Genomic DNA, 222,973 nt, shown 5'->3' with positions numbered 1-222,973 from the left:
TGCCGCCGCAATTCTTTGGCGACATCGCCGAGAAGCTCTCCGAAAACGGCTTGATGAACGAGGCCACCGGCGCCTTCCGCCGCATCGCCATCGAAAAGCCGTTCGGCAACGATCTCGCCTCGGCACAGGCATTGAACGCGCGGCTTCTGAACCACGTATCGGAAAGCCAGATCTATCGCATCGATCATTTCCTCGGCAAGGAAACCGTCCAGAACATCATGACGACGCGCTTCGCCAACATGATGATCGAGGCGCTGTGGAACAACAACTATATCGACCATGTCCAGATCACGGCGGCCGAGCTGGTCGATGTCGGCATGCGCGGCAAGTTCTATGATGCCACCGGCGCCTTGCGCGACATGGTGCCGAACCATCTCTTCCAGCTGCTGGCGATGGTGGCGATGGAGCCGCCGAACAGCTTCGACGCGGAATCGATCCGCAACGAGAAGGGCAAGGTGCTGAAGGCCCTGCGGCTGTATTCGCCCGAGGAAGCGGCTAAGAACGCCGTGCGCGGCGCCTATACCGCCGGCCCGCTCGCCGGCCACGATCTGCCCGCCTATACGCAGACGGCCGATGTCGCGCCCGACAGCAACACCGAAACCTTCGTGGCGCTGAAGCTCTTCGTCGATACCTGGCGTTGGGCGGGCGTGCCCTTCTACCTGCGCACCGGCAAGGCGCTGAAGGCACGCGATACGGAAGTGGTCATCACCTTCCGGCAGGTGCCGTTCGCGCAGTTCCCGCGCCACGGCTCGCGCCCCGAGCTGCCGCCGAACAGGCTCATCATCCAGGTTCAGCCCGACGAAGGCCTGGACATGGAAATCTCGATCAAGTCGCCGGGACTGGTGCTGAAAACCGCGCCGGTTTCGCTCGACTTCCGCTATGCCGACAGGTTCGACATCGGCAGGCAGACCGGTTACGAGAGCCTGTTCTACGAACTCTTCGTCGGCGACCAGACGCTGTTCCAGCGTGCCGACGGTATCGAAGCCGGCTGGGCCGCCGTGCAGCCTTTCCTCGATCTCTGGGCCAAAGGCGGCAAGCCCGATCCCTATGCGCCCGGCAGCACCGGCCCGGCCAGCGCCGACAAACTCATCGAACGCGACGGCCGCAAATGGCACCAGATCAATGGGAAACAGGGCAGCAAAAGAGTTTGAGCAAAAAGGGGCTGGCGATGATTGCCGCCGGCTTCCTGTTCATGACAAAAAGCCCCGCGGTATAGCCGCGGGGCTTTTTGGTGTCGGAGAGAAAATGCCGATCAGAGAAACTGGTGCAGGCCCGGGACGGAGTTGACGACCTGGTCCACCACCTCGTCGCCGGCGTGCTGGCGGGCGGTTGAGATCGTTTCCTTGGCGAGCGAGGTGATCTCGCCCATGCTGAGGCCGCTGCTCATCAGCTGCTGGCCGAGCGCCATGAGGCCACCGCCGCCGCCAACGGCGCTGAGCAAGCCGCCGAGCAGACCGCCGCCCCCGGCGTCCTGGCCGCCATACTGCGCGACGAGATCGGAAGCGCCAGGGATCGATTCGATCATCTTGGTAACGGGGCCATCCGGAGCCTCGCGCTGCAGGAAGGCGAGGATCATGCCGACGGCCTTCTCTGCGAGATCAGGAGCGATGCCGGCTTTGGTTGCGATCTGATCAATAACTTCGTTCACTGTGGCCTCCTGCCTTTACGACGTTAACGTCAACGTAACTGAATGGGGCAACCGACACAAGCCGCGCCGGACCCCATTATACTACCAGAAGCGGAACGGCGATGCGAATGGTTGTCCCTCTTCATGCGAGTTCTTATAACAGTGTCAGGACAAATCGATGAATGGCCCTGGCAGCCCGAAAAGGCTGCTGTGCCGCCGCCCAAAGGGAGACGACACCATGCCGCAGCAGGATGGACAGATTTTCGTCGGCGCCAGCCGCAAGCCGGACGAAAGCATCAACAAGGACGAGTTCCTGACACTGAAATTCGGCAACCGCCACGGCCTTGTGACCGGCGCCACCGGCACCGGCAAGACGGTGACGCTGCAGGTGCTGGCGGAAGGCTTTTCCAAGGCCGGCGTGCCGGTATTCTGCGCCGACATCAAGGGCGATCTCTCCGGCATTGCCGTCAAGGGCGAGGCCAAGGATTTCCTGCTCAAGCGGGCCGAAGAGATTGGCCTGTCGCCCTACGAGTTCGATCAGTTCCCGGTCATCTTCTGGGATCTTTACGGCGAGAAAGGCCATCGCGTCCGCACGACCATCGCCGAAATGGGGCCGCTGCTGCTCGCGCGGCTGATGGATGCCTCCGAAGCACAGGAAGGCGTGCTCAACATCGCCTTCAAGATCGCCGATGAAAACGGCCTGGCGCTGCTCGACCTCAAGGACCTGCAGGCGCTGCTGAACTACATGGGCGACAATGCCAGCGAACTTTCCAGCCGCTTCGGCCTGATCTCGAAATCCTCCGTCGGCTCGATCCAGCGCGCATTGCTCGTTCTGGAGCAGCAGGGTGCTGAGAACTTTTTCGGCGAGCCGGCGCTGAAAATCTCCGACATCATGCGCGTCAGCAATGACGGCTACGGCCAGGTCTCGGTGCTGGCCGCCGACAAGCTGATGATGAACCCGCGCCTCTATGCCACCTTCCTGCTGTGGCTGCTCTCCGAACTGTTCGAGGAACTGCCCGAAGTCGGCGATCCGGAGAAACCGAAGCTGGTCTTCTTCTTCGACGAGGCGCACCTGCTCTTCAACGATGCGCCGAAGGTGTTGATCGAGCGTGTCGAGCAGGTGGTGCGCCTCATCCGCTCCAAGGGCATCGGCGTCTATTTCGTCACCCAGAACCCGCTCGACGTGCCGGAAACGGTGCTGGCGCAGCTCGGAAACCGCGTACAGCATGCATTGCGCGCCTATACGCCGCGCGAGCAGAAAGCCGTTCAGACGGCCGCCTCGACCTTCCGGCCCAACCCCGCCTTCGATTGCGCTGAGGTCATTACCACGCTTGGCACGGGCGAGGCGCTGGTGTCGATGCTGGAAGGCAAGGGTGTGCCGTCGGTCGTGGAGCGCACGCTGATCCGCCCGCCATCCGGCCGCATCGGCCCGGTCAGCGATGCCGAGCGCCAGGCCATCATCCATGCCAGCCCGGTCGCCGGCGTCTACGACCAGACGGTCGATCGCGAATCCGCCTATGAAATCCTGACCGAGCGTGCGCGCAAGGCGGCCGCGCCGCAGAATGAGAGCGCAGGCGATGGCTGGACGCTGCCAGGCTTCGGCGGCGACAGCGGCAAGCCGGCAAGCCGCGGCCGTTCCGGCTATCAGCGCGAGACGATCCTGGAAGCAACGATGAAAAGCATGGCGCGCACGGTTGCGACGCAGGTCGGGCGGGCCTTGGTGCGGGGCATTCTCGGCAGCTTGAAGCGGTAGAAAATCACCTCCCCTCGAGGGGGAGGTGTTCGTTGCCTCAAGGGGAGGATTGGCTTCAGCGCACCGGCGCGACGAGCGAGAAGAACGCTCCTTGCGGATCGGTGGCCTGGACGATCCAGCTGCCGCCGGGAACCTCCATCGGACCGTTGACGATGCTGCCGCCACCTTCGGTGATGCGGGTGATGGCGGCATCGATCGCCGGAACGTTGATGTAGAAATTCCACGCCGGCACCGGCATTTCCGCCGGCTTGGTCATGATGCCGCCGAAGTCCCGATCGCCGATCTTGAAGATCTTGTACTTGCCCATCGGCCCCATGTCGAAATCGGAGCTCAGCTCCCAGCCGAACATCTCGCTGTAGAAATCGAAGGCCTTCGGGCCGTCGCCGGCATAGAGCTCATGCCAGCCGAAATAGCCCGGAGTAGCCGGCGCCGCCGGCGCCCAATCCTGGCCCGGTAGCGGCGTGAAGACGCAGAAGGCGGCGCCGTAAGGATCGGAAACGACGGCGAACCTGCCGACACCCGGAATATCCGTCGGCTCACGATAGATCTTGCCGCCCTTGGCCAGGATGGTGTTCGCCGCCTCGTCGACATTGGGAACGCCGATATAGCCGGTCCAGCAGGGCGGCGTGCCCATGGCCTTCGCCTCTTCCGGCAAGATCATCAAGCCGGCGACGGGGCCCGCACCGGCGCTGAAAAGCGTATAGTCCATGCCGACCTCCGGCATGCCGGCATCCGCCGCATCCCAACCGACGACCTTGCTATAGAAAGCTTCGGCCGCTTTCATGTCGGTGGTCATCAGCTCGTACCAGACGAAATATCCCTTCTCAGCCATGACATCTCTCTCCCTATTGTGATTGTTGCAGTCATCCGTCTCGTCCCGAACCCGATGTCGGCGCAGGCGCATCATGCCCGACGACAATGACGGCCGAACGATGGTCGATCGATTGATCCATTCGTTTCCCGGCAAGCAGGCGTCGGGCATTTCCTAGGCACAGAACGCAGCAGCTCGACCGCTGTTCCCCATTGGGTGAATTCAAGGGCCTCATCATGCCTCAATGGCAGCAGGAATGCGCCTTCGCCGCATCCTCATATTCGTCGTGGCGGCGGACAAAATGCATCGTGCCGTTTTCATTCCGTCCCTTCGGCGCACGATCGAGGATCATCAGCGTGCCGATCAATTCCTCGGGGCCGCGGGCATAGCTCGAGTAGGTATGGAAGATATTGCCGGCTTCGTCCTTGTAGAAGGCGCTGAGGCCGGGAAGCTCGTCATATCCTTCGGCCGATTCCATCGGCGTGAAATTGTAGAAGACCGTCTCGGCGGCGAGCTGCTCCTTCGAAAAGGAGACGTGATAGTCGAAATTGAAATCGTTGGCGAAGGACGACACCCAGGGGAACCCCCAACCCATGCGCTTCCTGTACGCCTCCACCTTCTGCAGCGGCGCGCGGGAAACGGCGACCAGCGTCACGTCGTGATGATTGAGATGCGGAAGCGTTCCATCGAGATGGTCGGCGAGGAAGGAGCAGCCGGTGCAGCCGGCATCCCAATCCGGTCCGAGCATGAAATGGTAGACGATCAGCTGGCTGCGGCCATCGAAGAGATCCGCGAGCGTCTTCCTGCCGGCAGGCGTGTCGAAGACATAGTCTCTTTCGACCTTTACCCAAGGCAGCGCTAGGCGCTCCGCGTTGACGCGATCGCGAAGATGCGTTGCCTCCTTCTCCCTGGCGAGCAGCTGGCGGCGGGCCTCCAGCCATACGTCCCTGGAAACGACCTGGTTCATTGTCAGCGCCCTCCTCCGGCCTACCAACTACCAAAATCTTGACAAATACATTGATATCAATATTAATGAATCATGTCAAACGCAGTCGAAATTCCCTTTGAAACCACGCTGTTAGTGCGCGATACCTGTCTTTGCCTGCATGTGCAGCGGGCCGCCCGCGCGCTTGCCCGCCGCTTTGACGAAGCGTTGCGGCCGTTTGGGCTCACCAATGGTCAATTCTCTCTGATGATGTCCCTGAACAGGCCTGCGCCGGCCTCCATGGGATCGGTTACGGCGCTGCTGGCAATAGACCAGACGACGCTGACGGCGGCCTTAAAACCGCTGGAACGGCGTGGATGGGTCAGCATCGTACCCAATCCCAAGGATCGCCGCGCCCGCCTGCTGAGCCTTACGCCATCCGGAAAGGCCGCGCTCGCCGCCGCCGTTCCGGTCTGGAAGGCCACTCACGCGGCGCTGGAAGAACGGCTGCCCGATGGCAATGGCGACCGCTTGCGCGGCGATCTGGCTGCTTTGCTCTGAACTAACGCGTCGATAGCCGGGGATCCGCCTCGAAATCCCGCTGTTCGAAACCGATTCGACGCCGTGGAAATTCGCATAGCGCCTGCACGCCGGCACGCGACAGCCGGATGCGCCAGGTCTGTCGTTCGACCGGCTCCCGCGCCGAAAAGGCCTTTGCCGTGAGCAGCGCGATGTTCCTGCCTCCCTGAGGATCCCGGACGGATCGATAGAGGATGGCCTCGATACCGCCGCTTCGCGCCGCCTCGGCAAGCGACTGGCAGGGCTCGTAGTTGACCGGATCGGTCCACTGCTGCCGGTCGCGATCCAACGGCGGCGCGGTCAGATCGACCGCCGCCTTCGTAGCGATGACCGCGGCAAAGGCGGTATATTCGGCCGCATTGGCGGGCAGCGGCGTATCGGGGGAATCGCGGAAGAAGAGCAGCCGGTAGAAGCTCATTTCCGCCAGGGCCGTCTCCACCTGCTCCGAGGCATAGAAAACGCCGAGCGTGCGGCCCGCGCGGCGGAAACGAGACCCATGGGGATAGATCGCGCCATAGCGAAAGGGCGTCGCCAGCAAATAATCGAGGCCGGCGCATTCCGGCGGCAGCGCTGGCTTGCTTTCCTCCAGGACGCTTTCGAGAAGAGCCTGCTCTTCCAGAGTATCGACCAGCTTCAGCGTCGAAACCTGATGCTGCGATTCCACCAGCCGCCAATAATGGCCGGAGATGGCCCGCGCCTCAGACGAGAGCGCGGCGGGCGTCCAGATAGGCAAGGACATCTGTCAAACCGGAAATGGAAGTGATCTTGTCGATTGGCGCTGCGCCGAAGGCGAGATTGCCGTTGCGCAGCCACTGGCGCGAGACGGCTTCGTCACCACCGACGATGGCATCGAGCGAACGGAAGAGGCGAACGAGAAGCACGGCAAGTTCGAACGGCTTGCTATCGCGCTCCAGCAGATGGTCCTGCCGCTTCATGCGCGAGACGGTCGCCTCCGACACGCCGATGATGGCCGCGAGTATGCGGGCATTCAATCCCAGCCGGTCGGCAGCATTGACGACGGCCTTGGTGATGACGAGTCCCTCACCGGGCATCGTCTGGTTTATCAGTTGAGCCTTTGCCATAGCCACATCCTTTCCTAAGAAAAGATATAGCAACTTTCTTGCAAAAGAAAAGGAGCGATAGGCAAAGCCTCCGCTCCTGATCTCTTTATGTCGCCTTTTCAGGCGGCGCGCAGGGCTGGCTCAGGCAACCGTCACCGGCACTTCGGTCGACGTGCGCAGGGCGTGGCTGTAGGGGCATACGATATGCGCTGCGGCAGCGAGCTTTTCAGCCTCGGCCTTGTCCATGCCGGGGATATGAACGGCCAGGGATACTTCGATGCCGAAGCCGCCGCCATCCGCACGCGGACCGATGCCAACAGTTGCCGTAACCTTTGCGTCTTCCGGAATCTTGACCTTCTGCTGGCCCGCGACAAATTTCAGGGCACCCAGGAAGCAGGCGGAATAGCCGGCTGCAAAGAGCTGCTCCGGATTGGTGCCGGTGGCGCCGTCGCCGCCGAGTTCCTTCGGCACGGTCAGCGTGACGTCGAGGACGCCATTTTCGGAAACTGCACGGCCGGCGCGGCCACCGGTGGCGGAAGCTTTGGTGGTGTAGAGAATAGGCATGTCATGTCTCCCTTCGGTTTGGATGATGATTGTATATATCACGATTTAATCGTGCGCAATATTTATTTTTTGCAATTTGATTTTGCAAGGTGAATTTGTGACAATGCCCCCAACAAGAAAATGGCGGAGCAGCAATGACGGACAAGGCCGATGGGCAGATCATGATACCCGAAGAGGAAAAGCGGCTGGAAAGTCAGCTTTGCTTTGCGGTCTACAGTGCCGCACATGCCTTCAATCGCGCCTACAAGCCGATTCTCGATCGCGTCGGCCTTACCTATCCGCAATATCTCGTCATGCTCGTCCTGTGGGAAAAGGGCGCCCTCTCGGTCAAGACGATCGGCGAGAAGCTGGATCTCGATTCCGGGACGCTCTCGCCGCTTCTCAAGCGGCTGGAACAGGCCGGTCTGATCAGCCGCGCGCGCGATCCGAAGGACGAGCGGCAGGTAATCATCTCACTGACGGAAAAAGGAACGGACATGAAATGCCAGGTGGGCATGATCATGGACGCCATCGGCCAGGCGACCGGCTGCGATATGGCCGAAATGGCCAATCTGCGCGATCGGCTGCAGCAGCTTAAGGCAAATTTGGCAGCGGAATGAAGCCTGCGCATCAGCGCCGCCTGCTCTTGAGAAATCAAAAGGACGCCGAAGACGGCGTCCTTTTGCGAATATGCGATATCAGGCCGTGACGAGAATCGGAGCGCGCTCCGGTACGCGATCATAGAGATCGATGACGTCCTGGTTCAGCAGGCGCACGCAGCCGGAGGAGACGGCCTTGCCGATGGAGCGCCAGTCGGGATTGCCGTGCAGGCGATAAAGCGAATCCTGCTTGTCCTCGAAAATGTAGAGAGCACGGGCGCCGAGCGGGTTCATCAGGCCCGGATCCATGCCACCATTGGAGATGGAGTATTTGGTGAGTTCCGGCTGACGGGCAACCATTTCATCCGGCGGGTTCCAGCGCGGCCACTTCTTGCGCCACTGGATGATGCCGCGGCCCTGCCAGGCGAAGCCTTCGCGGCCGACGCCGATGCCGTATCGCATGGCGGTGCCGCCCTGCTCGGTCACGTAGAGCATGCGCTGGGTGGTGTTGACGACCACGGAGCCGGGCGCTTCGCCTGTCGGATCGATGACCCGCTGGCGATAAAAGCGCGGATCGATCTGCTTGTAGGGAACCGCCGGAACATGGAAGCCGCCGTCATCCACGGCCGCGTAGATCACGGCCGGGTCCGGTTGCTCGCCATCATAGCTGGAGAACCAGCTACGGAACGGCCTCGGTGAACCGGTATATTGCACCGGGCTGACGACGGGGCCGTTGTCGATGGTGGAAGCACAGCCGGCGAGCGTCGAAACGGCGCCAATGCCAGCAAAGGCGAGGAAATTACGTCGGGATAGAGATGAAGGAAGGCTCATGTCGACAGCATAGTTCCTATTGAGGGGGAAGCGAAACCCGCAACATGCGATCTGATTCGGCTCCCCGCGAGGTTTGCAGAGACAAGCGCAAAACTAAAGAGCGCAGCCGTACCCCGCTATCGCACTTATGCAACATCACGAAAATTTGTGGTAAAATACCGCTACAAAACGACGATTTCCGTCTTATCGGGCACTCGGTTGTAGAGATCTATCACGTCCTGGTTGAGCATTCGCACGCAACCCGAAGACGCGGCCTTGCCGATCGACTGCCAATCCGGCGTCCCGTGAACGCGGTAGAGCGTGTCCCGGCCGTTCTGATAGATATAGAGCGCCCGCGCGCCGAGCGGGTTCGTGGGCCCCGGGTTCATGCCGCCACGCTCGGCCGAAATCGATCGCATCTGCGGTTCGCGCGCGACCATTTCGGAGGGCGGCGTCCAGCGCGGCCACTTCTGCTTCCACTGGATAAGACCCCTTCCATGCCAGGCGTATCCCGCCGCGCCGAGGCCGACACCATAGCGCATGGCCTTGCCGCCCGGCTCGACGAAATAGAGGAAGTGGTCTCGCGTATCGACGACGATGGTGCCGGGACGCTCGTTGGTCTGATAGTCCACTTCCTGCCGCAGGAAGCGCGGATCGATGCGCGTGTAGGGAATGGCCGGCAGCGTGAAATCGTCCTCGTTCCGCTGGGCATACATCGCCTGATGCACCGGGTTGAACGTCGGCAGGCCATAGGTCTGATGGAACTGGGTGCGGAAGAGATCGCGCGCCTGTGGCACGGGCTGCACCGGCAGGCGCTTCACCTTCTGCGGATCGATGCCTTCCGGACGATAGAAGACCGGCGCCGTTTCCTGGGCGAAGCGATCCGGGTCGGTCGCGCCGGTGTCGGGAATGATGCTGCATGCCGATAGTCCAGCCAGGGCGGCGGCGGCGAGCAAGTGACGGGAGGCAGGCAGCAGATCGGCCATCATCGAAAACCATTGGAACATATCGGATCGGCCGCATAATGACCGTCGCGGCTGGAGCGAAGCTGGCGTCGATGGCGAAGGCGGCAGCCGCGAAGATATTGCGCCGACTGGCCAAACTCCTGTTTTCCCTCGCGGCATCATGGGCTAGACCATTGCGGTACGGAGGATCGCATGAATATCGACAGTCTCGACCCGGGCATCTTCGACCAGACCGATCACAAGGCCTGGCTGAAGCTGGTGGAACGGGCGCTGAAAGGCAAGGATTTCCAGGAAACGCTGGTGTCGCAAACGGATGATGGCATTGCCATCGAGCCGCTTTACGAGCGACGTCGCGATTGCGCCCCGCTTTCGCGCCAGCGAGCCGATGAGCCCTGGACGGTGGTCCAGCGCATGGATGATCCGAATAGTGAGCGGGCACTCGCACAGCTCGGCGACGATCTTGCCAATGGTGCAAACGGCACCTGTCTCGTCTCCAAAACCTCCGCTTCCGCCTTCGGCATTGGCGTCGATGCGCAAATCCCGGGCCTTTCCGGCGCGCTGGCAGCTGCTTTGTCGCGCAAGGCCACAACGCTGCGCCTCGATGGCTTCACGCCCAACGTCATCGAAACCTTGACGACATCGCTCGCGGATGGCGGCGCCCGAGCATGGCATCTCGGTCTCGATGCATTTTCGACGGGCGAGGAACAGGCTTCCCTCTCAAATGACTTCAGGCGCTTCGCCAAAGACCTCATCACGGGCACCATCGTCAACGCGGATGGTCGCGCCGTGCACAATGCCGGCGGAACCGAGGCGCAGGAATTGGCGGTGATGGCCGCAAGCCTCGTGGGCCATTTGCGATTGCTTGAAGAGGCCGGCCTTTCGCCGGAAAAAGCGCTCCGGGCGACGAGCCTCTGCATCTCCGCCGATCAGAACCAGTTCATGACGATCGCAAAGATACGCGCGGCGCGGCTGATTTTTGCCCGGATCGCCGAAGCCTGCGGCGTCTCGGATCCGCAGCCGGCGCATCTCTTCGCGGAAACCAGCTATCGCATGCTAACCCGCCTCGATCCGGAGACGAATATTCTCCGCAACGCGATCGCGGTCTTTTCGGCCGGCGTCGGCGGCGCCGACGAGGTCTCCGTTCTGCCGCACAGCCTGACGCACGGCATTCCCGACCCGCTGGCGCGGCGTCTGGCGCGCAACACGCAGACGATCCTCATGGCCGAAAGCCACCTCGACCATGTCGTCGATCCCGCTGCCGGGGCTGGCGGCATCGAAACGCTGACCGACGCTCTCGCGGAGCGGGCATGGGAAATTTTCACCGGGATAGAAGGCAAAGGCGGCTTGGCCAAGGCAATCGCCGGCGGCGAACTGGCGGCGATGGTTGCCAAGGCACGGAAGGGCCGAAGCGCCAAGCCGATCGTGGGAACGACGCTGTTTGCGATGAAGACCGAACGGCCGGTAACCATCCTGGGGGCTTTGGGTCCGATCACGGGTGGCATGGGATTGATGCCGGTGCGGCTGGACGAGGGAGTGGAGGCATGAGAATGAATGTCGCATTCGCGGAGGCATCGGCTCAATGACCCGTATCCCAAACTTCGCCACCATCCCCTGGACCAGACCGCAAGCAACATCGCCAACGACCGATGCCCCGGCCTGGGAGACCCCGGAAGGCATCAGCGTCAAGCGCAGCTACGATGAAAGCGACCTCAGCGGCCTGAACTTCCTCGATACCTATCCGGGCGCGGCGCCTTTCCTGCGCGGCCCCTACCCGACCATGTACGTCCAGCAGCCCTGGACCATCCGCCAGTATGCCGGCTTCTCCACGGCCGAGGAGTCCAACGCCTTCTACCGCCGCAATCTTGCGGCCGGGCAGAAGGGCCTTTCCGTTGCCTTCGATCTCGCCACCCACCGCGGCTATGACAGCGATCATCCGCGCGTCGCGGGCGATGTCGGCATGGCAGGGGTGGCGATCGATTCCATTCTCGACATGCGCCAGCTTTTCGACGGCATCCCGCTCGACGAGATGAGCGTGTCGATGACCATGAACGGCGCGGTGCTGCCGATCATGGCGCTCTATATCGTCGCGGCGGAGGAACAGGGCGTCTCCGAGGACAAGCTTTCCGGCACGATCCAGAACGACATTCTCAAGGAGTTCATGGTTCGCAACACCTATATCTATCCGCCGCAGCCCTCGATGCGGATCGTTTCGGACATTTTCAGCTATACCAGCCAGCGGATGCCGAAGTTCAACTCCATCTCGATCTCCGGCTACCACATGCAGGAGGCCGGCGCGACGGCGGACCTGGAGCTGGCCTATACGATCGCCGACGGCATAGAATATGCGCGGGCCGGCGTCGCCGCCGGGCTCGATATCGACAGCTTCGCGCCCCGCCTCTCCTTCTTCTGGGCCGTCGGCATGAACTTCTTCATGGAAGTCGCCAAGATGCGCGCGGGACGGCTGATCTGGGCCGCGCTGATGCAGAAGAACTTCGCGCCGAAGGACCAGAAATCCCTCGCGCTCCGGACGCACAGCCAGACCTCCGGCTGGTCGTTGACGGCGCAGGACCCGATGAACAACATCATCCGCACCATGGTCGAGGCGATGGCGGCGACGCAGGGGCACACCCAGTCGCTCCACACCAACTCCTTCGACGAAGCGCTGGCTCTGCCGACCGACCATTCCGCCCGCATTGCCCGCAACACGCAGATCCTGCTGCAGAAGGAATCGGGCACGACCGGCATCATCGACCCTTGGGGCGGCTCGGCCTATGTCGAGCGGCTGACCCATGATCTCGCAGCCCGCGCCCTTGCCCATATCGAGGAGGTCGAGGCGCTCGGCGGCATGGCGAAGGCGATCGAAAAAGGCATTCCGAAACTTCGGATCGAGGAAGCGGCCGCGCGCACGCAAGCGCGCATCGACAGCGGCCACCAGACCGTCGTCGGCATCAATTTTTCCAAGCCGGAAAAGGATATCGAAGTCGATGTGCTGAAGGTCGATAATTCCGAGGTGCGCGCCCGGCAGCTCTCCAAGCTTCAGCAGCTGAAAGGCACGCGCGAGACCGCAGCGGTGGAGAGCGCATTGGATGCGCTGACCGATGCCGCGCGAAACGGCACCGGCAACCTGCTCGATTTTGCGGTCAAGGCGGCGAGAGCCAGAGCCACCGTCGGCGAAATCTCGCTGGCGCTGGAAAAGGCCTATGGCCGTCATGTCGCCGAGATCAGGACCATTTCGGGCGTCTACCGCAAGGAAGTCGGCTCCCATGATCCGGTCTTCAATGCGGCAGTGGCCAAGGTGGAGGAGTTCCGCAGGGCACGGGGCGAGAAGCCGCGCATCCTCATCGCCAAGATGGGTCAGGACGGGCACGATCGCGGCCAGAAGGTCATCGCCACGGCCTTTGCCGATCTCGGTTTCGATGTCGTGGTCGGCGCCATGTTCCAGACTCCGGAGGAAGTGGCCGATGTCGCCGTGCGCGAGGGCGTGGATATCGTCGGCGCCTCGTCGCTTGCCGCTGGTCATCTGACGCTGGTGCCGGAACTGAAGGCTGCGCTTGCGCGCCGCCATGCCGGCAAGGTGCTGATCGCCGTCGGCGGCGTCATTCCGCCCCAGGATTTCGCGGCACTGGAAGCAGCCGGCGCGGACGCGATCTTCCCGCCCGGAACCGTGATCGCGGAAGCGGCGGCAGCGCTTATCGACAGGCTCATGGCCTAGAACTGTTTAAAGCGGTTTCCGAAACCGCTTTAAACAGCCACGCTTCTGAAGAACTCGATGCTTTGCTCGATTTCACCCGGCAGAGCCGAATTATGGCTGCCCGGCACCGTCGCCATTTCCATCTTCACGCCGGCGGCTGTCGCCCGTTTCGAGAGAAGCGCCAGGCGCGAATCGAAATGAGCTTCCTCGGTGCCATGAAACAATTTTACCGGGCTTTTGAAGCTGTGCGCGTAGCAGAGCGGCGAGCGCATCTGGAATTCGCGCGGGTTTCTGGTGTTGAAGCGGATATCCTGCGGATAGCGGCCGAAGAAGGCATAGGCATCCGGATTGCCCGATATCGGCACGACCGCGCGGAACCGCTTCGTCGACATGGCGGCCAGCATGGCCAGCGTGCCGCCGATGCTGTGCCCGGCGAGGAACATGCGATGCGGATCGACGCCCGGCAGGTGCCGCAGCCGGTTTGATGCAGCGAGCACATCGGCGACTTCATCGTAAAAGCCGGAGAAATTGCCCTTCTGGCCATTCTCGCCGCGCATGGATGGGATCATGACGACATAGCCCGCATCGATATAGGGCTTCATCAGCTGCCAATGCCCCTGGCCGATGGCGTTGCCGCCATGCAGGAAAAGCACCGCCGGCTTCGGCTTGGCCGAGCGCGTGTACCGAGAAACCCAGGCGACGAGCTCCAGTTCGCCACCGAGGCCGCTGCGATAGAAAAGCTGGTCGGCCGTCGATGGCGTGACCAAGGGTTCGTAGATGTCGGGAGCCGGCCCCTTGCTCAACAGGTCGGTCCGAAACACATGGCGCTCATTGGCATAGTCGCCCGCAAGCTGCGGCGGCGCATCCGCAGCCTTTTCATCGCTGCGGGCGATCTCACCCTTGCTCTCGCCGGGTTTGCTCCCGGCCGTGCTGTCATCGGCCGCCCTGACGATACCGGGCGCAAAAAGCGAGACGGCGAGGCCAGCAAGAACGCCGCGGCGATTGGGACGAAATACGTTGTCGTCAGACATGGTCATGGGCTCTGTCCAAATATCCCGGCGCAGCACAAATCTGCACGGGTCGAAAGGCAAGGCCAACTCACATTGTGGTGAGGAATCGCCTTGTGCTATTCATCGACAGCGGGAGCCTTTGCGTCAATCAGCGCAATCAAACTTTCCAGCCGATCCGCCTCATAAGGCGGCTTATCCGGCCGCAGCCGCGCAATGCGCGGAAAACGCATTGCGACGCCCGATTTGTGGCGCGTGGAACGGTTGATCCCTTCAAAGGCCACTTCAAGCACGAAGCCGAAATCGCGATCGGCGCGTACGGCCCGAACCGGGCCGAAGCGATCGACCGTGTTGTTGCGCACGAACTTGTCGAGCACTTCCAGCTCGGCGTCGGTGAAGCCGAAATAGGCCTTGCCGACAGGCACGAGCTGCTCGCCTTCCGGCGTCGTCGCCCAGACGCCGAAGGTGAAATCGGAATAGTAGCTGGAGCGCTTGCCGTGGCCGCGCTGCGCATACATCAGCACGGCATCGACATTATACGGATCCCGTTTCCACTTGAACCAGGGGCCTTTGGCGCGGCCGGCAAGGTAGGCGCTGTCCCGGCGCTTTATCATCACGCCTTCGATCACCGGATCTGGCGGCGCGGTGCGCAGCCGGTCCAGCTCCTCCCAGGAGGAAAAATCGACGAGCGGCGAGAGATCGAAGCGATCATGTGGTGCGGCTTCGACAATCTCCGTCAGCCGTTCGCGCCGATCGAGGAAGCTGCGGGCGCGCACGTCCTCCGCCCCATCGAACAGGAGATCGTAGGCGCGAATGAAAGCCGGGAACTCGTCCAGCATTTTTGAGGTGACGGTCTTGCGGTTGAGACGTTGCTGCAGATCGGAAAAGCTGCGCGTCGGGCTGTTGGAACGCACGGTGCCGCCGACCAGCAGCTCGCCATCCATGACGCCCTCGAAACTCATCGCATCCACGATATCGGGGAAAGCTCCGGAGATATCGTCGCCGGAGCGCGAATAGAGCTTGCTCGTGTCGCCCGCGCGCGAAAGCTGGACGCGAATGCCATCCCATTTCCACTCGGCGGCGAAATCGCTGGGGTCGAGCCCGTCGAGATCGCCCGGCTCGACCGGATTGGCGAGCATGACGGAATGGAAGATCGCCGGTGTCGCCAGTATCGGCCGCTCGTCCTTGCCCTCAAGCCAGCGAAACAGGCTCTCATAGGGCGGCTGCAACCCATGCCACAGCGTTTCGATTTCGGTCACGTCCTTGCCGCCAAGCTCGGCCAGCGCCTGCTTGGCGAGGCGGGCCGAGACGCCGATGCGCAACGCGCCGGTCGCAAGCTTCAGGAAGGCGAAACGTCCCGACGTATCGAGCCGGTCGAGCAGATCGCGGACGAAGCTGCGCACCTCGGTCCTTCCCAGCGCGTTCATGCGGCGCACGACGTCGCCGAGCTTCGGCTGCTCGCCGGCGGGGCGCTCGATATCGCTCTCCTTGTCCCAGACAAGCGAGATCGTCTCCGCGAGGTCGCCGACATAATCGTAGGAATAGCGGAACAGCACCTCGTCCATGCGCTCGAGAACGAGCTCGCGCAGCATGGCAGGCTTGACGTTGCGCACCTCGAGCGTGCCGGCGATGGCGGCCAGGCCATAGCCTCGGTCGGGGTCGGGCGTGTCGCGGAAATAGTCGGTCAGCAGCTTCAGCTTGCCGTTGCGGCTCGGCGTCAGCACCAGGCGGTCGAGAAGGTCGGCAAAGGCTTTCATCAATCGCCCTCGTCTTCGTAGCCGATGAGATGAAGCGGCTTGGCGGCGATGCCCTGCAGCTCGCACCAGCGCACCAGCGCCTCCTCGCGGCCGTGCGTGACCCAGACCTCGCCCGGCTTCAGATCGGAGATCGTCTCGGTCAGCTCCGGCCAGTCGCAATGGTCCGATATGACCAGCGGCAGCTCGACGCCGAGCTGCTTGGCGCGCTGGCGCACCATCATCCAGCCGGAAGCAAAGGCCGGCAGCGGCTCGTGAAACCGTCTTGCCCAGCGGTCCTGAAACGCGGAGGGCGGGCCGACGACGACAGCGCCCTGAAAGATGGTTTGATCCTTGCTCTCGATGGTGGCCGGCCGCAACTCGCCAAGCGCGATGCCTTGACTGACATAGTAGTCGCACAGCGTTTCCAGCGCGCCGTGAATATAGATCGGCCGGTCGTAGCCGGCATCGCGCAGCAGCCGGATGACGCGCTGCGCCTTGCCGAGCGCGTAGGCGCCGATCAGGTGCGTTCGCTCGGGAAACTGGCGAAGCGAGGCCAGGAGCTTGCGCGTCTCGGCCATGGGATCGGGATGATGGAACACCGGCAGGCCGAACGTGGCCTCGGTGATGAAAACATCGCAGGGCACCGGCACATAGGCCGCACAGGTCGGGTCCGGCCGGCGCTTGTAGTCGCCGGAAACGACGATGCGCAGGCCATCCTTCTCCACCGCGATCTGCGCCGAGCCGAGGACATGGCCGGCGGGGTGGAACTGCACCTTGACGCCGTTGATCGTCACCGGCTCGCCAAAGGCAACCGCCTGTTCGGAGCCTGCAAAGCCATCGCCATAACGGATACGCATGATGTCGAGCGTCTGGCGCGTCGCGAGCACATGGGCATGGCCGGAGCGGGCGTGATCGGAATGGCCATGCGTGACCAACGCCCACTCGACCGGCTGCACGGGGTCGATATAAAAGCCACCGATCGGGCAGAACAGTCCCTCAGGCGCTGGATAAAGCAGTTGGTCCGGTCTCATGACTCATGAGGATAGCGCGATTTGCACGATTAGGTAGCGATGACAGCAGCTTTTTGATCGAATCCGCGCTCGGGTTGCCGATCGGGGAGGTCGAAGACGAGGACATCCTCGCTATGCGGCTTCGCCTTGGCGACGACAACGCCGTTGGGATCGACAATGGCGCTGCTGCCATAGCTGAACCAGCCGTCGTCGTTGCTGCCGACGACATCCGCAGCCATGACCCAGCATCCCGTATGCCTGGCGCATATCTGCAGGCCCGATATGCCCGGCCGATGCCACTTTTCCGCCTTGTGGGGCCGGAGCATCAGGTTGATGGGGTTGCAGATGAGGCCGGCTCCCTTGCGAGCCAGGCGACGCGCCGTGTAGGGATATCTAAGATCGCCGCAGATATTGATGCCGAAGCGCCACCGGCCCTCCTCCCAGACGGGAAAATCCTTCCCCGGCGTACAGCCGCTTTCCAGCGGGTGGGCCTTGGCATAGGCCCCCATCACGCGGCCTGCCTTGGCGACGACGGCGCTGTTGTAGAGCGCGGCGCCCCTTCGCTCGAACAGGCCGACGATGACAGTCGTTCTTCCCGCCGCGAAGCGAGCGACAAGGGCATTCAAGCCGGGATCGTCGAGGGAAAGCGCGCGGCGCCTGGCGATGGCCTCGTTATAGCTGTGCCCCTGCAGATAGCATTCCGGAAAAAGGGCAAGATCGATGCCTTGTGCTTCAGCCCAGGCAAGATCGCGCGCCAAAACCTCGGCCGCCTGTTCGGCGGCATCGAAAAGTGCCAGACGTTGAAAGGCTGCGATCCGCATGTGGCAGCGGTAACACGCGTGGCGAGTCGCCCCTAGAGTGAACCTACCGGGCGGACGACGTCGCATGTGCCGGATTGGTCAATGAAATGCAAAGAGCCTGGCTCTGGTGGCCGGCCGCGAGCGGGCAGACGGCAACCTCCTGTACCAAAGCGGGACAGATCGGCGTGGCACGATTTCTGCTTGGCGGGTGATGTTCCAGGAGTTCGCAATGATCCAACGCCGTGCCTTCATCGCTTCCATCGCCGCCTCGGCTGCGGCCGGCCTGCTTGCGCCGCGTGTTTTTGCAGCACCACTCGCCAAGATGACCGGTGTCGAGCTGCGGGGGCCGATCGACGCCATTGCGCTGAAGACGACGCCGGGCGCGAGCGACTTCAGGAGCGGCAAGCTGCAGGCAATGATCGACAATGCGGCGCGCACAAATATTCCGCTCTTCCTGCCGCCCGGCACCTACAACATTTCCAATCTGACGCTGCCCGACAATACGCGCATTACCGGCGTTCCCGGTGCCTCGCGGCTCGTCTACAGCGGTGACGGTCATCTGATGAACGCCGACAAGGCCCGGCGCATCGAGCTTTCCGGCCTCATCCTCGACGGCGGCAATCGCTGGCTCGCCGACTATGCCGGCGGCCTGCTGCAATTCACCGGCGTCGACGAGGTGCTGATCGACAATTGCGAAATCGCCGGCAGCCGCAAGCACGCGCTGCAGCTGGAGCGCTGCGGCGGCCGGATCGAGCGCAGCCGCATCTCGGGTGCTGCGGAAGCCGGCATCTATTCCGTCCAATCAACCGGATTGGCGGTGAGCGACAACCGCGTCGAGGATTGCGGCAATGGCGGCATCCTCATCCACCGCTGGGACAAAGCCGAGGATGGCAGCAGCGTCATCAACAACCGCATTGCCCGCATCGGCGCCAATGGCGGCGGCACCGGCCAGAACGGCAACGGCATCAACGTCTTCCGCGCCGATGGCGTCACGGTCTCGGGCAATCATGTTGCCGATTGCGCCTTCACCGCCATCCGCGCCAACTCGGCATCGAACGTGCAGATCTCGAACAACCAATGCCTGCGTTCCGGCGAAACCGCGATCTACTGCGAATTCGAGTTCGTCGGCGCGACGATCAGCAACAATCTGGTCGACGGAGCCGCCAATGGCATCGCCATCACCAATTTCGACAAGGGCGGAAGGCTCGCCTCAGTGACGGGGAACGTCATCCGCAACCTGTCGCTGACAGCGCCTTATGCGCAGGACGGCGGCTTTGGCATCGGCATCTCGGCGGAAGCCGATACACTGATTTCAGACAATGTCATCGAGAACGCGCCGCTCTGGGGGCTAAGGCTCGGCTGGGGCCAGTATCTCCGCAACGTCGTCGCAACCGGCAATATCGTCAGGCACGCCGGCATCGGCTGCGTCGTTTCGGTGGCGGACGGCGCCGGCTCGGCCGTGATTGCCGGCAACCTCTTTCAGGAGATGGAGCAAGGCGCGATCATGGGCTTTCGCTGGGACAAGCCCGCCTCCGGCGAACTGGTCAAGGGGAACACGCAGTTCCCGCAATTGACCGTCGAAAACAACAGGCTCGTTTAGGCCGATCGCCAGTTCGGCTGCCGCTTTTCGAAGAAGGCGGTGACGCCCTCCCTCGCCTCTTCGGTCTCCCACGCATCCGCCAATTGCTCGACGACATGATCTATCATGTCGTCGGTGATCGGCCTGCCGACAGAGCGCGCCAAGGCCTTGGCGCGAGCCGCGGCCTGCGGAGAGGCCGCCATGAAATGGCGAACCTCGGCCTCCACGGCTTCATCCAATGCGTCCTCGGCAACGACCCGCGACAGGAGACCGGCGGCATGCGCCTGCCAGGCATCGATGATCTTGCCGGAGAGAAACAGCGGGCGGGCGTTCGTCTCACCGATGCGGGCGACGACATAGGGGCTGATAGTGGCCGGGATGATGCCGAGACGCACCTCCGTCAGGCCGAAACGGGCCGTCGATGCCGATATCACCATGTCGCAGACGCTGAGGATGCCGATGCCGCCGCCGAAGGCATTGCCATGGACGCGGGCGACCAGCGGCTTCGGCAGCTCGTTCAGCGCCTTGAACAGCATGGCGAGCCGGCGTGCCTCGGCCATGCGCCCGGCACGCGTGGCGTCGAACTGCGCGCGCATCCAGCCGAGATCGCCGCCGGCGCAAAAACTGGGGCCCTCGCCGGTCAGCACGACGACGCGAACCGTCTTGTCGTGAGCGAGATCATGCGTTGCCGCCGTCAAGTCATCGATCATCCCGGCCGACAAAGCATTATGCTTTTCGGAGCGCGCCAGCGTGAGGTGGGCAACACCGCGTTCATCGGTGGCGACACGGATCGTTTGCGATATCATGGGGCACTCCTGAGGCTGCGGGCAAAGGCGGCGGCGCGGGCGAGCTTGTCCTTGTCGAGGCCGGTGTCGTAACCCCTCGCCGACAGATAGTCGTGAACCGAAACGGTATCGACATTGCCCTTGGCCCCAGGGGCGAAGGGACAACCGCCGAGACCGCCGGCGGCGGCATCGAACACCCGCAGGCCGCGCTCCAGGGCGATGGCGATATTCTCGAGCGCGCGGCCGGACGTATCGTGAAAATGGCCGGCAAGCACTGTCGCGGGGAGTTCGCCCAGGACTGCGGCGAGCATCCGGTCGACGGCCTCGGGCGAACCTCTGCCGATCGTGTCGCCGAGGCTGATCTCGTAGCAGCCGAGCGCCCGCAATTGCCACGCGACGTTGACGACATTTTGCGGCGGCACCGCGCCTTCATAGGGGCATTCGACGACGCAGCTGACGTAACCGCGCAATGGCAGACCGCGTTCGCGGCTGGCGGCGGCGACCGGCCGGAAGCGCTCGATGCTCTCGGCGATCGAGCAGTTGATGTTGCGCATGGAGAAGGTTTCGGACGCCGAAGCGAAGATCGCCACTTCATCGGCCCCGGCCGCAAGCGCGGCCTCGAACCCCTGCATATTCGGCGCCAGCGCCGTGTAACGGACGCCTGAACGCCGCTTTATTCCGGCCATGACCGCGGCCGCATCGGCAAGCTGCGGCACCCATTTCGGACTGACGAAGCTGGTGACCTCGATGCGCTCGAAACCGCAGTCGGACAGCAGGTCCACCAGCTCGATCTTGCGCGCGGTATCGACCGGCTGCTTCTCGTTCTGCAGGCCGTCGCGCGGCGCCATCTCGACGATGGTAACGCGGCTGGAAGGCTTGTCGGTCATGCCGCATCCTCCGGCCGAAGCGACAGAAGCACGGCGCTCTCGCTGGTCTGGTCGCCCTCGCCGACATGCAGGCTTTCCACGATGCCGTCGCGAGCCGCCGTCAGCGTCAACTCCATCTTCATGGCCTCCATGACGATCAGCGCCTGACCCTTGGTCACCGTATCCCCCTCATGCACGCGCACGATCTTGACGAGACCCGGCATCGGCGCAATCACGCGGTCGCCGCCGCTGGCTGTTTCCTCGCCGCCGTCGAGCGGATCGAGGCGGTGGAAATGATGCGTCTGCCCATCGAGAAACAGGGTGACGCCTGACGATGTTTCGAAGATATCGACACGCGACTGCCTGCCATCGATCTCGACGCGCCGGGAAACGCCCTCACCCGCAAGCAGCCGGACAGGAATAGCGCGATCATCGAAGGCGACGCTGAAAAGCGCCCGATCCCCGGCAGTCACCCGGCAGCTCCTCTGGCCACCGGCAAAATGCAGCGTGACGGGGCGGCTTGCCTCACCCCAAAGCTGCCAGGCGCCGAGCGAGAGCCATGGGTCGTTGCCGGTGTTTCGAACAAACCCGCCCGCCTCGACAATCGCGGCGATGGCAAGGGCGGCATCGTCGGGCTGTTGCGCTGCGGTCAGCGCCTCCACGTCCCGGTCGATCAACCCCGTGTCCGGATGGCCGGTCGCGAAATCCGGCTGGCGGCTGAGCCGGATGAGGAAATCGAGATTGGTGATGGTTCCCGCGACCTGCGTCTGTTCCAGACCGCGCGTGAGGCCGGCAAGGGCAGCCGCGCGATCCGGCGCATGCACGGTCAGCTTGGCGATCAGCGGATCGTAATGCGGGGTGATGGTATCGCCCTCGCGCACGCCTGAATCGATGCGGACATCGCCTTCGGGAAAGCGAAGGTGGGAAAGTGTGCCGGTTGCCGGCAGGAAGCCGCGCGACGGGTCTTCGGCATAGATACGGGCTTCGAAGGCCCAGCCGTTTATGGTGAGTTCGTCCTGCGTCTTAGGCAACGGCTCGCCACTGGCGACGCGCAATTGCCATTCGACCAGATCGACGCCGGCAATCGCCTCGGTGACGGGGTGCTCGACCTGCAGGCGGGTATTCATTTCCATGAAGAAGAAGCGATCCGGCGACAGACCTTCGGAAACATCGGCGATGAACTCGACCGTGCCGGCGCCGCGATAATCGATGGCGTGGGCGGCGCGGACGGCTGCCTCGCCCATGGCGCTGCGCATCTCCTCCGTCATGCCGGGCGCCGGCGCCTCCTCGATCACCTTCTGGTGCCGGCGCTGCAGCGAGCAATCGCGCTCGAAGAGATGCACGGCATTGCCTTGGCTGTCGCCGAAGACCTGGATCTCGATGTGGCGCGGCTTGACCAGATATTTCTCGATCAGCACCGCATCGTCGCCAAATGCGGATTTCGCCTCGCGCTTTGCCGCCTCCAGCGAGGCCTCGAAATCCTCCGGCCGATCGACGCGGCGCATGCCCTTGCCGCCGCCGCCGGCGCGCGCCTTGATGAGAACCGGAAAGCCTATATCGGCTGCTTGCCCGCCCAGAAAGCCCGGCTCCTGCCCGTCACCGTGATAACCGGGAACGACTGGCACGCCGGCACGCTCCATCAGCGCCTTGGCGGCATCCTTGAGCCCCATGGCGCGGATGGAGGCCGGTGACGGGCCGATGAAGACCAGGCCAGCAGCCTCGACCGCTTCGGCGAAGTGAGCATTTTCCGAAAGAAAGCCGTAGCCGGGATGAATGGCTTCGGCGCCCGTCCGCTCAGCGGCAGCGATGATCTTCTCCTTCGAAAGATAGCTTTCGCTTGCAGCCGCCGTGCCAATGTGGACGGCCTCGTCGGCCAGCGCCACATGCAGGGAATCCCTGTCGGCGTCGGAATAGACGGCGACCGTGCGGATGCCCAGGCGCCTTGCCGTCCGGATGACCCGGCAGGCGATTTCCCCGCGATTGGCGATCAGTATCTTCGAAAACATCGGCGGATCCTATTGCGCGGCGATAACCTCGACCTCAAGCAGCCAGGCGGTATCGAAAATGCCCGCGATCACGACAGTCATGGCCGGCGTGAGCGGGCCAAGATACTCGGCGCGGATCTCGCGGTTTTCCATCGTGTGGCGGCGGTCGGCGAGAAAGGTGGTGACTTTGACGATATCGTCCTTCGTCATCCCGGCCGCCTTGAGCTGGGCGTCGATGTTGTGCCAGACCTGCCGGGCCTGCGCCTGAAAACCTTCAGGCAAGGCGTCGTCAACATCGGTCGGTATCTGGCCGCTGACGAAGAGCAAGCGCTCGAAACTCTCGAGTTTTACCGCCTGCGCATAGCCGCCGCGGGGTTGCGGCGCATTCTTGGCATTGATGGCATCGCGTTTCATCTCCATCTCCTCACATCCTGAAAAGACCGAAGCGTGTGTCTTCGATCGGCGCGTTGAGTGCTGCTGAAAGCGACAGAGCCAGCACGTCGCGGCTCTTGCGCGGGTCGATGATGCCGTCGTCCCAAAGACGGGCCGAGGCATAGAGCGGATGGCTCTGGGTTTCGAACATCTTGAGGGTCGGCGCCTTGAAGGCGGCCTCCTCCTCTTTCGTCCAGGGCTTGCCGGCACGCGCCAGCGCCTCGCTCCGCACGGTGGCGAGCACGCCCGCCGCCTGCTCCCCGCCCATGACCGAGATGCGGCTGTTGGGCCATGTCCAGAGGAAGCGCGGCGAATAGGCACGGCCGGCCATGCCGTAGTTGCCGGCGCCGAAGGAGCCGCCGATCAGCATGGTGATCTTCGGGACCTTGGTCGTGGCAACGGCCGTCACCAGCTTGGCGCCGTTCTTGGCGATGCCCTCCGTCTCGTATTTGCGCCCGACCATGAAGCCAGTGATGTTCTGCAGGAAAACGAGCGGGATCTTGCGCTGCGAGCAGAGCTCGACGAAATGCGCGCCCTTCAGCGCCGACTCCGAGAAAAGCACGCCGTTGTTGGCGATGATCCCTACCGGAATGCCGTGGATATGGGCGAAGCCGCAGACCAGCGTCGTGCCGTAACGGGCCTTGAATTCGTCGAAGCGCGAGCCATCCACCGTGCGGGCGATGACCTCGCGCACGTCATAGGGCGTGCGCAGATCGGAAGGGACGATGCCGAGGATTTCTTCGGGGTCGTAGAGTGGCGGTTCAGGCGAACGAAGCTCGACGCTTTCGGGCTTGCGGCGGTTGAGGTTGGCGACCGCCTGCCGGGCGAGCGCAAGCGCATGGGCATCGTCGCGCGCCAGATGATCGGCAACGCCGGAAAGCCGCGTATGGACGTCGCCGCCGCCGAGATCCTCGGCCGAGACCACTTCGCCTGTTGCCGCCTTGACCAGCGGCGGTCCGGCAAGAAAGATCGTCCCCTGTTTGTCGACGATGATGGTCTCGTCCGACATGGCGGGCACGTAGGCGCCGCCTGCCGTACAGGAGCCCATGACAACGGCGATCTGCGGGATGCCGGCCGCCGACATGTTTGCCTGATTGTAGAAGATGCGGCCGAAATGATCGCGGTCCGGAAAGACCTCGTCCTGGTTCGGCAGGTTGGCGCCGCCGGAATCGACGAGATAGATGCAGGGGAGATTGTTTTCCGCCGCAATCTCCTGCGCCCGCAGATGCTTCTTCACCGTGATCGGATAGTAGGTGCCGCCTTTGACCGTGGCGTCGTTGCAGACGATCATGCAATCGCGGCCGGAGACGCGGCCGATACCGGCGATTAGCCCGGCACCGGGCGCATCGCCGCCATAGAGGCCATGAGCGGCCGTCGTCCCGATCTCGAGAAACGGCGTGGCCGGATCGATCAATCCCGCAACACGATCGCGCGGCAACATCTTGCCTCGGCCGACATGGCGCTCGCGCGCCTGGGCGCCGCCGCCTTCCGCCGCCTGCGCCACCGCCGCCTCGGCCACGCCGATCGCCTCGAGAAGCGCGGCGCGGTTGTCCCGGAAGCGATCCGTATGCGTCGATATCTCTGATTTCAGGACGGTCATGCGCTTCACCGGTTGATGGGAATGGGGTTCGAAATCAGGCCGTCTCGCCGAACAGCTCGCGGCCGATCAGCATACGCCGGATTTCGGACGTGCCGGCACCGATTTCGTAGAGCTTGGCATCGCGCAACAGCCGGCCGGCCGGATAATCGTTGGTATAGCCGTTGCCGCCGAGCGCCTGGATGCATTCCAGCGCCAGCGCCGTCGCCTTCTCGGCGGAATAGAGAATGCAGCCGGCGGCGTCCTTGCGCGTGGTCTCGCCGCGATCGCAGGCGGCTGCGACCGCATAGACATAGGCGCGGGCCGCATTCATGGTGACGTACATATCGGCAAGCTTGCCCTGCATGAGCTGGAACTCGCCGATCGACTGGCCGAACTGCTTGCGCTCATGCATATAGGGCAGCACCACATCCATGCAGGCGGCCATAATGCCGACGGGACCGCCCGACAGCACGACGCGCTCGTAGTCGAGACCCGACATCAGCACGCGGACGCCGCCATCGACCTGCCCGAGAACATTCTCCTCCGGCACTTCGCAATCGAGAAAGATCAGCTCCGAGGTGTTCGAGCCGCGCATGCCGAGCTTGTCGAGCTTCTGGCCGACGGAGAAGCCGGGGAAGCCCTTTTCCACCAGGAATGCGGTAATGCCGCGCGGGCCCGCATCGGGCGAAGTCTTGGCGTAGACGACGAGCACATCGGCATCCGGGCCGTTGGTGATCCACATCTTGCTGCCGTTCAGCACATAGTGACGGCCGCGCTTTTCAGCGTGCAGCTTCATGGACACGACATCGGAGCCGGCACCCGGCTCCGACATGGCCAATGCACCCACATGATCGCCCGATATCAGCTTCGGAAGATAGCGCTCCTTTTGCGCCGTCGTGCCGTTGCGGTGGATCTGGTTGACACAGAGGTTGGAATGGGCGCCGTAACTCAGGCCGACGGAAGCCGACGCGCGGCTGATCTCCTCCATCGCGATCGTATGGGCGAGATAGCCGAGGCCGGGACCGCCATAGGCATCGTCGACGGTGATGCCGAGCAGGCCGAGATCGCCCATCTCCTTCCAGAGATGCATCGGGAAACTGTTGTTGCGATCGATCTCGTCGGCAAACGGTGCGATGCGACGATCGGCAAAACGACGCACCTGCTCGCGCAATGCGTCGATGTCCTCGCCCAGCGCGAAGTTCAGTCCCCCTTCAAACATGCGGCTTCTCCTCCCGACCTTTCCGAACGCGCGATCTTCTCGAACGTATGTCTCGTTGTCCCCGCTTCAAGTTCCGGCCACAGCCGTCATGCGGCGTCTGCCGGGACATGCTCTTTTTGCTGCGGCATCTCGTAGATCTTCAGCTTGTCGAGAATCCGGACCATGATCTTCCGGGCAGCCTCCTCCTTGACCGGGCCGAAGCCTCTTATCTCATCGAACAATGAGAGGATGGCAAGAGCTTCCGCCTCATTGTCGTGGCGCAGGCCGGCGAGCACGCGCTCGGCTATCCCTTCATATTCGGCAATCAGGCGACGTTCCAGGCGGCGCTCCGTCATATAGCCGAAGGGATCGAGAGCAGTCCCGCGCAGCCGCTTCATCGGCGCAAGGGCGCGCAGCAACGGCAGGATCCAGGCACCGAATTCACGCTTCTTCGGCCGGCCGTTCGGATCCTTGCCGCCGAGGATCGGCGGGGCAAGATTGAGGGCCAGCTTGAAATCGCCTTCCATCTCCCCGCGCAGATGCGCCTCGAAAGCCGGATCCGTCAAAAGGCGGGCGACCTCGTACTCGTCCTTGTAGGCCAGAACCCGCGCATAGGTGACGCCGACGGCGAAGGGGATCTTGTCCGAAAGCCGTTCCCGTGCGGCCAGCGCGTGGGCGTGAGCCACAAAAGCGGCATAGCGCTCGGCGAGCGCCGCATTCTGGTAGGCGGTCAGATGCGCCTTGCGATGCTTGACGAGCTCATCGAGGCTCATATCCACCAGAGTCTTGCCGGCATCCGGCTCGGCCATCAAGGCATGCACGGCCTGCGGATCATGCGCCAGAAGCCTGCCCCAATGGAAAGCGGACAGGCTCGCCTTGACGGCAACACCGTTAAGCTCGATCGCCTTTTCGATCGCTTCGAGAGAGAGCGGCAGCAGGCCGCGCTGCCAGGCAAAGCCGGTCAGCAGGATGTTGGTCGATATGGCGTCACCGGTCACCTCGGTCGCGACATGGTTGAAATCGAGGAAGACGGACTTGTCGCTCACGGTCTTGGCGATCGTGTGCTGGATCGATCCGGCCTTGAAATCGAAATCGCGGTTGCGGACGAAATCGGCAACCGGCATCAGGCCGGTGTTGACGATGGCCGTTGTCCGCGTCGAGGAGCAGAGCGTGATCGCGTCCTTGGAGGCACCGACCACCTCATCCGCCGCAAACAGCAGATCCGCACCGCCATTGACGATGCGCGACGAGGTGACGTCGGCCTCATTGTGACCGATGCGCAGATGGCTCATGACCGCTCCGCCCTTCTGGGCGAGGCCGGCCATGTCGAGGATCATCGGCACCTTGCCGTCGAGATGCGCGGCCATGCCGAGGATGGCGCCGATGGTCAGGATGCCGGTGCCGCCGACGCCGGCTATCGCGATATTCCAGGGCCGGTCGCCGATGACGGGGATTTCGGGCATCGGCACTTCGACATCGGCGTGCTCAAGCGCCTTGCGCTTGCGTCGCTTGCCGCCATGAACCGTAACGAAGGACGGGCAGAAGCCTTTGACGCAGGAAAAATCCTTGTTGCAGCTCGACTGGTTGATCTGGCGCTTGCGGCCGAACTCTGTTTCCAGCGGCTCGACCGAGATGCAGTTGGATTGCACCGAGCAATCGCCGCAGCCTTCGCAGACGGCCGGGTTGATGAAGACACGCTTCGCGGGGTCCTCCATCAGACCGCGGCTCCGGCGGCGGCGCTTCTCGGCGGCACAGGTCTGGACGTAAACGATCGCCGAGCAGCCCTCGGTCTCGCGCAACGTCAACATCACCTGATCGATATGGTCGCGATGCAGGACCTTGACGCCGGGCGCCAGCTCGGAAGCGCGATAGGCATCCGGATTGTCCGACAGCAGGTAGATCGGCTTGACGCCTTCGTCGTGCAGCTGCTTCGTCACCAGCTGCGGCGTCAGGTAGCCGTCGATCTGCTGGCCGCCGGTCATGGCGACGGCATCGTTGTAAAGCAGCTTGTAGGTAACGTTGACCTTGGAGGCGACGGACTGGCGGATGGCGAGAATGCCGGAATGGAAATAGGTGCCGTCACCCAAGTTGACGAACATGTGCTTTTCGTCGGTGTAGCGGGCGATCGCCGTCCAGGGCACTCCCTCGCCGCCCATCTGGGTGAAGGTCTCGGTGTTGCGGTCCATCCAGGTGACCATGTAATGGCAGCCGATGCCGGCGATGGCGCGGCTGCCTTCGGGAACGCGGGTGGAGGTGTTGTGCGGACAGCCTGAGCAGAAGAACGGCGTGCGGTTCAGCGGCGCGACATGGCTGCGGCTGATCTGGCCGCGCTCGGCGAGATAGGCGAGCTTGGCGGCGATGCGGTCATGCAGGCCCTGATCCAGATCGAGCTTGACGATGCGTCCGGCGATCGCTCTCGCGACCGCGCCGACGGTCAGCGCCGCCGAGAGGCTGAGATAGGGCTTGTCGTGCTCGTCGAACTTGCCGACGATGCGCGGGCGGACATCGGCCCGCCAGTTGAACAGCTGCTGCTTGATCTGGTTTTCGATGATCTCGCGCCGCTCCTCGACGACAAGAACCTCGTCCAGCCCTTCTGAAAAGTGCCGGACGGCTTCCGGCTCCAGCGGCCAGGGCATACGCACCTTGAGGATACGCATGCCGATGGCGGCCATTTCCCGCGGTCCGATCTCCAGCTCGCGCAACGCCTGCAGCACATCCTCATAGGCCTTGCCTGACGAGATGATACCGAAGCGCGCATTGGGCACGTCATGGGTGACTTCGTCGACGCGATTGGCGCGGGCGAAGGCGATGGCGGCATAGGCCTTGTAGGTCTGCAGGCGATCGTCCTGCACCAGGGGCGGATCGGGCCACCGCAGGTTCAGGCCGCCGGGAGGCAATTCGAAGTCGGTCGGCAAGACAAATTGGCGTCTCTCGCCCGACAGGTCGACCGCTGCCGTCGTCTCGACGGTATCGGCGATGAATTTCATACCGACCCAGCAGCCGGAATAGCGCGACATGGCGATGCCGAGCAGGCCGTATTCAAGGAATTCGTGGATGGACGAGGGATAGATGACCGGGATGACCGCCGACATGAAATCGTGGTCGGTCTGGTGCGGGATGGTGGAAGATTTGGCGGAATGGTCGTCGCCGGCGAAACAGAGCACGCCGCCGTGTTTGGACGTGCCGGCCGCATTGCCGTGCTTCAGCACGTCGCCGGAGCGGTCGACGCCGGGACCCTTGCCGTACCAGATGCCGAGCACCCCGTCCTTGCGGGCGCCGGGCGATAGACCGACCTGCTGCGAGCCCCAGACGGCGGTGGCGGCGAGGTCCTCATTGATCCCAGGCTGGAAAGTGACGTCATGGGCGTCGAGGTAAGTCTGCGCTTTCAGAAGCTGCTGGTCGTAGCCGCCAAGCGGCGAGCCGCGATAACCGGAAATGAAGGCTGCCGTATTGAGACCGGCGGCGCGGTCACGCCGCATCTGGGTCATGGGCAGCCGCACCAGCGTCTGCAGGCCGGTCATGAAAACGCGGCCTTCCTCTGCGGTATATTTGTCGTCTAGCGATACGCTGGTCGCAAGCATCTGCTCTCCTCCCGAGATCGCAGTCACCAATTGCGCAAATGCATTTTCGCCGAAAGCCTCCTACCGCTTCCGATGAAAACCACACCAGAACTCTAACATGCGTCGGCGCTAATTTCCGAACGAAGGCGGCCTGCGCACAGCATGATTTGCAAAGATTTCGGGCGGCCTGCGGATATTTCGTGCTCGCCGCTAGCGTCAGCCATCCGCCCTCGCCCTACGAGACGGCCCTGCGGGGCCCCTCAGGGTGAGGGCTAACCGCCGCCGTTGATCTCGAAGCCCTCTCCAATCCTCATGGTGAGGTGCCTTGCCGGCGAAGCGGCAGGGCCTCGAACCACGAGGGTTGGCCCGGCGGCCCACCGCGCATCAAAAGCTTTGATCGCAGATATCGGTGCAAGCCCCTTCCTTTCGCCAATACCCGCCAATAACCTCGCGCGACTCAAAACCTTGGAGACCCATATGCTGACGATCTACGGCGTCTATCGCTCGCGCGCATCGCGCAATTACTGGATGGCGGAGGAACTCGGCATCGCGTTCAAGTCCGTGCCGGTCATCCAGGCCGGGCGGCTCGCCAATCCGCTGGCCGCCGGCGCACAGATCAACACGATGTCGCCGGAGTTTCTGGCGATCAATCCGATGGGCATGATCCCCTGCATCAAGGATGGCGATCTCATCATGCATGAATCGCTTGCCATCAACCTTTATCTCGCGCGCAAATATGGCGGCCCGCTTGCCGGCAGGACGGTGGAGGAGGAAGGGCTGATGTCGATGTGGACCATGTGGGCCGCGACCGAGGTCGAGCCGCACAGCGTCGCAATCGTCCGCATCTATGACAATGCCAAGGAGAATACCGAGCCCGGCAAGGCCGGGATCGCGGTTGCCTGCCGCTCGCTGAAGAAGCCGCTCGACGTGCTGGAGAAGCACCTGCGAGATCAGGATTATCTCGTGGGGAACCGCTTCACCGCCGCGGATCTCAACCTCGCCGAAGTGCTGCGCTACGCCCAGACCGAGCAGGAGCTCTTCGACGCCCGCCCGAAGATGAAAGTCTGGATCGAGCGCTGCCAGTCGCGCGATGCCTACAAGGCCATGCAGGCAACCCGCGGCAAGGAGGCAGCCTGACGGCACCTATTGGAAGAGGCGGATGCTCTCTTCCATTTCCTCGCGGATCCAGGCCTTGAAAGCGGTCACCTTCTTCGGCTCGCGCATTCCTTCTGCCGTGACGAAGTAGTGGCCGAAGCCCGTTCTGGCGCGGATGCCGAAGGGATCGACAAGGCATTTCTGCTCCAGAGCATAGGCGGCCAGCGTCTGCCAGGCGAGCATCACGCCCTGCCCCGCCATGGCCGCATCGAGGCAGAGCGACGCGTCGTTGAAGATGTGCCGCTCCTCCATGCGATGGCCCGACAGGCCGGCCTCGTGCAGCCATAGCTCCCAGCTGAACATCGCATGTCCGTCGATGACGGCGGGAATTTTCAAGAGATCGGCGGGCTCGCGAAGCGTCGCGGCGATCTGGGGCGTGACGACTGGGAAAACCTCCTGCGCCAGCAGTAGCTCCGACTTGACGTCAGGCCACTGGCCGCTGCCGACCCGAATGCCGATATCGACATCCGACGTCGCCGGATTGATCAGGCGCGTGGTGGCATCGATGCGCAGACGGATATCCGGATGGCGGCTGGCAAAGCGGTCGAGCCGATACACCAGCCAGCGGGCGGCGAAAACCGGCGCAACCGAGATGGTGAGGATATTCTCGTCCTTGTGCTGCGCGAGGGAGATTGCCGCCGAAAGCGCCTGAAAGCCTTCGCCGAGCCTTGCCAACACCGCCATGCCCGATGCCGTGGCCGTCATGCCTTTGGACGTGCGCTCGAAAAGCGGACGGCCAAGCTGCGCTTCCGCCTTGATGACCTGCTGGCTGACTGCGCCGACGGTCACGCCGAGTTCGTCGGCCGCTGCCTGCAGCGAACCGAGCCGACCGACCGCCTCAAGGGCACGAAGACCGTTCAGATGAACGTTATTGAGGTTTCTCATATAGAATATCTATATCAGCATCTCGGCATTCTCAATTGAACGAAGTGAGAATAAGCGCGATTGTTGCAGCATAGAATTGCGAAATGCCGCTATCCCGCCGGCTAATGCCCTCATGGTTGCATCGATGCGGGACGCCAAGGAGGCATGCCATGTCGATCTTGAAGTTTTTCTTCAGTCACCCGCTGGAAGGGGATGGCGAACAGGAAGGCGATCCGCTGCAGCATCCCATGCTTGCAGCCATGTCGCTGGAAGAACTGGCCGATCTGCCGCTGATGCCGGAAAATCTGGGGCGGCCTATGGACAAGCGCGCCATTCAGCCGGAAGAATGCGCGTAGGAGAGATCTGACCCCACTCGCGCGCATGACATCGAACGTCGATATGGACGCCATCGCGGAACGACTGCAGCGGCTGATAACTCAAGCCGGGCTGCCGGGCGTGGAGCCTGGCGCGCATTATGGCCTGCCGGCCTTCAAAGTCGGCGGCAAAGCCTTCGTGACGGTGAAGAATAACGAGACCATCGTCTTGTCCTTGCCGGTCGACCGGAAGGAACAGCTCATCGAAATGGCGCCGGACATCTATTTCCAGACGGATCACTATGTCGGCTGGCCTTCCCTGCCCCTGCGCATCACCGCAATCGGTGACGAGGAACTGGAACGGCGTCTTATCGAGGCGTGGCGATACCGCGCCCCGAAGAAGCTTCAGGCAACTTTCTGCTGAGGCGATCAGCCCTCGTCGATGGCAAGCGCCGTCTGCACGGCCGGGCGCTCGAGCATGCGCGCATAGTGGGCGCTTACCTTCGCGAACTGGTCGCGATCGACATTGTCTCCCGGCAACCACTTTGCCATGGTGAAGAGATAGCAGTCCGCGACGGTATATTGCTCTCCCATCACCCAGGGGCCTTTCAGCAGCTTGTCCTCGAGCAAGGCGAAGCTTTCAGTCATGGTTTGCGGCACCTTGGCCTTCATCGTCTCGATGGCGGCGGCATCGTCGGTCCAGCGGGTGCCACGTCCCTTGTGCGCATGGTTCACATGGACCGTCGACGAGAGATAGCTGTTGAAGGCCTGCATCTGCCCGAATTCGAAGGGATCGTCGAGCGGCGCCAGCTTGGCGGCGGGCGCGATTTGGGCGATGTAAGCCAGGATCGCGATATTCTCCGTAAGGACGCCCTTGTCGGTTACCAGTGCCGGAACGCGCCCCTTGGGGTTGATGGCCAGATAATCAGGCTGGCGCTGATCGCCGTTGGCAAGAATGAGGCGGCGGTGCTCAAAGGCGAGACCCGACTCCTGCAAGGCAATCAGACTGGCGAGCGCGCAGCTTCCGGGTGCGTAATAGAATGTCAGCATATTCCATTCCTCGATTGGATTCCTGGGAAAGCTAACGGTAACCCGATCAATACGGAAGTAGCCGACACCGATGGCCGCTACAAAAGGTTTTGATCGATTCGGCTGATTGCCCATCCCCACGATGTCGGACCATGGAGATGGGCGACCGATTCTTAGGCGCAGCCGGGCACGTCTTCCAGCTTGTACCAGACCGGTATACCACGCTCGCGAGCGATGCGAACGTCATTGTCAGCGCCCTTGGAATCGCCGGGCAACCTCAGGACGCCTTCGCAAAGCTGCAGCAGACGGCCAGCTGTCGGATGAAAAATCTCCTCGTACAGATCATCGCCGATGCTCTTGCCGCCGGCGGCATGCCAGACCGGCAAGGCAACCCATTCACCGATCATCGGCAGATGCCCGGCCTTGAACAGAGCGTAAGACGGCGCCTCCAGCCGCTTGAGGTTTTCGGCCATTTTCACGGGATCGTCCCCGGTGCCGGATCGGTAAGGGCCCGCAATCAAGATCAACATGTCATTTCTCCATTCTCACCTGCTTCCTGCAGGAATTTGCACGAATATGCGCATATTTTCTTGAATGTCGAATCGATTCTGATAGATTCACGATATTTCGTGAAATAACATGCAGAGACCGACATGTTGACCAGCCAACGCAAAGCCCTCATTCTCGAAAGATTGCGCCGGGACGGCCAGGTGACCGCCAAGGCGCTGGCCGACGATCTCGGTCTTTCCGAAGACACGATCCGCAGGGACCTGCGGGAAATGGCGGCGGAGAAACTGCTGAAGCGGGTGCATGGCGGCGCGCTGCCGCTTTCGCCGGAGCTGCCGGATTTTTCGACCCGGCAGGCGGTCTCCTCGGATGCGAAACGCAGGCTCGGCGCCTATGCGGCCAACATGATCCGACCGGGGCAGACCGTATTTCTCGATGGCGGCACCACGAATGCCGAGATCGCCCGCCATCTTCCGAAGAACCTTGCCGTCACTATCGTCACCCACAGCCCGACGATAGCAGGCGAACTGGAGCACCACCCCACCGCCGAGGTGATCGTGATCGGCGGCAAACTCTACAAGCATTCGATGGTGGCAACGGGCGCCGCCGCCATGGCGGCGATCGCGTCCATAAGGGCCGATCTCTTCTTTCTGGGCGTCACCGCCATTCATCCCGCCCGCGGCTTTTCGACCGGTGATTTCGAGGAAGCAGCCATCAAGCGGCATATCGCGCAATGCGCGGCTGAAACCTATGTGCTGGCGACAGCCGAGAAGCTCGATGCTGCCTCGCCCTGCCAGATCCTGCCGATAAAGAGCGTTTCCGGCCTGATCGTGCCGTCCGGTATCTTTGAGGAAAGCCTGGCTCCCTATCGCGACGCCGAGCTGCCGATCTTCCTGGCCTGACACGCGTGGCGCACCCTGCCCGCCGAAACATGATATCAGGTTAGGATTGCGTCGCCGTCATCACGATCCGGTCGCAGATTGATCCTATGCCGATTGGATATCGGCTTGCCTTGCGGCCGTCGCCGATCAAGCCCACCTCAAGAGGCGCAAAAGGTTACGATTGCCCATGAACGAACGCCGCATTCACCAGCTCTTCGAAGTCAGCATTCTCTTGAAGGGCGCGCATGCCTTGATCGAATGCATCGGCGGCATCGTGCTCGCGCTCGTCAGCACAGAATCCATTCTAAGCCTGGCAAACAGGATCACGCAGCCCGAGCTGCTCAATGACCCGAAGGACTTTATCGCCACCCATCTGCTGACCTGGGCGCAGGATTTTTCCGTCGGCACCAAGAATTTCTATGCCTACTACCTGCTGAGCCACGGGCTGGTGAAGGTATTGCTCGTCATCGGCCTGCTCAGGGGCAAGATGTGGGCCTATCCGGCATCGCTGGTGGCCTTGGGGCTTTTCATCGCCTACCAGCTTTACCGCTTCGCCGACACGCACGGCATCGGGCTCATCATTCTCACCGTTTTCGACCTCGTGGTCATGATCCTCATCTGGCAGGAATACAAGGTCGTCCGGCAACATCTGCCGGCTCGCCAGACAAGGATCTGAACCGCAGAGGCGGGGCTTATGCCGTCAGGGCCGCCGCCGGCCTGATATCGCCGACATGGATGCCGTTCCAGCTTTTGAGCCGCTTATGGGCCATTGCCGTGAGACCGGCTTCAGCTGCGCTGTCCTTCTCGAAGAAACGGGCCAGCGTCGCTGCCACCATGGCCTCTGCCGCGCGACCGGTGCCGTCATCGCATTTCACGGCGATGGCGATGCCCTGCTCGGGGATCGCTGCACAAAACACGCCCTCGGCGCCGGTCTTGGCAAAGATGCGGCCGGGAGCGATCCGCATCAGCTGGGTGCAGGCGCGATCGGTGCCGGCGACATAGAAGGGTTCCGCCATGCAGGCGTCGAACAGCCGGTGCGAGGCCTTGGCGCGCAGTGGCTCCAGGCCGACGCCTGTCGCCATCTTGGCGAAACCATGCGCCAATCCCTTGAGCGGCACTGCGTAGGTCGGGATCGAGCAGCCATCCGTGCCGCAATTGTCGTGGGCGAGGATAGCGCCGGTCAGGCTCTGCATCGTCTCGCGGATCTGCTGCTGCAGCGGGTGATCGTAGCCGATATAGCCTTCGGGATCGATATCCTGGTGGCAGCAGGCGCAGACGAAACCGGCGTGCTTGCCGGAGCAGTTGTTATGCAGCGCCGTCGGCTTTTCGATGGTGCGGGCCTGATGGATGAGGGTCTTCTGATCGAAAGACCAATGCGCCCCGCATTCGAGCGTGCCGACATCGCGGCCGGCGCGCGCCAGCATCGAGGCGGCGAGCGTGACGTGCTCGTCCTCGCCGTTGTGGGAGGAGCAGGCGAGCGCCAGTTCTTTATTGCCGAAGCCGTAAGCGTCCGCGGCGCCGCTTTCGACCAGCGGCAGGGCCTGCATCGCCTTGCAGGCGGAACGCGGAAAGACGCCGCTTTCGATATCGCCGACAGAGAAGACCAGCTTACCATCGCCATCGACAACCACTATGGAGCCGCGATGATGGCTTTCGACCTGGTTGCCACGGGTGACTTCGACGCAGACGGGATTCGACATGATGGAAGACAGCCTTTGATTTGCGGGATGGGCAGTGATAGCCGCTGAACCGTGGATTGCCAATCGCCAATGCGGGCGCCGCGCATCAAAAAAAGCCCCTCAGGCTGCGTCGCGGATCCTGTAGGCGCAACGCCGCGCGCCGAGCAAAATGTGCTCCTCCCGCTCGACCTGCGCGCCAAGCACCGCGCGGAACGTCTCCAGTTCCGATCGGCAGAAGCCGGCGCAGGCACAGGCCGCCGCGCAGATGGGGCAATGATTTTCCACCAGCATCAGCGAGCCGTCGCCGTCCTGCCAATGATCGGCCATGTAGCCCTCCTGCGTGCGGATGGCGGCCAGGCTCGCGACGCGTGATGGCAGATCGGCCTCGAGGTCGATTTCGCTGCGATAGCGCCGGAGCGTCTCCGTTTCGCGGGCGGAGATGATGGTATCGACGGCCCCCTGCCCCAACTGGCTGACCATGGTCGCAAGCAATGCGGCGGTCAGGTCAGCGTGGCCATCCGGAAACTGCCTGTTGCCGGCGACCGTCAGATGCCAGAGCTGCCGCGGCCTGCCCCTGCCGGCGGAAGCCTCCGCCGCCGGCTCGACCAATCCTTCCTCCGCCATCTTCGTCAGCTGCTGCCGGGCCGCCTCCGACGATATGCCGAGCGCATCGCCGACAGCCGACGCCAGTTGCGGCCCCTCGGTTTTCAACAGGATCAGGATTCGATTGGCAGGCGACTGACGCATTTTTCCAAGTTTTCTCTTGTTTTAATACGATGACCATGTAATTTTCCAAACTATAACTTGGAAAATAATCAATCGCTAGGGAAAATACCGAGGATCGTCCGATGTCCAGCATCGAAAACACCGCTTCCACTCCATCCTCCTCCGTCTTCGCATTGTTCTCGCCGAAACTTCTGCCGGCGACGCTGATGCTCGGCGGCGGCGTCACGCTCTATGCCGTCGAATCCTATATCACCGCCACGATCGCGCCCTCCATCGTCCGGGATATCGGCGGCCTCGAGCTGTTCTCGTGGATGACGACGCTTTTCGTCGCCGCCGGCGTGCTCGGTTCGATTACAGTCGCCACAAGGCCGAAGGGCATGGGCCTGCGCGCCGTCTATGTTGCGGCGGCGATCACATTCGGAGTCGGCAGCCTGATCTGCGCCATCGCACCGTTGATGCCCGTATTGCTGGTCGGCCGCGCCGTCCAGGGCTATGGCGCGGGCATGCTGTCCGGGCTCGCCTACGCCTTCATCCGCTTCGTCTATCCGGAAGTTCTATGGCGCAAGGCCTCCACCCTCTATGCAGCCATATGGGGTGTCGCGACGGTGCTGGGGCCGACGCTCGGCGGGCTTTTTGCCGCGGGAGGCGCATGGCGCGAAGCGTTCATCGTTCTCGTACCGCTGACCGTAATCATGGCGCTTTCGACGCGATGGCTGCTGCCTGCTGTCGCGGACGATCGGTCGGATACGAGGACGCCACTGATCCAGATCGGGTTGCTGCTGGCCGCGGTCCTGTTCGTCAACATCGCAAGCACCGTCGAACATGGATCATATACGATGCTGCTGATCGCAGCGTCGATCGTGCTCGTCGCGACGATGGTCGCAATCGAACGCAAGAGCGATACGCGCCTGCTTCCCTATGGCGCGGCCATGCTCGGCAACCCGATCTCGCGGCTCTACCTGACGATGTTCATGGCCATGATGGTGCTGACGAGCGACATCTACATTCCCTACTTCCTGCAGACACTGCATGGCGTCACGCCGCTAGTCTCGGGCTATCTCGTTGCGCTCGTCGCATTGGGCTGGACGGTTGCCGCCCTGCTCAGCGCATCTTTCTCCGGCAAGCAGGCCGCGATCGCCATCATTGCCGGCTGTATTCTGGAAACCGTCGCGACCGCATCGTTGATCCCTGTCCTGGCGACCGCAACGCCTTTCGACGCGGTTGCCAGGTTCGCGCCTGCCGTCATCGCCATGTTCCTGATGGGATTCGGCGTCGGACTGGGCTGGGCGCATCTGGTGACCAAAGTCATCGGCATCACCCGCAGAACGGAGCAGGACAAGGCCTCGGCGGCGATCTCGATGACGCAATCGCTGGGCGGTGCGTTCGGCGCCGCGCTCGCGGGCGTCATCGCCAACGGCGCGGGCCTCACCCATCCGGGCGGCGTTGCCGGCGGCCTCTCGGCAGCGACCTGGCTCTACGCCCTGATGGCAATACCCGGCCTCATCGCCATCGTGCTGTCCTTCACGATCAGGCCAGCTTCAGCATGATCTTGCCGATGTGGTCGCTGGTTTCCAGCAAGCGATGCGCCTCGACCACATCGTCAAATGCAAAGACCTTGTGGATGACGGGGGCAATCGTGCCCTCGTCGAGCAGCGGCCAGACCTGCGAGAAAAGATCGTCGCGGACGGCGCGCTTTTCCTCCGCCGTGCGCGGGCGCATGGTCGACCCGGTCACCGTCAGGCGCTTGACCATGATCGGCTGCAGGTTGACCTTCTCGGCAACGGCGCCGCCGAGGAAAGCGATGATGGAAAGGCAGCCGTCGCGGGCAAGCGAGGCGAGATTCTTTTCCAGGTAGGCGGCGCCGATCATGTCGAGGATGACATCGACGCCATGCGCCGTTTCAGCCTTGATGACCTCGGCGAAATCCTCCTGCTTGTAGTTGATCGCCCGCTTCGCGCCCAGCTTCTCGCAGGCCTCGCATTTTTCCTTCGATCCCGCCGTCGTATAGACGGTCGCGCCGAAGGCACGCGCAAGCTGGATTGCCGTCGTGCCGATACCGCTGGATCCGCCGTGGATCAGCACGCTTTCCCCTTCGGTGAGGCCCGCCATCTGGAAGAGATTGGCCCATACGGTAAAGAACGTTTCGGGGATGGCCGCCGCGCGCACCGCGTCATAGCCGTTCGGGAAGCGAAGCGCCTGGCCCGCCGGCAGGACGCAATACTCGGCGTAGCCGCCGCCATTGGCGAGACCGCAGACCTTGTTGCCGATCGCAAATTCCGTGACGCCGGGCGCAACGTCGACGACTTCGCCTGATATTTCGAGGCCCAGGATCGGGCTTGCCTCCTTCGGCGGCGGATAGGTGCCCTGCCGTTGCGCCACATCCGGCCGGTTGACGCCGGCAGCCTCGACCCGAACGAGGATCTCGCCCGGCTTCAAAATCGGCAAGGGCTTGCGGCCGATGGTCATGACCTCAGGTCCGCCAAAGGACGGCAGATCCACGAAACGCATTTCAGATGGCAAGGGCATGGCGCACTCTCCTCTCCCAGCAAAGCAGTGGAGATAGTTTAGCGCAGCACGCTTGAAAAGGTGGTGCGGCGATAGGGCGTCAATTCGTCTCGGTCAAACCGAGGAATGCGACGCCGGCGGCGCTCTCCTTCGCCTTGGTCTTGATACCGGCGATGGAGGTGCTGACGCGGTTGATATTGTCGATCACCAGTCCCTCGGGCAGTTGCAGGATGCCGATGGAGCATCGCATCAACGGGAACTCCGCGTCGGCGCCGCTGCGGTCGTGGCCGCGAATGCGCCCGGCGGCTCGATCCTCCGCCGAATAAAGCTCGAGGACATCGGCATGGAAATCGGCAAGCAGCCGGTCCAGAACCTCGCGAAGCTCCTGCGTGCCCCAGCCTGTGACTCCGATGAAGAAGTCATCGCCGCCGACATGGCCGAGGAAGTGGCGCTCGGCGAAGAAATAGCGGCGCATCAGCGCCGCAAACAACGAAATCGCGTGGTCGCCGAGATGGAAGCCATAGGCATCGTTGAACGGCTTGAAATTGTCGAAGTCGCAATAGCAGAAATGCCTGACCTCATCGCCGTCCCGGCCGGTGTTCTGCATGAAATCATGGATGGCACGATTGCCCGGCAGGCCGGTCAGCGGGTTCTGGTCCTGGGCGATCTTGAGCTGTTTCTCGTTGATGACCTTGATGAGCGAGGCAGCTGAAACGATGCCGGCATAGTGCGTGCCTTCGGTGACGATGAGGCAATCGCTGCTTTCCATGTTGGCGAAGATCGCCATCAGCGTATCGGCATCGGAATCAAGCCCGACGATCGGCGCCATCTCGACGAAGTGCGAGATGGAGCGCTCGTAGACCTTGTTCTTCAGCAGGTCGCGGCCGAAGGGCTGGTAGATGTATTCCTTCAGCTGATATTCGTGGATGATGCCGCGCGGCTCGTCATTGGCGTTGACGACCGGAAAATAGGCGCGGCGCGGATTGCGGCGGAAGAGTTCGAAGACGCTGTCGATGCTGTCGCTCTCACGGATGGTCGGCAGCACCTCGATCTGCTTGCGGATGAGGATTTCATCCAGGGACTGGCTGCTGCGCACCGTTTTGCCGAGATCCTGAAGATGAGGAAAGCTCGGCTTGAGCTCGTTGACCAGCACGGTCGGGCGGGCGATGAACCAGCCCTGGACGAGATCGACGCCGAATTCGCGGCAGGTGAGGAATTCCGCCTCCGTCTCGATGCCCTCGGCGATGACGCGCGTGCCGAGGACATGGGCGATATTCACGAGGTTCCTGAGGATATGGCGCTTGCGGGCGCTGCGATCGATATCGACGATGAAATGCCGATCGATCTTGAGGTAGTCGACCGGATAATCGGAAAGGAGCTTCATCTCGCCGTGGCCGACGCCGAAGTCGTCGATGGCCAGCTTGAAGCCCGCATTGCGCATTCTGGCGACCAGCGCGGAAAACTCGGGCACGATGGTATTGTCGAAGCGCTCGGAGAACTCGAAGCAGACGGAGGAAGGAGCAATGCCTGCCTTCTTCATGTGCTGCAGCAGGCTATCGACCAGCAACGCGCCCTGCGGAATAAGCCGGACGTCCAGATTGAGGAAAAGCGTTGCCGAGCCCAGATTGGGCAGCGTGGCGAACTTTGCCAGCGCCCGGCTCGTGACCATCTGCTCGAGCCCGAGAAGCTGGCCGGTGCGCTCGGCCTCGTCGAGGATATCGATCGGGCTGTTGAAGCCGATGCGCTCCTGCCCGCGCATCAGGGATTCATAGCCGAACACAGCGCCCGTGCCGGCCTCTACGATCGGCTGAAATGCATTTTCGATGACGAGTTTGGCGAGAGTGACAATCTGGTCGCTGGCATACCGGCGCAATACGCCGGGCTCGACTGCGGCAGTCAGGGACATGCCCATCTCCACTTGCGGATTCTGAACTAATTTATTTAAGTAAAACTTGGGACTTACCGCGTTTTCGACCCAAGATGCGCCATAAGCGTCAACGAAACCTTTCCCGCATGTGAAAGTTTCATGAATGGTAAAGCAATATTAACCATTCGCCGGGACGAACAAACAGCCGAGCGCAGACAGGCTGCCGCCCGCGCAAACGGACTTCAGCGCTAGTTTGGCGAGTGCCTTTCCGCCTCATAATCGGCGAACATGTCTGCAACGCAGCGGCCGCTTGTTCCCGTATCTGCGCCATCATTGGCGGCGTGGGGAACATCGCAACCATCGTCACGCTTGCGGGCCGCATCCCACATGCGCAAGGCCTCCCGCACGACTTCGCTGCTCGAGGCATAAGTGCCGGTATCGACCGCGGCGCGGATGCCGGCGGCCTGAAGCGGAGAGATGGAAACCGTTACCATCGGCATGATATTCCTCCCTTGACGTTGTTAGGCGGAAATTTGGCTGGAAGCTTGTTCCACAGCCTCGGCCGGTGCCTTCAAGGCGTGTCCTTCGACATGCCTGTTGGATAAAGGCCTCGTCGCTACATCAACTCAACGCCGCTCCGCCTTCACGGCAGAGGCATAGAGAGTAGCGCCGCTCACGCTCCTTGTCAAAAAGTAGCAGTGCGTTACCCCTTTTGGGACATACCCTACCGCCTCAGCACAAGTCCGAAGGCCACCAGCGTCCAGCCCTGGAAGATCAGATCGAAGGCCAGGAAAAGGCCGAGGATCCAGAGGCTGTTGACCGGCCAGCCCACAGCGATGGCGATGCCGGCGACGGCAGTCGCAAGGCCGCTGATGACAATCCACACCCAGCCGCGCTCCGGCTTCAGCTTGCGGCCGACCCAAACGCGAAACGTGCCGGCAATCAGCAGAGCGATGGCGAGGAAGAGGGTCAAAGCCTCGGAGGCCAATAAAGGGTTCGCAAAGGTCAGGATGCCGGCAAGCGTATAGAGCAGGCCGCTGAGCACCCAGAACAGGATGTGCTCCCAGCCCCTCACCTGGAACGCATGGGCCAGATGCACGATACCGCCGATCAGCATCAGCACGCCGACGTAGTAGACCGAAGCCACCGTGGCGATGAACAGATTGCCGAGAGCGATGCAACCACAGATCAGCAGCAATATGCCGAGCCCGACAAACCATCCCCATTTGTCGCGCATTGCCGATGGGGGAACCTCATCAAGAGTATCAACCATGACTGTACCTCCTCCTGCAAGGAAGTATGGCACAGAAATGCAACTCGGAAAGAGGTTGCGGATTTTTCGCCATCGTTGCCCGATAGGTGATTTTTTTATTGATTGATCAGTCAATCAAAAATACACTCGCTTCAGCCTTGGAGATTGACGCATGCCGAAAGTCGGAATGGAACCGGTGCGCCGCAAGGCGCTAGTGGATGCCGCGATGCGGGTGATCGGCGATCACGGCTCGCTGACCGTCACCATGTCCGAAATCGCCAAAGAGGCCGGCGTTTCCCCTGCCCTTGCGCACCATTACTTCGGCAGCAAGGAACAGCTGCTGATCGAGACCGTCCGTGTCCATCTACAGCGGCTGCGCGACAGCGTCGTGACGGCGCTCCGGGCCGCGAAGACGCCCCGCGAAAAGCTCTCCGCCGTCATCCGCGTCAGCTTCCAGGCCGATCAATTCGCGCCCGAGACGATCGCTGCCTGGCTCGCCTTCTATGCCGAAGCGCAGCGCTCGGAGGAGACACGCCGCTTTCTCGTCATCTACGCCCGCCGCCTGCATTCGAATCTGGTCGCCAATCTCAAGGCCCTCTGCCCGGCCGGCGACGCCACGCGGATTGCCGAGGGCGCCGCCGCCATGATCGACGGTCTCTATATCCGCCAGAGCCTGCGATCCGCGCCGATCAGCACCGAAGCGTCGATCGCGCTGACCGAAGACTATCTGACCACCCACCTCAACGCGCTGGAAGGGTGAAGGCCATGCTGACCGTCTGGGGCCGCAAATCGTCATCCAACGTGCAGGCACTGATGTGGTGCATCGGCGAACTCGGCCTGGCCTATGAGCGCATCGACGCCGGCTTCACATATGGCGTCAACGACACGCCTGAATTCCTGGCGATGAATCCGAACGGCACGGTTCCGGTGCTGCGCGAGGACGATGGCGAGCCGTTGTGGGAAACAGGCGCGATCCTGCGCTATCTCGCCACGCAACATGGCGACGATGCCTTCTGGCCGAAGGACGCCCGTCACCGCGCCCGCATCGACATGTGGACGGAATGGGCCAAGATCAACATTGCCTTGAATTTCACCGGCCCGGTGTTCTGGCGCGCCGTGCGTACGGCTCCCGCCTTGCGCGATGAAGACGCAATCACGACGGCACTGGCCACACTCGGCGCGAAGCTTGATATCGCCGAGTCGCAGTTCGGCCGGCATCGCTTCCTGGCCGGCGATAATCTGACGCTCGCCGACATACAATTCGGGCACGTTCTCTATCGCTATTTCGACATCGACATCCAGCGCCCGGCCCATCCGCGGCTGCAGCGCTACTACCAAAACCTGACCGAGCGACCTGCTTTTCAAGAGCACGTCATGGTGTCCTACGAAGAACTGAGGGTTCTATAATGCGCGCACAACCGAAGGCCTCGCATTTCATCGACGGCGAATATGTCGAGGACACCGATGGCACCGTCATCGAAAGCATCTATCCCGCCACCGGCGAGGTGATTGCCCGCCTGCACGCGGCAACGACCGCCATCGTCGAAAGGGCGATCGCCAGCGCCAAGCGGGCGCAGCCGGAATGGGCCGCCATAAGCCCGACCGCACGCGGCCGCATCCTGAAGCGGGCGGCGGACATCATGCGCGAGCGCAACCGCGAGCTTTCCGAACTGGAGACGCTGGATACGGGCAAGCCGATCCAGGAAACCATTGTCGCGGACCCAACGTCAGGCGCCGACAGCTTCGAATTCTTCGGCGGCGTCGCCGCCGCCGGCCTCAACGGCTCCTACATCCCGCTCGGCGGCGATTTCGCCTATACCAAGCGCGTGCCGCTCGGCGTCTGCGTCGGTATCGGCGCATGGAACTACCCGCAGCAGATCGCCTGCTGGAAGGGGGCGCCAGCCCTCGTCGCCGGCAACGCCATGGTGTTCAAGCCTTCGGAAAACACGCCGCTCGGCGCGCTGAAGATCGCCGAGATCCTCATCGAGGCCGGCCTGCCGAAGGGGCTCTACAACGTCATCCAGGGCGACCGCGAAACCGGGCCGTTGCTCATCAACCATCCCGACGTGGCGAAGGTGTCCCTGACCGGCTCGGTGCCGACAGGCCGCAAGGTGGCGGCTTCGGCCGCAGGCAACCTCAAGCACGTCACCATGGAACTCGGCGGCAAATCGCCCCTCATCGTCTTCGACGATGCCGATATCGACAGCGCCATCGGCGGCGCGATGCTCGGCAACTTCTATTCGACCGGCCAGGTCTGCTCGAACGGCACGCGCGTCTTCGTCAACCGCAAGATCAAGTCCGAATTCCTGAAGCGGCTGAAGACCCGCACCGAGGCGATGCGGATCGGCGACCCGATGGACGAGGCAACCCAGATCGGCCCCATGGTTTCCTGGGCGCAGCGCGAGAAGGTGCTCGCCTACATCGAGAAGGGCAAGGCCGAGGGCGCGACGCTGGTTGCCGGCGGCGGCATCCCGAACAATGTCTCCGGCGAAGGCTATTACATCCAGCCGACCGTGTTTGCCGACGTCACCGACGACATGACGATCGCGCGCGAGGAGATCTTCGGGCCGGTCATGTGCGTTCTCGATTTCGATGACGAGGCCGAGGTGATCGCACGCGCCAACGCCACCGAATTCGGCCTGTCGGGCGGCGTCTTCACCGCGGATCTCACCCGTGGCCACCGCGTCGTCGACCAGCTGGAAGCCGGTACGCTCTGGATCAACACCTACAATCTCTGCCCGGTCGAAATCCCCTTCGGCGGCTCCAAGCAATCCGGCTTCGGCCGCGAGAACTCGCTGGCGGCGCTGGAGCATTACTCGGAATTGAAGACCGTCTATGTCGGCATGGGGCCGGTGCAGGCGCCTTACTGAACAAGCCCCTTCGCCCCGTGAAACGGGGAGAAGGTGGGTTGGCGGAATCGAACAGAGTGAGATTGCGACAAGCCGGATGAGGGGCAGCTTCGAGCATGCCGCATCCCGTTCCCCCGCCCCTCACCCTAGCCCTCTCCCCGCTCATGCGGGGAGAGGGAACGACCGGAACCAACCATTTCCCGCAGCTCAAGAAGAACATCCGCAAAGAGGGCATTGGTCATGCAAGCAGATTTCGTCATCGTCGGCTCGGGCTCGGCCGGCTCCGCCATGGCCTACCGCCTGTCGGAGGACGGCAAGCATTCGGTCATCGTGCTTGAATTCGGCGGCAGCGACTTCGGCCCTTTCATCCAGATGCCGGCGGCGCTTGCCTGGCCGATGAGCATGGACCGCTACAATTGGGGCTATCTCTCCGAGCCCGAGCCGCAGCTCAACAACCGCCGCATCACCGCGCCGCGCGGCAAGGTGATCGGCGGCTCCTCCTCGATCAACGGCATGGTCTATGTGCGCGGTCATGCCGAGGACTTCAATCGCTGGGAGGAGCTTGGCGCGCAAGGCTGGGCCTATGCCGACGTGCTGCCCTATTTCAAGCGGATGGAGCATTCGCATGGCGGCGAGGAAGGCTGGCGCGGCACGAGCGGCCCGCTGCATGTACGCCGTGGCGACGCCCGCAACCCGCTCTTCCACGCCTTCATCGAGGCCGGCAAGCAGGCCGGCTTCGAGGCGACGGAGGATTATAACGGCAGCAAGCAGGAAGGCTTCGGCCTGATGGAGCAGACGACCTGGATGGGCCGGCGCTGGTCCGCCGCGACTGCCTACCTCAAACCCGCCCTCAAGCGCCCGAACGTGAAGCTCGTCCGCTGTTTCGCCCGCAAGGTCGTCATCGAAAACGGCCGCGCGACCGGCGTCGAAGTCGAGCGCGACGGCAAGATCGAGATCATCAGGGCGAACCGCGAGGTCATCATCTCCGCCTCCTCGTTCAATTCACCGAAGCTGCTCATGCTCTCCGGCATCGGGCCGGGGCAGCATCTGCGCGACATGGGGATCGAGGTGAAGGTCGACCGCCCCGGCGTGGGCGCCAACCTGCAGGACCATATGGAATTCTACTTCCAGCAGACGAGTCTGAAACCGGTTTCGCTCTATTCGTGGCTGCCATGGTACATGCAGGGGATTGCCGGCGCACAATGGCTCTTCTTCAAGAAGGGGCTCGGCACGTCCAACCAGTTCGAAGCCTGCGCCTTCCTGCGCTCCGCGCCGGGCGTCAAGCAGCCTGATATCCAGTATCACTTCCTGCCGGTCGCCATCAGCTATGACGGCAAGGCGGCGGCCAAGAGCCACGGCTTCCAGGTGCATGTCGGCTACAACCTGTCGAAATCGCGCGGCAACGTGACGCTGCGCTCCTCCGATCCGAAGGCCGACCCGGTGATCCGCTTCAACTATATGAGCCATCCGGAGGACTGGGAGAAGTTCCGCCATTGCGTGCGCCTGACCCGCGAAATCTTCGGGCAGAAGGCTTTCGACGACTATCGCGGCGCGGAAATCCAGCCCGGTGCAAACGTGCAGACCGACGATCAGATCGACGCCTTCCTGCGCGAGCATCTGGAGAGCGCCTATCACCCCTGCGGCACCTGCAGGATGGGCTCGAAGGACGATCCGATGGCGGTGGTCGATCCCGACACCCGCGTCATCGGCGTCGACGGCCTGCGCGTCGCCGACAGCTCGATCTTCCCGCACGTCACCTACGGCAATCTGAACGGTCCTTCGATCATGACGGGCGAAAAGGCCGCCGACCACATTCTCGGCAAGCAGAGGCTGGCGCGCTCGAACCAGGAGCCCTGGATCAACCCGCGCTGGGAGACAAGCGATCGGTAGAATAAGTGGGCATTAGTAATAGTCTTCCTCTCGCTGATGCCTGACTGCCAGTATCGTCACCGTCTCGCTGTCCTCGATCTCGAACAGAGCGACATAACCGGACGAGCCGAAAGGAATAATGAGTTCGCGGAGAAACGCATCGCCCGCCGACGCCTTGCGGCAACTAAACGGAAAATTCTCAAGAAATTCCGTTGCCTTGGCAATTGCCTGGTAGGCCTTTTCCGCAAGCTCGATATCTCTTACCAGGAGATAATCATAGAGCCGTTCGAGATCGTCGAGCGCGCCTTGAGAGTAACGCGCCGAAAACGTCATCTTCGCCCGGACGCTTTTGCGGCTTCAAGTTTGCCCTTCAACATGCCCAGCACATCCTCAGCGCTGTGATACACGCCGGTCTTTTTCGCATCTTCTCGCGCGGCGAGGCCACGGGCAATGAATTCCGCCTTCGTTCGACGATGTTCGATTTGCGCGCGCAGCGAGTTCTCGACAAATGCGGACAAGGTCTCCCCCTCTTGCAGCACGCTTTCGGCTGCGGCGCGCAAGGCAGGATCAACCCTCAACGGGGGAATGGAAGCGGATTTCATTCATCGGCCCCTTTGCATTGCAATTGCGATGCAATCTATCCGATCACTCACAATCGTCAACATGCGGATTAACTCTTGGCCGCAAAGGGAAATTCTGCAAGAAAGATCAACATCGCAATTCGCCCCTTGTGGCGAGCCGCCCGGAAAATGCCTCCAAGAGACATGCGGGCCAGTCTATCGGTCACACGTCCTATGCCCCCGATCTACCGCAAGTCCAAGCTGCTCCGCCGCTCCCGCGTCATCTGGGGGTCCTTCAATCTCTGGCGGCCGCGCTTGGTGTTCTGGACCGGGGCTCTCGCGATCGGTGTCATCAGCGTCGGCTTTGCCAAGCTGGCGGATCTGGCGCAGAAGGCCTTTGCGGGCGTGACCCAATCGGGCGAATGGACGTGGCTGCTACCGCTGCTGTTGACGCCGCTCGGTTTCGTTCTCTCAGCCTATCTCGCAGCGACCCTGTTTCCCAACTCGCAAGGAAGCGGCATTCCGCAGGCGATCGCCGCGCGGCATCTGCATCACGACGAGGATCGCACGAAACTGCTGTCGCTGCGGCTCGCCTTCGGCAAGATCGTGCTCACCATACTGGGCCTTTTCAGCGGCGCCTCGATCGGCCGCGAAGGACCGACGGTGCAGGTCGGCGCGTCCTTCATGCTGGCGGTCGCCCGGTTCGGCGGCATGGCGCAGGCAAAGGGATTGATCCTCGCCGGTTCAGCGGCAGGCATCGCGGCCGCTTTCAACACGCCGCTTGCCGGCATCGTCTTCGCCATCGAAGAGATGAGCCGCACCTATGAATCCCGCGCCAACGGCCTCGTGCTGACGGCGGTCATTCTTTCGGGCCTTGCCGCGCTCGGCCTTTCCGGCAGCTACAACTATTTCGGCACGGCGGATGCCGCGCCGACGATGCTTCGCGATTGGATCGTCATGCTGATCTGCGGTGTCGGCGGCGGCGCGCTCGGCGCCACCTTCAGCGGGCTGGCGCTCTATGCCGGCATCCGCATCCGCCGCTGGGCACAGCCGCAGCCGCTCAAGCGCATGCTGATCCTTGCCGGCCTTTGCGGCCTCGTCGTCGCCGCCATCGGCGTGTTCTCCGGCGGCCAGACCTTCGGGACCGGCTATGAGCAGGCCCGCGGCGCGGTGGAGGGCCATGCCCTGCCCTCGCTCTTCTTCGTCGAGAAACTGCTGGCGAGCTTCCTGTCAATGATCTCGGGCATTCCCGGCGGCATCTTCGCGCCGTCGCTCGCCGTCGGCGCCGGCCTCGGCAGCACGGTCGGCACGCTGGTCGGCGGCGGCGTTGCGCTTGCGGCAATCCTCGGCATGGCCGGCTATTTCGCCGGCGTGGTGCAGGCGCCGATGACAGCCTTCGTCATCATTCTGGAGATGACCGGCGACCATCAGGCCGTCATTCCGATCATGGCGGTGTCGATGATTGGCTACGTGACCTCGAGGCTGCTGTCGCGCGAGCCTCTCTATCACGGGCTGTCGCGCGTCTTCATCGCAGCCGCGATCCGCGCCCGGCGAGCCATGGAAAAAGAGGGCGGCGAGGAACACGCGGCCGGCTGAACGGCGAAGCGTCGCGTTGCCTGTTTCCGAAGCGCCCCTAAGCCAAAAGCCTCGTGACTTCGGCACCGTCGGGCCGAGCGATCGCATCGGCGATGGTCGTCGAGAAAAGCACCTTGCGGGTCGCATCCGCCACCCGGGCGAAGACGTGGCGGATTTCGCAGGTCTGCTCACCGTCGCAATCGTCGCAGCGACGATAGGCGGTGAGCGACAGACAGGGCAGCGGCGCCAGGGGGCCGTCGATAACCCGCAGGATCTCGCCGAAGGTGATCTCGGCGGCGGGTTTTCGCAGGAGATAACCGCCCTGCTTGCCGCGACGGCTGATTACGATGCCCTGGTGCTTGAGGTCGAGGAGGATCTGTTCCAGGAATTTCTTCGGGATATTCTGCTGCGTCGCAATATCGGAAATCATCATCGGCTCTCCCGCCTCGGATTGGGCCAGTGCCGACAGCGCCCGCAGCGCGTATTTCGCTTTCTGAGTAATCATTTCGAACCGCTTCACACACACATGCGATACGTTCGGCCGATCGATTCAGCCGGTCCGCTCCAGAACTCCTCAGCCCTCGTCCCGGGGGCAATTTCGAAGCACCCACACCCATGGCGCAATGCCAGGAAATATCAGCAACCAAAACTTGTTATCATTCTTCGGTGCTATGCCCATAGTTTAGCTTAAAAACCGCCATCGCGCATCATTTTGGGCATCACTTCCGATTTCCGTTTGACAAGCTATGTGTAACTCTACTATTTCTATAGACATTAAAGCAAGCGCTTAAACATGGCCTGCCATGTCAGGTGCTTCCGAAGGGCCGCTTTGGGCGGCGAAACGCCTTGGTTAACAGCCGAGGCGGTCGCTTTTCCTTATGAGCGCTGCTTCATGGAGATATTTACTCTCCATCCGCTTCCTTTCGAAATCTATTTTTCTGTCCGCCATCCCTGCGAGCTGCGATACTCCGCGCAATATCAGGACAGGATTCCCCATGACTGACATCACCCTTATTGAAGACGCCGCGTCGCTTAACAGCCAGCTCGGCTCGCTCGATCTCGCGGGTCGTCTGTCGCTCGTCGCCGGCCTCGGTGGCCGGGTCGTGTTCACGACGTCGCTCGGAATCGAGGATCAGGTGATCACGGCGGAGATCGGCAATCACCGCCTGCCGATCGAAGTGGCCACGCTGCAGACCGGCCGTCTCTTCCCCGAAACGCTCGCCCTGATCGACGAGACGGAAAGCCAGTACGATATCCGCATCGTCCGCTACGAGCCGGAACAGGGCGACATCGACGCCTATGCGGAGAAATACGGTCTGAACGGTTTCTATGAGAGCGTCGAAGCCCGGCACGCCTGTTGTGGCGTGCGCAAGCTGAAGCCGCTTGCGCGTGCGCTTTCGGGCGCCAGCATCTGGATCACCGGCCTTCGCCGCGGTCAGTCGGCCAATCGCGCCGACACGCCTTTTGCCGAGTTCGATCCGGAACGCAATCTGATCAAGATCAATCCGCTCGCAGACTGGGACATCGACGTCATCCGCGCCTATGTCGCCGACAACAGCGTTCCGGTGAACCCGCTGCATGCGCGCGGCTATCCTTCGATCGGCTGCGAACCCTGCACGCGGGCCATCAAGCCCGGCGAGCCGGAACGTGCCGGCCGCTGGTGGTGGGAGAACGACGAAAAGCGCGAATGCGGCCTGCATGTCCACGAAGAGAGTGCAAGCGCCGCCCAGTGAAACACCCGCCGGTTCCCGGCTATCGATCCGAGGCGCGTTTGATACGCCGCCGATCAACCGGGGCCAACGCATCCATTCCTTCCGGCCAGCTTTCCGGCCGAAGCAGTTTAAAGTTCTGGAGTCATAAATGCCCGATAGCCGTCCGGATACGGAAATCTCCAATCCGCAAAGCGTCAAGCCGCCGCTCGATCCGCATCTGAAGGCGCTGGAAAACGAGGCGATCCACATCTTCCGCGAGGTTGCCGCCGAATTCGAGCGTCCCGTGATGCTCTATTCGATCGGCAAGGATTCGTCGGTGCTGCTGCATCTGGCGCGCAAGGCCTTCTATCCGGGCCGCGTCCCCTTCCCGCTGCTGCATGTGAACACCGGCTGGAAATTCGCCGAGATGATCACCTTCCGCGACGAAATCGTGAAGAAATACGATCTCGACCTGATCGAACACATCAACCCGCGCGGCAAGGCGGAAAACATCACCCCGTTCACCCATGGCTCCGCCGGCTATACCGACATCATGAAAACGGAAGCCCTGCGCCATGCGCTCGATGCCGGCCAGTTCGACGCGGCTTTCGGCGGCGCCCGCCGCGACGAGGAAGCCTCGCGCGCCAAGGAGCGCATCTATTCCTTCCGCACGCCGGACCATCGCTGGGATCCGCGCAACCAGCGCCCCGAACTCTGGAACGTCTATAACGGCCAGATCCGCAAGGGCGAAAGCGTTCGCGTCTTCCCGCTGTCCAACTGGACCGAGGTCGATATCTGGCGCTACATCCAGGCGGAAGACATTCCGATCGTGCCGCTCTATTTCGCCGCGAAGCGTCCCGTGGTCGAGCGCGACGGCATGATGATCATGGCGGCCGACCCACGGCTGGAATTGCTGCCCGGCGAGGTCAAGCGCGAGGAGGTCATCCGTTTCCGCACGCTTGGCTGCTTCCCGCTGACGGGCGCCATCCGCTCCACGGCCACGACTCTCGAGGAGATCATTGCAGAGCTGGAAATCGCCACGGTTTCCGAACGCCAGGGCCGCGCCATCGACCGCGACCAGTCCGGCTCCATGGAAAAGAAGAAGCGTGAAGGATATTTCTGAGATGACCGCAAACGCCAACGTCGTCACGATGCCTGTTGTTGGGCCCGCTGCCGGGTCTGCCGCCGAGCCCGCCAAGGCGATCCGCGACTCGCGCCCGCTTCGCCTGATTACCTGTGGCAGCGTCGACGACGGCAAGTCCACCCTGATCGGCCGCCTGCTCTGGGACACCAAGGCCGTCAAGGAAGACCAGGCCGCTACGCTCCGGCGCGATTCCACCGGCAAGCAGAACGATCTGGGCCTGCCCGACTTCGCGCTCCTGCTCGACGGCCTGCAGGCCGAGCGCGAACAGGGCATCACCATCGATGTCGCCTATCGCTATTTCTCGACGGACAACCGCTCGTTCATCGTCGCCGATACGCCCGGTCACGAGCAGTATACCCGCAACATGGCAACCGGCGCGTCGACCGCCGACCTCGCCGTGCTGCTGATCGATGCGCGCATGGGCATCCTCGAACAGACGCGCCGCCACGCGACGATCGCCTCGCTGCTTGGCATCAAGCAGTTCGTGCTCGCCGTCAACAAGATCGACCTGACGAATTACGACCGCGCCGGTTTCGAAAAGATCTCGCATGATTTCCGCGAATTCGCGCTGTCGCTTGGCGTGAAGCAGATCACCGCCATCCCGATGTCCGCGCTAAAGGGCGAAAACGTCGTCTATTCCGGCCAGTCCGTCATGCCTTGGTACACAGGCCCGACGCTGGTCGAGGCACTGGAACTGGCCACCGTGCGCTCGGCGCAGACGGTCGGCTTCCGTCTTTCGGTGCAGCGCGTCTCCCGCCCCGGCGAGAGCTTCCGCGGCTATCAGGGCACGGTCGCCGGCGGCTCTGTGAAGCCGGGCGACAGCGTCATGATCCTGCCGTCGGGCATGGTCGCCAACGTCTCGAAGATCGTCACCTTCGATCTGGTGCGCAACGCGGCCGTGGCCGGCGATGCCATTACGCTCGTTCTCGACCGCCAGGTGGACGTATCGCGCGGCGACATGATCGTCGCCATCGACAGCCAGCCGCAGACCGGCCTCTCCTTCGATGCGCAGATCGTCGCGCTACAGCCGGAAGGGATCGAGCCCGGCAAGCGTTACTGGCTGAAGAGCGGCAGCCGCCGCCAGCGCGTCCAGGTGCAGCCGATCGCCCAGCTCGAACTCAAGACCGGCGCATGGGCACCGGCGCAGGCACTCTGGATGAATGCCATCGGCAAGGTTCGCCTGACCTTCGACGAGAACGCCATCTTCGACCCCTATGAGCAGAACCGTTCGACCGGCTCCTTCATCCTGATCGATCCCGAAAGCAACAACACGGTTGCCGGCGGCATGATCACCGGCAAGCGTTCCGATGTTGGCGGCATCCACAAGGAAGGCCAGCGCGTTCTTCTGTCCCTGCCGGCCGATCTCGCCGAGCAGATCATGGCAAGCGAACTCTTCGCCAGCCGCCGAGACGAAACGGACGTGCGCCGCGTGACCGCCGCGCAGGCCGCGGAAATCTGGGCGAATGCCGCCAGCGACATCTGATCGCGATCGCATCTGAAAAAGAAGGCGGCGGGCCTGGCCCTGCCGCCCTTTCATTTGGAGACAATGGCCGCCCGGGACATAGCGCTGGTCCTAGAGGCTTGCGACAATTGCAGCCAAGGTCGCCATGCGGGCTTCGTCGCGCTTGTAAAAGATCCACTGCTTGATGCGCTTCGGCCGCACCAGCCCCGCCTGAACCAGAATGCGCATATGCTCGCTCAAGGTCGCCTGCGAGATTTCGAGCTTTTCGGCGATGAGGAGAGCGCAGACGCCATCCTCCACCAGATCGCCGTCGATCTGCGGTGTGAAATGGGCACAAGGGTCCTTCAGCCAGCGGAGAATGCTGATGCGGCGTTCGTTGGCCAAGGCCTTGATGAGATCGAGCTCTTGCATTTCGTCAGTTTGCTAAGTAACAAACTTATTGTCAACTTCCGTTCGCGAGATGCCCATGCTTCCCGACACGACGATTACCCCCGAGCGCATTGCGGAAACCGAAAAACGAATCCGCCCGCATATCCGTCATACGCCGGTTCTGCATACCGACCTGGCGGATTTCGGCCTCAATCCCGGCCCGGTGGATTTCAAGCTTGAATATCTGCAGCATTCCGGCTCGTTCAAGGCGCGAGGCGCCTTTTCCAGCCTGCTCGGCCGACGGGTGCCGGCGGCAGGGGTGGTCGCGGCATCCGGCGGCAATCATGGCGCGGCGGTCGCCTATGCCGCCATGCGGCTCGGCATTCCGGCGACGATCTTCGTGCCCAGCGTGACATCGCCGGCAAAGGCCGAGCGCATCCGTGGCTATGGAGCCGACCTTGTCATCGGCGGAGAACGCTATGCCGATGCACTTGCCGCCAGCCAGCAATGGGTGGAGGAACGGGGCGCCATGGCCATCCACGCCTACGACCAGCCGGAGACCTTGCTGGGGCAAGGGACCCTCGGGCTCGAGATCGAGGCGGATATTCCCGATATCGACACGCTGCTCGTCGCGGTCGGCGGCGGCGGCCTGATCGGCGGGATTGCGGCCTGGTTCCAGGGGCGCGTCCGGGTCGTTGCCGTCGAGCCGGAAGGGGCGCCGACGCTCTGGAAAGCTTTCGAGGCAGGGCATCCCGTCGATGCTCCCGCCGGCAGCGTCGCTGCCGATTCGCTTGCGCCCAAGCGCGTCGGCGAGCTCATGTTCCCGATTGCCCGCGCCTACGCACAGCGCCCCGTACTGGTATCCGACGACGATATCCGCCTGGCGCTGCAAACCCTATGGGACCGGCTGCGGATCGTCGCCGAACCCGGCGGCGCGACGGCTTTCGCTGCCCTGCTTGCCGGAAAATATGTCCCCGCCGCGGGCGAACGCGTGGCCGTGCTGCTTTGCGGCGCCAACACGACCGCCGTACGGTTTGAGTGAGGGAAATCCACTCCGCCGACTGACGGCCTCGGAGCGATCGCTGCGAGGCCCCTGTCAACGCAATCTCTCGCCGAGCGCCGCCAGCAGGCGATCGCACTCTTCATCCGTTCCGATGCTGAGGCGATAATCAGGGCAGGATGGCGCTCGAACCAGTCGCGATCCTTCCAGGCCGCCACGGCGCCCGCCGGAGCGAGCCGGTCGAGAGGGCTGGCCCGTCTTGAACCGGCCGCCGGGTCTCTTTCTCAAGCAGCGGCCGTGACCGACAAGATCTCACAGCTTTTCGCAAAAAGCCGCTCGCTCAGAAAATCGACGAACACGCGGACCTTCGGCGACATGTGCCGATTGGACGGCCAAAGCAGATGGAAATGGCCGGGCTCGTCGATGAAGTCGTCAAGGACGGTTCGCAGTTTGCCTTCGGCAAGCGTGCTGCGCACGAGGAAATCCGGCATGCAGCCGATGCCGAGGCCGGCAACGGTCGCGCCGCGCACCGCCTCCATGTTGTTGCAGGAAAAGGCCGTTCGCATGCGCAGTTCCGGTTCGCCCTCCGGCATGGTGAGAGGCCAGTCCTGCAGCTTGCCGCTGTTGGGAAACCGAAATCTGACGGCCTGATGCTCGTTGAGCGCGCGCGGGCAATCGGGAAGGCCGAATTGCTCGACATAGCTGGGCGCGGCGCAGAGCAGCATCTGAAACGGCCGCAAAGTGCGCGATATCAGGCGCGAATCCGGCAGATCGCCGCTGCGGATCGCGACATCGACCCCCTCCTCGATCATGTCGACGATGCGATCGTTGAAATCGATGTCCAGTTCGACATCGGGATAGCGCGCCACGAATTCCGGCACGACCGGTAGCAGAAAATGGTAGCTGACGATGGGCACGCTGACGCGTAGCCGCCCGCGCGGCACGGCGACGGCCTGCGCGAGCGAGGCCTGCGCATCGTCGAGATCGTCGAGCACCCGCCGGCAACGCTCATGAAAAAGCCGCCCCTCCTCGGTCAAACGAATGCTGCGCGTGGAGCGCTGCAGCAACCGAACACCAAGCTGGCGCTCCAGATTGCTCACCGCCTTGCCGACAGCGGAGGCCGAGAGGCCAAGGACGCGGCCGGCGGCTGCGAAGCTGCCGAGATCCGCTGTGCGAACGAAGGCCGTCAAGCCGCTCAAGCGATCCATGCGCATATCCCATTCGAGAGTTTTATTCCGGTATATGTGGAGTTATAGCCTCATTTCCACATCACTCCAGCAAAACTATCCTCCCATGGTCATCTGAAGCCGTGGGCGGCGGCCTCTTGGCCGGCATCACTCCCAGGATTGCCCGCGGCCTTTCCCTTGCTCCAACCCAACGGTAATCCGATGTCCCCAACCGAGATAAAGGTCGCAAGCGCGACCGAGAAATTCTTCGTCCTTGTCGCCGTCTGCTGCGCTGCGGCGGCGATGCCGCTTACGTTCACCGGCCCGGCCGTCGCCTTGCCAGCCATCAGCCGGACGCTCGGCGGCAGCCCGATCGCCCTCAACTGGGTGACAAATGCCTTCATGCTGACCTTCGGCAGCTGCCTGATGGCCGCCGGCGCGCTGGCCGACAGTTTCGGCCGCCGACGCATCTTTCTGACCGGCGTCGCCTGCTTCGCAGTGTTTTCGGCCGGTCTGGCACTGGCCGGCAACATCGTCTGGTTCGATCTGTTGCGGGCGCTCCAGGGCCTCGGCGCGGCTGCCGCCTTTTCCGGCGGAATGGCGTCGCTTGCCCAGGAATTCGAGGGTACGGCACGCATGCGCGCCTTCAGCATCGTCGGCTCCAGCTTTGGCGTCGGCCTCGCCTTCGGGCCGATCGCATCCGGCCTGATGATCGATGCCTTCGGCTGGCCGTCGATCTTCGTTCTGGTGGTCGCGCTGGCATTGCTCGCCCTCGGGCTCGGAGCCTGTTTCCTGCGCGAGTCCCGTGATCCGGACGCCGCCGGGCTCGATTGGCCCGGCGCGCTGAGCTTCACGCTTGCCCTGACGCTGTTCACCTATGGCGTACTGCGCGCTCCGGAAACGGGGTGGAGCGATCCGCTCGTCATCGCCTTGCTGGTCGGCGCCGCATTGCTCTTTCTCGCCTTCGGCATCATCGAGCGCATCGTCAAGCGGCCCATGCTGGATCTCAGCCTGTTTCGCTATCCGCGCTTCGTCGGCGTGCAGCTGCTGGCGGCAGCCCCGGCCTATGCTTTCGTCGTACTGCTGATCCTGCTGCCCGTGCGCTTCGTCGGCATCGAGGGCATGAGCGAGATCGCCGCCGGGCGGATGATGGTCGCGCTCTCGGCGCCGCTGCTTGTCCTGCCGATCGTTGCCGGCCTTCTGACCCGCTGGTTCAGCCCGGCAACGATCTGCGGCGCTGGCCTCCTCATCTCGGCGGCGGGTCTGTTCTGGCTCAGCCACTTCGCCACGAGTGGGGCTCCCTCCGCCCTGATCGGCCCGCTGCTGACGATCGGGGTCGGCATCAGCCTGCCCTGGGGTCTGATGGACGGGCTTGCGGTCAGCGTCGTTCCCAAGGAGCGGGCCGGCATGGCGACCGGCATCTTCAGCACCACCCGCGTCGCCGGTGAAGGCGTGGCGCTTGCGGTCGTCAGCGCGATCCTCTCCGCGTTCATCCAGTCCAATCTCGGAACCTCGGCGGGCGAGCACGCTTCAGCGGCGGCGCAACGGCTCGTCACCGGCAACCTGTCCGCAGCGGCATCGAACGTGCCGGCGATCGGGCATGACGTGCTGATCCAGGGCTACACAAACGCCTTCAGCGCGCTTCTCTGGCTTCTGACCGCCATTACGGTCATGACGGCAGTCGTCGTCTTTTCCTTCCTCGGCCGGGCATCGTCATCGACCGTCGTGAGCGAAGACGCCGAGCAATTGCAGGACGAGGAAGAGGCGCTTCGGGCGTCGAACGCCTAGATGGCTTGACGACTGGCCGGGTCTCGCCGGCCAGTCGGAGCGCCTATCGCGGCATAGCAAGACGGCAAATCGAAGACCGAAAGCGGCCTAAATTCCCGCCGCTCCGCAACAGAATGTTTCGCAACCACATAAAATGTGCACGTCGAATCGACGCGCGGACAGGCTTCGAAACAGCACGAGACTGGTGTTTGAAGTCGCCGCTGCTATATCATATCTTCATGATATCAGACCGGTTTTTGAAGATTACTGCCTGGACCTACCTGGGGGCGCTTATCGGCGTCACCCTTGCGCATCTCAATTGGGAGGCCGCTTTCGGCAATCCGTTCGATATCTTTCGCGCCGGTGCTCTTTGCGTTGCGGGCATGCTGGCTCGCCTCGCCTACCCGCAATCGCCTTCCTTCACCTGTCTTCTGGTGATCGGAAGCGTGCTGGCGCTTTCCGTTTCGCATTTCCTGGCAAACGGCAATTATGGCTCGACCTTCGATATCATCGTCGGCATGACCAGCGGACTCTGGGGCATCATGATCGGCTCTGCTCTGAGCAGGCTCGTCCTTTCAGCTTCCAAGCGGCCGGCTTCATCCTAATCACAGGCAGAACATCAGCCACCATTCGAAGGCTAGCCGCACGCCCGTCGTGAGCGCTGCAGCCGTTGGCTGATGGACACGGCTGGCCACGCCATCCGTGGTACTGCGTTGCACCCAACGATATCCGGGCGGCTCGCGCCAAGCACGATTTCATCCCGCTAGGTGACTATTGCTACGCCAATATTATGCCGCACTTACTATCTGTGTTTGCATATGTGGCATTCATGCAACTAGAATTTAAAAATCAAGAAAACGACATTCCGAGAAAAATATATCATATAACTTTGCAGGAATTCGTCTTTAATAACGACCAGAAGCGGGTGGGGCCCGTTTCTCCCGAGTCGGGGTTTTTAAACAGGGATGGGGTTAAGGCACGTCGATTTTTCGGCGCGATTGCCTATGCCCAATCTATATTGGATTGGAGTTTTTATGAACATCAAGAGCCTTCTTCTCGGCTCCGCTGCTGCCCTCGCAGTAGTTTCTGGCGCGCAGGCAGCAGATGCCATCGTCGCCGCTGAGCCGGAACCGCTCGAATACGTCCGCATTTGCGACGCATACGGCGCCGGTTATTTCTTTATCCCGGGCACGGAAACCTGCCTCAAGATCGGCGGCATGGTTCGTACCGAAGGTAAGTGGTACAACGCTTACAACCCGGCCGACCGTTACGGCACGCTGTGGCATACCCGTGCTCAGCTGCATGTCGACACCGCAAGCGACACCGAATACGGTCCGCTGAAGACCAACACCGTCTATCGTTTCGACTGGCAGGATGGCGGCTCGACTTCCACGAAGCTGCTGTTCGCAAACATCAGCCTCGCCGGCTTCACCGTTGGTAAGCTCGATTCGCAGTACAACCTGTACGTCGGTTATGCCGGCAACGTCATCAACGACGACGTGGTCTATGACGGCCCGTACGAACTCAACCAGTTGACCTACAACTATGACGCAGGCAACGGCTTCACGGCTGTGATCTCGCTCGAAGACTCGAACTCCGGTTCGGGCGCCAAGGGCGTCAACGGCGAAGACAGCTCCGACCACTACGCTCCCGACGTCGTTGCCGGTCTCGGTTACAAGGCTGGTAACTTCGGTTTCAAGGTCGTCGGTGGTTATGACTCCATCGTCGAAGAAGGCGCCATCAAGGCTCGCGTCGATGCCGACTTCGGCGTCCTCAAGGCCTTCTTGATGGGCGGCTGGAACACTGACGGCGACAAGCTGAACAAGTATGCCAGCTCGAACGGCACCGGCCCGGCCAAGACCATCGGCTGGGGCGACTGGGCTGTCTGGGGCGGCGTGACCGTTCCGATCAACGCGAAACTGCAGGCCAACGCTCAGGTTGCCTACACCGACTCGAAGATCTTCGCAGCGACCGCAAACGTCCGTTGGAACCCGGTCAAGAACCTCCTGGTTCAGCCGGAAGTTTCCTACACCAACTGGGACTCCATCAACCAGGACCAGTGGGCCGGCGTTCTGCGTTTCCAGCGCAGCTTCTAAGACCTCGTTTCCGAGATCTGATCTGACTTGACCCCTGATCGGATGGGGGGCGGTCCGACTTCCAGCGAGGTCGGGCCGACCCTTCCGAGGCAGGGGTTAATTCGTTGGCGCGATGCCCTATGAGCAGCGAGCCAGCCTTCCGAGGCCCGACAAACGACGCTCGAGGATCGGCGGACAGGCGCATTGCCCTGAAGCAAAAGCAACGCCGCCATGCCACCTCGTTCATTTCTCCCGCATCGATGCATCGACATTCAACTTTTTTTGTCGTAGAGACAGCGCATGTCGTTCACCTATGCATATGCCTCGCGATTTTATTCGTACCGCTGCTTTCAGCGGAGCCGGGCCTGTGCGTAGTTAGAAAAGACACGACAGCAAAGACCCGAACAGCCGCTAGTCTACCTGGCGGCTTTTTTGTCGCCACGGTATGACCCTTGAAGGAACCGATACCGTGCTGAATTCCACTGATGACCTGCGCATTGTCGAGATCACGGCGCTGACGCCGCCCTCTCGGATCATAGACGAAATTCCCCGCGACGAGGCGGTGACGGCCACCGTCACCGGCGCGCGCGATGCCGTCCACAACATCCTGCGTGACGAGGACGACCGGCTGATCGTCGTCATCGGCCCCTGCTCCATCCACGATCCCGTCGCGGCCCTCGATTATGCAAAGCGGCTGCAGGAACAACGGGACCGCTTCGCCGGCGATCTCGAAATCATCATGCGGGTCTATTTCGAGAAGCCGCGTACGACCGTGGGATGGAAAGGCCTCATCAACGACCCGCATCTCGATGGCAGCTACCGCATCGAGGAAGGCCTGCGCATCGCCCGCAAACTGCTGTTCGACGTCAACGAGATCGGCCTGCCGGCAGGCTGCGAATATCTCGATACGATCACGCCGCAGTATATTTCCGATCTCGTCAGCTGGGGTGCGATCGGCGCAAGAACGACCGAAAGCCAGGTCCATCGGCAGCTGGCATCGGGCCTCTCCTGCCCGGTCGGCTTCAAGAACGGCACCAATGGCGACGTGCGCATAGCGCTCGATGCCATCATCGCCGCGTCGCAGCCGCACCACTTCCCGGCCGTCACGAAGGACGGCCTTGCCGCAATCGCCTCGACGCGCGGCAATGAGGACTGCCACATCATCCTGCGCGGCGGCAAGCAGCCCAACTATGATGCGGCGAGCGTCCAGGCAACCGCGGAACAGGCGGAGAAGGCCGGACTGGAGCCGCGGATCATCATCGATGCCAGCCATGCCAACAGCAGCAAGAACCCGGAAAACCAGCCGCTCGTCGTTACCGCAGTCGCCGAACAGGTCTCGGCCGGCGATCGCCGGATCAAGGGCATGATGATGGAAAGCAATCTCGTGGCCGGCCGCCAGGATCTGGTTCCGGGCAAGCCGCTGGTCTATGGCCAGAGCATCACCGATGGCTGCATCGACTGGCCGACCTCCGTGCGTACGCTGGAAGACCTGGCAAAGGCAGTGCAGGCACGGCGAAGACTGGCCACGTAAGACCGCCCTTGGCCTGAAAGCGGCCTCGGATCAGGCACGCCGATAATGCGCGAGGCTCAGGTAATTTTTCCTGGGCCCGCGCACATGCCACATCTCCGCCCAGGCATCGACTCCGCGAAAGAAGAGACGGCCACGATAAAGATCCTGCCCGCAATGATGGATGACGCGCTGCGAGGCGTCTTCACCGATGCGGATGAATTCCGAAAGATTGGGGAAACGCACGACGAGACTGTCATCGACTTCGTCGAGCCGATAGGTACGGCTGCTTCGCAGCGTCGTGTCGTCGCTGCGCGTATCGCCGTGTTCCTCGAACTGGACAGGCGTCACGAACGCCTGTCCTTCGAATGTGACCAGCGAGCGGTTGAAGCGATCGATGATCCGCCGCTTCACCTCCCATGTGCCGAGGAAGAGCTTCAGCCGGTCGATGCCGGCCGACCCATCCATCAGGAGGCCGCGCGCTGCGCTGTGTCTGCCTGCCGGCGCGGAAGCTTCCAGCCCGGCCGTACGAAATGGCACGTATAGCCGTTCGGGTAGCGCTCCAGATAATCCTGGTGCTCCGGCTCGGCTTCCCAGAAGTCGCCGACTGGCGCTACTTCGGTCACGACCTTGCCTGGCCAAAGGCCCGAGGCATCGACGTCGGCGATCGTATCCAGAGCAACACGCTTCTGCTCGTCGCTGGTATAGAAGATCGCGGAGCGGTAGCTCATGCCGACATCGTTGCCCTGACGATTGCGGGTGCTTGGGTCGTGGATCTGGAAAAAGAATTCCAGCAAATCGCGGTAACTGATTTTCTGCGGATCGAAAATGATCTCGATCGCCTCGGCATGCGTGCCGTGGTTGCGATAGGTGGCGTTGCGGACATCGCCGCCGCTGTAGCCGACGCGGGTCGAGATGACGCCGTCGTAGCGGCGGATGAGATCCTGCATGCCCCAGAAGCAACCGCCGGCGAGAACTGCACGTTCCGTTGTCATCTTACATCCTCCACTTGATCGATATAGGCACCATAGCCCTCTGCTTCCATGCGGTCACGCGGCACGAAGCGGAGGGAGGCCGAATTGATGCAATAGCGCAGGCCGCCGCGATCGATCGGTCCATCCGGGAAAACATGGCCCAGATGACTGTCGCCGTTCGCCGAGCGGACTTCGGTGCGCACCATGCCATGCGAGATATCGGTCAATTCGCTGACATGGGCGGGTTCGATCGGCTTGGTGAAGCTCGGCCAGCCGCAGCCGGAATCGAATTTGTCCGCAGAGGCAAAAAGCGGCTCGCCCGAGACGATATCGACATAGATGCCCGACTGCTTGTTGTAGAGATATTCGCCGGAGCCAGGACGTTCGGTGCCGCTCTGCTGCGTCACGCGATACTGCTCGGGGGTGAGCTTGGCCACTGCCTCTGCCGTCTTGCTGTATTTGCCCATTGTTGTTCTCCTTACCCCTCGACATGCCTTCCGAGCTTGGCCGGGGTCCTTCAGGAGGACGCGGGAGGGCCGGATAAAGCTCGATCAATGCTAAGGGAATGTTTGCAAAGCCAATATAGGCATCATCGGAACGATTTGCCATATCGATCACGACTGCGTGACGCCCTGCCCGCTTTTACTCACACATCCGCCCGGCTTGAAGCGGCGTAGATGACCGCAAGCGCCTCGATGCCGGCCTGGTCGTCACGGTCGAAGCGGCCGGCGAGCGGGCTGTCGAGATCGATCACGCCGAAGACCTTGCCGTTGCGGGCGAGCGGCACGACCAGCTCGGAGCGCGAGGCCGCATCGCAGGCGATATGCCCCGGAAAGGCATGCACGTCCTCGACGAGGACCGACTGCGCTCTTTCGACCGCCGTCCCGCAGACACCGCGGCCAACGGCGATGCGCACGCAGGCGGGCTTGCCCTGGAATGGCCCGAGCACCAGCTCGCCCTCCTGCCGCAGGAAGTAGAAGCCTGCCCAGTTGAGATCGGGCAGCATCTGGAAGATCAGCGCCGACGTATTGGCCGCATTGGCAATCGGATCCTGCTCGCCTTCCAGCAAGGCTCTCAGCTGATCGGCAAGCTCGCGATAGAATTCCGGCTTGCTGTCATGCTGGATCGTTTTTTCTACGAACATGGCTTGGTCTTTCGAAGGTTTTGACTTGACGAGAACTCAGTCCTTTTCATCCGGCGGACAGGGCCACGCGGAGGGCGCCTTCAGCCAGGATGGCAATATCGTCGTGTTGTCCCCGCACGCCAGATTGATCTGCGCCTGCTGAAGCCCGCTTGCCTTCGACAGATCCAAGCCCTCGATACGGGTCAGATACATGAAGGCTCCGCCGAACGAGGTCGGCCCCTCCATGACGGCGCCGTTCAGCGTCGCGCGCGACAGGTTGGCGAAGGAGAAGTTCGCACCCGTCAGCAACGCCTTGTCGAAATCGGCACGACCGAGCTCCGCCTTCTGGAAATCGGCATTGTTGAGCTGCGCGCCGGCGAATTCGGCCCGTTGCAGCTCGGCATTGGCAAAGGAAACATTGTTGGCCGAGGCATTGCTGAAATCGGAGCGATAGGCCTCGATCTTTGCGAAATTCGCTCCATCCGCCTTGGCATTCTTCAACCAGGCGCGCACCAGCGTCGCCTTCTCGAGATTGGCGGAGGTCAAATTGGCATCGCTGAGATCCGTGCTGTCGAAATGGGCGCCGACGAGATTGGCTCCCTGCAGATCGCTGGTCTGGAGCATGATGTTGGTTTTGCTGCATCCGCTCCAGTCGAGACCGGGCGCGGCAACATTGCCGCAATCGGCAGCGTGCGAGACCGTGATGCCGGGCCCCAGAAGAAACACCGCGCCCAGCGCCAAAACGCCAAACCCCGCGGCAACCCCCATTCTCTGCCCGACGACACCGGGCGACGCAGCACGATGCCTTTGCACAACTGCGAATTTCTCCCAGGCCGATCCGGCCGCCCCGTCAACACGCTTCATTCCACAACTCCGCTTCAGCGCCCGCTATCCGAACTCCTCCATGAGTCGGATGCACGTCCCTCTTCTTTCTATATGGTGCGTCGAACGACAAAAAGAGCCGGTTTTATAAAAGCATGTCTAACGTGTGGTTTGGAAGATAACCGGCAGGAACGGGGAATGGTCCATGGCACAGGCGAAACCGTCGCGCCCGAGCCGCAAGCACAGGATCAAGCGGCATACGAAAACGGAAATGCTGCCAATCGCCCATCGAGGGAGCGACGCCACGCCCCGCGCGAGCAAGGCAATCCATATTTTCTAGTGGAGGTTTTCGGGAAAGATCGGTTTTTTCAGCTGGTCGGAGTGGAGTGATTCGAACACTCGACCCCCACGTCCCGAACGTGGTGCGCTACCAGACTGCGCTACACTCCGTGACCAGCGGCGCTTCTATAGACCAGCCATTTTTGATGCACAAGCACCAATTTCAAAAAAAGCGTTTGATTTTTGACGAAAAAATTACAGCCGCATCTGCCTAGAAAATCAGCAGGAAGCGGAGGCGAAAATTGCCGGCGTGCAAAAGACGCAACAGATCAACTAAAATCCAGCTTGTACACGCGGATGGGAATTTTCTTTTGCCGGCTTTGGCGCTAAAGCCCTAGGCGGGACAGGTGGAAAACGTCGTGGGACAGCGCGGCTTTTCCGCGACCGTATGCGTGACAGAAGCTCAAGGACGACACGATGAATATCCGCATGATCACCGCGGCTGGACTGTTGCTGGCACTGGCCGGTTGCAGCACCACGACGACCACGACCGCAGCCCTTCCGCTGCTTGCGAAGAACCCCGTTCAGGATCGCTGGCAGGGCGAGTCCGCAGGCCGCTTCTTCGCGGCCTATGGTCCGCCGATCTCCGACCGCGATGAAGGCGGCAATCGCGTCTACACCTGGCGCGGTGGCTACAAGAACGTCACCATCGTCAACAAGGACGGCAAGAAGGCCGGCAAGCGCTCTCTCAGCTGCAAGGCCGATATCGTCACCAACCAGAGCTACGAGATTCGCTCGGTTCACATTCTCGGCGACCAGCCGGGCGTGAGCAGCTCGTCCTATTGCGCCGAGCTTCTCGCACCGCCGGAAAAGGCGAGCTGAAGCCAGGGCTTCATCCACGGGACGATGCCAGCGGGCGGCCTGCAAGGGCCGCCTGTAATCTTGGTGGGTTTCAGCCGTCGGCCACGGCGATCTCGGCGCAGCTTTTCGGCTGCGGTGCGGCGGCCACCGGTACCAAAGCCTTGCCGATCGCATAGAGCCTGACAAACGGCGAGATAGGGCGCAAAGCCGCTGACAGCCCTGATCTCCTCGGGGCGATCCAGCAGGCTTATGGAAAAGAGATTGCCTTCCGGAACGGTGATGTCGCTCCATGGCGGCAACACGGTCAGCGGCTGCTTGCCCTTGGCGGTCAAGATCGTCGGCACGAAGGCGTGCGCGTAAGGGACGGCAAGCGTCGGCAGATGCCGGAACGTATCCTGGTTCCAGGCGAAGTAGCGATGATCCGCACCATCATGCTCGCTCTGCTGGTGCATGACCGGCAGGACCGCCGCACCTTCGGGCACGGCCGCCAGAACAGTACGGACGTCAGCGGCATCGGCCTCCCCCTGCCACCAGTTGACGCCGATCCAGGCAGTCCTGCCCAGCACGACCGTCGACAGCGCGATGATGACAAGAAGAGCCTGACGGCTCGGCAGCCGGCAGATCACCACCAACGCGGATTCGCGAAGAGAGTTTCTCCGGAGAATATCCCGGATATTGCGTGGACCATTGTTGTAGCCCGGACATCATGAAGATCGGCGCGATTTTGGAATATGGGAAACATGTGGCTGGGGCGCCAGGATTCGAACCTGGGAATGCCGGTACCAAAAACCGGTGCCTTACCGCTTGGCGACGCCCCAACTGAGGAAATGGCCGCATCTCAGCCAAATCGGCGTCTGATTAGCAAAGGTCGCTTGCCGCTACAATGACTAAGTGATGCGCGGCCGCATATTTCTGTGTGCTTTTCGGCCGGCTATGATAGGTCTTGCTGCACTGCATTGCGAATGAGGAGGTCCGATGAGCCAGTTTCGCGCCCGCCCGCCGGCCGTGCCCACGGTTCTTCTGGATGATGCCGCCGTGCGGATCACGCGCTGGGATTTCGAGCCGGGCGCCGATACCGGGCATCATGTCCACGGCCTCGGCTATGTCGTGGTGCCGATGACGGATTGCCGGTTTCTGCTGGAGGAGCCTGACGGCAGCCGGCGGGTCGATATCGCCAGGGGTGCCGCCTACCGCCGCGAAGCGGGTGTCGAGCACAATGTCGTCAATGCCGGCTCCGAGCCGATGTCCTTTATCGAAATCGAATACAAGCAATCATGAGCACGCCCGACTTCGACCTTGCCTTCGAACCCGCCTATGGCCGCGCCGTCCCCACGGCGCCCGGCATCGAGCGGATGACGGTCAACAATCCCAGCGCCTTCACCTTTCACGGCACCAACAGCTATATCGTCGGCGGCTCCTCCGTGGCGGTCATCGATCCCGGTCCGGAGAATGAAGAGCATTTCGCCGCGCTGATGGCAGCGCTGAAGGGGCGCGAGGTCACGCATATCTTCGTCAGCCACACCCATCGCGACCACTCACCGCTGGCGAAACGGCTGAAGGAGGCGACGGGGGCGCTGACTGTTGGCGAAGGGCCGCATCGTGCCGCCCGGCCACTCTACCACGGCGAAGTCAATCCCTTTGCCGAAAGCTCCGACATGGAGTTCCAGCCTGATATCGTGCTCGCCGACGGCGAAAGCGTCTCCGGAGACGGCTGGCAACTGACGGCGTTGCTGACACCAGGCCATACGGCAAACCATGCCTGCTTTGCGCTCGACGGCACGGGCATCGTCTTCTCCGCCGATCATGTCATGGCCTGGGCAACCTCGATCGTCGCACCGCCGGACGGATCGATGGCGGATTACATGGCCTCGCTGGAGAGGCTTCTTGCCCGCGAGGACCGGCTGTTCCTGCCCGGCCATGGCGGGGCGGTGAAGGAGCCCGCGTCCTTCATGCGCGGCCTCAGAACTCACCGCCGCATGCGCGAGCGCGCCGTGCTGGAGCGTATCAAGACGGGAGACCGGCTGATCCCCGACATGGTGAAGGCCATCTATCGCGATACCGACCCGCGCCTGCATGGAGCGGCCGCGCTTTCCGTACTGGCGCATCTGGAGGATCTGGTGGAAAAGGGTCAGGTGGTGACCGATGGACCGCCGGCGCTGCTGGGGGCCTACCGCCCGGCCTGAGCCTGTGGCACAACGCGCGCTTTCCGGAGCGACTAGCCGCCGGCGATGCCGAGCAATTCCGCATCCAGCGCCTTCAGATAGCTATCCGCCAGGTCGGCACTGACGCCGAGATCGTGCTGGCCGTAGCGGGAGGAAACACGGATGTCGACCAGCGTCGTTTCCGCCTCCTCGCGGATACGGATCACCAGGTCGCACGGCAGGCCGAAGATGCGGGTGCGCGTCTCTCCCTGCAGAATCACGTCGGTATTCTGGCGGATGAGGTCCGCCACCCCGTCGCGGAAGGGACGGGGCGTCGGCACGGGAATGACATCGGGCACATCGCCGACGGCGCTGTCGTCCTGCGCCGGGTTGACGGTCTGCGGGCGGCCGCGTCGTTTCGGCTTCACATTGCCGTTGGGATCGGCAACATCGGCACCATCGGCCTTGACGATGGTGATGTGATAATCCCTCGCGACCTTGCGCACGGCCTCCAGCACGCGATCGCTCGCTCCTTCGTAGCGACGGCTGATGAGCGCGGGATAAGCATCGAACTGCGCCTCGCGCTCCTGCTGCGTCACCAGATGGCGCGGCGGCAACCACATCTGCCTGACGTCCGGGGTTGCCAGCCACTCCGGCGGATCGCTGAGATCGGTCGAAATTTCGTAGATCGGCGGCCGGGTCCAGTAGCGCTCGGCGCCGAAAGCGAAGATGGCGAGCGGCAGGGCGGCATAGACAAGCGCCTTGACGGCGGAGACACCGCCGATGGCGGCGCTTTGCCAGAGCTGTACGAGGCCGAGCAGCGCCAGCACCACCGCAAGGACGGCGCAGCCGGCTGATATCAGCAGCAACAGCACGAAATAAGGCGTTTCCAGCGGCCCGAAGCGATGGCCGATCAGCGTCACGCCGCAGAGCACCAAGGCAAAGGAAGCGATCAAACGCGCGGCGCGGGCGGCATGTGAAACGGGACGGTCGAAGCGAATGGTCATCAAGGGCTCGTCGGCGCGTCGGATCGGAAGCCGGATGCACCGAATCCCGGAAAGAGAGTTATGTGTAGATCAAGAAACGGCGAAAATAAATCGAATGTCACGACACCAACGCGCAATGTTTCTTCAGGGCTGAAACCAGTAACGCCTAGACCAAAAACGTGAGCACTTGCTTAAATTCTCAAAAAAGGCCATTCTTCAGCGTTTTATCGAGGCTGTGAAAGGACTTGATGGGATGGAACCGATAGTTTCCCGAGACATCGCTGCCAAGCCGCTGCCGGGAGCGGCGATTGCCGCGACCGATGCAGTCGATCCGGTTCTGCCGCTGGAACTTCTGGAACTGGAGCTCTCGCTCGAAGGTTTTTCCGGCGGCGAGCCGGGCTTCTGCGAAGCCGTGCGCAACGCCGCTTCGGCCGTGCGCGGCGATTTCCTGTTCGATCTGCCGGCCGCGGGACTTGTCTCCGATTGCCGCAGGCTGGCGGTCATCCGGATTCCCGAAGGGGATGCGACGATGCGCACGCTCTTTGCGGCGCTGGACGGCGACGGCGCGGAAATCCGGCTGCTGCAACCGGACGAAGACACCGAGCATCTGCTGCGCTTCGCCGACGCCTTCGTCGATCTGCTGCAGCGCCTGCCGGCAAAGCCGAAGGAAGCTGCGTAAGGAAACCGGCCTGCGGCGCTGATACGCCTTTCGCGCCATCCGGCGCGGCGCTATAATTCGTGCCTGCACATCTGCATTCAGGACATCACGTCATGCGTATCGCCGCTTCCGTCTTATCCCTCCTCGCCATCACGCTCATGCTCTCCTCCTGCCAGACGGCGGAAGAAATCCGCGCGGCCGACGAGGCGAGATGCAGCAGCTACGGCTTCCGGCACGGTACGGAGAATTTTGCCAATTGCCTGATGAATCAGGATCTTAGCCGGCGCGCGGACCAGCGTGCCTTCATGGAAAGCAACGATGATTTCTTCTGGGGGCCGACGGTCGTGGTCGGCGGGCCCGGATATTACTATCATCGCGGCTATTGGCGCCACTGATCCCCAGAGAATCAGGCTCTTCCCTTGATGGCAGCCTGCGCCGCGGCAAGCCGCGCGATCGGCACGCGGAAGGGTGAGCAGGACACGTAGTCCAGCCCGATATCCTCGCAGAAATGAATGGAAGCGGGATCGCCGCCATGCTCGCCGCAAATGCCGAGCTTCATGTCGTTGCGCGTGCGGCGGCCGCGTTCGGACGCAATGCGAATGAGCTCTCCCACTCCGTCGAAATCGAGCGATATGAAGGGATCGTGCTCGATGATGCCCTTGCGCTGATAGGTCGGGATGAAGGCGGCGGCATCGTCGCGCGACATGCCGAACGTGGTCTGGGTCAGGTCGTTCGTGCCGAAGGAGAAGAACTCGGCAGCCTCGGCGATGATGTGCGCGCGCAATGCGGCTCGCGGCAGCTCAATCATCGTGCCGACGAGATAATCGATCTTCATCCTGGCTTCGGTCATGACCGCACGCGCCACTTCGTCGATGCGGGCTTTCACGTAGTCCAGCTCGGAACGCAGGCCGACAAGCGGCACCATGATCTCGGGCACGACCGCAGCCCCGGTCTCACGCGCGGCAAGGACCGCCGCCTCGAAGATCGCACGGGCCTGCATTTCGACGATCTCCGGATAGGAAATCGCCAGACGGCAGCCGCGATGGCCGAGCATGGGATTGAACTCATGCAGCGCGTCGACCCTTTGGCGCAGGACGGAGGGTTCCATGCCCATGATGCCGGCCACTTCGGCGATCTCCTCATCCGTCTTCGGCAGGAATTCGTGAAGCGGCGGATCGAGCAGGCGGATCGTCACCGGCAGGCCGTGCATGATGGTGAAAAGGCCGGTGAAATCGAGCCGCTGCATCGGCATGAGCTTGGCAAGGGCGGCACGCCGGCCGGTCTCGTCTTCGGCAAGGATCATCTCGCGCATCACATGAATGCGATCGCCTTCGAAGAACATGTGCTCGGTGCGGCAAAGGCCGATGCCTTCGGCGCCGAAGGAGCGGGCCGCGCGCGCATCGGCCGGCGTATCGGCATTGGTGCGCACCGTCATGCGCCGCGAACGGTCGGCCCAGGCCATGATGCGCCCGAAATCGCCCGACAGCTCCGGCTGGATCATCGGCACCTCACCTTTCAGAACCTGGCCGGTGGATCCATCGATCGTGACGATATCGCCCTTCGTCAGGGTGATGCCGATGCCGATCAGCTTTTCGTTGCGCATGTCGATGCGCATGGTGCCGGCGCCGACGACGCAGGGGATGCCCATGCCGCGGGCAACCACGGCCGCGTGGCTGGTCATGCCGCCGCGGGTGGTGAGAATCGCTTCGGCGGCATGCATGCCGTGAATATCTTCCGGGCTCGTCTCGATCCGCACGAGGATCGCCTTGCGGCCCTCCTCCTCGGCAACGATCGCCTCTTCCGCCGTGAAAACGATCTCGCCGGTGGCAGCGCCCGGCGATGCCGGAAGACCGGAGCCGATGACCTCGCGGCGGACGCGCGGGTCGATGGTCGGGTGCAGCAGCTGGTCCAATGTCGTCGGGTCGATGCGCGAAACCGCCTCGTCCTCGGTAATCAAGCCCTCGTCGACCATATCGACGGCTATTTTCATCGCCGCCTTGGTGGTTCGCTTGCCGTTGCGGGTCTGCAGCATCCAGAGCTTGCCGCGCTCGATGGTGAATTCCAGGTCCTGGACATCGCGATAATGCGCCTCCAGCTGCGCGCAGATCCCCTTAAACTCGGCAAAGGCCTCGGGCATCAGCTTTTCCATCGACGGCTTGTCATAGCCGGAGGCAATGCGGGCGACTTCCGTGATGCTTTGCGGCGTGCGGATGCCGGCAACGACATCCTCCCCTTGCGCATTGACAAGGAATTCGCCGTAAAGCTCCTTTTCGCCGGTGGATGGGTTGCGCGTGAAGGCGACGCCGGTGGCCGAGGAATTGCCGAGATTGCCGAAAACCATCGCCTGGATATTGACGGCGGTTCCCCATGCTTCGGGAATGTTGTGCAATTGGCGATAGGTGACGGCGCGCGCGTTCATCCAGCTGGAGAAGACCGCGCCGATGGCACCCCATAGCTGAACCTCCGGTTCCTGCGGGAAGGCTTCGCCCAACTCCTCCTCGATGACGGTCTTGTAGATCGAGACGACGTGCTGCCATTCGACGGCGGTCAGGTCGGTATCGAACTCATGGCCGAACCGCGCCTTCTCGTCCTCCAGAATCTCCTCGAAGACCTCATTGTCGAGACCCATGACGACATCGGCATACATCTGGATGAAGCGGCGATAGCTGTCCCAGGCAAAACGGGCATCCCCGGCATCGTGGCCGAGCGCCTGTACGGTGGCATCGTTGAGACCGAGATTGAGGACCGTATCCATCATGCCCGGCATCGAGGCGCGGCCGCCCGAGCGCACGGACACCAGCAGCGGCCGCTCGGTATCGCCGAACCTGCGGCCGGTGATGGCTTCCATCCGCTGCAGCCCCTGCATGACCTGCGGTTTCAGTTCATCGGGGAACTTGCGGCTGTTCTTGTAGTAGAAAGCGCAGACATCGCTGACGATGGTCAGCCCCGGCGGGACCGGCAATCCAAGATTGCACATTTCGGCAAGGTTTGCGCCCTTGCCGCCCAACCGCTCGAAATCTCCGGCGCCTCCCTCGGCCTTGCCGTCACCGAATGTATAAACCCAATTCGTCATTGTCTCCGCCCAACTCCTCCGGTTGAACTTAATTCATTGAGGCACAAATGAAAATCGACAAATACGGCAAAATGTTGCGCTGCACAATAAATATGACCCGAAGCTTCCCGGTTTCAATCGATTGATCAAAAAACCGGGACACATCCGGGTCATTCATGGCAACTGACGGCTAGGCTGGCGGCTCGCGCTGGGCCAGAATCTTGTCGATCCGCATGCCGTCGAGATCGATGATCTCGAAATGCCAGCCGCCGAAGGAGAAGCTTTCGCCCACTTCCGGCAGATGGCCGAGCTGGTAGAGGGCGAAGCCCGCGAGCGTATGGAAATTGACGTCCTCCTCGCCCACGCGCAGCCCCAGCCGCGCGAAGGCGTCGTAGACCGGCATCATGCCTTCCATCAGCAACGATCCGTCGGCACGCTCGACGACATCGGGCGCCTCGTTTTCCATGTCGGGCAGATCGCCGGCGATCGCTTCCAGCAAGTCGGTCTGCGTGACGATGCCTTCCAGGCTGCCATATTCGTCGATGACCATGGCGAGACGAACGGGTGCGCGCTTGAAGTTCTCAAGCACCTTGAAGACAGCGGTGGACTCATGGACGACCAGCGGCTGGCGGATGACGGCCATCGGGTCCAGCGGGCCGCCGTTCAGAAGCTGATCGAGAAGATCCTTCTTCAGGATCATGCCGATCGGCTCGTCGATCGATCCGCGCCCGACGAGAAGCTGCTCGAAGCGGCTTTCGCGGATGGTCTTCTGCATTTCTTCCGGCGGATCCTCGGCGTCGATCCACTCGACCTCAAGTCGCGGCGTCATGATGTCCGAAACATCGCGGTCGCCGATATTGAAAACACGCTCGACCAGATCCTGCTGGGCCTGTTCGAGCAGGCCCGCCTCCTGGCTTTCGGCGATCAGGAGCTTGATCTCCGCCGGCGAATGCAGGGAACCTTCACCGGCACCCGGGCGCAGGCCGAAAAGGCGCAGGACGAGATTGCCGAGGCCGTTGAGCACGGTGATCGCCGGGCGCAGCAGGAAGAGGAATAGCCCGAGCGGCCGCACCACGCCGAGCGCGGTGCCTTCGCTGCGCTGCAAGGCCAGGCTCTTCGGCGCAAGCTCGCCAAGGACGATATGCAGCGCCGTGATGATGACGAAGGAAATGGCGACGGCGATCGCATGCGATCCGGCCGAGGCCCAGGTTCCGGGGAGAAAATCGAGCAGCGGCTCCAGCAGATGGGCCAGTGCGGGTTCGCCGACCCAACCGAGGGCCAGCGAGGAAATGGTGATGCCGAGCTGCGTGGCCGCCAGATTGGCATCGAGATTGTCGACGGCCTTCTGCAGCGCCTTGGCGTTCATTCGCCCTTCGGAAACGAGCTCCGTCACGCGGCTGCGGCGAACGGAAACCAGAGAGAACTCGGCCGCAACGAAGAAACCGTTCGCGACGACGAGCAGCAATACGGCAAGTATTCCGAGAAAATCGAAAATACTGCCAGTCGAGTCAGACATACTTCCCTTCCGGGCGGATCAGCGCCCTCGTTGTTGATCGAAAGACGAAGCTAGCACGCTTTAATGATGTGCGGCAGGCGAGACAGCAATTTCTTGTCGAAACGAGAACAGTTTTCTCAACTTTGCGCGAGCGCTCTCAGGCGATTTCGCGCAGCCGTTCGGCGGTCTGCAGATCGACGGACACGAGCTGCGATACGCCCTGCTCCGCCATGGTCACGCCAAAGAGGCGGTTCATGCGGGCCATGGTGATCGGATTGTGGGTGATGACCACGAAGCGGGTCTCGGTGGAAGCGGCCATCTCGTCCATGAGATTGCAATAGCGCTCGACATTGTGGTCGTCGAGCGGCGCATCCACTTCGTCCAGAACGCAGATCGGCGCGGGATTGGTGAGGAACACGGCGAAGATCAGCGCCATGGCCGTCAACGCCTGCTCGCCGCCTGAAAGCAGCGTCATGGTCTGCGGCTTCTTGCCCGGCGGACGGGCGAGAATTTCAAGGCCCGCCTCCAGCGGATCGTCGGATTCGATGAGCTGGAGCTCGGCCGTGCCGCCGCCGAAAAGATGCGTGAACAGCCGCTGGAACTGCGCGTTGACGATGTCGAAAGCGACGATGAGGCGTTCGCGGCCCTCGCGGTTGAGGCTCTGGATCGCGCCGCGCAGCTTCCTGATGGCGTCGATGACGTCGTCGCGCTCCTTGATCAGCGCCTGCAGCCGCTCCGTCAGCTCTTTGCTCTCCTCCTCGGCGCGCAGGTTGACCGCACCGAGACGCTCGCGCTCGATCCTGAGCCGTTCCAGCTCGCGCTCGACCTCGCGCAGGTCCGGCACGTTTTGCATAGCCGATAGCCCGGTCAGGCGCATGGCCTCATGCGGCTCGACATTGAGGGTCTGGCGAATGCGCAGTTCGCTCTCCTGCCGACGCTCGCGCGCGGACACCAGCCGTTCCTCGACGCGGCCGCGCTTCTCGCGGCTTTCGGCGAGTTCGGAGAGCGCCGTCGCGGCATGGCGATCGGCCTCGCGCTGAACGACTTCCGCTTCGGCAAGACGATCGGCCGCCACGCGGCGGGCATCCTCGGCCTTCTGCAGCTCGTTCATCAATGCGCGGCGCTTGTCGTCGAATTCGTCGGGGGCGAGATCGAGCTCGGCAGCCTCTTCGCGGGCTTCCTCTTCGCGGTCGCGCAGCGTCTGGATATGCTCCTCGGCACTGGCCGCGCGCTGGCGCCATGTGTCGCGCTCCTGCCGGATCGCCAGGAGACGGCGCTGACGCGCCTCGTTTTCCCGGTTCAGGCCCTCATGGCTGGCGCGCGCTTCGGCCAGGGCGCCGCGATCCGTCGCGACCTCCACCTGCTGGTCGCGCAGCTTCAGGTCGATGGCCGACAGATCCGGTGCGTCTTCCAGCTCGATGCGGGCATTCTCATCCTGCATCGCCACATCTTCCAACTGCTCCCGCAACCGGCTAACCGCCTCGACGATCACGTCGCGGCGGCGGATGAGATCGCCGGAGGCGCGCTCCGCAGCAGCAAGCGCTTCACGCGCCTCGGCCAGATGACGAGCCGCAACACGGCTGGCGTCGCGGGCGGCCGCCAAACGGCCCTCTTCGCTACGGATCGCGTCGGCAGCGGCCGAAAGGCGCTCTTCGGCCTCCATCAGCACGTCGCGAGCAAGCTCGGCTTCGGCTTCCAGCTCGGAAAGCCGGTTCTTCTGGGCGAGCCGCAAGGCAGCGGCACTCGGCGCATCCGCCCCGGTCACATGACCATCCCAGCGGAACACCGCGCCATCCCTGGTCACCAGCCGTTGCCCCGGCTTCAACTCCGGCATCAGCCGCAAAGCATGTTCAGCGGAAACAATACCGATCTGGCGCAGGCGACGCGTCAGTGCTGCCGGCGCGCCGACATGGGTAATCAAGGGTGCCGCACCTTCCGGCAGGGCCGGGTCGTTGGCACCGCTGCCATTGTCGGACCAGTAAACCGGCGCCTCGGAATTCAACGAGGATTCTAGATCATCGCCAAGCGCTGCGCCAAGCGCGGTCTCGAAGCCGCGATCGACACGCAGCTCCTCGGCAACGGGCGAAAAGGCGCCGGACGTATCGCCCGCCGCCAGCATCTTCGAAATGGTCCGTGCCTCGGTTTCGAGCGCGTTCAGGCCTGCGCGCGCCTGCTCGACCGGTCCGCGCGACAGCGCCTCGGTTTCGCGTGCCTTGGCGAGAACCGCTTCCACACCCTGGATCTCGCCTTCCGCATCCGCGACGACGTTTTCCGCCGCCTCGACCATGTCGCGCTTTTCGCCGGGATCGGGCAGATCGGCCATCTTTTCGTCGATGGCGGCAAGCTCGCGGTTCGCTTCGTCGGCCTGGCGTTCCAGCCTCATCTTGCGATCGGCAAGATCGCGGATGGCGCGCTCCAGCTGATTGCGGGCAGCGGCGGCCTCGGCGCGTTCGGCCGTCAGGGCCGTAAATATGCGCTCGCTGTCGGCGAGCTTGGCCGCCGCTTCCTCGAAGGCGACACGCGTCTCCTCGGCAAGCCGACCGGAGTCGGCGAGGATATCGGCGAGATCGGCCTCTTCGGCGTCCAGCCTGTCGAGGATGGAGGCATTGTCGGCGACAAGGCGCTCCTCGCGGCTGATATCCTCGGCCAGTTGCACCAGCCGGCGGGTCAGCTCGTCGCGACGGCGCAGGATGCGATTGACATCCTCTTCCAGCTGGTTGCGGGCGAACTGCAGGCGCTGCAGCGCCGCCGCCGCCTTCGCTTCGTCATCCCGCAACTCGGGCAGCTTGAAACTGGCGATGCCCTGCGCCTTGGCCGCCTCCATCTGGATCTGCGCCTTTTCCGCGACCAGCACGGTTGCCTGGTTGAGCGCGCTATCGGCCTCGGCCTCGGCTTCCTTGGCCTGCACCCAGCGGATATGCAGCAGCATGGCTTCACGGGCACGGATATCGGCCGAGAGCATCTTGAAACGGTTGGCCTGCCGCGCCTGACGCTTCAGGCTCTCGATCTGGCTTTCGAGCTGCGACGTCACATCGTCCAGCCGCTCGAGATTGCCTTCGGCGGCGCGAAGGCGCAGTTCCGCCTCATGCCGGCGCGAATGCAGGCCGGAAATGCCTGCCGCCTCTTCCAGCAGTTGGCGCCTTGCCTGGGGCTTTGCCTGAATGAGTTCGCCGATGCGTCCCTGCCCGACCATGGAGGGCGAACGGGCGCCGGTGGAGGCATCCGCAAACAGCAGCTGCACATCCTTGGCGCGCGCTTCCTTGCCGTTGATGCGGTAGACGGAACCCTGTTCGCGCTCGATGCGGCGCGTAACCTGGATTTCGTCGCTGTCGTTGAAGGCGGCAGGCGCGGTGCGGTCGCTATTGTCGAGATAGAGGCCGACTTCGGCAGTGTTGCGCGCCGGGCGATTGCCGGATCCGGAAAAGATCACGTCGTCCATGCCGGAGGCGCGCATGTTCTTGTAGGAATTCTCGCCCATCACCCAGCGCAGCGCTTCGACGAGATTCGACTTGCCGCAGCCGTTCGGCCCGACGACGCCGGTCAGACCGCGCTCGATGACGAATTCTGCCGGTTCGACGAAGGATTTGAAGCCGACAAGTCTCAGTCTATTGAATTTCATAGGCGATGCCCTCTTCTCCCCCGAAAGGAGAAGGCCGTCGACAATGCCGGCATCGCGAGCGTGACCGCTCCGGACTTGTATTCAGGAGAGACGATCACAGGCGCGCGACCCCGGCCGCCCGCCTGTGATGAAAAAAGGCGCGGGTCAGAGCAGGCTGTCGATAAGCTTCGACATGGCACCAACAGACATGTCCCCTGCATAGCGCTTGCCATTGATGAGGAAGGTCGGCGTTGCATTGACGCCGAAATCCTTGGCTGCGCGTTCACGTACGGAGTTGACATCATCCAGAAGCTTCTGGTTCGTCAAGCATTTCGTGAAGCTATCCTCAGTAAAACCAGCGAGTTTCGACATCTGAAGCAGTGCGGCGCGGCCGTCGACGTCAGGCGAGGCCCAGGCGATCTGCTGCTTGAACAGCATTTCGACCATCGGGAGGTATTGTTCCTGCGGGGCGCAACGGGCCAGCATGAAGGCTGCGGCTGCGCGCGGATCGAACGGGAATTCGCGGATGATGAAGAGAACCTTGCCGGTGTCGACATACTTCTGCTTGATCGTGTCGAAGGTCGTCACCGCGAAATGCGCGCAATGCGGGCAGGTCAGGGACATGTATTCGACGATCTTGACCGGCGCATCCTGCTTGCCGAGTGCGATTTCCGGCAGCGGACCGGGCTTCAGCACGTCCGTCATGTTGACGTCGCCGTCCGCCGGCGGCACTTCGTCTTCTGCTGAAGCGGCGGATGCGGTGTCGGCAAAGGCAGAGAACGCCATGGAAAGAGCTGCAACGGCAGAACCGCCCAGCAGGTGGCGCTTGGTCAAGAGCATGTCGGACATCGGCATAGAGTCACCCGTCGTTAAAGAGGTCTTCGAATGTTTCATGCGATATAACGGCTGCTTGCCGCTAACAAGGCACGGTTGGCAAACTTTCTTCAAAGAATTGTGACCTGGGAAAGACAGACAACTTAAATTCCATCCACAATCCACGAAACCGGCGGTTCAGCCTGCTCCTAGCGCCGCTTCCAGGCCATTGCGGTGCCCAAACGCTGAACGGCGGCCCTGATCTTCTCGTCCTCGATACCTTCCATCATGCCCGCAAGCTTGCGCGCCGCCTCGCCCTTCAACGGCGGCGGCGTGCGGGAGCGTTTGGATGCGACGGAAACCGGCTTCTGCACGATGCGGATCTGGTTGACGGCATAAAAGCCGAAGAAGCTGTTGATGCGCTGGATCAACTCGCCCTGAGCATGGGTGAGAAAGAGGGCGCGGGCACCCTCGCAGGCGATGGTCAGCACACCCGGCTGAAACCGCTCGTCCATGCCGGGGCCGCTTCGCCTGGCCCAGGCAATCTTTTCCGGCCGCGTGCAGTCGGCAAAGTCCTCGCCGGCAATCTCGTCCCAGCAGCCGAGCAGCGTCGTGTTGATACCGGCGCGCTTCGCCAGCACCGGATCGACGATGCTATTGGTCAGCTCGGAAATCTGACGCTCGCCTTTTCGGGGATAACTCATTTCATCCAGGTCTCTGCACAGGCTTTATACCGTCGGCACCTTGATCGCCCGACGCAGCTTGGCCAAAGTATAGTGCACTTCCCCTCAATGCGGCAAATCATGACGACGACTTTAGAATTTCCCACGGCCGCGTTGTTGCTTGCCTGGTACGACCGCCACCACCGCGACCTGCCCTGGCGCGTCTCGCCGCCCATGGCCGCGCGCGGCGTCATGCCGGACCCCTATCGCGTCTGGCTGTCGGAGGTGATGCTGCAGCAGACGACCGTGCCGGCGGTCAAATCCTATTTCGCGAAATTCCTGGAGCGCTGGCCGACGGTCGGCGATCTCGCGGCCGCGGCGAACGAAGACGTCATGGTGGCGTGGGCCGGGCTCGGCTACTACGCCCGCGCCCGCAATCTCAAGAAATGCGCCGAAGCGGTTGCGGCCGACCATGGCGGGCGCTTTCCCGATACGGAGGACGGCTTGCGGGCGTTGCCCGGCATCGGCGATTACACCGCCGCCGCCGTCGCTGCCATCGCATTCAATCGACAGGCGGCGGTGATGGACGGCAATGTGGAGCGCGTCATTTCCCGCCTTTATGCGATTTCGACGCCCTTGCCCGCCGCCAAGCCGCTGATGAAGCAGAAGGTGGCCCAGCTGACGCCGGCCGACCGGCCGGGCGATTTCGCCCAGGCGATGATGGATCTCGGCGCGACGATCTGCACGCCGAGGCGTCCGGTCTGTTCGCTCTGTCCCTTCAACGGCGCCTGTCAGGCGCTGGCGGGGCACGATCCCGAACATTTCCCGGTCAAAGCCGCCAAGAAGGAAAAGCCGGTGCGCCAAGGAGCGGCCTTCGTTGCCGTCAATGACGAAGGCGAAATCTTCCTGCGCCGTCGCATCGAAAGCGGCCTTCTCGGCGGCATGACGGAAGTGCCGACGACGGGATGGACGGCGCGCGTCGACGGCGACACCGGCATCGAGGCGGCCCCCTTCCCGGCCGATTGGCAGCCGGCAGGCACGGTGACGCATGTCTTCACGCATTTCGAATTGCGACTGTCGATCTGGCGTGCCAAGTCGGTCACGGAGAAGGACAACCATGACGGATGGTGGGCGCCGGTTACAAATCTTGAAGAGCAGGCCTTGCCGACAGTCATGAAAAAAGCGATCGCTCAGGCTATTCCCAATGCGTTCGCAAAACGCGTTTAGAGCAGAAATCAGGAATCCATTCATGACGACGGACATACGGCATATCGTTTTCGATATCGGCAAGGTTCTTATTCATTACGATCCGAACATTCCCTACAGCCGCATCATTCCGGACGATGCCGAGCGCGAATGGTTCTTCACCAATGTCTGCACCCACGACTGGAACATCGAACAGGATCGCGGCCGCACCTGGGAAGATGCCGAAGCGCTGCTGATCGCCGACCATCCGCAGCGTGAAGAGCATATCCGCGCCTTCCGCCAGTATTGGCATGAGATGGTTCCGCACGCCTATGAAGACAGCGTCTCCATTCTGGAGCAGCTGATCGACGAGGGCCGCGACGTGACCATGCTGACCAATTTCGCCTCCGACACGTTTCGCGAGGCGCAGGCGCGCTATCCGTTCCTGAAGAAGCCGCGCGGCGTGACCGTTTCGGGCGATGTCGGCCTGATCAAGCCGGATGTAGCAATCTACGACACCCACGCCAGGAGCTTCGACCTCGATCCGGCCGCGACGATCTTCATCGACGATTCCTATCCGAACGTCGAAGGCGCGCGGGCTGCCGGCTGGCATGCAGTTCACTTCACCGGCGCCGAGAAGCTGCGCAGCGATCTCGCCGCCCATGGCATAAAGGTTTGAGCCAATGATCTTCGATCCCGCAGAACGCATCGATCTGTTTCACGACGCCATCAATCGTCTCGACTACGAGGCGATCGAGAACTTCTTCGCCGAGAACGCCACCTACGTCTCCAACGGCGTCGGCAGCCTTGCCGGCCGCGCGGCGATCATGGAGGCCTTCCGTGGCTACTTCGACACCTATCCCGACCAGACTGCGTCCAATTCCCTGGTGGAAACGCTGACGCCGCTTTCGGGCCGGGCCGTCTGGTCCGTGCGCGCCACCAACAGCAAGACGGGCAAGCCGCTGATTCGCGAAGGCGAGGAAACGATTACGTTCGATGAAGACGGCCGCGTCGTACGCGTCGACGTCACGGACTATCAGGATTTCTGAAACCTCGAGCTGACAAGACGCCCAGGGCCTCGCCGGATCTCGTCCGGCAAGGCCCTGGGCGTTTCACCTTCTTCCCTAACTGGAGGTACACGACGGAAGAAGGCGGATATCGCGGGACGTGGTGGAGACCTACTCCACCTTCGCCAGATCGCTGCGGATGATGGCCCTGAGCTCATCGATCGGACGCAGGGAACGGCCGTCGTCGAAATGCCAGAACATCCATCCATTGCATGCATCAAGGCCCTGCACCTTCGCGCCGAGGCGATGAATGGAGCCGGCCTCGCCGCCGGAGGCGACCGTGCCGTCGGCGCGCACGATGGCGCTATAGCGGCGCTTCGCATCCGTCAGCACCTGGCCCGGCTTGATGAGGCCGCTTTCGATCAGCACGTTGAACGCGACGCGAACCTCGGCCTTCTTGCCGGTCATCACGGTCAGTTCCGCCTTGCCAAGCGGCTCGACGGCGGCAATGCGGGCGCTGGCCGCATCGATATAGTCCTGCTCGCGCTCGATGCCGACGAAGTGACGGCCGAGGCGCTTGGCGACGGCGCCCGTCGTGCCCGAACCGAAGAAGGGATCGAGAATGATGTCGCCCGGCTTGGACGAGGCCATGATGACGCGGGCAAGCAGGGCTTCCGGCTTCTGCGTCGGATGCACTTTCTTGCCGTCGTCGCCCTTCAGCCGCTCATTGCCGTTGCAGATCGGAAACAGCCAGTCGGAGCGCATCTGCACGTCGTCGTTGGCGGCTTTCATGGCGTCGTAGTTGAAGGTGTAACCCTTGGCCTTGGCGTTCGGGCTCGCCCAGATCATCGTCTCATGCGCGTTCTGGAAGCGGCGGCCCTTGAAATTCGGCATCGGATTGGTCTTGCGCCAGACGATGTCGTTGAGGATCCAGAAGTTCAGATCCTGCATGGTCGCGCCGACGCGGAAGATGTTGTGATAGGAGCCGATGACCCAGATCGTGCCGGTCGGCTTCAGCACGCGGCGGCAGGCGAGCAGCCAGGCGCGGGTGAAAGCATCGTAGGCTTCGAAGGAGGCGAACTGGTCCCACTCGTCATCGACGGCGTCGACGAGCGACTGGTCGGGACGATGAAGCGTGCCGCCAAGCTGAAGATTGTACGGCGGGTCGGCGAAGATGACGTCGACGGATTGATTGGGCAGTGCCTCAAGAGCGGCCACGCAATCGCCCTTGATGATCGTGTCGATCCAGGAACCCGGAACTGCGGAGGTCCTGAGGTCGGCAAGCGGGAAAACTGACGCCATGTGATACTCGCTGTTACACTTACTCGGTGCTCTTAACTGCGTGTTATGGTTACCTAACTTGGTTACCAAAGACTAAAGCGGCGTCATATTTTCCGAATTCCCGAGAAGGTCCCGGGAATTCACGGCGCATTGGGCGGCGCTATCGCGCTGAATTTCCCTGGATATCGTGGACCGCGTGACTGTCGTCAGGCGCTTCGGCGCGTTCATTCATTCCGTAGTCGCGAAGGACCTCCGCCACACGCAGCCGATAGTCGGCAAATACCGTCTTTCGGCCCGCTTTCTGCGCGGCGCGATGGGCTTCGCGGTTTCGCCATTCGAGAACTGCGGCCTCGTCGCGCCAGAAGGAAAGCGACAGGATCTTGCCCGGCTGGCTGAGGCTTTCGAAGCGTTCGATGGAGACGAAGCCGTCGATCGCTTCGAGCTCGGAGCGCAGCCTTGCGGCAATGTCGAGATAATGCTGGCGCTCATCCGGATGGGGAACGACTTCGAAGATGACCGCGATCATGGCGATATCCCCGGAGCATGCGGCAGGGATATGTTTTTCAGGAAAATGCGATCCTCCTGCAGGATGAAACGCTCCTTGCGGGAGAAAGCGTGATTGGCCTGCGCGAGCGGATCGGCAGCCAGGCTTTTGCGATAGGCTTCGTAGGCGGCCAGGTTCTCGATGTTGTAAATGCCGTAGGCCGTCGTCAGCGAGCCCTCGTGCGGCGCGAAATAGCCGATAAGATCCGCGCCGTTGCGCGGGATGATCTGACCCCAGGCCTTGCCATACTCGGCGAAGGCTTCCTGCTTGAAGGGATCGATCCGATAGCGGATGAAACAGGTGATCATTGGCTTTCTCCTTTGCTGATGGCGATGCTTTCGCACATTGCCGAACGGAGATGCTTCGGTTACGATCGAAGTATGAAGGAAGGTCCAGACATAGCGCAGATCGGCTCGCTGATCGGCGATCCCGCACGGGCGAACATGCTGACGGCGCTGATGGGCGGCCGCGCGTTGACGGCAACCGAGCTGGCGGCCGCGGCAGGCGTGACGCTGCAGACGGCAAGCGCCCATTTGGCCAAGCTCGAGGCGGGCGGCCTGCTCGCGCAACGCAAGCAGGGTCGCCATCGCTATTTCACGCTGGCCGACGACCGCGTCGGCAAGCTGCTGGAAGGGATCATGGGCTTTGCCGCAAGCCGCGGACATCTGCGTCATCGTCCCGGCCCGAAGGAACCGGCGCTGCGCAAGGCGCGCATCTGCTACGACCACTTGGCCGGCGACTACGGCGTGCGCATGCTCGACAGCCTGATAGAGGCGGGTTCGATTTCAGTCATGGGAGAGGGTTTGAGCCTGACAGCCCATGGAGAAAAACAACTCGGATCGATCGGCATCGATGTTTCCGGGCTGCGCTCCAACCGCCGCCCGCTTTGCCGATCCTGCCTGGATTGGAGCGAGCGACGGGCGCATCTGGCCGGCAGCCTCGGCAAGGCCCTGCTTTCGAACTTCTTCGAAAAGGGCTGGGCACGCCGCACCGAAAACAGCCGCTCGATCTTCTTCACCCCCGAGGGTGAGCGCCGCTTTCTGACGCTCTTTCCGCTCGAACTTGGCGACGGCAACCCGCAGCTTGAGCTGGACGAAAAGCTTTAGGCCGCCGAGATCAGGACGCCGCTGAAATTGCTGGCGGCGATGCGGCCGCAAAGTTCGCCCCATTCGCAGCCACGGCAGGCGTTTCGGATTTCACCTTTAGCGAAATTCCGACGCAGCTTGGCCAGCAGCCTTGCGTCCGGCACCAGGACGGCACCGGGGCCGATCTCTTCGCCCAGCAGGGCCGCCACATCGGCAAGCGCTGCCGCATCCCGTTCGATGACGGAGGCCTTGAAGCAGTGTGGCTCTTCCCCCTTCAGGAGCGGCGCGCAGATATCGTCGGGGCCGGAGACCAGCCTGATCTCCTCCCCTTTCGACAGTCGCTCGGCGATGCGGCGATAATTCTCGGTGAAGGCGGGTGTATAGCCTTCACCGACGAAGGTCAGCATGCAGAGCAGATGATGGGCACGAAGCCTGACGGTCAATTCAGGCGCGCCTTGCCGCCATAGAACTCGACGGTCTTCAGCACCGCAGCGGCCAGGGCCGATTTCAGCACCCCACCGAGGATGAAGGGCGCCACGCCGAAGAGCCAACCCTTTTCCGCGCCGAGCAGCGCTGCCAGCCAGGCTCCGCCGATCGCAAGGCAAAGAATGTTGGCCGAGAGATGCGCAAGGAAGCTGCGCACGACGCGATTGCCGCTCCAGCCGCGCTCGGCGAGCCAGCCGACAAGGGCGGCGATGATCGGGAAGGATGCCAGATACCCTGCGGTCGGGCCCATGAAAGGCGCGATACCACCGGCTCCGCCGGCCAGCACCGGAAAGCCGACCGCGGTTTCGCCCAGCCAGGCGAGAACGGTGACTGCACCAAGGCGCCAGCCATAGAGCGCGCCGATCATGGTGATGGCGAAGGTCTGCATGGTGATCGGCACGGGCACCATCGGCACCGAGATCTGCGACGCAAGCGCCAGCACCAGCGTTCCCGCAAGAACGAAGGCGGTCTTGACGACCAGCGATCGCGACCCGAGACGCAGGGGATCGAAAGCGGCTTCATCGTGATGCTGCAACAGGGACATGGGCTCTCCTTTTCAAATTATAGATAATTTTTCAGTCTCATCTATTTTATGATGGAGATCGCAAAATCAGGCAAGTGGCGGGCGGATGAAATTTCGCTGAAACGTGCGAAACTATTGGGAAACAAGGAATCTTAAAATAGGAGAAGCGCACTGACCTTAAACTCAGGCGACGAATTCGAGCCGCAAAGGGTCGAGAAAAGGTAATCAAAAAGCGAAAAGATTCGCTTTCGAAAACGACGCCGGCAGTTCATTTTAAGAATTATCTATAATTTCAGCCAACGATCGCGAAGGCTTCGCGCGTCGAGCCGGAGGGCGTGCGCACGGGGGCGCGGCCGATCCATTGCACATGTTTCTGCAGGATCGCGGCAGCCTCGTCGGCCCGCCCCTGGCGCAGTGCGGCCAGAATGGCGCGGTGGTCGTGATCCGTACGCTTCTCCCAGCCGGATTGCCACGCCGAGAAAAGAAAGCGGGCGCTCACCGCATGCAGGTCATCGATGGCGGCCAACAGACGCGCCATGCCACAGGGCGCCAGGATCAGACGGTGGAAGCGGCGATTGGCCTCCTCCCAGGCGTGGACGTCCGCGGCAGCATCGCCGTCGCGGGTCGCCTGCTCGGCCTCGTCCAGAATGGCTGCGGTCAAATGCGGCGCGGCGTGCTTCAACGCGAGGCTCTCGAGGGCCGCCCGCATTTCCGCGACTTCGCGGACTTCCTTGAGATCGAAAGAGGCGACGCGAACGCCGCGGCGCGGCAGGTTGATCGCAAGCCCTTGCGCCTCCAGCCGCCGGAACGCTTCGCGCACGGGCACATGGCTGGTGCCGAATTCCTCGGCGATGTGATCCTGCCGCAGGCGGGCATCGGGCGCGATCTCGCCGCGGATGATGCGGTCGGCAAGCACCCGGCTGATACGGCTGGCAATGGTGTCGTCGCGCTCCTTGGCCATGGCCGATCCTTAAAGGCGGCCCCGCCCGATGTCGAGCAACAAGCGATGCCGATGATATCTTTTGAGCATTTCGACCCTTTCGCTCACTGCACTCCAGCCATGTCCGCCAATTGGTTGAGCTTTGCCGTCATATCGTGTAAAGCCCGGCGGTCATTTTTCAGAGCCTCTCCCGAAACACCGATGGTTTCCTGGAGCGTGCCGAACCCAGCCACATCAAAGGCAGAAAATTCTTATGAGCAATGGCTTCGACCTCATCATCTTCGACTGCGACGGCGTTCTGGTCGATTCCGAAATCATCGCGGCACAGGTCGAATCGAAATTGCTGACCGATGCGGGCTACCCTATCAGCGCCGAGGAAATGGGCGAGCGCTTCGCCGGCATGACCTGGCGCAACATCCTGTTCGAAGTCGAGCGCGAGGCGAGCATCCCGCTCTCCGCCTCCCTGCTCGACAAGTCGGAAAAGCTGCTCGATCTCAAGCTTGCCAATGAGGTTCAGGCGATATCGGGCATCCCGCTTGCGCTGTCGCGACTGCCGATGCCGCGCTGCATCTGTTCGAATTCCAGCTCGGCGCGCCTCGACATGATGCTGTCGAAGGTCGGCTATAAGCAATTGTTCGCACCGCATATCTACTCCGCCAAGGATCTCGGCGCCGACCGGGTGAAGCCCAAGCCGGATATCTTCCTGCACGGCGCCCAGCAGATGAATGTCAGCCCGGCCAACACGATCGTCGTCGAGGATTCGGTTCACGGCGTCCAGGCGGCGCGGGCCGCAGGCATGCGCGTCGTCGGCTTCACCGGCGCATCGCACACCTATCCTTCCCACGCCGACCGGCTGACCGATGCCGGCGCCGAGACTGTCGTCAGCCGCATGGCCGATCTGCCCGGCGTCGTCATGGCACTCGCGGAATGGGACGGCGTTCTTTAGAGCCGTTAAGCGGCTCATGGAATCGCTTAGCGACTCCCGGTCGCTGCTCCCATGCAATTGCGAATGGAAAGCCGCGACGCGCTTTTCCTGAAATTGCTCCAGGGCGGATTCCACCACCGACCAAAAGAAAAGGCCCCGCCGATCGGCGGGGCCTTTTCTTTATGCATTACGCCGGACGGTATCGCGCGCCGCCATCCGGGCGACCCGCGACGAGAACATCTCAGTGACGCTTCTTGCGCGCCGGCTTTTCGCCCTTGGCAGGCTTCTGAGGAGCCTGCTCGAAACCGATCTGGACGATGGTGAAGCCGCCGGAACCGCCGGCAACCTGGATATCGTCATCGGTAAAGAGGAACTGCGTCGTGGTCTCGCCCGGCGGAATTTCGGCCGTGTAGTTGATGGTCTTGCTGTAGAGGGCGTTGTCATTGTCCATGACAGCGACATGGATCGGCAGCGTCACCTTGCCGGAACTGCCCATCGGGCCGGCGACCAGGCGTCCCTGCGCCACGACATGAATGCCGAGGCTGGTGCCGTCGGTCGTGCACTGGCGGGTCGCCTGAGCGAGCGAGGCCTGATAGGTCAGCTGGGTTGGATCATCCTTGGCGCCCTTGGCGTAGAGGCGATAGACCGAGTCTTCATCGCGGATAACGGCCTGCGGGCATTTGCCCGCGACATAGACCTGGCCACCGGTCGGAGCGGCACTCGGAGCCCCGGCCTGCGGCGCAACGGTTACGTCCGTTGCCGGCTGCTTGTCGTTGTTGCCACCGATACCAAGAGTACTGCAGCCGGTCAGCAATGCCAGAAGCGAAGCGGAGAAAAGACGACGCGAAACCCTGCCAAACACTATAATTCCACCCTCTCCATATATTTCACATTATCGGCCTGCAGCCTGTCAGACGGGCCTTTTATGACACTTGGCGATGGTCTATACCAGCGACGCAGCGAAAAATCGATTGGGTAGACACCGTTTTGGCTCACTTTTCGAGATCGACAGATTGCCACAAACAGTCGCCACTCGGCGCCGATCCCACGCGCCTTGCGCAAACGCGAAAACCACGCGGCTGATCCGACGCAAAAAGACAGGCCGCCGTCGTTTCGTTCCTCTACCCTCTCAATCGATCACTCAGGCAATTTTGCGACCAAAGGAATTCTAGACCGTGGACTACATTTCAACGCGGGGAGAAGCCCCTGCCCTTGGCTTCTGCGACGCCCTCCTGGCCGGCCTTGCTCGTGATGGCGGGCTTTATGTTCCCCGTGAATGGCCGACGCTGTCGAAAAAGGAAATCCGCGCCTTTCGCGGCAAGAGCTATCAGGACGTCGCCTTCGCGGTTCTGTCGCCCTTCACCAATGGCGAGATCCCGGCGGACGTCTTCCGCGGCATGATCGACGATGCCTACGCCACCTTCCGGCACCCTGCCGTGGCGCCGCTGGTCCAGACCGGTCCGAACAGCTTCGTCATGGAGCTTTTCCACGGCACGACGCTCGCCTTCAAGGACGTCGCCATGCAGCTGCTGGCACGGCTGGTGGACTACGCGCTGGAGAAGCGCGGCCAGCGCGCGACCATCGTCGGCGCCACGTCAGGCGATACCGGCGGCGCTGCGATCGACGCCTTCGCCGGCCGCGAGCGCACCGACATCTTCATTTTCTTCCCGCATGAAAAGGTCTCGCCGGTACAGCAGCGGCAGATGACGACCTCGACTGCGTCCAACGTCCATGCGCTGGCGGTCAGGGGCAATTTCGACGATTGCCAGAACCTCGTCAAAGCCATGTTCAATGATGCCCCGTTCCGCGACAAGGTCAGGCTTTCCGGCGTCAACTCCATCAACTGGGCGCGAATCATGGCGCAGGTGGTCTATTACTTCACGACATCAGTTGCGCTCGGCGGCCCGGACCGGAAAATTTCCTTCACCGTGCCCACAGGCAATTTCGGCGATATTTTCGCCGGCTATGTCGCCAAGCGCATGGGCCTGCCGATCGAGCGGCTGGTCATTGCCACCAACGAAAACGATATCCTTGCGCGCGCCCTGAAGACCGGCCGCTATGAAATGCGCTCGGTCACGGCGACGACCTCGCCATCGATGGATATCCAGATCTCCTCCAACTTCGAACGGCTGCTGTTCGAAGCCAACGGCCGCGATGCATCCAAGGTGCGCGCCGCCATGGAGGGCCTGAAGCAGTCGAACGGATTTTCGATCAGCGAGGAAGCCCTGAAGTTCATCAAGAAGGACTTCCGCGCCGGCCGCGCCAGCGAGAAGCAGGTAGCCGAAACCATCCGCAAGACCCTTGCCGATACGGGCTATCTGCTCGATCCGCATACGGCGATCGGCGTCTTCGTCGCCGGGAAGAACGAGCGGCCGACGAGCCCGATGGTGACGCTGGCCACCGCGCATCCCGCAAAATTCCCTGCCGCAGTAAAATCCGCATCCGGTATTGACCCGGCGCTTCCGACGTGGCTTGCTGGTCTGATGACCAGGGAGGAGCGTTTCGACATTCTCGATCCGGAACTTAAAGCCGTTGAAAGCTTTATCGGCAAGCATACCCGGGCCGGCGAATGACAGACGCGGAAAGACAGGCGATGACAGTGGAGTGCACCCGGCTAGCGTCCGGGCTGACAGTAGCGACCCAATCGATGCCACACCTCGAAAGCGTGGCGCTCGGCGTTTGGATCAAGTCGGGTTCGCGTAACGAGACCGAGGCGGAACACGGTATCGCGCATCTGCTCGAGCATATGGCGTTCAAGGGCACGGCGCGGCGCACGGCGCGGCAGATCGCCGAGGAAATCGAGAATGTCGGCGGCGAAGTCAACGCCGCCACCTCGACCGAAACCACCTCCTATTATGCCCGCGTGCTGAAGGATCATGTGCCGCTTGCCGTCGATATCCTTGCCGACATCCTGACGGAGTCCGCCTTCGACGAAGAAGAACTGGCGCGTGAAAAGCAGGTCATCCTGCAGGAAATCAATGCGGCGAACGACACGCCCGACGACGTCGTCTTCGACAAGTTTTCCGAGGTCGCCTATCGCGGCCAGACGCTCGGCCGCGCCATTCTCGGCACGCCGGAAACGGTCGTCTCCTTTTCGCCGGAACAGATCCGCCACTATCTCGGACGCAACTACACGACCGACCGCATGTTCGTCGTCGCGGCCGGCGCGGTCGATCACGAGAGCTTCGTGCGTCAGGTCGAGGAGCGCTTTTCCAGCCTGCCGACGAAACCGTCCGCCCCGCCCGTTATCGAGCCTGCCCGCTATATCGGCGGCAACATCCGGGAAACGCGCGACCTGATGGATGCGCAGATCCTGCTCGGCTTCGAAGGCCGGGCCTATCATACCCGCGATTTCTACTGCTCGCAGATCCTCGCCAATATCCTTGGCGGCGGCATGTCCTCGCGCCTGTTCCAGGAAGTTCGCGAGTTCCGCGGCCTCTGTTATTCGGTCTATGCCTTTCACTGGGGCTTTTCCGACACCGGCATCTTCGGCATCCATGCCGCGACCGGCGGAGAGAACCTGCCGGAATTGCTGCCCGTCATCATCGACGAGCTTCGCAAGTCGTCCCATGACATCCAGCAACAGGAAATCGAGCGCGCCCGCGCCCAGATCCGCGCGCAGCTGCTGATGGGCCAGGAAAGCCCGGCCGCTCGCGCTGGCCAGGTTGCGCGGCAGATGATGCTTTATGGTCGCCCCATCCCGAACCAGGAGATGCTGGAACGCCTGGAAGGCATCACGATCGACCGTCTGACGGATCTTGCCGGCCGGCTGTTCTTCGATACAGTACCGACGCTTTCGGCGATCGGGCCGCTGGAGCAGCTCGCGCCGATGGAAGACATCGTCACGTCGCTGTCGTCGCCGGCACCTGCTTCCAGAAGCGCTAGCGGCTAAGGGCACGCCGCGGGCCTATGGGTTCAATTCTCGGGGGAGTGCTTGGCGGCATGCAAAAATCTGTCTTTCGATTTCTCTCACGTCACCCGGACGCGGTTGAACTCGAAAACGAACAATATTTGCTGCGCCTGCCGCGCTATTCCGATTTCAACCAATGGCACAGGCTTCGGGCGGAAAGCCGCCGCTTTCTGGAGCCGTGGGAGCCGACCTGGCGGCATGACGAGCTGACCGAAGGCGCCTATCGGGCGCGCATCATCCGTGGCAAGCAGGAATACAGTTCCGGCCAAGCCATACCGCTTTTCGTTTTCCTCAGGGAAAACATGACGCTGGTGGGAGGCATCACGATCGGATACATTCGCCGCGGTGCCGCGCAGAGCTGCATGATCGGATATTGGATGGGCGAACGCTATTCCGGCCAGGGCCACATGTTCGCCGCACTTCAGTTGGTTATACCCTATATCTTTTCCGGACTTGAGTTGCACCGAATTGAAGCAGCCTGTATTCCGGATAACGAGCGTAGCATGCGGCTTTTGGAAAAAGCCGGTTTCCAGCGGGAAGGTCATTTGCGCGGTTATCTTAAAATCAACGGTCAGTGGCGCGACCATGTGATGTTTTCAAGGCTGGCATCCGATGCCGACCTGAACCGAAGCTTCGACCAGCGATGATCGCCGGAGTGCTGCAGACATGGCCGATGGCCAGGCGGCTGTGCGCCGTGATCGCAACGCTTGCGGCCGCTATGCTGCTGTTGATCGCCGGCATGGCGCACGCAGCCGAGCCCGTGAAGATCTCGCGCGACGATACCGCTCTCGACCTGACGGCAACGACGGAAATCTACACCAACCAGGGCGAAGCCTTTCAGGTTTCGACGGCGGCCGGCGCCGACGGCATCCGGCGCCGCATTGAGGTACGATCCTCTTCGCCGAACCACCAGGGCGACTGGGCGGTCTTCGCGCTCGCCAACGTCTCCGAAGAGCAGCTCGAACGCGTCATCGTCGCCCCGCATTTCCGCCTGGTGAATTCGAAAGTCTTCTGGCCCGATCTCGGTTCGCAGCGCATCGTCGCGATCACGCCGAGCGAAGGTTTCGCGCTCGACCGGCAGCCGAGCGATGAGGCCGATGTCTTCCGCATCACGCTGAATCCGGGTGCTGTCGTCACCTTCGTCGCGGAGCTTTCCTCGCCGAGCCTGCCGCAGCTCTACCTTTGGGAACCGAACGCCTACAAGGATACGGTCAACGCCTTCACGCTCTACCGAGGCATCGTGCTCGGCATCGCCGGGCTGCTGGCGGTGTTCCTGACCATCCTTTTCGTGGTCAAGGGCACGTCGATGCTGCCGGCGACGGCGGCACTCGCCTGGGCCGTGCTCGGCTACATCTGCGTGGATTTCGGCTTCCTCGGCAAGCTCATCAGCATCACCTCCAGCGACCAGCGAATATGGCGCGCCTGTGCGGAGGTGGCGCTCGCGTCGAGCCTGGTGATCTTCCTGTTCACCTACCTCAACCTCAATCGCTGGCATGCCCATCTCGGCTATGTGACGCTGGCCTGGGTCCTCGGCCTTGCCCTGCTCTTCGGCGTCGCGATCTATGACCCGTCGATTGCGTCCGGCATCGCGCGATTGTCGCTGGCCCTGACGGCGACGGCGGGCCTTCTGCTCATCATCTATCTCGGCTTCAGCCGTTATGACCGCGCCATCCTGCTCGTTCCTGCCTGGGCACTGATCCTTGTCTGGCTCTTCGGCGGCTGGATGACGGTCATGGGCAAGCTCGACAACGACATCATCCAGCCCGCGCTCGGTGGCGGTCTGGTGCTGATCGTTCTGCTGATCGGCTTCACCGTCATGCAGCACGCCTTTGCCGGCGGCGCGTTCCAGCAGGGGCTGTTTTCGGATCTGGAGCGGCAATCGCTGGCGCTAACGGGTTCCGGCGACACCGTCTGGGATTGGGACGTGGCGCGCGACCGTGTCGTGACGACGCCCGATATCTCGATGAAGCTCGGCCTTTCGCCCGGCACCATGCATGGCGCGGCGCGCAACTGGCTGCCACGGCTGCATCCCGACGATCGCGACCGCTTCCGAGCGACGCTCGACGTGCTGCTGGAACATCGGCGCGGCCGGCTGAACCATGAATTCCGCATTCGCGCGGAGGATGGGCATTTCCACTGGCTGTCGATCCGCGCCCGGCCGGTGCTCGGCTCCAACGGCGAGATCATTCGCTGCGTCGGCACGATCGTCGATATCACCGAGCAGAAGAATTCGGTCGAACGCCTGCTGCACGACGCGGTGCACGACAATCTGACCGGATTGCCGAACAGACAGGTCTTCCTCGATCGCCTGCAGGCTGTTCTGACGCTGGCATCGGACGGAAACCAGCTGCGGCCGACCGTGATGGTCATCGACATCGACCGCTACAAACTCGTCAACGATACGCTCGGCGTTGCCGCCGGTGACAATATCCTTATCGCGTTGACCCGTCGTCTTCGCCGCCTCATGAAGCCTCAGGATACGCTTGCCCGCCTCTCGGGCGACCAGTTCGGCCTCATTCTCGTTTCCGAACGCGATCCGGCCAAGGTGGCCGACTTTGCCGATGCGATCAGCAAGGCGATCATGGTGCCGATCAACTTCGCCAATCGCGAAATTATCCTTACGGCATCGGTCGGGCTGACATCGTGGGTCGATCAGCAGGAAAATGCGGCCGGGATGCTCAGCGACGCCGAACTTGCCATGTACCGCGCCAAGCGCGCCGGCGGCAATCGCGTCGAGCCCTTCCAGCCGGCCTTCCGCAGCTTCGGCACCGACCGGCTGCAACTCGAAACCGATCTGCGCCGCGCCGTCGAGCGCAAGGAACTCTCGCTCGTCTACCAGCCGATCGTCCGGCTGGAGGACGCCGAAGTCGCGGGCTTCGAGGCGCTGATGCGCTGGGAACACCCCAAGCGCGGCAACATTCCGCCATCGGAGTTCATTCCGATCGCCGAGGCCTCCGACATCATCGGCCCGCTCGGCATGTTCGCGCTCGAACAGGCAACCAACGACCTGAAGGCATGGCAGCGACAGACCGGCGATCTGCCGCTGTTCGTCTCCATCAACCTTTCCAGCGTGCAGTTGCTCAACAATGAGCTTTACGACGATATCCGCGCCCTGCTTGCCAAGACCCATTGCGATCCGAGCCGGATCAAGCTCGAGCTGACGGAATCGCAGGTGATGGAGAACCCGGAGCAGGCGCGGCTGGTGCTCGACAAGCTGCGCGACGCCGGCATCGGCCTGGCGCTCGACGATTTCGGTACCGGCTACTCGTCGCTTGCCTATCTCACCCGCTTCCCGTTCGACACGATCAAGCTCGACAAGGCCATGGTCCGCGACGAGAGCGACAAGAAGGCTGTGCTGTTGCGTTCGGTCATTTCCATGGCGCGCGAACTCAACATGCGCGTCGTCGCCGAGGGCATCGAATCCGAAGAGGACGCGCTGGAGCTTGCCAAGATCGGCTGCACCTATGGCCAGAGCTTCATCTTCGGCCCGCCGATGGGCTCGGATTCGGTGCTGCGTCTGTTGAAGGAACGCTTTCCGCTGACGAAGCGCGCCTGATGCCTGGTCAGGCGTTGTCGATCAGCTCCCGGAGGTAGTCGAGCTTCGCGACGACCGGGGGCGACAGGATGAAGGGGTAGGAATCCGGCTGCCCCATGCTGCGCTGAATGGAGTTGATCGCCACGCTCAACGGGATCCAGGCGCTGACAAGCTGCTCGGCGCTTTCAGCCTTATAGGGATTGAAATCCACCTCGGCCGCCATCTCGTGATACCGTTGGGGATCGATCGCCAAGCCGAAGGAGCGCGCCGTTTCCAGTGTATCGACGATATGCAGGTAATGCGCGAAGCATTCGGCAAAATCCTCCCACGGGTGAGCGCTCGCATAGGCGCTGATGAAGTTCTCCTGCCAGTTTGCGGGCGGGCCGTTGTCGTAATGGGCCTGAAGCGCCATGCCATAATCGGCGCGCTCGTCGCCGAAGACCGCACGGAACGCATCGAACTGCCCGCGGTCGCGAACGAGCTTGTTCCAGATGAAATGTCCGGTCTCGTGGCGGAAATGGCCGAGCAAGGTGCGATAGGGCTCGTTCATCGAGGTGCGCGCCTGTTCGCGCGTCACGTCGTCGGCCTCGGCGGCACGAATGGCGATCAGCCCCTCCTCATGGCCGGTCATGGCCGGGACGACGGTGCCGCCTTGCACCTCATCCTCGAGGAAATCGAAGACCAATCCGCCTTGGGGGTCCTCCACCCGGTCGGGATGCGGCAGGTTCCAGCGCAACAGGGAATAGAACAGATGCCGCTGCGCCTGCCCGATGCGCCGCCAGCGGTCTATTCCCTGCTGGGTATCGGTATTCGGAACCAGACGATTGTGACGGCAGGCGACGCAATAGGGTTGCTGATCGTCCGCATCGATGAGCCAGTTGCAGATATCGAGGTCCGCATTGGCGCAGAACCGCACATGTCGCGTCGGTTCGGAAACGAGATGCCAATTCGAGGCCTCGTCGGCGTCGAGCGCATGGATTGCCAGACGATCCGGAACGAAGCCGAGCTGATGGCCGCAACGGACACATTGCCTGTTGTCGAAATGAACGGGCTGGCCGCAGTGATCGCAGGTGAAAAGCCGCATGGTCCCTCGGAAAAAAAGATGTACCGACCCCACAGTAAAGAGCCTGCCACGTTTCCGTAACAGGCCCTTCCTCCCAACATCGCTGCTGCAACATTCATTCAAACGGAGCAGCGACCATAGATGTAAGAATACAAGCAGCCGGCTACATCCGGTCTACCGCGCCCTTCACCTTGTCCTTGGCCTTGCCAACGGCAGTCTGTACCTTGCCCTTGGCTTCCTGGGCCGCACCCTTGGCGCGCATTTCCTTGTCGTCGGTCGCCTTGCCGGCCATCTGCTTGGCCTTGCCGGCGATTTCATTCACCTTGCCGGACACCTTGTCGGTCGTGCTGCTCATGTCTTACGCCTCCTTGGCTGGCACGGCAGAATTGCCGTTGCTCTGTCAGGAAAACGTCGCGCACGCTATTTCGTTCCAAAATAACGCAAATCGGTTCAGCTATGCCCCGCATGGGGCGACAGCATCGCCGGATGGATTCCCATCAGCGCCAGGGCACGCTCGTACTTGTTGTCGAGGCTGCGGTCGAAGATCAATTCCTCGTTTGCCGGGCAATTCAGCCAGCCATTATTGCCGATTTCCGCTTCGAGCTGGCCGGCACCCCAGCCGGCATAGCCGAGCAGCATCGTTGCACGCTTCGGCCCGCTGCCTTTTGAAATGGCCCGCACGATATCGAGCGTCGCCGTCAGACTGATGTCGTCGCTGACCGGAATGCTGCTGTCGCTGATGTAATCGTCCGAATGCAGCACGAAACCGCGGCCGCTTTCGACCGGGCCGCCGGTCTGGATCGGAAAATCGCGCGCCATCGCCGGAAGAACAATGGCATCGTCGTCCTTGATCATGTCCAGATGCAAAAGCACATCGGTGAATGTCAGCTTCTGGGCCCGGTTGATGACGAAGCCCATGGCGCCTGCGTCGGAATGTGCGCAAATGTAAATGACCGTCCGATGGAAATTCCGATCCTCCATACCGGGCATAGCGATCAGGAACTGACCGTCGAGAAAACCTCTTTCGCGTCTATTCTTCAGCGTCGATAGGGACATCGTGCCTCCTGACCGCAGTCCACAACTGCACCGCCTGTAGCCAAGATGGGGCAATGTCATAAATCAATCAACTGAAAATGATCATTTCCTGCTTCGACCGTGCTGGCTCCCGATGCTCCAATCCGCTAAATCCTTGTTTCATGATTGGAATAAGAACTCTCGCCCGCCTGTCGATACCATTTGCCGCCCTGCTGTGCGGCGTTGCAATGGCCCATGCCGCCACCAGCGACTGGGTGGACAATCAGGGCGGCCGAATGCGCCTGGTGGCGCTGGCGCCGGACGCCCAGGGGCATATACGCGCGGCCCTGCAGATCGAGCCGGAACCCGGCTGGATTACCTATTGGCGCGAGCCTGGCCAGAGCGGGATTCCGCCACAGGTGACGCCTGCGCCCGGCAGCGGCGTGACATTGGAAAAGACCGGGTATCCCATACCGAAGCCGATCAGCGTCGGCCCCATACAGGAAATCGGCTACGACGCGCCGGTTACGTTGCCGCTCGATTTTCGCCTTATGGGCAAACCGCCGGAAAAGCTTGAGCTGAGCGCCTTCATCGGCCTTTGCAAGGACATTTGCATCCCCTTCCAGGCCGAGCTTTCGCTGACGTTGCCGGTGGGCGAGCAGCCGACATCGCATGAACTGGCCCTGCTGGATGCGGCAAAAGCCCTGTTGCCGGAAGCACCGTCATCGGATTTCGCCGTCCAGAGCCACACGATCTCCGCCGATGCCAAAAGCCTTTCGCTGCGTCTGACGCTGCCGGAAGCGGCCGGTAAAACACCGGCGATCTATGTAACCGGGCCATCGGGCTATGTCTTTTTCCAGCAGGCGAACGCGACGTGGGAGGGGGCCACCTTCTCGACCGACATAGAGATCGGCAAGCTGCCGAAGAATTACGATCCGAAGGGCAAGAGCTGGGGCATCCTGGTGGTCGATGGCGATCGCGCCATGGAAACCACCCTTGCGCTCGAATAGAGCGGATCTATAGTTTCCCAAACCGTTTTCATGCAATCGGCGGCCACGCGAGCGCCGCGAATTCACGACCCAAGGAGAGTGCCATGACCATCGCCATCGGCGACACGCTGCCTGCCGCCACCTTCAAGGAAAAGACCGCCGACGGCCCGGTCGAGATCAGCACCGAGCAGCTGTTTGCCGGCAAACGCGTCGTGCTCTTCGCCGTCCCCGGCGCCTTCACGCCCACTTGCTCGCTCAACCACTTGCCGGGCTATCTCGAGAACCGCGACACCATTCTCGCCAAGGGCGTCGATGACATTGCCGTCGTCGCCATCAATGACTGGCACGTCATGGGCGCCTGGGCGCAATCGTCCGGCGGCCTCGGCAAGATTCATTTCCTCGCCGACTGGGACGGCTCCTTCACCAAGGCGCTAGGCCTCGACGTCGATCTCTCCGCCGGCGGCCTCGGCATCCGCTCGAAGCGCTACTCCATGCTGGTGGAAGACGGCGTGGTGAAGACGCTGAACATCGAGGAAAGCCCCGGTCAGGCAACCGTATCGGGTGCGGCCGCGATGATCGAGCAGCTCTAAGACCATTCACATGGAAGATGCGGAGCGCCCCTGGGGCGCTCCTGCCTTATTCTTCTTCGTTGAAATGGGCATCGAAATCGCCATGTCCTTCGAGCACATTCAAGACCTCGAAAACATCATCGACATAGCGAAAGAAGATTATATAGCCGCGAAATCCAAAGCTGCGCATATCATCTCGCGGCTCCGGCCGCGGGCAGCCCATCTGGCCCGGCAAAGCCGCGAGATCCGCGCATTTGCGGCGTAGTTGGCCAGTGAACTGTAGAGCAACCTCTTGGCTGCCGCTTTGGCCCATGATGAATACAAGAATATCAAGGATATTATCTTGCGCTGCGGCTGTATAGCGGAGCCGAGGCACTCAATCGCCTTCTTTTGCCAGTTCAGCGGCTTTAGCTTCCAAGGCGGCACCAAGATCCTCGTCAGATATGTCGCCCCCGCGCGCAATCGATGCCTCTAGAGTACGCCGCAAAGCTGCTATTTTTGCTTCACGCTCTTCCACGAGCCGGAGACCTTCCCGCACAACTTCGCTGGCAGAGCTGTAGCGGCCTTCTTCCACCGTTTTCTCGACAAATTTTTCCCAGCGCTCGCCGATGGAAACATTCATGCGCGCCTCCCCTGTGGGCCATTCCGAAGAGCTAGTAACAGATAATGCATCAAATATAGCATTGATGGGGCAAAACTCCAATCACCGGTGCTCAACGACCGTCAATCCATCATTCGCCTCTTTTTCGCCGCATTTGATCGGCTACTACGTGTAATGTTATTACATAATTGAGAGCTCCCTGAATGCCCTTCGACCGTGATCCCTTCGCGCCCTCCCTGATGGGCCGCTCGGCCGTGATGCGCCTCGCCTATGTGGCGGTCGGCATTGTGGTGCTTTGGGCTGCCATCGGCTGGGCGGTGGCTCTGGCATGAGCGCACTGATCCGCCTTAGCAATCTCACTGTCGCCTATGAACGTCATCCGGCGGTGCACCATGTCTCGGGCAGCTTTGCGGAAGGCAGCCTGACGGCGATCGCCGGGCCGAACGGTGCCGGCAAATCGACATTGCTCAAGGCGATCGTCGGCGAGTTGCGCCCAGCGGAAGGATCGATCGACCGTGGCACGCTGATGCGCAACGATTTCGGCTACCTGCCGCAGGCGGCCGATATCGTCAGACGCTTTCCGATTTCGGTCGCCGACACCGTGATGCTCGGCGCCTGGAAGAATGCCGGCGCCTTCGGCCAATTCTCCCGCAAGGATGCCGAGCGGGCGCGCGAAGCGCTTGATCTCGTCGGGCTCTCCGGCTTCGAGCGGCGGCATATCGGCTCGCTTTCGGCCGGGCAGTTCCAGCGCGTCCTCTTTGCGCGGCTACTATTGCAGGATGCCCGCGTCATCCTGCTGGATGAACCGTTCACGGCGATCGACCAGCGGACCACGCGCGACCTTCTCGACATCGTCTTGCGATGGAACAGGGAGGGGCGCACCGTCATCGCCGTGCTGCACGATTTCGAGCAGGTGCGCGCCTATTTCCCCGAAACGCTGCTGATCGCCCGCGAACTTGTGGGATGGGGCAAGACGCAGGACGTAATGAGCGCGACCAACCTCATCAGGGCGCGCGCCATGGCCGAACGCTGGGACATGGAAGCCGACGAGTGCTCGGCCGACGATGTGGAAAGCGAAGGCGGCCTGGTGAAGCGGGAGCCGGCCGAATGACCGCCTACGACATCTTCCTGGCGCCCTTTGCGGATTACGGCTTCATGCGGCGCGCGCTCGTCGCATGCATTTGCCTCGGCCTCGGCTCCGGGCCGATCGGTGTGTTCCTGATGCTCAGGCGCATGAGCCTGATGGGCGATGCCATGAGCCATGCGGTTCTTCCCGGGGCTGCGATCGGCTATCTAATTGCCGGTTCGCTGTCGCTGACCGCCATGGGGCTTGGCGGGCTGGTGGCCGGCCTTTCCGTGGCGCTGCTTTCCGGCCTTGTCAGCCGCGTGACGGTGCTGCAGGAGGACGCGAGCTTCGCCAGCTTTTACCTGACCTCGCTGGCGCTCGGCGTTCTCATCGTGTCGCTGCGCGGCTCCAACATCGATCTGCTGCATGTGCTCTTCGGCACCATCCTCGCGATCGACGCGCCGGCCCTCTACCAGATCGGCGCCATCACCACGGTAACGCTGCTCGCGCTCGCCATCATCTACCGGCCGCTGGTCATGGAGTGCTTCGATCCCGGCTTCCTGCGCGCCGTCGGCGGGCGCGGGCCGATCTATCATTTCCTGTTCCTGCTGCTCGTCGTGCTCAACCTCGTCGCCAGCTTCCAGGCGCTCGGCACGCTGATGGCCGTCGGGCTGATGATGCTGCCCGCCGCGGTCGCGCAACTCTGGTCGCGCAGCCTGCCTGCCATGATGGCGATCGCAACCGGCACGGCAATGGCTGCCGGCTATATCGGCTTGATCGCTTCCTATCACCTCGAATTTGCTTCGGGCCCCACGATCATCATCACCGCAAGCGTGATCTATGGCCTTTCCATTCTCTTCGCGCCCTCGGGCCTCGCCCGGCGGTTCTTTCCCCGTCCCCATCTCCGGGGCTAATCCAAACAAGGAGACTCGCATGAACAAACGAAGACTGCTCCTCTCTGCCGCAGCAACGGCCTTCGTCGCCTTTGGCGTCGCGGCACCGGCCTCCGCCGAGACGCTTGATGTCGTCGCTTCCTTCACCGTGCTTGCCGATGTCGTCAAGCAGGTCGGCGGCGACCATGTGAAGGTGTCGAGCCTCGTCGGCCCGAACGGCGACCCCCATGAATTCGAGCCGTCGCCGGCCGATGCCAAGAGGCTCAACGCCGCGAAAGTCACCTTCGTCAGCGGCGAAGGCCTGGAAGGCTGGATGGATCGGCTGATCACCGCATCGGGCTACAAGGGAACGCCTGTCGTCGTCTCGGAAGGTATCAACACGCGCACCATGGTCGATGACGGCAAGACGGTCACCGATCCGCATGTCTGGAACAGCCCGGTCAATGTGAAGATCTGGGTCGCCAATATCGAGAAGGCCCTGTCCGCCGCCGATCCGACCGACGCCGCCGACTTCAAGGCCAATGCCGAGCGCTACACCAAGGTCCTGACCGAGCTCGATGCCTATGCGCACAGCAAGTTCGACAAGATCCCGGACGATCGCCGCAAGGTGCTGACCAGCCACGACGCCTTCGGCTACTTCGGCCGCGAATACAAGGTGAGCTTCCTGTCGCCGCTCGGCGTCTCCACGGAAACGGAAGCCTCGGCCGCCGACGTCGCCAAGCTGATCGAGCAGATCAAGACCGAGCATGTGAAGACCTACTTCTTCGAAAACTCGAACGATCCGCGCCTGGTCAAGCAGGTCGCCAAGGCAACCGGCGCAGAGCCGGGCGGCGAGCTCTATGTCGAAGCACTCTCCAAGTCCAACGGACCGGCTTCGACATACGAAAAAATGTTCCGTTATAACGTTGAGCAGCTGGCGACGGCGATGGCGAAATCAAGCTGATCCCAGAAACAGGCACGGTCGCAGCCATAATCCGCCTGCGACCGCGCCAACTCAGATATTGAAGTCGAAGACCATCAGGCCGGCCAAGCCGCCATCCGTGGACGAAACGATCCGCTCGCCGACGGCGACGTGATCGGGATGCACCAAATAGGCATCGCGCGCTTCGGCGCTCTCGAAGGTGACGACAAATCCATCCGCGAAACCACCATGCAAGCCCTCGGGCGAGACGTTTGGCCCGTATTTCACATCGACGATGCCGGGTATGACCTTCCGCAAGGCGTCCACCGCTTCGAAGAGAGCCTTCTTCTCATCCTGTGTCATGGCGGATTTGAGCCGAAGAAAAACGCAATGCAGGATCATAAGTCAGCCTCCCTGAGTGTCGAGGGCAGCATAGAGGGAAAGGATCGGGGGGCAAGGTGGGGGTGGGGGTGATGTTTGGCTTTTTCGGAGGCGATGGCTATTATAACCACTTTCCGGCCAATGCGGACAAAATGGTGGACTCGGAGAGAGCGTCCACCAAGGCTCAAAAGCCCACGAGACTGAGCCTTCTGCGTAACTAGGCTAGGTATAGCGCGACGCCTACCTGCCTTCTTGTTAAATCGGCTACTGATAGGGTACGCATCTACTACTTTCCCGTCGACTGCTTACGAGCCTCAGCAACCTTGCGCGGAATGGTAAGTTACATCTTGGATACGACCGAACGGATAGTAAACAAAAACGTAAGCGCAGCCAGCGCAAAGCATGCTACCCCAACGCTATTTGTCTCTACCGCCGCACCCAAAATGTCTATCTTTGAAACTCCGTCATCACCTGAAAGCGAAACGAGGTATAGACCTCCCCCAATTAATACGAGTGTGACGACCAATGTAAATGTGCTAACAACGGAGAGATGAAAGTGCTTGCTCATTGCAACCTTTGGGTCGTTATCGTGTGCTTTAAATGTGATGGCTAACAAAACAAAATGCTCAACCATTTTTCTTGGTTGCTCAGGTAGCAAGGCAAGTTGTTCCTTGAATATCCTAAGCTGGTCAGCCGCGGGTGCCGCACTTACCGTCGCGATGATTTGGTCGCTCAGCCGACGCCATTCTTCTTCTGTGGGCATCATCATTAAGGAGCCCGGTAAACCGTTTCGACATCTCGGCCTAAGACGATGTCTTGGTATGTGTCGGCTGTATCGTCGAACAATCTTTGGGGTATATCCGCAATCGAATGGTACTCAGCAATGCCCGCGCCAGTTTGCTGAGAACGTATTCGATAAACGGCATCCAATTGCCCTGCGCCAATTAGTTTTGTCAATTCAGCGTTGAGGACGGCTACGTTTGGTGCGCCAACAAGCTCAACGACGCGCTTCGCCGGATACTCAACAGGCCGCTGGCTGGCACGCATGTTTGAGATGAGGCGATGCAGTCGTTGGACCCATTGGACTGGCGGGCTCATTTGTTGTGCTCTAAGATTTTGCCGATGATGTATTCATATTCGCTTTTAGACACTTTGCTGGTGATGGCCATCTCGTTAGCTTCGCCAGTCACCAGCAATCCTATAGAACGTTCCATTGGGCCATGCCGTTTCATGGTGATGGTAACACGTTCACAGTACGCGTCGTCTTTTTTTTGCAAAAACCTGTCCAAAGTCGCAACACCTTCAGCGTCGTCGTACATACTTGAACCAATACCAGCCGCTGCGGCAGAGAGCCTAGTGCCCACGGAATTCGAATGTTGCGTGTGCCTTAAACCAAAGATTGTCTGCAATAACGTTCTTTTGCTTCCATCGAGGAGATTGGCTTTGAATTTATCGAGATGTTGGTCCTTCCAATCTAGTCTATCGACTACCGGCTTCAGGAGGCCAAATACTGCTTCCGCGTTCCCTCCATAACTTATGGCGTCTGCGGAACTCTGAATTCGAATTTCTGCTAAGCCATCCTCCCGAATGCGCATCATGTTGACAGCGCGATAGGGGATTTGGTCGTAGGTCACAATTACCTTGCCTTGTCCGGAAACAGAGTCAGATATCTTTTCCAGCGTAGTTCGCCTTTCCACGATCTTAAAGATGATTGAGCGCGTACTGCCACCTTCTTCGCGCACCTCAACGATTGTGGGACTGTTGGGCATGTCTACTAGCGATGTCGTCCCTAATGCTGGGAAGCCGGCGGCAGAGAGCAGCCCCGGAAGGCTTCCGTCGAACAGTTTTGCAACATTTCTGCCATCTACCAATGTGTAGTGGAATATATGCTGTCCGCCGTGTTCCTCAGTTTGCCGCAATAACTCGATAAAATCGGCTTCTGTGAGCCGGCCATCGTCGGAAAATGGGCGCAACCGCGAATTTATCATCGCCTGCCAGGAGTTTCCTGAGAATGGAAGTTTTCTCTCTCTCAGAAAAGTGCTGACCTGCTCAAGGGTTCCCTGCTGGCTTATAAGGCTGAAAAGTAATTCCAAATCCACGGTTTATGTCCCTGCGTCCGGCGCGTTACTATAGCCTTTGTGCCTCAATTCTATACTGTCACGCAATTAAAGATTAGCATTTTCCCCAGAGAGCAACTCTTTAGGTCATACCTTGACTTGCAGCTCCTGGTGCAGCGTATCGTTGAGAAGTTGGCTTAGCTTCGATTATGGTTTGGACCGATGTGCGTCTTCGTATGACGAGCGCGATAGACACGGATTAGCAAAACTGCACTTTTTACAAGGAGTATTTAAGTCCTACGCGCAGCTGTTTCTCTATGAGGTGCTGCAGGTTCGGCAGGCCCCAACTCACTCGCGGCACTGCATGCGATCTCTCCGCATCGGCTTTCGCTACCGCATAGAGGTCATAAGACCGCTAGGAGGCATTGTCCGCGAAGGTAACTTGTTTCGGACAAAGCTAAGTGCTCGCTACATATGTCCGATAAACTCACGTTTCGCATCCGGACAGACAACTCAACGGACAAAACTATTCTGGCAGTCACAGAGGCGCACCACCACCCCTACCTCTTCTTAAAAGGCTCCATGCCGCTACGCGCCAGCTCGTCGGCCCGCTCGTTTTCCGGATGCCCCGCATGGCCCTTGACCCAATGCAGCGTTACCTTGTGGCGATTATAGGCCTCATCCAGTGCCTGCCACAGCTCGGCATTCTTCACCGGCTTCTTGTCCGCCGTCTTCCAGCCGTTCTTTTTCCAGCCGAAAATCCATTTGGTGATGCCGTCCTTGACGTAGACGCTGTCGGTATAGAGATCGACCTCGCAGGGCGCTTTCAGGGCGCTGAGGGCGGAAATCGCCGCCATCAGCTCCATGCGGTTGTTGGTCGTATCCGCCTCGCCGCCGGAGAGTTCCTTTTCCACCTCGCCGTAGCGAAGCACGGCGCCCCAGCCGCCAGGACCGGGATTGCCCGAGCAGGCGCCATCCGTAAAAATATCGACGTGCTTCATGCCTGCAGCCCGTATTCGGCGGCGGAGGCGATCTGGCGGTGGAAGCGCAGCTTGCGCAGATATTCGATCGGGTCCTTCTTGGTGACCATCGCGCCAGCCGGCGTGGTCAGCCAGTCATAGAGACGCGTCAGGAAGAAGCGCAGCGCCGAGCCGCGCGCAAGCGTCGGCAATGCGGCGATTTCGGCAGCGCTCAGCGGCCTCACGCTCTGATAGCCTTCCAGCAGCGCCATGCCCTTGGTGATGTTGTAGGCGTGATCCTTCTCGAAGCACCAGGCATTGAGGCAGATCGAGACGTCGTAGGCGAGCTGATCGTTGCAGGCGAAATAGAAATCGATCAGGCCGGACAGCGTGTCGCCGAGGAAGAAGACATTGTCCGGGAAAAGATCGGCATGGATGACGCCCTCGGGCAGATCCTTCGGCCAATGCTGCCCGAGGAAGTCGAGCTCGCTGCGGATCTCGTCCTGCAGGCCGGCTTCGACCTCGTCGGCGCGTGCCTCGGACTTTTCCCAGAGCGCCTGCCAGCCTTGCAGCGACAGCGCGTTCGGACGGCGGATTTCGAAGCCTTCGCCGGCGAGATGCATGGCGGCAAGCGCCTTGCCGACTTCGCGGCAATGATGCGCCTCGGGCTTGCGCAGCCACATGCCTTCGAGGAAGGAAATCAGAGCGGCGGGACGGCCGGAGAGATGACCGAGCAAGGCGCCGTCGCGGCGCGGCAGAGGCAGCGGGCATGACAGGCCGCGGCTTGCCAGATGCTGCATCAACCCAAGGAAGAACGGCAGATCACCCTTGTCGACGCGCTTCTCATAGAGCGTCAGGATCAGCGGATCCCGCGTCGTATGCAGCAGGAAATTGGAGTTCTCGACGCCCTCGGCAATGCCCTTGTAGGACAGCAATTCACCGACATCATATTCGGTCAGGAACCACTTCAAATCGTCTTCGGTAATATCGGTATAAACAGCCACGAATTATTCCCTTGATACACGCATGCGCCGTAGCCACCCGCCCTCGGGGTTCGAGACGGCCGTTCAGGCCTCCTCGCCATGAGGGCTAGTCCTTGGCACACGGCCTTAAGACTGACGCCACCTCATCCCGAGGTGCTTTGCCGATGCAGCGACAACGCAAGCGGCAAAGCCCTCGAAGGACGATGGGGTCTTGCTCAATCCCCGTTGACGAAAGCCATGTCCGCCGTCGTCAGCTCTATACTGCGCAGCTCGCGATTGACGAGGAAATTCTCGGTTTCCTTCACAGTTTCGGCGAGCTCCACGACGGCATTGTAGCGGGCGCGGAAGGCTTCGATGATCTCGTTGACGATGACTTCTGGCGCAGATGCACCAGCCGACAGGCCAACGGTTTTGATAGCGCCGATGTTATCCCAATCGATCTCGGCGGCGCGCTGGACGAGCACGGACTTTTTTGCCCCCGCCCGCAGCGCCACTTCGACGAGGCGCTTGGAATTGGAGGAGTTCGGAGCGCCGACGACGATGAAGAGATCGCAACCCGGAGCCGCTTCCTTCACCACTTCCTGGCGGTTGGTGGTGGCATAGCAGATCGAGTCGGCAGCCGGCGCGGTAAGATTGGGGAAGCGTTCCTGCAGCCGCGCGATGACGCCGGCGGTATCGTCGACCGAGAGCGTCGTCTGCGTGACGAAGCCGAGATTGTCGGGATCGGCGGGCTCGTAGGTGTCGGCGTCTTCCACCGTCTCGATCAACGATACGGTGCCTTCGGGCAGCTGGCCCATTGTGCCGATCACTTCCGGATGGCCGGCATGGCCGATCAGCACCACATGGCGGCCGAGGCGATTGTGGCGCATGGCCTGCTTGTGCACCTTGGAAACCAGCGGACAGGTCGCATCGAGGTAGAAAAGATTGCGCGCATCGGCATCCGCCGGCACGGATTTCGGCACGCCATGCGCGGAGAAGACGACGGGCTGGGCGCGATGCTCGGCCGGGATTTCGTCCAGTTCCTCGACGAAGATCGCACCCTTCGCTTCCAGTCCTTCGACGACATAGCGATTGTGCACGATCTCGTGACGGACATAGACCGGCGCGCCATAGGCCTTCAGCGCCAGAACGACGATCTGGATGGCGCGATCGACGCCGGCGCAGAAGCCGCGCGGCCCGCAAAGCCGGATGGTCAGGTCAGGTTTGGAAACGGCTATGTTCATCTCTCTTCCGAAATCCGCAACGGTGGCTCAGCCATAGATAGGTTCGCCTTGCCGCCTGCTCTAGCCGAATATTCCATCGAAATGAAGCTATTCTATTGCATGCCTCTATTGCCGGGGCGCATCCGGGTGGTGTTTGCGCCACCAGGAAATGGCGACGATGGCGACCAGCGCGACCGCCAGCCCATACCAGGTCACGGCATATTGCAGATGGCTGTTCGGCAGATCGACGATGGTTACGCCGCCGATCGGCAGGCCTTGCGGATTGGGCGTCTTGCCGGCATCGATGAAGAAGGGCAGCACCTTGTCCTTCGGCAAACCGACGCTGGACGCCATGGTGTCCAGATCCTTCCAGAAGAATATGTTCTTGCCGAGATCGTTGTCCGGCATGCCCGAGGGCTGCCCGGCAAGCTTGGCGCGCGCGAGGCCGGTGACGGTTTGCTCGCCGGTCAACTCACCCTGTTTGCGCTTTTCAGGCTCCTTGGCCTCCGTGGGCACGAATCCCCGATTGACGAAGACATAGCGGCCATCGTCCAGCTGCAGCGGCGTGTAGATATGATAGCCGGGGTCGCCGTCATAAGTCGCGAGGAAATGCCGCTCCTTGTCGTTCAGGTAATGGCCGGTGGCGGTTACCACACGATATTCTATATCGCCGCCGGACGCAGCCATGGTCTCGATCGCCGACAAGGGGACGGCGGGTGCATCCGTGCGTGCGGCGATATCGGCCAGCAGGCCTTCTTTCCATTGCAGCCGCTCGACCTGCCAGGTACCGAGCCCGATCAGGATGACGAGAGCGACAAGCAGAAGCAGTGCCTTGCCGATCTGCCACAAGGGATTGGCGCGACGGACGGCCATCGTCGGCTCAGTCACGACTGACGCGCCCCTCGCTGGCGTTGTTGCGATATTGCAGGGCGATCAGAATGCCCTTGCACCAACGCAGGGACAGAAGGGAGAGGATAATCGTCAACGGTGCGAACAGCACGATATAGACCCAGATCGGCGGCGCATAATTGATCTGCATCCACAGGACCGAGCCGATGATGATGAAGCCGACGATCAGGATGACGAAGACGGCCGGGCCATCTCCCGCATCGGCGAAAGCGTAGTCGAGGTTACAAGCGGCGCAGCGCGGCTTCAGCGACAATAATCCATCGAAGAGCTTGCCTTGGCCGCAGCGTGGACAACATCCCTGGATGCCGACCTTGAACGGATCGACGGGCGCAAAGTGAGCGCTGTCGGTGTGGGATGCCTCATCCGGTGTCTTGTCTTGTTCTGAGCTCAAAGTTCTGTCTCGATCAGCCTACAATTGCGGGCGAATGGAAAGATCTCGCCCCGTCATTATCAGTAGCCGTGATGTGCACATCCGTCCAATCGAAAAGCTCGGATGTTCCCGTCATAGGCCCGGAAAGCGCGCAAAAAGGACTGAAATCATGGCACTCAGCGACGGAACGCCATCCGGCCATATCATCATTCTGAACGGTGCGCCGCGATCCGGAAAGAGCAGCATCGTCGAAGTGATTCAGGAGAGATTCGAGGGCGTCTGGGTCAATCTCGGCGTCGACGCCCATGTGCGACACATCATGCCTCCACGCTATCGGCCCGGTATCGGTTTGCGACCTGGCGGCGAACGGCCCGACCTCGAGCAACTGATTCCGCGCCTTTATGCCGCACTCTATGCCTCCATCGCCGCGCACAGCCGCATGGGGCTGGATGTCGTCGCCGAATTCGGCCATCACGACGCCCATTCGCGGCCGCTCGGCATTCTCGGCGATTGCGCTCGGCTGCTTGCGGGGCTGCCGGCCTTGTTTGTCGGCGTACGCTGCCCGCTCGATATCGTGATGCAGCGGCGGCTGGCGGAAGGGCCGGAAAGACAGGGTGCCTATGTGGCGGTTGAGGCCGGCATGCCCATCCCCGCTCCGGTCGTCGCCTGGCAGGAGCATGTGCATCGGCCCGGCATCTACGATCTCGAGGTCGATACATCGATCAGCAGCCCGGAGGCCTGTGCCGAGGAAATCCGGCAACGACTCGCTTGCCCCATATCTCATCCGACCGCGTTCGAGAGACTGGCATCCGGAAGCTGAGCGCCCAAACAAAAAGGCGGGCACCGAGCGCCCGCCTTTTGTCATCGAAAGATCGAGGCCGGTCAGCCGGCGGCGACCGGTGCGCCCCAGCTGCCCCAGATATAGATGCAGAAGAAGAGGAACAGCCAGACGACGTCGACGAAGTGCCAGTACCAGGCGGCCGCTTCGAAGCCGAAATGCTGTTTCGGCGTGAAATCTCCGCGGATGGCGCGCACCAGGCACACCAGCAGGAAGATGGTGCCGATCAGAACGTGGAAGCCATGGAAGCCGGTCGCCATGAAGAAGGTCGCACCGTAGATCGAGTTTCTGAACTCGAACGGCGCATGGGCATATTCATAGGCCTGGACGCAGGAAAACAGGGCGCCGAGAAGGACGGTGAGCGTCAGACCCTGGATCAGCCCCTTGCGGTCGCCATGCAGCAGCGCATGGTGTGCCCAGGTGACCGTAGTGCCCGACAGCAGCAGGATGATGGTGTTGTAGATCGGCAGGTGCCAGGGATCGAGAACCTCGACGCCCTTCGGCGGGAACTGGCCGCCGAGGAAGGCCGTGCGCGAGGCCTGGATCGCCTCGTTGGGGAACAGGCTGACGTCGAAATAGGCCCAGAACCAGGCAACGAAGAACATCACCTCGGAGGCGATGAACATAATCATGCCGTAGCGCAGATGCAGCGAGACGACGCGGGTATGCGCGCCTTCATGCGCTTCCTTGATCGTATCGGCCCACCAGCCGTACATGACGTAGAGGATCAGGGCCAGACCGATGAAAAACAACCATGGCTGCGCCAGGTTCAGTCCGAACAGATGCAGCGTGCCACCATTCAGATAGCGCATGAAACCGACGCCGCCGAAGGTGATTACGAAGGCGCCAATGGCCGCGACGATCGGCCATGGGCTGGGATCGATAATGTGATAGTCGTGTTTCTTTTGATGCGCTTCGGCCATATCAGCAATCCCCGAATAACTTTTTCCCATACTGCTTCCGGTCAAACCGAAAAGCACTCTCCATCAAAGTTTCTTTTCCGCCGGCTGTACTGCACCTTCATTCGACGCCACGGGCTTTACGCCTTCCCGCGGGTAGTATGTGTAGGACAGTGTCAGGGCGTTGATCGTCTTGGTTTCCACGGCCTTGGCGATCTCAGGATCGACGTAGAAAACCACCGACATCTCGCGCTTTTCCCCTGGCGCGAGATCCGTTTCGTTGAAGCAGAAGCACTGGACCTTGTTGAAATAGACCCCGGCTTCCAGCGGCGTGACGTTGAAGATCGCCTGGCCGCGTTCCGGCTTGTCGGACTTGTTCTCGATCTCGAACTTGACCTCGACCGTCTCGCCGATCTTCGGGCTTACCGTCTTCTGCAACGGCTTGAAATCCCATGGCAGGCCGGGCGCGACATTGGCGTCGAAGGAAACCTGGATCTGCCTGTCGAGGATGAGGTTGGACACCTGCTCGACGCGCTGCGTCGTGCCGTTATAGCCCGTCACCTGGCAGAACATGCGATAGAGCGGCACGGCAGCGGCGCACATGGCAGTCATACCGATGACGAAGCTGAGGCACATGGCAACGACCAGCCCGTTGTTACGGCTGCCGTTCCTCGCGCTCTTTTTGACCTCCCCCTCCATCACGCCTCCTCAAACGTGTCCAGAACCGACCTTGATGATGGTGATCGCGTAGAACAGCACCACCAGACCGGCCAGTACCAGGCCGAGTGCAATATTCCGCCCTCGCCGTGATTTCTTCTGCGCTTCCGTCAGTTTGACGAGTTCGATCATAGCCAGCCTCCGGCGGCGCCCGACATCAGCACGGCAACGAGCCGGTCGATCAGCAGCGCGGAAAAGATCGCGAAAAGATAGAATATGGAAAAGCCGAAGAGCTTCTTTGCCGGCACCATCTTCACGTCGCCATCGGCCATACGCCAGACGGCGATGGAACAGTGTACGAAGATCGCGCCGAGAACTGCGGCAACGACGCCATAGCCGAAGCTTGCAAAGCCCATGAGAGCCGGAGCGACGCCGATGACGGCGGTCAGCACGGCATAGACGACGATCTGATTCTTGGTCGCCGGTATCCCGGCGACATTCGGCAGCATCGGCACATCGACGGCTTCGTAGTCTCCCATCTTGAACAGGGCCAGCGCCCAGAAATGCGCCGGTGTCCACAGAAAGATGATGAGGAAGAGCACGACGCTCTCGATCGTCACGCTGCCGGTCACGCAAGCCCAGCCGATCACCGGCGGAAAAGCGCCTGCAGCGCCGCCGATGACGATGTTCTGCGGCGTCGAACGCTTCAGCCACATCGTGTAGACCACGGCATAGAAGAAAATGGTGAACGCGAGGATGCCGGCGGAAAGCCAGTTTATCGCCAGACCGAGGATCGTCACCGAGAAGCCCGACAGCACGAGGCCGAACGCCAGGGCTTCCGACGGGTTGATGCGCCCCGAGGGGATCGGCCGGCGTGCGGTGCGGCTCATCACGGCATCGATATCGGCATCATACCACATGTTCAAAGCGCCGGACGCGCCGGCACCCACGGCGATGCAGAGGATGGCGATGAAGCCGAGCACCGGATTGATGTGGCCGGGGGCCAACACCAGGCCGGTGAAGGCGGTGAAGACGACCAGCGACATGACACGCGGCTTCAGAAGCTCGAAATAATCGCGCGCACTCGCTTCCGACAAGCCGGTTTCGCCTTGCTTCGCGAGCGCTTCGTGATTGTCGATGACCGTCATTCTTTCTTCCAATTATCAGTTGAGCCGGACGCCGCGTGTCACGGCGTCCGGAACCGGATTACTTGATGCGCGGCAGCTCTTCCCACTGATGATGGGGCGGCGGCGACGAAAGCTGCCACTCGAGCGTGGTCGCACCCTCGCCCCAGGGATTGTTGCCTGCAACGCGCTTCTTCACGAAAGCATCTATAACGCCCCAGAAGAAGAAGCAAACGCCCACGGCTGCGACATAGGAGCCGATGGAGGAAACGAAGTTCCAGCCGGCATAGGCATCCGGATAGTCGATGTAGCGGCGCGGCATGCCCGCGCGGCCCAGGAAGTGCTGCGGGAAAAACACCATGTTCACGCCGATGAAGGTGATCCAGAAGTGCCAGTTTCCGATCCGCTCATTGTACATGTAGCCGGTCATCTTCGGGAACCAGTAGTACCAGGCGGCGAAGATGGCGAAGACGGCGCCGAGCGACAACACGTAATGGAAGTGCGCGACCACAAAGTAGGTTGCATGCAGTTCGCGGTCGAGGCCGGCATTGGCGAGCTGAACGCCGGTAACGCCGCCGAGCGTGAACAGGAAGATGAAGCCGAGCGCCCAGATCATCGGCGTGCGGAACTCGATGGAACCGCCCCACATCGTCGCGATCCACGAGAAAATCTTGACGCCCGTGGGGACGGCGATGACCATCGTCGCGAACACGAAGTAGCGCTGCGTGTCGAGCGACAGGCCGGTTACGTACATGTGGTGGGCCCAGACGACGAAGCCGACCGCACCGATCGCCACCATGGCGTAGGCCATGCCGAGGTAGCCGAAGATCGGTTTGCGCGAGAAGGTCGAGATGATGTGGCTGATCATGCCGAAGCCGGGCAGGATCAGGATGTAGACTTCCGGATGGCCGAAGAACCAGAAGAGGTGCTGGTAGAGCAGCGGATCGCCGCCGCCTTCCGGCGCGAAGAAGGTCGTGCCGAAGTTACGGTCGGTCAGCACCATGGTGATGGCGCCGGCGAGGACGGGCAGCGACAGAAGCAGCAGGAATGCGGTGATCAGAACCGACCAGGCAAACAGCGGCATCTTGTGCAGCGTCATGCCGGGAGCGCGCATGTTGAGGATGGTCGTGATGAAGTTGATCGCACCGAGGATCGAGGACGCACCCGCCAGATGGAGGGCGAAAATCACCAGGTCGATCGCCGGGCCCGGATGGCCGACCGTGCCCGACAAGGGCACATACATCGTCCAGCCGGCGCCCGCGCCATAAGCACCCGCCGGACCTTCGACGAACATCGAAAGGATGAGCAGCAGGAATGCCGGGACGAGAAGCCAGAAGGAAATGTTGTTGAGGCGCGGGAAAGCCATATCCGGCGCGCCGATCATGATCGGCACCATCCAGTTGGCAAAGCCGCCGATCATCGCCGGCATGACCATGAAGAAGATCATGATCAGCGCGTGGGCGGTGACGAAGACGTTGTACATCTGCTTGCCGCCGTCGATGGCGGCGTCGCCGGAATAGCCGTAAACCATCGACGCCAGACCGCTGAAGATCTGAATGCCGGGTTCCTGCAATTCCATGCGGATGGCGACCGACAGAAGGAAGCCGATGACGCCCGCACAGATCGCAAAGATCAGGTAGAGCGTGCCGATGTCCTTGTGATTCGTCGAGAAAAGCCAACGGTCAGCGAAGCGTTGTTTGTGAGCGTGATGATCATCATGCGCATGAGCGTCGTGAAGATCGTGCGAGTGATCGTCGTGTGCCGTGGATCCAGCCATTGTTCCTACCCCTCTTACTTCGCCGTGTTTTCGGCGACCTTGACGGTCGTCGGTTGATCGACGGCGGCCATCAGAGCCTTGTTCGCCTTGTTCAGATCAGTCGCGGCAGCGGCAAGCCACTGCTTGTATTGATCGTCGGAGACGACACGGATGGCGATCGGCATGAAAGAGTGATCCTTGCCACAGAGCTCGGAACACTGTCCGTAAAACAAGCCTTCACGGTCGGCGTTGAACCAGGTTTCGTTCAGGCGACCCGGAATGGCGTCGATCCTGACGCCAAAGGAAGGCATGGCGAAGGAATGAATGACGTCGGTCGGCGCGGCCGTGACGAGAACGCGAACGTTCTTGCCGACGGGAACAACCATCTCGTTGTCGACGGCGAGAAGCCGCGGATACTTCGACTTGTCGTCCTTGCCGGCGGCGGTGCGGTCCTGATCCTTCAGCATGAAGGAATCGAAGGCGACCGGCGTTGCACCGCTACCCTCATATTCATAGTTCCACTGCCACTGCGTCGCCGTCGCCTTGACGGTGACGTCGATCTGCTGCGGGAACGTGAGCTGGTCGGTGAGAAGGTTGAAGGAGGGAATAGCCAGGAAAAGCAGGATGAGCACCGGACCGATGGTCCAGACGACCTCGATCAGCGTGTTGTGGCTCGTCTTCGACGGAACCGGGTTCCTGGAAGCCCGGAACTTGACAATGACCACCACCAGGAGGACGAGAACCAGCAGCGTGATCGGAATAATAAACCAAAGCGTGTATGCCTCAAACCAGCGGATTTGATGCATGTTGCCGGTCGCCGCCTCCTGCATACCGGTTTCCCAAGGTTTCGGCTGATCGGCGTAACTACCTGTCGCAAAAAGCAGACAGATCATAGCCGCCAGAGCCGCGTAAGCTCTTTTAATCACGATGTCTCTCCCTCCAGCGTTTGATCCCAGATCTTCCTCAAACGCAGTATCCCTACAATCCATTGCGCTTCAAACCACAGTTTGGGGTACTCCGCAACAACTCAAGAGATTTGTTAGTGCGGCATTTTTGCGCGAATATCCCCCACGCTCGTCCCGGACATGGCAAGCATTTCATCATCATACGAAAAATTGCATGATGGTCCATGGCGCCGCCGGGACAAAATGGAGTAGACGTCGTATTTCCGCCGTAGTCGGTTGGAATCCAGCACCCGGGGCTTTTCATTTGCCGGCCTGGGCTTCAACAATAGCGGCACTGATTCGAATCTAGAGGTTTCCATGGGTTTTCGTTCCCTCGCCCGGCTTTTGCTTGTTACCGTCAGCGTCGCTGCCGCAGTCGCGGCGCCCGCATGGGCGCAGCAGGCACAACAGACTCAGCCGCCGGCGCAGCAGACCCAGCAGTTGCAGCCCGAACAGCAGGGCCAGCCGCAGCCGCATACGCAGCAGGTTCCCACCAGCCAGGTTCCGCAGCCGCCGGGTACGGTGCGCTCCAGCCACGGCGCATGGTCCGTCGTCTGCGACAAGCCGGCCGGCGCTTCGACCGAGCAATGCGCGCTGATGCAAAACGTGATTGCCGAGGATCGCCCGGAAATCGGCCTTTCCGTCGTGGTGCTGAAGACGGCTGACCGCAAGTCGAAGATCCTGCGCGTGCTTGCGCCGCTCGGCGTGCTGCTGCCGAACGGGCTCGGCCTCAATATCGACGGCAAGGATATCGGCCGCGCCTATTTCGTGCGCTGCTTCTCCGACGGCTGCTACGCCGAGGTCGTGCTCGAGGACGAGCTGCTGAAGACGCTGCGCAGCGGTGCCACCGCAACCTTCATCGTCTTCCAGTCGCCGGAAGAAGGCATCGGCATTCCGGTCGATCTGAAGGGCTTTGCCGAAGGCTACGACGCCCTTCCCTGACGGGATGGGCTTGCTCTTGCGCCGTGAGAATCCTACATCGGCTCTGAACGGAGCACCTGACCCATGAATACCGATCTCCTTACCCTTTTCGACACCGACGAAGCCAAGCTGCGCGGCATCGTTGCCGAGGCGCTGTCAGGCGCCGACGACGGCGAGCTCTTCGTCGAGCATGTCCAGGCGGAATCGCTGACATTCGACAATGGCCGGATGAAGGGCGGCAGCTTCAACACCGAGCAGGGCTTCGGCCTGCGCGCCGTTGCCGGCGAGGCCGTGGGCTATGCCCATGCCGGCGATCTTTCCGAGGCGGCGCTGAAGCGCGCCGCCGACGCCGTGCGCGCGGTCACCTCGGGTCATGCCGGCTCCTACGCGGCAGCGCCGCAGCGCACCAACAAGGTGCTCTACGGCGACGAGAACCCGATCGGCACGCCAAGCTTCGAGGAGAAGGCCAAGCTCCTGCAGCAGATCGACAGCTATCTGCGCGACAAGGACGACAAGGTGCGCCAGGTGACGGCATCCATCGCCGCGAGCTGGCAGGTCATCGACATCCTGCGCGCCGATGGGCATCGGGTCCGCGATATCCGCCCGATGACACGCATCAACATCTCGGTGATCGTCGGCGACGGCGACCGGCAGGAGGCAGGCTCCTTCGGCACCGGCGGACGCATCGGTTTCGGCGACTTCGTCACTCAGGACAACTGGCATCGCGGCGCCGACGAGGCCTTGCGGCAGGCGCTCGTCAATCTCGAGGCGATCGAAGCGCCGGCCGGCACGATGGACATCGTGCTTGGCTCCGGCTGGCCGGGCGTCATGCTGCACGAGGCCGTCGGGCACGGGCTGGAAGGCGATTTCAACCGCAAGAAGACCTCGGCCTTCGCAGACCTGATGGGCCAGATGGTCGCCGCGCCGGGCGTTACCGTCGTCGACGACGGCACGATCGAAAACCGCCGCGGCTCGATCACGGTGGACGACGAAGGCACGCCTTCGGCCTATAACGTGCTGATCGAGAACGGCAAGCTGGTCGGCTACATGCAGGACCGGCAGAATGCGCGCCTGATGGGCATGAAGGCAACCGGCAACGGCCGCCGGCAGGGCTATGCCCATACGCCGATGCCGCGCATGACCAACACCTACATGCTCGGCGGCGACAAGACGCCGGAAGAAATCATCGCCTCGGTAAAGAAGGGCATCTATGCCGTTTCCTTCGGCGGCGGCCAGGTGGATATTACCTCCGGCAAGTTCGTCTTCGGCTGCACGGAGGCCTATCTCGTCGAGAACGGCAAGATCGGCGCTCCGATCAAGGGCGCCATGCTGATCGGCAACGGGCCGGACGCCATGAGACGCGTCACGATGGTCGGCAACGACACGAAGCTCGATACCGGCATCGGCAACTGCGGCAAGGCGGGCCAATGGGTTCCCGTCGGCGTCGGCCAGCCGCACCTGCGCATGGACCAGATCACCGTGGGCGGCACCAAGGCTTAAGCTACCCCTGCCCTTACTCTTCGTGCGGGCGAAAACGCCACTTGCGCTCGACGGCGGCATGGAGATCGAGGCTGTTGCGATGCGCGAATAGAAGAATATGGCCGAGCACGTCGGCCGTTTCATCGGCGAGCGCCGTCGCAAGCTCTGATTCGCTCATGCCCTTGCGGCGGCCGCGGCCGGTGATTCTGTTCCAGATCTGGATCAATTCGCCCATCTCCTCCTGCAATTTCAGGACGAACCAATCGTCATCGCGTTCAAGGCCGTTGTCGGCGGCATAGGTCGCGGAAGCCGCCTCGAACTGCGTCATCAGATCTTTCAGCATCGATATCGTTCCTCTTATGTTCCGGGCATTGATGAACGATTCCGACAAAAAAGTCGAGCCGGCGGAGTTTTGCCCCGCCGGCTCGTCAAAATCCAGTTCGCGATACGCTTAGCCTTTGTTGGGCAGCAGCATGCAATCGAAATCCTTGCGCTTCAGAGCGGAGCAGGCGGAACTCGCATCGTCGCGGCTTGCAAAGCCGATGAAACGGGCACGATAGACGGTGTTGCCACCCTTGCCGACGGCTTCGGTATAGGGCGAGGCGTTGGCGAGCGCGTTGCCGGCGCGGGACTTCGCTTCGGAGAGCAGATCCTTGGCGGCCTGGGCCGTCGGCGTTGCGGCGATCTGCACCTGCCAGCCACCGCCGGCTGCCGGCTTGTTGGAAACGAGAATCTCGTCCATCGCTGCGGGGCGATCCATCGGCACGGTGACGTTCGAGGCGGCGGCAAATGCCATCGGCACGGCCTCGGCGCGCTTGTTGGTCGTCGTCGCGGTGGTCTGCGTGTCGACATCGACGGCAACATCATCGGAGGCGGAGGCCACTTCGACCTGCCGTGCAGCCTTCCCGCCACTGACGCTTGCAACAAGCCGCGATGCCGAAACGGAGGTCGCCTTCGGAATGTAGCGATCCAGCAGCGATGCCATCAAGGCATCGCGGCCGCGGGCCGTGGCGCCGCCCATGACGACACCGATCACACGACGGTTGCCCTGTCGCACGGCGCTGACCAGGTTGAAGCCGGAGGCGTTGGTATAGCCGGTCTTGATGCCGTCCATGCCTTCATAGCGATACATCAGGTTGTTGTGGCCGCGAACGCGATGACCACGATAGCTGAAGCTCGCCTGCGAGAAGAGCCGGTATTCCTGGGGATAATTGTTGATGAGGGCAACGGCGAGCGTCGACATGTCGCGTGCCGTCGTCACCTGCTGCATGTTGGGAAGGCCCGAAGCATTCACGAAGACGGTGCGGCGCATGCCGATCTCGCGCGCCTTCTGCGTCATCAGCCGGGCAAAGCCGCTTTCGCTCCCGCCCAGCGTTTCCGCCATGGCGGCGGCGGCATCGTTGGCGGACTTGATAATCATGCCGTCGACGGCTTCGCGGACCGTCACCGTGCTGCCGGGTCTCAGACCGAGCTTGGTCGGAGGCTTGGCCGCCGCAGCGCTCGATACCGGTATCCGGCTGTTCCAGCTCAGCTTGCCGCGATGGATCGCCTCGAAGGTCAGATACAAGGTCATCATCTTGGTCAAGGATGCCGGATGGTTGAGGTCATCCGCATTGCTTGAGGCGAGCACCTTGCCGGTCTTCGCATCCATGATGAAATAGGCGCTGCCAGCAAAGCTCGCCACAGGAGCGCTCAATAGCAAGACGGCCGCAGACAGAGCCATCAAAAGTCGTTTCATAATTGTCCCCAACCGAAAGAATGCCAACACACCGCATCAATCCATGTATGATTTTGCGACAAAAAACCTGATATCGGTGCGATATTGAGGCAACAGCCTCGATAGTTCTTTAATTTTGCTATTGCTGGTAAAATAATTGTTAACGTATTGGAAATTATGGCAAAGATTCAGTAAGGTTTAACGGAGGGTGGGCTAAAGCGTTGGCATTGGTCAACCAGGTCGCTCCGCATGGAACAGGGCATCAAGGTCCGCCTCAAGCGCACGATGATTTCCAGCGGGCTGGAGGCTGCCGCAATTCTAAAGGGTGCCGGCCTGATGCGCGATGTCGCCGGCCTTGGCGCCATCTTCACGCTCCATCATGTCCGCCCCGCCCTGCCCCGCCGTTTTGCGCCCAATGCGCATCTGGAGGTTTCGCCCGGCTTTCTCGATCGCGCGATCGCCCGCCTGAAGCAGGATGGCTACGAGTTCATCGCGCTCGACGCTCTTCCCTCGCGGGCAGCCACTGCCGCGGGCAAGCCGCCTTTCGTCGCCTTCACGCTCGATGACGGCAACCGGGACAATCTCGACCATGCCCTGCCGGTCTTCGCACGCCACAATGCGCCCTTCACCGTCTTCGTCGCCCAGGGGCTTTCGGAACGGACCCATAGTCTATGGTGGGAAACGCTGGCCGAACTGCTCGGCCGGCTGGATCGGCTGACATTCGACTTCGGCTCCGGCGAGGAATTCGTGCCGCTTGGCAAGGACAGTCAGAAACATGCCGCATTTGCCCGCTTCGCCGCTTTCGTTCACGGAAACGAAGAAAGCGAAGCCGTCGGACGGATCGACGAGCTTGCCAGGCATCATGGCCTGGACCCCCTCGATATCGTACGGGCGTCCATCATGGATCGGAGCGAATTAAGGCAACTTATCGATCATCCGCTCGCTTCACTCGGCGCGCATACGGTGAGCCACCGGGCACTGGCGAGGCTGACGGAGGCGGAGGCTGCGGCGGAAATGGCGCTTTCGGCCGATTATGTGACCGACATCGCCGGAAAACAGCCGATTGCAATCGCCTATCCCTACGGCACGCCGGAAGCAGTCTCGCAGCGCGAGGGCAGGCTTGCCGCGGAACTCGGCTTTTCCGTCGGCGTCACGACACGCCCCGGCACTATAATGGCGACGAACGGCGCGGCTGCGATGCTCCTGCCGCGACTATCGCTGAACGGCCATTACCAGAAGGCGCGCTATGCGTCGGCGCTCGCCTCCGGCATCCCCATGCGGCTGATGGGGCGCCGGGAAACGGCATAGGGTCACGGATACATCCGCACCTTCTGCCAGGCACCTTCCGGGACATCGCGACGAAATTCGATTCGGTCGTGCAGGCGGAACTGGCGGTCATGCCAGAATTCGATCGAGAGCGGCCGGATGCGGAAGCCGGACCAGTAGGACGGACGCGGGATCTCGCCGATGGCATAGCGGGCCGTGTATTCGGCGACGGCCTTTTCCAGCGCGAACCGGCTCTCCAGAGGGCGGGATTGCTTCGAGGCCCAGGCGCCGATGCGGCTGCCCCGCGCCCTGGTCTTGAAATATTCGTCGGCCTCGTTGTCGGTCACCACTTCAACCAGGCCGCGCAGGCGCACCTGGCGACGCAGCGATTTCCAGTGGAAACACATGGCCGCTTTCTTTTGGGAAAGAATTTCTTGGCCTTTCTGGCTTTCGAAATTCGTATAGAATACGAATCCGTCACTATCGAAGCCTTTTAGAAGAACCATGCGGACATTTGGCAAACCATCCTTATCCACCGTTGCCAGTGCAACCGCATTCGGATCGTTCGGCTCCGTGCTCTCCGCCTCGCGCAGCCAGGCCGCAAAAAGGGTGAAAGGCTCGTTCTGCTCGGTGAAGTCACCGCTTGTTAACTCGTTTTCCGACATATTAGTTTAAATACTCCGCAATTCCTAATAACCGCCGGCCCCTCTGGCTGGCCGCAATGTTCGGGTGGAAGTCATAGCAAAGTCGACCGTTGATACAAAGCGCAAGCTTGCAAAAGGCGTGACGATGGCTGTCGCCCTGGTCTCCCTTTTCACACTTGGCGGCTGCGTCGGCGGCGGCATGGACTATCTGAGCTCCGCCAAGGTGGATCGCAGCGTATCGACCGGCACGGTGCCGACAGCCCCCGTGACGACCGACAGCATTTCCGATGAGACGACCGTACGCAATGCGGTCACTTCCGCGGATCTGCTCAAGCTCAACGGTCAGTCCATTCCGTGGGCCAACGCCTCGACCGGCAGCGCCGGCGTCATCGACACGATCGTCGAAAGCAACGCTTCGGGCGTGGTCTGCCGACAGTTCCGCACGAGCCGCCACTCCTATCAGGGCATTGCCAATTTCTCCGGCAGGACCTGCCTCGTCGGCCAGGGTGAGTGGCAGCTGCTCAGTTTCCAGCAGGCCGGCTGAACCTCCTCGTCCTCCGCTCCTTCCCGCATCCTAGATACTGCGAGCCGATGAGCGCATGTGCAAATGCGCTACCGACGCATTTGCCAGCTCCCGGCCGGCCTCGTTAGCGATCGGCTAACCATGCCGCCAAATGGGGATGGCTTGCCCCTGCCCGGCGTAACGCCTGATTAGCAACTCTTCCCGCAGGATCGGTTCATTCGCGCATCGCCGTGCCTCCCAGACAGGAAGCAAGGTGGCGAAGCGCGACCAACGGGGTTCTTTGCTTGGAGTGCCGCTATGGGGCTGGGCACATCCATGAACGATGGCGGGAAAGATGCGCGATCCGTACAAGGTGCTGGGCGTTAAGAAGGATGCAGGGGCGGACGAAATCAAGTCCGCCTGGCGCAACCTGGCAAAAACCGCCCATCCGGACCACAATCTTGGCGATCCAACGGCGACGGAGCGTTTCGCCGAAATCGGCCATGCCTACGAGACGCTGAAGGATCCGAAGAAGCGCAGCCGTTACGATCAGATCGCGCGCATGGCCGAGGCCAAGGGCCAGAGCCAGGAGCAGACGATCATGCAGCAGCGGCAGGCCGCGCGCGAAGCGGCCGAGCGCGCCAAGGCCGCACGCGCCAACGCCGACAAGATCATGGAAGAGCTTGCCCAGGCCAATGCGCGCAAGGCCGCTGCATCCGCCGCGGGCGGCCGGTCCGCCCAGCAGACCGCCGCCGGCGAATCCCCCGAGGACATGGTCGAGCGCATTTTTGGAGTGAAGGCCGGCCGCGCGCAGCAGGAGCAAGCCACGGCGGAGACCGGCGCACAGCAGGCGGAAAAGGCGCAGGACGCCAACTCGGCCGCCGCCGAAGAAGCCTCCGCCGAAGAAGAGTTGCTGGCGACGGGAACTTCTTCAGCCGGCTCACGGTCCGCATTCGGTATTCTGAGCTCGCTCGTACGCCGCATCACCGGCGGCAGCGTTCCGGAGAAGCCGCCGGAAAAGACGCCAGAGGTCGCGGCGGAAGCCACGGTGACGCTCGATGACATGCTGAAGAGCCGATGGATCACCGTTCCGCTGTCCGACGGCCGCGAGGCGCGCTTCCAGGCGACGACGGACATCTCGAACGGCCAGGTACTTCACCTGAAAGGCCAGGGATTGAAGCTTCAAGGCATGTTGCGCGGCGACGTCGCCATTACCATCCATCTGTCTACCGACGGACGCTTCACGCTCGACGGCAGTGACGTGCGCACGATACTGCCCGTCACCATCGAGAATGCCGTGCTCGGCTGCGAAACCATCGTCGACGGGTTGAACGGGCCGGTCAAGCTGACGGTGCCCGCCTGGTCCGGTTCGGATCAGGCCGTTCGCATTCCCGGCGAAGGATTGCCCGACGGCAACGGCGGAAAAGGCGATCTCATCGTCGAATTGCGGCTCATGCTGTGGGAAAAACCGGACGATAAGGTTACGGATCTCATGCGCAGCATGCGCGAAGGGCTTTTCCTGTGAAATTTTAGTGACAACAGCACCCTTTGTTACGATCCCTAACAGTTGATGATCTTTACGATGCTTGAACAGGGGGACGGGCTATGCCATAGGCAGGGTCATTCGAAAGTTCAAGGGAGCAGAATATGGCTCAATCCACTGGCCTCATGGCAGGCAAGCGCGGCGTCATCCTCGGCGTAGCAAACAACCGTTCGATAGCGTGGGGTATTGCCAAGGCCTGTTCGGATGCCGGAGCCGAAATCGCATTGACGTGGCAGGGCGATGCCCTGAAGAAGCGCGTCGAGCCGCTCGCCCAGGAACTGGGCGCCTTCATGGCAGGCCATTGCGACGTGACCGAGCCGGCAACGATCGATGCGGTCATCGACACGCTGGAAGCCAAATGGGGCAAGATCGATTTCGTCGTGCACGCCATCGCCTTCTCCGACAAGGACGAACTGACCGGCCGTTACCTCGATACCAGCCGCGACAACTTCACAAAGACGATGGACATCTCCGTCTATTCGTTCACGGCGGTTGCACAGCGCGCCGAGCGAATCATGAATGACGGCGGCTCGATGATCACCCTCACCTATTACGGTGCGGAGAAGGTCATGCCGCATTACAACGTCATGGGTGTGGCAAAGGCTGCTCTGGAAGCAAGCGTGCGCTATCTCGCAGTCGATCTCGGCGGCCGCGGCATTCGCGTCAACGCGATCTCGGCAGGCCCGATCAAGACGCTCGCGGCTTCCGGCATCGGCGACTTCCGCTACATCCTGAAGTGGAACGAGTACAACGCACCGCTGAAGCGGACCGTCACGATCGACGAGGTCGGCAATTCCGCCCTCTATCTGCTGTCCGACCTGTCGACGGCTGTCACCGGCGAAGTCCATCACGTCGATTCCGGCTACCATACGGTCGGCATGAAGGCCGTGGACGCGCCCGACATTTCCGTCGCGAAGGACTGACCAACAGGAAATCTGACCGTGTCGCCCATCCTCTATGTGATACGTCACGGTCAGACCGACTGGAATGCCGAGCGGCGCCTGCAGGGGCAGAAGGATATCGATCTCAACGCCATCGGCCGCGAACAGGCGCGGCAGAACGGCATCGATCTCGCCGAAATCCTCGCCTTCGAAAACCGGCCCTTCGATTTCGTCGCCAGCCCGTTGCGGCGCACGCGCGAAACCATGGAAATCGCAAGACAGGCCATGGGCCTGCCGCCCAGGGACTATCGCACCGACGACCGGCTGGTCGAAGTATCGTTCGGCGCCTGGGAAGGCTTTACCCTCAAGGAACTGAAAGCGACGCAGCCCGACCGGCTCGCGGAACGCAAGGCCAACAAGTGGGATTTCATTCCGCCCGGCGATGACGCGGAAAGCTATGAAATCCTCTCCTGGCGTGTCGGCTCCTGGCTGGCATCCGTCGACCGCCCGACCGTCTGCGTCACGCATGGCGGCGTCATCCGCACGCTATTCCGTCTGATCGGCGATGTCGAAAAGGAAGAAGCGGCCGAAATTCCTATCCATCAGGACCAGATCCTGAAGGTCGATCCGCAAATGAAGATTATCGGCTGGATGTAGAGCCATTCCCGACGAAATGTCGGCGGTGCGGCTTGGGAAACCGCGGGATAGCGATCGCGTCCGAAGCGCCGCGTCCGCTTGGGCCGCCAGTTGTCTGGCGGCGCCAGTATTCACTGAACGATATCGAGGTCGTTGACGACGCGCTTGCCATCGACTTCCGTGTAGAAGACGACGACCTTCACACCAGCCTGCAGGCCGTTGAAATCGAAATCCTCCGGCACCTGATAGTTCTTGCCGTCGTCCAGCGTGATGCTGAAATTCTTCGTATCGACCTTCTTGATCGTGGCCTCGACATCTGCGCTTTCGGCAAAGCCTGCGACGGGAGCAAGAAGGCTTGCCGTGGCTAAAAGCGTCGCTACAAAAAAGCGCATGGTCGTCACCCCTTAACGTCAATTCGACTGTGATTTCTTATGAGCCCTAGAGAACACTGCGAATATGGCGGAAATTGCCCGCAATGGTGGCTTTGCTCGCCCAATTGGTGAATGCATCGTCACAATCCACAGAACGGATTAATCTTTGTTTACCATATCGATGATGCAACGGAAGATGGTTGCGCCAGCCGTTTCCGCGCTGTTGGAAAGAAAGATTTTGTCTTGCCGGCATTTTGGCCTATGAGTGTGCCGCAATTGCAAGAGACAAGACGCGGTCTGCCTGTCAGGCTGCACCAAACCGGTCGTTTTTCATGTCGCACAATACTTTCGGTCACCTCTTCCGCGTCACCACCTGGGGCGAAAGCCACGGTCCGGCGCTCGGCTGCGTCGTCGACGGCTGCCCTCCGGGCCTCCGCTTCAAGCTCGAGGATATCCAGGTCTGGCTCGACAAGCGCAAACCGGGGCAATCACGCTTCGTCACGCAGCGCCGCGAGGACGATCTCGTCAAGGTGCTGTCGGGCGTGATGCTGGACGAGGACGGCGAGACGATGATCTCGACCGGCACGCCGATCTCGATGCTGATCGAGAACACCGACCAGCGCTCGAAGGACTACGGCGAAATCGCGCGGCGCTATCGCCCCGGCCATGCCGACTACACCTATGACGTCAAATACGGCATTCGCGACTATCGCGGCGGCGGGCGCTCGTCGGCCCGGGAGACGGCCGCACGCGTGGCCGCCGGCGGCATCGCCCGCCTCGTCGTGCCCGGCGTGACGATCCGCGGCGCGCTGGTGCAGATCGGCAAGCACAAGATCAACCGCGCCAACTGGGACTGGGCGCAGGTGGACCAGAACCCGTTCTTCGCTCCCGATCCGGAGATCGTGCCGGTATGGGAGGAATATCTCGACGGCATCCGCAAGGCCGGCTCCTCGATCGGCGCCGTGGTGGAAGTCGTGGCCGAAGGCGTGCCGGCGGGCCTTGGCGCCCCGATCTACGGCAAGCTCGATCAGGATATCGCCTCGCTGCTGATGTCGATCAACGCCGTCAAGGGCGTCGAAATCGGCGAAGGCTTCGCCTCCGCCGAACTGACCGGCGAGGAGAATGCCGATGCGATGCGCATGGGCAACGACGGCAAGCGCATCTTCCTGTCCAATCATGCCGGCGGCATCCTGGGCGGCATTTCCACGGGCGAACCCGTCGTCGCCCGCTTTGCCATCAAGCCGACCTCCTCGATCCTGACGGAGCGCCAGTCGATCGATGCCGACGGCAACAATGTCGATGTGCGCACCAAGGGCCGCCACGATCCATGCGTCGGCATCCGCGCGGTGCCGATCGGCGAGGCGATGGTTGCCTGCGCCGTCGCCGACCATTATCTGAGGGATCGCGGCCAGACGGGCCGGCAGAGATAGGAAATTCGAGATGCCTTACGACCAGAAGCGTGTTGTCGATGCCATCCGGGCCTTCGAGGCCGGCGAGATCGTTGTCGTCATGGATGATAACGACCGCGAAAACGAAGGCGACCTGATCGTCGCCGCGGTTCATTGCACGGCGGAAAAGATGGCATTCATCGTTCGCCACACCTCCGGCATCGTCTGCACGCCGATGCCGCGCGAGGAAGCCAAGCGGCTGAACCTCAACGCCATGGTGGCGGAGAATGACTCCGCGCACACCACCGCCTTCACCGTTTCCGTCGATTTCAAGCACGGCACCACGACGGGCATTTCCGCCGACGACCGGACGCTGACGGTGCGCAACCTCGCCAATCCGAATGTCGGCCCCACGGATTTCGTCCGTCCCGGCCATATTTTCCCGCTGGTTGCGCGCGAAGGCGGCGTGCTCATGCGCTCGGGCCATACGGAAGCAGCCGTCGATCTCTGCAAGCTCGCCGGCCTGCCGCCGATCGGCGTCATCTGCGAACTCGTCAATGACGACGGCACGGTCACGCGTGGCCAGCAGGTCGTCGGTTTCGCCGAGCAACACGGGCTGAAGCTCGTCTCCGTCGCCGATCTCATCGCCTATCGCCAGCGCAAGGAAACGCTGATCGAACTCGGCACCAGCTTCGACATCGAGACGCCGTTCGGCAAGGCGCGCGCCCATACCTATTCCCTGCCCTGGGACCCGATGCAGCATCTTGCCGTCGTCTTCGGAGACATCCGCGACGGTATCGATATTCCGGTACGCCTGCACCCCGAAAGCGTCGCCGAGGATATTTTCGGCAAACGCCGGCCTGTCGATTTCTATATGAACAAGATCGCCGAAGAGGGACGAGGCATCATCGTCTATCTGCGCGAAGGCTCCGTCGGCGTCGGTCATTTCGACAACGGCCGCAAGTCGCGCCAGACCGGCCGCGAGGCACATGCCGAAGCCCAGACGCGGGACAGCGAATGGCTCGAAATCGGCTTGGGCGCACAGATCCTGAAGGATCTCGGCGTCAGCTCGATCAAGCTGCTCACCAGCCGCGAGCGGCACTATGTCGGCCTGGAAGGTTTTGGCATCAAGATCGCAGAGACGGAAATCTGCTAGTCGGCCTGATGACCGGCTCCCATCCGTTGCGATCAATCGTCATTGCAGCGGATTCCCGGCGGCCATGAATTCGGCGGATCAAGACTCGATGGTATCGCGGGACAAGAACTCGCGATCCAGCAGGCCCATCATGATGTCGTCGTGCCAGCTACCATTGACGTAAGCCGTCTCCCGCTCCCTGCCTTCGACGACAAAGCCGCATTTTTCATAGGCGCGGATGGCACGCTTGTTGTAGGCGAGCACGCGTATTCCGATGCGGTGCAGTCCCATCTCGCCGAAGGCATGGTGCAGCAGAACGGTGATCGCTTCGGTGCCGAAGCCTTTGCCCAGCAAGGCCGGATTGTTGATGCCGATCGCCATCGTCGCGCGCCTGTCCTGGCGATTGACGTTGTCCAATCTGATTTCGCCGGCGAAGGCGCCGTTGATTTCGATCACCCAGGCATGGGGATGATCGGCGAGCCATTGCAGCCATCTGGCGGCGCCTTCCCGGGTGACGGGTTTCAAGTCGCCCCTGCTCACACCGAACATCTCCCCTATCTCGGCGCTGTTGCCGAGAGCGACACGCACATCTGCATCGCCGGCGCGCGGCGGCCGGAGCCTAATATTGCGGCCCTCAAGAATCGGTGACGACAACGAAACCTCCCGTTTCAGACCTGCTCCCGTCTAGCCTGACACACTGGATGAAAATCTCGCAGCGCTATGCGCCGCGCCAGCCCTCAAGAAAAACGACCCTTTCAACTCCGGTGAAGCGGGCGACGCGCTCCAGCTCGGCTTCCAGCTTTTCCAGCCGGCCGGCCGATGCCCTGACACCCGGCTCCAGCCACAGGCGTTTGACGTCCAGCGTGCCCGCCTTGCGGTCGGCCTTCATGTCGATCCGGCCGATCAGCCGGTCGCCTTCCAGCAGCGGAAAAACATAGTAGCCGTATTCACGCTTGGGTTCCGGCACGAAGATCTCGATGCGATAGAAGAAGCCGAACAGCCGTTCCGTGCGATTGCGATCTCGCAAGGTCGGATCGAAGGGGCTGAGGACGCGGATGCGCGCCGGCGCTTCGGCATGATTGTCGAGCGTGTCATGAAAATCGAGGAAGGCGTAGGAAGGGCGCGGCTTGCCGCTATCGGCAGGCTCGATCAACACATCGGTCAGCTCGTCCCGATGCGTCTCGACCCATGTCCTGGCCTCTTGAGGCGTTATCAGATCCCAGAAGGCGGCGATTTCGCCCGACGTGGCGAAGCCGAGGCGCTGCAACGCACTGCGGCAAGCCCAGTCGACGAATTCGTCGTGCTCGACTTCCGGCTCATGGAAACGGCTCGGCAGAACGCGCTCGACCAGGTCATAGACCTTCTGGAAATTGGTGCGGCCGGCGATGGCGAACTTGCCGGTGCGCCAGAAGTATTCGAGCGCCGTCTTGTTCGGATGCCAGTTCCACCAGCCGCCGGAGACGTGATCTTCCGCCTTGACCTCGCGGGCGGTGATGGCGCCATTCTTCAGCACCCGCTCGTAGGTCTCGTCGAAGACGGCCTCGAACCCCTCCCCCCGCCATTTGCGCCAGCGCTCGATGATCGCCACTTCCTCGCGGCGGAAGCGATGTTTCCAGTAGACGAAGAAGGCGCTCGGCAGGATGGAGGCATCATGCGTCCAGTTCTCGAACAGCGCGCCATCCTTTTCCAAAAGCTCGGTCAGATGCTCGCGCCGATAGGTCTGGTTGCGCGAAAACAGGATCTGGTGATGGGCGCGCTCGACGGTGGCGATGCTGTCCACCTGCACGAAGCCGATGTCGTGGATGAGCTGTAGCAGACCCGCCTTGGTCAAGGCGCGGTTCGGTGGATTGGCAAGCCCCTGCTTGGCTAGGAACACGCGGCGGGCATCACGATTCGACAGCAGATTCGTCATTGCGGGATCATAGGCATAAATTCCCATGCATTCAAAGAGGTCTTGATTTGATAAATCGAGGCTATGCGCTATAGCTCCGCGACACCACCACCGAACAGGGAAGCCGCTTGGATATCCGCTTTGACAATGCCGGCGTCGACTACGGCACGCGCACCGCGCTGTTTCCGCTGAACCTGACGCTTCAGGAGCGCCGCATCGGGATAGTCGGGCTCAACGGTTCCGGCAAGACCACCTTTGCGCGGCTGATCAACGGGCTCGTCAAGCCGACGTGCGGGCGTGTCACGGTCAACGGTCTCGATACGGTCGGCGATGCCGGCAAGGTGCTCGGCAAGGTCGGCTATATCTTCCAGTCGCCGCAGAACCAGATCATCCTGCCCATCGTGCGCGACGATATCGCCTTCGGGCTCAAGGCACGGGGATACGACAAGACGCAGGTCGATGCGGCCGTCGAGGGCATCCTTGCGCGATTCGGCGCCGGCCACCTGGCAGGGCGGCGCGCGCATGAGCTTTCCGGCGGGGAACTGCAGATGGCGGCCCTCTGCTCGGTGCTGGTCACCGGCCCGGATATTCTCATTCTGGACGAACCGACGAACCAGCTCGATCTCAAGAATCGGGCGCTCGTGCAGAAAACCATCGCCGGGCTGCCGGAAAGCACCGTCGTCATCAGCCACGACCTGCCGCTGCTCGAGGATTTCGAGCGGGTGCTGTTGTTCGATCAGGGCCGGCTCGTCGCCGATGCGCCGGCGGCGGAAGCGATCGCACGCTACAGGGAGTTGGCGAGCTGATGCAGACGCTGCATGTCGACGTCGATACCTGGCTGCACCGGCTCTCGCCGCGCGTAAAGCTGCTGACGCTTGCCGCATGTGGCGTTCTGCTCTTCTTGACGCAGTCGGTCGCGCTGCTTGCCTGCGCAAATCTTGTCGGTGCCGGCCTTTATTTCCGCACCGGACTGGCGATCGGAGATGCGCTGAGACGGCTGAGGCCGATTCTGATCTCGATTGCCGTCCTTTCGGTTTTCGCAGCACTCGTCGGCCCGTTCCACGCCGCAATCGTCACGGCCTTGCGTCTGACGGCGCTCGCTCTGTTTGCCGCGACGGTGACGGCGACGACGTCGATGGCCGCCTTCATCGACGAGATCACGGCCCTTGCCATGCCGCTCGAAAAGATCGGCCTGCTCAGGGCCGCCGATATAGGGCTTGCGATCGGCCTCGTAATCCGTTTCGTGCCCGAAATTCTCGATCGCTATCGCGCGATTCGCGAAGCGCATCAGGCTAGGGGCATCAAGATACGCCTGGCGACCACGCTTGCGCCGCTCATCATCCTGACGCTGCGCGACGCCGACAATATTGCGGCGGCAATTGACGCGCGTGGAATTCGGCGGCAATGAACACAGGTCTTTTTCGGAAGGAGCCGCCATGAACACCCGCGATCTCGTCCTCTCGGCGCTTTTTGCCGCCATCATCGTGGCGCTCGGCCTGCTGCCGCCGATCCCGATCGGCATCATTCCGGTTCCGATCACCGCACAATCGCTCGGCGTCATGCTCGCCGGTGTCGTGCTCGGCGCCAAGCGCGGCACGATCGCGGTGCTGCTGGTGGTCGTCCTCGTGACCATCGGCCTGCCGGTCCTGTCGGGCGGCCGAGGCGGCCTCGCGGTGTTCGTCGGCCCGACGGCCGGCTTCTTCGTCGGCTGGATTTTCGCGGCCTTCATCACCGGTTACCTCTCCGAACGGCTGGTAAAGCCGGAACAGAGCGGCCTGGTTCAAGGCGTCGGCTTCTTCATAGCCGCCGTTATCGGCGGTGTTGTGGTGCTCTATGCGTTCGGCATTGCCTGGCTGGCCCTCAATATCGGCTTCAGCAAGGCGTTTCTGGGATCGCTGGGCTTCGTGCCGGGCGACGTCGTCAAGGCCGTGGTCGCAGCGCTCGTCGGCCGCGCCGTCATGGCCGGCTACCCGCTGCTGCCACAGCGGAGCTGAACATCTCACACAAAATCGCGGCGGTTCGCGGCTGCGATGCCGGCCATACAGCCGCTCAAGCGAGATATTTGTAGAGCCAATCGCGCGTGTCTTCCGGCAGCGGCACCGGATCCTGCTCATCGCCACGTACTGCAAGCCAGAGGATTTCCACCTCCGCGGCCAGTTCGTTGCCGGTCTCGACCATCACCATGAAGCCGATCGACTTGCCGCCGATCTTGTTGACACTGATGGAGAAGCGGGCAAGGTCATCGAAGCGCAAGGCGCGATGCAGCGAGCAAGAGGCCTTCTTGGCGATATAGATGGGCTCGTCGTCGACCAGCGGCCGCGTGCGCCAGAAATTCGAAAGCGCCGTTTCCGCCTGGGAGATGTAGGAGGCGATGAACATCTGGCCGTGCCGGTCGACATCGCGCGGCGGCACCCTTACCTCGATGACATCGGATCTTTCTACTCTCGCCATCACGCAATAACCCTGACCGACGCCATACTGACCTTAACGAAAGCTTAACACCGCACCTCGATAAGTAAACGGCCGCCCTCTCAAAGTGGTTAAGATGGGTTGTTGACATTGTAGTGACATTGTCCATGTCCTCTAATAGGCGTCAGACATCATTTATAGATTGGCCCCATGAGCACACGTCTTTACGAACACCCGATCTTTCTCGAGCACATCGTTCCGCCGGGCCACCCGGAGCGACCCGACCGGCTGCGGTCGCTGAACATCGCGCTGGAGCATCCGAATTTCGAGCGGCTGGACCGGCGAAAGGCCCCTCCCGCCCATGAGGATGCGATCCTGCTTGCGCATCCCGAAGAGCATCTGGAGTTCGTGCTGCGCTCGATGCCGGACAAGGGCGACGAGGGCGAGATCAACCAGCTCGAGGCGGACACCTATGCCAGCCCGAAGACGCTGCAGGCGATCATGCACGGCGTCGGCGGTGCGATGGCGGCGGTCGACGATGTCTTTACGGGGGCAGCCGACAACGTCTTCGTCGCGGCCCGTCCGCCCGGCCATCACGCCGAGAAGACCAAGGCCATGGGTTTCTGCTTCTTCAACAATGCGGCGATCGCCGCACGCCACGCGCAGAAGGTCCACGGCGCCGAACGCGTCGCCATCGTCGACTGGGACGTGCACCACGGCAACGGCACGCAGGACATTTTCTGGGACGATCCCTCCGTTCTCTTCTGTTCGACCCATCAGATGCCGCTCTATCCCGGCACCGGCAAGAAGGACGAGCGCGGCGCGCGCAACACCATCGTCAATGCGCCGCTGTCCCCCAATACCGGCGGCGATCATTTCCGCGAGGCCTTCAAGTCGCGCGTGCTGCCGGCGCTCCACGACTTCAGCCCGGATCTCATCATCATCTCGGCCGGATTCGACGCCCATCACCGCGATCCGCTCGCGCAGCTGAACCTGACCGGCGAGGATTTCGACTGGGCGACGGGACGGCTGCTCGAAGTCGCCGACCGCAGCGCCAAGAACCGGGTCGTCAGCCTGCTCGAAGGTGGCTATGATCTGGAAGGTCTCGCCGAGTCGGCGGGGATGCATATTCTACGCATGATGAGAGGTTGACGATGAGTGAGAGCGCCAAGGCGGATGTATCGGGCTATTCCTTCGAGAAGGCCGTGGCGGAGCTTGAAAGCATCGTTGCCCGGCTCGAACGGGGCGACGTGGCGCTGGATGAATCTATCACCATCTACGAGCGCGGCGAAGCACTGAAGAAGCATTGCGAGACGCTGCTTTCCGCGGCGGAAAACCGCATCGAGAAGATCAGGCTCGACCGCGCCGGCAAGCCGCAAGGCACCGAACCGCTTGATGGCGCCTGAGGCCGACAGGAAAGTTTGAGTTTGGCCGACATTCCCGGTAGGTTGAGTCTCAACCGAAAGGAGAACCGACATGTCCTTCTTCCCAGGCAACGATCCTCAGGCTGGCGATGCCTTCGCCTGCGACGCGATCGAGAACCTCATCATCCCGCGCACCAGCGACCTCGGCGGCTTCTCCGTGCGACGCGCGCTTCCAAGCAGCCGGCGGCGGCTGGTGGGGCCGTTCATCTTCTTCGACCGCATGGGACCGGCGATCCTGCGGCCGGGCGAAGCGCTCGATGTTCGCCCGCATCCGCATATCGGCCTTTCCACCGTCACCTACCTGTTCGACGGCGAGATCCGCCATCTCGACAGCCTCGGCACGGCCAAGGTGATCCGCCCCGGCGACGTCAACCTGATGACGGCCGGGCGCGGCATCGTTCATTCCGAGCGCACGCCGGAGAACCTGCGCAGCAACCCCTTTGCCATGTCCGGCCTGCAGACATGGCTGGCGCTGCCCGACGAAAAGGAGGAAATCGACCCCTCCTTCGCCCACACGGAGAAGGGCGAACTGCCTGTCATCGCCGATGGCGGCGTGAGCGGGCGCGTGGTGATCGGCAGTTTCGAGGGACTGACCTCGCCTGTGAAATCCTTCTCCGATACGCTTTATGTCGATCTGCAGCTTCAGCCGGGCGCAACGTTTCCTTTCGGGGCAGCGCATGAGGAGCGTGCGGTCTACATCCTTTCGGGCTCGCTCGTCGTCGCGGGCGATCGTTTCGAGCAGGATCAGCTTCTCGTTTTTCGCCCCGGCGATGCGATTACGCTGGAAGCAGCCGAAAAAGGCTGTCATCTCATGCTTTTTGGCGGTGCAGCGCTCAATTCGAAGCGCTATATCTGGTGGAATTTCGTTTCGTCCTCAAAGGAGCGCATCGAAAAGGCCAAGGAAGAATGGCGCACCGGCCGCTTCGATATCGTGCCGGGCGACGAGGAAGAGTTCATTCCCCTGCCGGAAGGCTAACGGGTTCATGACAATCCCACATGTTTCTTGTTCGGGAGCACCTTGAATTCGGCGTCTTTTATCGCAATCTGTTTTGACGTAAAGGCGGGCAACCGCCCAAGAATAGCAAGAAAGAGGCATCCGCCTTGACACAAATGCCACAGACGCCCCTGCTGGACCGGGTCCAATATCCTTCCGACCTGCGAAAGCTGGAGGACCGGGAATTGCCGCAGCTGGCCCGCGAAGTCCGCGACGAGATGATCGATGCGGTGTCGCGCACCGGCGGACATCTCGGCGCCGGCCTCGGCGTCGTCGAACTGACCATCGCCATCCACAGCGTCTTCGATACGCCGAACGATCGCCTGATCTTCGATGTCGGGCATCAGTGTTATCCGCACAAGATCCTGACGGGGCGCCGCGACCGCATTCGCACGCTGCGCCAGGAAGACGGTCTTTCCGGCTTCACGCGCCGGGCCGAAAGCGAATACGATCCCTTCGGTGCCGCGCATTCGTCGACCTCCATTTCCGCCGGCCTCGGCATGGCGGTGGCCGCCGAGCTGGATCAGACCGACCGCCGGGTGATCGCCGTCATCGGCGACGGCGCGATGTCGGCGGGCATGGCCTATGAAGCCCTGAACAATGCCGGCGCGCTCGACGCGCGGCTGATCGTCATCCTCAACGACAACGACATGTCGATTGCCCCGCCGACCGGGGCGATGAGCGCCTATCTTGCCCGGCTCGCTTCCGGCCGCACCTACATAGGCTTCCGCGACTTCGGCAAGAAGCTGACCGCCTATCTCGGCAAGAAGGTCGACCGCGCCATCACGCGGGCCGTCGAGCACGCACGGGGCTATGTGACCGGCGGCACCATGTTCGAGGAGATGGGCTTCTACCATATCGGCCCGATCGACGGTCATTCCTTCGAGCACCTGCTGCCGGTGCTGCGCAATGTCCGCGACAATGCGCAGGGACCGGTGCTGATCCATGTCGTCACGCAGAAGGGCAAGGGCTATCCCCCTGCCGAAGCGGCCGCCGACAAATATCACGGCGTCAACAAGTTCGATGTCATCACCGGCGCACAGACCAAGGTGAAGCCGAATGCGCCGAGCTATACCAGCGTCTTTGCCGATGCCCTGGTGCAGGAGGCGACGCTCGACGAGAAGATCGTCGGCATTACCGCCGCCATGCCGAACGGCACCGGCCTGGACAAGCTGCAGGAGTTCTTCCCCAAGCGCTGTTTCGACGTCGGCATTGCCGAGCAGCATGCCGTGACCTTCGCAGCCGGGCTTGCCGCGGAAGGCTACAAGCCTTTCGCCGCGCTTTATTCCACCTTCCTGCAGCGCGCCTACGACCAGGTGGTGCATGACGTGGCGATCCAGGGCCTGCCGGTCCGCTTCCCGATCGACCGCGCCGGCTTTGTCGGTGCCGATGGCCCGACCCATGCGGGCTCCTTCGACACGGCTTTCCTCGCGACGCTGCCGGGTTTCGTCGTCATGGCCGCCGCCGACGAGGCGGAGCTCAAGCATATGGTGCGCACCGCCGCCGCCTATGATCTCGGCCCGATCTCCTTCCGCTATCCGCGCGGAGAAGGCGTCGGCATCGAAATGCCGGAGCGCGGCCAGATCCTCGAGATCGGCAAGGGCCGCGTGATGAAGCAGGGTACGAAAGTCGCGTTGCTGTCCTTCGGCACGCGGCTGGCCGACAGCCTTGCCGCAGCCGAGGATCTCGATGCCGCCGGCCTGTCGACGACCGTCGCGGATGCGCGCTTCGCCAAACCGCTCGATCACGACCTTATCCGCCAGCTGGCCGCCCACCACGAGATTCTGATTACCATAGAGGAAGGCTCGGTCGGCGGCTTCGGCAGCCAGGTCATGCAGTTCCTTGCCAATGAAGGCCTGCTCGACAGCGGCCTGAAGATCCGCTCGCTCGTGATGCCCGACATCTGGATGGAGCAGGCCAAGCCCGAGGCGATGAACGCCAAGGCTGGCCTCGACCGTGCCGGCATCGTGCAGACGGTGTTCCGCGCGCTCGGCCATGGCCGCATCGTCGAAGCTGCCGGCTGATATGAAAGATCAGGCGGCCCTGCGGCTGCCTGATGCCATCAAGCATCGAGCGCATTGAAGACCGCGGCACGATCGCGGCCGGCGGCTTTCGCCTGGTAAAGCGCCGCATCGACGTTCTGCAGCAGCAGCTTGCGCGTGGCGCCGTCCTTCGGAGCGAGTGCAACGCCAATGCTCAATTTTGCAGACATGGACACGCCATCGACTGCAAACGGCGCCCTGAATGCGATCAGCAATCGTTCGGACAATGAGACAAGCGCGCTCCTGTCCGGGGGTACCGACACGAATACCGCGAACTCGTCACCTCCCATGCGAACGACGATATCGTCGGCATGGACGACCGAGCGAATGCGGGCCGCCGCCTCGCACAGGACTTCGTCGCCGACGTTGTGGCCGAAGCGATCGTTGATCGACTTGAAGCCGTCCATGTCGAGATAGAGAACGCCGAAATGGCGGCCAGCGGCAACGGCCGCGCTCAGCGCGCCATCGACGACGCCCTCCAGCGCCGACCTGTTGAAGAAACGGGTCAGCGGATCGGTCATGGCAGCCGTGCGCAAGCCATTTTCGGCTATCCCCATCAGCAGGTTCGATTTCTGCAGACGCAGCAGCGCGCTTGCGATCTGCGCGAAGTGCCTCAGGCTTTGCTCCTCACCCGGCGAGAACCGTCTCGGCTTCTGATCGAGAATGCAGAAGGCTCCGACAGGCAGGCCGTTTTCCAGCCGCACCGGCGCTCCGGCATAAAAGCGGAAACGCGGATCCTCGATGACGAAGGAAAAGCTCCGCAATTCCGGATCCTCGGCAAGATCGGGAATGACCAGCAGCTCGTCGTCGAAAACCACACGCGTGCAGATCGACATATCGCGAGAGCATTCGGCGATCTTCAGCCCCGCCTGCCCTGCAATGCGCTGCCAATCCTCATCGATGATGTTGATCGCCGCATAGGGCATTTCAAATACGCCTCTCGCCAGTTCCGCGAGGGTCGCGAGCTCCGGCGTCGGACTGCTGTGAATCGCATTCAGGGAGCGTACAGCCAAAAGTCTTTGTGTTTCATTGGCCGGAACTCGGACGAGCTGTCCCATTCGAATCTCCCTCGGCGATCATCCTGCGATTTATAAAAATGGCGGCTTGCCGCTGAGGGCAACCCTGCTGTCGATCAAATATTGAATAAATCTTGACCAAAGGATGATCCAGCCGCCTGGGAAACGGGCGCTCATCGCCCAAACCGCCCGTTTCCCAGGGCAAGAGCGCTGCCGGCAATGGCGTGGCTGCCCCGAAACAGGACGGGTGCCGGGCTGGCATACCTTTGCAACAGCCTGTGAAAAACGCAATCGGCCCGCCGCAAAGCGACGGGCCGACGAAGTTCATGAAAGGTGATTCGCAGTGAGCGACCTTGCGGGATATCGCCGCGGGGCGCCTCTCGGGACGATCAGAACTCTTCCCAATCATCCTGGGCGGCAACGGCGGCCGCCGCCGTCGCCTTGCCGGCGAAAGCCTTGGCGACCGTGCGCCCCAGAGCGCGAGCCGGCGATGCTGCAGGCTTCGAACGCGCGGTTGCCGCGACCGGACGAGCGGGTGCCGCCTGAGCGGTGTTGCCGAGGCGGAATTGCTGAAGCAGCTCGTTAAGCCCCGCAGCTTCGCGGGCAAGCGCATGGCTCGCAGCCGTCTGTTCCTCGACCATGGCGGCATTCTTCTGCGTGCCCTGATCCATGTTGTTGACGGCGGTGTTGATCTCCTGCAGGCCGGTCGACTGTTCGCGGGTCGCGGTGACGATCGCGCCGACGTGGCGGTTGATCTCCTGCACTTCGGAAACGATCAATTCCAAGGCCTTGCCGGTTTCGCCGACCAGCGAAACGCCAGTGTGGACCTGATCGCTCGAAGTGGTGATGAGCGACTTGATCTCCTTGGCCGCATTGGCGGAACGCTGGGCGAGCTCGCGCACTTCCTGGGCAACGACGGCAAAGCCCTTGCCGGCGTCGCCTGCGCGGGCAGCCTCGACACCGGCGTTCAGCGCCAGAAGATTGGTCTGGAAGGCAATGTCGTCGATGACGCTGATGATGTTGCTGATCTCGCCCGAGGATTTTTCGATCTGCTGCATGGCGGAGACGGCTTTGCGCACCACTTCGCCCGATCGTTCCGCGCCGAGGCGGGCGCGCTCGACGAGATGACCGACATCCTCGGCGCGTTTGGCCGAATCGCGAACCGTGGTCGTCACCTGCTCCAGTGCCGCGGCGGTCTCTTCGACGGCGGCTGCCTGCTGCTCGGTGCGATGCGCCAGATCGTCGGCGGCCGAACGGATTTCGTCGGCACCGGCGTTGATGGCGCGCGCATTGGAGCCAACGGACTGCAAGGCCGCTTCCAGCTTTTCGACAGCATGGTTGAAGTCGGTGCGAACCCCGTCGAACTGCGGAGCAAAAGCGTTGTGCAGGCGGGTGGCGACATTGCCTGACGACAGAGCCGAGAGGCCGCCTGCAAGCGTTTCCATGGCAAAGCGGATTTCGTCCTCCTCGCGCGCCTTCCGTTCGTCGTTCATCCGGCGCTGGCGTTCGGCATCGTCGCGCATACGGTCGGTCTCGCCGGCGAGGCGGAGTTTCTCGATGCCCGCCTGCTTGAAGACCAGGACGGCATCGGCCATGCGGCCGACTTCATCGCCGCGACCGACAGCCGGGACTTCGACGTCATGCTCGCCATTCGCCAGACGACCCATGGCCACGGTCATGCCGACGATCGGGCGCACGATGAGGCGCGACAGCAGCCAGGCGAGCACGGCGGCGGCGAACGAGGCAAAGACGCCGCCCACGATGAGGGTCAGGCGAAGATCGCCATTGGCGTCATCCTGCAGGGCAGCCAGATCGCCGGCCTTGGCGCGGGCGGCCTGCTTGATCTTGGCTGCAGCTTCGCGGAAGCCGTCGAGCTGACCCTTGGTTTCGTTCTGGCCGATCTTGACGATCTGGTCGAGCGGCATTTCGGTTTCCTTGCGGGCCTTGACCTGCGGCTCCGCAAGCTGGTGGAAATAAAGATCGGCGGCCTTCTGCATGTTATCGATGGCTTGCAGCAGATCCGGAGAATCGGCGGCAGCCTGCTTGGCCGCGGCGATGCTCTTCAGCATCCGTTCGCGATTGTTGAAGATATCGCCATAGGTGCTGTCGCTGCGCAGAAGCAGGAAGCCGCGCAGATTGACGGCCTGCTCGAGCATCGCCTGCAGCGAGTCGTCGATCAGGCTGACGAGCTGCTGCGACCTGGTCTGCTCCGCAGCAGCACCGGCGGAGACTTCTTCCTTGGAATAGACGAATGCGGAAACACAGGCGAAAATGGCGATCAGCGCCGTAAACGTGATGGCAAGCTTGCCATTCAACGAGAGTTTTTTCGCAAACATGAGCGAGCGCCTCCTGAGCGCCGGTCCTGGCGAGCATGATCGGCCCGCGCTTGGGAGGGACCGCGGCCGACGCTCGAAATATTCAGGGAGGGCATGATTGGGACGCGGAAACGCGAAGCCTTCATGGCAGGCGACGATCTCGAAACAGACCATCGCAATCCCGGGTACAAGTAGAGGCTGTGGCTTTAAAATTATTTAATTTTACGCGATCGGATTTAAACGCGTCCTAGTTCACCGGCGCCGCGGAGAGAATCAGGATGTCCAGGTCGTGTTCGGGATAGAAATCCTGCGCCGTCATCTGGAAGGTGGTCGAACCCGTCTTCTTCACATCGCTGCCGCAGAAGCTGATGTAATTCTCAGGGCTGCCCTTATCGACCGTCAGCTCGAAATGCTTGATCGGGCCGGACCAGTTGGCGCCCGTCGTCAGCACATAGGAGATCCAGCTCTCGGTGTAGCTGCGGCCGCCCTTGTCGGCCACGGCCGCAAGCTTGGTCGCCGTCTTCAGGAAGGCTTCATCGAGGCAATACTTGCTGCGATAGGCCTGCAGCTGCTGCTTCTGATAGTCTTCCTCGCCGGCGAAGGTGATGGCCACGGTGCCGCCGACGCTCGGCTTGTAGCGATGCTCGACGGCAATCTTCGCCTTGGCGGGGAACTTGGTGCGCCACCAATAGGTGGTGTGCAGTGTCCACATCGGCGTCGGGTGATGCTTCATGCCCTGACCATCATTGTCATATTCGTCGTCGGCGATCAGGCCGCGAGCCGTCCAGTCCTCGAGCACATCGAGGGGCAGCGTGGCGACGGCATCCATCGCCGCCTTGCTCAGCGGCAGCAAGGGAATGCCGTGCGCCTTCAGCTCGTCCGTCATATCGACGCCCGCCACCGATACGCGCTGCTGAAGGGTCGGGGTGATGGCCTTGCCGTCCTGCGTCACGGTGAAGCCGAGGAAATTGTCGGAATCGACGTTTCCGGCATCGACCGTGCTGTCTATATCGCCCTTGATATCGGGCATCGGGAAAGCGACGACGCTTTCGACATCCCTGTCGGCGGTGTTTTCGAAGACGTAGTCGACGCGCACTTCGGCCTGCGAAACGAAGAGCTTTTCCTCGGCCATGCTGATATCGCCAGTGCGGACATAGGCGAGTCCGCCGGTTCTCAGCTCGGCCATGGTGTCGTTCGCAAGGGCCGGTGCAGCGAACATCGCCATTAACGCCGCAAAGCCGCCGATCTTCCGCATGATACCCCTCGCCCGTTGATTTCAGCGATTATGGCCGGCCGCAATCCGCCGTCAACGCCGATATCAGCATAAAAGGCTTGCAACATATTCCATTGCCCTGCATGGACAGCCCATGTCCGAACCGCAACGCCTCGACCAGCTTCTCGTCACCCTCTCGCTCTTCGCCAGCCGATCTCGTGCGCGCGATGCGATCCAGCGCGGCACCGTGACGGTGGACGGCAAGATCGTGACCAAGGCGGGCGCGGTGTTTACCGAAGATGCAAAGATCAGCATCGACGATCCGGCGCAAGATTACGTCTCGCGCGCGGCGTTGAAGCTGGTGGCGGCGCTCGACCATTTCGGTCTCGATCCGCAAGGACAGCACTGTCTCGATGTCGGCGCATCGACGGGCGGCTTTACCGAGGTGCTGCTGCAGCGTGGCGCCGCCCATGTCACGTCGATCGACGTCGGTCACGGTCAGATGCATCCGCGCATATCGGCCGATCCGCGCGTGAGCAATATCGAGGGTCTGAACGCGCGCAACCTGACCGCGGCGGATATCGGCGGGCCTTTCTCCTTCGTCGTTTCCGATGTCTCCTTCATTTCGCTGAAGCTGGCTCTGGCGCCGGCCCTTGCGCTTGCCGAACCCGGCGCGCGGGCCGCCTTGCTGGTGAAGCCGCAATTCGAGGCCGGTCGCGATGCGATCGGCAAGGCCGGCCTTTTGAAGGACCCCTCCTCCGCTCCGGCGGTTGCGGCCGAACTCGAGCGCTGGTTCAGCGAAGACATGGGCTGGCAAAGCCTCGGCCTCATCGCCTCGCCGATAACGGGCGGCGACGGCAACCAGGAATTTCTTCTCGCAGGGATCAAGCCATGAGCACTGAAACCGTGACTATCCAGAAGCTCGGCGCCCAGGGCGACGGCATCGCGCAGGGCGCGGACGGGCCGATCTACGTGCCCTTTACGCTGCCGGGCGAAAGCGTCGCCATCGCGCGGGTGAAAAGCCAGGGTACGCTGATGTCGATCGCATCGGCCTCGCCGGATCGGCAGGAGCCGCACTGTCGGCACTTCGGCCCGCACGGCGTCAACGGCACCTGCGGCGGCTGCACGCTGCAGCACTATGCCGATGCGCCCTATCGCGCCTTCAAGCGCCAGCTCGTCGTCGATGCACTACGCTCCAAGGGTTTGACGCCCGAGGTGGACGATATCGTTGCCGCCCATCCGGGCGAGCGCCGCAAGGTCGTCTTCGCCGCGCGGAAAACCGAAAAAGAGATGCTCATCGGCTTCAACCAGGCCGAAAGCCACCACATCGTCGCCATCGAGGAATGTCCCATCGCCTCGGCCGGCATCATGGCCCGTTTGCCGGCGATCAAGACGATCGCGGCGGCGCTCGCCGTCAATGCGGAAGCGTTTCGCATTTCGGTGCTGGAGACTCAAACCGGTCTCGATCTCGCCGTCGACGGCATCAAGTCGCTCTCCGACAAGCAGCGCCGCAGCACGATCGAAACCGTGCTGTCGCTTCGCGGCATCGCCCGCCTGTCGCTGAACGGCGAAATTCTCGTGGAGCCGACAAAACCGATGATCGACTTCGGGGGCGTGCCGGTCTTGCCGCCGCCCGGCGCCTTCACACAGGCGACCCGGCAGGCCGAGGACGCCATGGTCGAACTGGTGACGGCCCATGTCGGCAAGGCGAAGCGCATTGCCGATCTTTTTGCCGGCAGCGGCACCTTTTCGCTTCGCCTGGCGCGGATCGGGCGGGTGCATGCGGTGGAAGGGGAAGACAAGCCGCTGGCCGCGCTCGATCAGGCAGCCCGGAACACGCAAGGGCTGAAGCCCGTCACCGTCGAACGCCGCGATCTGTTCCGCCGGCCGCTGATGATGCAGGAGCTTAAGGTCTATGACGCCGTCGTCTTCGACCCCCCGCGCGCCGGCGCCGAGTTCCAGAGCAAGGAGCTGGCCCGCTCCCAGGTCAAGAAGATCGTCGCCGTTTCCTGCAATCCGCTGACGCTCGCCCGCGATCTCGCATTGCTGGTCGAAGGCGGCTACCGCATCACGCGGGTAACGCCGATCGACCAGTTCCTGTGGACCTCGCATGTCGAGGTGGTCGCGGCCCTGGAAAAGTAAGGCCGACCCTCGTGGTTCGAGGCTACGCCCTTCGGGCTTCGCACCTCACCACGAGGGCGGATTGGTCTTCATCGTTTCATGAAGGCTTCGAAGGCGGCGCGGGCTTCGGCGCTTTTCAACCGTGCCGCAAACTGCTCGGCCTCTTCCCTGATGCGGCCGAGCACGGCATCCGGCGCGCCGCGCATGAGGTTGCGCGCGATTGCAAGCGCTTCAGGGGGCTTTGCGGCGAGCTTGGCGGCCAGAGAGAGCGTTTCGGCTTCAACTGCGTCCGGTGTGGTCACCTTCCAGATCAAGCCGGCCTCCTTCGCCTGCGCGGCGGAAAAACCTTCACCAAGGGCAAGTAGGGCGAAGGCGCGCTGGTGGCCCATCACGCGCGGGGCGAGAAGGCTCGACCCTGCCTCGGGAACGAGGGCCAGATCGACGAAGGGTGTCTTGAACAGGCTGCGATCGGAAGCGACCGTCAGATCGCAATGCAGGTTAAGGGTGGTGCCGATGCCGATCGCCAGACCATCCACGCCTGAGACGACCGGCTTTCTTGCGCTCGCCAGCGCGACGAGGAAATCCACGACCTCGGTTCCCATGCTGCCGCCCTGGGCGAAGGCGAGGAAATCGGCGAGATCGTTCCCAGCCGAAAAGCAGCCTTCGGTCCCGAGGAAGACATTAACGCGGATATCCGGCGCGTCGTCTGCGGCCTTCAGCGCCGCGGTCATCGATTGGTACATGCCGCGGGTGATGGCATTCTTCTTGTCCGGGCGATTGAACCGGATGATCTGGATGTGCGGTGCGCTTTCGGGACGTTCGACAAGGATGTGATCGGTCATGGCTTTTCCTCAAGCAAGTGCGATACGTGCGGCTTCGAGACTGGAGGCCCCCGCGACGACGCGGTCGGAGAGGGCGGCGGTTTCGGCCAGAAGGTTCTCCGCGGCAAAACGGCAGAGCGCAATGCGCTTGCCCCCTTCGCCATCGCCGGCGTCGGCGAGGCCGCCCTTGGCCAGATAGGATCCCGTCAGCACCAAGCCGAAGAGCCGCTGATAAGGCGTGGCACCCGCCAGCGCCTCGGCGACGGCGCCTTCCGCCTGCTTCGCCAGAAGCCACTCGCTCGCCCTTTCCAGATCGGCAATGGCCGCCTGCAGCCGTGACGCCGTCTCGCCGAAGCCTTCGAGATTGGACCTGGCGACGGCATCGGCGATCTCGCGCAGCTCGGCAACGAAGCCACGCAGATGATCGCCGTTGGCGATGGTGAGCTTGCGGGTCACCAGATCGATGGCCTGGATACCGTTGGTGCCTTCATAGATCGGAGCGATGCGCGCGTCCCTCAGCAGGCGCGCGGCACCTGTCTCCTCGATGAAACCCATGCCGCCATGGACCTGAATTCCGAGCGAGGCGACATCGACGCCGGCATCGGTGGAAAAGGATTTGGCGATCGGCGTCAGCAGCGCGGCGCGCTCCTGCCAGTAACGGCCTTTCCGCGGATCGCGATGCGACATGTCGATCGCCTCGGCGCAGGCATAGCAGATCGCGCGGGCGCCCTGCGTCAGGGCTTTCATCGTCAGCAGCATGCGCGCGACATCGGGATGCTCTATGATCGGGCTCATACCCGATGCCGCCGTGCCGGGCGCACGGCCCTGCGTGCGTTCCCTGGCATAGGCAATGGCCTTTTGCGTCGCGGCCTCGGCGATTGCCACCCCCTGGATACCGACGGCCAGGCGCGCATTGTTCATCATCGTGAACATGCAGGCGAGACCCTTGTTCTCCTCGCCGACGAGCCAGGCGACGGCGCCCTTTTCCGTGCCGTATTTGCCGTCGCCATAGATCATCGTGCAGGTCGGCGAGCCGTGGATGCCGAGCTTGTGTTCGAGCGAATGGGCGAAATAGTCGTTGCGCGCACCGAGCGAGCCATCGTCGTTCATGAGGAATTTCGGCACGAGGAACAGCGAAATGCCACGCGTGCCGGCAGGCGCATCCGGCAGGCGCGCGAGAACGAAATGGACGATGTTCTCGGCTGCCTCATGATCGCCCCAGGTGATGAAGATCTTCTGGCCGAAGAGGCGATAGGTGCCGTCGTCGCGGCGTTCGGCACGCGTACGCAGCGCCCCGACATCGGAGCCGGCATGCGGCTCGGTCAGGTTCATGGTGCCGGACCATTCGCCGGAGACGAGCTTTGCCAGATATTTCGTCTTGAGGTCGTCGCTGCCATGCGCAATCAGCGCCTCGACGGCACCCATGGTCAGCGTCGGGGCCAGACCGAACGCCATGGAAGCGGAATTCCACATTTCCAGCGTCGCGATATTCAGCATATGCGGCAGGCTCTGCCCGCCGAATTCCTCCGGCGCGGTCAAGCCGTTCCAGCCGCCGGCAGTCCAGTCGCGATAGAGCTTCTCCCAGCCATCGGGAAGAACCACCTTGCCGTCGACCAGCCTTGCACCCTGCTTGTCGCCGATTTCGGCAAGCGGTTCCATTTCCTCGCCGGCAAACCGCCCCGCCTCCGAAAGGATGGCGTCGACGACATCGGCGCTGAGATCGCCGAGGATGCCCTCATCCATGGCGCGTCCCATGCCCGCGACGTGCTTCAGCGTGAATGCGATTTCTTCGACTGGCGCGTTGTACATGCTGCTTCCTCCGCATTGGTGCTGCCAATGACCCGCCTCACCCGGGCCGAACGGCGATGTATTGTTACAGCTATTTTTATTTTTACGTAAGCGTCAATTTTTTTCAAAAGCCTGGTAACCATTTCCACTCTGTCGCGAACCGGCACGACATTTGCGCCCTGGAGGCGCTACACGCGTGTGGCATTGCTACCCGGCGCATCAATTATTCCATTGGAAGGTGGGCTTGCATAAACAATCGTCATGAACGAAGACTAAGGCAACTGTTCAGACAATGCGAACGATACCGCCATGAACACGCTCACGTCAGCCCACACGATACCAGGCTTCATCTGGGCCTACCGGCTCCGTCCCGGAGCAACCAAGCCGGAACGCCTGCCTGACGACATCGATCGTTCGACGCTGTTTGCAGAAGAGGGTTTCCTCTGGCTGCATCTCAATCTCGTGGACGCTCGTGTTGCCGCCTTCCTCGAGGATGCGCCCGGGCTGAACGACGCCGCGCGCATCGCTCTGACGACGCACGAGACCCACGCGACGATCACCGTCGACGACCAGATGCTCTTCGGCACCCTGGTCGATTTTCAGCGGGACTTCGCCCGGGATACGCACGATATCGGCTGGCTGCACTTCGCAGTGACCGACCGGATGCTCATCACCAGCCGCCTGCAGCCGCTTCGCAGCCTGGACCGGGCGCGCGTGCTGATCGAGAAGAACGCCACCAGATTTTCCCGGCCGCTCGATATCTTCGAGCTGCTTGTGGTCGAGTTCCAGCGCACTCTGATCTCAGTCGTCATAGAGATCAGCGAAGAGCTGAATCTTATCGAGGACTTCGTCCACGGGAACACCACGCGCGACGAGCGCACGCAGCTTCCGCCCATCCGGAGGACGATCGTGCGGCTGCACCGCCACCTGCGGACCGTCCTGTCGCTGATGCGCCATGCCGCCGCTTCGGACGACGAGGAAATGCCGCTCGGCTTCGAGGATGTCGCCGGGCGCCTGACGGGCCGGCTGGAAGCGGTCGAACACGATATCTATGCGCTGCAGGAGCGCGCCAGGCTGCTGCACGAAGAAATCGGTTCGAAGCTCTCCTCCGAGATCAACAGGCATCTCTACATTCTGTCGATCATGACCGCATTCCTGCTTCCGCCGACGCTGGTGACCGGCTTCTTCGGCATGAACACTTCGAGCCTCCCCCTTTCGGGCGGGTCGAGCGGCACCGGCTATGCCGTGTGCTTCATCATCGTATCCATGCTGCTGGCATGGTGGCTTCTCAAGCGCGTCAATATTCTCTGAGGCCGCGCACGGCATGAAAAAGCCGCCCGGCGCAGACCGGGCGGCTTTGCATCGACGAGTCCTGAAGCGTCCTCAGAAATAGGGCGAATAGCACTGACGGCGCGGGCCCGAATTGGGCTGGAACGTGTTGTCGTAGGAGCGGTAGGAACGATAACGTGCCTCGCACCATTCGACGTGACGCGGGTTGATGCCGGCGCTTGGAGCGGGTGCCGGAGCATAATAGCGCGGCTGGCTGGCAATCGCTCCGCCAACGAGCGCGCCGGCGCCGAAGGCGGCCAGTGGGAACCAGTAGCCGTCGTGGTAGCGATAGCCATGTCGATAGCCCGAATAACCGCGATAGCCGCCATACCAGCCACGGCGATAGTAGCCGTCGCGACGCCATTGCACCTGTTCGAGATTGGCGGGCGCGGCCTTGTCCGCCGATACGACGGGGGCAGCGGGCATCTGCATGGCGAAAGACGGCGCAAAGCTCGTCAGAGTGACGGCCGCCGTAACGGCGACGGTCGCGATTTTCGCACGGAAACCAAGCATTTTCATCTCCATTCCCTGGTTCGACTTGTGTTCAAGCCCATAGCGTTTCATATCGGGAATGCTTCCCGAGCGAGGTTTCGCTGCCTGCTTCGTCGCATATCGGAGTAGACGACAAGAAACGCGGCAGCACTTTATTTAGTTCCTCAAATCTCTACCAATTTAAGGAGTTATGCGGGGCTCCACGATGAATTTATAGTGATTGCATTCTTAACCCAAGATTAACCAGCAATCCTTACTATTATTTCATGAAAGGATACCGGCAGAGTACGCTCCTGATTTGCAGCATCCTGACGATCCTGACCCTGATGGGTCCGGCCTCCAAGCTTTCGGCCGGTGAAAACCAACCCTGGACAGATCCGAAAAACGCTTTGATCGTCGATGCTTACGAGCTGAACACCATCGACTGGAATGCATTTCTGCAAGACAAGCGGATCGCCGGTTTCATCTCCAAGGCCTCCGACGGTCTCCCTGAAAGCTTCAGCTGCACGGGGGATCATGCCGGCGATACGGTGGCCCATTGCAAGACGATGTGGCGCAAATATGCCGTCAGCCGCGAGCTGTTTCAAACTCGCCGCATGCTTGCAAAAACGAATGGTCTGTTGTGGGGCGCCTATCATCTGGGACGGCCCGGCAATCCGATCGATCAGGCCAATCATTTTCTCGACTATGCCGATCCCCAGCCGGACGAGTTGATGGTGCTCGACATAGACGGCATGGATACCACGCAGTTCATGTCGCTGGACGATGCGCAGATTTTCGTGGCCCATATCAAGATCAGGACCGGGCGCTATCCGATCCTCTATACCAATCATAACACGGCGCGATATATCGCCGATCATCGCGGCACCTATCCGCTGCTGTCGCGGCTGCCGCTCTGGTATGCCCGTTACAAGCCGGATGTGAAGGGCACGTTCCCGCTCGGCAACTGGGATAGCTATGCCATCTGGCAGTTCGCTTCGTCGGACAATTGCTCCGAAAAGAGCTGCCCCTACCGCGTTCCCGGCACCCTGACCGACATCGACGTCAATGTCGTGCCGATGACCAGGATCCAGCTCGCCAAGGTTTGGCCGCAGGGCGATCTCCTGCCGGCCAAGCCTCTGCCCGCACCGGACCTGACGATCGCGCTCGCGTCCCTGTGCAGCGGACCGCGGCAGACACTGGTCTCGCTCATGGTCGACACCATCGTCACCGCGTCCACGCCGCCATCGACGAAGCCCGTCGAAATCAACGAGCTGAACTACGAGGATTTCTAGGCTTCGATCTGCACGTCCGTCTTCGGGCGGGAGCAGCAGGCGAGGATGTAACCCTCGTCGATCTCGTCATCGAGGATGCCGCCATTGTGGCTCATCTCGACGTCGCCCGAGAGCTTCATCACGCGGCAGGTGCCGCAAAGACCGGATTCGCAGGCCGCGCCGATACGCACGCCTGCGCCCCGCGCCGCCTGCAGCACGGTCTGCCCTGCCGCGCAGACGACGTCCTTGCCGGCCATGGTGAAGCGGATCGTCGTTGCGGCTTCCGTCGAGGCATCGTCGCTCACTTCCGCGAGCGGCGTCGCCGCGTTGGCCGGCTGGAAGCTTTCCTGGTGGTAGCGCTTCATGTCGAAGCCATGGGCTTCCAGCATGGAACGAACGGCATCCATGAAGACTTCGGGACCGCAGCAGAAAATCGTGCGATCCATGAAATCGGGGGCCAGCAGACCGATCTTCGCCTTGTCGATGCGGCCCTTCAGCCCCGACCAAAGATCGGTGCGGCCGCAACCCTCGACGATGAGACCGAGATTGAGGTTCGGCATGAAGCGCGCGAGATATTCCAGCTCGGAGCGGAAGATGATGTCGGCCGGGCCGCGCGAACAGTTGATGAAGGTGATATCCGACAGCGGCGCGGTGTCGGACATGTAGCGGGTCATGGACATCATCGGCGTGATGCCGGAGCCGGCGGAAACGAAGAGATATTTCTCGCCGGGATGACGGATATGGCTGAAATCGCCGAGAGGGCCGAAAGCCTTGATGCGCATGCCCGGCTTCAGGTTCTCGAACATCCAGCGCGTGCCGATGCTATCCTTCTGCGCCTTCACCGTCACCGCGACCGAGAACGGCCGCGACGGCGTCGAGGAGAGCGTATAGGTGCGCATGACCGGCTCCGGAGCCGTCGGCAGCTCAAGCGTCACGAACTGGCCCGGCAGATAGCGGAACCAGTTGTCCTTGTCGGACCTGAAGGTGAAGGTCATCACGTCGGGGGCTTCCGGCGTGGCCGAGAGGCATTCGAGCAGATGCTGCCTGTCGCTCCAAGGCTGCATCTGATCTAGGTGGCGATGCGGAAGGGAGACGGCCATGTTCATTCTCAGGCTACCGCCGAGAGCTTGGCCTGGTCGCCCTGCAGCCGGTTGATCATGAAATTCGTGTACCATTCGACGAACTGCATGACGCCGCCTTCATGGATTTCCGAATAGGGGCCGGGCTCGTAAGCCGGCGAACGGATGCCGAAGGCATTTTCCTCGACGATACGACGGTCCTGATCGTTGGTTTCGGTCCAGACGTGGGTCAGTTCCTCAAGATCGTAGTCGACACCCTCGACCGCATCCTTGTGAACGATCCACTTGGTGGTGACGGCGGTTTCCTCGGCGCTGATCGGCAGGACGCGGAAGGAAATGGCGTGATCGCCGAGTATGTGGTTCCACGTCGTCGGATAGTGGAACAGAAGCATGGTGCCGATGCCGTTGACCGTCACATCCGGAGAGAGCGGCCGCTTGACGGCATTCTGGCCGGACATGGTGTAGCTTTCCGCGCCTTCGATCAGCGGCATGCGCGCCGTGCGGAACTGCCCATCCGGAGAGAGCTTGAACTCGCTCGGCAGGCCGGCGGCTTCGCAATGCGCCCAATGCGCGGTGATCACGGGATCGCTCATCGCGCCCTGCACGCCGCTGACGGTCGGCGCTTCCGGGAAGGTGCGGCAAAGTTCGGGATGATTGGCGGCGCAGTGATAGCACTCGCGATTGTTTTCCCACACCAGCTTCCAGTTGCCTTTTTCGATGATGGTGCTCTGGAAGGCGATCTTGGCTTCGCTGATGCGGTGCGGCGCCATGTAGGGTTCGATCGTGGCGCGGACGGACGCGAAGTCCGGAGCGTTCTTTGCCAGGCAGATGAAGATGTAGCCGCCGACGCTTTCGCAATGGACCGGCTTCAGCGAATACTGGGTCTTGTCGAAATCCTCGGCCATCTGGCGGGCGAACAGCAAGGAGCCGTCGAGCTCGTAGGTCCACTGATGATAGGGGCAGACCAGCTTTGCCGAGGAACCGCGATCGGTCGTGCAGACGCGCGAACCGCGATGGCGACAGCTGTTGTGGAAGGCGCGGATAACCTGGTCGCGGCCGCGAACGATGACGATCGGGTAATCGCCGATCTGGACGGTGAAGTAGTTGCCCGCGCGCGGCACTTCGCAATCGTGACCGATGAACAGCCAGTCGCGATAGTAGATCATCTCCATGTCGAGCTTGAAGTACTCGGCGTCGGTGTAGAAGGGTTGCTCCAGGCTGAAACCCGGCCGGCGATTTTTCAATTGCCGCAAAACATTGCTGTTGATATCCATTTGCCTATCCTCGCGCAGTACCGGGAGACGAGCAGAGGACATGCGCGGCCGGTTGGGAACAGCCGGGTGCAATGTCCTGGCCGCCCGCCGCGGTCAGTAAACCATATGTGCCCAAGGCTGGTTTCCGGGCTCTGGAGCGGCCCTGTTTCCAGAACCCCATGGCACCTTCCCAGGCCGACCAGACCCAGTGGCTTTATCCGCCATGCCTTACTCCACCACCGTTGCGGGGGCAGCGCCGGATTTTGACCGGCTTCCCAATTCTCCGCCTCCCTAGCAGACGGCACCTTGAGATTGATATCATCATATCCCTCGGCCCTGTCGGCGGCTGCGCTGCAATGCGACATCGGCTTCGAAATTGACGACAGGTGAAACGGGGCCGTGGGACGGTTGCAAACAGCGCCAATATAGGAAGGTAATTCAAGCTCTTATGTGCCTGCGTGGAAAGTGCGGCATATGCGCCATCCACATCGCATCGATGACGCTTTATTCTGATTGCGACAGATCAGCCGCCGGCCGGCGCTCAGGGGGATGATTGGGCGGCGGAAAGCGCCATCAGGGCGGCCATCGCACGCCCGGCATCGGCAGCCGGCACGAAGATATGATCGTGATAGTAAGCGGCAACGACATTGGCGCTGATCCCCTCGTTTCCAAGGGCCGTGGCGAAGGCCGCCGTCAGGCCCACGGCCTCGAGAGACGAGTGGACCTCGAGCGTAATCATCCGCATTGCCGGTGCCGCCGGAAGCCCCGCTTGCTTCGCCGTCTCCAGGGGAAGGATCAGCGTCACGCCTTCCTTCTCCCGGAAAAGCCCGATCGGCTCCAGATGCAGATGATCCGCGAGCGCGGAGGCCGGCACGGTGCAATAGACGAACTCACCCTCGACGAGATGAGGCTTCATGCCGGAAAGCAGCTGCGTGAGATCGGTCATTCCTGGCATGTTCTTTCGTCTCCTCGAAGGTTTGCCGGCCCGGCGCGGTTAAGCCCGGCTCAAGCTCTGCGATCTATCGTCCCGCATAGAGAGTTTTATAGCGAGATCCGGCATGGCCAAACTCAGATATTTCGACGCTGGGAAGCCCGCCGACCCCGAACCGGCGCCGGCGGCACCGACGACGGGGCACAGCGAATTCCTGCGCACGGGCCGCATCAACCGCGACAGGCCGCATTGGCTTGCGGAAGAGCGCGAATACCTCAGTCATCAGCAGGTGGCCGAGCGTACCGCGCTGAAGCTCAGGGATGCCGGCGAAAAGACCCATGACCGGCTCAACAGCTTCCACAAATCCATCCGTTTTCCGAAGCTCATCTTTCATCACACGCTGAAGGACACGCCGCATCTCGGCTATTGTCACGTTACAGCCGCGCGGACACAGTTCGCGCAATATGAGGACGTGAACTGGGCCTTCTATATCGCCAACTTCTTCGCCCGCATCGGCCAGGAAGAAAACTTCTTCGAAGACATCAGCCTGAAATATTCGCGGATGTATTTCGCCGTCGCCGTCCATCCGGACAAGGAAGCGGACGACAAGAGGCTGACGATCAATCGTGAGATCCGCGGCAACGGCGTGCTGTTCCATACGCACGATCCGCAGATCGCCATCCGCAACGTTCTCCTGCTCGGTGCCCGCAACGAACAGCTTCGCGACATCATTCGCCAGCTTTGACGATTGATCCGAAAACTCGAAGGGCATAAGAACGGCCTGAACTGCAAGCAGGCAGGCCATGGCACGACACATAGACATTCTCGAACATCCGCAAACGGCGATCGACGTCGCAACGGCAACGCTTGCCGAAGGCTTGCCGATCGGATTGCCGACGGAGACGGTCTACGGGCTCGCCGCCGATGCCACCAACCCGGCCGCCATTACGCGGATCTACGAGACGAAGGGACGGCCGCGCTTCAATCCGCTGATCTGCCACATGAGCGATCTCGCCATGGCGGAACGTTATGCCGTCTTCGATCCCATTTCCCGCAAGCTGGCGGAAGCCTTCTGGCCCGGCCCGTTGACGCTGGTGCTGCCGCTCAAGGCCGACAGCGGCATCCATCCGCTGGCGACCGCCGGTCTCGACACGGTCGGCATCCGCGTGCCTCAAGGTTTCGCCGGCGAGTTGATCCGTGCCTTCGACCGCCCGCTTGCCGCGCCGAGCGCCAATACGTCGGGCAAGATCAGCGCCACCAGCGCCGATCATGTCGATGACGATCTCGGGGAGCGAATCACGCTGATCCTCGATGCCGGAGCTTCGGTCGTCGGCGTGGAGTCGACCATCGTCAAGGTCGAGGATGGCGAGATGCGCCTGCTGCGGCCCGGTGGGCTCGCGGCCAGCGAAATCGAGCGGGTAGCCGGCAAGGCGCTGAAGCGCAAGAAGAAAGCTTCGGCTGCGATCGAGGCGCCCGGAATGCTCGCCTCTCACTATGCGCCGGGGGCCGCCGTGCGGCTCGACGCAAGGGATGTGTCCGCAAACGAGGCGCTGATCCGCTTCGGGACACCCGAGATTGCCGGCATGGAGAACGCCGTTGCCGTGCTGGATCTGAGCGCCACCGGCGATCTTTCCGAGGCCGCCGCAAACCTTTTCGACTTCATGAAGCGCGCCGATGCGACCGGCGCGGCGACCATCGCCTTTTCGCATATTCCCGACGAGGGCCTCGGCGAGGCCATCAACGACCGGCTGCGTCGCGCGGCTGCACCACGAGAATGAACTAGCCCGACCTACCGGCAAAGGACACGCCATGAGCAGCTCCGCCCCCTCTTCCGACCTCCTCGCTCGCTTCGCCGCCATCGTCGGCGAAAAACATGCCGTGCGGGACCCGGCGGAGATCGCACCGCATCTCGTCGAAAACCGTGGGCTCTATCACGGCGCTTCGCCCATGCTGCTGAAGCCCGGCTCGGTGGAGGAGGTTTCGGCGATCCTGAAACTCGCCAGCGAGACCGGCGCGGCCATCGTTCCGCAGACCGGAAATACCGGCCTCGTCGGCGGCCAGACGCCGCGCGAGGGCGGCTCCGACATCATCCTGTCGCTGGAGCGCATGAACCGAGTGCGCGATATCGATCCGGTCGGCAATACCATGATCGTCGACGGCGGCTGCATTCTGGCGGACGTTCACAAGGCGGCAGCCGAGCATGGCCGCATGTTTCCGCTGTCGCTCGGCTCCGAAGGGTCCTGCCGCATTGCCGGCAACCTTTCCACCAATGCCGGCGGCACGGCCGTTCTTGCCTATGGCAACATGCGCCAGCTCTGCCTCGGCCTCGAAGTGGTGCTCCCGACCGGCGAAATCTGGAACGGCTTGCGCCGCCTGAAGAAGGACAATACCGGCTACGATCTGCGCGACCTCTTCATCGGCGCGGAAGGCACGCTCGGCGTCATCACCGGCGCGGTGCTGAAGCTCTTCCCGCAGCCGCTCGGCCATCAGGTCGCCTTTGCCGGCCTGCAGTCGGTCGAGGACGCGCTGACACTGTTCAAGAACGCCTCCAGCCTGTGCGGCACGGCGCTGACCGGCTTCGAGCTGATGCCGCGCATCGGCGTCGAATTCACCGTTCGCCATATTCCGGGCGTGCGCGACCCGCTGGAGACGGCGCATCCCTGGTATGTGCTGATCGATATCTCCACGTCCGATTCGGCTGAAACAGCCGAGCGGATGATGACGGCGCTGCTCGAACAGGGCTACGAAGCCGGCCTGATTCAGGATGCGACCATTGCCAGCTCGGAAGCTCAGCAGACGGCCATCTGGCACATGCGCGAGAGCATGTCCGACGCGCAGAAGCCGGAAGGCGGCTCGATCAAGCATGACGTTTCCGTGCCGGTCGCACAGATCCCGCAATTCATGGCGGAAGCCGAAAAGGCCGTTGTCGCCGCCATGCCGGGCGCACGCATCTGCGCCTTCGGCCATATGGGCGACGGCAATATCCACTACAACATCTCGCAGCCCGTCGGCGCCGACAAGGCGGAGTTCATCGGCCGCTGGCGCGAGATGAACAAGATCGTGCACGGGCTGGTGCTGCAGCATGGCGGCTCGATTTCCGCCGAGCACGGCATCGGCCAATTGAAGCGAGACGAGCTGGCTTCGATCCGCTCGGATATCGAGATGGACCTGATGCGCCGCATCAAGACGGCATTCGACCCGGCCGGGATCATGAATCCCGGGAAGGTCCTCAAGGCCTGAGACCAGATTTACGGTCCTACACCGTGACGACGACCCGCTCGGAAGCGAAGCAGCCGATCTGGCAGGAAATGATCGCGCCCTCGGCATCGATGTCTTCGCCGGCATAGGCGAGCACCGGTGCGAGGCGCGATTGCTGCAGAAGACGCGCCTCGGCTTCCGTGGGCATGCGCGCCGTGATGTCGGTGGACCGTCGCCAATAATCCTTTACGCCATAATCCTTCAGTGCTGCCGTGAACGACCCCATTGAACCGAACTTCTGCGCCAGGCCGGCAAAGCGCGCAGCCGAGCAACTGCGCATGACCACCGAGACGGGCAGGTTGTCGGCATAGGCGATCACGCACATTTCCAGCACCGCCTCGCCCGGCTGCAGGTTCAGCCTGCCAGCAATATCGGCATTTGCCGGAACCTCCCTTGCCGAGAAAACCTTTCGCGTCAGTTTTGCGTCCGTCGCGGTCAGATCCTTGCTGAATCGCACCTTGTCGCCCAATTGAAAGCGAACGGGCATGTCGGCGCGCACATAGGCGCCACTTCCTCGCGCCACGCGCAAGAGCCCCTCCCCCTCCAGCTCGGCAATCGCGCGCCGCATCGTCACCCGCGAGACGCCGAATTGCTCGGACAGGGCGCGCTCGCTCGGCAGGCGACTGCCGGGGGCATGCCTGCCCTTGTCGATGGCGCTTCGCAGCTCTCTGGCAACGGTCGCCCAGCCTCCGGCGGATTTTACGCTTTCGCCCTGTCGATTTTTCTCACCCATCACAATTCTGTCGCCCTGAAATTGGTATATACCAATCTATAGAGATCTGGTCGTTTATGGAAGGGTTCGGCATGGGCGACAAGCGCATATATGTGACGGCGGTCAGCAGCAGCGGCGTGCATGGCTTCAGCAAGCAGAACAAGGATCATATCCAATTGCTGACCGGCCTTGGCGTGGAAGGCGACGCGCATATGGGGGTGACCGTGAAGCACCGCTCACGCGTCGCGGCCGATCCGACGCAGCCCAACCTGCGCCAGGTGCATATCATCCACGAAGAGCTGTTCGAGGAACTGACCGAAAAGGGCTTTTCCGTTGCTCCGGGCGACATGGGCGAGAACATCGCGACCAGGGGGATCGACCTGCTTTCCCTGCCCCAAGGCACGCGCCTGCATATCGGCGCGGAAGCGATCGTGGAGGTGACGGGCTTGCGCAATCCTTGCAAGCAGATCGACGATTTTCAGAAGGGCTTGCTGCATGCGGTGCTCGACCGCGATGCCGAGGGCGGTCTGGTCCGCAAGGCCGGCATCATGGGCATCGTCTCACAGGGCGGCCGGGTGCAGCGCGACGATGCCATCCGCATCGAGCTGCCGCCGCTGCCGCACATCAAGCTCGAGCGGGTTTGATATTGGGATTAATTTGACGCGGCCGCATAGAAACAATTTGGCTTTGAATACGCCGAGGATTTGATACCCCCCTCTGTCACTAACGTGACATCTCCCCCACAAGGGGGGAGATTGTTGGGAGTATGTCGTACCGCTTCACCAAGTCATCGCATTTTGGTTTCTGCGGGTGAGATGTTTGTTTGAGGCACGCACGTTCCGCTGATCAGCGATCTCCCCCTTTGTGGGGGAGATGTCCCGAAAGGGACAGAGGGGGTGCGCACTCTCCGCGACGATCGCAGCCAGCGTCATCCCCCGGTCAGATCAATCGAAATCCTCGTTGCCCGAATTGCCGCCATTGCGGTTGCCGGTGATGATCTCGCGCTTGCCGACGTGGTTGGCGGGGCCGACCAGGCCGTCCTTCTCCATGCGCTCGACGAGCGATGCGGCGCGGTTGTAGCCGATGCCGAGGCGGCGCTGGATGTAGGAGGTCGAGCACTTCTTGTCGCGCATGACCACCTTGATCGCCTGTTCGTAGAGATCGTCGCCATCTTCCGAAGCGATCGCGCCCTTGTCGAAGACGGCCGTATCTTCTTCCTCGTCTTCCTCGTCCTCGTCGGCGGTGACCGTGTCGAGGTATTCCGGACGGCCCTGCAGCTTCAGGTGAGCCACGACCTTTTCGACTTCCTCGTCCGAGACGAAGGGGCCATGGACGCGGGAGATGCGGCCGCCACCGGCCATGTGCAGCATGTCGCCCTGGCCGAGAAGCTGTTCGGCGCCCTGCTCGCCGAGAATGGTGCGGCTGTCGATCTTCGACGTCACCTGGAAGGAGATGCGCGTCGGGAAGTTCGCCTTGATCGTACCGGTGATGACGTCAACGGACGGACGCTGCGTCGCCATGATCAAATGAATGCCGGCGGCACGCGCCATCTGCGCCAGACGCTGGATCGCGCCTTCGATCTCCTTGCCGGCGACCATCATAAGGTCCGCCATTTCGTCGACGATGACGACGATATAGGGCATCGGCGTCAGGTCCATCTCCTGGCTCTCTTCGATCGGGGCGCCTGTGCCCTTGTCGAAGCCGGTCTGAACCATGACGTGGATCGTCTCGTCCTTTTCCTTGGCGGCGGCGACGCGGCTGTTGTAGCCGTCGATATTGCGCACGCCGAGACGCGACATCTTCTTGTAGCGATCCTCCATCTCGCGTACCGCCCACTTCAGCGCCATGACGGCCTTCTTGGGATCGGTGACGACCGGGGTCAGGAGGTGCGGGATGCCGTCATAGACGGAGAGTTCCAGCATCTTCGGATCGACCATGATCAGACGGCACTGCTCGGGCGACATGCGATAGAGCAGCGACAGGATCATGGTGTTGATGGCGACGGACTTGCCCGAGCCGGTCGTGCCGGCAACGAGCAGATGCGGCATCTTCGCCAGTTCGGCGATAACGGGCTCGCCGCCGATGGTCTTGCCGAGGCCGAGGGCAAGCTTGTAGCCGCTCTTCTCGAAGTCGGGCGAATCGATCATCTCGCGGAAGTAGACGGTCTCGCGGTTGACGTTCGGCAGTTCGATGCCGATGACGTTGCGGCCGGGCACGACGGCGACGCGGGCCGACAGGGCCGACATCGAACGGGCGATATCGTCGGCGAGGTTGATGACGCGCGAGGATTTGACGCCGGGAGCCGGCTCGAATTCATAAAGGGTGACGACCGGGCCGGGACGGACGTGGATGATCTCGCCCTTGACGCCGAAGTCCTCCAGCACGCTTTCCAGCAGGCCGGCATTCTGCTCCAGCGTTTCCTGCGTCATGATGACGCCGGAACGGGCAACAGGCTCCTGCAGCAACTCGCGCGGCGGAAACTCGTATTCCCCCTCAGCACTGACGGCGATCGGGCGCCACTCGGGCGGCGTCAGGGAGGCGGGCCGGCGCGGCGAGATCCGCGATGGCGGCGCATCGATCAGCCGCTGGGCTGCAGCCTCGACTGCAGGAAGGATCGGCGCAGCCTTGGCGACCGGTTCGGCGGGAACCGGGACGGCAACCTTCGCCGGCATCGGGGCGACAACCATGACCGGAGCGGGGCGAGCCTCGGCAGCCGGCGCTGCTTCGGCGCCATAGACTGCGGTTACGAAAGCAGGCGGCACGAATGTCTCGACCGGCTGCGGCTCGGCTGCGGGTGCTTCGACAATCGCCGGCACGGCCTCGACGGCGGGAGCGAGAACGGCGGCCTCAAGTGCGGCAAGCTCGTCCATGGCTGGCGTGCTCAGATCTGCCGGAGCCACGCTGGAAGCGGTTTCGACGGGTGCTGCGACCTCGACTGCCGGGGATGGCACGACAGCGGGCTGCGGCTCGGCGGCGGCAGCCGGGCGGCGGCACTCGACGACGCGGAATTTCGCAATGATCGATTCGGCATCGATTTCCGGCTTGGGCGGCGTCGCCGGCTGCTTCGGCTCACCCTTCAAGGCAGAAAGGAACTCGCCGTCGAACGGCATCGCATCCCAGAAGGCGAAATCGGAAAGATGGGCAAGACGCGACTCGACCACAGGCGCGGCTACGGACTCGGGAACACTTGACTGAACAGGGGAAGCATCCAGCGCGATCGCGGGAGCTTTCGAGAATGCGGTAGCGATAACGGTCATCTCCAATGCGTCCGGCTCGGTTGCCGGAGATCTCTGAATTACTGTCGGTATGTAGCTTTCAACCACCAGCGGCATGTCCTCCAGCGGCGGCAGATGGAACTCGTCCTGACGCAGGGGCTGGACGGCAACGGGCACAGGCAACGCAACGGGCGCCTCGACGACCGGCGGCTCCATCACCCGCATGGAGGCATGCGAGCCGAGCTGCGGCTGAACGTCGAGTTTCGGCTCGGCAGGCGGACGACGGCTGATGATTTCGTTTTCGCGCGTGCGGGTGAACCGCACGTTCGGCCCCATCAGGAAGGCATTCTGCCAGCCGGGCGATGCGAGATCTTCCGCAGAGATCCCCTGCGGCAGGACGGGCATTTCCTGCTCGTTCGCAATTGCGGCAGCGGCCTGCAGCGCCTCCACGACCGGCGGCGGAGCAGCGGCGGTGCGCTGTCTCACCTGTTCGGCAAGCCGCTTTTCCTCGGCGCGGCGCTGCTCTTCAGCCTTGCGCTTGGCTTCACGGGCGTTGCGAATCTTCTCCTCCAGGAACGCGCGGCGAGCAGCGATCTGCTCGGCCCGGCGGGCCTCCTCGGCTGCCTGCTCGGGGTCGAGATCGCCCTCCGGCTGGACGCCTTGCGAGGCATTGGAAAGTGTCGTTCGGGAAAGACGCATGAGACCTGCAACCCAGTCATTGATATTGCCGATGGCTTCTCAAATCGAATAGGGCAAGGATGGTTAATAAGTTCCTTCCTGCCGTTATGGAAAGCAGCCATTCCGCGCCCGTCCGATGCATCAGAATTTTCCCGAAAACCCCGAAAAACCAGTCACATACGGGCGTCCCGCCGCGCAGAAGCTCGACAGGGACACGAGGCAAATTTTTTAGGACGCTCGTTACGTCGACGAGGACAGCTGCGCGATGGAAAGCAGCGTGTCGCCACTGATGCCGACTCCGGAGGAAGAGCCCGTGAGAATCGCAAGCGCGGGCGATGTCGAGGAGGTCGTATTGTTCTCCATGTCGTACATCGCGGAGAATCGCTGCAGCAGCTTGTTGACCTTGTCCGGATCCTGCAAGTCGCTGACATTGACGAAATTGCTCAGCATCTTCGCCTGGGTATCGACATCCATGTTGGAGATCGAGCTCGGCAGATTGTAGGTGGTCGTAATCACCTCATAAAGCGCCGCGTCGCCCATGATATCGTAGACCGAGTTGATATCGGGCGCCTTGCGCTGGAAGTAGAGCGCCAGACGTACGCCCGGATTGGTCTGCCCTTCCTGATCTTCCAGCGTCTGGTGCAGATAGAGATCATTGGTCGCGGCGAGCGTGCCCTGGTTCTGTGCCGTGCCGAGCTTGCTGTCGGTGAGATTCCCATCGGTACCGAAATTGAAGGCTTCGACGATGCTTTTGAACTTGGCGCCGTCGTCCGTATTGATGAAGCTCTTCGGATCGGAGGGATCGGACGCGAAGGCTTTCTTCAAGGTCGCGGTATCGACGCTTTTCGGATCGATGCCATTGGCCGTCAGGATGAAATTCGTCAGCTTGCTGTCGGCCAGCAGATCCGTGACGCTGGTCACGTTGGCGATGTTGGTCGCGAAGTAAGTGCCGGCATCCTTGGCATCGCTGGTTGCCTTGGTGAGTTCCGCGCCCGTCAGGCCGGTGGTGCTGCGGCTGGAGTATTGCGAGATATAGCTGTTGATCTGTGTCTGCGACAGGGACTGGACCGGAGCTTTGAGATTGCCGCTGCTGTCGAAGTTGAACGCCTTGGCAAGGTCGGTGAAGCGGGAATCCTTGAGCGAGCTGACATAGCTCTTCGGGTCGTACGGATCGCTTTCGAGGATCTTGGTGAGCTGGCTCTTCGTGACCTCGTTCGGGCCGATGCCATAGGCGCGCAGCGCCATCTGATAGAGTTCCGGCATGCTGTCGTTGGTGGTGCTGCTGTCGGCCGTGTTGCTCGCCATGAAATCCTTGATGGTCTTCACATCGGCGAGGCGATTCTTGTAGTTGTTGACAGCATCGGTCGTCAGCGTCGACTGCGACGACTGGTAATTGCTCATATAGGTCTTCGAGGCCGCGTCGATCTCGTCCTGGGACTGCGCCGTCTGGCCGGCGGCAAGCGTACCGTCCGATTGGAAATTGAACTGCGAAACGACATTCGTCAGCCCGAAGATGGCGGCGGTCGTCGGATCGCCGAAAGCGTTCTTGAAGACGATGGCAGGCGTCGTCGGGTCGATGCCGTAGGCCGTCTTGATGTAATCGAAAAGGCGCGGGTCCGAGGTCAGCTGGTCGGCGGACGTGATGGAGCCGATGTGGTTCTTGTAGTAGAGATCGTTGTCGCTCGCGCCGACGCTCGTGATGAACGAGGGGACTGTCGAATTGTAGGCGCTCATCACGTCGGCCTGCTGGCCGAGGGTCTGCGGACCGCCGGGATAGTTGGCGGCATAGGCCGAGGTCGTGTCGCTCATCTGGCCCGACGTCTGCGCCTGCGAGCCCGACGCAACGGTGCCGTCGCTCTGGAAGTTGAACTGGGCCATGACGGCGGTCAACCCGTTCGAGCTCGCGGTGCCCGCATCCTTTGCCGAGGCATCGAACTGGTCGGCGGTGATGTAGGACGGGATATTGTAGGCCGTCTTCACGTACTGGAACAGCTGCGGATCGGACGTGAGCTGATCGACCGAGGTGATCTTGCCGATATTGGCCTCGTAATAGGCCGTGTCGCTGTCCGGCGTCGATGTCTTGACCGTGCCGTCGGCATTGAAATTGAATTCCGCCACCAGCGCCTTGTCGGCAGCGCTGCCGTTCTGGTTGACATAGCTGTTGGGATCGTTCGGATCGCTCGTCAGCATCTGCTTGAGGATGGAGTTCGACGCATAGGTCGGATCGATGCCATAGGCCTGCAGCACATAGTTGCGCAGGCGCGTGTTGCCGAGGAGATCATCGACCGACTTCACGGAGCTGATATTCTGGCTGTAGTAACTTGTCTCGGTCGCCGCAGCCGTCTCCTCATTCGTAAACGACTGCTGATAGAGCCCGATGAGATCGTCTTCCTGCGCGCCGGTTTGTGCCGTATTGGACGTACCCGCACCGAAATTGAACGCAGCAGCGAACTCCTTGTAGCGCGGATCGGTGAGTTTATTGGCAAAACTGCTGGAGTCGCTGAGGTCGCTGGTCAGGACCTGTTTCATAAAGGCCTTGGCATAGGTCATGTCCGAAAGCCCGTAGGCTTCCATGGCGTAACTGTATAGCTGATAGTCATTCAGGAAGTCGTCGACATTGGTTACTTTGCCGATATTGGCATTGTAATAGTCGATCGCACGCTTGTTCTGCGCCTGTGAGGCCACCTGATTGAGCGAGGTCGCCATGTCCCTGGTTGCGACCGTATAACCAAGATAGGTGGAAATCATCAGCAGAATCCCAATAGATCTCTAATAAAGGGGGGCGAATCTATTCGTTATTATTCCATACAAACCTTACCCGAGACTTACATGGACTCTCCCTATGCGTGTACTATATTGAGGCACCACCCTGCCCTGCATTCACTTTATGGAAACCCTGATGCAAGCGACTTTGCTAACCATTTGAGGACGCAAAGTTTTCTTAACCTCGATTTTTAAGCTGTCTGGAAGGGACGGCGCCTAATCTGCCCAACAACGAGAGGACAAAAGTTCTCCGAGAGAAGACCGGAACAACGGGCTCTCAGGTAAAGCAAGGGTAGAGAAATCGATGACAAATACCGTCCTTAAGCCCGATTGGGCTGGAACCACACTGCGGCTCGATCCGGCGCGCTTTCCGCAACAGGTCAGCTACGCCATGCGAGGTGCTGTAGGTGATGTCACCATTACGATCGACGAGCGCGGCGCGGTGCTGCGCAAGATCCTGCCGTCCAGCGGCCTGCCGCTGTCCGTCGCCTTGCCGAAACGGGCTTTCCAGGGCGTAGCCGCCCGTGCCATCGACCATGGCGACGGCGAAGTGACCGTCACTCTGGAGCTGCATCACTCCGATCCGGATCTCTGCATCCCCCTCCTCGTCGCTCACGACCTGAGCGACATCGCCGCCGACTGGCGCTCCTGGTCGGAAGCCTTCCGCATCCCCATGCTGATGATCGAGGCCGACGGCGTCGCCCGCCCGCTCGAAGAGCATCTCGGCGGCGTCCGCTCGCAGGACAGCCAGCCGCGTCGCCGCCACTCCTATTTCGCCGACCGCCGTCCACGCTTCCTCGTGCGCCGCTCTACCGGCAAGCTTGGCGTCAAGATGAAGATCGCAGGCCGCGAGATCATCGCGCGGCATTGAGCCATAGCGGTTCAGAAACCGAATATCTTCAAGAACCGGCCGCGGGAGATGCGCTCCTGCGGCCGGATTTTATGATCTCAGCGAACGCTGCATGATGATCGTTCGCTCGTCGCCGTGAAAGCTGTCGCCGACACCATTGAAACCGAGCGCCTCGTAGAAGGCCTGGGCGGTGATGGACGACGGCACGGATAAAATGGCAATGCCACCCGCGATAGCCGCCTGCTCGATTGCCGCCATGAGGCGGGCGCCGATGCCGCGCCTTTGCGCGGCGGGAGCGACGAACACCATACGCACGACGGCTCCGTCGAGACTGGCCGTACCGACGATGTGTCCGCCATCGACCGCCACGAAGACCGTGCGGCTGTCCAGGAGCTTGCGCACGGCCGCAGGACCGAAACTTTCGGCAACGCGCGCGATGATATCGGCGGAATAGTCCCGGGCGTTGCTCTCGCGGAGTGCCGAGAGAATGACGGCGCTGATTGCTTCGGCGTCAGCCTCGGATGCCCGGCGGATTTCACAGGTCATGAGGTCTCCCTGAGAACCGCGTCCTGCGGGCCTCCTCCCCTTACGGAACGAGGAACAGGAACGACAGGAAGAGACCGGCGAAGATAATCAACCCAACCCGGTTGTTCGACTTGAACAAAGCAAGGCACTGCTCGCCATCGTTGATGTCGAGCACGGCGATCTGATAGGCAAACATGCCGCCGGCGACGATCAGGCCGACATAGGCGAGCCAGCTCGTTCCGGCGAGCGCGAAGGACACCAGCATCAAAAGCAGCGTCGCGCCATAAAGCCCGATCAGCCAGAGGCGTGTCTGGTCGCCGAAAAGCCGGGCTGTCGAACGCACGCCGATCAGCTCATCGTCTTCCTTGTCCTGATGCGCGTAGATCGTGTCGTAACCGATGGTCCAGAGGATGGCGGCGAGATAGAGCACGATCGAGGCGAGCGACAGGCTGCCGAAGAGCCCGGCCCAGCCCATCAGGGCACCCCAGGAAAAAGCAAGCCCGAGGAAGAACTGCGGCCAGTCGGTAAAGCGCTTTGCAAAGGGATAGAGCGCGACGATGGCGAGAGACAGGATACCGAGGACGACGGCGAACCAGTTGAACTGCAGCAGGACCAGGAGACCGACCAGGGCCTGGAGCGCAATGAATATCTTGGCCTGCTTGCGTGTCACGCGCCCGGACGGCAGGGGGCGCGAACGCGTGCGCGCCACGGACATGTCGATATCGTGGTCGACCAGATCGTTATAGGTGCAGCCGGCGCCGCGCATGGCGACCGCGCCGACGAAATAAAGGACGAGATGGTAGATCACCACGAAGCCCGGCGAGCCTCGGCCCATGGCGACGGAGGCATTGGCCGCAAGCGCGACCGACCAGAAGCATGGCCACATCAGGAGCTGCCAGCCGATCGGCCTGTCCCAGCGCGCGAGCTGAGCATATGGCCACAGCGTCGGTGGCAGGACGCGATAGACCCAGTTGCCGGACGGCGCGTCAGCGACGCGCCCATTGATGTCGCCTGTCTTTTGCATAGGCGAGTAGTAGTGACATCCGGCGGGGAAGGTCAAGCGGCGGGCTTGGAGTCGGATGATTTTGGGCCGAAACGGCCTAGAATCTGAATCCGCTCCAAAATCAAGGAATTAGAGCATGATGTCGTCCGAAAACCGCGCAAACGCTTTTCGGCATCATGCTCTGGCCCCGCTCATTTCTCAGTTCATCGTGAAATTGAACTTGTAGCTGGCGGAAACGCCGATCAGGAGCTGATTGCGGTCGCCACGCTCGCGCACGAGGCTGCTGTCGGCGGCGGGACCGGTGAGCCGCGTATATTCCAGGAAGGTGCTGGTGGTCCAGTTCTCCGAAGCCTTCCAGGTCAGTGCGCCGCCGACGCCGACGGATTTGATGCCGCCGCCCGGATTGTAGCGGCTGAGGCCGGAGGCTGCCGATTCGCGCTCATTGACGCCGTAGTAGGTGTTGAAATAGTCGTTGCTGGCCATCGTCATGCGCGGGCCGCCGGACAGGCGCAGCTCCGGGGTTATATCGGTAAAGGCATCGACGGCGGCATCCGCGACGATGCCGCTATGGGCGCGAATGCCCTGGCGCAGTTCGACGCGGGCGCGCAGCCAGTCCGTCGGATAGGCCTCGGCAAAGCCACCGGCTTCGGCACCCCACTTGACCTTCTTCAGGCCCTTCAGCTCGTGGCCATCGCTGCTGTCGCGGCTCGGCACGAACTTGCCGACGATACCGATGCGGAAGGCATCGCTCTCGATCAAGGCGAAGGACGGATTGTCGTTGCGCGAAGAAAAGCGCGGACCGGGACCCTGCCGGCCGATGGAGACCAGCGGCGACCATTGCAGCTTGTTGTGCTTGCCGCCTTCGAACTTCGGCGCGGAGAAACCGGCCGCACCGACGCTTAGATACCAGTTGCCCGACCAGAAATACTGGCCGTCCCCGGCAGAGGCCACGCTGGCGGAGGCGACAAGAAGACCGGCGGTGAAGAATAGACGCGACTTTGCAAACACAATGCAACTCCATGATACGCAATACAAAGGGCCATTCACGCGGCCCTAGAGTTGGCTCAAACTATGCGGATCGCGTTACCGCTCTCTTAACCAAAAGACGCTGAATCCGATATGAACGTCAAATTCAGGTTGCACCGGTAAACGCCGTTGGAGATGCGCCAATCTGTCGCGGTGATTTCATGGCCGGTTAGGTTACTCAATCACAGGTAATGGCGTGGGTCTACCTTCACCCGCCATTTTCGCAGCCCCCGATTTTCAAAAAGAGAACCGAATGAAGACCATATCCCTGATGTCCTTAGGTCTGATCCTTGGCGCCGGCCTGGCGCTTTCCGGCTGCGTCAGCGCCCCGCTCGGCGGAGCCAAGCAAAGCCAGTTTTCCGGCCGCATTGCGCCAGGCAAGAAAACCAAGATTACCAGCGCATCTCTTGTGAAACAGGACTGCACCTTTGCCGGGTTCCCCTATACGGGGGTCGTCAAGCCGCCTGCGCATGGCAAGGTCGATATCGAGCATGGTCCCGTCGTCGCCAAATTTTCGAAGGACAGCACCGCCTATCTGTGTACGGGCAAGACGGTTCAGGGAAACAATATCTTCTACACGCCGAACCCCGGTTTCGCCGGCACCGATCAATTCACCATACGTCTGACGGGGCTGCACACCGACGGCACCGTGCAGGACGGCACATTCATCGTCCACGTCGGAAAATAGCCTGCGGCCGCGCGGCAGAGCATGAACGGAAACGCCGGACCATGGGCTTCCACGGTCCGGCGTTGTCAAATGACGATAAGAGCGAGGCTTAGAACGTCACCTTCTCCAGAGGCGCGCGCCCTGCCTCGAACTCCTTCAGCTTCGCTTCGCGCTCGGCGATGTAGTTGCGGTTGTCCGGCACGGCGAACTGGTTCTTGGTGATCTGGAGCTGCATGATGAACAGTTCGTCCCAGCGGAAGCCCATTTCGGAACCGGCCAGATAGAACTCCCACATGCGGAAGAACTTCTCGTCGTAGAGCGCGACGGCATCGGCCTTTCGCGCCACGAAACGGTTGCGCCAGTGCCGCAGCGTGTAGGCGTAATGCATCGGCAGGGTTTCGACGTCCCTGGTGAGCAAGCCGGCCTTTTCCAGCGGCGGCGTGGTCTCGCCGATCGAGGGGATGTATCCGCCCGGAAAAATGTACTTCTCGATGAAGGCGTTGGTGGCATAGCTCGGCTTCGGGCGGGCGATGGAATGCAGCAGCATGACGCCGTTGTCGTCGAGCAGCTCCGAAACCTTGTGGAAGAACTTGCCGTAATCGCCGATGCCGACATGCTCGAACATGCCGACGGAGACGATGCGGTCGAACTTCCTGCCGGTCATGTAGCGATAGTCCTGCAGCTCGAAGCGGACGCGATCGGACAGGCCGCGCTTGGCCGCCCGCTCCCGCGAGACCTTGAGCTGTTCTTCGCTGAGGGTGATGCCGGTGACGTCGAGGCCGGGATAGGCTTCGGCGAGATACATGGCCATGCCGCCCCAGCCGGAGCCGATTTCCAGCACTCTCTGCCCGGGCTCGACCAGCAGCTTTGCGGCGATGTGGCGCTTCTTGGCCACCTGCGCATCGTACAGGCTGATGCCGGGCGGGTTGAAGTAGGCGCAGGAATACTGCCAGTCCTCATCGAGGAAGAGATCGAAGAGCTTCGCCGACAGGTCGTAGTGGTGCGCAACATTGTATTTGTTGCGGTTGATCGGCGAGCGGCTCTTGATCTGCTGCCAGACGATGCGGCCGATCAGCAGCGCCGCCATGCGGAAATCGAAAATCTCATTGGTGGTATTCTGCTTCACCAGCGAGAGGAATTCGTAGATATCCCCCTGCTCCAGGATGAAGCGGCCCTCCATGTACATTTCACCGAGCTTGAGCGTCGGATCCCGCGCGACGGCATCTTCCGCCTGCTGATCGGCAAAGCGGACAGCCACCGTCTCGCCGGTTCCGTCGCCGACCACATGGGTCTCGCCGGATGCGAGCGTAAGCTTGAGTGAACCTTTACGGATGATTTTCTTGACGAGAGGAAAAAGTGTCGACGCCATGGACGCCCCGAATGTTATGACATGACATTAAGGCAGACTTTAGCGCCTCAGAGCCTTGTGGCAAGCTCACCTTTCCTCAGTCATTGGCACTCTGGCAACAACTCTGCCAGAGTGTGACATTCTTGCATAAAGTTCCGCTAAGTCCTTATTTTCGTTTGAGTGCATCGGCCAGAGCGGCACCAAAGCTACCCCGCTGTTCGGCCTTCGGAGCGGCATTTGCCTTAACGCCAGCGTTGCGCGCACCACCCTGCTCGCGTGACTCGCGCCCGGATGCGGCCGCCACAGTGCTGCCATCTTTGCGCATCGAGAGGGCGATTCGCTTGCGCTTCACGTCCACTTCCACGACCTTGACCTTGACGACGTCGCCTGCCTTCACGACCTCGTGCGGATCCTTGACAAAGCGATCCGCGAGCTGGGAAACATGCACCAAACCGTCCTGATGGACGCCAATATCGACGAAAGCGCCGAAGGCCGCGACATTGGTCACGGTGCCTTCCAGCAGCATCCCGGGCTTGAGGTCGCCGATCTCGTTGACGCCTTCCGCGAAGGTTGCCGTCTTGAAGCTCGGGCGCGGATCTCGCCCCGGCTTTTCCAGTTCGGCGAGGATATCCCGCACGGTCGGCAGACCGAATTTCTCATCGATGAACTGCCTGGGATCGACGGCCTTCAGCATTGCCGTATCGCCCATCAGCGCGCGCAGGTCGCGCCCGCAGGCCGCGACGATCTTCTTGGCGACGCCGTAGGCTTCAGGATGCACGGAGGACGCGTCGAGCGGCTCCTTGCCGTTCGGAATACGCAGGAAGCCGGCGCATTGCTCGAAGGTGCGCTGGCCGAGGCGGGCGACCTTCAGCAGGTCGCGCCGTGTCGCGAACGGGCCTTCGCCGTCGCGGTGCTTGACGATCGCATCGGCGATCGACGGACCAAGCCCGGAGACGCGTGCCAGCAGCGGCGCCGAGGCCGTGTTGAGATCGACGCCGACGGCATTCACCGCATCCTCGACGACCGCGTCCAGCGAGCGGGAGAGTTTCTGCTGATCGACATCGTGCTGATACTGGCCGACGCCGATCGACTTCGGCTCGATCTTCACCAGCTCGGCCAGCGGATCCTGCAGGCGGCGGGCGATGGAGACGGCGCCACGCAGCGAGACGTCGAGACCGGGGAATTCCAGTGCCGCCGTTTCCGAGGCGGAATAGACGGAGGCGCCTGCTTCGGAGACGATCACCTTTGTCGGCTTCGGTGCCGGCAGCTCGGCCAGCATGTCGGCCACCAGCTTCTCGGTTTCGCGGCTGCCCGTGCCGTTGCCGATGGAGATCAACTCGACCTTGTGCTTGCGGACCAGTGCCGCCAAGGTCGCCTGCGTGCCGCGCACGTCGTTCCTGGGCGGGAAGGGATAGACCGTCGTCGTTTCCAGGAGCTTTCCCGTGCCATCGACGACAGCAACCTTGACGCCGGTGCGGATGCCAGGATCGAGGCCCATGGTGGCGCGCGATCCCGCCGGCGCGGCCAGCAGCAGATCCTTCAGATTGCGGGCAAAGACGTGGATCGCCTCTTCTTCCGCCCTCTCGCGCAGTTCACGCATCAGGTCGAGCGACAGCGACATGGAGAGCTTCACGCGCCAGGTCCAGCTCGCAACCTCCGTCAGCCAGCGGTCGCCGGGGCGGCTCGCGCCGATGTCATAGGCCGCGGTGACCATGCGCTCGACCGGCTTGTTCGGCGAGATGGCGTCGGCATCGACCTCGATGTTCAGCGTCAGCACCTCTTCGTTCCAGCCACGCAGCATGGCGAGCGCACGATGGCCCGGAGCCGTCGCCCAGCGTTCCTGATGGGCAAAATAATCCGAGAACTTGGCGCCCGCCTCCTGCTTGCCGTCCACGACGGCGGCCTTCAGCGTGGCGTTCGTCTTCATGTAGCCGCGCAGCTTGCCGAGCAGGTCGGCATTTTCGGCAATGCCTTCGGCGATGATATCGCGCGCGCCTTCCAGCGCCGTCTTCACGTCGGGCACATCGGCGGTAAGGAAGCCTTCGGCGAGAGCGGAGGGCTCCTTGGAACGATCGGCGAGAATGGTGTCGGCCAGCGGGCCAAGGCCGCGCTCCCGGGCGATCTCGGCGCGGGTGCGGCGCTTGGGCTTGTAGGGCAGATAAAGATCTTCCAGCTCGGCCTTGGTGGCAACGGTCGCGACCTTGCCCATCAGCTCATCGGTCATCTTGCCCTGTCCGGTGATCGATTCGATGATGGCAGCCCGGCGAGCCTCCAGTTCACGCAGATAGACGAGGCGCTCCGATAGCGTCCGGAGCTGCGTGTCGTCGAGACCGCCGGTCACTTCCTTGCGGTAACGGGCGATGAAGGGCACCGTCGCCCCCTCGTCCAGCAGCTCGATGGCGGCCTTGGCCTGATCCGGGCGGGAGTTGATCTCGGCGGCGATGGTTGCGGCAAGGGAACGAATATCAGCGGCCATGTGTCTCTCTGAACTGGACAATCGTGAGGGGACCATAAGCATGATCCCGCGGACATAAGAAGCGTTTTCGGCACGGAACACGCCAATCCGGGCGGGGAGATGGCATGACGGCAGAGCCGACTCCGCTTTAGCGACATAAAAAGGCATGGCAATGTTGCAGGCTCCGCCTCCACAGGATTTGCCGCTTGACCTTTGGCTCAACCCCCCTTAACCGCGCAAAAGGATGCAACGAGAGGGCAAGCCATGAGAGTTCTGTTGATCGGATCGGGCGGACGCGAACATGCGCTGGCCTGGAAACTGGCGCAATCGCCACTGATGACCGAACTCTACGCGGCGCCGGGCAATCCCGGCATTGCCGAGCATGCGACACTCGTCGCTCTCGATATCGACAATCACGACGCCGTCGTCGCTTTCTGCAAGGAAAAGGCCATCGACTTCGTCGTGGTCGGCCCGGAAGCGCCGCTGGTTGCCGGCATTGCCGATAAGCTGCGCGCCGCGGGCATTGCCGTCTTCGGCCCCTCTGCGGCGGCCGCCCAGCTGGAAGGATCGAAGGGCTTCACCAAGGACATCTGCGCCCGCTACGATATTCCGACCGGAGCATACCAGCGCTTCAACAACGCACCGAAGGCGAAAGCCTATGTCCGCGCTCAAGGCGCGCCGATCGTCGTGAAGGCCGATGGTCTTGCGGCGGGCAAGGGCGTCACCGTCGCCATGACGGTCGATGAGGCGATTGCAGCGATCGACGATTGCTTCGAGGGCGCGTTCGGCGAAGCCGGCGCTGAAGTGGTGATCGAAGCCTATCTGGACGGGGAAGAGGCAAGCTTCTTCTGCCTTTGCGACGGCAAGCATGCGCTGGCGCTGGCGACCGCGCAGGACCACAAGCGCGTCGGCGATGGCGATACCGGACCGAATACCGGCGGGATGGGCGCCTATTCCCCTGCCCCCGTGATGACGCCCGAAATGGTCGAGCGCACCATGAGGGAGATCATCGAGCCGACGATGCGCGGCATGGCGGAAAGCGGCCACCCCTTCTCCGGCGTCTTCTTCGCCGGGCTGATGATCACCGCCAAGGGGCCTGAACTGATCGAATACAATGTCCGCTTCGGCGATCCCGAATGCCAGGTGCTGATGATGCGGCTGAAGAGCGACCTGCTGCCGCTGCTCCTTGCCTGCGCCAACGGCACGCTGGACCAGGTGACGGCCGAATGGAGCGACGATCCGGCGCTGACCGTCGTCATGGCCTCGAAAGGCTATCCCGGCTCCTATGCCAAGAACACGCCGATCACGGCGCTCCCGACAGACAGCGAAGGCGCCAAGGTGTTTCATGCCGGCACAGCCTTGAAGGACGGCGCGCTGGTTGCGACCGGCGGACGCGTGCTGAATATCACGGCGACCGGCAAGACGGTGGGCGAAGCAAAACAACGCGCCTATGCCCTTGCCGGCGAGGTGAAATGGGAGAACGGCTTCTATCGCAACGACATCGGCTGGCGTGCGGTCGAGCGCGAGACGTAAACATCGCGGCGGATCCGCGATCGAAAGTCCATTAAATTTTTACCTAATCTCCTGACGGGATGGAAATAAAGGCCCGCTAATGTCTTCGTCACCATAGACGGAGTTGTTTGTTATGCGTTCCTTCCTTCTGACCTTGGCATGCGTACTGGCCGGCAGCTCTGCCATGGCCTCGTCGATCCAGCCCGTGGATGGCACGATGATCGCCGGCAAGGGCAGCATCGTCGACAAGTCATGCGCCGACTGCCCGCCCCTGAAGCCCAAGCTGGCGGAAAAGGAATATACCGTGCCGACATTGACGCCGGGCACGCAATCCATCGTCGTGCGCAGTATCGACGGCGAAAAGAGGGTCGTGCGGACGGAAGCCTGGATGGGCGGCTCCCCCGTCATGTTCGTCAGCAAGCCGACGCCGGAGGCCCTGTCAGCGGCCGGCGAGCCCGTCGATGGCATAGACATCACGGCGAAGACCGCAGCCTTGTCGAACCTCCCCGAAGCCCGCGAGCCTGCACCGCTCGATACCTCCAGCTTCCAGCTTCGCCAATAGCGGCAGGCGCTTCACCTCTCTTGTATGGAAACAGCCCTTCGCTCATCGAGCGAAGGGCACAGGTTATCTTGTCTTTAAGTATATTTTAATTGATACAGTATATCTAAATTAGCCACAGATCACTCCCGCAATTCCTGAAGTTCGCCACTTACAGAAACGAATATTGCAGACGCGGATAGGCCATATCTGCGGTTTCAAAGCTTGATGAATACAACCAAGCTACTGAGATTAAAGCTTTCTTAGATATAAATAGCGATTTTACTGCCACCGGACAGCAGCATGTCAACAGAGCGGCGGCAACGTATTGAGGATCTCTCAGGCGATCGCACAGGCGGTAGGATACCGCACCGGTAATCACCTACCTGTGGGAGACATCATGAAGAATCTCAAAATTGCGCATCAACTGTTTGCCCTGCTCGGCCTCCTGATGGCTGCCTTCGCAGTGGCCACCTATTTCCAGATCCAATCGCAGGCCGATTCCATCTATGACGATCGCTTCGACATGCTGCGTACGCAGGTCGAATCCGGCATCTCCGTTCTGGACCAATATTATCAGCGCGAAAAATCCGGTGAAATGACGCATGAGGCCGCACAGGCCGAGGCCTTCAAGATCCTCTCGCATGTCAGCTTCGCGCCGGCAGGCTATCTCTTCGGCTTCGACTACAACGTCGTTCAGCGCATTCACCCAAGCCCGGTCAATATCGGCAAGGATATGTCCTCGCAGGTCGACAAGAACGGCACCTATTTCAGCAAGGAAATGGTTGAAAAGGGAATCAAGGGCGGCGGCCGCACCATCTATTACTGGAGCAAGCCCGGCCATCCCGATAGCGACGTCTTCCTGAAGGGCAGCTATTCGGCCGCTTTCGAGCCCTGGCAGATCGTGCTGGGCTGCGGCGTCTACATGGACGACCTGCAGGAGCAGATCAACACGACGATGTGGCGTGCGCTGCTGATCTGCGGCCTTGTCTTCGTCATCGGCATCGGTGCCGCCCTCTACTTCATCCGCGGCATTACCCGACCGCTCGCCGAGGTCCATACCGCCCTCAAGGCCGTGGCCGACGAAGACGTGAAGATGACCATCCCGCATACGGAAATGCGCAACGAAATCGGCCTGATGGCCAAGGCGACCCAGGCGTTGCAGGAAAAGGTCCGCGAGCGCCACATGCTGGCCGACCGTCAGGCGGCACAGGAACTCGAAATCAGCAGCGAACGCGAACAGAACCTGCGCCAGCAGCAGGACGAGGCCCGCGAGCAGGCGCGCGTCGTCTCCGTCATCGGCCGGGCGCTCGAGGAACTTGCACGCGGCGATCTGACCGTGCGTTGCGGCGATCTCGGCGCCAGCTATTCCGGCCTGCGCAACAACTTCAACGAGGCGCTGTCGCATCTCGAGGCAGCCATGGGCCGCGTCAATGCCAAGGGCAACGACATCGGCCTCAGCAAGGAAGAGATCCGTCGCGCCTCCAACGAGCTGTCGCAGCGCACCGAGCGCCAGGCCGCCAGCCTGGAAGAGACATCGGCTGCGCTCGACGAACTCACCGTCGCCGTTCGCCAGACGGCGGAAGGCGCCGATGAAGCCAGCAAGCGCGTTCATGCTGTCAGCGCCGAAGCGTCCCGCAGCGATGCAGTGGTCGCCCAGGCAATCGGAGCGATGAGCGGCATCGAGAAGTCGTCGGCGGAGATCGGCAAGATCATCGGCGTCATCGACGAGATCGCTTTCCAGACCAACCTCCTGGCTCTGAATGCCGGCGTCGAAGCCGCCCGCGCCGGCGAATCCGGCAAGGGCTTTGCCGTCGTCGCCCAGGAAGTGCGCGAACTGGCCCAGCGTTCCGCGGCGGCCGCCAAGGAAATCAAGGACCAGATCGCCCGCTCCTCCGGCCAGGTCGACCAGGGCGTCCGCCTCGTCGGCGAGGCTGGTGAAGCGCTGAAGCGCATCTCCGACCAGATCAAGGCTGCCAACGAGATCGTCTCAAAGATCGCCCACAGCGCCTCCGAGCAGGATACGACGCTGCGCTCGATCTCCTCTTCGATGAACCAGCTCGACGCCGCCACCCAGCAGAACGCCGCCATGGCCGAGGAGACGACGGCCTCGGCCGAGACGCTCGCCGCCGATACGGAAGATCTGCTGGCGCTCATCCGCGGCTTCCGTGTCAACGACGGCCACCCGGCCATGGATCATCGCCGCCGGGCTGCCTGAGCGGGATAAGTCACAAATGAGAAACCGCCGGGCTCAGGTCCGGCGGTTTTCGTTTAAGCTCGAACTGGTTGCTTCAATCCGCTGTCTTCAGACGCTCGACCAGCCTGTCGATCTCGCGATCCGAGTAGACCTCGATGCCGGCCTGCTGCAACAGCACCGCCGTCACGCCCCGGCCGCTCTGCCGAGTGCCGGAGAATGAGCCGTCATAAATAAAGCCCGAGCCGCAGGATGGACTGCCATCGATCAGCAGGGCATAGCGACAGCCGGTTTCCTCTGCGAGCGTGAGGGCGTTTTCAGCCGCCTGAAGAAATTCCGCCGTAACGTCACCGCCCGCGATCTCCATTACCCGCGCAGTGCCGGCAAGGACGTCCTCACCGGTGGCTCCGTCTGCGATTTCGGCCGGTGGTCTCGGCACTGCCATGCCCGCGGACATTTCCGGACAGATCGTCACCAGCCGCCCCTCCTCGCGCCAGCGATCGATCGCTGGATGGACGAGCGGCTTGGAATTGCCGTCATAGCGGACAGCATGGCCCATGAGGCAGGCGCTGACGAGGATCTTTCCGGTCATCGCGCCCCTTTTCTTATCCCGCGATCTTCGAGAAGTCGGCGACGGTGCCGGTTGCCTCGCGGATCAGGCGCAGGAGCGCCAGGCGATTGGCGCGGATAGCCGCGTCTTCGTCATTGACAAGGACGTCTTCGAAGAAGCGGTCGACGGGCGCGCGCAGCTTGGAAAGGGCTGCCATGGCGGAGCGGAAATCTTCCTTGGCGATCGCATCGGATGCCTCGGCGGAGGCGGCCTTGACGGCGGCAAAGAGATCCTTTTCGGCGTCGAGCTTCAGCAGCGCTTCCGAAACGCTGTCGGCGACGACCGTGCCCTTCTTCTCTTCGGCGGCCAGAAGCTGCGTGGCGCGCTTGGTGCCGGCGAGCAGGTTCTTGCCGTCCTCGGAGGTGATGAAGGCGGTCAGCGCCTCGACGCGGCGGGCGATCATCAGCAGATCGTCGGTTTCCGGCGTCAGCACGGCGTCGATCAGGTCATGGCGGGCGCCGAGATCGCGCAGGTAGACCTTGAGGCGATCGTGGAAGAAGGCGAGCAGATCGGCATCCTTCGTCGTTGCCAGCAGCGGCAGGCGCACGCCGCGCTCCAAGAGGATACGGACGACGCCGAGGGCGGCGCGGCGTAGCGCATAAGGATCTTTCGAGCCTGTGGGCTTCTCGTCGATCGCCCAGAAGCCGACGAGCGTATCCAGCTTGTCGGCAAGCGCGACCGTGATCGCAACCTTATCCTCGGGGACGCGATCTGAAGGTCCCTGCGGCTTGTAGTGATCTTCGATGGCGGCAGCGACCGAGGCATTTTCGCCCTGTAGCACCGCATATTTGCGGCCCATGAGGCCCTGAAGCTCGGGGAATTCGCCAACGGCTTCGGTGCGCAGGTCAGCCTTGGCGAGCACGACGGCGCGATCGACCAAAGCGGCATCGGCGCCGGTGATCTTGGCAAGTTCTGCGGCAAGCGCGCGAATGCGGGTGACACGCTCGCCCTGGCTACCAAGCTTGGCATGGAAGGTAACGTTCAACGCATCGAGCTTGGCCATGCGCTGATCGAGCGGCTTCTTCAGGTCGAGACCGAACTTGGCGGCAGCGGCTTCCAGCGTTTCGAGATCGGGCAGATCGCCCTGGTCGCGCTTCCAGAAATGCAGCGCGTCGGACAGGCGGGCGCGCACGACCTTGCCGTTACCGTGGATGATCTCCTTGCCGCCATCCGTCGCCTGGATGTTGGAGATTAGAATGAAACGGTTGGACAGGGTTTCGCCCACCTGCGGGCGGGTGACGAAACACTTCTGATTGGTCTTGATGGTGAGACGGATGATTTCAGAGGGGATCGAGAGATAGTCCTCCTCGAAGGAGCCCATCAGCACCTGCGGCCACTCGACCAGGCCGGATACTTCTTCCAGGAGGCCCTCGTCCTCGACCAGTTCGAGGCCGTTGGCAAAAGCGACGTCGCGGGCGTCATGCAGGATGTTGTCCTTGCGGCGCTCGGCATCGAGCACGACGTAGGCCTTTTCCAGGCTCGTGGCATAATCCTCGAAACGCTTGACGGTGATCGGGCCTGGTGCGTGGAAACGATGGCCATAGGTCACGTTGGAAGCGACGATGCCGTCGATCTCGAAGGGGATGACGACGGTTTCTTCATGCTCGGTGCCGAAGGTGCAGACGATGGACTGCAGCGGACGCACCCAGCGCAGCGAGCCGGGCCTGGCCGATGCCTTGCCCCAGCGCATGGATTTCGGCCAGGGGAAGTTTCTGACGATGTCCGGCATCACAGCCGCGACGATTTCCTCCGCCGCACGGCCGGGCTTGGAAATGATCGCAACGTAGAAATCACCCTTCTTCGGGTCGCTCTGCACCTGCGCTTCGGAAACGGAAGAAAGGCCCGCGCCACGCAAGAAGCCTTCGATCGCCTTTTCGTTGGCATCGGTGCGCGGTCCCTTGCGCTCCTCGCGCACGTCGGCCGAGCGCGCCGTCAGGCCGCGAATGTCGAGTGTGAGGCGCCGCGGCGTCCAATATTCCCGGGCACCCTCATAGGAAAGGCCGGCTTCGACCAAGGCATCGGTCACCAGCTTCTTCAGGTCGCCGGCAGCCTTGCGCTGCATACGGGCGGGAATTTCCTCGGAGCGGAGTTCGAGCAGGAGATCGGGCATGTCAAGGTTCCTCACCCTCCCCTTGAGAGAGAGGGTCGGCACGGCGTGCCGGAGTGGCGTGAAAACGGTCGGCCTCTGCTAGCAAAATTTGTCGCTGCTGCACAATGGCAAATATCGTATCTGGAACAGCCTCAGCCTCATCCATGACCTCGGCATTCCAGAATCGGAGCGCTGATAGCCCTGGCTTTCGAGAGAGGCCGAGCCGATGACAGGCGACATCAGCGAAATAGCGCCCGATCGGAACCTGCTGGCGAAAATGCGTGTCCTCAATCGGGATGCGCCGCTGCGAACACCCTTCCCTTGTAGGGGCGACCGATGGCCGGGGGGAGGTGGCCAGCTACCAGCCCCCACCACCGCCGCCGCCACCGCCGCCGCCGGAGAACCCGCCGCCACCGCCTCCGCCTCCGCCGCCCGAGAAGGCGGAAGACGAGCTGGATACCGGGGCGGGAATGGTCGAGGCGATGGTGGAGGCCATGGACGACGAGAAATCGCCGATGGTTCCACCGATATTGCCGGGGTTGAAATTGCCGGAATACCAGACCGGCGCATAGGCCGCTGCCGCGGTCGCGCCCGCTGCTGTGGCGAGCCAGGTCTCGAAAGCGCTCGACCATGGCTTTTCGACGCCGAGCGCGACCGCGTAAGGCAGCAGCTTTTCGAAATGCTGCGGCGACATTTGCGGCGCGCCCTGCATGTTCATCCGGTCTCGTTCGGCGAGCGTCAGATACTGCCTGAGACCGGCGATGCCATCCATCATCTTGCGCCCGAGGGGCGTGGGTGCGCCCATCAGGAAATAGAAGACGACGTTGAGGGCGAAGATGCCGACGATGCCGGCCAACAGCGGCAGCAAGCCCGCCTCCCATAGCGGCACGACCGCTGCGGCAAAGCCGCTGACGGCAATCGATACGAAGACGAAGCCGAAGAAAGCGAAGATCAGGACCGAAAGAACGCGCTGTGCGAGGCTGGCATTGTGCTTGCGAAACCTGCGCCCGATCGAACTGGCAAAAATCGTCACGAAAACCGACAGGAATCCCGGCACCACGATCAGCGGCAAGGCATTCTCATGCAGGCGCCCGAAGAGGACGATGGACGCCAGGATCAGAACCGACAGCACAACGCCGACAATGACGTAGAGCGAATTGGCCTTGTAATATTCGTCGCGATGGTCGCGCTCGATAGCGCCGCGGAACTTCGAGCCGAGCTGCTGCACCGCCTCGCCGTTCTCCCTGTCGATGACAAGCGGGGAAAACGGGCCGACAGCCTGCATGAGCACTTTTTCGCCGCCGCCGAGATTGCTGCCGGCCGCCTTTCCGGTGGGGCGGATGACCACTTTTTCCTTCAGGTCGTCGAGGACGACATAGCCGCGCACCGCAAGATCGATCGCCGTTGCCGACAGCGCCGTCCAACCCGAGCTGGCAAAGCCCTTATTGTCGATATAGTTGACCAATGCCGGCGAAATGCCGTCTGGCGGGTCCCAGCGCGGAACCATCACGCCCGGCGGCGGATCGCGCCCGACCCGGACCCAGCTGCGCATGTAATAGGCAAACAGCACGATCACCCCGCCGATGGCGATGCTCGTATCGAGATGTTCGCGGAGGAACCAGCTCCATTGCCGGCCGATGCCCGGCGGCTCGATCGAGCCTTTTGGCAGCTTGATGGCAATCGTCATGCCTTCGGCCATGGCAAGCGGCTGGGTGGTGACGAAGGTGGCCGTATTGCCCTGCGCGCTCGCGCTTGCATTCTTGCCGTTGGCGCCGAGGGGGCCGGTGAAATAGGCAAGCTCAACGGGCGCTACGCCATCGGGCAGTGTCACCGTCGCCCGTGCCCGCAAGATCTGGAACTGCCAGCCGTTGCCGGTGACGTTCCAGTAGAGTTCGTCATGATCGTCGAAGTAGCGGATCTGGCGGTCGGTATCATAGGTGAGGCGGAAGGTGTGCGGGCCTGGGTTCAGGCTTTGGTCGGCCTTGCCGATATAGATGCGCTCGCCGCCCTCGATGCGCCCGCTGTGCCAGTCCTCCGGCTGCCCGTCGCGCTCGACGGAGACAACCTTGAAATCCACCTCGGCCGTGCGGCCGTTGGCATCCGTGAACGTCAGCGGGAAATCGCGGAAAATGCCGCGTCGGATGGCGCGGCCTTCCGCATTCACGGCAATCGTCTCGACGACCCGCATCGAACCGTCGCGATGCAGGGCGATCGTCTGATCGAAACCGGTGATGAGTTCCGCCGCCGGCGCAGCGGTTGCGCAAAGCAGCATGAACAAAGCCAGGAGAAGCCCCGAAAGCCGCGTCATCACACCCCCAAGAAATATCCGCGGCGCCCTATCGGGCGCCGTGCGGCGTCAACACAGTTTCCGCACCCGGTTCCCTTGGGAAACGAGGCGTCAGTCTTCGTAGGTGACTCCAAGCGAAGCCAGCACATCCCAATAGGCGGGGAAGGTCTTGGCGACGCAATCGGGGTCGAGAATGGTGATGCCGCCGATCTTCAGGCCGGCGAGCGCAAAGCTCATGGCGATGCGGTGATCGGCGAAACTGTCGATCTCGGCCGGCAGGACCTTGCCGGCCAGGCTCGGATCGGATGCGACGATCAGGTCGTCACCCTCTTCGGTGCCGAGGTCCGGAACGATGCGCGACAGGCCGCTCGAAAGCGCGCGGATACGATCGCATTCCTTGACGCGCAGGTTTTCGATGCCGACGAAGCGCACCGGCGTTTCGTTGAAGGCGGCGAGAACGGCGAGCGTCGGGATGGCATCCTGCATCTGCGAACCATCGATGACGGCGGGCAGGTGCGGAAACTTCGAGATCAGATCATAGGCCTTTGCATCCGGCTGCGAAAACTCGGTCGCCGGAGTGCCGAGGTCGATCTTGCCGCCGCCGAGCACTTCCGCAGCCCAGAGATAAGTCGCGGCGGAGGCATCGGGCTCAATGAGGAAATCCGCGGCGTGATAGCCCGTCGGCTCGACGCGCCAGGCGACCGGGCTGACACGCTCCACCTTGGCGCCGAAAGCGCGCATGGCTGCAACCGTGAGATCGATATAGCCGAGGGCGCCGATATGTTCGCCAAGCAGCTCGACATCGACAGCGCGATCGCCGCCGGCAGCCATCATCAGCAGCGCCGAGACATACTGGCTGGAAAGACCGCCGTCGATCTGCACGCGGCTTGCCTCGAAGCGTCCGGTGCCGTTGACGGTAACCGGCGGGCAGCCGGTCTCGGTCGAGGCGTCGATACCGAGCGAGCGCAGCGCGTCGACCAGCGGGCCAATCGGCCGCTTGCGCATGTGGGCGTCACCGTCGACCACCACCTTGCCGTCGACCAGTGCCGCGGCTGCGGTCAGAAAGCGTGTTGCCGTGCCGGCATTGCCGAGGAAAAGCGGTTCGGACGGCGACGTCAACTTGCCGCTACCCGTCACGATGAAGGTCGTGTCGTCAGGCTCGTCGATCGTCACGCCCATGGCGCGCAGAGCTTCGGCCATATAGCGGGTATCGTCGCTCTTCAGCGCGCCGGTCAGCCGGCTCGTGCCCTTGGCAAGGCCTGCCAGCAGCAGCGCGCGGTTGGTGATCGACTTCGATCCCGGCGGCATGGCGCGGCCGGTCAACGGCTTGCCAGGCGGGATAATCGTGAGTTTTGCTCTACCCATCATCATTCTCTTTGGTCAGTCAGGAAGGCGGCCGATGGCCGTCGGTCGGCTTCCTTTACCGCCTCACATGAAAAACCGATAGCGGGAATCTCAGAACTTTACCGTGGGAACGGCACGATCCGCTTCGTTTGATATCTCGAAATAGGCCTTCTTGACGAAGCCGAAGGGGCCGGCAATGAGATTGTTGGGGAAGGTTTCGACCTTGACGTTCAGATCGCGCGCGGCGCCGTTGTAGTAGCGGCGCGACATCTGGATCTCGTTTTCCGTGGTCTCCAGCGACTGCTGCAGCTCGACGAAACCGGTATTGGCCTTCAGGTCGGGATAGGCCTCGGACACGACCATCAGACGGCCGAGCGCCTGGCTGAGGATGCCCTCGGCAGCGGCACGGCCGGCAACGTCGCCAGCGGGCACGGCCTGCGCCGCAGTCCGTGCCTGGGTGACCTCGATGAGCGTCTTGTTCTCATGGCCGGCATAGCCTTTGACCGTCTCGACCAGATTGGGAATGAGATCGGCGCGGCGCTTCAACTGAACGTCGATGCCGGACCAGGCTTCTTCCGCGACCTGGCGCGCGCGAACGAGCCCGTTGTAGATGAAGACCACATAGAGCGCGGCGAGCACTATGATCGCTAGAAGAATGTACATCCCGAACCCCCATGGCGGCTGCAACCGCTGGGACACTAGGCAGATTTGCCAGCAATGTCACCCGGCTTTCGACGCAATGACGACCCTGGATCGGGCTCGCCGAGTCCAATCCTGGGGAAATCTGCTTCGGGATTGTTCGAACAGCATATTCCGCGAACCGCAGCCTTTCGGGGAGCGCGCATCGCGCACGCTCCGGCCGCGTTTCAAGCTCAAGCGGCTTGCTGGTTCCAGTTGGCGCCGCCGGCGTCCGTCAACAAGAAGGCTTCGCCGCAAGCCTTGGCGAGCGTGCGCACGCGCAGGATGTAGCTCTGGCGCTCCGTTACCGATATGACGCCGCGAGCATCGAGCAGGTTGAAAACATGGCTCGCCTTGATGCACTGGTCATAGGCCGGGAAGACGCACTTGTGCAGGCGATGGTTTTCGCTGTCGCCGGGTGCGCCGGCCGCCAGCAATGCCTGGCATTCCTTCTCGGCATCGATGAAATGACGATGCAGCATCTCGGTATTGGCATATTCGAAATTATGCCTGGAATATTCCTGTTCGGCCTGCAGGAAGACATCGCCGTAGGTGATCTTGTCTTCGCCCTCGAGGCCGTTGAAGTTCAGGTCGTAAACGCTGTCGACGCCCTGGACATAGGTCGCGAGACGTTCCAGGCCGTAGGTCAACTCGCCGGCAACCGGCGCGCATTCGATGCCGCAGACCTGCTGGAAGTAAGTGAACTGCGAGACTTCCATGCCGTCGCACCAGCATTCCCAGCCGAGGCCCCATGCGCCGAGCGTCGGGCTTTCCCAGTCGTCCTCGACGAAGCGGATGTCATGCAGAAGCGGATCGAGGCCGATCGCCTTCAGCGAGCCGAGATAAAGCTCCTGCAGGTTCGGCGGATTGGGCTTCAGAATGACCTGATACTGGTAATAATGCTGCAAGCGGTTCGGGTTTTCGCCATAGCGGCCGTCGGACGGGCGACGCGATGGCTGGACATAGGCGGCGCGCCACGGCTTGGGGCCGAGCGAGCGCAGCGTAGTCGCCGGATGGAACGTGCCGGCACCGACTTCCATGTCGTATGGCTGCAGAACCGCGCAACCCTTGTCGGCCCAGTAATTGTGCAGCGTCAGGATCAGCGCCTGAAAGGAGCGCTTCGGGTTCATGTGGTCGGGCACGTTGGCAGTCATGGGATCCGCTACTATCTGCTTGGTGTCGGTTGGCGCGACAGGTGCCACGGCGGGGCGAACGGGTCAAGGCTTTGCATTGCAAACGGCTATGCAGTTCGCCTCAGCCGCACATCCAGGCCCTACTCGTCATCCCGCTTCACGCGGTATTCCCCGGTCTTCGGATCCTTGACCAGCGTTCCCATGGCCCCGGTGCGGCGTTCCGTTTCGGCGCGGCGGGACTTTTCGGAGAGCCTCTGGGCATCCCGCACGAAACGCCGATACAGGAACCAGATGCCCCCGAGGGCGATGACAAAAAAGATGATCTGGGGCATTTACCCAGCGCTCCCGCTTACAATCCGTACCGACCCCACAATGCCTTTTCCTCTGCCGCTTCCGCAAGCCCGGATGCCAATCCGGCACCGATTCCGTCCATGCCGGAGAGAGAAACGCCCGGGGCCTTGCGCCCGAAAAGGCTGCGCGGCGTGGTGACGAGCGTCAGCTTGACCTTGTCGCCGAAGCGCCTCCGCAGTTCCTGGCGCATGTCGCCGAGACCGTCGATGAGACCGAGCTCCAGCCCGCGACTGCCGGTCCAGAACAGACCGGAAAACACCGTTTCGTCCGCCGAGAGCTTTCCGGTGCGCCGCTCGAGCACCATGTCGATGAAGACCTTGTGGATCTCGAGCTGCAGGCTCTTCAGGTATTCGATGTCCTTTTCCTTCTCCGGCTGGAACGGATCGAGGATCACCTTGTTTGCGCCCGCAGTATAGACGCGGCGCTCGACGCCCAGCTTTTTCAGGAGCTCCGGAAAACCAAAGCCGCCGGAGACAACGCCGATCGAACCGACGATCGAGGTGGCGTCGGCGATGATCTCGTCGCCTGCCAGCGCGATCATGTAGCCACCGGAGGCTGCGACATCCTCGACGAAGACCAGAACCTTCTTCTTTTTCTCGATGGCGAGATCGCGGATGCGGTTGTAGATCATCCGCGACTGCACCGGAGAGCCGCCCGGCGAATTGACGACGATGGCGACGGCCGGCGCGGCCTTGATGTCGAAGGCCTTTTCAAGCGCCTGCGCCACACCTGCCAGATTCAGCGATTGCCGCAAGGGGCCGCCGCCGGACGAGATGACGCCGCTCAGACGGACCACCGGTACGATCACCTGCTCCTTGCGGAAGCGCTTCGGAAGCATGCGTCTCAAGAACCCAACCATTCGTCATCCCTGCATCATGATGTTTGCTGCCCCGAGATGTATGCATGGAAACGGCAAACGCAACATTGCGGATCGTATTTCATGCCCCGATCCCAAGCGGGCGGGTATGCTATCGGCGCGGATAGGCGGCGCGGCCATTGTTCAAGTCGTCGACGAAATCGGAGAACTTATGCGTCCCCTCGCCGTGCATGGTGAGCGGCGCGCGCAGCGCGAGCCTCGCCCGCGACCCCTTTATTCCCGTCACGAGAATGCGCACGGCATTCTCCCCTTCGCGCGGATGGATCGGCGTGATCTCGATGCCGCCGAAGCGCCGGCCACAGGCCGCGATGATCTCGCCGATCGATTCAGGCCGGGCAATGAGCGACAGCTGTCCGCCGGGGATCATGATCGCGCCCGCCGTTCGGATCCATTTCTCGAACAGCCCGTCCGTCATGGCATGAGCCTCGGCCTTCAGCGCGTCGGGCGTCAGCCGGTCGCTGGCGTCGTTGAAGGGAGGGTTCATTATGACGTGATGAAAGCTGTCATCGACGAGCCCCGCCTCGTTGCGCTCCTTGCCGGTCAGGGTCACGTCGGCTTCGATGACCGAGACACGATTGGCGAAGCGGCCATTTTCCGGCAGCAGAAGGCTCTTGCGGGCAAACTCGGCCATGTCGGGCGAGCGTTCGAACAGCACCACCTCCGCGCGATCGAGCCGCGACGCCACCGCCATTCCGGCGGCGCCCGCACCCGCGCCGAGATCCGCCACCCTGATGGCGCGCTCGTCGGCCACGAGCGCGGCGAGCAGCATGGCATCCATGCCGGAACGATGCCCCCTGCCCTTCGGCTGGACGACGTGGAAGGCGCCGCGATGGAAGGCATCGATGGTTTCGGAGGGGGCGCCGGTCATGGCGAACCTCAGCCGCGCACCGGGCGCAGCTCGTCGCCGAGGCCGGCATCGATCAGGATGCGCCGCGCCTGACCGGCGCGCTCCTCCTCCACCAGAAAGCGGCGTGGCAGCATGCCGAGCGAGCCTTCCAGGATGCTCATGGCCTGGTCGGCAACGAAGCAATGAATCCCGGCATCCTTCATCAGACTCTCCGCAAATGAGAGAAGGACTGGATCGTTGGTGCGGATCAGCTCGTGCATAAGCCTTAGAATTCCTGTCAAATTTACGCGACGAGACAATTCGCCTCTTGCCGCTTGTTTCGCCCCTTCTTATTGTGCTTTGCAGAAAATGAACAGGAGTCCGGATCGTTGGGCGTCGTGATACCGCTTGAAGAAAGCAAGAATAAACTGGCATCCATCAAGCCTTTGGTGGATCTGACCAAGGCGGACATGGAACGCGTCAACCAGCTCATCCTGTCCAAGGCCGGCTCCGACGTGCAGATGATTCCCGAGGTTGCCGAGCATCTCATCTCCTCCGGCGGCAAGCGTTTGCGGCCGATGCTGACGATCGCTTCCGCCGCGCTCTACAACTATCAGGGCGACAACCACATCAAGCTCGCGACATCGGTCGAGTTCCTGCATACGGCGACGCTGCTGCATGACGACGTGGTCGATGAAAGCGACCTGCGCCGCGGCAGATCCACCGCCCGCATGATCTGGGGCAACCAGGCGAGCGTACTGGTCGGCGACTTCCTGCTCGGCCAGGCGTTCCGCATGATGGTCGAAGTCGGCTCGCTCGAAGCGCTCGACGTCCTGTCGTCGGCCGCCTGCGTCATCGCGGAAGGCGAAGTGCTGCAGCTCTCCGTCTCCAAGAACATGGAAACGACTGAGGACGATTATCTCTCGGTCATCCGCGCCAAGACCGCGGCACTCTTTGCCGCAGCGGCCGAAGTCGGCCCGATCGTCGCCAATGCCGGCAAGGCGGAGCGCAACGCCCTGAAATCCTACGGCACCAATCTCGGCCTCGCCTTCCAGCTCGTGGACGATGCGCTGGACTATGGCGGCAAGGCTGCCGATCTCGGCAAGAATGTCGGCGACGATTTCCGCGAGGGCAAGATCACGCTTCCGGTCATCCTGGCCTATCGCCGCGGCACCGAGAAAGAACGCGCCTTCTGGCGCGACGCCATCGAAACCGGCAACAACAGCGACGAAAATCTTGAGAAAGCCCTTGGCCTGATCACGAAATACGGCGCTCTGGCCGACACGATTGCCCGTGCCGTGCACTACGGCACCATCGCCCGCGACGCTCTGGCGCCATTGCCGGAAACGCCCTGGAAATCGGCACTTCTGGAAGTGATCGACTTCTGCATCGAACGCGTTAATTGACAGCGGCGACCCGAATTTGTTGCAGGGCCGCTTCAAAAAAGCCATCCTGTTGTGAATCAGTTGACACGAATGCTTTATGCCGCCGGCGACTTCGCTGGCCGTCCCTCGATGAAAGGCTTTCTAATGCGGCAGAGACTTGCCATCCGTTTCCTCTCGGGCGTAGCCTTGGCGGCGGTCCTTTCTGTGTCCGCCCTGAATGTCGCGCGGGCTGAGGACAAGCCGGCAGCACCGGAGGTCAGCGCCCCGGTTACTTTCGACCCGGATAGCGTCGATACGTTCGCAGGCGCCTTCCTGGCAGCCCGCACCGCCGATGTCGATCATGACTACGATACCGCCATCGCGCTTTACAAAAAGGCGCTGATGATCGACCCCAGCAATCCGGAAATCCGCCAGCGGCTGATGATTTCGCTGCTGCTCAACGGCAATCTGGAAGAAGGCGTCAAATACGCCAACGAGCTGAAGAGCGACCCCTCCGTCGAGCGCGTCACCACGATCGTCCGTGGCATGGACGCCATTCGCCGCCACGAATACCGGACCGCGCAGGACGTCCTCAAATATAGCGGCCCGAACGATCTCGACCGGATGATGACCAACCTGCTCTCCGCCTGGGCCCGCGCCGGATCCGGCCGCGGCAAGGATGCGATCGCGTCGATCGACAAGATGAAGGGCCCGGACTGGTTCAACATCTTCAAGAACTATCATGCCGGCGCTATCGCGCTGACGATAGGCGACCTGAAATCGGCACGGTCGCACCTGAACGACGCCATCCTCGACAAGACGGGCGGCGCGACCGCTCCCGATACCTTCATGCGCGCCGTTATGGCGCTCGCACGTCTCGAAGCCAAGGCCGGCGACAAGCAGAAGGCTCTGGATGCGATCTCGGTCGGCGACAATCTCGTCAGCAATTATGCCCCGCTGAATGCGCTGCGCGACAGCATCACCAAGGGCGATACGCCAGACCAGCAAGTCACCAATGCGACAGAGGGCGCGGCGGCCGTGCTCTTCACCATCGGCGCGGCGCTGAACCGCGACGGCGCCGAGGATGTCGTCTCGCTCTATCTGCAGATCGCCAATTCGCTCGACCCGAAGGCAGCCGACACGCTGGTTCTGCTTGGTGGGCTTGCCGAAAAGCAGGACCAGACCGATCGCGCCATCGCCTTCTACAAGAAGGTGCCGGACGATTCGCCGATGGCCCGCATTTCCGAGCTGCAACTCGGGCTTGCGCTCGCCCAGGCTGGAAAAGTCGACGATGCGCGCAAGCATCTGAAAGCGCTGATCGATTCCGATCCCAACGATGTCCGCAGCTATCTCGCCTATGGCAGCGTTCTTTCCGATGCCAAGGACTTCCAGTCCATGGCCGAGAACTACGACAAGGCCGTGCAGATCATCGGCCCGGTGCCGAAGCGCAGCGACTGGGCCGTGTTCTTCCAGCGCGGCATCGCCTATGAACGGCTGAAGAAGTGGCCGGATGCCGAGCCGAACTTCAAGAAGGCCCTCGAGCTGAACCCGGATCAGCCGCAGGTGCTGAACTATCTCGGCTATTCCTGGGTCGACATGAACATGAACCTCGACCAGGGCCTGGACATGATCAAGAAGGCCGTCGACCTGAAGCCGGATGACGGCTACATCGTCGATTCGCTCGGCTGGGCCTATTTCCGCCTCAACCGCTTCGACGATGCGGTGAACGAGCTGGAGCAGGCGGCTCAGCTGAAGGCCGGCGACCCCACGATCAACGATCACCTCGGCGACGCCTACTGGCGGGTGAACCGCAAGCTCGAGGCCGTCTACCAGTGGAACCGCGCGCTCGCCTCCAAGCCGGAAGAGGCCGATATTCCGAAGATCAAGGAAAAGATCGAAAAGGGCCTGCCGGCGCTCGATAACGACCCGAAGACCGTCGATAAGAGCAAGCAGCCTGACCCGGCACCGGCTCCGTCGCCCGATTCGAACGCTCCGGCGCCGGTCGACAAGAAGTCCTAAGACTTTTCATGAACGCGATCTTGGCAGCGGGCGATTTCGACCTCTCGGAAGAGGCGCCCGCAAAGATCAATCTTGCGCTGCATGTTACCGGCCGCCGCGCCGACGGCTATCATCTGCTCGACATGCTGGTGAGCTTTACCCGCCATGGCGACCGTCTTGCCTTTCGTGCAGCCGATCGTGACGAATTCAGCCTTTCGGGACGCTTCGGCCCCCTTCTCTCCGTAGAAGCCGCCGACAATCTCGTGCTCAAGGCGCGTGATCTGCTGCGGCAGGCCGCTCATGCGGCAGGCTTCGACGCAGCTGGCGTTCATATCCACCTGGAAAAGAACCTGCCGATCGCATCGGGCATCGGCGGCGGTTCGGCGGATGCGGCGGCCACCTTGCGCGGGCTGATGCGGCTGTGGCGCCTCGACCTGCCGGAAGAGGCGGTCAAGGCCATCGCCCTGAAGCTCGGCGCCGATGTGCCGATGTGCCTTGCGAGCCGGCCGCTGGTGGCGCGCGGGATCGGCGAAGCGATCGAATTGCTGCCGGCGTTTCCCTCCTTTCCCGTGGTTCTCGGCAATCCGCTCATCGGCGTGTCGACGCCGGAGGTATTCCGCCAACTGTCCCGCAAGGACAATCCGCCGCTGCTGTTTCCATCGCAGATGCCGCAGGGCCAGGGCGAATGGATCGACACGATCAAGACCTTGCGCAACGATCTCGAACCACCGGCGCGTTCGATCTGCGCCGAGATTGCGGTGCTTTCCGGCCTGATCGAAAGTCAGGCCCCGATCCTGACGCGCATGTCCGGCTCCGGCGCGACATGCTTCGGCATCTTCGCCGACACGGAACAGGCGAAGGCGGCCGCCGCCTCGCTTCACAGGCAGAGGCCGGACTGGTATTTCCAGGTAACGGAGACGATCGCGGGAGAGGCATGATGGCAGGCTCAGGCAGCGAAAGACCCTTTATTCCCGTCGGCATCGCCGTGCTGACCGTTTCCGACACGCGCACGCTTGCCGATGACAAGTCCGGCGACACGCTGGTTGCGCGCATCGCGGACGCCGGCCATAGGCTGGAGGCCCGTGCCATCGTCCCCGACGACAAGGAGCGTATCCGCGCGCAGGTGGAGGCCTGGACGAAGGACGACGCCATCGACGTGGTGATCACCACCGGCGGCACCGGCTTCACCGGCCGCGATGTGACGCCCGAGGCGCTGGAGCCCTTGTTCGAAAAGCGGATGGACGGCTTTTCCGAGGTCTTCCACCGCATCTCCTACGACAAGATCGGCACGGCGACGATTCAATCTCGAGCGACCGGCGGTGTCGCCAACGCCACGTTCATCTTCGTGTTGCCGGGCTCTCCCGGTGCCTGCAAGGATGCCTGGGACGGCATCCTCAAGGCGCAGCTCGACTACCGGCACATGCCCTGCAATTTCGTCGAGATCATGCCGCGCCTGGACGAGCATCTGAGGCGCGGCGCCGGTTCAAAATAGATCCCGCATCTCTACAAGGCATGTGTAGCTACTATGCCTTCGACCCCGGAAGCGCAGGAATTGATTCCCAGGTGTCGCCTCTGAGGATAATGCAGCTTCGGCCGGAGACATCGCTGACCATCATTGTCCAGTTGCCGCTTTCGGCAGCATAGATCTCAACGATCGTGTTGGGGTCGAGCTTGCCGACAGCCGACAATTTTTCGGAAAGATGGTCGAGAAACGCGACGATATCGACGCGTTTGGCACAGGCCACTGCCGCTTGGGAGGCAGCAACGCCGGGATAGAGAATTGCACTGGCAACCAAGGCCGTTGCCATCAGGCGGTAGAGTATCGTGCGTTTCATAACGCACCTCCTTTCGCCGAAATCTCGGCGGAAAAGGAGAGTTCCGCTGACCAGTTCCGCCGCATACCGGCATCTTCATGGTCGGCCGCCCAACGCGACACGCGAAAGGTGCCGCCACATTAAAATTATGACAGCTATTCGCCAGTTTACAAATGGAATCTGGGGCGATTGACGCTCTATCGGGCCGCTCGCGCCACCCAGGAAGGGATGAGCTCGCTTGCCAGCCTTCGACCCTTCTGGCCTTTTGCGAACTCGGCCAATCGCATGCCGGTTCTGGCCGTGGCGATCGCCTGCGGCTTGGACAGCAGCAATCCCAGCTCCAGGGGCGGTGTGCTGCGGCCGATGCGCTTCAGGAATGGCCGCCGATAGCCGCGCGATGCGGTAAAGCGCGCCGGGGCCTTGTTCAGCGAGACATATTCGGCGATCTCGTCGATCCAGCCGGCTTGCGGCCGGGCGCCGGGCTCGACCAGCAGCAACCATTCGCCGCGTGCCGAGCGCAAGATATCCTTGATGTCCCACTGCGAATAGAACCGGCAGCCGGCAGCATCGGCCACCCGCGATGTGCCATCCCGCGAGCCGTGATCGAGCACGACGACATCGCAGACAAGCCCCTCGATCGCGCCTGCCACCAATGCCGCCAATGTCTGCGCCAGCTCGGGTTCCTGATCCTGGCATTCGATGATTACTGTCAACATTGCCCATTTATAGAGCGGCGCACAATTTATTGCCAGCGCATAGGCCCTGGGTTTCTCTGTTTGAGCAAAGGCTTATTCAAGGGCGAAAAACGCCACCATGGACTCCGTAAATTGGCGGAGAAGTGGTGCGGGATCTGTGCAATTCCAGTTTTTGTTCTTGCAATGTTCTCGTTTGTCGGATAGGAATTTAATCATCTTAGACGCGGCATGCGATGGCACGAACCGCCCTGGAGCTACCGATGAACGAGCAGTCCCTTGCAGGGCAGGCCGCATTCGCGCCTGCCAATACGGCAGACGTTGCCAACGCCATGATTGCCGATACCGGCCTCAGGGTCGATGCCGAGCGTCGGCGCGGGCGCGGCGCAGGATTGAACCCCAGCGGTCGGTTCGAGCCGCAGCAGCGCGAGGCCTTCGACGACGGCTGGCAGAGCTGGGAGGAGCTGCCGCCATTCAAGACCGAGGTGCAGGTGGAAAAGCCGCGCACCGCGATCACCCGCAACGAATCCCCCGATATCCCCTTCGACCGTTCCATCAACCCCTATCGCGGCTGCGAGCATGGCTGCATCTATTGCTTCGCACGGCCGACGCATGCCTATATGGGCCTGTCTGCGGGGCTGGATTTCGAATCGAAGCTGTTCGCCAAGCCGGATGCGGCAAAGCTTCTGCAACGCGAGCTGGCGAAGCCCGGCTACAAACCCCGCGTCATCGCCATCGGCACCAACACGGACCCTTATCAGCCGATCGAGAAGGAATGGCGGATCATGCGCCAGATCCTCGAAGTGCTGAACAAGGCCAACCATCCGGTCGCCATCGTCACCAAATCGGCGCTGATCATGCGCGATATCGACATCCTCAAGGAGATGGCCGCCAGGAACCTGGTGCGGGTGGCGCTGTCGGTCACGACGCTCGACCGCAAGCTCGCGCGCGCCATGGAGCCCCGGGCTGCAACGCCGTCACGGCGGCTGGAGGCGATCCAGGCCCTCAGCGAGGCCGGCATCCGCACCGCGATCATGGTGGCGCCGATCATCCCTGCCCTCAACGATCACGAGATCGAGCGCATTCTCGATGCCGGCAAGGCGGCCGGTGCCCTGGAGGCAAGTTATGTCATCCTGCGGCTGCCGCTGGAGGTGAGCCCGCTGTTTCGCGACTGGCTGCTGCAGCACTATCCGGACCGCTATCGCCACGTCATGTCGCTGATCCGCTCGATGCGCGGCGGCAAGGATTACGATGCCGAGTTCGGCAAGCGGATGAAGGGCGCCGGCCCCTATGCCTGGCAGATCAGCCGCCGTTTCGAGATGGCGACGCGCCGTCTCGAGCTGACTCGCCGCAATATCGCCTTGAGTGACGACCTCTTCGTGCCGCCGGATGGCAGCGGCGTGCAGCTATCGTTGCTCTGACCTTTCCTCGCGGGCTTTCCCTGTGCCCGCCGGAAGAAAGCCCCCCAGGTTCGCCGCCCTGATCCACCGGGGGCTTGCAGGAGATCGGGTGGTGTGCCAGCTTCGCCGCATGTCACGCAGCACATCACCCGATTCTCCAATGCTATTCGAGGACGCGCCTCTCGTGCCGACCTTCGAGCTGGAACTGATCGCCCGCCGCGCCGGCCACTGGCCGGTTGCCGGAGCGGATGAAGCCGGCAGGGGGCCGCTCGCGGGCCCGGTCGTAGCGGCCGCCGTCATTCTCGACCCTGAGCACATCCCGAACGGCCTGAACGATTCCAAGCAGCTGAGCGCCACCAGACGCGAGCAGCTGTTCGCGGAAATCCTTGCGACGGCGACAGTCTCCATCGCCTCGTCGAGCGCGGCCCGCATCGACACCACCGACATCCGCAAGGCAAGCCTGGATGCCATGCGACGCGCCATTTGCGGGCTGGCAATGCCGGCAAGCTATGTGCTCACCGATGGGCTCGATGTGCCCGCGGGGCTGGCCTGCCCCGGAAAAGCCGTCGTCAAGGGCGATGCACGCTCCTTCTCCATCGCAGCCGCGTCGATCGTCGCCAAGGTGACGCGCGACCGGATGATGGCGCGGGCCGGCGTCGTCTTTCCGGTCTACGGCTTTGCGGCCCATGCTGGCTATGGCACGGCTCAGCACCGCGCCGGCATCGAACAGCATGGGCCCTGCCCTCTGCACCGCATGAGCTTCCGCCCCTTGCGCAAGGAAGCCGTCTGAGAGGTCACCCGGTCAAGCCTGCGGCAATTACGCCTGACCGCTCCGTCACATAGGCGATATCGCTGCGGTAAATCTGGTCGTGTCCGTCCCGCAGATTGCGGTGGTAGCGTTCGACGCCGCGCGCGGCTTCCCGCTCCATGAAGGTCAATAGCGCCTCAAGCCGCTCGATGATGACGTCCGGCAGGGCATGGCGCTCGGCAACGGGCAATTCATAGGCATCGACAAAGGCTCGCGCGCGCCGGATCTGCCCGTCAAGCCTATCCAATCCCTCCACTGCCACGTTTGGCGACAACGGAGCCCAGCGATAGAGGGCGTAGGCCAGATCCCAAATCCGCGGGCCGGGATGAGCTGTCTCGAAATCGATGATCCCCGTTACTTCACCATCGTTGACGACGACATTGTAGGGCGCGAAATCGCCATGACAAACGATCTCGGACGGCAGGCGCGGCGGCAATTGCCATGCATGGGTGGCGGCAAGATCCCGCAGCACCAGAGCGGAGCTATGATGATACCGGTGCAATAGCGACGCGGCCGATCGCAGGATCCGCTCGGAGCGCATCTCGCCATTATCGCCGAGATCGCCCGTGGCGCCGGGCAGATAGGCAACCTTTTCCCAGACCTCGTCGAAGCCGTTCGGTTGCGGAGCGGCGGTGAAACCATACAGCGGCAAGGCGGCCAGCAGCGCATGCACGCCCGGCGTCCAAGGACGCACCGGCCTCACGACAAGATCGCCCTGACGAAACGGCTCGTCGTCCCTCGATGACTTCATCTGCGCCCCCCCCCTCGATCCCATGGCTTCGCTATCTGCCGCAAACCATGGTCAACCTGCGGGAAGCAGGATGAAAAACAAAAAAGCCCCGCGCAAGCAGGGCTCTTTCGAATTTCGATCTTCCGCGCGCTTAGTTCAGGCGCGTCTTCACGTCCTTGACGGCATCGTTGAAGAGTTCGCTTTGAACGCGGCCATCAGCCTTCTTCGCGAGAACCGATTCAGCGGCGGCGATCGCCAGGTCGACGGCTGCGGAGCGAACCGCCTTCATCGCATCGGCTTCAGCCTGCTTGATCTTCTGCTCGGACAAAGCCGTGCGGTTGGCGACGAATTCCTCGGTCTTCTTCCGGGCTTCGGTCGTCAGCATTTCGGCTTCGCGCTCGGCTGCGGCAACGATGTTCGCTGCGTCGGCTTCAGCTTCCTTACGCTTGCGCTGATATTCGGCCAGCAGGTGCTGGGCCTCTTCGCGCAGGCGCTTGGCTTCCGCCAGCTCGTTACGGATCTGGTCGGCGCGGTCGTCGAGCGACTTCGCCATCATGCCCGGAACCTTCAGGTAGACGATGAGACCGATGAAGATGATGAGAGCGACAAATGCAAAGAAAGTTTCGTCAAGACCAAAAGTCATAACTTAGCCCTCCCGCTTCGCGGATGCTGCGGCAACGGCCGAAGCGACATCAGCCTTGCCGGCGACATTGCCGACCAGCTGTTCCACGACGGCAGAAGCAGTTTCTTCCGCAATCGCACCAACATCGCCAAAAGCCTTTTCCTTGATCTCGGCAATGCGGGTTTCCGCAGCCTTGAGCTTCTCGGAAAGGCTTGCCTCGATCGCCTTGCGATCTTCCTCGGCCTTTGCCTTGGCGGCATCGCGGGCAGAAGCGCCGATCGAATTTGCCTTGGCGCGGGCTGCGGCCAGCTCGCTTTCATAGGTCGCGACGGCAGCGTCGGCTTCGGTCTTCAGACGCGAAGCTTCCTCGATATCCTGGGCGATCCGGTCATGCCGGCTTTCAAGGATATTGCCAACGCGCGGAATGACGATCTTCTGCATGGCCACGTAGAAGATGACGAAGGTGATCACCAGCCAAAGCAGCTGTGACGGATACGTCGTATGGTCAAACGGCGGAAAAACGCCGGCGTGATGGCCTTCACTCGGCGCACCCGTTTCCGTATGCACCTCGCCGGCGGCCGGCGGTGCTTCGTCAGCATATGCCGGGGTCACAAACATGCTCACCTCCAGGTGGTCTGCAAATACAAAGAATCACGGCTCGCTGCCCGCGAACCGTGATCTATGACGCCGCTGATATCAGACGGCGAAGAGCAGGAGGAGAGCGATGAGCAGCGAGAAGATGCCCAGAGCTTCCGTAACGGCGAAGCCGAATACCAGACGGCCGAACTGGCTGTCAGCAGCAGACGGATTGCGCAGTGCGCCGGACAGGTAGCTGCCGAAGATATTGCCGAGGCCAAGAGCCGTGCCGGCCATACCAAAGCAAGCCAAACCTGCGCCGATGAACTTTGCTGCTTCCGCGTCCATGTTGAACTCCTTTGAAATGGTTGTGCGGTGAATAACTGACGCCCTTAGACGCCAATGTCTTTATCCTTAGTGGCCACCCGGATGCACTGCGTCGTTGAGGTACATGCAAGTCAGTACCGCAAAGACGTAGGCCTGAAGGAAGGCGACAAGGAATTCGAGACCGGTGAGGGCGACGGTCATGATGAGGGGAAGAATTGCACCGCCGATGCCGATCGCGCCGAGGGCTCCGAGCGAGGCAACGAAGCCTGCGAACACCTTGAGCGTGATATGGCCGGCGAGCATGTTGGCGAAAAGACGAACGGAGAGCGAAATCGGCCGGGACAGGAAGGAGATGATTTCGATCACCACCACCAGCGGCAAGAGAATGCCGGGAACACCCTGCGGCACGAACAACTTGAGGAAGCCAAAGCCGTGCTTGATGAAACCGTAGAGAATAACGGTAAGAATGACGAGCAGCGCCAGCGCGAAGGTGACGATGATCTGGCTGGTGACCGTATAGAAATAAGGCACCATGCCGAGCAGGTTCGCGGTGAGCACGAACATGAAGAGCGAGAAGACCAGCGGGAAGAACTTCATTCCCTTCGTTCCCGCCCCTTCCTTCAGCATCGAGGCGATGAACTCATAGGCCATTTCGGCAACCGACTGAGCCCGGCTCGGGATGACGCTGCGCGGTGCGCTGGCATAATACAGGAAGCCGGCAGACAGCACTGCGGAAGCGACCATGAACAAGGAAGCGTTGGTGAACGAAAAATCAATTCCACCGATGTCGATCGGAATAATCTTGAAGATCAGGAACTGATGGGTAGGTCCGTTTGCCACCGCTTGTTCTCTTTCATTTTCCCGCCCTGTCGGAGCGGATGCCTCTCATTTGGAAACCACGCCGCAGCGTTGCTTCCGCTCATTTCTTATCCGTCTTGCGCTCATCAAGCTCAGGTGTCGCCACCTTGCCTGCAGAACGCAGCACATTCAGCACGCCGGCACAGAATCCGAGAAGCAGGAAAATAATCATGCCCCACGGCGTCGTACCAATAAAACGGTCCAAGACATAGCCCAGAACGACGCCAACGATGATTGCGGCAATGAATTCACTGGAAAGCTTCATCGCCTGAGCATAGCCCTTACGGCCTTCCTCGGCGCGAATCTCCCCGCGTTCATCCTCTCTCACCGCAGCGCGCTTGCTCGCCAATTCGGCTCCCAGCTGCGCTCGTCGCTGCTCCAGACCTTCGTCGCGATCATCCGTCATGGTGACATCCTCCCCCTTTTCGTTGCGCGCTATCCCAACACCCCGGTCAACGCGTAAACGAACAGCAGGTTTCGCCACCTTTCGGCCCGTTTTGAAGTCGCGCGCAACATAGTTTTAGGAAAAAGCATAGTCAAGGCGTAGACGCTATCTGTCCAGCCATAAATTAGCCCAATTAAATCATGATCTTAGACTGAAAGAGCCTTATGAGCCGAAAACTGAGCCGAAGAATCCCCTTCAGCCCATGCTTTTCCGTGGCTTTTTTGCCTGGTATGGCGACCTTTCATCCGGCCCCGAAACAGCGGCCGGATCGCTTCAGCTCCAGCCGCCGCCATAGGTCCTATAAAAGATGTGCATGCCTATGCGTCCGACCTTCACCATTTCGGCCGCCCATTTCGGCCGGACATAGACGGCATGATAGTGCGTGGCCGAGCCGACTTCCGGCAGCCAGATCTTACCGGCAGTGACGGCCATGGCCACCTGACGGGCAATGCGCCAGTGTTCCTGTGAATTGACCTTCTCCTTGACGTTGTCGCAGGCAAAGGAGAACTGACAGGCATTGTGCCAGTCTTCATTCTGGTAGACGACACCGCAGATGGTCTTCGGATAGGCGGGATTGCGGACCCGGTTGAGAATGACCTGAGCCACTGCCGCCTGCCCCTTCACCGACTCTCCGCGCGCCTCGAAATAGATGCCGGTGGCAAGGCACTGCTGTTCATCCGAAGAAAAGACCGAAGGCGGAAGAACATTGGCGGCCCAGGCATGATCCTTCGGGCCGATCTGCGGCACGAAGCGGCCTTCGCCATCCTGATCCTTGGCAAGAATGGAATCAAAGGGCGAAACGCGGGCATAATCGGGCGCCGGCGAAGCATAGGCTGCGGCGAGAACATCGGCATCGGGGTTGGTCACGAGGCTCGCAAGATAGGACGGCACGCCATCGTCCGGTTTCGGCGGCTGCTTCTTGTAAAAGGCGGTGGCAATCTGGATTTCCTTGCCGCCGAGCTTGGGCTTCAGGAATGCCGTACGCTCGCCGGTATCGGATTCCGGCCGGAACAGCATGCTGTCACGCTGCAACACGGAGCCTGCGGAGAAATCCTTCGGCGGAAGCATCGGCGCGACGGCCACCACGCGACCCTTCTTGTCCTGCCGGTTGACACGGTCCTCATCCGGGCGCGGATCACTGCCCTTCTGTTCGGACTGGAACGCCACACGGCGTCCGTCCGGCAAGACCAACCCGCCATCACCGATCGCCGCCGACGCCTTGGCGTCGCCGAATGCCAGTTCCGCCTGATGGGTGGAACCGGCCGGCGAGTTTGTCATCACCATGCGCCAGTTGGCCCCTTCCCTGTCGATCCCCGCAAGCAGGCCGGCAAGATCGCCATAAGCGGCGGCCGACGGGAAGATCAGCCAGGCGCAGAGCCCGAAGACGGCTGGAGAAGTCCAGTTTTGCGGCAGAAACCGCAATTTTCGACTGACATGATGCGAACGAGACAACACCGGACTCCAAACGGCACTCGAAACCAGGAGCCGGAATAATCTCTCATTAACCTTGATGGATGGTTAATTCGGGCGGGAATGTATCCCGAACGTGGCGAGCCGAAAGCGATGCGTCGGGAATCTACGGGAAGACCGCAGGCATTTGAGCCTCTGAAGGGGGGCCGATGTGCTCGGCCTCCATATATCTGCGCGCCAGCAAGACCGCTATGTACGTCCAACCGATAGCCTGGAAAGCGTTGGCTACCAAAGCCAGCAGAATGGCAGCGATATTCAGATGACCATCCGTGATCAGTTCCACGCTGCCGAAGGACACCTCAAGTATCAACGCTATGATCGTGGCAACGAGAGGAACGGCTAGACCCAAGAACACCAGAAGCACCGTCGAAGGGAAGCGCGCCACCCCTCTTCGCAGCGCATCCCCCATCGTCGCGTTCGCGCCGTGAATATTTGCCGGCAGCCATGTTCCGAGGAGTGAAAGAACAATGGCAAACGCCACCAGATATGCAAGCGTTACCCAAATTATGATGTGAGCTTTACTCGCGCCATCCCCGCGCAAAAGGAAAAATATGGCGGGAATAATCAGTATAAACGCCAGTAGGACGAGGACAAAGCTTCTGAACATATATCCACCAAGCGGAAGCTTTCTGCCTCGCGCCGCGGCCGTGAAATTCTGATTCCGCAAAACGGAATTCTGCACATTCATCACTAATAGAGCCGATAGAAAGAAGACCGCGCCCGTTGAAGCAGATTTCTTGGAGTACTCGTCGAGAATGGCCATGCCGACCGCACAAATCACAAACACCGCGTAAAAAACCAGGTTGTTACGCGCGATAGATAAGGCCTGCTTGAGCATCCGCAATCCCCCCGAAAGTAAAGAGCCGTTTCCCTTTTAAATTGAATATTACTATGCGCTACTTGCGCAATGAAAAAATCGGCAGGCCCGGCGGATATCCCCCGGGCCTGCCGACAAACAACGAAAGCGGCTGCTTCAGATGATGACGTGCGAGCCCAGTTCCACCACGCGGTTGGCCGGCAGTCGGAAGTAGTCGGACGGATCGGTCGCGGCGTTGGCGAGCGCGATATAGAGCCGGTCCTGCCAATGCGGCATCCCCGACTTGGCGTCCGGCACCAGCTTGCGGCGGCCGAGATAGAAGGAGGTCGACATGATGTCGAACTTCAGGCCCGTCTTGCGCAATGTCGCCAGGGCTTGCGAGACGTTCTGCGATTCCATGAAGCCGAAGCGCAGCTCGACGCGCGAGAAGCGCTCGGAAACCTTTTCGACCGAATAGCGGTCTTCCTGGGCGACGCGTGGCTTGTTGACGGTGCGGATCGTCAGGATGACGTTCTTGTCGTGCAGGACGTGATTGTGCTTCAGATTGTGCAGCAGCGCGGCGGGCGCGGATTCCGGATCGCTCGTCAGGAAGATCGCCGTGCCTGGCACATGCGCGGGCGAGTGATCGCTCTTGCGCTCGATCGAGCTGACGAAGGACGACAGCGGAATATCCGTGTGCCGCGTCTTCTCCATTAGGATCGCGGTGCCGCGCCGCCAGGTCCACATGATGACGGTGAAGGCCGTCGCGATCATGACGGGGACATAGCCGCCGTCGTGGATCTTCAGCAGGTTGGCGCCAAGGAAGACGAATTCCAGCATCAGCAGCGGCGCCAGCACCGCAACCGCCATCGGCAGCGTCCAGTTCCAGCGGACGCGGACGAATTCGAACGCCATGATCGAGGTCACGACCATCGCGCCGGTCACGGAAATACCATAGGCCGTCGCCAGGGCATCCGAGGTCTTGAAAGCCAGCACGAGGAAGATGACGCCGAAGAAGAGGACCGTGTTGACGGACGGCAGGAAGATCTGACCGGTATTGGTTTCCGAGGTGAACAGGATTTCCATGCGCGGCAGGAAGCCCAGATGGATGGCCTGGCGCGTGAGCGAGAAAGCACCCGTTATGACAGCCTGGCTGGCGATGATCGTCGCCATCGTGGCGAGAATGACCACCGGCAGGATCGCCCAGTGCGGAAACATCAGGAAGAAGGGGTCGGACATGGCCATGGGCTCGCGCAGCACCAGCGCACCCTGGCCGAAATAGTTCAACGCCAGTGACGGGAACACCAATACGAACCAGGCCCATTGAATGGGACGGCGGCCGAAATGGCCAAGGTCGGCATACAGCGCTTCCGCACCCGTCACCGTCAGGAACACGGCACCGAGAACGACGACGCCGAGGAAGCCCTCGCGCACGAGGAAGCTCACCGCATACCAGGGATTGAGCGCGGCCAGAATGCTGAAATCATCGGAAATGTGCATGATGCCGGCAAGGCCCATGACGATGAACCAGATTGCCGTGATCGGGCCGAAGAAGCGGGCGACCGCGCCGGTGCCATGCGACTGGATGGCGAAAAGCAGGGCCATGATCGCGACCGATATGGGCACGATATAGTCCGACAATGTCGGCGTCACGAGTTTCAGGCCTTCCACGGCGGACAGGACCGAAAGCGCCGGCGTGATCATCGCGTCGCCGAGGAAGAGCGCAGCACCCAGCAAGCCCAGCAGCATCAGGACGGCCGTGTGGCCGTTTGCCGTCTTCATCAGCAGCGCCAGCAGCGACAGGGTGCCGCCTTCGCCGTCATTGTCCGCGCGCAGCAGAAAAAGGACATATTTGATGGTGACGATGATCGTCAGTGTCCAGAACATCAGCGAGACGACGCTGATGACTTCGCCGCGCGTCAGACCGTCGGCGGCCACCGGCTTCAGTGCCTCGCGGAAGGCATAGAGCGGGCTCGTGCCGATATCGCCGTAGACTACACCGATCGAACCGAGGGCGAGGTAAGCGAGCTTACGAGCGTTCATTTTCCCGTCGGGAGAATGATGGGTTTCGTTAGACATTCAGGATCACTAGACTCTCAGAGCCAGCCTTTCCAGCGAAAAAAGAAAAACGGAACGATGGCGGAAACCACCATCAACAACAGCGATGTCGGGTAGCCGTAGGCAAAATGCAGCTCGGGCATATGCTCGAAATTCATGCCGTATACGGACGCCACGAGCGTCGGCGGCAGGAACACCACGGAAGCGATCGAGAAGATCTTGATGATGGCGTTCTGCTCTATATTGATCAGCCCGAGCGATGCATCGAGCAGGAAGGTGATGTTTCCTGCGACGAACGACGCATGCTCCGACAGGGATTGCACATCCCGCGCAACGTTGCGGCACAGGTCCTTGGCCTCATGGTCCTGGTGCATGGCGGGGATGGTATGAAGGAAGGTCAGCAAGCGGGACAGGGAGCTCAGGCTGTCGCGCACCTTGCTCAGCGTGCGGTGATAGCCTGCGATGTCCTTGAGCTTTTCTTCCAGATAGTTTGCCGGCCGGCGGATCTTCTTCACACGATCGCCAAACACATGCACCGACAATATATCGATACCGGCGACCGTCTGTTCAAGCACCTCCGCGGTACGATCGACGATCGTTTCGAGAAGCTTGGCAAGGAGCGAGACGCCGGTGCGCCGCTCCTGCGGGATGCGCTGCAAGGCCGCGATGAACAGCGCGAAGGATTTCGGCTGCGCGTAGCGGATGGTGACCAGCCGATCTCCCGTCAGGATGAAGGCGACATCGGTGAGCATCGGCAGATTGGTGTCGGCCTTCCACAACAAGGAAGCGGTCAGAAAAACGGAGCCGTTTTCGATATAGAGCCGGCTCGACGGTTCTATATCCTTCATGTCTTCGCGTGTCGGCACTTCGAGCCCTAGCAGGCGCTCGATGGCGGCTTCTTCCTCGCGCGAGGGATCGACCATGTCGATCCATACGGCATTCTCAGGCAGCCGATCTGCAGCCGAAAGATCGGGAAGCTCAAGCGGCTTCGAGTCTGAGCAATAGGCAGTTATCAACTGCTTGCTCCTGCAGCGACGGAAACGAAACCGGAGCCAAGGCGCGTTGCGCGCACTCGCCGCGATCTCACCAATGGCCAATGAAAAAAGTTCATAAAACCCCGGTCGTATCCCGCCGGTCCGGCCGGGAATCCGTGTTCACGTTCCATTGCGCTGCTGTACCAATCCTTCGTCCGTCCCGGCGAAACCGCCTGCTCGGACGAAATAAAACCACCGTTCGGCGGAGAGTGGTCATCGGAAACGACCGACCAGTTCCACGCAGGCGGCGCATATGCAGCAAAGCTCGCAAAGAATCAAGTCACAACCTCTTCATTGCGCGCTTTCACCGCAGTTTGGCTAATCTTGCGAAGTCATAGCACAGGATGCCGACAAGACAATCCGTCACTATACCGAAAGCAGATATGTGTTCGTGAATTATTCAAACACGATCGACGGCGCGGCGCGCTGCGGGGAGCTTGCCACCTGCTTCCAGACATTGGCCGCGATCTCGCGATATATGCCGGCAACGACCCCGTTCGGCTCGGCGGCGACCAGCGGCGTGCCGGCATCGGAGGTCTCACGGATGCCCATGGTCAACGGCACCTCGCCCAGGAACGGCACGCCGATGCGCTCGGCTTCCTTGCGGGCGCCGCCATGGCCGAAAATGTCGTAGCGCGCGCCGGTATCGGGAGCGATGAAATAGCTCATATTCTCGACGATGCCGAGGACGGGAACCTCGACCTTGCGGAACATGTTCAGCCCCTTGCGCGCATCGATCAGTGCCAGATCCTGCGGCGTCGACACGATGACGGCGCCGGCGAGCGGCACCTGCTGCGCCATGGTGAGCTGCACGTCGCCGGTGCCGGGCGGCATGTCCACCACCAGCACGTCGAGCTCGCCCCAGGCGACCTCGCGCAGCATCTGCAGCAGCGCGGATTGCACCATCGGCCCACGCCAGATCATCGCGGTCTCTTCCTCGACAAGGAAGCCCATCGACATGACCTTGAGGCCATAATTCTCCATGGGGTTGATGATGCGGCCGTCGATCTGGGTCGGACGACCGGAAATCTTCAGCAGACGCGGCATCGAGGGACCATAGATATCGGCGTCCAGAATGCCGACGCGCAGGCCGTTGGCAAGCAGCCCCAGAGCCAGGTTGACCGCAGTCGTCGATTTGCCGACGCCGCCCTTGCCGGAGGCGACGGCGATGATGGACTTGACGCCGGGAACGCCGGCCTTGGCAGGACGAGGCGGCTGTTGCGGCGCGGGCGCGTGAGAATGGGAATGGCCATGCGGGGCGGCTTGCGGCGGCGTCGGCCGAGCCGTCGGAGCGCCGGCCTTCTTGTCCGCCGTCAGCGCGACCAGAGCGCCCTTGACGCCGGGCATTTCCTTGATGACCCGCTCGGCCGCAAGCCGCATCGGCTCGAGATCCTTCGCGCGCTCGGCGGGAACCGTGATGGAGAAATAGACCTTGCCGTCCGAAATGAAGACGTCCGACACCATGCCGAGCTCGACAATATTGTGCTCCAGGTCCGGGCCGCGAACCGTCTTCAACGTTTCCAGCACCTGTTCCTTGGTGATGTCTGCCATTCCACCCTCACTGCACGGTCTTGATCGAGAGCGCGGCCTTGGCGGGCGCTTCCCGAAATCATTCTGGCTTAGATAGTGGAGCGGCAGGACTTCGCCAAACGAAATTCGGAACGCCGTCGATAAAAAACGTCTTCGTTGCGGCCGGCAGGTCCGCCGGGTCCATCTATGACCCTACCAGCCGCAACGCTCTCCCAATCGGGGAAGACGTTTTCGCGGGCCGACATAGAGCACCCATCGGAAAGGAATAGGGCAACGGGACGAAAATCGTCCCATCCGCGCATCCGAACTTAGTAAGCGTGTTAAATAAGCAACAACCGCCGCCGACGCCTTCGCCTGGAGAAGCTGTGGCGTGGCATCGGCGGCGGTTGTTCGATCCGCGCTCGTTTCATCGGCGCTGTTATCAAAGTCCCCTCTGGACCTCTGCCAATTAACAAGCAGGAAGCGTGCCAGTTTTCAGGAACTCAAAAATATCGCGACAAATCAATGACCTGACGAATAAGCTCTTGCGGATGATGGATGAGTGCTGAAGCGCGCGTCATCAATTCCGTTCGCAACGCACAAAATCCGTTCACAAGCTGCCTAAATCTCGATCATCGCCATGCGGCCGAAGAATGGCTGCGGCCGGGATGCCGAGACGGCTGCACCGGGCCGCCCAAATTCATTACTTGATCAGTCCGACCCGCAGAGCCTTGGCAACGGCCTGCGTGCGGTTGACGGTATCGAGCTTCTTGGTGGCACGGTTGAGATAGTGATTGACGGTGTGCTCCGAAAGCGCAAGGATTTCAGCTATTTCCGCGCTGGTCTTTCCGGCTGCCGTCCAGTTCAGGCAATCGATTTCCCTGTCGGTGAGAGCATCGACGACGCGCACATCCAGGTTGCGGATTTCGGCGAGCCGGTCGAAAACGTGAATGGCGACGTAGAAGAGGTCCTTGATCTCTTCGGCCGAAAACAGATCGCGGTCGCCAGCCATGGAAACTGCGCCACGAAGACCGGAAGCGTCATGAGTGGGCAAATAGACGAAACGCGACATGCGAAAACGCTCGAACAAGGCGACCGCAAGCTGTGACTTGCCCTCCTCGCGATTCGCGCTCGCCGCGACCTCGTGGATAAAGGGCAAGGTGGAGCGACGCAAACGCTGCAGGACAGGGCTGGTCGGCAGCAAGCATTCCTGATCGTAGATGGAGAGCAACTCCGCCGGCCAGTTGTTGATCACCGAATTGCTCTGCAATTCAGAGGAGGTTATCGGCGGCAATTTGAGCACCATGAAAGCGCGGCAGCGGTAGGCCTCCGTCAGCCCCTTCATGAACCGGAACACATCGAACTGCGTCTTAAGCCTGCCGATTTCCTCGATAAAATCCTCGCCGCGAGGGGGCGTCCCCGCCTGTACGAATGCCGCCATTATCAGTCTTCTTTATGTAAAAGAGGGAAAAAATCTGAAACTTCCGTCTCCTGTCCCTCGCGATTATCGTAGCAGCACCGATATCAGGCGCCGGCTAAAATATAAGTTTTCCAAAACCGTGAATGGATCAATGACCATTACTATGATGTCGTCTCATCACCTTGCCAAATCCTCCACATTTCCAGCAATCACCTGAGGATAATGGCAGCTCTTACGCATATCTCAACAGTAAAATTCCAGATAAACGGGCAATTTGGCTAAGATCCGGCGCCAGCAGCATTAAATCGGCGGCCTTTAGACAGCCGTAGCGCGAAATTTGCGGAACTAACGCTTGGGGCCCATGCGGTTTCGCATGTCCATCATGATCGAATCAGCCGCGGCCACCGCCAAAGGCGCCCATGCCTGCAACTTCTGCGATGTGACCCGGTAAGCCGGCCCGGTCACGGAGACCCCGGCCAGCATGTGACGATCGTCGGAGCGGATCGGGGCGGCAACGCAACATATGCCGCTTTCATGCTCCTCCAGATCGAACGCGTAGCCACGCGCCCGGATCTCGGAAATATTCGACAGCAGCGCGGAGGCGTCGCCAAGCGTGTGCTCGGTATAGGCTCGAAATTCGAGGCCGGCGATCCTTGCGGCAAGTTCGGCATCATCGAGCGACGAGAGGGCCGCCTTGCCGACGCCCGTGCAATAGGCCGGAGAGGCATTGCCGATCTGTGAATACATGCGCACGGACTGCCGGCCCTCCACCTTGTCGAGATAGATGACCTCCACGCCGCGCAAGACGCCGAGATGCACGGTCTCGCCGGTCACTTCCTGCAAGCGGTGCAGATGCGGTTCGGCGATGGCGCGGAACTCGTTGCGCGCCCAGCTGCGCGAGGCGAGCGTCAACAGCCTGAGACCGATGAGATAACGCCCATCGCGATCGACCTCGAGGAGCCCTTCCTCGACGAGGTGCGACAGTTGCCGGTGCAGCGTGCCGCGCGGCTGATCGGACAGCGACAGAATGTCCGTGAAGCGCATGGGGCCATCGGCAAGCGCGACGACATCGAGCAGGGAGACGAGCTTGCCGAGCGTTCCGGTTTCCCGGTCGCGACGACCGTTCGCGTTTGCACCTTCCGAATTCAGGTCCGCATCCCTTCATTTATCGCTGGCGGCGTTGCCGCATCCTTGACACGATGAAAGTGTAATCCGATAATTCCACATAGTCAAATTTTGTTCCAAATAATGGAACTATTGACCTATCCCGGAGGAAAGATCTTGGCTGAGATGCAAGCGCAGTTTCCCGATCTGAAAGACCGCACCGTCCTGATTACCGGCGGAGGCTCCGGCATCGGTGCGAGCCTCGTGGAAGGCTTTGCGAAACAGGGCGCGAAGGTCGCCTTCATCGATATTGCCGAGGAACCCAGCAAGGCGCTCGCCGCGCGGCTTTCGGCGCAATCGGCCCATCCGGTCGCCTTCTACCATGCCGACCTGCGCGATGTCCGCGACATAAAGAGCACGGTCGCGGCCGTCGAATCCGATCTCGGCGCAATCCGGGTGCTCGTCAACAACGCCGCCTGGGACGACCGGCACGACATCGACACCATGACCGAGGAATATTGGGACAACAGCCAGGCGATCAACCTGAAACAGGTCTTCTTCGTATCGCAGGCGGCAGCGCCCGGCATGCGCGGCGCGGGCGGCGGCGCGATCATCAACTTCTCCTCGATCGCCTTCAAGATGAACCCGCCACAGCTTTCCTCCTATGCCGCCGCCAAGTCCGGCATCATCGGACTGACCAAGAGCTTTGCCGGACGCCTCGGCCCCGAGAATGTCCGTGTCAACGCGGTTCTGCCGGGCATGATCGTGACCCAGCGGCAGCTGGACCTGTGGCTGACCGAGGACGGCATGGCCAGAACAGTCGATCGGCAGTGCCTGAAGCGCGTGCTGAGCGCCGACGATCTGGTCGGGCCGGTGCTTTTCCTGGCGTCCGACTGCTCGGGCGCCATGACCGGACAAGCCATCACCGTCGATGGCGGCATTTTCTAACGCAAAATTTGGAGCATTTCTCATGACGAAGCCCGCATATGTCGCGGTGGACTGGGGCACCAGCAGTTTCCGCTTGTGGCTGATCGGCGAAGACGGCAGCATTCTGGCGGAGCGCCGCAGCGGCGAAGGCATGACTACGGCGGCCCAGGCCGGTTTCGACACGGTTCTGCAGGCACATCTGGATTCCGTCTCCGCGCCCGATGCCATCCCCGTCATCGTCTGCGGCATGGCCGGAGCGCGCCAGGGATGGGTGGAAGCCGGATATATCGATACGCCGGCCTCGCTTTCCGCCATCCTGACCGGCGCCGTCTCCGTCCCCGGACAGCCGCGTGACATCCGCATCCTGCCGGGACTGGCGCAACGAAGCCAGGAAGTGCCCGACGTCATGCGCGGCGAGGAGACGCAGCTGCTCGGCGCGATCCCCGCCGACGCCAAGGGCGAGCAGCTCGTGTGCATGCCGGGAACGCATTCGAAATGGGTGCGGGTGCTCGACGGCCAGGTGACGGGCTTCTCGACCTACATGACCGGCGAGCTTTTCGATGTCATTACCAAGCACAGCATCCTGTCGCACGCCGTTGCCGGCGCCGCCGACCTGCCCGCCGATACCAGGACATTCGAAACTGCGCTGAAGGCGGCATCGGACAAGCCGGCGCTTGCCACCAACCTGCTGTTCACGGCCCGCTCCGGCCAGCTTCTGAACGGGCTGACGGCCGCCGGCGCGCAGGCGCTGATATCGGGTACGCTGATCGGCACGGAAATCGCCGGCGCACTGGCTTCGGCCGGGAAGAATGCGGCCATCACGCTTGTCGCCTCCGGCCGCCTCCAGGCTCTCTACGAGGACGCGTTCCGCGCCCTGTCTCTCACCTACAACACCATTGACGCCGATGCCGCCGTCCGTCGCGGGCTTTCCGCCGCGGCCGAGGCGATCTGGTTCACCAAGGAAAGCTAAAGCAGATGACGACCCGCACCCCCTTCCCGCCAATGAAGCGCCCGCTCATCGCCATTCTTCGCGGCATCAAGCCGGAGGAAACGGCTGATATCGTCAGCGCGCTGATCGAGACCGGCTTCAGCGCCATCGAAATCCCGCTGAATTCTCCCGAGCCTTTCCGCTCCATTGAAATCGCCGCCAAGCTGGCGCCCGCCGATTGCCTGATCGGCGCCGGCACCGTGCTGACGGTCGAAGACGTCGACAGGCTGGACGGCGCCGGCGGCAAGCTGCTGGTGACGCCGAATGTCGAGCCTGCGGTCATCAGCCGCGCCCGCGACAAGGGCATGGTGACGATGCCGGGCGTCTTTACCGCCACGGAGGCGCTTCAGGCAGCGCGCGCCGGCGCCACCGGGCTCAAATTCTTTCCCGCCGGCGTGCTCGGCGCATCCGGCATCACCGCCATTCGCGCGATCCTTCCGCCGGAGCTCGTCATTGCCGCGGTTGGCGGCGTTTCGGACAAGAATTTCGCCGATTACACCAAGGCCGGGATCCTGGCTTTCGGCCTCGGCACCAGTCTTTACAAGCCGGGAATGACGGCCGCAGAGGTTGCCGAACGCGCCAAGGCCACCATTTATGCCTATGATGCAGCCATAGGAGCCTGATCTATGACCGATATTCATGATTTTCAGGGCAATATTCTCTGCAACACCTCCTCCGTCCTGGGAGAGGGCCCGACCTACGATCCGGATACGGACACCGTCTGGTGGTTCAACATCCTCGGCAAGGAACTGCACGAACTGCATCTTCCCACAGGCAAGAAGCAGGTTCACGAGCTGCCGATGATGGCAAGCGTGCTGGCCCGCGTCGACGCGGAGCGGCAGATGATCGCCACCGAGCAGGGCCTGTTCCTGCGCGACGTCGCCACCGGCGAGCTGAGCTTTTATGCGGCGATCGAAGCCGACAAGCCCGAGAACCGTTCCAACGACGGGCGCACGCACATATCCGGATCGCTCTGGATCGGCACCATGGGCAAACGCGCCGAAATGCAGGCGGGCGCCATCTATCATGTCGCCGGCGGCAAGGTCACCAAGATCTTCGACCAGATCAGCATTCCCAATTCCATCTGCTTTTCGCCGGACGGCACCATCGGCTACTTCACCGATACCCGCGTCAGCCAGCTCATGCGCGTGCTCGTCGATCCCGAGACAGGACTTCCGACGGGCGAGCCGATCGTCATGGTCGACAGCATGGAAGATCCGGGCGGTCTCGACGGATCGGTCTGCGATGCCGACGGCTATATCTGGAATGCGCGCTGGGGATCCGGCTTCGTCGACAAGTACAGCCCGGACGGGCTGCGCATCGAGCGCTACCGCGTGCCGGCCATGCAGCCCTCCTGCCCCGCCTTCATCGGCAAGAATGCTGACCGGCTTGCCGTGACCACGGCCTGGGAAGGGCTGGACGACGAGGCGCGCTCCATGCAGCCGCAGGCTGGCGCGCTTCTGGAGCTCGGCCCCACGGTCAGAGGCGTTTTCGATCCTCCCTACAAGCTTTGATTGAAGCTTTTGCCGCCAGCACTGGCGGCTTTTCTCGACGATCAACGCGGCTTCAGCCTCAAAATTCTTCGGAAGAACCTGGCCTCCGCGTTGGTCCATGCCCAGCATCCGGGCAATCCCACGGTTGTTTTTTGAATCAATAGTCTTTTGTTATTAAACGATAATTTTTCCAATCCCTGCACGACCGCATCGACATTCCGCAACTTTTGACGGAACTAAAACCAGCCTGAGCCATTTGCCTTTAAGACCGGTACGACAACGGCCGGTCCTTAAAAACTCCACTCGCGCTGGTAAGCATGCGCGCTTGATAAAGCATGCCCATCAGAATGAAAGGTAGGTTCACGATGACTGGGAAACTCTTCACTTCCGTTGCTGCGGGCGCAATCTTCGCCACGGCCTCCGTACTCTCGCCGATGGCCTTCGCGCAGGCGCAGCAGCCGTCGAACGGCGACAGCGGCAACGCGCCGCTCTCGCAATCCGCTCCGGCAACGCCGGGCGCTGCAAAGCCGGATAGCGCAACGCCGCAGAATAACGCGCAGGCTCCAGCCGCAACGACGGGCACGGAGCAGGCCGGTGGCTATCTGACCGCGCAGTCGGCGGACCAGATCAGCGCCAAGACCTATATGGGCCAGTCGGTCTATAACGGTCAGAACGAAAGCATCGGCAGCATCAGCGACCTGATCCTGCAGAAGCAGGGCGGTGTCGTCGCCGCAGTGATCGGCGTCGGCGGCTTCCTTGGCATAGGCCAGAAAAACGTCGCCGTTCCTTTCGACAAGATCACCGCCACCCAGAATGCTCAGGATGGCACGGTGAAGCTGACGGCCACCGAAACGGCCGAATCGCTGAAGGCAGCGCCGGAATTCAAGACGCTTTCGATGCAGGCCTCCGAGAAGGCGGCAAGCTCGGCCGGCAGCTCGACAATGCCTGGAACCGACAGCACGACCACGTCGTCGACCACCAACAAGTAAACACCGGTCGAACGAAATACGGAAACGGCGGCCTCCCCGGCCGCCGTTTTCTTTAACTGTCCTTCTTCAACTACGCGATTTCGCGTTCGTTGCCGGGCTCGAAATAGTGGGTTTGCAGGTAGCGAAGCGTCGCGGCGCCGTCCGCGGGCTTGCCGAAGTAATACCCCTGCCCCATCGCGCAACCCAGCGCCTTCAGCTTCGCCGCTTCGGCATGTTCCTCTATGCCTTCCGCAACGACACGCAGCTCCAGTCCTTCGCACATGGCAAGAACCGCCTTGATGATGTGCTCGGATGCCCGATCGGAATTCATGCGCGAGACGAAGGCCCGGTCGATCTTCACCTTGTCGAAGATGAATTCACGCAGTCGCCCGAGGCTCGACTGACCCGTGCCGAAATCGTCGAGAGAGATGCGGACACCCGCAGCGCGCAGGTCGGCGATGATGCGATGAGCTGTATCGGCCGAGCTCATGACGGCGGTTTCGGTGATTTCGAGCTCGAGACGATGCGGATCCAGGCCGACGCGCGTGAGGATGGCAAGGACGCTGCTGCTGGTGCCGGGATCCATCAATTGTGCCGAAGACAGATTGAAGGACAGGAAAAGCTCGCGCGGCCATGAAAGGGCGGCTTCCGCCGCCTTTCGCAGAAGCGTTTCGGAAAGCGCGTCGATGAAGCCGCGCTCCTCGGCAAGCGGCACGAAGACGGCCGGAGAGACGAAACCGAGATCCGGATCGTTCCAGCGAGCCAGTGCCTCGAAACCGAGAACCATGTTGTTGGCGAGCGAAACGATCGGCTGGAAATGCACGTCGATGGCATCGGAGATGATGGCATTGCGCAACGCCTGCTCCAGCTGCGTCGCGCGCTTCATCTCCTGCGCAATCTCCCTCGAATAGACGGTAATCTGGCCGCGACCGCGACGCTTGGAACGGTAAAGCGCGGTTTCCGCGTTCTTCAGGAGATCGTCGAACTCCTCGCCGGCGAACGGATGGATGGCGAAACCGAAGGAGGCGGAAAGGCGAACGTTGCGGTCGCCGAGATCGTAGGGCGCGGAAAGCACCTCGCGGATCATCTGCCCGAATTTTTCGGCGCCGACGCGTTCGAAAACCAGCGGCAGGACGAAGGCGAACTCGTCGCCGTCATGACGCGTCACCATCGCGCCGTCGGGGATGCAAGCCTTGAGGCGGTGGGCGACCTGGCAGAGAATCTCGTCGCCGGCCTCGACGCCGAACAGGTCGTTGATCGGCTTGAAGGCATCGAGGTTTACGATGCCGATGGTGAATGGCGCGGGATCGCTGGCGCGTTCCAGCGAAAGAGCGCGCGTGCGCTCGCGCATGCGATGCCGATTGCCCAATCCGGTGAGCGGATCGGTATAAGCTATTGCCTGCGGCTCTTGACCAACTGGCCCTGGCAGCATTTCAGCCGATTTCATATTCGGTTCCGACCTTTTCTCCACCCGGGAAAAGCATGACGTCTAAGTCTTAACAAACAATAGCAAGACGACAGTCATTCGAAGCCGGCGATAACTTACCATCGGAGCTGATATCGTTGTAACATTTATCTATTTTGTGCCTTCAAGGCGCTGCGCATATACTTCTGGAACACCGTCTCGATGATGTCGGGACTGACCGGTTTCAGGATGACGTCATCCATGCCGGCATCCACGCATTCCTTGCGATCCCGCTCGAAAGCCTGGGTCAGAACGCCAACGATCGGTATGTGCGACCCGCTTCCCTTCTCGGCACCGCGGATCAGCCTGGCAGCCTCGAAACCGTTCAGGCCCGGCAGTGAAATGTCCATCAGGATCAGCTCGGGACGATGCTCCTGCCACAGCCTTACGGCTTCGTCGCCACTCGCGGCGATCACGTAGCTGTATCCCAGCCCCTCGAGGATCTGCGAGAAGACGATCTGGTTGATGTCGTTGTCTTCGGCGACCAGGATCTGCGCACGGCGCTCGTCACCGTTCACGCGCCGCCATTCCGGCGCAAGTCCCGGCTCCATGAACTCGCCAAGCTCGCCGCGAATGTTGCGGTTGAAATGACGCGCGATCAGGAAGGCCAGCTCCGTGGCGAGCTGCGAGCCATCCAGCGACATGGCGGTCAGGTTCTGCCGTTCGGCGAGTTCTATGCCGCGTTTGCCGAGCTGGTTGTCGACGATGACGAGGTCGATCTTGACGCCATGCGCGCTCGCCAGGTCCAGAAACGCCGCTTCTTCGTTCTCGTTGTGAACCACACAGGCTTCGAAACCATATTTCTCGAGCGTCTTCAGGGCAGCGGTTTCGGCGGCAAAATCGGCCGTGACCACCAGCACCTTGCGGCCGCTGAAATTTTCCGGAACGAAGGTTTCCATGGCGGCCGGGCGGCGCGAGATGGTCTGCAGCGCGGCCACCGGAACATAGGCGCGGCGATAGGAGCGATCGCTGTTTTCCCTGATATTCGATGCAAGCGTGAATTCGTCGAAATCGGCACCGTCCTTCGGCAGGTCCTGCATGGTGCAGACCAGGAAATAACGGCCGGGTTTGCCGATGCGCTGCTTGCGGGTGACGATGTCGCGCTCGACGCCGTCGCGGGCGATCTGACGTTGCCGCGAGATCGACATTTCGCCCGTCTCGATCACATGCCGGTCGCTTTCGTGAAAGCGGTTGGCGAGATCGGTGGAGAAGAGATCGATGCTCTTGCGGCCCCGCACTTCGTCCGCCGCGGTCTGATATTTGTCGCAGAATGCCCTGTTGACGGCGACGTAGACCAGGTTCTGATCCTTGACGAAAACCGGGAACGGCAGGTTGTCGAGAATATCCTCGGTAAGCTGCACGCGCTCCATGTCGACGCGCCACTGCTCCTCGCGCTTCTTCACCTCGGAAACGTCGGATATGATGCAGAAGCCGATGCCGGACGACAGTCGCCGCTTGATGATCCGCACCCAGCGCTCGTCGCTGAAATGCTCGGTCGTCTCGTATCGTTCGCGCCAATGCGTGGCGATCCGCTGCGATATCCAGTCGTCGCGGTTGGCGGCGGTTTTGCTCGGGCTGCGCTGATAGCGGATGCCCGTATCGAAGACCGCGCCCAGGAAATCGCGCAGGCGGGTCGAGGGTTGCAGGAATTCCGGCTGGATCGGAAAGAAATTCAGAATCTGCCGGCTGGCGAACAGCAGCAGATCGTTCTTGTCATAAGCGAAAAAGGCGCTGGAGAGGCCATCGCAGAAAACGTCGAAGAGCATTGCCTGCAGATTGCCGCCGAAAGGCGCATCAGCGGTCATCATTGCCAAAGCTGCCTTGTCAATCTCGGCAGTCATTCGTCGGATTCCTACACTCAACCTATATTACAGCACGGCAAATCGACAGGGCGGCGTTCGCTCTAGGGTATAAATTTTGGAAATTGCATGCTGGCCTTGGACTTGAAGCAAATGGCACCTGGCTCATGGAAATGACGGCCACCAACCTGCCATCAAAGAGCCCTCAGCATGCACGAAACGCGCCACCTGCGGTCATTTCAAGTTTCTCTGTCCGCAACCTGTCATCTTTCCCTTAAACATTGATTAAATTTCTTAACAAAGCCTCGGCCGGAAACGGGTGGATGAAGACCGGGCCGCCGCCTTTCCTCTTCCCACACTGCCGCGAATCCACGACAATGGCGCCATGACCATCAAGCTACTCTCCGAAACACTGATCAACCAGATTGCCGCCGGCGAAGTTATCGAACGCCCGGCGAGCGCCGCCAAGGAGCTGATCGAAAACGCGCTGGACGCCGGCGCGACCCGTGTGGAGATCGCGACCGCAGGCGGCGGCAAGGCGCTGCTCAGGGTGACTGACAACGGCTCCGGCATGGAAGAAGCGGATCTCGAGCTTGCGGTCCGGCGCCATTGCACCTCGAAGATCTCCGAGACGCTGGAAGACATCCGCACCCTCGGCTTTCGCGGCGAGGCGCTGCCCTCCATCGGCTCCGTGGCAAAGCTTTCCATCGCAAGCCGAAGGGTAGGCGCAACGGGCGGCGCGGAGATCGCTGTTGCCGGCGGCAAGGTTCTGCATCTGCGGCCCGCGGCCGCCAATCCCGGCACGATCGTCGAGGTGCGCGACCTGTTCTTCGCGACACCGGCACGCCTGAAATTCCTGAAGACGGAAAGGGCGGAGGCGGCCGCGATCACCGAAGTCGTCAAGCGCATGGCGATCGCCTTTCCCCGCGTGCGCTTCGTGCTGTCGGGCAGCGACCGCTCGACGCTGGAGTTTCCCGCGACCGGCGACGACCATCTTGCCCGCATGGCGCAGGTGCTCGGCGCCGAATTCAAGGACAACGCCATCGCGCTCGACGCCGTGCGCGAGGATGTGAGCCTCACCGGCTTTGCCGGCGTGCCGACCTTCAATCGCGGCAACTCCGCCCATCAATATGCCTTCGTCAACGGCCGGCCGGTGCAGGACAAGCTGATCCTCTCGGCCATTCGCGGCGCCTATGCCGAGACCATTCCCGCCGGGCGCTACCCCGTCGCCGTGCTTTCGCTGAAGCTCGATCCCGCGTTGGTCGACGTCAATGTGCATCCCGCGAAATCCGACGTTCGCTTCCGCGATCCGGGGCTGGTTCGCGGCCTGATCGTCGGCGCGGTGCGCGAGGCGCTGGCGCGCGAAGGCGACCGTGCCGCAACGACCGGGGCGGATGGCATGCTGCGCGCCTTCACGGCCGGGAGGTCCGGCTTCCAGCCGGGTTGGCGCCCCTCGCCCGCGGCCGCTCCCTGGACGCCGGAAACGTCGCCGTCCCGCCCCTATGAAAGACAGTCTGCAGCGGCAGGCTATGGATTTGCCGAGAGGCCGCAGGCCGCCTTCGAGGGGCTTGTCATGCCCACCGCCCGCGCCGAGACAGCGCCACCTGTGGAGCCGGTGCGTGCCGAGGAACCGGCGAGGTTTCCGCTGGGTGCCGCCCGCGCGCAACTGCACGAGAACTATATCGTCGCCCAGACCGAGAACGGACTTGTGATCGTCGACCAGCACGCGGCACACGAGCGGCTGGTCTTCGAGGCCATGCGCAAGGCGCTGCATTCGAAGCGCCTGTCGTCGCAGGTGTTGCTCATTCCCGAGATCGTCGACCTGCCCGAGGAAGACTGCGACCGATTGATGGTATTTGCCGAAGAGCTTGGCGAGCTCGGGCTTGCCATCGAGCGTTTCGGCCCAGGCGCCATTGCCGTGCGGGAGACGCCGGCCATGCTCGGCGAGGTCGATGCGCAAGGACTGGTGCGGCAGCTGGCCGACGAGATCGCCGAGTGGGATACGGCCTCCGGGCTTGCCGCAAAACTGGAATATGTGGCCGCGACCATGGCCTGCCATGGCTCGGTGCGGTCCGGCCGGCGTTTGCGGCCGGAAGAGATGAATGCGCTTTTGCGCCAGATGGAGGCGACGCCCGGCTCCGGTCAGTGCAATCATGGCCGGCCGACCTATATAGAGCTGAAACTCTCGGACATCGAGCGGCTGTTCGGGCGCAGTTGAAACGACCGGGTTTATGGGACAATTGAGCGCTCCGCGCATTCCAGCCGCAAGCCGCTGCGCACTTTTCCCGGAAATCCTCTGGAAAAGTCCCGCCCGGCGCGGTATGGCAAACAGGTGATAGAGATCAAGGACGGCGTCAGATGAATCTTTTCGAAGGACATGGAAACCGCGAGGCGAAGATTCGCTATCTCGACGGCGATTTCCAGATCCTGATGCCGGGCTCCTACGTCGTCTGCGCCATGACCGGCAAGCACATTGCCCTCGATGAGCTGCGCTACTGGAGCGTTGCCCGGCAGGAGCCCTATGCCGACGTCATCACCTCGCTCGAGGCCGAGAAGCGCGCCGGCGCGCTTCCCAATCAGAAGCGCTGACGTCTCTCGCTGACCAAGCTGCCAGTATTTTAGACCGCCTTGCCGCTTTGCTTTTCCCGCAAGCGGCGGTCGCGCGCGGCTGCAACCGCCCTGTCGATGATCAATCCCGGCGCCTGTGGATCGTCGAAGACCATATCGATCTCGATCACCCTACAGCGCCGCAGCAATTCGTCGGCGCGGCCATGATGGCCGATCAGGCGCACATAGTCCTTCGATGTCGTGACGATCTCCAGACCTTCGCGCGACGCGATGTCGAGCATGTCGGAGACTTCGTCCTCGCCGGGATGTTCATGGTCTCCGAAGCTGCGGCGTATGGCGATATTCGCGCCGAGCGACTCGACCGTGCGGAAGAACTTGCCGGGATCGGCGATACCGGCGAAGGCAAGCACGCCGCGGCCGCGCAGATCTTCCTGGCCGCGCACTCTGACGCTCGCGGCAAAGAAGGGCTTTCCAGCCCTTGCCGCAAGGCGAACGACGCGATCGGCGGCGTTGCCCTCGCCCACCTTCAACAGAGCCGAGGCATAGAGAAGCTGCGTGCGCAGCGGCGCGCGCACCGGGCCGCCCGGAACGAGATGGCCGTTGCCGATGCCTCTGGTCGCATCGATCACCACCAGAGCGTAATCGATGGCAAGATGGGCGCTCTGGAAGCCGTCATCCATGATGATGAGATCGACGCCCTCACGCACGAGCCTTTCCGCACCTTCGGCACGGCGGCGGGCAATGACCGTCAGCGCCTCACGGGCGAGCAGCAGCGGCTCGTCGCCGACCGCCGTGGCGTGGTGATGCGCGGGATCGACGACCGTGGTCACATCGAGCGAGCCGCCATAGCCGCGGCTCAGAAAACCGGGCTTCAGCCCCTTCGCCTTCGCAGCCTGGGCAAGAGCCAGCGCCGTCGGCGTCTTGCCGGCACCGCCGACCGTAAAATTGCCGACGCAGATGACCGGCACCGGCACGGAGGCCCGCTTGCCACTCACCATTCGACGCCCGGCAACGCGGCCGTACAGGAAGGAAAAGGGTGAGAGCCCCCAGGCACGCCAATCCGGCTTTCGCCACCAGAAAGGTGGGGCTTCCGATACCATGCGTCTAATCCAGCCCTATGCTTGTGCCTGCAACAAGCCGGCAAGAAAGGCCAGATTGCGTGAAAAAGCAAGCCATTGCCAGGATCAGGCCGATTGCGCCACAGGCATGAGCAGGCTTTCCAGCTCCGTGATGTCGTTGAGGCAATAATCGGAGGCGGCCGTCAGCGTCTCGCGGGAGCCGGTGCCTGTCAGGACGCCGACGGTCAGGCCGACGCCGGCGTTACGCCCCATATGGAGGTCGTGATTGTTGTCGCCGACGACGGCGACCTGTGCGGGCGAAAGACCCGTCGCCGCATAGAAGCCGAGCACCATTCCGGGCTCCGGCTTGGTGCCGAAACCGCTGTCGTAACCGGCGATGTAATCGAGATAGTCGATGAAGCCGAAGCGGCGAGCCGTCTGCCGGATGGAGCGCTCGTTGTCGCTGGAAGCCACGCCCAGCTTGTAGCCCCGCTCGCGCAGGCGCTGGAAGAAGGCGGCAAGATCGGTGACGGGCGAGGAAAAGTCGGCCGCGTGCGCGAAGAGCGCATCGAGTTTTTCTACCAGCTCCGCGACATCCATTTTCGAGCCGGCGGCCACCAGTCCCTCGGAAATCTGTCTGGTATTGCCGGCGGCCAGCAGGCTGTCGGGCACGATATGGCCGGAGACCGGATCCATGCCGCATGCGGAGAGAAGATGATCGGCCAGAAGCGGATCGTCCTTGGCGGCGATCCTTGCAAGCTCGCGATTGACCGGCAGCCAGCTCTGGTCATAGTCGAGCAGCGTGCCGTCCTTGTCGAAAAGAATGCCCGCAATCGCTCCCAGCTTGACCGCCGTCATGCTCTTCCCTTCTTATCCATTCGCCATCGTCTTCGGCATCAGCCGCGCCTTCACCGAAAGCGGGTTGATGTAGGGCTCCAGCCCCTTGACCGTTGCGGCCAGGGCACCGCGCATTTCATGCACGGCAGCAAAGCCGGCATCTATCATGCCGCGCCGAGCCGTGTCGTTGGTCAGCAGATAGTGCACGCCGCGCGCCAGCATTTCCGTATCGCGCACCACGCGGGCGCTGCCACGGCGGGCGAGCAGCTGATAGGAATCGCGGAAGTTCTGGACGTGGCCGCCGGTCAGGATGGCGCAACCGAGCATCGCCGGCTCGAGCGGATTCTGGCCGCCTTCGTTGAACAGCGACTTACCCATGAAGGCGACTTCGGTCATCCGCAGGTAAAGCCCCATCTCGCCGATCGTATCGCCGAGGAAGACATCGACATCCGGCGAGAGGATATCGTTGCGGGTGCGCCGCGCCACTTTAAGACCCTGTTCGACAAGCATCGCCTCGATCGCGTCGCAGCGCTCGGGATGGCGCGGCACGATGATGGTGAGCTGGCCGTTGTGCTCCTTCAGCATCGAGTGAACGGACGCAGCCGCGCCCTCTTCGCCCTCGAACGTCGAGACCGCGGCCCAGGTCTTGCGGTTGCCGATCTGCTTCATATAGCTCGCAAGCGTCGGCGCATCGTAGGACGGCGCGTCCGTATCGACCTTGAGATTGCCCGATCTGATCACCTGCACCGCGCCGAGATCGCGGAAGCGTTCGGCATCGAGATCGGACTGGGCCACGACCAGCGCCAGATTTTCGAACAGCGCTTCGGCAAGCGAGGGATGCCGGCTCCAGCGGGCAAAGGAACGATCCGACATGCGGGCATTGACGAGGATTTGCGGAATGCGACGGCGCCCAAGCTCCAGGATGGTCGTCGGCCAGATCTCGGATTCGGCGAAGATAGCGCAATCGGGCTGCCAGTAGTCGAGGAAGCGCTTGATAGCGGGCTTGAGGTCGAGCGGCACGTATTGATGGATGACCTCTTCGCCGAGGCGCTGCTCCGCGACCTTGGCCGAGGTGATCGTACCCGTCGTCAGGATGACGTGAATGTCACGTCGGCGGATTTCACGGATCAGCGGAATGACTGCCGAGGTCTCGCCCACGCTTGCCGCATGAAACCAGACCAGTGGCCCCTGCGGGCGGTTGGCGCTCGCATAGCCGGAGCGCTCCAGTTTGCGGGAGCCGTCTTCTTTGCCCTTTGCCGCGCGAACGGCGAGATAAGGCCCGATGAAAGGATAGACGGCGATGCCGCCAAAACGATAGGCGCTCAAGGCAAGACGCGCCCTGAGGCTACTCATTTCGATCGCCTCCCATCCCAGCTGATCATCATCGATGCCAAATCCCGATTTGCAATCGGCCGCATAGACAGCCGAATTTTCGTTCTTATTGTGTCAAAGATACTGCTTCATGGCCGGATTTAAAGCGGTAACGCCTCACCGGATGGAGATATCAAATGCAAAGTTTGGTGCGAGGTGACCTCAGGATGCCGCCTTTTCCTGCGGATCGAGCAAGCGATGCAGGTGGACGATGAAATAACGCATATGAGCATTGTCGACTGTCTGCTGCGCCTTGGATTTCCACGCCGTCAGCGCGCTCGCATAGTCGGGATACATGCCGACGATATCGAGCTCATTGAGATTGCGGAACTGAACTTCTTCGAGGTTTTCCAATTCACCACCGAAGACTAGGTGCAGGAGCTGCTTTTGGCTGCTGGTATTCGTCATTTTCGTCTCTTTCTGCTGTCATCCCCCTCCGCTCTTCATCTGAGGGATTTTGACCAAAAGGTCAACCGTCTCGTCGGTGCGAGAGCTGGCGAAGAAATTCCGGCAATTGCGATGCCGATGCCCCGCAAAGTTCGCCATGGGATACCTCGGCACGATTGTAGCGCAGGGCATCGCCCGAAAGATCCACGAGCGCACCCCCGGCCCGCTCCAGAATGAGATCGGCCGCGGCCAGATCCCAGTCGTGGGAGTTGCGCTTGACAAGCGTTCCCTCCAGCCGGCCATCCGCCACCATGGCAAGGCGATAGGCAAGCGAGGGAACGTGCTTCACCCGCTCGACCGTCTTGCGGAAGTCCGGATCGAAGCCCTTGATCATATCCTCGCCGGTCGCCAGCCGGTGGACATCGTCGCCGACCCGATGGGAAACGCTGATCGGCTTGCCGTTCTTCAGGGCCTGCCCGCCGGCCGTCGCCACGAACAGCTCGTCCAGCGCCGGCGCGAACAGAACCCCCGCCACCGGCCGCCCGTCGGTGACGACGGCGACGCTCACGCACCACAGATCCGAGCCTGCGAGAAAGCCCCTGGTGCCGTCGATCGGATCGACGACGAAGACCGTCGCCTGCGACAGCCGCGCGGCGTCATCGTCCGTCTCCTCGGAAAGCCAGCCATAGTCCGGACGTGCCGAACGCAGGGTGGCGGCAAGACTTTCATTGGCGGCAAAATCGGCGGCGCTGACCGGGGACTGGCCGTTGTTCTTCCACCAGACCTCCGGCGATTGCCGGAAGAAACCGAGAGCGATCCTGCCCGCCTCGAGCGCGGCCTCGACAATCAGGTCCACATCGCTCAATCGGCCGGCCTTGTCGCTATCGATCATTCGCAGGTTCCAATCTCCGCTCGGCTTCAGCGGCCAGCCAGCGTCATGCCTTCGATCGCAAGCGTCGGAGCGGCGACGCCGAAATCGCGATCGATGTCGTTCGCCGGCGTCACGCGCATGAACATCTCCTTCAGATTGGAGGCAATGGTCACCTCCGACACGGGGAAGGTCAATTCGCCGTTCTCGATCCAGAAGCCGGTGGCGCCCCGGCTGTATTCGCCGGTAATCATGTTGACGCCCTGGCCGATCAGCTCGGTGACATAGAAGCCCGTGCCGACGTTGCGGATCAGCTCCTCCGGCGAAATGTCGCCCGGCTCCAGCGCCAGATTGGTCGACGTGGGCGATACCGTGGTGCCGCCGCGCGCGCCGCGGCCGTTGGTCTTCAGGCCGCCGCCGATCTCGCGGGCCGTCGACGTGGAAAGGAACCAGGACTTCAGCACGCCGTCCTCGATCATGACGAGCCGCTTGCCGGACACGCCCTCGCCGTCGAAGGGACGGGAGGAAGGGCCACGCACGATCAGCGGATCGTCTGTTATCGAAAGGCCTGATTTCAGCACCTGCTGGCCCATCTTGTCGCGCAGGAAGCTCGTCTTGCGGGCAACGGAAGCGCCGTTGATCGCCCCGGCGATGTGGCCGACGAAACCGCGCGCGACGCGCGGATCGAAAACGACGGTGACATTCTTGTCCGTGGGGACCTGACGCGGATTGACGCGCTTGACGACACGCTCACCGGCGCGGCGGCCGATCTCTTCGGCCGCGTCGAGATCGGCGAAATACAGGCGGCTGTCGAAATCATAGTCGCGCTCCATGCCGGTGCCTTCGCCGGCAATGACGCTGACGGAGCGCCCGAAGCGCGAGCCCTTGTAGTGGCCGGCAAAACCATGCGACGTGACGAGCACAAGACCGCCCATGCCGGCGGAAGCGCCCGCGCCGGAGGAATTGGTGACACCGGAAACGGCGAGCGCCGCAGCCTCGGTCGCTAGGGCCGCTTCGCGCAGCTGCTCCGAGGAAACCTCGGTCGGATCGAACAGTTCGAGATCGGGATAGCTCTTGGCCAGATCCGCCTCATCGGCAAGGCAGGCAAAGGGATCTTCCGGCGAAACCTTGGCCATCGCCACCGCGCGCTCGGCAAGAGCGTTCAGATCGAAGCCGGGATTGGCGGAGACGCTCGCCACGCGATTGCCGACGAAGACCCTCAAAGAGAAGTCGTCGCTCTCGGAGGATTCCGTGCCCTCGACCTTGCCGAGACGGACGCTGACGGATTGGGCTCTCGAGCGCACCACCACGGCATCGGCCGCATCCGCACCGGCTTTCCGGGCGAGATCGATCAATTGGCTGGCACGGGAAAGCAGAGTGGCGGAATCGATTTCTGAGGTCATGACTTGGCCTTTCCTTCGCGTTCCATTTATTGTGCACTACATAAAGCATCAAGGGCGGCAAAGCCGATTCTTGTTCTAATCCCTTCACGCATGGTTGTTTATCATGACCGCGCGCCGCAACACCGCCTGCCCCACGGAAAGAAACAGACGATGTCCGCCCCCAATACCCTTTTCACCGAAACCCTGCTGCTGCTCGGAGGCGCCGTCGTCACGGCGCCGATCTTCAAGAAACTGGGGCTCGGCACAGTGCTCGGTTATCTTGCCGCCGGCGTGGTGATCGGCCCCATACTTCACAGCATCGGCGACAGCGAGGCCGTGCTGGCCGTCGCCGAGCTCGGCGTGGTCTTCCTGCTGTTCATCATCGGCCTGGAATTGAAGCCGACCCGCCTCTGGCAGATGCGGCGCGATATTTTCGGCCTCGGCACGGCGCAGGTCGTCCTGAGCGGGCTTGCGCTGACGGTCGCAGCCTATCTTGGCGGCATTGCCGGCTGGAAGGGCAGCATCATCATCGGCTTCGGCCTGGCGCTTTCCTCGACCGCCTTTGCGATGCAGATCCTCGAGCAGCAGGGCGACGTCAACACGAAGTACGGCCAGCGCTCCTTCTCGATGCTGCTGCTGCAGGATCTCGCCATCGTGCCGCTGCTGGCGCTGATTACGGTCCTCGACGGAGCGAAGGAAACCGCCAATCCGCTGCCGAGCCTTGCGATCGCCGTCGGTGCGGTGGCGGCGATGATCATCGCCGGCCGCTATCTGCTGACGCCGCTGTTCCAGGTGATCGCACGCACCGGCGCGCGCGAAGCCATGATTGCCGCCGCCCTCTTCGTCGTCATGGGATCGGCGACGCTGATGCAGCTTGCCGGCCTCTCGATGGCGATGGGCGCCTTTCTTTCCGGCGTGATGCTGGCGGAATCCTCCTATCGTCACGAACTGGAAGCGGATATCGAGCCTTTCCGCGGCGTGCTGCTCGCCATTTTCTTCATCGCCGTCGGCCTGTCGCTGAAACTCGAGGTGATCCTCGACAACTGGGTCATGATCGTGCTCGCCGTCCCGGTGATGATGGTCATCAAGGCGATCGTGATCTATGCGCTTTGCCGCGTGTCGCGCTCATCGCACAATGATGCCGTCCGCATTGCGGGGCTTTTGCCGCAGGGCGGCGAATTCGGCTTCGTGCTCTTCAGCGCCGCCAGCGCCAGCGGCGGGCTGTTCTCCGCCAACACCGCATCGATGCTGATTGCCATCGTGACGCTGT

At 61.9% G+C, this 222,973-nt stretch carries 218 protein-coding genes, 2 tRNA genes and 1 riboswitch (2 of these 221 running past the window's edge); of the genes, 90 read left to right on the top strand and 130 right to left on the bottom strand.

The window, feature by feature from the left end; all coding sequences use genetic code 11:
* A protein-coding gene (zwf, locus tag ACQZ6J_RS10795) for a glucose-6-phosphate dehydrogenase (protein ID WP_163991528.1) crosses the window boundary here: on the top strand, window positions 1-1,151 show its 3' portion. Its footprint begins 370 nt before the window's first position; 1,151 of the gene's 1,521 nt are visible here — the last part of the coding sequence; its start codon lies off the left edge, out of view; it ends in the stop codon at window positions 1,149-1,151.
* A gap of 101 nt (window positions 1,152-1,252) precedes the next feature.
* Here zwf and ACQZ6J_RS10790 read toward each other — a convergent pair whose 3' ends face one another.
* Window positions 1,253-1,648, bottom strand: a complete 396-nt coding sequence (locus tag ACQZ6J_RS10790) for a hypothetical protein (RefSeq protein WP_163991530.1) — start codon at window positions 1,646-1,648, stop codon at window positions 1,253-1,255.
* A 217-nt stretch (window positions 1,649-1,865) separates the two neighbouring features.
* Between ACQZ6J_RS10790 and ACQZ6J_RS10785 the strand changes: the two genes are divergently transcribed.
* The gene (locus ACQZ6J_RS10785) at window positions 1,866-3,380 is read left to right on the top strand and encodes a helicase HerA-like C-terminal domain-containing protein (RefSeq protein ID WP_449083915.1); all 1,515 of its coding nucleotides are present in this window, start codon (window positions 1,866-1,868) and stop codon (window positions 3,378-3,380) included.
* 55 nt (window positions 3,381-3,435) lie between these two features.
* Here ACQZ6J_RS10785 and ACQZ6J_RS10780 read toward each other — a convergent pair whose 3' ends face one another.
* Together ACQZ6J_RS10780 and ACQZ6J_RS10775 are read right to left on the bottom strand one after the other, a co-directional pair.
* Complete coding sequence (locus ACQZ6J_RS10780) at window positions 3,436-4,212, bottom strand: VOC family protein (protein ID WP_449083913.1); 777 nt, start codon at window positions 4,210-4,212, stop codon at window positions 3,436-3,438.
* A gap of 220 nt (window positions 4,213-4,432) precedes the next feature.
* Entirely contained in the window at window positions 4,433-5,158 is a 726-nt protein-coding gene (locus ACQZ6J_RS10775) for a DUF899 domain-containing protein (RefSeq protein ID WP_449083911.1), read from the bottom strand.
* A 72-nt stretch (window positions 5,159-5,230) separates the two neighbouring features.
* Here ACQZ6J_RS10775 and ACQZ6J_RS10770 point away from each other — a divergent pair, with 72 nt between their 5' ends.
* Window positions 5,231-5,677 (top strand): MarR family winged helix-turn-helix transcriptional regulator, encoded by a 447-nt coding sequence (locus ACQZ6J_RS10770; protein ID WP_449083907.1) that lies wholly within the window; start codon window positions 5,231-5,233, stop codon window positions 5,675-5,677.
* Window position 5,678: 1 nt separating this feature from the next.
* Here the strand turns inward: ACQZ6J_RS10770 and ACQZ6J_RS10765 are convergent, their stop codons facing one another.
* From ACQZ6J_RS10765 to ACQZ6J_RS10755, 3 genes are all read right to left on the bottom strand, one after another.
* The gene (locus ACQZ6J_RS10765; protein WP_449083905.1) at window positions 5,679-6,434 is read right to left on the bottom strand and encodes an RES family NAD+ phosphorylase; all 756 of its coding nucleotides are present in this window, start codon (window positions 6,432-6,434) and stop codon (window positions 5,679-5,681) included.
* Complete coding sequence (locus ACQZ6J_RS10760; protein WP_163991541.1) at window positions 6,394-6,777, bottom strand: MbcA/ParS/Xre antitoxin family protein; 384 nt, start codon at window positions 6,775-6,777, stop codon at window positions 6,394-6,396. The genes ACQZ6J_RS10765 and ACQZ6J_RS10760 overlap by 41 nt, the downstream gene beginning before the upstream one ends.
* A gap of 120 nt (window positions 6,778-6,897) precedes the next feature.
* Entirely contained in the window at window positions 6,898-7,320 is a 423-nt protein-coding gene (locus ACQZ6J_RS10755; protein ID WP_163991543.1) for an organic hydroperoxide resistance protein, read from the bottom strand.
* 134 nt (window positions 7,321-7,454) lie between these two features.
* On the opposite strand from ACQZ6J_RS10755, the gene ACQZ6J_RS10750 reads away from it, so the two are divergent.
* Window positions 7,455-7,919, top strand: a complete 465-nt coding sequence (locus ACQZ6J_RS10750; protein WP_449083902.1) for a MarR family winged helix-turn-helix transcriptional regulator — start codon at window positions 7,455-7,457, stop codon at window positions 7,917-7,919.
* Window positions 7,920-7,997: 78 nt separating this feature from the next.
* Here the strand turns inward: ACQZ6J_RS10750 and ACQZ6J_RS10745 are convergent, their stop codons facing one another.
* On the bottom strand, window positions 7,998-8,729 hold the full coding sequence (locus ACQZ6J_RS10745; protein WP_163991547.1) for a L,D-transpeptidase: 732 nt from the start codon (window positions 8,727-8,729) through the stop codon (window positions 7,998-8,000).
* A 161-nt stretch (window positions 8,730-8,890) separates the two neighbouring features.
* Window positions 8,891-9,694, bottom strand: a complete 804-nt coding sequence (locus ACQZ6J_RS10740) for a L,D-transpeptidase (protein ID WP_449084168.1) — start codon at window positions 9,692-9,694, stop codon at window positions 8,891-8,893.
* A 171-nt stretch (window positions 9,695-9,865) separates the two neighbouring features.
* Between ACQZ6J_RS10740 and ACQZ6J_RS10735 the strand changes: the two genes are divergently transcribed.
* Both ACQZ6J_RS10735 and scpA read left to right on the top strand, forming a co-directional pair.
* On the top strand, window positions 9,866-11,218 hold the full coding sequence (locus ACQZ6J_RS10735; RefSeq protein WP_449083899.1) for a methylmalonyl-CoA mutase family protein: 1,353 nt from the start codon (window positions 9,866-9,868) through the stop codon (window positions 11,216-11,218).
* A gap of 34 nt (window positions 11,219-11,252) precedes the next feature.
* Entirely contained in the window at window positions 11,253-13,385 is a 2,133-nt protein-coding gene (gene scpA, locus ACQZ6J_RS10730; protein ID WP_449083897.1) for a methylmalonyl-CoA mutase, read from the top strand.
* Between the two features lie 29 nt (window positions 13,386-13,414).
* On the opposite strand, the gene ACQZ6J_RS10725 is transcribed toward scpA, so the two are convergent.
* From ACQZ6J_RS10725 to ACQZ6J_RS10710, 4 genes are all read right to left on the bottom strand, one after another.
* Window positions 13,415-14,401: an alpha/beta hydrolase family protein gene (locus ACQZ6J_RS10725; protein WP_163991552.1), complete on the bottom strand. Its 987-nt coding sequence runs from the start codon at window positions 14,399-14,401 to the stop codon at window positions 13,415-13,417.
* A gap of 89 nt (window positions 14,402-14,490) precedes the next feature.
* The gene (locus tag ACQZ6J_RS10720) at window positions 14,491-16,128 is read right to left on the bottom strand and encodes a cisplatin damage response ATP-dependent DNA ligase (RefSeq protein WP_449083895.1); all 1,638 of its coding nucleotides are present in this window, start codon (window positions 16,126-16,128) and stop codon (window positions 14,491-14,493) included.
* On the bottom strand, window positions 16,128-17,138 hold the full coding sequence (locus ACQZ6J_RS10715) for a ligase-associated DNA damage response exonuclease (protein ID WP_449083893.1): 1,011 nt from the start codon (window positions 17,136-17,138) through the stop codon (window positions 16,128-16,130). The genes ACQZ6J_RS10720 and ACQZ6J_RS10715 overlap by 1 nt, the downstream gene beginning before the upstream one ends.
* 29 nt (window positions 17,139-17,167) lie before the next feature.
* Complete coding sequence (locus ACQZ6J_RS10710) at window positions 17,168-17,938, bottom strand: carbon-nitrogen hydrolase family protein (RefSeq protein ID WP_449083891.1); 771 nt, start codon at window positions 17,936-17,938, stop codon at window positions 17,168-17,170.
* Between the two features lie 208 nt (window positions 17,939-18,146).
* Between ACQZ6J_RS10710 and ACQZ6J_RS10705 the strand changes: the two genes are divergently transcribed.
* Window positions 18,147-19,517, top strand: coding sequence for a TIGR03808 family TAT-translocated repetitive protein (locus ACQZ6J_RS10705; protein ID WP_449083889.1), 1,371 nt, complete (start codon window positions 18,147-18,149; stop codon window positions 19,515-19,517).
* On the opposite strand, the gene ACQZ6J_RS10700 is transcribed toward ACQZ6J_RS10705, so the two are convergent.
* From ACQZ6J_RS10700 to ACQZ6J_RS10670, 7 genes are all read right to left on the bottom strand, one after another.
* Window positions 19,514-20,302, bottom strand: a complete 789-nt coding sequence (locus tag ACQZ6J_RS10700; protein ID WP_449083887.1) for a crotonase/enoyl-CoA hydratase family protein — start codon at window positions 20,300-20,302, stop codon at window positions 19,514-19,516. The two genes, ACQZ6J_RS10705 and ACQZ6J_RS10700, sit on opposite strands and share 4 nt — an antisense overlap.
* A complete protein-coding gene (locus ACQZ6J_RS10695; RefSeq protein WP_449083885.1) occupies window positions 20,299-21,168 on the bottom strand; it encodes a hydroxymethylglutaryl-CoA lyase in 870 nt (289 codons plus the stop codon). Before ACQZ6J_RS10695 ends, ACQZ6J_RS10700 begins: the two co-directional genes overlap by 4 nt.
* On the bottom strand, window positions 21,165-23,153 hold the full coding sequence (locus tag ACQZ6J_RS10690; RefSeq protein ID WP_449083883.1) for an acetyl/propionyl/methylcrotonyl-CoA carboxylase subunit alpha: 1,989 nt from the start codon (window positions 23,151-23,153) through the stop codon (window positions 21,165-21,167). The genes ACQZ6J_RS10695 and ACQZ6J_RS10690 overlap by 4 nt, the downstream gene beginning before the upstream one ends.
* Before the next feature lie 9 nt (window positions 23,154-23,162).
* On the bottom strand, window positions 23,163-23,546 hold the full coding sequence (locus ACQZ6J_RS10685; RefSeq protein ID WP_163991568.1) for a RidA family protein: 384 nt from the start codon (window positions 23,544-23,546) through the stop codon (window positions 23,163-23,165).
* A gap of 10 nt (window positions 23,547-23,556) precedes the next feature.
* The gene (locus tag ACQZ6J_RS10680; RefSeq protein WP_449083881.1) at window positions 23,557-25,164 is read right to left on the bottom strand and encodes a carboxyl transferase domain-containing protein; all 1,608 of its coding nucleotides are present in this window, start codon (window positions 25,162-25,164) and stop codon (window positions 23,557-23,559) included.
* Window positions 25,165-25,198: 34 nt separating this feature from the next.
* The gene (locus ACQZ6J_RS10675; RefSeq protein WP_449083879.1) at window positions 25,199-26,362 is read right to left on the bottom strand and encodes an isovaleryl-CoA dehydrogenase; all 1,164 of its coding nucleotides are present in this window, start codon (window positions 26,360-26,362) and stop codon (window positions 25,199-25,201) included.
* 86 nt (window positions 26,363-26,448) lie between these two features.
* Window positions 26,449-29,949, bottom strand: a complete 3,501-nt coding sequence (locus ACQZ6J_RS10670; protein ID WP_449084167.1) for an indolepyruvate ferredoxin oxidoreductase family protein — start codon at window positions 29,947-29,949, stop codon at window positions 26,449-26,451.
* 429 nt (window positions 29,950-30,378) lie between these two features.
* Between ACQZ6J_RS10670 and ACQZ6J_RS10665 the strand changes: the two genes are divergently transcribed.
* Window positions 30,379-31,038 (top strand): glutathione S-transferase family protein, encoded by a 660-nt coding sequence (locus tag ACQZ6J_RS10665; protein ID WP_449083877.1) that lies wholly within the window; start codon window positions 30,379-30,381, stop codon window positions 31,036-31,038.
* A gap of 6 nt (window positions 31,039-31,044) precedes the next feature.
* On the opposite strand, the gene ACQZ6J_RS10660 is transcribed toward ACQZ6J_RS10665, so the two are convergent.
* Entirely contained in the window at window positions 31,045-31,941 is an 897-nt protein-coding gene (locus ACQZ6J_RS10660) for a LysR substrate-binding domain-containing protein (protein WP_449083875.1), read from the bottom strand.
* Window positions 31,942-32,090: 149 nt separating this feature from the next.
* Here ACQZ6J_RS10660 and ACQZ6J_RS10655 point away from each other — a divergent pair, with 149 nt between their 5' ends.
* The gene (locus tag ACQZ6J_RS10655; protein ID WP_163991580.1) at window positions 32,091-32,276 is read left to right on the top strand and encodes a hypothetical protein; all 186 of its coding nucleotides are present in this window, start codon (window positions 32,091-32,093) and stop codon (window positions 32,274-32,276) included.
* A 25-nt stretch (window positions 32,277-32,301) separates the two neighbouring features.
* Window positions 32,302-32,658 carry an MmcQ/YjbR family DNA-binding protein gene (locus ACQZ6J_RS10650; protein WP_449083873.1) on the top strand — a complete coding sequence of 119 codons (357 nt, stop codon included), beginning with the start codon at window positions 32,302-32,304 and terminating at the stop codon, window positions 32,656-32,658.
* Window positions 32,659-32,663: 5 nt separating this feature from the next.
* Here ACQZ6J_RS10650 and ACQZ6J_RS10645 read toward each other — a convergent pair whose 3' ends face one another.
* Both ACQZ6J_RS10645 and ACQZ6J_RS10640 read right to left on the bottom strand, forming a co-directional pair.
* Window positions 32,664-33,284 (bottom strand): glutathione S-transferase family protein, encoded by a 621-nt coding sequence (locus ACQZ6J_RS10645; RefSeq protein WP_163991584.1) that lies wholly within the window; start codon window positions 33,282-33,284, stop codon window positions 32,664-32,666.
* 152 nt (window positions 33,285-33,436) lie between these two features.
* Window positions 33,437-33,793, bottom strand: a complete 357-nt coding sequence (locus tag ACQZ6J_RS10640; protein ID WP_163991586.1) for a DUF4406 domain-containing protein — start codon at window positions 33,791-33,793, stop codon at window positions 33,437-33,439.
* A 123-nt stretch (window positions 33,794-33,916) separates the two neighbouring features.
* Here ACQZ6J_RS10640 and ACQZ6J_RS10635 point away from each other — a divergent pair, with 123 nt between their 5' ends.
* Window positions 33,917-34,672, top strand: coding sequence for a DeoR/GlpR family DNA-binding transcription regulator (locus ACQZ6J_RS10635; RefSeq protein WP_449083870.1), 756 nt, complete (start codon window positions 33,917-33,919; stop codon window positions 34,670-34,672).
* A gap of 166 nt (window positions 34,673-34,838) precedes the next feature.
* Window positions 34,839-35,327 carry a DUF2127 domain-containing protein gene (locus ACQZ6J_RS10630; protein ID WP_449083868.1) on the top strand — a complete coding sequence of 163 codons (489 nt, stop codon included), beginning with the start codon at window positions 34,839-34,841 and terminating at the stop codon, window positions 35,325-35,327.
* 16 nt (window positions 35,328-35,343) lie between these two features.
* Here ACQZ6J_RS10630 and ACQZ6J_RS10625 read toward each other — a convergent pair whose 3' ends face one another.
* Window positions 35,344-36,351: an asparaginase gene (locus ACQZ6J_RS10625; RefSeq protein ID WP_449083866.1), complete on the bottom strand. Its 1,008-nt coding sequence runs from the start codon at window positions 36,349-36,351 to the stop codon at window positions 35,344-35,346.
* A 99-nt stretch (window positions 36,352-36,450) separates the two neighbouring features.
* Complete coding sequence (locus ACQZ6J_RS10620) at window positions 36,451-37,077, bottom strand: helix-turn-helix transcriptional regulator (protein ID WP_449083864.1); 627 nt, start codon at window positions 37,075-37,077, stop codon at window positions 36,451-36,453.
* A gap of 101 nt (window positions 37,078-37,178) precedes the next feature.
* Here ACQZ6J_RS10620 and ACQZ6J_RS10615 point away from each other — a divergent pair, with 101 nt between their 5' ends.
* The gene (locus tag ACQZ6J_RS10615) at window positions 37,179-38,603 is read left to right on the top strand and encodes an MFS transporter (protein ID WP_449083862.1); all 1,425 of its coding nucleotides are present in this window, start codon (window positions 37,179-37,181) and stop codon (window positions 38,601-38,603) included.
* On the opposite strand, the gene ACQZ6J_RS10610 is transcribed toward ACQZ6J_RS10615, so the two are convergent.
* From ACQZ6J_RS10610 to ACQZ6J_RS10595, 4 genes are all read right to left on the bottom strand, one after another.
* On the bottom strand, window positions 38,584-39,582 hold the full coding sequence (locus tag ACQZ6J_RS10610; protein ID WP_449083860.1) for an NAD(P)H-quinone oxidoreductase: 999 nt from the start codon (window positions 39,580-39,582) through the stop codon (window positions 38,584-38,586). The two genes, ACQZ6J_RS10615 and ACQZ6J_RS10610, sit on opposite strands and share 20 nt — an antisense overlap.
* Window positions 39,583-39,661: 79 nt before the next feature.
* Window positions 39,662-41,467 (bottom strand): GGDEF domain-containing protein, encoded by a 1,806-nt coding sequence (locus ACQZ6J_RS10605; RefSeq protein WP_163991596.1) that lies wholly within the window; start codon window positions 41,465-41,467, stop codon window positions 39,662-39,664.
* 209 nt (window positions 41,468-41,676) lie between these two features.
* Window positions 41,677-41,928 (bottom strand): ribbon-helix-helix domain-containing protein, encoded by a 252-nt coding sequence (locus ACQZ6J_RS10600; protein WP_449083857.1) that lies wholly within the window; start codon window positions 41,926-41,928, stop codon window positions 41,677-41,679.
* Window positions 41,929-42,152: 224 nt separating this feature from the next.
* Window positions 42,153-42,701, bottom strand: coding sequence for an HdeD family acid-resistance protein (locus ACQZ6J_RS10595; RefSeq protein ID WP_163991598.1), 549 nt, complete (start codon window positions 42,699-42,701; stop codon window positions 42,153-42,155).
* Between the two features lie 151 nt (window positions 42,702-42,852).
* Here ACQZ6J_RS10595 and betI point away from each other — a divergent pair, with 151 nt between their 5' ends.
* From betI to betA, 4 genes are all read left to right on the top strand, one after another.
* On the top strand, window positions 42,853-43,440 hold the full coding sequence (betI, locus tag ACQZ6J_RS10590) for a transcriptional regulator BetI (RefSeq protein WP_449083855.1): 588 nt from the start codon (window positions 42,853-42,855) through the stop codon (window positions 43,438-43,440).
* Window positions 43,441-43,445: 5 nt separating this feature from the next.
* Window positions 43,446-44,087 carry a glutathione S-transferase family protein gene (locus ACQZ6J_RS10585; protein ID WP_449083853.1) on the top strand — a complete coding sequence of 214 codons (642 nt, stop codon included), beginning with the start codon at window positions 43,446-43,448 and terminating at the stop codon, window positions 44,085-44,087.
* Complete coding sequence (gene betB / locus ACQZ6J_RS10580; protein WP_449083851.1) at window positions 44,087-45,550, top strand: betaine-aldehyde dehydrogenase; 1,464 nt, start codon at window positions 44,087-44,089, stop codon at window positions 45,548-45,550. The genes ACQZ6J_RS10585 and betB overlap by 1 nt, the downstream gene beginning before the upstream one ends.
* A 219-nt stretch (window positions 45,551-45,769) precedes the next feature.
* Window positions 45,770-47,419 carry a choline dehydrogenase gene (betA, locus tag ACQZ6J_RS10575; RefSeq protein ID WP_449083849.1) on the top strand — a complete coding sequence of 550 codons (1,650 nt, stop codon included), beginning with the start codon at window positions 45,770-45,772 and terminating at the stop codon, window positions 47,417-47,419.
* 12 nt (window positions 47,420-47,431) lie between these two features.
* Here the strand turns inward: betA and ACQZ6J_RS10570 are convergent, their stop codons facing one another.
* Window positions 47,432-47,731: a type II toxin-antitoxin system RelE/ParE family toxin gene (locus ACQZ6J_RS10570; RefSeq protein ID WP_449083847.1), complete on the bottom strand. Its 300-nt coding sequence runs from the start codon at window positions 47,729-47,731 to the stop codon at window positions 47,432-47,434.
* Window positions 47,728-48,000, bottom strand: a complete 273-nt coding sequence (locus ACQZ6J_RS10565) for a YlcI/YnfO family protein (RefSeq protein WP_449083845.1) — start codon at window positions 47,998-48,000, stop codon at window positions 47,728-47,730. Before ACQZ6J_RS10565 ends, ACQZ6J_RS10570 begins: the two co-directional genes overlap by 4 nt.
* 192 nt (window positions 48,001-48,192) lie before the next feature.
* Between ACQZ6J_RS10565 and ACQZ6J_RS10560 the strand changes: the two genes are divergently transcribed.
* Entirely contained in the window at window positions 48,193-49,554 is a 1,362-nt protein-coding gene (locus ACQZ6J_RS10560) for a chloride channel protein (protein WP_449083843.1), read from the top strand.
* Between the two features lie 37 nt (window positions 49,555-49,591).
* On the opposite strand, the gene ACQZ6J_RS10555 is transcribed toward ACQZ6J_RS10560, so the two are convergent.
* Entirely contained in the window at window positions 49,592-50,038 is a 447-nt protein-coding gene (locus ACQZ6J_RS10555; RefSeq protein ID WP_163991607.1) for an RrF2 family transcriptional regulator, read from the bottom strand.
* Window positions 50,039-50,528: 490 nt separating this feature from the next.
* On the opposite strand from ACQZ6J_RS10555, the gene ACQZ6J_RS10550 reads away from it, so the two are divergent.
* The 3 genes from ACQZ6J_RS10550 (at window position 50,529) to cysN (ending at window position 53,851) form a co-directional block, all read left to right on the top strand.
* The gene (locus tag ACQZ6J_RS10550; protein WP_449083841.1) at window positions 50,529-51,266 is read left to right on the top strand and encodes a phosphoadenylyl-sulfate reductase; all 738 of its coding nucleotides are present in this window, start codon (window positions 50,529-50,531) and stop codon (window positions 51,264-51,266) included.
* 127 nt (window positions 51,267-51,393) lie between these two features.
* Complete coding sequence (gene cysD / locus ACQZ6J_RS10545) at window positions 51,394-52,347, top strand: sulfate adenylyltransferase subunit CysD (RefSeq protein ID WP_449083839.1); 954 nt, start codon at window positions 51,394-51,396, stop codon at window positions 52,345-52,347.
* Window position 52,348: 1 nt separating this feature from the next.
* Entirely contained in the window at window positions 52,349-53,851 is a 1,503-nt protein-coding gene (gene cysN, locus ACQZ6J_RS10540) for a sulfate adenylyltransferase subunit CysN (protein WP_449083837.1), read from the top strand.
* 90 nt (window positions 53,852-53,941) lie between these two features.
* On the opposite strand, the gene ACQZ6J_RS10535 is transcribed toward cysN, so the two are convergent.
* Window positions 53,942-54,241: an ArsR/SmtB family transcription factor gene (locus ACQZ6J_RS10535; protein ID WP_163984420.1), complete on the bottom strand. Its 300-nt coding sequence runs from the start codon at window positions 54,239-54,241 to the stop codon at window positions 53,942-53,944.
* A gap of 55 nt (window positions 54,242-54,296) precedes the next feature.
* Between ACQZ6J_RS10535 and ACQZ6J_RS10530 the strand changes: the two genes are divergently transcribed.
* A complete protein-coding gene (locus tag ACQZ6J_RS10530) occupies window positions 54,297-55,241 on the top strand; it encodes a threonine/serine dehydratase (RefSeq protein WP_449083835.1) in 945 nt (314 codons plus the stop codon).
* Window positions 55,242-55,483: 242 nt separating this feature from the next.
* Here ACQZ6J_RS10530 and ACQZ6J_RS10525 read toward each other — a convergent pair whose 3' ends face one another.
* Window positions 55,484-56,407, bottom strand: a complete 924-nt coding sequence (locus ACQZ6J_RS10525; protein WP_449083833.1) for a LysR family transcriptional regulator — start codon at window positions 56,405-56,407, stop codon at window positions 55,484-55,486.
* Between the two features lie 180 nt (window positions 56,408-56,587).
* On the opposite strand from ACQZ6J_RS10525, the gene ACQZ6J_RS10520 reads away from it, so the two are divergent.
* From ACQZ6J_RS10520 to ACQZ6J_RS10505, 4 genes are all read left to right on the top strand, one after another.
* Window positions 56,588-58,153 carry an MFS transporter gene (locus tag ACQZ6J_RS10520; protein ID WP_449083831.1) on the top strand — a complete coding sequence of 522 codons (1,566 nt, stop codon included), beginning with the start codon at window positions 56,588-56,590 and terminating at the stop codon, window positions 58,151-58,153.
* A gap of 236 nt (window positions 58,154-58,389) precedes the next feature.
* Window positions 58,390-58,737 carry a hypothetical protein gene (locus ACQZ6J_RS10515; protein ID WP_163984424.1) on the top strand — a complete coding sequence of 116 codons (348 nt, stop codon included), beginning with the start codon at window positions 58,390-58,392 and terminating at the stop codon, window positions 58,735-58,737.
* 429 nt (window positions 58,738-59,166) lie between these two features.
* Window positions 59,167-60,228 carry a porin gene (locus ACQZ6J_RS10510; protein WP_163984425.1) on the top strand — a complete coding sequence of 354 codons (1,062 nt, stop codon included), beginning with the start codon at window positions 59,167-59,169 and terminating at the stop codon, window positions 60,226-60,228.
* Window positions 60,229-60,652: 424 nt separating this feature from the next.
* On the top strand, window positions 60,653-61,738 hold the full coding sequence (locus ACQZ6J_RS10505; RefSeq protein ID WP_449083828.1) for a 3-deoxy-7-phosphoheptulonate synthase: 1,086 nt from the start codon (window positions 60,653-60,655) through the stop codon (window positions 61,736-61,738).
* A gap of 30 nt (window positions 61,739-61,768) precedes the next feature.
* On the opposite strand, the gene ACQZ6J_RS10500 is transcribed toward ACQZ6J_RS10505, so the two are convergent.
* The 6 genes from ACQZ6J_RS10500 to ACQZ6J_RS10475 all read right to left on the bottom strand — a co-directional run bounded on the left by ACQZ6J_RS10500 (window position 61,769) and on the right by ACQZ6J_RS10475 (window position 65,083).
* Complete coding sequence (locus tag ACQZ6J_RS10500; RefSeq protein WP_449083826.1) at window positions 61,769-62,182, bottom strand: DUF6314 family protein; 414 nt, start codon at window positions 62,180-62,182, stop codon at window positions 61,769-61,771.
* Window positions 62,182-62,709, bottom strand: a complete 528-nt coding sequence (gene msrA, locus ACQZ6J_RS10495; RefSeq protein WP_163984428.1) for a peptide-methionine (S)-S-oxide reductase MsrA — start codon at window positions 62,707-62,709, stop codon at window positions 62,182-62,184. The genes ACQZ6J_RS10500 and msrA overlap by 1 nt, the downstream gene beginning before the upstream one ends.
* Entirely contained in the window at window positions 62,706-63,155 is a 450-nt protein-coding gene (gene msrB / locus ACQZ6J_RS10490) for a peptide-methionine (R)-S-oxide reductase MsrB (protein ID WP_163984429.1), read from the bottom strand. The genes msrA and msrB overlap by 4 nt, the downstream gene beginning before the upstream one ends.
* Window positions 63,156-63,334: 179 nt before the next feature.
* Window positions 63,335-63,832: a GAF domain-containing protein gene (locus ACQZ6J_RS10485; protein ID WP_163984430.1), complete on the bottom strand. Its 498-nt coding sequence runs from the start codon at window positions 63,830-63,832 to the stop codon at window positions 63,335-63,337.
* 36 nt (window positions 63,833-63,868) lie between these two features.
* Window positions 63,869-64,579, bottom strand: coding sequence for a pentapeptide repeat-containing protein (locus ACQZ6J_RS10480; RefSeq protein WP_449084166.1), 711 nt, complete (start codon window positions 64,577-64,579; stop codon window positions 63,869-63,871).
* A 427-nt stretch (window positions 64,580-65,006) separates the two neighbouring features.
* Window positions 65,007-65,083 (bottom strand) — tRNA-Pro (locus tag ACQZ6J_RS10475).
* Window positions 65,084-65,389: 306 nt separating this feature from the next.
* On the opposite strand from ACQZ6J_RS10475, the gene ACQZ6J_RS10470 reads away from it, so the two are divergent.
* Window positions 65,390-65,794 carry a hypothetical protein gene (locus ACQZ6J_RS10470; RefSeq protein ID WP_163984431.1) on the top strand — a complete coding sequence of 135 codons (405 nt, stop codon included), beginning with the start codon at window positions 65,390-65,392 and terminating at the stop codon, window positions 65,792-65,794.
* On the opposite strand, the gene ACQZ6J_RS10465 is transcribed toward ACQZ6J_RS10470, so the two are convergent.
* On the bottom strand, window positions 65,752-66,405 hold the full coding sequence (locus ACQZ6J_RS10465) for a hypothetical protein (RefSeq protein ID WP_449083823.1): 654 nt from the start codon (window positions 66,403-66,405) through the stop codon (window positions 65,752-65,754). The two genes, ACQZ6J_RS10470 and ACQZ6J_RS10465, sit on opposite strands and share 43 nt — an antisense overlap.
* A gap of 111 nt (window positions 66,406-66,516) precedes the next feature.
* Window positions 66,517-66,591 (bottom strand) — tRNA-Gln (locus tag ACQZ6J_RS10460).
* 157 nt (window positions 66,592-66,748) lie between these two features.
* Between ACQZ6J_RS10460 and ACQZ6J_RS10455 the strand changes: the two genes are divergently transcribed.
* Together ACQZ6J_RS10455 and ACQZ6J_RS10450 are read left to right on the top strand one after the other, a co-directional pair.
* The gene (locus ACQZ6J_RS10455) at window positions 66,749-67,051 is read left to right on the top strand and encodes a cupin domain-containing protein (protein WP_449083821.1); all 303 of its coding nucleotides are present in this window, start codon (window positions 66,749-66,751) and stop codon (window positions 67,049-67,051) included.
* Window positions 67,048-67,956, top strand: a complete 909-nt coding sequence (locus ACQZ6J_RS10450; protein ID WP_449083819.1) for an MBL fold metallo-hydrolase — start codon at window positions 67,048-67,050, stop codon at window positions 67,954-67,956. Before ACQZ6J_RS10455 ends, ACQZ6J_RS10450 begins: the two co-directional genes overlap by 4 nt.
* 32 nt (window positions 67,957-67,988) lie before the next feature.
* On the opposite strand, the gene ACQZ6J_RS10445 is transcribed toward ACQZ6J_RS10450, so the two are convergent.
* A complete protein-coding gene (locus ACQZ6J_RS10445) occupies window positions 67,989-68,921 on the bottom strand; it encodes a DUF1499 domain-containing protein (RefSeq protein ID WP_449083817.1) in 933 nt (310 codons plus the stop codon).
* A gap of 241 nt (window positions 68,922-69,162) precedes the next feature.
* Between ACQZ6J_RS10445 and ACQZ6J_RS10440 the strand changes: the two genes are divergently transcribed.
* Both ACQZ6J_RS10440 and ACQZ6J_RS10435 read left to right on the top strand, forming a co-directional pair.
* Entirely contained in the window at window positions 69,163-69,579 is a 417-nt protein-coding gene (locus ACQZ6J_RS10440) for a hypothetical protein (protein WP_348643432.1), read from the top strand.
* Window positions 69,580-69,671: 92 nt separating this feature from the next.
* The gene (locus ACQZ6J_RS10435) at window positions 69,672-69,953 is read left to right on the top strand and encodes a hypothetical protein (RefSeq protein ID WP_449083815.1); all 282 of its coding nucleotides are present in this window, start codon (window positions 69,672-69,674) and stop codon (window positions 69,951-69,953) included.
* A gap of 11 nt (window positions 69,954-69,964) precedes the next feature.
* Here the strand turns inward: ACQZ6J_RS10435 and ppdK are convergent, their stop codons facing one another.
* The 5 genes from ppdK to ACQZ6J_RS10410 all read right to left on the bottom strand — a co-directional run bounded on the left by ppdK (window position 69,965) and on the right by ACQZ6J_RS10410 (window position 79,220).
* Window positions 69,965-72,631, bottom strand: a complete 2,667-nt coding sequence (gene ppdK / locus ACQZ6J_RS10430; protein ID WP_449083813.1) for a pyruvate, phosphate dikinase — start codon at window positions 72,629-72,631, stop codon at window positions 69,965-69,967.
* Between the two features lie 169 nt (window positions 72,632-72,800).
* Window positions 72,801-74,126 carry a hemolysin family protein gene (locus ACQZ6J_RS10425; RefSeq protein WP_163984439.1) on the bottom strand — a complete coding sequence of 442 codons (1,326 nt, stop codon included), beginning with the start codon at window positions 74,124-74,126 and terminating at the stop codon, window positions 72,801-72,803.
* A gap of 136 nt (window positions 74,127-74,262) precedes the next feature.
* Window positions 74,263-77,724, bottom strand: a complete 3,462-nt coding sequence (smc, locus tag ACQZ6J_RS10420) for a chromosome segregation protein SMC (RefSeq protein WP_449083811.1) — start codon at window positions 77,722-77,724, stop codon at window positions 74,263-74,265.
* Between the two features lie 144 nt (window positions 77,725-77,868).
* Window positions 77,869-78,558, bottom strand: a complete 690-nt coding sequence (locus ACQZ6J_RS10415) for a DsbA family protein (RefSeq protein ID WP_449083809.1) — start codon at window positions 78,556-78,558, stop codon at window positions 77,869-77,871.
* A 167-nt stretch (window positions 78,559-78,725) separates the two neighbouring features.
* Complete coding sequence (locus ACQZ6J_RS10410; RefSeq protein ID WP_449083807.1) at window positions 78,726-79,220, bottom strand: DUF721 domain-containing protein; 495 nt, start codon at window positions 79,218-79,220, stop codon at window positions 78,726-78,728.
* A gap of 96 nt (window positions 79,221-79,316) precedes the next feature.
* Here ACQZ6J_RS10410 and mutY point away from each other — a divergent pair, with 96 nt between their 5' ends.
* From mutY to ACQZ6J_RS10395, 3 genes are read left to right on the top strand one after another with little or no spacing between them, the layout of a single operon-like run.
* On the top strand, window positions 79,317-80,405 hold the full coding sequence (gene mutY, locus ACQZ6J_RS10405; RefSeq protein WP_449084165.1) for an A/G-specific adenine glycosylase: 1,089 nt from the start codon (window positions 79,317-79,319) through the stop codon (window positions 80,403-80,405).
* 22 nt (window positions 80,406-80,427) lie between these two features.
* Window positions 80,428-81,042, top strand: coding sequence for an HAD family hydrolase (locus ACQZ6J_RS10400; RefSeq protein ID WP_449083805.1), 615 nt, complete (start codon window positions 80,428-80,430; stop codon window positions 81,040-81,042).
* Window positions 81,043-81,046: 4 nt separating this feature from the next.
* Entirely contained in the window at window positions 81,047-81,412 is a 366-nt protein-coding gene (locus ACQZ6J_RS10395) for a nuclear transport factor 2 family protein (protein ID WP_112796605.1), read from the top strand.
* A gap of 129 nt (window positions 81,413-81,541) precedes the next feature.
* Here ACQZ6J_RS10395 and ACQZ6J_RS10390 read toward each other — a convergent pair whose 3' ends face one another.
* The 3 genes from ACQZ6J_RS10390 to ACQZ6J_RS10380 all read right to left on the bottom strand — a co-directional run bounded on the left by ACQZ6J_RS10390 (window position 81,542) and on the right by ACQZ6J_RS10380 (window position 83,503).
* Window positions 81,542-82,672: a site-specific DNA-methyltransferase gene (locus tag ACQZ6J_RS10390; RefSeq protein WP_163984444.1), complete on the bottom strand. Its 1,131-nt coding sequence runs from the start codon at window positions 82,670-82,672 to the stop codon at window positions 81,542-81,544.
* Between the two features lie 139 nt (window positions 82,673-82,811).
* Window positions 82,812-83,177 carry an antibiotic biosynthesis monooxygenase family protein gene (locus tag ACQZ6J_RS10385; protein WP_449083802.1) on the bottom strand — a complete coding sequence of 122 codons (366 nt, stop codon included), beginning with the start codon at window positions 83,175-83,177 and terminating at the stop codon, window positions 82,812-82,814.
* A complete protein-coding gene (locus ACQZ6J_RS10380; RefSeq protein WP_449083800.1) occupies window positions 83,174-83,503 on the bottom strand; it encodes an NIPSNAP family protein in 330 nt (109 codons plus the stop codon). Before ACQZ6J_RS10380 ends, ACQZ6J_RS10385 begins: the two co-directional genes overlap by 4 nt.
* Window positions 83,504-83,575: 72 nt before the next feature.
* Between ACQZ6J_RS10380 and ACQZ6J_RS10375 the strand changes: the two genes are divergently transcribed.
* Entirely contained in the window at window positions 83,576-84,301 is a 726-nt protein-coding gene (locus ACQZ6J_RS10375) for an ArsR/SmtB family transcription factor (RefSeq protein ID WP_449083798.1), read from the top strand.
* Here the strand turns inward: ACQZ6J_RS10375 and ACQZ6J_RS10370 are convergent.
* The 3 genes from ACQZ6J_RS10370 to ACQZ6J_RS10360 form a co-directional block, all read right to left on the bottom strand.
* Window positions 84,298-84,723 carry a DUF1284 domain-containing protein gene (locus tag ACQZ6J_RS10370; protein WP_449083796.1) on the bottom strand — a complete coding sequence of 142 codons (426 nt, stop codon included), beginning with the start codon at window positions 84,721-84,723 and terminating at the stop codon, window positions 84,298-84,300. The two genes, ACQZ6J_RS10375 and ACQZ6J_RS10370, sit on opposite strands and share 4 nt — an antisense overlap.
* Window positions 84,720-85,310, bottom strand: a complete 591-nt coding sequence (locus tag ACQZ6J_RS10365; RefSeq protein WP_449083794.1) for a biotin transporter BioY — start codon at window positions 85,308-85,310, stop codon at window positions 84,720-84,722. Before ACQZ6J_RS10365 ends, ACQZ6J_RS10370 begins: the two co-directional genes overlap by 4 nt.
* Before the next feature lie 271 nt (window positions 85,311-85,581).
* Window positions 85,582-86,250, bottom strand: a complete 669-nt coding sequence (locus ACQZ6J_RS10360) for a GntR family transcriptional regulator (RefSeq protein WP_163984450.1) — start codon at window positions 86,248-86,250, stop codon at window positions 85,582-85,584.
* A gap of 232 nt (window positions 86,251-86,482) precedes the next feature.
* Between ACQZ6J_RS10360 and ACQZ6J_RS10355 the strand changes: the two genes are divergently transcribed.
* Entirely contained in the window at window positions 86,483-87,175 is a 693-nt protein-coding gene (locus ACQZ6J_RS10355) for an HAD family hydrolase (RefSeq protein ID WP_163984451.1), read from the top strand.
* A gap of 220 nt (window positions 87,176-87,395) precedes the next feature.
* Here ACQZ6J_RS10355 and ACQZ6J_RS10350 read toward each other — a convergent pair whose 3' ends face one another.
* The gene (locus tag ACQZ6J_RS10350) at window positions 87,396-88,016 is read right to left on the bottom strand and encodes a hypothetical protein (protein WP_163984452.1); all 621 of its coding nucleotides are present in this window, start codon (window positions 88,014-88,016) and stop codon (window positions 87,396-87,398) included.
* Window positions 88,017-88,329: 313 nt separating this feature from the next.
* Between ACQZ6J_RS10350 and thrC the strand changes: the two genes are divergently transcribed.
* Genes thrC through ACQZ6J_RS10330 form a run of 4 tightly spaced genes read left to right on the top strand, consistent with a single transcriptional unit; the run spans window position 88,330 to window position 94,620 of the window.
* Window positions 88,330-89,727, top strand: coding sequence for a threonine synthase (gene thrC / locus ACQZ6J_RS10345; protein WP_449083791.1), 1,398 nt, complete (start codon window positions 88,330-88,332; stop codon window positions 89,725-89,727).
* Between the two features lie 20 nt (window positions 89,728-89,747).
* Window positions 89,748-91,046: a M16 family metallopeptidase gene (locus ACQZ6J_RS10340; RefSeq protein WP_449083789.1), complete on the top strand. Its 1,299-nt coding sequence runs from the start codon at window positions 89,748-89,750 to the stop codon at window positions 91,044-91,046.
* A 50-nt stretch (window positions 91,047-91,096) separates the two neighbouring features.
* On the top strand, window positions 91,097-91,711 hold the full coding sequence (locus ACQZ6J_RS10335; RefSeq protein ID WP_163984455.1) for a GNAT family N-acetyltransferase: 615 nt from the start codon (window positions 91,097-91,099) through the stop codon (window positions 91,709-91,711).
* Window positions 91,708-94,620: a sensor domain-containing phosphodiesterase gene (locus ACQZ6J_RS10330; RefSeq protein ID WP_163984456.1), complete on the top strand. Its 2,913-nt coding sequence runs from the start codon at window positions 91,708-91,710 to the stop codon at window positions 94,618-94,620. Before ACQZ6J_RS10335 ends, ACQZ6J_RS10330 begins: the two co-directional genes overlap by 4 nt.
* A 7-nt stretch (window positions 94,621-94,627) precedes the next feature.
* On the opposite strand, the gene ACQZ6J_RS10325 is transcribed toward ACQZ6J_RS10330, so the two are convergent.
* The 3 genes from ACQZ6J_RS10325 to ACQZ6J_RS10315 form a co-directional block, all read right to left on the bottom strand.
* Window positions 94,628-95,683, bottom strand: coding sequence for a zinc-binding metallopeptidase family protein (locus tag ACQZ6J_RS10325; RefSeq protein ID WP_449083787.1), 1,056 nt, complete (start codon window positions 95,681-95,683; stop codon window positions 94,628-94,630).
* Window positions 95,684-95,825: 142 nt separating this feature from the next.
* Window positions 95,826-96,017: a CsbD family protein gene (locus ACQZ6J_RS10320; protein ID WP_112796577.1), complete on the bottom strand. Its 192-nt coding sequence runs from the start codon at window positions 96,015-96,017 to the stop codon at window positions 95,826-95,828.
* A 95-nt stretch (window positions 96,018-96,112) separates the two neighbouring features.
* On the bottom strand, window positions 96,113-96,718 hold the full coding sequence (locus ACQZ6J_RS10315) for a YqgE/AlgH family protein (RefSeq protein ID WP_163984458.1): 606 nt from the start codon (window positions 96,716-96,718) through the stop codon (window positions 96,113-96,115).
* A 140-nt stretch (window positions 96,719-96,858) separates the two neighbouring features.
* Between ACQZ6J_RS10315 and ACQZ6J_RS10310 the strand changes: the two genes are divergently transcribed.
* Together ACQZ6J_RS10310 and ACQZ6J_RS10305 are read left to right on the top strand one after the other, a co-directional pair.
* Window positions 96,859-97,686, top strand: a complete 828-nt coding sequence (locus tag ACQZ6J_RS10310; protein ID WP_449083784.1) for a protein-disulfide reductase DsbD domain-containing protein — start codon at window positions 96,859-96,861, stop codon at window positions 97,684-97,686.
* A gap of 83 nt (window positions 97,687-97,769) precedes the next feature.
* Complete coding sequence (locus ACQZ6J_RS10305) at window positions 97,770-98,255, top strand: peroxiredoxin (protein ID WP_163984460.1); 486 nt, start codon at window positions 97,770-97,772, stop codon at window positions 98,253-98,255.
* A gap of 46 nt (window positions 98,256-98,301) precedes the next feature.
* Here ACQZ6J_RS10305 and ACQZ6J_RS10300 read toward each other — a convergent pair whose 3' ends face one another.
* Both ACQZ6J_RS10300 and ACQZ6J_RS10295 read right to left on the bottom strand, forming a co-directional pair.
* Window positions 98,302-98,547 (bottom strand): type II toxin-antitoxin system RelE/ParE family toxin, encoded by a 246-nt coding sequence (locus tag ACQZ6J_RS10300; RefSeq protein WP_449084164.1) that lies wholly within the window; start codon window positions 98,545-98,547, stop codon window positions 98,302-98,304.
* A gap of 63 nt (window positions 98,548-98,610) precedes the next feature.
* Window positions 98,611-98,856, bottom strand: coding sequence for a type II toxin-antitoxin system ParD family antitoxin (locus ACQZ6J_RS10295; RefSeq protein WP_163984462.1), 246 nt, complete (start codon window positions 98,854-98,856; stop codon window positions 98,611-98,613).
* Window positions 98,857-99,038: 182 nt separating this feature from the next.
* Between ACQZ6J_RS10295 and ACQZ6J_RS10290 the strand changes: the two genes are divergently transcribed.
* Genes ACQZ6J_RS10290 through ACQZ6J_RS10275 form a run of 4 tightly spaced genes read left to right on the top strand, consistent with a single transcriptional unit; the run spans window position 99,039 to window position 101,737 of the window.
* The gene (locus ACQZ6J_RS10290; RefSeq protein WP_281411010.1) at window positions 99,039-99,167 is read left to right on the top strand and encodes a hypothetical protein; all 129 of its coding nucleotides are present in this window, start codon (window positions 99,039-99,041) and stop codon (window positions 99,165-99,167) included.
* Window positions 99,164-99,946 carry a metal ABC transporter ATP-binding protein gene (locus ACQZ6J_RS10285; RefSeq protein WP_449083781.1) on the top strand — a complete coding sequence of 261 codons (783 nt, stop codon included), beginning with the start codon at window positions 99,164-99,166 and terminating at the stop codon, window positions 99,944-99,946. The genes ACQZ6J_RS10290 and ACQZ6J_RS10285 overlap by 4 nt, the downstream gene beginning before the upstream one ends.
* Window positions 99,943-100,815 carry a metal ABC transporter permease gene (locus ACQZ6J_RS10280; protein WP_163984464.1) on the top strand — a complete coding sequence of 291 codons (873 nt, stop codon included), beginning with the start codon at window positions 99,943-99,945 and terminating at the stop codon, window positions 100,813-100,815. Before ACQZ6J_RS10285 ends, ACQZ6J_RS10280 begins: the two co-directional genes overlap by 4 nt.
* Window positions 100,816-100,834: 19 nt before the next feature.
* Window positions 100,835-101,737 (top strand): metal ABC transporter substrate-binding protein, encoded by a 903-nt coding sequence (locus ACQZ6J_RS10275; protein WP_449083778.1) that lies wholly within the window; start codon window positions 100,835-100,837, stop codon window positions 101,735-101,737.
* 51 nt (window positions 101,738-101,788) lie between these two features.
* Here the strand turns inward: ACQZ6J_RS10275 and ACQZ6J_RS10270 are convergent, their stop codons facing one another.
* From ACQZ6J_RS10270 to ACQZ6J_RS10235, 8 genes are all read right to left on the bottom strand, one after another.
* Window positions 101,789-102,097: a Dabb family protein gene (locus tag ACQZ6J_RS10270; protein ID WP_163984466.1), complete on the bottom strand. Its 309-nt coding sequence runs from the start codon at window positions 102,095-102,097 to the stop codon at window positions 101,789-101,791.
* Between the two features lie 319 nt (window positions 102,098-102,416).
* On the bottom strand, window positions 102,417-102,845 hold the full coding sequence (locus ACQZ6J_RS10265) for a hypothetical protein (RefSeq protein ID WP_449083776.1): 429 nt from the start codon (window positions 102,843-102,845) through the stop codon (window positions 102,417-102,419).
* 325 nt (window positions 102,846-103,170) lie between these two features.
* A complete protein-coding gene (locus ACQZ6J_RS10260; protein WP_449083774.1) occupies window positions 103,171-104,175 on the bottom strand; it encodes a hypothetical protein in 1,005 nt (334 codons plus the stop codon).
* 518 nt (window positions 104,176-104,693) lie between these two features.
* Window positions 104,694-105,134, bottom strand: a complete 441-nt coding sequence (gene rnhA, locus ACQZ6J_RS10255; protein WP_163984469.1) for a ribonuclease HI — start codon at window positions 105,132-105,134, stop codon at window positions 104,694-104,696.
* On the bottom strand, window positions 105,131-106,096 hold the full coding sequence (locus tag ACQZ6J_RS10250; RefSeq protein WP_163984470.1) for a homoserine kinase: 966 nt from the start codon (window positions 106,094-106,096) through the stop codon (window positions 105,131-105,133). Before ACQZ6J_RS10250 ends, rnhA begins: the two co-directional genes overlap by 4 nt.
* Window positions 106,097-106,290: 194 nt before the next feature.
* On the bottom strand, window positions 106,291-107,298 hold the full coding sequence (gene ispH / locus ACQZ6J_RS10245) for a 4-hydroxy-3-methylbut-2-enyl diphosphate reductase (protein ID WP_449083771.1): 1,008 nt from the start codon (window positions 107,296-107,298) through the stop codon (window positions 106,291-106,293).
* Window positions 107,299-107,403: 105 nt separating this feature from the next.
* Entirely contained in the window at window positions 107,404-108,150 is a 747-nt protein-coding gene (locus ACQZ6J_RS10240; RefSeq protein WP_449084163.1) for an SURF1 family protein, read from the bottom strand.
* 7 nt (window positions 108,151-108,157) lie between these two features.
* Window positions 108,158-108,577, bottom strand: coding sequence for a DUF983 domain-containing protein (locus ACQZ6J_RS10235; protein WP_163984472.1), 420 nt, complete (start codon window positions 108,575-108,577; stop codon window positions 108,158-108,160).
* 148 nt (window positions 108,578-108,725) lie between these two features.
* Here ACQZ6J_RS10235 and ACQZ6J_RS10230 point away from each other — a divergent pair, with 148 nt between their 5' ends.
* Complete coding sequence (locus ACQZ6J_RS10230; RefSeq protein ID WP_449083769.1) at window positions 108,726-109,376, top strand: chloramphenicol phosphotransferase CPT family protein; 651 nt, start codon at window positions 108,726-108,728, stop codon at window positions 109,374-109,376.
* Window positions 109,377-109,438: 62 nt separating this feature from the next.
* Here ACQZ6J_RS10230 and ACQZ6J_RS10225 read toward each other — a convergent pair whose 3' ends face one another.
* The 6 genes from ACQZ6J_RS10225 to coxB form a co-directional block, all read right to left on the bottom strand.
* The gene (locus ACQZ6J_RS10225) at window positions 109,439-110,317 is read right to left on the bottom strand and encodes a cytochrome c oxidase subunit 3 (protein ID WP_163984474.1); all 879 of its coding nucleotides are present in this window, start codon (window positions 110,315-110,317) and stop codon (window positions 109,439-109,441) included.
* A 63-nt stretch (window positions 110,318-110,380) separates the two neighbouring features.
* Entirely contained in the window at window positions 110,381-110,992 is a 612-nt protein-coding gene (locus ACQZ6J_RS10220) for a cytochrome c oxidase assembly protein (protein WP_449083767.1), read from the bottom strand.
* A gap of 9 nt (window positions 110,993-111,001) precedes the next feature.
* The gene (locus ACQZ6J_RS10215) at window positions 111,002-111,142 is read right to left on the bottom strand and encodes a hypothetical protein (RefSeq protein ID WP_015339051.1); all 141 of its coding nucleotides are present in this window, start codon (window positions 111,140-111,142) and stop codon (window positions 111,002-111,004) included.
* Complete coding sequence (locus ACQZ6J_RS10210; RefSeq protein WP_449083765.1) at window positions 111,139-112,098, bottom strand: heme o synthase; 960 nt, start codon at window positions 112,096-112,098, stop codon at window positions 111,139-111,141. The genes ACQZ6J_RS10215 and ACQZ6J_RS10210 overlap by 4 nt, the downstream gene beginning before the upstream one ends.
* 58 nt (window positions 112,099-112,156) lie before the next feature.
* Window positions 112,157-113,851 carry a cytochrome c oxidase subunit I gene (gene ctaD / locus ACQZ6J_RS10205; RefSeq protein WP_163984477.1) on the bottom strand — a complete coding sequence of 565 codons (1,695 nt, stop codon included), beginning with the start codon at window positions 113,849-113,851 and terminating at the stop codon, window positions 112,157-112,159.
* 14 nt (window positions 113,852-113,865) lie between these two features.
* Window positions 113,866-114,756, bottom strand: coding sequence for a cytochrome c oxidase subunit II (gene coxB / locus ACQZ6J_RS10200; RefSeq protein ID WP_163984478.1), 891 nt, complete (start codon window positions 114,754-114,756; stop codon window positions 113,866-113,868).
* 336 nt (window positions 114,757-115,092) lie between these two features.
* On the opposite strand from coxB, the gene ACQZ6J_RS10195 reads away from it, so the two are divergent.
* Window positions 115,093-115,716, top strand: a complete 624-nt coding sequence (locus tag ACQZ6J_RS10195; protein ID WP_163984479.1) for an invasion associated locus B family protein — start codon at window positions 115,093-115,095, stop codon at window positions 115,714-115,716.
* A 63-nt stretch (window positions 115,717-115,779) separates the two neighbouring features.
* A complete protein-coding gene (gene tldD / locus ACQZ6J_RS10190; RefSeq protein ID WP_449083762.1) occupies window positions 115,780-117,195 on the top strand; it encodes a metalloprotease TldD in 1,416 nt (471 codons plus the stop codon).
* A 13-nt stretch (window positions 117,196-117,208) separates the two neighbouring features.
* Here the strand turns inward: tldD and ACQZ6J_RS10185 are convergent, their stop codons facing one another.
* Both ACQZ6J_RS10185 and ACQZ6J_RS10180 read right to left on the bottom strand, forming a co-directional pair.
* Window positions 117,209-117,517, bottom strand: a complete 309-nt coding sequence (locus ACQZ6J_RS10185) for a pyrophosphatase (protein WP_449083760.1) — start codon at window positions 117,515-117,517, stop codon at window positions 117,209-117,211.
* Between the two features lie 108 nt (window positions 117,518-117,625).
* Window positions 117,626-118,912, bottom strand: coding sequence for a D-alanyl-D-alanine carboxypeptidase family protein (locus tag ACQZ6J_RS10180; protein WP_163984482.1), 1,287 nt, complete (start codon window positions 118,910-118,912; stop codon window positions 117,626-117,628).
* Window positions 118,913-119,140: 228 nt separating this feature from the next.
* On the opposite strand from ACQZ6J_RS10180, the gene ACQZ6J_RS10175 reads away from it, so the two are divergent.
* A complete protein-coding gene (locus tag ACQZ6J_RS10175) occupies window positions 119,141-120,199 on the top strand; it encodes a polysaccharide deacetylase family protein (RefSeq protein WP_449083758.1) in 1,059 nt (352 codons plus the stop codon).
* A 2-nt stretch (window positions 120,200-120,201) separates the two neighbouring features.
* Here the strand turns inward: ACQZ6J_RS10175 and pdxH are convergent, their stop codons facing one another.
* Window positions 120,202-120,822: a pyridoxamine 5'-phosphate oxidase gene (gene pdxH, locus ACQZ6J_RS10170; RefSeq protein ID WP_449083756.1), complete on the bottom strand. Its 621-nt coding sequence runs from the start codon at window positions 120,820-120,822 to the stop codon at window positions 120,202-120,204.
* A 64-nt stretch (window positions 120,823-120,886) separates the two neighbouring features.
* Between pdxH and ACQZ6J_RS10165 the strand changes: the two genes are divergently transcribed.
* The 4 genes from ACQZ6J_RS10165 (at window position 120,887) to ACQZ6J_RS10150 (ending at window position 124,384) form a co-directional block, all read left to right on the top strand.
* Window positions 120,887-121,345, top strand: coding sequence for an RT0821/Lpp0805 family surface protein (locus tag ACQZ6J_RS10165; protein ID WP_163984485.1), 459 nt, complete (start codon window positions 120,887-120,889; stop codon window positions 121,343-121,345).
* A 313-nt stretch (window positions 121,346-121,658) separates the two neighbouring features.
* Window positions 121,659-122,828 (top strand): DnaJ domain-containing protein, encoded by a 1,170-nt coding sequence (locus ACQZ6J_RS10160; RefSeq protein ID WP_449083753.1) that lies wholly within the window; start codon window positions 121,659-121,661, stop codon window positions 122,826-122,828.
* Between the two features lie 122 nt (window positions 122,829-122,950).
* Window positions 122,951-123,769, top strand: a complete 819-nt coding sequence (gene fabI / locus ACQZ6J_RS10155; RefSeq protein ID WP_163984487.1) for an enoyl-ACP reductase FabI — start codon at window positions 122,951-122,953, stop codon at window positions 123,767-123,769.
* Between the two features lie 18 nt (window positions 123,770-123,787).
* A complete protein-coding gene (locus ACQZ6J_RS10150; protein WP_449083751.1) occupies window positions 123,788-124,384 on the top strand; it encodes a histidine phosphatase family protein in 597 nt (198 codons plus the stop codon).
* 110 nt (window positions 124,385-124,494) lie between these two features.
* On the opposite strand, the gene ACQZ6J_RS10145 is transcribed toward ACQZ6J_RS10150, so the two are convergent.
* A complete protein-coding gene (locus ACQZ6J_RS10145; protein ID WP_004110020.1) occupies window positions 124,495-124,755 on the bottom strand; it encodes a DUF1344 domain-containing protein in 261 nt (86 codons plus the stop codon).
* Window positions 124,756-125,066: 311 nt separating this feature from the next.
* On the opposite strand from ACQZ6J_RS10145, the gene aroC reads away from it, so the two are divergent.
* Window positions 125,067-126,164, top strand: coding sequence for a chorismate synthase (gene aroC / locus ACQZ6J_RS10140; protein WP_449083749.1), 1,098 nt, complete (start codon window positions 125,067-125,069; stop codon window positions 126,162-126,164).
* 10 nt (window positions 126,165-126,174) lie between these two features.
* Entirely contained in the window at window positions 126,175-127,278 is a 1,104-nt protein-coding gene (ribB, locus tag ACQZ6J_RS10135) for a 3,4-dihydroxy-2-butanone-4-phosphate synthase (protein WP_163984490.1), read from the top strand.
* Between the two features lie 78 nt (window positions 127,279-127,356).
* Here the strand turns inward: ribB and ACQZ6J_RS10130 are convergent, their stop codons facing one another.
* Both ACQZ6J_RS10130 and ACQZ6J_RS10125 read right to left on the bottom strand, forming a co-directional pair.
* Window positions 127,357-127,911 (bottom strand): GNAT family N-acetyltransferase, encoded by a 555-nt coding sequence (locus ACQZ6J_RS10130; protein ID WP_449083746.1) that lies wholly within the window; start codon window positions 127,909-127,911, stop codon window positions 127,357-127,359.
* 64 nt (window positions 127,912-127,975) lie between these two features.
* The gene (locus ACQZ6J_RS10125; RefSeq protein ID WP_449083744.1) at window positions 127,976-129,169 is read right to left on the bottom strand and encodes a winged helix-turn-helix domain-containing protein; all 1,194 of its coding nucleotides are present in this window, start codon (window positions 129,167-129,169) and stop codon (window positions 127,976-127,978) included.
* A 107-nt stretch (window positions 129,170-129,276) separates the two neighbouring features.
* Here ACQZ6J_RS10125 and ACQZ6J_RS10120 point away from each other — a divergent pair, with 107 nt between their 5' ends.
* The 3 genes from ACQZ6J_RS10120 to ACQZ6J_RS10110 are packed head-to-tail and all read left to right on the top strand — an operon-like array spanning window position 129,277 to window position 131,142.
* The gene (locus tag ACQZ6J_RS10120) at window positions 129,277-129,954 is read left to right on the top strand and encodes an energy-coupling factor ABC transporter ATP-binding protein (RefSeq protein WP_449083742.1); all 678 of its coding nucleotides are present in this window, start codon (window positions 129,277-129,279) and stop codon (window positions 129,952-129,954) included.
* Window positions 129,954-130,556: an energy-coupling factor transporter transmembrane component T family protein gene (locus tag ACQZ6J_RS10115; RefSeq protein ID WP_449083740.1), complete on the top strand. Its 603-nt coding sequence runs from the start codon at window positions 129,954-129,956 to the stop codon at window positions 130,554-130,556. The genes ACQZ6J_RS10120 and ACQZ6J_RS10115 overlap by 1 nt, the downstream gene beginning before the upstream one ends.
* A 28-nt stretch (window positions 130,557-130,584) precedes the next feature.
* Complete coding sequence (locus ACQZ6J_RS10110; RefSeq protein WP_449083738.1) at window positions 130,585-131,142, top strand: biotin transporter BioY; 558 nt, start codon at window positions 130,585-130,587, stop codon at window positions 131,140-131,142.
* A 55-nt stretch (window positions 131,143-131,197) separates the two neighbouring features.
* Here the strand turns inward: ACQZ6J_RS10110 and ACQZ6J_RS10105 are convergent, their stop codons facing one another.
* Complete coding sequence (locus tag ACQZ6J_RS10105) at window positions 131,198-131,599, bottom strand: acyl-CoA thioesterase (protein WP_163984496.1); 402 nt, start codon at window positions 131,597-131,599, stop codon at window positions 131,198-131,200.
* Between the two features lie 168 nt (window positions 131,600-131,767).
* Between ACQZ6J_RS10105 and ACQZ6J_RS10100 the strand changes: the two genes are divergently transcribed.
* The 4 genes from ACQZ6J_RS10100 (at window position 131,768) to dxs (ending at window position 135,999) form a co-directional block, all read left to right on the top strand.
* Window positions 131,768-132,709, top strand: coding sequence for a histone deacetylase family protein (locus tag ACQZ6J_RS10100; RefSeq protein WP_449083736.1), 942 nt, complete (start codon window positions 131,768-131,770; stop codon window positions 132,707-132,709).
* 2 nt (window positions 132,710-132,711) lie between these two features.
* On the top strand, window positions 132,712-132,963 hold the full coding sequence (locus ACQZ6J_RS10095; RefSeq protein ID WP_163984498.1) for an exodeoxyribonuclease VII small subunit: 252 nt from the start codon (window positions 132,712-132,714) through the stop codon (window positions 132,961-132,963).
* 70 nt (window positions 132,964-133,033) lie between these two features.
* Window positions 133,034-133,957, top strand: coding sequence for a pirin family protein (locus tag ACQZ6J_RS10090; RefSeq protein ID WP_163984499.1), 924 nt, complete (start codon window positions 133,034-133,036; stop codon window positions 133,955-133,957).
* Between the two features lie 125 nt (window positions 133,958-134,082).
* The gene (gene dxs / locus ACQZ6J_RS10085) at window positions 134,083-135,999 is read left to right on the top strand and encodes a 1-deoxy-D-xylulose-5-phosphate synthase (protein ID WP_163984500.1); all 1,917 of its coding nucleotides are present in this window, start codon (window positions 134,083-134,085) and stop codon (window positions 135,997-135,999) included.
* A 38-nt stretch (window positions 136,000-136,037) separates the two neighbouring features.
* Here the strand turns inward: dxs and ACQZ6J_RS10080 are convergent, their stop codons facing one another.
* The 3 genes from ACQZ6J_RS10080 to ACQZ6J_RS10070 all read right to left on the bottom strand — a co-directional run bounded on the left by ACQZ6J_RS10080 (window position 136,038) and on the right by ACQZ6J_RS10070 (window position 140,603).
* On the bottom strand, window positions 136,038-137,075 hold the full coding sequence (locus ACQZ6J_RS10080) for a diguanylate cyclase domain-containing protein (RefSeq protein ID WP_449083733.1): 1,038 nt from the start codon (window positions 137,073-137,075) through the stop codon (window positions 136,038-136,040).
* 347 nt (window positions 137,076-137,422) lie between these two features.
* Window positions 137,423-139,369: a methyl-accepting chemotaxis protein gene (locus tag ACQZ6J_RS10075; protein ID WP_163984502.1), complete on the bottom strand. Its 1,947-nt coding sequence runs from the start codon at window positions 139,367-139,369 to the stop codon at window positions 137,423-137,425.
* A 226-nt stretch (window positions 139,370-139,595) separates the two neighbouring features.
* Complete coding sequence (locus ACQZ6J_RS10070) at window positions 139,596-140,603, bottom strand: DUF4424 domain-containing protein (protein WP_163984503.1); 1,008 nt, start codon at window positions 140,601-140,603, stop codon at window positions 139,596-139,598.
* A 112-nt stretch (window positions 140,604-140,715) separates the two neighbouring features.
* Between ACQZ6J_RS10070 and ACQZ6J_RS10065 the strand changes: the two genes are divergently transcribed.
* Window positions 140,716-141,456: a TlyA family RNA methyltransferase gene (locus ACQZ6J_RS10065; protein ID WP_449083730.1), complete on the top strand. Its 741-nt coding sequence runs from the start codon at window positions 140,716-140,718 to the stop codon at window positions 141,454-141,456.
* Complete coding sequence (locus tag ACQZ6J_RS10060; RefSeq protein ID WP_163984505.1) at window positions 141,453-142,703, top strand: class I SAM-dependent RNA methyltransferase; 1,251 nt, start codon at window positions 141,453-141,455, stop codon at window positions 142,701-142,703. Before ACQZ6J_RS10065 ends, ACQZ6J_RS10060 begins: the two co-directional genes overlap by 4 nt.
* A gap of 68 nt (window positions 142,704-142,771) precedes the next feature.
* Here the strand turns inward: ACQZ6J_RS10060 and ACQZ6J_RS10055 are convergent, their stop codons facing one another.
* Complete coding sequence (locus tag ACQZ6J_RS10055; RefSeq protein ID WP_163984506.1) at window positions 142,772-143,524, bottom strand: crotonase/enoyl-CoA hydratase family protein; 753 nt, start codon at window positions 143,522-143,524, stop codon at window positions 142,772-142,774.
* A gap of 9 nt (window positions 143,525-143,533) precedes the next feature.
* Window positions 143,534-145,312: an acyl-CoA dehydrogenase gene (locus ACQZ6J_RS10050; protein ID WP_449083727.1), complete on the bottom strand. Its 1,779-nt coding sequence runs from the start codon at window positions 145,310-145,312 to the stop codon at window positions 143,534-143,536.
* A 288-nt stretch (window positions 145,313-145,600) separates the two neighbouring features.
* Between ACQZ6J_RS10050 and ACQZ6J_RS10045 the strand changes: the two genes are divergently transcribed.
* The gene (locus ACQZ6J_RS10045; RefSeq protein WP_449083725.1) at window positions 145,601-146,602 is read left to right on the top strand and encodes a CorA family divalent cation transporter; all 1,002 of its coding nucleotides are present in this window, start codon (window positions 145,601-145,603) and stop codon (window positions 146,600-146,602) included.
* Between the two features lie 72 nt (window positions 146,603-146,674).
* Here ACQZ6J_RS10045 and ACQZ6J_RS10040 read toward each other — a convergent pair whose 3' ends face one another.
* Entirely contained in the window at window positions 146,675-147,133 is a 459-nt protein-coding gene (locus ACQZ6J_RS10040) for a BA14K family protein (protein ID WP_163984509.1), read from the bottom strand.
* A gap of 245 nt (window positions 147,134-147,378) precedes the next feature.
* Between ACQZ6J_RS10040 and ACQZ6J_RS10035 the strand changes: the two genes are divergently transcribed.
* The gene (locus tag ACQZ6J_RS10035; protein WP_449083723.1) at window positions 147,379-148,386 is read left to right on the top strand and encodes a glycoside hydrolase family 25 protein; all 1,008 of its coding nucleotides are present in this window, start codon (window positions 147,379-147,381) and stop codon (window positions 148,384-148,386) included.
* Here the strand turns inward: ACQZ6J_RS10035 and ACQZ6J_RS10030 are convergent.
* The 3 genes from ACQZ6J_RS10030 to ACQZ6J_RS10020 form a co-directional block, all read right to left on the bottom strand.
* On the bottom strand, window positions 148,383-149,471 hold the full coding sequence (locus ACQZ6J_RS10030) for an FAD-binding oxidoreductase (RefSeq protein ID WP_163984511.1): 1,089 nt from the start codon (window positions 149,469-149,471) through the stop codon (window positions 148,383-148,385). The genes ACQZ6J_RS10035 and ACQZ6J_RS10030 overlap by 4 nt on opposite strands.
* A gap of 2 nt (window positions 149,472-149,473) precedes the next feature.
* Entirely contained in the window at window positions 149,474-150,718 is a 1,245-nt protein-coding gene (locus ACQZ6J_RS10025) for an aromatic ring-hydroxylating oxygenase subunit alpha (protein WP_449083720.1), read from the bottom strand.
* A 98-nt stretch (window positions 150,719-150,816) separates the two neighbouring features.
* Window positions 150,817-151,021: riboswitch (cobalamin riboswitch) on the bottom strand.
* A 217-nt stretch (window positions 151,022-151,238) separates the two neighbouring features.
* A complete protein-coding gene (locus ACQZ6J_RS10020) occupies window positions 151,239-151,652 on the bottom strand; it encodes an ACT domain-containing protein (protein ID WP_449083718.1) in 414 nt (137 codons plus the stop codon).
* 103 nt (window positions 151,653-151,755) lie between these two features.
* Between ACQZ6J_RS10020 and ACQZ6J_RS10015 the strand changes: the two genes are divergently transcribed.
* From ACQZ6J_RS10015 to ACQZ6J_RS10005, 3 genes are read left to right on the top strand one after another with little or no spacing between them, the layout of a single operon-like run.
* On the top strand, window positions 151,756-152,373 hold the full coding sequence (locus ACQZ6J_RS10015; RefSeq protein WP_163984514.1) for a DUF6656 family protein: 618 nt from the start codon (window positions 151,756-151,758) through the stop codon (window positions 152,371-152,373).
* A 58-nt stretch (window positions 152,374-152,431) separates the two neighbouring features.
* Complete coding sequence (locus ACQZ6J_RS10010; protein WP_449083716.1) at window positions 152,432-153,406, top strand: L-threonylcarbamoyladenylate synthase; 975 nt, start codon at window positions 152,432-152,434, stop codon at window positions 153,404-153,406.
* A gap of 31 nt (window positions 153,407-153,437) precedes the next feature.
* Complete coding sequence (locus ACQZ6J_RS10005; protein WP_449083714.1) at window positions 153,438-154,868, top strand: FAD-binding oxidoreductase; 1,431 nt, start codon at window positions 153,438-153,440, stop codon at window positions 154,866-154,868.
* 16 nt (window positions 154,869-154,884) lie between these two features.
* Here the strand turns inward: ACQZ6J_RS10005 and phnF are convergent, their stop codons facing one another.
* Window positions 154,885-155,619: a phosphonate metabolism transcriptional regulator PhnF gene (gene phnF / locus ACQZ6J_RS10000; RefSeq protein WP_449083712.1), complete on the bottom strand. Its 735-nt coding sequence runs from the start codon at window positions 155,617-155,619 to the stop codon at window positions 154,885-154,887.
* 71 nt (window positions 155,620-155,690) lie between these two features.
* Between phnF and ACQZ6J_RS09995 the strand changes: the two genes are divergently transcribed.
* Complete coding sequence (locus ACQZ6J_RS09995) at window positions 155,691-156,242, top strand: MOSC domain-containing protein (protein ID WP_449083710.1); 552 nt, start codon at window positions 155,691-155,693, stop codon at window positions 156,240-156,242.
* Between the two features lie 300 nt (window positions 156,243-156,542).
* Here ACQZ6J_RS09995 and ACQZ6J_RS09990 read toward each other — a convergent pair whose 3' ends face one another.
* Both ACQZ6J_RS09990 and ACQZ6J_RS09985 read right to left on the bottom strand, forming a co-directional pair.
* Entirely contained in the window at window positions 156,543-159,512 is a 2,970-nt protein-coding gene (locus tag ACQZ6J_RS09990; protein WP_449083708.1) for a DNA translocase FtsK, read from the bottom strand.
* A gap of 219 nt (window positions 159,513-159,731) precedes the next feature.
* Window positions 159,732-162,239, bottom strand: coding sequence for a DUF1217 domain-containing protein (locus tag ACQZ6J_RS09985; protein WP_163984520.1), 2,508 nt, complete (start codon window positions 162,237-162,239; stop codon window positions 159,732-159,734).
* A 319-nt stretch (window positions 162,240-162,558) separates the two neighbouring features.
* Between ACQZ6J_RS09985 and ACQZ6J_RS09980 the strand changes: the two genes are divergently transcribed.
* Window positions 162,559-163,125, top strand: a complete 567-nt coding sequence (locus tag ACQZ6J_RS09980; protein ID WP_163984521.1) for a DUF6101 family protein — start codon at window positions 162,559-162,561, stop codon at window positions 163,123-163,125.
* A 69-nt stretch (window positions 163,126-163,194) separates the two neighbouring features.
* Here the strand turns inward: ACQZ6J_RS09980 and ACQZ6J_RS09975 are convergent, their stop codons facing one another.
* From ACQZ6J_RS09975 to ACQZ6J_RS09965, 3 genes are all read right to left on the bottom strand, one after another.
* On the bottom strand, window positions 163,195-163,650 hold the full coding sequence (locus tag ACQZ6J_RS09975; protein ID WP_449083705.1) for an N-acetyltransferase family protein: 456 nt from the start codon (window positions 163,648-163,650) through the stop codon (window positions 163,195-163,197).
* A gap of 40 nt (window positions 163,651-163,690) precedes the next feature.
* On the bottom strand, window positions 163,691-164,653 hold the full coding sequence (gene ubiA, locus ACQZ6J_RS09970) for a 4-hydroxybenzoate octaprenyltransferase (protein ID WP_449083703.1): 963 nt from the start codon (window positions 164,651-164,653) through the stop codon (window positions 163,691-163,693).
* Window positions 164,654-164,830: 177 nt separating this feature from the next.
* Window positions 164,831-165,640, bottom strand: a complete 810-nt coding sequence (locus ACQZ6J_RS09965) for a MipA/OmpV family protein (protein ID WP_449083701.1) — start codon at window positions 165,638-165,640, stop codon at window positions 164,831-164,833.
* A gap of 271 nt (window positions 165,641-165,911) precedes the next feature.
* Here ACQZ6J_RS09965 and ACQZ6J_RS09960 point away from each other — a divergent pair, with 271 nt between their 5' ends.
* On the top strand, window positions 165,912-166,346 hold the full coding sequence (locus ACQZ6J_RS09960; RefSeq protein ID WP_163984525.1) for a hypothetical protein: 435 nt from the start codon (window positions 165,912-165,914) through the stop codon (window positions 166,344-166,346).
* An 88-nt stretch (window positions 166,347-166,434) separates the two neighbouring features.
* On the opposite strand, the gene ACQZ6J_RS09955 is transcribed toward ACQZ6J_RS09960, so the two are convergent.
* Together ACQZ6J_RS09955 and ACQZ6J_RS09950 are read right to left on the bottom strand one after the other, a co-directional pair.
* Window positions 166,435-167,694, bottom strand: a complete 1,260-nt coding sequence (locus ACQZ6J_RS09955) for a class I SAM-dependent methyltransferase (RefSeq protein ID WP_449083699.1) — start codon at window positions 167,692-167,694, stop codon at window positions 166,435-166,437.
* Between the two features lie 145 nt (window positions 167,695-167,839).
* Window positions 167,840-170,149, bottom strand: coding sequence for a Tex-like N-terminal domain-containing protein (locus tag ACQZ6J_RS09950; RefSeq protein WP_449083697.1), 2,310 nt, complete (start codon window positions 170,147-170,149; stop codon window positions 167,840-167,842).
* Window positions 170,150-170,392: 243 nt separating this feature from the next.
* Between ACQZ6J_RS09950 and purD the strand changes: the two genes are divergently transcribed.
* From purD to ACQZ6J_RS09935, 3 genes are all read left to right on the top strand, one after another.
* Window positions 170,393-171,661 carry a phosphoribosylamine--glycine ligase gene (gene purD / locus ACQZ6J_RS09945; protein ID WP_449083695.1) on the top strand — a complete coding sequence of 423 codons (1,269 nt, stop codon included), beginning with the start codon at window positions 170,393-170,395 and terminating at the stop codon, window positions 171,659-171,661.
* A 112-nt stretch (window positions 171,662-171,773) separates the two neighbouring features.
* The gene (locus ACQZ6J_RS09940; RefSeq protein WP_449083693.1) at window positions 171,774-172,202 is read left to right on the top strand and encodes a plant virulence effector HPE1-like domain-containing protein; all 429 of its coding nucleotides are present in this window, start codon (window positions 171,774-171,776) and stop codon (window positions 172,200-172,202) included.
* Between the two features lie 376 nt (window positions 172,203-172,578).
* On the top strand, window positions 172,579-174,396 hold the full coding sequence (locus ACQZ6J_RS09935) for a methyl-accepting chemotaxis protein (RefSeq protein ID WP_449083691.1): 1,818 nt from the start codon (window positions 172,579-172,581) through the stop codon (window positions 174,394-174,396).
* 73 nt (window positions 174,397-174,469) lie between these two features.
* Here the strand turns inward: ACQZ6J_RS09935 and ACQZ6J_RS09930 are convergent, their stop codons facing one another.
* The 10 genes from ACQZ6J_RS09930 to ACQZ6J_RS09885 form a co-directional block, all read right to left on the bottom strand.
* On the bottom strand, window positions 174,470-174,964 hold the full coding sequence (locus tag ACQZ6J_RS09930; RefSeq protein WP_449083689.1) for a DUF523 domain-containing protein: 495 nt from the start codon (window positions 174,962-174,964) through the stop codon (window positions 174,470-174,472).
* Window positions 174,965-174,977: 13 nt separating this feature from the next.
* Entirely contained in the window at window positions 174,978-177,092 is a 2,115-nt protein-coding gene (glyS, locus tag ACQZ6J_RS09925) for a glycine--tRNA ligase subunit beta (RefSeq protein WP_449083687.1), read from the bottom strand.
* Between the two features lie 337 nt (window positions 177,093-177,429).
* Window positions 177,430-179,382, bottom strand: a complete 1,953-nt coding sequence (locus tag ACQZ6J_RS09920) for a DUF2207 domain-containing protein (protein WP_449083685.1) — start codon at window positions 179,380-179,382, stop codon at window positions 177,430-177,432.
* Between the two features lie 87 nt (window positions 179,383-179,469).
* A complete protein-coding gene (locus ACQZ6J_RS09915) occupies window positions 179,470-180,726 on the bottom strand; it encodes a 3-phosphoshikimate 1-carboxyvinyltransferase (protein ID WP_449083683.1) in 1,257 nt (418 codons plus the stop codon).
* An 87-nt stretch (window positions 180,727-180,813) separates the two neighbouring features.
* Window positions 180,814-181,365, bottom strand: coding sequence for a LemA family protein (locus tag ACQZ6J_RS09910; RefSeq protein ID WP_449083681.1), 552 nt, complete (start codon window positions 181,363-181,365; stop codon window positions 180,814-180,816).
* A gap of 209 nt (window positions 181,366-181,574) precedes the next feature.
* Entirely contained in the window at window positions 181,575-182,534 is a 960-nt protein-coding gene (locus ACQZ6J_RS09905; RefSeq protein WP_106996775.1) for a glycine--tRNA ligase subunit alpha, read from the bottom strand.
* 119 nt (window positions 182,535-182,653) lie between these two features.
* On the bottom strand, window positions 182,654-182,845 hold the full coding sequence (locus tag ACQZ6J_RS09900) for an NfeD family protein (protein WP_163984537.1): 192 nt from the start codon (window positions 182,843-182,845) through the stop codon (window positions 182,654-182,656).
* Window positions 182,846-182,862: 17 nt separating this feature from the next.
* Window positions 182,863-183,723 carry a S49 family peptidase gene (locus tag ACQZ6J_RS09895; RefSeq protein ID WP_449083679.1) on the bottom strand — a complete coding sequence of 287 codons (861 nt, stop codon included), beginning with the start codon at window positions 183,721-183,723 and terminating at the stop codon, window positions 182,863-182,865.
* Between the two features lie 109 nt (window positions 183,724-183,832).
* Window positions 183,833-184,609, bottom strand: a complete 777-nt coding sequence (locus ACQZ6J_RS09890) for a tRNA1(Val) (adenine(37)-N6)-methyltransferase (RefSeq protein WP_449083677.1) — start codon at window positions 184,607-184,609, stop codon at window positions 183,833-183,835.
* Between the two features lie 8 nt (window positions 184,610-184,617).
* Window positions 184,618-184,848 (bottom strand): putative signal transducing protein, encoded by a 231-nt coding sequence (locus ACQZ6J_RS09885; protein WP_163984540.1) that lies wholly within the window; start codon window positions 184,846-184,848, stop codon window positions 184,618-184,620.
* Window positions 184,849-184,956: 108 nt separating this feature from the next.
* Between ACQZ6J_RS09885 and ACQZ6J_RS09880 the strand changes: the two genes are divergently transcribed.
* The 4 genes from ACQZ6J_RS09880 (at window position 184,957) to moaB (ending at window position 189,421) form a co-directional block, all read left to right on the top strand.
* Window positions 184,957-185,973 (top strand): polyprenyl synthetase family protein, encoded by a 1,017-nt coding sequence (locus ACQZ6J_RS09880; protein WP_112795536.1) that lies wholly within the window; start codon window positions 184,957-184,959, stop codon window positions 185,971-185,973.
* Between the two features lie 123 nt (window positions 185,974-186,096).
* Window positions 186,097-187,950, top strand: a complete 1,854-nt coding sequence (locus ACQZ6J_RS09875; protein ID WP_449083674.1) for a tetratricopeptide repeat protein — start codon at window positions 186,097-186,099, stop codon at window positions 187,948-187,950.
* An 8-nt stretch (window positions 187,951-187,958) separates the two neighbouring features.
* Window positions 187,959-188,867: a 4-(cytidine 5'-diphospho)-2-C-methyl-D-erythritol kinase gene (locus ACQZ6J_RS09870; protein WP_449083672.1), complete on the top strand. Its 909-nt coding sequence runs from the start codon at window positions 187,959-187,961 to the stop codon at window positions 188,865-188,867.
* Entirely contained in the window at window positions 188,867-189,421 is a 555-nt protein-coding gene (gene moaB / locus ACQZ6J_RS09865; protein WP_163985143.1) for a molybdenum cofactor biosynthesis protein B, read from the top strand. The genes ACQZ6J_RS09870 and moaB overlap by 1 nt, the downstream gene beginning before the upstream one ends.
* Before the next feature lie 31 nt (window positions 189,422-189,452).
* Here moaB and ACQZ6J_RS09860 read toward each other — a convergent pair whose 3' ends face one another.
* On the bottom strand, window positions 189,453-189,764 hold the full coding sequence (locus tag ACQZ6J_RS09860) for a hypothetical protein (RefSeq protein ID WP_449083670.1): 312 nt from the start codon (window positions 189,762-189,764) through the stop codon (window positions 189,453-189,455).
* A 176-nt stretch (window positions 189,765-189,940) separates the two neighbouring features.
* Window positions 189,941-190,459, bottom strand: coding sequence for a glycosyl transferase (locus ACQZ6J_RS09855; protein WP_163984544.1), 519 nt, complete (start codon window positions 190,457-190,459; stop codon window positions 189,941-189,943).
* Between the two features lie 239 nt (window positions 190,460-190,698).
* On the opposite strand from ACQZ6J_RS09855, the gene ACQZ6J_RS09850 reads away from it, so the two are divergent.
* Both ACQZ6J_RS09850 and ACQZ6J_RS09845 read left to right on the top strand, forming a co-directional pair.
* The gene (locus ACQZ6J_RS09850) at window positions 190,699-191,856 is read left to right on the top strand and encodes a PA0069 family radical SAM protein (protein ID WP_449083668.1); all 1,158 of its coding nucleotides are present in this window, start codon (window positions 190,699-190,701) and stop codon (window positions 191,854-191,856) included.
* A 109-nt stretch (window positions 191,857-191,965) separates the two neighbouring features.
* Complete coding sequence (locus tag ACQZ6J_RS09845) at window positions 191,966-192,625, top strand: ribonuclease HII (protein WP_449084162.1); 660 nt, start codon at window positions 191,966-191,968, stop codon at window positions 192,623-192,625.
* 4 nt (window positions 192,626-192,629) lie between these two features.
* Here ACQZ6J_RS09845 and ACQZ6J_RS09840 read toward each other — a convergent pair whose 3' ends face one another.
* The 13 genes from ACQZ6J_RS09840 to ACQZ6J_RS09780 form a co-directional block, all read right to left on the bottom strand.
* On the bottom strand, window positions 192,630-193,394 hold the full coding sequence (locus ACQZ6J_RS09840) for a phosphotransferase enzyme family protein (protein ID WP_449083666.1): 765 nt from the start codon (window positions 193,392-193,394) through the stop codon (window positions 192,630-192,632).
* A gap of 130 nt (window positions 193,395-193,524) precedes the next feature.
* Complete coding sequence (locus tag ACQZ6J_RS09835; RefSeq protein WP_163984547.1) at window positions 193,525-194,016, bottom strand: F0F1 ATP synthase subunit B; 492 nt, start codon at window positions 194,014-194,016, stop codon at window positions 193,525-193,527.
* A gap of 3 nt (window positions 194,017-194,019) precedes the next feature.
* Window positions 194,020-194,613 carry a F0F1 ATP synthase subunit B gene (locus tag ACQZ6J_RS09830; RefSeq protein ID WP_163984548.1) on the bottom strand — a complete coding sequence of 198 codons (594 nt, stop codon included), beginning with the start codon at window positions 194,611-194,613 and terminating at the stop codon, window positions 194,020-194,022.
* A 78-nt stretch (window positions 194,614-194,691) separates the two neighbouring features.
* The gene (locus ACQZ6J_RS09825; protein WP_004109844.1) at window positions 194,692-194,919 is read right to left on the bottom strand and encodes a F0F1 ATP synthase subunit C; all 228 of its coding nucleotides are present in this window, start codon (window positions 194,917-194,919) and stop codon (window positions 194,692-194,694) included.
* Window positions 194,920-194,985: 66 nt separating this feature from the next.
* Complete coding sequence (locus tag ACQZ6J_RS09820) at window positions 194,986-195,738, bottom strand: F0F1 ATP synthase subunit A (RefSeq protein WP_163984549.1); 753 nt, start codon at window positions 195,736-195,738, stop codon at window positions 194,986-194,988.
* Between the two features lie 79 nt (window positions 195,739-195,817).
* Window positions 195,818-196,162, bottom strand: coding sequence for an AtpZ/AtpI family protein (locus ACQZ6J_RS09815; RefSeq protein WP_163984550.1), 345 nt, complete (start codon window positions 196,160-196,162; stop codon window positions 195,818-195,820).
* 312 nt (window positions 196,163-196,474) lie between these two features.
* Window positions 196,475-197,653 (bottom strand): cell wall hydrolase, encoded by a 1,179-nt coding sequence (locus tag ACQZ6J_RS09810; protein ID WP_449083663.1) that lies wholly within the window; start codon window positions 197,651-197,653, stop codon window positions 196,475-196,477.
* Between the two features lie 124 nt (window positions 197,654-197,777).
* Window positions 197,778-198,509, bottom strand: a complete 732-nt coding sequence (locus ACQZ6J_RS09805; protein ID WP_449083661.1) for a hypothetical protein — start codon at window positions 198,507-198,509, stop codon at window positions 197,778-197,780.
* A gap of 135 nt (window positions 198,510-198,644) precedes the next feature.
* Entirely contained in the window at window positions 198,645-200,510 is a 1,866-nt protein-coding gene (locus ACQZ6J_RS09800) for a potassium transporter Kup (RefSeq protein ID WP_432444346.1), read from the bottom strand.
* Between the two features lie 53 nt (window positions 200,511-200,563).
* On the bottom strand, window positions 200,564-201,541 hold the full coding sequence (locus ACQZ6J_RS09795) for a magnesium transporter CorA family protein (protein ID WP_163984554.1): 978 nt from the start codon (window positions 201,539-201,541) through the stop codon (window positions 200,564-200,566).
* A 414-nt stretch (window positions 201,542-201,955) separates the two neighbouring features.
* Window positions 201,956-203,110, bottom strand: a complete 1,155-nt coding sequence (gene apbC / locus ACQZ6J_RS09790) for an iron-sulfur cluster carrier protein ApbC (RefSeq protein ID WP_449083658.1) — start codon at window positions 203,108-203,110, stop codon at window positions 201,956-201,958.
* A 661-nt stretch (window positions 203,111-203,771) separates the two neighbouring features.
* A complete protein-coding gene (locus ACQZ6J_RS09785) occupies window positions 203,772-204,509 on the bottom strand; it encodes a helix-turn-helix transcriptional regulator (RefSeq protein WP_449083656.1) in 738 nt (245 codons plus the stop codon).
* A gap of 324 nt (window positions 204,510-204,833) precedes the next feature.
* Window positions 204,834-205,637, bottom strand: a complete 804-nt coding sequence (locus ACQZ6J_RS09780) for an IclR family transcriptional regulator (RefSeq protein ID WP_449084161.1) — start codon at window positions 205,635-205,637, stop codon at window positions 204,834-204,836.
* A gap of 141 nt (window positions 205,638-205,778) precedes the next feature.
* Between ACQZ6J_RS09780 and ACQZ6J_RS09775 the strand changes: the two genes are divergently transcribed.
* From ACQZ6J_RS09775 to ACQZ6J_RS09755, 5 genes are all read left to right on the top strand, one after another.
* Complete coding sequence (locus tag ACQZ6J_RS09775) at window positions 205,779-206,540, top strand: SDR family NAD(P)-dependent oxidoreductase (RefSeq protein WP_449084160.1); 762 nt, start codon at window positions 205,779-205,781, stop codon at window positions 206,538-206,540.
* A 22-nt stretch (window positions 206,541-206,562) separates the two neighbouring features.
* Window positions 206,563-207,489, top strand: coding sequence for a 2-dehydro-3-deoxygalactonokinase (locus ACQZ6J_RS09770; protein WP_449083654.1), 927 nt, complete (start codon window positions 206,563-206,565; stop codon window positions 207,487-207,489).
* Window positions 207,490-207,494: 5 nt separating this feature from the next.
* On the top strand, window positions 207,495-208,130 hold the full coding sequence (locus tag ACQZ6J_RS09765; protein ID WP_449083652.1) for a 2-dehydro-3-deoxy-6-phosphogalactonate aldolase: 636 nt from the start codon (window positions 207,495-207,497) through the stop codon (window positions 208,128-208,130).
* Window positions 208,131-208,133: 3 nt separating this feature from the next.
* Window positions 208,134-209,021, top strand: a complete 888-nt coding sequence (locus tag ACQZ6J_RS09760; protein WP_449083650.1) for an SMP-30/gluconolactonase/LRE family protein — start codon at window positions 208,134-208,136, stop codon at window positions 209,019-209,021.
* Between the two features lie 344 nt (window positions 209,022-209,365).
* Entirely contained in the window at window positions 209,366-209,989 is a 624-nt protein-coding gene (locus tag ACQZ6J_RS09755; RefSeq protein ID WP_163984561.1) for a PRC-barrel domain-containing protein, read from the top strand.
* A gap of 70 nt (window positions 209,990-210,059) precedes the next feature.
* Here the strand turns inward: ACQZ6J_RS09755 and ACQZ6J_RS09750 are convergent, their stop codons facing one another.
* Window positions 210,060-211,415 (bottom strand): putative bifunctional diguanylate cyclase/phosphodiesterase, encoded by a 1,356-nt coding sequence (locus ACQZ6J_RS09750; RefSeq protein ID WP_163984562.1) that lies wholly within the window; start codon window positions 211,413-211,415, stop codon window positions 210,060-210,062.
* A 125-nt stretch (window positions 211,416-211,540) separates the two neighbouring features.
* A complete protein-coding gene (locus ACQZ6J_RS09745; protein ID WP_449083647.1) occupies window positions 211,541-213,274 on the bottom strand; it encodes a response regulator in 1,734 nt (577 codons plus the stop codon).
* A 343-nt stretch (window positions 213,275-213,617) separates the two neighbouring features.
* Here ACQZ6J_RS09745 and mutL point away from each other — a divergent pair, with 343 nt between their 5' ends.
* On the top strand, window positions 213,618-215,450 hold the full coding sequence (gene mutL / locus ACQZ6J_RS09740) for a DNA mismatch repair endonuclease MutL (RefSeq protein ID WP_449083645.1): 1,833 nt from the start codon (window positions 213,618-213,620) through the stop codon (window positions 215,448-215,450).
* Between the two features lie 140 nt (window positions 215,451-215,590).
* Complete coding sequence (locus tag ACQZ6J_RS09735; RefSeq protein WP_015338954.1) at window positions 215,591-215,821, top strand: DUF2093 domain-containing protein; 231 nt, start codon at window positions 215,591-215,593, stop codon at window positions 215,819-215,821.
* 29 nt (window positions 215,822-215,850) lie between these two features.
* Here the strand turns inward: ACQZ6J_RS09735 and lpxK are convergent, their stop codons facing one another.
* The 6 genes from lpxK to ACQZ6J_RS09705 all read right to left on the bottom strand — a co-directional run bounded on the left by lpxK (window position 215,851) and on the right by ACQZ6J_RS09705 (window position 221,724).
* Window positions 215,851-216,900 (bottom strand): tetraacyldisaccharide 4'-kinase, encoded by a 1,050-nt coding sequence (lpxK, locus tag ACQZ6J_RS09730; RefSeq protein ID WP_449083643.1) that lies wholly within the window; start codon window positions 216,898-216,900, stop codon window positions 215,851-215,853.
* A gap of 84 nt (window positions 216,901-216,984) precedes the next feature.
* Window positions 216,985-217,716: an HAD family hydrolase gene (locus ACQZ6J_RS09725; protein WP_163984566.1), complete on the bottom strand. Its 732-nt coding sequence runs from the start codon at window positions 217,714-217,716 to the stop codon at window positions 216,985-216,987.
* 12 nt (window positions 217,717-217,728) lie between these two features.
* Window positions 217,729-219,048, bottom strand: coding sequence for a lipid IV(A) 3-deoxy-D-manno-octulosonic acid transferase (gene waaA, locus ACQZ6J_RS09720; protein ID WP_163984567.1), 1,320 nt, complete (start codon window positions 219,046-219,048; stop codon window positions 217,729-217,731).
* A 180-nt stretch (window positions 219,049-219,228) separates the two neighbouring features.
* Window positions 219,229-219,474 (bottom strand): DUF4170 domain-containing protein, encoded by a 246-nt coding sequence (locus ACQZ6J_RS09715; protein ID WP_163984568.1) that lies wholly within the window; start codon window positions 219,472-219,474, stop codon window positions 219,229-219,231.
* Window positions 219,475-219,535: 61 nt separating this feature from the next.
* Window positions 219,536-220,345 (bottom strand): 3'(2'),5'-bisphosphate nucleotidase CysQ, encoded by an 810-nt coding sequence (locus ACQZ6J_RS09710; RefSeq protein ID WP_163984569.1) that lies wholly within the window; start codon window positions 220,343-220,345, stop codon window positions 219,536-219,538.
* A gap of 26 nt (window positions 220,346-220,371) precedes the next feature.
* The gene (locus ACQZ6J_RS09705; RefSeq protein ID WP_163984570.1) at window positions 220,372-221,724 is read right to left on the bottom strand and encodes a TldD/PmbA family protein; all 1,353 of its coding nucleotides are present in this window, start codon (window positions 221,722-221,724) and stop codon (window positions 220,372-220,374) included.
* A 150-nt stretch (window positions 221,725-221,874) separates the two neighbouring features.
* On the opposite strand from ACQZ6J_RS09705, the gene ACQZ6J_RS09700 reads away from it, so the two are divergent.
* On the top strand, window positions 221,875-222,973 hold the 5' portion of the coding sequence (locus tag ACQZ6J_RS09700) for a monovalent cation:proton antiporter-2 (CPA2) family protein (RefSeq protein ID WP_163984571.1). It continues 722 nt past the right edge of the window; the window shows 1,099 of its 1,821 coding nt (coding positions 1-1,099); the start codon lies at window positions 221,875-221,877; the stop codon falls past the right edge of the window.

The organism is Rhizobium sp. A37_96, assembly GCF_053521765.1.
The sequence above is the reverse complement of the archived record's forward strand: the minus strand, read 5'-3'. Positions and strand labels throughout refer to the sequence as shown.

Bases quoted from the DNA above. Each gene is read 5' to 3' on its own strand.
- ACQZ6J_RS10785 (WP_449083915.1), top strand. From the start codon at position 1,866: ATGCCGCAGCAGGATGGACAGATTTTCGTCGGCGCCAGCCGCAAGCCG.
- ACQZ6J_RS10780 (WP_449083913.1), bottom strand. From the start codon at position 4,212: ATGGCTGAGAAGGGATATTTCGTCTGGTACGAGCTGATGACCACCGAC.
- ACQZ6J_RS10775 (WP_449083911.1), bottom strand. From the start codon at position 5,158: ATGAACCAGGTCGTTTCCAGGGACGTATGGCTGGAGGCCCGCCGCCAG.
- ACQZ6J_RS10770 (WP_449083907.1), top strand. From the start codon at position 5,231: ATGTCAAACGCAGTCGAAATTCCCTTTGAAACCACGCTGTTAGTGCGC.
- ACQZ6J_RS10765 (WP_449083905.1), bottom strand. From the start codon at position 6,434: ATGTCCTTGCCTATCTGGACGCCCGCCGCGCTCTCGTCTGAGGCGCGG.
- ACQZ6J_RS10760 (WP_163991541.1), bottom strand. From the start codon at position 6,777: ATGGCAAAGGCTCAACTGATAAACCAGACGATGCCCGGTGAGGGACTC.
- ACQZ6J_RS10755 (WP_163991543.1), bottom strand. From the start codon at position 7,320: ATGCCTATTCTCTACACCACCAAAGCTTCCGCCACCGGTGGCCGCGCC.
- ACQZ6J_RS10750 (WP_449083902.1), top strand. From the start codon at position 7,455: ATGACGGACAAGGCCGATGGGCAGATCATGATACCCGAAGAGGAAAAG.
- ACQZ6J_RS10745 (WP_163991547.1), bottom strand. From the start codon at position 8,729: ATGAGCCTTCCTTCATCTCTATCCCGACGTAATTTCCTCGCCTTTGCT.
- ACQZ6J_RS10740 (WP_449084168.1), bottom strand. From the start codon at position 9,694: ATGGCCGATCTGCTGCCTGCCTCCCGTCACTTGCTCGCCGCCGCCGCC.
- ACQZ6J_RS10735 (WP_449083899.1), top strand. From the start codon at position 9,866: ATGAATATCGACAGTCTCGACCCGGGCATCTTCGACCAGACCGATCAC.
- scpA (WP_449083897.1), top strand. From the start codon at position 11,253: ATGACCCGTATCCCAAACTTCGCCACCATCCCCTGGACCAGACCGCAA.
- ACQZ6J_RS10725 (WP_163991552.1), bottom strand. From the start codon at position 14,401: ATGACCATGTCTGACGACAACGTATTTCGTCCCAATCGCCGCGGCGTT.
- ACQZ6J_RS10720 (WP_449083895.1), bottom strand. From the start codon at position 16,128: ATGAAAGCCTTTGCCGACCTTCTCGACCGCCTGGTGCTGACGCCGAGC.
- ACQZ6J_RS10715 (WP_449083893.1), bottom strand. From the start codon at position 17,138: ATGAGACCGGACCAACTGCTTTATCCAGCGCCTGAGGGACTGTTCTGC.
- ACQZ6J_RS10710 (WP_449083891.1), bottom strand. From the start codon at position 17,938: ATGCGGATCGCAGCCTTTCAACGTCTGGCACTTTTCGATGCCGCCGAA.
- ACQZ6J_RS10705 (WP_449083889.1), top strand. From the start codon at position 18,147: ATGATCCAACGCCGTGCCTTCATCGCTTCCATCGCCGCCTCGGCTGCG.
- ACQZ6J_RS10700 (WP_449083887.1), bottom strand. From the start codon at position 20,302: ATGATATCGCAAACGATCCGTGTCGCCACCGATGAACGCGGTGTTGCC.
- ACQZ6J_RS10695 (WP_449083885.1), bottom strand. From the start codon at position 21,168: ATGACCGACAAGCCTTCCAGCCGCGTTACCATCGTCGAGATGGCGCCG.
- ACQZ6J_RS10690 (WP_449083883.1), bottom strand. From the start codon at position 23,153: ATGTTTTCGAAGATACTGATCGCCAATCGCGGGGAAATCGCCTGCCGG.
- ACQZ6J_RS10685 (WP_163991568.1), bottom strand. From the start codon at position 23,546: ATGAAACGCGATGCCATCAATGCCAAGAATGCGCCGCAACCCCGCGGC.
- ACQZ6J_RS10680 (WP_449083881.1), bottom strand. From the start codon at position 25,164: ATGACCGTCCTGAAATCAGAGATATCGACGCATACGGATCGCTTCCGG.
- ACQZ6J_RS10675 (WP_449083879.1), bottom strand. From the start codon at position 26,362: ATGTTTGAAGGGGGACTGAACTTCGCGCTGGGCGAGGACATCGACGCA.
- ACQZ6J_RS10665 (WP_449083877.1), top strand. From the start codon at position 30,379: ATGCTGACGATCTACGGCGTCTATCGCTCGCGCGCATCGCGCAATTAC.
- ACQZ6J_RS10660 (WP_449083875.1), bottom strand. From the start codon at position 31,941: ATGAGAAACCTCAATAACGTTCATCTGAACGGTCTTCGTGCCCTTGAG.
- ACQZ6J_RS10655 (WP_163991580.1), top strand. From the start codon at position 32,091: ATGTCGATCTTGAAGTTTTTCTTCAGTCACCCGCTGGAAGGGGATGGC.
- ACQZ6J_RS10650 (WP_449083873.1), top strand. From the start codon at position 32,302: ATGACATCGAACGTCGATATGGACGCCATCGCGGAACGACTGCAGCGG.
- ACQZ6J_RS10645 (WP_163991584.1), bottom strand. From the start codon at position 33,284: ATGCTGACATTCTATTACGCACCCGGAAGCTGCGCGCTCGCCAGTCTG.
- ACQZ6J_RS10640 (WP_163991586.1), bottom strand. From the start codon at position 33,793: ATGTTGATCTTGATTGCGGGCCCTTACCGATCCGGCACCGGGGACGAT.
- ACQZ6J_RS10635 (WP_449083870.1), top strand. From the start codon at position 33,917: ATGTTGACCAGCCAACGCAAAGCCCTCATTCTCGAAAGATTGCGCCGG.
- ACQZ6J_RS10630 (WP_449083868.1), top strand. From the start codon at position 34,839: ATGAACGAACGCCGCATTCACCAGCTCTTCGAAGTCAGCATTCTCTTG.
- ACQZ6J_RS10625 (WP_449083866.1), bottom strand. From the start codon at position 36,351: ATGTCGAATCCCGTCTGCGTCGAAGTCACCCGTGGCAACCAGGTCGAA.
- ACQZ6J_RS10620 (WP_449083864.1), bottom strand. From the start codon at position 37,077: ATGCGTCAGTCGCCTGCCAATCGAATCCTGATCCTGTTGAAAACCGAG.
- ACQZ6J_RS10615 (WP_449083862.1), top strand. From the start codon at position 37,179: ATGTCCAGCATCGAAAACACCGCTTCCACTCCATCCTCCTCCGTCTTC.
- ACQZ6J_RS10610 (WP_449083860.1), bottom strand. From the start codon at position 39,582: ATGCCCTTGCCATCTGAAATGCGTTTCGTGGATCTGCCGTCCTTTGGC.
- ACQZ6J_RS10605 (WP_163991596.1), bottom strand. From the start codon at position 41,467: ATGTCCCTGACTGCCGCAGTCGAGCCCGGCGTATTGCGCCGGTATGCC.
- ACQZ6J_RS10600 (WP_449083857.1), bottom strand. From the start codon at position 41,928: ATGCCGATGGTAACGGTTTCCATCTCTCCGCTTCAGGCCGCCGGCATC.
- ACQZ6J_RS10595 (WP_163991598.1), bottom strand. From the start codon at position 42,701: ATGGTTGATACTCTTGATGAGGTTCCCCCATCGGCAATGCGCGACAAA.
- betI (WP_449083855.1), top strand. From the start codon at position 42,853: ATGCCGAAAGTCGGAATGGAACCGGTGCGCCGCAAGGCGCTAGTGGAT.
- ACQZ6J_RS10585 (WP_449083853.1), top strand. From the start codon at position 43,446: ATGCTGACCGTCTGGGGCCGCAAATCGTCATCCAACGTGCAGGCACTG.
- betB (WP_449083851.1), top strand. From the start codon at position 44,087: ATGCGCGCACAACCGAAGGCCTCGCATTTCATCGACGGCGAATATGTC.
- betA (WP_449083849.1), top strand. From the start codon at position 45,770: ATGCAAGCAGATTTCGTCATCGTCGGCTCGGGCTCGGCCGGCTCCGCC.
- ACQZ6J_RS10570 (WP_449083847.1), bottom strand. From the start codon at position 47,731: ATGACGTTTTCGGCGCGTTACTCTCAAGGCGCGCTCGACGATCTCGAA.
- ACQZ6J_RS10565 (WP_449083845.1), bottom strand. From the start codon at position 48,000: ATGAAATCCGCTTCCATTCCCCCGTTGAGGGTTGATCCTGCCTTGCGC.
- ACQZ6J_RS10560 (WP_449083843.1), top strand. From the start codon at position 48,193: ATGCCCCCGATCTACCGCAAGTCCAAGCTGCTCCGCCGCTCCCGCGTC.
- ACQZ6J_RS10555 (WP_163991607.1), bottom strand. From the start codon at position 50,038: ATGATTACTCAGAAAGCGAAATACGCGCTGCGGGCGCTGTCGGCACTG.
- ACQZ6J_RS10550 (WP_449083841.1), top strand. From the start codon at position 50,529: ATGACTGACATCACCCTTATTGAAGACGCCGCGTCGCTTAACAGCCAG.
- cysD (WP_449083839.1), top strand. From the start codon at position 51,394: ATGCCCGATAGCCGTCCGGATACGGAAATCTCCAATCCGCAAAGCGTC.
- cysN (WP_449083837.1), top strand. From the start codon at position 52,349: ATGACCGCAAACGCCAACGTCGTCACGATGCCTGTTGTTGGGCCCGCT.
- ACQZ6J_RS10535 (WP_163984420.1), bottom strand. From the start codon at position 54,241: ATGCAAGAGCTCGATCTCATCAAGGCCTTGGCCAACGAACGCCGCATC.
- ACQZ6J_RS10530 (WP_449083835.1), top strand. From the start codon at position 54,297: ATGCTTCCCGACACGACGATTACCCCCGAGCGCATTGCGGAAACCGAA.
- ACQZ6J_RS10525 (WP_449083833.1), bottom strand. From the start codon at position 56,407: ATGGATCGCTTGAGCGGCTTGACGGCCTTCGTTCGCACAGCGGATCTC.
- ACQZ6J_RS10520 (WP_449083831.1), top strand. From the start codon at position 56,588: ATGTCCCCAACCGAGATAAAGGTCGCAAGCGCGACCGAGAAATTCTTC.
- ACQZ6J_RS10510 (WP_163984425.1), top strand. From the start codon at position 59,167: ATGAACATCAAGAGCCTTCTTCTCGGCTCCGCTGCTGCCCTCGCAGTA.
- ACQZ6J_RS10505 (WP_449083828.1), top strand. From the start codon at position 60,653: ATGACCCTTGAAGGAACCGATACCGTGCTGAATTCCACTGATGACCTG.
- ACQZ6J_RS10500 (WP_449083826.1), bottom strand. From the start codon at position 62,182: ATGGATGGGTCGGCCGGCATCGACCGGCTGAAGCTCTTCCTCGGCACA.
- msrA (WP_163984428.1), bottom strand. From the start codon at position 62,709: ATGACAACGGAACGTGCAGTTCTCGCCGGCGGTTGCTTCTGGGGCATG.
- msrB (WP_163984429.1), bottom strand. From the start codon at position 63,155: ATGGGCAAATACAGCAAGACGGCAGAGGCAGTGGCCAAGCTCACCCCC.
- ACQZ6J_RS10485 (WP_163984430.1), bottom strand. From the start codon at position 63,832: ATGTTCGTAGAAAAAACGATCCAGCATGACAGCAAGCCGGAATTCTAT.
- ACQZ6J_RS10480 (WP_449084166.1), bottom strand. From the start codon at position 64,579: ATGGGGGTTGCCGCGGGGTTTGGCGTTTTGGCGCTGGGCGCGGTGTTT.
- ACQZ6J_RS10470 (WP_163984431.1), top strand. From the start codon at position 65,390: ATGAATATCCGCATGATCACCGCGGCTGGACTGTTGCTGGCACTGGCC.
- ACQZ6J_RS10455 (WP_449083821.1), top strand. From the start codon at position 66,749: ATGAGCCAGTTTCGCGCCCGCCCGCCGGCCGTGCCCACGGTTCTTCTG.
- ACQZ6J_RS10450 (WP_449083819.1), top strand. From the start codon at position 67,048: ATGAGCACGCCCGACTTCGACCTTGCCTTCGAACCCGCCTATGGCCGC.
- ACQZ6J_RS10445 (WP_449083817.1), bottom strand. From the start codon at position 68,921: ATGACCATTCGCTTCGACCGTCCCGTTTCACATGCCGCCCGCGCCGCG.
- ACQZ6J_RS10435 (WP_449083815.1), top strand. From the start codon at position 69,672: ATGCGTATCGCCGCTTCCGTCTTATCCCTCCTCGCCATCACGCTCATG.
- ppdK (WP_449083813.1), bottom strand. From the start codon at position 72,631: ATGACGAATTGGGTTTATACATTCGGTGACGGCAAGGCCGAGGGAGGC.
- ACQZ6J_RS10425 (WP_163984439.1), bottom strand. From the start codon at position 74,126: ATGTCTGACTCGACTGGCAGTATTTTCGATTTTCTCGGAATACTTGCC.
- smc (WP_449083811.1), bottom strand. From the start codon at position 77,724: ATGAAATTCAATAGACTGAGACTTGTCGGCTTCAAATCCTTCGTCGAA.
- ACQZ6J_RS10415 (WP_449083809.1), bottom strand. From the start codon at position 78,558: ATGCCGATGTCCGACATGCTCTTGACCAAGCGCCACCTGCTGGGCGGT.
- ACQZ6J_RS10410 (WP_449083807.1), bottom strand. From the start codon at position 79,220: ATGAGTTATCCCCGAAAAGGCGAGCGTCAGATTTCCGAGCTGACCAAT.
- ACQZ6J_RS10400 (WP_449083805.1), top strand. From the start codon at position 80,428: ATGACGACGGACATACGGCATATCGTTTTCGATATCGGCAAGGTTCTT.
- ACQZ6J_RS10395 (WP_112796605.1), top strand. From the start codon at position 81,047: ATGATCTTCGATCCCGCAGAACGCATCGATCTGTTTCACGACGCCATC.
- ACQZ6J_RS10390 (WP_163984444.1), bottom strand. From the start codon at position 82,672: ATGGCGTCAGTTTTCCCGCTTGCCGACCTCAGGACCTCCGCAGTTCCG.
- ACQZ6J_RS10385 (WP_449083802.1), bottom strand. From the start codon at position 83,177: ATGATCGCGGTCATCTTCGAAGTCGTTCCCCATCCGGATGAGCGCCAG.
- ACQZ6J_RS10380 (WP_449083800.1), bottom strand. From the start codon at position 83,503: ATGATCACCTGTTTCATCCGCTATCGGATCGATCCCTTCAAGCAGGAA.
- ACQZ6J_RS10375 (WP_449083798.1), top strand. From the start codon at position 83,576: ATGAAGGAAGGTCCAGACATAGCGCAGATCGGCTCGCTGATCGGCGAT.
- ACQZ6J_RS10365 (WP_449083794.1), bottom strand. From the start codon at position 85,310: ATGTCCCTGTTGCAGCATCACGATGAAGCCGCTTTCGATCCCCTGCGT.
- ACQZ6J_RS10360 (WP_163984450.1), bottom strand. From the start codon at position 86,250: ATGGCCAAGGAGCGCGACGACACCATTGCCAGCCGTATCAGCCGGGTG.
- ACQZ6J_RS10355 (WP_163984451.1), top strand. From the start codon at position 86,483: ATGAGCAATGGCTTCGACCTCATCATCTTCGACTGCGACGGCGTTCTG.
- ACQZ6J_RS10340 (WP_449083789.1), top strand. From the start codon at position 89,748: ATGACAGTGGAGTGCACCCGGCTAGCGTCCGGGCTGACAGTAGCGACC.
- ACQZ6J_RS10335 (WP_163984455.1), top strand. From the start codon at position 91,097: ATGCAAAAATCTGTCTTTCGATTTCTCTCACGTCACCCGGACGCGGTT.
- ACQZ6J_RS10330 (WP_163984456.1), top strand. From the start codon at position 91,708: ATGATCGCCGGAGTGCTGCAGACATGGCCGATGGCCAGGCGGCTGTGC.
- ACQZ6J_RS10325 (WP_449083787.1), bottom strand. From the start codon at position 95,683: ATGCGGCTTTTCACCTGCGATCACTGCGGCCAGCCCGTTCATTTCGAC.
- ACQZ6J_RS10320 (WP_112796577.1), bottom strand. From the start codon at position 96,017: ATGAGCAGCACGACCGACAAGGTGTCCGGCAAGGTGAATGAAATCGCC.
- ACQZ6J_RS10315 (WP_163984458.1), bottom strand. From the start codon at position 96,718: ATGTCCCTATCGACGCTGAAGAATAGACGCGAAAGAGGTTTTCTCGAC.
- ACQZ6J_RS10310 (WP_449083784.1), top strand. From the start codon at position 96,859: ATGATTGGAATAAGAACTCTCGCCCGCCTGTCGATACCATTTGCCGCC.
- ACQZ6J_RS10305 (WP_163984460.1), top strand. From the start codon at position 97,770: ATGACCATCGCCATCGGCGACACGCTGCCTGCCGCCACCTTCAAGGAA.
- ACQZ6J_RS10300 (WP_449084164.1), bottom strand. From the start codon at position 98,547: ATGGGCCAAAGCGGCAGCCAAGAGGTTGCTCTACAGTTCACTGGCCAA.
- ACQZ6J_RS10295 (WP_163984462.1), bottom strand. From the start codon at position 98,856: ATGAATGTTTCCATCGGCGAGCGCTGGGAAAAATTTGTCGAGAAAACG.
- ACQZ6J_RS10290 (WP_281411010.1), top strand. From the start codon at position 99,039: ATGCCCTTCGACCGTGATCCCTTCGCGCCCTCCCTGATGGGCCGCTCG.
- ACQZ6J_RS10285 (WP_449083781.1), top strand. From the start codon at position 99,164: ATGAGCGCACTGATCCGCCTTAGCAATCTCACTGTCGCCTATGAACGT.
- ACQZ6J_RS10280 (WP_163984464.1), top strand. From the start codon at position 99,943: ATGACCGCCTACGACATCTTCCTGGCGCCCTTTGCGGATTACGGCTTC.
- ACQZ6J_RS10275 (WP_449083778.1), top strand. From the start codon at position 100,835: ATGAACAAACGAAGACTGCTCCTCTCTGCCGCAGCAACGGCCTTCGTC.
- ACQZ6J_RS10270 (WP_163984466.1), bottom strand. From the start codon at position 102,097: ATGATCCTGCATTGCGTTTTTCTTCGGCTCAAATCCGCCATGACACAG.
- ACQZ6J_RS10265 (WP_449083776.1), bottom strand. From the start codon at position 102,845: ATGATGATGCCCACAGAAGAAGAATGGCGTCGGCTGAGCGACCAAATC.
- rnhA (WP_163984469.1), bottom strand. From the start codon at position 105,134: ATGAAGCACGTCGATATTTTTACGGATGGCGCCTGCTCGGGCAATCCC.
- ispH (WP_449083771.1), bottom strand. From the start codon at position 107,298: ATGAACATAGCCGTTTCCAAACCTGACCTGACCATCCGGCTTTGCGGG.
- ACQZ6J_RS10240 (WP_449084163.1), bottom strand. From the start codon at position 108,150: ATGGCCGTCCGTCGCGCCAATCCCTTGTGGCAGATCGGCAAGGCACTG.
- ACQZ6J_RS10230 (WP_449083769.1), top strand. From the start codon at position 108,726: ATGGCACTCAGCGACGGAACGCCATCCGGCCATATCATCATTCTGAAC.
- ACQZ6J_RS10225 (WP_163984474.1), bottom strand. From the start codon at position 110,317: ATGGCCGAAGCGCATCAAAAGAAACACGACTATCACATTATCGATCCC.
- ACQZ6J_RS10220 (WP_449083767.1), bottom strand. From the start codon at position 110,992: ATGGAGGGGGAGGTCAAAAAGAGCGCGAGGAACGGCAGCCGTAACAAC.
- ACQZ6J_RS10215 (WP_015339051.1), bottom strand. From the start codon at position 111,142: ATGATCGAACTCGTCAAACTGACGGAAGCGCAGAAGAAATCACGGCGA.
- ACQZ6J_RS10210 (WP_449083765.1), bottom strand. From the start codon at position 112,098: ATGACGGTCATCGACAATCACGAAGCGCTCGCGAAGCAAGGCGAAACC.
- ctaD (WP_163984477.1), bottom strand. From the start codon at position 113,851: ATGGCTGGATCCACGGCACACGACGATCACTCGCACGATCTTCACGAC.
- ACQZ6J_RS10195 (WP_163984479.1), top strand. From the start codon at position 115,093: ATGGGTTTTCGTTCCCTCGCCCGGCTTTTGCTTGTTACCGTCAGCGTC.
- tldD (WP_449083762.1), top strand. From the start codon at position 115,780: ATGAATACCGATCTCCTTACCCTTTTCGACACCGACGAAGCCAAGCTG.
- ACQZ6J_RS10185 (WP_449083760.1), bottom strand. From the start codon at position 117,517: ATGCTGAAAGATCTGATGACGCAGTTCGAGGCGGCTTCCGCGACCTAT.
- ACQZ6J_RS10180 (WP_163984482.1), bottom strand. From the start codon at position 118,912: ATGAAACGACTTTTGATGGCTCTGTCTGCGGCCGTCTTGCTATTGAGC.
- ACQZ6J_RS10175 (WP_449083758.1), top strand. From the start codon at position 119,141: ATGGAACAGGGCATCAAGGTCCGCCTCAAGCGCACGATGATTTCCAGC.
- pdxH (WP_449083756.1), bottom strand. From the start codon at position 120,822: ATGTCGGAAAACGAGTTAACAAGCGGTGACTTCACCGAGCAGAACGAG.
- ACQZ6J_RS10160 (WP_449083753.1), top strand. From the start codon at position 121,659: ATGCGCGATCCGTACAAGGTGCTGGGCGTTAAGAAGGATGCAGGGGCG.
- fabI (WP_163984487.1), top strand. From the start codon at position 122,951: ATGGCTCAATCCACTGGCCTCATGGCAGGCAAGCGCGGCGTCATCCTC.
- ACQZ6J_RS10145 (WP_004110020.1), bottom strand. From the start codon at position 124,755: ATGCGCTTTTTTGTAGCGACGCTTTTAGCCACGGCAAGCCTTCTTGCT.
- aroC (WP_449083749.1), top strand. From the start codon at position 125,067: ATGTCGCACAATACTTTCGGTCACCTCTTCCGCGTCACCACCTGGGGC.
- ribB (WP_163984490.1), top strand. From the start codon at position 126,175: ATGCCTTACGACCAGAAGCGTGTTGTCGATGCCATCCGGGCCTTCGAG.
- ACQZ6J_RS10125 (WP_449083744.1), bottom strand. From the start codon at position 129,169: ATGACGAATCTGCTGTCGAATCGTGATGCCCGCCGCGTGTTCCTAGCC.
- ACQZ6J_RS10115 (WP_449083740.1), top strand. From the start codon at position 129,954: ATGCAGACGCTGCATGTCGACGTCGATACCTGGCTGCACCGGCTCTCG.
- ACQZ6J_RS10110 (WP_449083738.1), top strand. From the start codon at position 130,585: ATGAACACCCGCGATCTCGTCCTCTCGGCGCTTTTTGCCGCCATCATC.
- ACQZ6J_RS10105 (WP_163984496.1), bottom strand. From the start codon at position 131,599: ATGGCGAGAGTAGAAAGATCCGATGTCATCGAGGTAAGGGTGCCGCCG.
- ACQZ6J_RS10100 (WP_449083736.1), top strand. From the start codon at position 131,768: ATGAGCACACGTCTTTACGAACACCCGATCTTTCTCGAGCACATCGTT.
- ACQZ6J_RS10095 (WP_163984498.1), top strand. From the start codon at position 132,712: ATGAGTGAGAGCGCCAAGGCGGATGTATCGGGCTATTCCTTCGAGAAG.
- ACQZ6J_RS10090 (WP_163984499.1), top strand. From the start codon at position 133,034: ATGTCCTTCTTCCCAGGCAACGATCCTCAGGCTGGCGATGCCTTCGCC.
- ACQZ6J_RS10080 (WP_449083733.1), bottom strand. From the start codon at position 137,075: ATGGGACAGCTCGTCCGAGTTCCGGCCAATGAAACACAAAGACTTTTG.
- ACQZ6J_RS10075 (WP_163984502.1), bottom strand. From the start codon at position 139,369: ATGTTTGCGAAAAAACTCTCGTTGAATGGCAAGCTTGCCATCACGTTT.
- ACQZ6J_RS10070 (WP_163984503.1), bottom strand. From the start codon at position 140,603: ATGCGGAAGATCGGCGGCTTTGCGGCGTTAATGGCGATGTTCGCTGCA.
- ACQZ6J_RS10065 (WP_449083730.1), top strand. From the start codon at position 140,716: ATGTCCGAACCGCAACGCCTCGACCAGCTTCTCGTCACCCTCTCGCTC.
- ACQZ6J_RS10060 (WP_163984505.1), top strand. From the start codon at position 141,453: ATGAGCACTGAAACCGTGACTATCCAGAAGCTCGGCGCCCAGGGCGAC.
- ACQZ6J_RS10055 (WP_163984506.1), bottom strand. From the start codon at position 143,524: ATGACCGATCACATCCTTGTCGAACGTCCCGAAAGCGCACCGCACATC.
- ACQZ6J_RS10050 (WP_449083727.1), bottom strand. From the start codon at position 145,312: ATGTACAACGCGCCAGTCGAAGAAATCGCATTCACGCTGAAGCACGTC.
- ACQZ6J_RS10045 (WP_449083725.1), top strand. From the start codon at position 145,601: ATGAACACGCTCACGTCAGCCCACACGATACCAGGCTTCATCTGGGCC.
- ACQZ6J_RS10040 (WP_163984509.1), bottom strand. From the start codon at position 147,133: ATGCTTGGTTTCCGTGCGAAAATCGCGACCGTCGCCGTTACGGCGGCC.
- ACQZ6J_RS10035 (WP_449083723.1), top strand. From the start codon at position 147,379: ATGAAAGGATACCGGCAGAGTACGCTCCTGATTTGCAGCATCCTGACG.
- ACQZ6J_RS10030 (WP_163984511.1), bottom strand. From the start codon at position 149,471: ATGAACATGGCCGTCTCCCTTCCGCATCGCCACCTAGATCAGATGCAG.
- ACQZ6J_RS10025 (WP_449083720.1), bottom strand. From the start codon at position 150,718: ATGGATATCAACAGCAATGTTTTGCGGCAATTGAAAAATCGCCGGCCG.
- ACQZ6J_RS10020 (WP_449083718.1), bottom strand. From the start codon at position 151,652: ATGCCAGGAATGACCGATCTCACGCAGCTGCTTTCCGGCATGAAGCCT.
- ACQZ6J_RS10015 (WP_163984514.1), top strand. From the start codon at position 151,756: ATGGCCAAACTCAGATATTTCGACGCTGGGAAGCCCGCCGACCCCGAA.
- ACQZ6J_RS10010 (WP_449083716.1), top strand. From the start codon at position 152,432: ATGGCACGACACATAGACATTCTCGAACATCCGCAAACGGCGATCGAC.
- ACQZ6J_RS10005 (WP_449083714.1), top strand. From the start codon at position 153,438: ATGAGCAGCTCCGCCCCCTCTTCCGACCTCCTCGCTCGCTTCGCCGCC.
- phnF (WP_449083712.1), bottom strand. From the start codon at position 155,619: ATGGGTGAGAAAAATCGACAGGGCGAAAGCGTAAAATCCGCCGGAGGC.
- ACQZ6J_RS09995 (WP_449083710.1), top strand. From the start codon at position 155,691: ATGGGCGACAAGCGCATATATGTGACGGCGGTCAGCAGCAGCGGCGTG.
- ACQZ6J_RS09990 (WP_449083708.1), bottom strand. From the start codon at position 159,512: ATGCGTCTTTCCCGAACGACACTTTCCAATGCCTCGCAAGGCGTCCAG.
- ACQZ6J_RS09985 (WP_163984520.1), bottom strand. From the start codon at position 162,239: ATGATTTCCACCTATCTTGGTTATACGGTCGCAACCAGGGACATGGCG.
- ACQZ6J_RS09980 (WP_163984521.1), top strand. From the start codon at position 162,559: ATGACAAATACCGTCCTTAAGCCCGATTGGGCTGGAACCACACTGCGG.
- ACQZ6J_RS09975 (WP_449083705.1), bottom strand. From the start codon at position 163,650: ATGACCTGTGAAATCCGCCGGGCATCCGAGGCTGACGCCGAAGCAATC.
- ubiA (WP_449083703.1), bottom strand. From the start codon at position 164,653: ATGCAAAAGACAGGCGACATCAATGGGCGCGTCGCTGACGCGCCGTCC.
- ACQZ6J_RS09960 (WP_163984525.1), top strand. From the start codon at position 165,912: ATGAAGACCATATCCCTGATGTCCTTAGGTCTGATCCTTGGCGCCGGC.
- ACQZ6J_RS09955 (WP_449083699.1), bottom strand. From the start codon at position 167,694: ATGGCGTCGACACTTTTTCCTCTCGTCAAGAAAATCATCCGTAAAGGT.
- ACQZ6J_RS09950 (WP_449083697.1), bottom strand. From the start codon at position 170,149: ATGGCCGCTGATATTCGTTCCCTTGCCGCAACCATCGCCGCCGAGATC.
- purD (WP_449083695.1), top strand. From the start codon at position 170,393: ATGAGAGTTCTGTTGATCGGATCGGGCGGACGCGAACATGCGCTGGCC.
- ACQZ6J_RS09940 (WP_449083693.1), top strand. From the start codon at position 171,774: ATGCGTTCCTTCCTTCTGACCTTGGCATGCGTACTGGCCGGCAGCTCT.
- ACQZ6J_RS09935 (WP_449083691.1), top strand. From the start codon at position 172,579: ATGAAGAATCTCAAAATTGCGCATCAACTGTTTGCCCTGCTCGGCCTC.
- ACQZ6J_RS09930 (WP_449083689.1), bottom strand. From the start codon at position 174,964: ATGACCGGAAAGATCCTCGTCAGCGCCTGCCTCATGGGCCATGCTGTC.
- glyS (WP_449083687.1), bottom strand. From the start codon at position 177,092: ATGCCCGATCTCCTGCTCGAACTCCGCTCCGAGGAAATTCCCGCCCGT.
- ACQZ6J_RS09915 (WP_449083683.1), bottom strand. From the start codon at position 180,726: ATGATGGGTAGAGCAAAACTCACGATTATCCCGCCTGGCAAGCCGTTG.
- ACQZ6J_RS09910 (WP_449083681.1), bottom strand. From the start codon at position 181,365: ATGTACATTCTTCTAGCGATCATAGTGCTCGCCGCGCTCTATGTGGTC.
- ACQZ6J_RS09905 (WP_106996775.1), bottom strand. From the start codon at position 182,534: ATGACTGCCAACGTGCCCGACCACATGAACCCGAAGCGCTCCTTTCAG.
- ACQZ6J_RS09900 (WP_163984537.1), bottom strand. From the start codon at position 182,845: ATGCCCCAGATCATCTTTTTTGTCATCGCCCTCGGGGGCATCTGGTTC.
- ACQZ6J_RS09895 (WP_449083679.1), bottom strand. From the start codon at position 183,723: ATGGTTGGGTTCTTGAGACGCATGCTTCCGAAGCGCTTCCGCAAGGAG.
- ACQZ6J_RS09890 (WP_449083677.1), bottom strand. From the start codon at position 184,609: ATGACCGGCGCCCCCTCCGAAACCATCGATGCCTTCCATCGCGGCGCC.
- ACQZ6J_RS09885 (WP_163984540.1), bottom strand. From the start codon at position 184,848: ATGCACGAGCTGATCCGCACCAACGATCCAGTCCTTCTCTCATTTGCG.
- ACQZ6J_RS09875 (WP_449083674.1), top strand. From the start codon at position 186,097: ATGCGGCAGAGACTTGCCATCCGTTTCCTCTCGGGCGTAGCCTTGGCG.
- ACQZ6J_RS09870 (WP_449083672.1), top strand. From the start codon at position 187,959: ATGAACGCGATCTTGGCAGCGGGCGATTTCGACCTCTCGGAAGAGGCG.
- moaB (WP_163985143.1), top strand. From the start codon at position 188,867: ATGGCAGGCTCAGGCAGCGAAAGACCCTTTATTCCCGTCGGCATCGCC.
- ACQZ6J_RS09860 (WP_449083670.1), bottom strand. From the start codon at position 189,764: ATGAAACGCACGATACTCTACCGCCTGATGGCAACGGCCTTGGTTGCC.
- ACQZ6J_RS09855 (WP_163984544.1), bottom strand. From the start codon at position 190,459: ATGTTGACAGTAATCATCGAATGCCAGGATCAGGAACCCGAGCTGGCG.
- ACQZ6J_RS09850 (WP_449083668.1), top strand. From the start codon at position 190,699: ATGAACGAGCAGTCCCTTGCAGGGCAGGCCGCATTCGCGCCTGCCAAT.
- ACQZ6J_RS09845 (WP_449084162.1), top strand. From the start codon at position 191,966: ATGTCACGCAGCACATCACCCGATTCTCCAATGCTATTCGAGGACGCG.
- ACQZ6J_RS09840 (WP_449083666.1), bottom strand. From the start codon at position 193,394: ATGAAGTCATCGAGGGACGACGAGCCGTTTCGTCAGGGCGATCTTGTC.
- ACQZ6J_RS09835 (WP_163984547.1), bottom strand. From the start codon at position 194,016: ATGACTTTTGGTCTTGACGAAACTTTCTTTGCATTTGTCGCTCTCATC.
- ACQZ6J_RS09830 (WP_163984548.1), bottom strand. From the start codon at position 194,613: ATGTTTGTGACCCCGGCATATGCTGACGAAGCACCGCCGGCCGCCGGC.
- ACQZ6J_RS09825 (WP_004109844.1), bottom strand. From the start codon at position 194,919: ATGGACGCGGAAGCAGCAAAGTTCATCGGCGCAGGTTTGGCTTGCTTT.
- ACQZ6J_RS09815 (WP_163984550.1), bottom strand. From the start codon at position 196,162: ATGACGGATGATCGCGACGAAGGTCTGGAGCAGCGACGAGCGCAGCTG.
- ACQZ6J_RS09805 (WP_449083661.1), bottom strand. From the start codon at position 198,509: ATGCTCAAGCAGGCCTTATCTATCGCGCGTAACAACCTGGTTTTTTAC.
- ACQZ6J_RS09800 (WP_432444346.1), bottom strand. From the start codon at position 200,510: ATGAACGCTCGTAAGCTCGCTTACCTCGCCCTCGGTTCGATCGGTGTA.
- apbC (WP_449083658.1), bottom strand. From the start codon at position 203,110: ATGGCAGACATCACCAAGGAACAGGTGCTGGAAACGTTGAAGACGGTT.
- ACQZ6J_RS09785 (WP_449083656.1), bottom strand. From the start codon at position 204,509: ATGGCGGCATTCGTACAGGCGGGGACGCCCCCTCGCGGCGAGGATTTT.
- ACQZ6J_RS09775 (WP_449084160.1), top strand. From the start codon at position 205,779: ATGCAAGCGCAGTTTCCCGATCTGAAAGACCGCACCGTCCTGATTACC.
- ACQZ6J_RS09770 (WP_449083654.1), top strand. From the start codon at position 206,563: ATGACGAAGCCCGCATATGTCGCGGTGGACTGGGGCACCAGCAGTTTC.
- ACQZ6J_RS09765 (WP_449083652.1), top strand. From the start codon at position 207,495: ATGACGACCCGCACCCCCTTCCCGCCAATGAAGCGCCCGCTCATCGCC.
- ACQZ6J_RS09760 (WP_449083650.1), top strand. From the start codon at position 208,134: ATGACCGATATTCATGATTTTCAGGGCAATATTCTCTGCAACACCTCC.
- ACQZ6J_RS09755 (WP_163984561.1), top strand. From the start codon at position 209,366: ATGACTGGGAAACTCTTCACTTCCGTTGCTGCGGGCGCAATCTTCGCC.
- ACQZ6J_RS09750 (WP_163984562.1), bottom strand. From the start codon at position 211,415: ATGAAATCGGCTGAAATGCTGCCAGGGCCAGTTGGTCAAGAGCCGCAG.
- ACQZ6J_RS09745 (WP_449083647.1), bottom strand. From the start codon at position 213,274: ATGACTGCCGAGATTGACAAGGCAGCTTTGGCAATGATGACCGCTGAT.
- mutL (WP_449083645.1), top strand. From the start codon at position 213,618: ATGACCATCAAGCTACTCTCCGAAACACTGATCAACCAGATTGCCGCC.
- ACQZ6J_RS09735 (WP_015338954.1), top strand. From the start codon at position 215,591: ATGAATCTTTTCGAAGGACATGGAAACCGCGAGGCGAAGATTCGCTAT.
- lpxK (WP_449083643.1), bottom strand. From the start codon at position 216,900: ATGGTATCGGAAGCCCCACCTTTCTGGTGGCGAAAGCCGGATTGGCGT.
- ACQZ6J_RS09725 (WP_163984566.1), bottom strand. From the start codon at position 217,716: ATGACGGCGGTCAAGCTGGGAGCGATTGCGGGCATTCTTTTCGACAAG.
- waaA (WP_163984567.1), bottom strand. From the start codon at position 219,048: ATGAGTAGCCTCAGGGCGCGTCTTGCCTTGAGCGCCTATCGTTTTGGC.
- ACQZ6J_RS09715 (WP_163984568.1), bottom strand. From the start codon at position 219,474: ATGACGAATACCAGCAGCCAAAAGCAGCTCCTGCACCTAGTCTTCGGT.
- ACQZ6J_RS09710 (WP_163984569.1), bottom strand. From the start codon at position 220,345: ATGATCGATAGCGACAAGGCCGGCCGATTGAGCGATGTGGACCTGATT.
- ACQZ6J_RS09705 (WP_163984570.1), bottom strand. From the start codon at position 221,724: ATGACCTCAGAAATCGATTCCGCCACTCTGCTTTCCCGTGCCAGCCAA.